The organism is Chitinilyticum piscinae (assembly GCF_015223195.1).
Lineage (GTDB): Bacteria > Pseudomonadota > Gammaproteobacteria > Burkholderiales > Chitinibacteraceae > Chitinilyticum > Chitinilyticum piscinae.
The window spans coordinates 115,343-317,894 of record NZ_JADFUA010000004.1 but is presented as its reverse complement, the minus strand read 5'-3'; the positions used below and the strand labels follow the sequence as shown (position 1 = coordinate 317,894).

General features: G+C 59.9%; 191 protein-coding genes, 1 tRNA gene and 1 pseudogene (1 of these 193 only partly in view). 108 read left to right on the top strand and 85 right to left on the bottom strand.

The features are described 5' to 3' along the window. Nucleotides 1-22 precede the first annotated feature (22 nt). Complete coding sequence (locus tag INR99_RS17915; protein ID WP_373308287.1) at nt 23-562, bottom strand: RHS repeat domain-containing protein; 540 nt, start codon at nt 560-562, stop codon at nt 23-25. Between the two features lie 72 nt (nt 563-634). Then, a complete protein-coding gene (locus INR99_RS17705) occupies nt 635-763 on the bottom strand; it encodes a hypothetical protein (RefSeq protein ID WP_265588327.1) in 129 nt (42 codons plus the stop codon). A gap of 179 nt (nt 764-942) precedes the next feature. On the opposite strand from INR99_RS17705, the gene INR99_RS09425 reads away from it, so the two are divergent. From INR99_RS09425 to INR99_RS09365, 13 genes are all read left to right on the top strand, one after another. Further along, nucleotides 943-1,095 (top strand): hypothetical protein, encoded by a 153-nt coding sequence (locus tag INR99_RS09425; RefSeq protein ID WP_194116090.1) that lies wholly within the window; start codon nt 943-945, stop codon nt 1,093-1,095. Nucleotides 1,096-1,186: 91 nt separating this feature from the next. Next, a complete protein-coding gene (locus INR99_RS09420) occupies nt 1,187-2,233 on the top strand; it encodes a glycosyltransferase family 4 protein (RefSeq protein ID WP_194116089.1) in 1,047 nt (348 codons plus the stop codon). Next, nucleotides 2,187-3,221, top strand: coding sequence for a glycosyltransferase family 2 protein (locus tag INR99_RS09415; protein ID WP_194116088.1), 1,035 nt, complete (start codon nt 2,187-2,189; stop codon nt 3,219-3,221). The genes INR99_RS09420 and INR99_RS09415 overlap by 47 nt, the downstream gene beginning before the upstream one ends. Continuing rightward, complete coding sequence (locus INR99_RS09410; protein ID WP_194116087.1) at nt 3,218-3,799, top strand: acyltransferase; 582 nt, start codon at nt 3,218-3,220, stop codon at nt 3,797-3,799. The genes INR99_RS09415 and INR99_RS09410 overlap by 4 nt, the downstream gene beginning before the upstream one ends. Continuing rightward, entirely contained in the window at nt 3,796-5,127 is a 1,332-nt protein-coding gene (locus tag INR99_RS09405; RefSeq protein ID WP_194116086.1) for a glycosyltransferase family 4 protein, read from the top strand. The genes INR99_RS09410 and INR99_RS09405 overlap by 4 nt, the downstream gene beginning before the upstream one ends. Next, nucleotides 5,124-7,241 carry a hypothetical protein gene (locus INR99_RS09400; RefSeq protein WP_194116085.1) on the top strand — a complete coding sequence of 706 codons (2,118 nt, stop codon included), beginning with the start codon at nt 5,124-5,126 and terminating at the stop codon, nt 7,239-7,241. Before INR99_RS09405 ends, INR99_RS09400 begins: the two co-directional genes overlap by 4 nt. Beyond that, a complete protein-coding gene (locus INR99_RS09395; RefSeq protein ID WP_194116084.1) occupies nt 7,241-8,608 on the top strand; it encodes an O-antigen ligase family protein in 1,368 nt (455 codons plus the stop codon). The genes INR99_RS09400 and INR99_RS09395 overlap by 1 nt, the downstream gene beginning before the upstream one ends. Nucleotides 8,609-8,686: 78 nt before the next feature. Continuing rightward, the gene (locus INR99_RS09390; RefSeq protein WP_194116083.1) at nt 8,687-9,922 is read left to right on the top strand and encodes a glycosyltransferase family 4 protein; all 1,236 of its coding nucleotides are present in this window, start codon (nt 8,687-8,689) and stop codon (nt 9,920-9,922) included. Beyond that, entirely contained in the window at nt 9,915-10,544 is a 630-nt protein-coding gene (locus INR99_RS09385) for an acyltransferase (RefSeq protein WP_194116082.1), read from the top strand. Before INR99_RS09390 ends, INR99_RS09385 begins: the two co-directional genes overlap by 8 nt. Beyond that, nucleotides 10,534-11,715, top strand: a complete 1,182-nt coding sequence (locus INR99_RS09380) for a glycosyltransferase family 2 protein (RefSeq protein WP_194116081.1) — start codon at nt 10,534-10,536, stop codon at nt 11,713-11,715. The genes INR99_RS09385 and INR99_RS09380 overlap by 11 nt, the downstream gene beginning before the upstream one ends. A 16-nt stretch (nt 11,716-11,731) precedes the next feature. Further along, entirely contained in the window at nt 11,732-12,724 is a 993-nt protein-coding gene (locus tag INR99_RS09375; protein ID WP_194116080.1) for a glycosyltransferase family 2 protein, read from the top strand. Nucleotides 12,725-12,742: 18 nt separating this feature from the next. Further along, nucleotides 12,743-13,267 carry a serine O-acetyltransferase gene (locus INR99_RS09370; RefSeq protein ID WP_194116079.1) on the top strand — a complete coding sequence of 175 codons (525 nt, stop codon included), beginning with the start codon at nt 12,743-12,745 and terminating at the stop codon, nt 13,265-13,267. Further along, entirely contained in the window at nt 13,254-13,994 is a 741-nt protein-coding gene (locus INR99_RS09365; protein WP_194116078.1) for a PilZ domain-containing protein, read from the top strand. The genes INR99_RS09370 and INR99_RS09365 overlap by 14 nt, the downstream gene beginning before the upstream one ends. 17 nt (nt 13,995-14,011) lie before the next feature. On the opposite strand, the gene INR99_RS09360 is transcribed toward INR99_RS09365, so the two are convergent. The 13 genes from INR99_RS09360 to INR99_RS09300 form a co-directional block, all read right to left on the bottom strand. After that, nucleotides 14,012-14,713: a response regulator transcription factor gene (locus INR99_RS09360; RefSeq protein WP_194116077.1), complete on the bottom strand. Its 702-nt coding sequence runs from the start codon at nt 14,711-14,713 to the stop codon at nt 14,012-14,014. A 43-nt stretch (nt 14,714-14,756) separates the two neighbouring features. Then, on the bottom strand, nt 14,757-16,796 hold the full coding sequence (locus INR99_RS09355) for a SpoIIE family protein phosphatase (protein ID WP_194116076.1): 2,040 nt from the start codon (nt 16,794-16,796) through the stop codon (nt 14,757-14,759). After that, nucleotides 16,793-17,344, bottom strand: coding sequence for a heme NO-binding domain-containing protein (locus tag INR99_RS09350; RefSeq protein ID WP_194116075.1), 552 nt, complete (start codon nt 17,342-17,344; stop codon nt 16,793-16,795). The genes INR99_RS09355 and INR99_RS09350 overlap by 4 nt, the downstream gene beginning before the upstream one ends. Nucleotides 17,345-17,356: 12 nt before the next feature. After that, nucleotides 17,357-18,343 carry an SLBB domain-containing protein gene (locus INR99_RS09345; RefSeq protein ID WP_194116074.1) on the bottom strand — a complete coding sequence of 329 codons (987 nt, stop codon included), beginning with the start codon at nt 18,341-18,343 and terminating at the stop codon, nt 17,357-17,359. Beyond that, complete coding sequence (locus tag INR99_RS09340; protein ID WP_194116073.1) at nt 18,336-19,844, bottom strand: lipopolysaccharide biosynthesis protein; 1,509 nt, start codon at nt 19,842-19,844, stop codon at nt 18,336-18,338. Before INR99_RS09340 ends, INR99_RS09345 begins: the two co-directional genes overlap by 8 nt. 166 nt (nt 19,845-20,010) lie before the next feature. Next, nucleotides 20,011-20,634 (bottom strand): class I SAM-dependent methyltransferase, encoded by a 624-nt coding sequence (locus tag INR99_RS09335; protein ID WP_194116072.1) that lies wholly within the window; start codon nt 20,632-20,634, stop codon nt 20,011-20,013. Between the two features lie 15 nt (nt 20,635-20,649). Then, on the bottom strand, nt 20,650-21,381 hold the full coding sequence (locus INR99_RS09330) for a glycosyltransferase family 25 protein (protein ID WP_194116071.1): 732 nt from the start codon (nt 21,379-21,381) through the stop codon (nt 20,650-20,652). Beyond that, nucleotides 21,368-23,512, bottom strand: coding sequence for a GumC family protein (locus INR99_RS09325; RefSeq protein WP_194116070.1), 2,145 nt, complete (start codon nt 23,510-23,512; stop codon nt 21,368-21,370). Before INR99_RS09325 ends, INR99_RS09330 begins: the two co-directional genes overlap by 14 nt. Nucleotides 23,513-23,514: 2 nt before the next feature. After that, a complete protein-coding gene (locus INR99_RS09320; protein ID WP_194116069.1) occupies nt 23,515-24,729 on the bottom strand; it encodes a nucleotidyltransferase family protein in 1,215 nt (404 codons plus the stop codon). After that, the gene (locus INR99_RS09315; protein ID WP_194116068.1) at nt 24,726-25,064 is read right to left on the bottom strand and encodes an STAS domain-containing protein; all 339 of its coding nucleotides are present in this window, start codon (nt 25,062-25,064) and stop codon (nt 24,726-24,728) included. The genes INR99_RS09320 and INR99_RS09315 overlap by 4 nt, the downstream gene beginning before the upstream one ends. 117 nt (nt 25,065-25,181) lie before the next feature. Next, nucleotides 25,182-25,478, bottom strand: coding sequence for an Hpt domain-containing protein (locus INR99_RS09310; RefSeq protein ID WP_194116067.1), 297 nt, complete (start codon nt 25,476-25,478; stop codon nt 25,182-25,184). Further along, nucleotides 25,465-25,860, bottom strand: coding sequence for a response regulator transcription factor (locus INR99_RS09305; RefSeq protein ID WP_194116066.1), 396 nt, complete (start codon nt 25,858-25,860; stop codon nt 25,465-25,467). The genes INR99_RS09310 and INR99_RS09305 overlap by 14 nt, the downstream gene beginning before the upstream one ends. Beyond that, on the bottom strand, nt 25,857-27,266 hold the full coding sequence (locus INR99_RS09300) for an ATP-binding response regulator (protein WP_308431471.1): 1,410 nt from the start codon (nt 27,264-27,266) through the stop codon (nt 25,857-25,859). Before INR99_RS09300 ends, INR99_RS09305 begins: the two co-directional genes overlap by 4 nt. Nucleotides 27,267-27,369: 103 nt before the next feature. Here INR99_RS09300 and INR99_RS09295 point away from each other — a divergent pair, with 103 nt between their 5' ends. Next, a complete protein-coding gene (locus INR99_RS09295) occupies nt 27,370-28,083 on the top strand; it encodes a sugar transferase (RefSeq protein ID WP_194116064.1) in 714 nt (237 codons plus the stop codon). 15 nt (nt 28,084-28,098) lie between these two features. Continuing rightward, complete coding sequence (locus tag INR99_RS09290) at nt 28,099-30,459, top strand: WecB/TagA/CpsF family glycosyltransferase (protein WP_194116063.1); 2,361 nt, start codon at nt 28,099-28,101, stop codon at nt 30,457-30,459. Nucleotides 30,460-30,559: 100 nt separating this feature from the next. Here INR99_RS09290 and INR99_RS09285 read toward each other — a convergent pair whose 3' ends face one another. Beyond that, nucleotides 30,560-30,961, bottom strand: a complete 402-nt coding sequence (locus tag INR99_RS09285) for a DUF2541 family protein (protein ID WP_194116062.1) — start codon at nt 30,959-30,961, stop codon at nt 30,560-30,562. A 215-nt stretch (nt 30,962-31,176) separates the two neighbouring features. Then, nucleotides 31,177-32,076: a LysR family transcriptional regulator gene (locus INR99_RS09280; RefSeq protein WP_194116061.1), complete on the bottom strand. Its 900-nt coding sequence runs from the start codon at nt 32,074-32,076 to the stop codon at nt 31,177-31,179. Nucleotides 32,077-32,203: 127 nt separating this feature from the next. On the opposite strand from INR99_RS09280, the gene INR99_RS09275 reads away from it, so the two are divergent. The 7 genes from INR99_RS09275 to INR99_RS09245 all read left to right on the top strand — a co-directional run bounded on the left by INR99_RS09275 (nt 32,204) and on the right by INR99_RS09245 (nt 36,222). Further along, the gene (locus INR99_RS09275; RefSeq protein ID WP_028451664.1) at nt 32,204-32,740 is read left to right on the top strand and encodes a carboxymuconolactone decarboxylase family protein; all 537 of its coding nucleotides are present in this window, start codon (nt 32,204-32,206) and stop codon (nt 32,738-32,740) included. A 99-nt stretch (nt 32,741-32,839) separates the two neighbouring features. Next, entirely contained in the window at nt 32,840-33,334 is a 495-nt protein-coding gene (locus INR99_RS09270; RefSeq protein WP_194116060.1) for a YHS domain-containing (seleno)protein, read from the top strand. A gap of 90 nt (nt 33,335-33,424) precedes the next feature. Beyond that, on the top strand, nt 33,425-33,703 hold the full coding sequence (grxC, locus tag INR99_RS09265; protein WP_194116059.1) for a glutaredoxin 3: 279 nt from the start codon (nt 33,425-33,427) through the stop codon (nt 33,701-33,703). Between the two features lie 15 nt (nt 33,704-33,718). Next, on the top strand, nt 33,719-33,967 hold the full coding sequence (locus INR99_RS09260) for a BufA1 family periplasmic bufferin-type metallophore (protein WP_194116058.1): 249 nt from the start codon (nt 33,719-33,721) through the stop codon (nt 33,965-33,967). A gap of 127 nt (nt 33,968-34,094) precedes the next feature. After that, nucleotides 34,095-34,559 (top strand): DoxX family membrane protein, encoded by a 465-nt coding sequence (locus INR99_RS09255; protein WP_194116057.1) that lies wholly within the window; start codon nt 34,095-34,097, stop codon nt 34,557-34,559. Beyond that, nucleotides 34,516-35,043, top strand: a complete 528-nt coding sequence (locus INR99_RS09250) for a TlpA family protein disulfide reductase (RefSeq protein ID WP_194116056.1) — start codon at nt 34,516-34,518, stop codon at nt 35,041-35,043. Before INR99_RS09255 ends, INR99_RS09250 begins: the two co-directional genes overlap by 44 nt. Nucleotides 35,044-35,163: 120 nt before the next feature. Next, nucleotides 35,164-36,222 (top strand): hypothetical protein, encoded by a 1,059-nt coding sequence (locus tag INR99_RS09245; RefSeq protein ID WP_194116055.1) that lies wholly within the window; start codon nt 35,164-35,166, stop codon nt 36,220-36,222. A gap of 96 nt (nt 36,223-36,318) precedes the next feature. Here INR99_RS09245 and INR99_RS09240 read toward each other — a convergent pair whose 3' ends face one another. Both INR99_RS09240 and INR99_RS09235 read right to left on the bottom strand, forming a co-directional pair. Further along, nucleotides 36,319-36,885, bottom strand: a complete 567-nt coding sequence (locus INR99_RS09240; protein WP_194116054.1) for a sigma-70 family RNA polymerase sigma factor — start codon at nt 36,883-36,885, stop codon at nt 36,319-36,321. Between the two features lie 5 nt (nt 36,886-36,890). Further along, complete coding sequence (locus tag INR99_RS09235) at nt 36,891-37,397, bottom strand: ArsI/CadI family heavy metal resistance metalloenzyme (protein ID WP_194116053.1); 507 nt, start codon at nt 37,395-37,397, stop codon at nt 36,891-36,893. A 277-nt stretch (nt 37,398-37,674) separates the two neighbouring features. On the opposite strand from INR99_RS09235, the gene INR99_RS09230 reads away from it, so the two are divergent. From INR99_RS09230 to bufB (INR99_RS09210), 5 genes are all read left to right on the top strand, one after another. Beyond that, nucleotides 37,675-39,297 (top strand): 2Fe-2S iron-sulfur cluster-binding protein, encoded by a 1,623-nt coding sequence (locus tag INR99_RS09230; protein ID WP_194116052.1) that lies wholly within the window; start codon nt 37,675-37,677, stop codon nt 39,295-39,297. A gap of 33 nt (nt 39,298-39,330) precedes the next feature. Then, nucleotides 39,331-39,948, top strand: coding sequence for a glutathione S-transferase family protein (locus INR99_RS09225; RefSeq protein WP_194116051.1), 618 nt, complete (start codon nt 39,331-39,333; stop codon nt 39,946-39,948). 37 nt (nt 39,949-39,985) lie between these two features. Further along, nucleotides 39,986-40,456, top strand: a complete 471-nt coding sequence (locus INR99_RS09220) for a nuclear transport factor 2 family protein (RefSeq protein ID WP_194116050.1) — start codon at nt 39,986-39,988, stop codon at nt 40,454-40,456. A gap of 106 nt (nt 40,457-40,562) precedes the next feature. Next, on the top strand, nt 40,563-40,805 hold the full coding sequence (locus tag INR99_RS09215) for a BufA1 family periplasmic bufferin-type metallophore (RefSeq protein ID WP_028451674.1): 243 nt from the start codon (nt 40,563-40,565) through the stop codon (nt 40,803-40,805). Nucleotides 40,806-40,869: 64 nt separating this feature from the next. Further along, entirely contained in the window at nt 40,870-41,796 is a 927-nt protein-coding gene (bufB, locus tag INR99_RS09210) for an MNIO family bufferin maturase (RefSeq protein ID WP_194116049.1), read from the top strand. Between the two features lie 47 nt (nt 41,797-41,843). Here the strand turns inward: bufB (INR99_RS09210) and INR99_RS09205 are convergent, their stop codons facing one another. The 6 genes and pseudogenes from INR99_RS09205 to INR99_RS09185 form a co-directional block, all read right to left on the bottom strand. Continuing rightward, complete coding sequence (locus INR99_RS09205; protein ID WP_228098180.1) at nt 41,844-42,122, bottom strand: GlsB/YeaQ/YmgE family stress response membrane protein; 279 nt, start codon at nt 42,120-42,122, stop codon at nt 41,844-41,846. 194 nt (nt 42,123-42,316) lie between these two features. Further along, nucleotides 42,317-42,973, bottom strand: a complete 657-nt coding sequence (locus INR99_RS09200; protein WP_194116047.1) for a hypothetical protein — start codon at nt 42,971-42,973, stop codon at nt 42,317-42,319. Nucleotides 42,974-43,084: 111 nt separating this feature from the next. Beyond that, complete coding sequence (locus INR99_RS09195) at nt 43,085-43,477, bottom strand: hypothetical protein (RefSeq protein ID WP_194116046.1); 393 nt, start codon at nt 43,475-43,477, stop codon at nt 43,085-43,087. Nucleotides 43,478-43,842: 365 nt separating this feature from the next. Continuing rightward, on the bottom strand, nt 43,843-44,298 hold the full coding sequence (locus INR99_RS17415) for a S24 family peptidase (RefSeq protein ID WP_308431469.1): 456 nt from the start codon (nt 44,296-44,298) through the stop codon (nt 43,843-43,845). Between the two features lie 24 nt (nt 44,299-44,322). Continuing rightward, a pseudogene (locus INR99_RS17910) lies at nt 44,323-44,499 on the bottom strand (helix-turn-helix domain-containing protein); the annotation flags it as partial. Nucleotides 44,500-44,680: 181 nt separating this feature from the next. Further along, on the bottom strand, nt 44,681-45,358 hold the full coding sequence (locus INR99_RS09185) for a hypothetical protein (protein ID WP_194116043.1): 678 nt from the start codon (nt 45,356-45,358) through the stop codon (nt 44,681-44,683). Between the two features lie 32 nt (nt 45,359-45,390). Here INR99_RS09185 and INR99_RS09180 point away from each other — a divergent pair, with 32 nt between their 5' ends. The 6 genes from INR99_RS09180 (at nt 45,391) to INR99_RS09155 (ending at nt 48,532) form a co-directional block, all read left to right on the top strand. Next, entirely contained in the window at nt 45,391-45,633 is a 243-nt protein-coding gene (locus INR99_RS09180) for a BufA1 family periplasmic bufferin-type metallophore (RefSeq protein ID WP_194116042.1), read from the top strand. Nucleotides 45,634-45,697: 64 nt separating this feature from the next. Further along, entirely contained in the window at nt 45,698-46,543 is an 846-nt protein-coding gene (bufB, locus tag INR99_RS09175) for an MNIO family bufferin maturase (RefSeq protein ID WP_194116041.1), read from the top strand. Next, nucleotides 46,540-47,283 (top strand): HvfC/BufC N-terminal domain-containing protein, encoded by a 744-nt coding sequence (locus tag INR99_RS09170; RefSeq protein WP_194116040.1) that lies wholly within the window; start codon nt 46,540-46,542, stop codon nt 47,281-47,283. The genes bufB (INR99_RS09175) and INR99_RS09170 overlap by 4 nt, the downstream gene beginning before the upstream one ends. Further along, a complete protein-coding gene (locus tag INR99_RS09165; protein WP_194116038.1) occupies nt 47,280-47,774 on the top strand; it encodes a DoxX family protein in 495 nt (164 codons plus the stop codon). Before INR99_RS09170 ends, INR99_RS09165 begins: the two co-directional genes overlap by 4 nt. Next, nucleotides 47,743-48,309 carry a sigma-70 family RNA polymerase sigma factor gene (locus tag INR99_RS09160; protein ID WP_194116037.1) on the top strand — a complete coding sequence of 189 codons (567 nt, stop codon included), beginning with the start codon at nt 47,743-47,745 and terminating at the stop codon, nt 48,307-48,309. Before INR99_RS09165 ends, INR99_RS09160 begins: the two co-directional genes overlap by 32 nt. Then, the gene (locus INR99_RS09155; protein ID WP_194116036.1) at nt 48,293-48,532 is read left to right on the top strand and encodes a hypothetical protein; all 240 of its coding nucleotides are present in this window, start codon (nt 48,293-48,295) and stop codon (nt 48,530-48,532) included. Before INR99_RS09160 ends, INR99_RS09155 begins: the two co-directional genes overlap by 17 nt. Before the next feature lie 65 nt (nt 48,533-48,597). Here the strand turns inward: INR99_RS09155 and INR99_RS09150 are convergent, their stop codons facing one another. After that, nucleotides 48,598-49,725 (bottom strand): response regulator, encoded by a 1,128-nt coding sequence (locus INR99_RS09150; RefSeq protein WP_194116035.1) that lies wholly within the window; start codon nt 49,723-49,725, stop codon nt 48,598-48,600. 48 nt (nt 49,726-49,773) lie between these two features. Further along, nucleotides 49,774-55,992, bottom strand: a complete 6,219-nt coding sequence (locus INR99_RS09145) for a PAS domain S-box protein (RefSeq protein WP_194116034.1) — start codon at nt 55,990-55,992, stop codon at nt 49,774-49,776. 265 nt (nt 55,993-56,257) lie between these two features. Between INR99_RS09145 and INR99_RS17905 the strand changes: the two genes are divergently transcribed. Together INR99_RS17905 and INR99_RS09135 are read left to right on the top strand one after the other, a co-directional pair. Continuing rightward, nucleotides 56,258-58,798, top strand: coding sequence for a methyl-accepting chemotaxis protein (locus INR99_RS17905; protein ID WP_194116033.1), 2,541 nt, complete (start codon nt 56,258-56,260; stop codon nt 58,796-58,798). A 124-nt stretch (nt 58,799-58,922) separates the two neighbouring features. Further along, a tRNA-Ser gene (locus INR99_RS09135) sits at nt 58,923-59,013 on the top strand. Between the two features lie 303 nt (nt 59,014-59,316). Here the strand turns inward: INR99_RS09135 and INR99_RS09130 are convergent. Next, nucleotides 59,317-60,495 carry a DUF2863 family protein gene (locus INR99_RS09130; RefSeq protein ID WP_194116032.1) on the bottom strand — a complete coding sequence of 393 codons (1,179 nt, stop codon included), beginning with the start codon at nt 60,493-60,495 and terminating at the stop codon, nt 59,317-59,319. Between the two features lie 128 nt (nt 60,496-60,623). On the opposite strand from INR99_RS09130, the gene INR99_RS09125 reads away from it, so the two are divergent. Further along, on the top strand, nt 60,624-60,962 hold the full coding sequence (locus tag INR99_RS09125) for a YkgJ family cysteine cluster protein (RefSeq protein WP_194116031.1): 339 nt from the start codon (nt 60,624-60,626) through the stop codon (nt 60,960-60,962). Nucleotides 60,963-60,968: 6 nt separating this feature from the next. On the opposite strand, the gene INR99_RS09120 is transcribed toward INR99_RS09125, so the two are convergent. Further along, nucleotides 60,969-61,763 (bottom strand): transporter substrate-binding domain-containing protein, encoded by a 795-nt coding sequence (locus tag INR99_RS09120; protein ID WP_194116030.1) that lies wholly within the window; start codon nt 61,761-61,763, stop codon nt 60,969-60,971. 188 nt (nt 61,764-61,951) lie between these two features. Further along, entirely contained in the window at nt 61,952-62,503 is a 552-nt protein-coding gene (locus tag INR99_RS09115) for a DJ-1 family glyoxalase III (protein WP_194116029.1), read from the bottom strand. A gap of 136 nt (nt 62,504-62,639) precedes the next feature. On the opposite strand from INR99_RS09115, the gene INR99_RS09110 reads away from it, so the two are divergent. The 12 genes from INR99_RS09110 (at nt 62,640) to INR99_RS09055 (ending at nt 79,662) form a co-directional block, all read left to right on the top strand. After that, on the top strand, nt 62,640-63,137 hold the full coding sequence (locus INR99_RS09110) for a Dps family protein (RefSeq protein WP_194116028.1): 498 nt from the start codon (nt 62,640-62,642) through the stop codon (nt 63,135-63,137). Nucleotides 63,138-63,198: 61 nt separating this feature from the next. Further along, nucleotides 63,199-63,756, top strand: a complete 558-nt coding sequence (locus INR99_RS09105) for a lipid-binding SYLF domain-containing protein (RefSeq protein WP_194116027.1) — start codon at nt 63,199-63,201, stop codon at nt 63,754-63,756. A gap of 84 nt (nt 63,757-63,840) precedes the next feature. Further along, complete coding sequence (gene smc, locus INR99_RS09100; protein WP_194116026.1) at nt 63,841-67,344, top strand: chromosome segregation protein SMC; 3,504 nt, start codon at nt 63,841-63,843, stop codon at nt 67,342-67,344. 104 nt (nt 67,345-67,448) lie between these two features. Further along, a complete protein-coding gene (locus INR99_RS09095; RefSeq protein ID WP_194116025.1) occupies nt 67,449-68,684 on the top strand; it encodes a cell division protein ZipA C-terminal FtsZ-binding domain-containing protein in 1,236 nt (411 codons plus the stop codon). Nucleotides 68,685-68,699: 15 nt separating this feature from the next. Then, a complete protein-coding gene (gene ligA, locus INR99_RS09090; protein ID WP_194116024.1) occupies nt 68,700-71,156 on the top strand; it encodes an NAD-dependent DNA ligase LigA in 2,457 nt (818 codons plus the stop codon). A gap of 339 nt (nt 71,157-71,495) precedes the next feature. Next, entirely contained in the window at nt 71,496-72,740 is a 1,245-nt protein-coding gene (locus INR99_RS09085; protein WP_228098179.1) for an ABC transporter substrate-binding protein, read from the top strand. Between the two features lie 83 nt (nt 72,741-72,823). Next, nucleotides 72,824-73,723 (top strand): carbohydrate ABC transporter permease, encoded by a 900-nt coding sequence (locus INR99_RS09080; protein WP_194116023.1) that lies wholly within the window; start codon nt 72,824-72,826, stop codon nt 73,721-73,723. Beyond that, nucleotides 73,716-74,573: a carbohydrate ABC transporter permease gene (locus tag INR99_RS09075; protein ID WP_194116022.1), complete on the top strand. Its 858-nt coding sequence runs from the start codon at nt 73,716-73,718 to the stop codon at nt 74,571-74,573. Before INR99_RS09080 ends, INR99_RS09075 begins: the two co-directional genes overlap by 8 nt. 80 nt (nt 74,574-74,653) lie before the next feature. Continuing rightward, complete coding sequence (locus INR99_RS09070; RefSeq protein WP_194116021.1) at nt 74,654-75,742, top strand: ABC transporter ATP-binding protein; 1,089 nt, start codon at nt 74,654-74,656, stop codon at nt 75,740-75,742. Nucleotides 75,743-75,815: 73 nt separating this feature from the next. Continuing rightward, nucleotides 75,816-78,116, top strand: coding sequence for a Tex family protein (locus tag INR99_RS09065; RefSeq protein WP_194116020.1), 2,301 nt, complete (start codon nt 75,816-75,818; stop codon nt 78,114-78,116). Between the two features lie 95 nt (nt 78,117-78,211). Beyond that, nucleotides 78,212-78,682: a hypothetical protein gene (locus INR99_RS09060; protein WP_194116019.1), complete on the top strand. Its 471-nt coding sequence runs from the start codon at nt 78,212-78,214 to the stop codon at nt 78,680-78,682. A 326-nt stretch (nt 78,683-79,008) separates the two neighbouring features. Then, nucleotides 79,009-79,662: a hypothetical protein gene (locus tag INR99_RS09055; RefSeq protein WP_194116018.1), complete on the top strand. Its 654-nt coding sequence runs from the start codon at nt 79,009-79,011 to the stop codon at nt 79,660-79,662. Nucleotides 79,663-79,877: 215 nt separating this feature from the next. Here INR99_RS09055 and mltB read toward each other — a convergent pair whose 3' ends face one another. Together mltB and hrcA are read right to left on the bottom strand one after the other, a co-directional pair. Beyond that, entirely contained in the window at nt 79,878-80,948 is a 1,071-nt protein-coding gene (gene mltB / locus INR99_RS09050; protein WP_194116017.1) for a lytic murein transglycosylase B, read from the bottom strand. Then, nucleotides 80,945-81,961, bottom strand: a complete 1,017-nt coding sequence (hrcA, locus tag INR99_RS09045; RefSeq protein WP_308431468.1) for a heat-inducible transcriptional repressor HrcA — start codon at nt 81,959-81,961, stop codon at nt 80,945-80,947. Before hrcA ends, mltB begins: the two co-directional genes overlap by 4 nt. 222 nt (nt 81,962-82,183) lie before the next feature. On the opposite strand from hrcA, the gene INR99_RS09040 reads away from it, so the two are divergent. From INR99_RS09040 to tadA, 4 genes are read left to right on the top strand one after another with little or no spacing between them, the layout of a single operon-like run. Beyond that, the gene (locus INR99_RS09040) at nt 82,184-83,059 is read left to right on the top strand and encodes an NAD kinase (RefSeq protein WP_194116016.1); all 876 of its coding nucleotides are present in this window, start codon (nt 82,184-82,186) and stop codon (nt 83,057-83,059) included. A 54-nt stretch (nt 83,060-83,113) separates the two neighbouring features. Further along, complete coding sequence (gene recN / locus INR99_RS09035) at nt 83,114-84,775, top strand: DNA repair protein RecN (RefSeq protein ID WP_194116015.1); 1,662 nt, start codon at nt 83,114-83,116, stop codon at nt 84,773-84,775. An 8-nt stretch (nt 84,776-84,783) separates the two neighbouring features. Beyond that, nucleotides 84,784-85,230, top strand: a complete 447-nt coding sequence (locus INR99_RS09030; RefSeq protein WP_194116014.1) for a hypothetical protein — start codon at nt 84,784-84,786, stop codon at nt 85,228-85,230. Further along, nucleotides 85,211-85,690: a tRNA adenosine(34) deaminase TadA gene (gene tadA / locus INR99_RS09025; protein WP_194116013.1), complete on the top strand. Its 480-nt coding sequence runs from the start codon at nt 85,211-85,213 to the stop codon at nt 85,688-85,690. Before INR99_RS09030 ends, tadA begins: the two co-directional genes overlap by 20 nt. Nucleotides 85,691-85,704: 14 nt before the next feature. On the opposite strand, the gene INR99_RS09020 is transcribed toward tadA, so the two are convergent. Then, the gene (locus tag INR99_RS09020) at nt 85,705-86,544 is read right to left on the bottom strand and encodes a carbonic anhydrase (protein WP_194116012.1); all 840 of its coding nucleotides are present in this window, start codon (nt 86,542-86,544) and stop codon (nt 85,705-85,707) included. A gap of 99 nt (nt 86,545-86,643) precedes the next feature. Here INR99_RS09020 and INR99_RS09015 point away from each other — a divergent pair, with 99 nt between their 5' ends. The 7 genes from INR99_RS09015 (at nt 86,644) to INR99_RS08985 (ending at nt 92,559) form a co-directional block, all read left to right on the top strand. Beyond that, nucleotides 86,644-87,159, top strand: coding sequence for a hypothetical protein (locus tag INR99_RS09015; protein ID WP_194116011.1), 516 nt, complete (start codon nt 86,644-86,646; stop codon nt 87,157-87,159). Further along, nucleotides 87,153-87,821 carry a uracil-DNA glycosylase gene (locus tag INR99_RS09010; protein WP_194116010.1) on the top strand — a complete coding sequence of 223 codons (669 nt, stop codon included), beginning with the start codon at nt 87,153-87,155 and terminating at the stop codon, nt 87,819-87,821. The genes INR99_RS09015 and INR99_RS09010 overlap by 7 nt, the downstream gene beginning before the upstream one ends. Further along, the gene (locus INR99_RS09005) at nt 87,821-88,693 is read left to right on the top strand and encodes an ROK family protein (protein WP_194116009.1); all 873 of its coding nucleotides are present in this window, start codon (nt 87,821-87,823) and stop codon (nt 88,691-88,693) included. Before INR99_RS09010 ends, INR99_RS09005 begins: the two co-directional genes overlap by 1 nt. A 34-nt stretch (nt 88,694-88,727) precedes the next feature. Continuing rightward, the gene (locus INR99_RS09000; RefSeq protein ID WP_194116008.1) at nt 88,728-90,482 is read left to right on the top strand and encodes a glycoside hydrolase family 9 protein; all 1,755 of its coding nucleotides are present in this window, start codon (nt 88,728-88,730) and stop codon (nt 90,480-90,482) included. A 25-nt stretch (nt 90,483-90,507) separates the two neighbouring features. Further along, entirely contained in the window at nt 90,508-91,509 is a 1,002-nt protein-coding gene (gene rfaD / locus INR99_RS08995) for an ADP-glyceromanno-heptose 6-epimerase (protein ID WP_194116007.1), read from the top strand. Between the two features lie 100 nt (nt 91,510-91,609). Continuing rightward, complete coding sequence (locus INR99_RS08990) at nt 91,610-92,098, top strand: hypothetical protein (RefSeq protein WP_194116006.1); 489 nt, start codon at nt 91,610-91,612, stop codon at nt 92,096-92,098. Nucleotides 92,099-92,199: 101 nt separating this feature from the next. Beyond that, nucleotides 92,200-92,559: a hypothetical protein gene (locus INR99_RS08985; protein WP_194116005.1), complete on the top strand. Its 360-nt coding sequence runs from the start codon at nt 92,200-92,202 to the stop codon at nt 92,557-92,559. A gap of 145 nt (nt 92,560-92,704) precedes the next feature. On the opposite strand, the gene INR99_RS08980 is transcribed toward INR99_RS08985, so the two are convergent. The 4 genes from INR99_RS08980 to INR99_RS08965 all read right to left on the bottom strand — a co-directional run bounded on the left by INR99_RS08980 (nt 92,705) and on the right by INR99_RS08965 (nt 101,118). Then, entirely contained in the window at nt 92,705-93,571 is an 867-nt protein-coding gene (locus INR99_RS08980) for an alpha/beta hydrolase (protein WP_194116004.1), read from the bottom strand. Nucleotides 93,572-93,673: 102 nt separating this feature from the next. Then, nucleotides 93,674-95,176, bottom strand: a complete 1,503-nt coding sequence (gene lysS, locus INR99_RS08975; RefSeq protein WP_194116003.1) for a lysine--tRNA ligase — start codon at nt 95,174-95,176, stop codon at nt 93,674-93,676. A 72-nt stretch (nt 95,177-95,248) separates the two neighbouring features. Beyond that, nucleotides 95,249-96,352: a peptide chain release factor 2 gene (gene prfB, locus INR99_RS08970; RefSeq protein WP_194116002.1), complete on the bottom strand. Its 1,104-nt coding sequence runs from the start codon at nt 96,350-96,352 to the stop codon at nt 95,249-95,251. 122 nt (nt 96,353-96,474) lie between these two features. Then, entirely contained in the window at nt 96,475-101,118 is a 4,644-nt protein-coding gene (locus INR99_RS08965; protein ID WP_194116001.1) for an NAD-glutamate dehydrogenase, read from the bottom strand. Nucleotides 101,119-101,305: 187 nt separating this feature from the next. Here INR99_RS08965 and INR99_RS08960 point away from each other — a divergent pair, with 187 nt between their 5' ends. From INR99_RS08960 to INR99_RS08950, 3 genes are all read left to right on the top strand, one after another. Next, nucleotides 101,306-103,492, top strand: a complete 2,187-nt coding sequence (locus INR99_RS08960) for a DUF1631 family protein (RefSeq protein WP_194116000.1) — start codon at nt 101,306-101,308, stop codon at nt 103,490-103,492. A gap of 47 nt (nt 103,493-103,539) precedes the next feature. Further along, complete coding sequence (locus INR99_RS08955) at nt 103,540-105,438, top strand: ATP-binding cassette domain-containing protein (RefSeq protein WP_194115999.1); 1,899 nt, start codon at nt 103,540-103,542, stop codon at nt 105,436-105,438. A gap of 449 nt (nt 105,439-105,887) precedes the next feature. After that, nucleotides 105,888-107,861: a glycosyl hydrolase family 18 protein gene (locus tag INR99_RS08950; RefSeq protein WP_194115998.1), complete on the top strand. Its 1,974-nt coding sequence runs from the start codon at nt 105,888-105,890 to the stop codon at nt 107,859-107,861. A 150-nt stretch (nt 107,862-108,011) separates the two neighbouring features. Here INR99_RS08950 and INR99_RS08945 read toward each other — a convergent pair whose 3' ends face one another. Continuing rightward, the gene (locus INR99_RS08945) at nt 108,012-108,788 is read right to left on the bottom strand and encodes a helix-turn-helix transcriptional regulator (protein ID WP_194115997.1); all 777 of its coding nucleotides are present in this window, start codon (nt 108,786-108,788) and stop codon (nt 108,012-108,014) included. 164 nt (nt 108,789-108,952) lie between these two features. Between INR99_RS08945 and leuC the strand changes: the two genes are divergently transcribed. The 6 genes from leuC (at nt 108,953) to rquA (ending at nt 114,178) form a co-directional block, all read left to right on the top strand. Then, nucleotides 108,953-110,362, top strand: coding sequence for a 3-isopropylmalate dehydratase large subunit (gene leuC / locus INR99_RS08940; protein WP_194115996.1), 1,410 nt, complete (start codon nt 108,953-108,955; stop codon nt 110,360-110,362). A gap of 26 nt (nt 110,363-110,388) precedes the next feature. After that, nucleotides 110,389-110,517, top strand: a complete 129-nt coding sequence (locus tag INR99_RS08935; RefSeq protein ID WP_194115995.1) for an entericidin A/B family lipoprotein — start codon at nt 110,389-110,391, stop codon at nt 110,515-110,517. A gap of 71 nt (nt 110,518-110,588) precedes the next feature. After that, entirely contained in the window at nt 110,589-111,227 is a 639-nt protein-coding gene (gene leuD, locus INR99_RS08930) for a 3-isopropylmalate dehydratase small subunit (protein ID WP_194115994.1), read from the top strand. A 129-nt stretch (nt 111,228-111,356) separates the two neighbouring features. Further along, nucleotides 111,357-112,088, top strand: a complete 732-nt coding sequence (gene nagB / locus INR99_RS08925) for a glucosamine-6-phosphate deaminase (RefSeq protein WP_194115993.1) — start codon at nt 111,357-111,359, stop codon at nt 112,086-112,088. 155 nt (nt 112,089-112,243) lie between these two features. Next, a complete protein-coding gene (gene leuB / locus INR99_RS08920; RefSeq protein ID WP_194115992.1) occupies nt 112,244-113,308 on the top strand; it encodes a 3-isopropylmalate dehydrogenase in 1,065 nt (354 codons plus the stop codon). A 159-nt stretch (nt 113,309-113,467) separates the two neighbouring features. Continuing rightward, nucleotides 113,468-114,178 carry a rhodoquinone biosynthesis methyltransferase RquA gene (rquA, locus tag INR99_RS08915; protein ID WP_194115991.1) on the top strand — a complete coding sequence of 237 codons (711 nt, stop codon included), beginning with the start codon at nt 113,468-113,470 and terminating at the stop codon, nt 114,176-114,178. 89 nt (nt 114,179-114,267) lie between these two features. On the opposite strand, the gene INR99_RS08910 is transcribed toward rquA, so the two are convergent. The 3 genes from INR99_RS08910 to INR99_RS08900 all read right to left on the bottom strand — a co-directional run bounded on the left by INR99_RS08910 (nt 114,268) and on the right by INR99_RS08900 (nt 117,912). Continuing rightward, entirely contained in the window at nt 114,268-116,070 is a 1,803-nt protein-coding gene (locus INR99_RS08910) for a DEAD/DEAH box helicase (RefSeq protein WP_194115990.1), read from the bottom strand. A 212-nt stretch (nt 116,071-116,282) separates the two neighbouring features. Next, entirely contained in the window at nt 116,283-117,140 is an 858-nt protein-coding gene (locus tag INR99_RS08905) for a mechanosensitive ion channel family protein (protein ID WP_194115989.1), read from the bottom strand. A gap of 169 nt (nt 117,141-117,309) precedes the next feature. Then, nucleotides 117,310-117,912 carry a LysE/ArgO family amino acid transporter gene (locus INR99_RS08900; RefSeq protein WP_194115988.1) on the bottom strand — a complete coding sequence of 201 codons (603 nt, stop codon included), beginning with the start codon at nt 117,910-117,912 and terminating at the stop codon, nt 117,310-117,312. A 108-nt stretch (nt 117,913-118,020) separates the two neighbouring features. Here INR99_RS08900 and argP point away from each other — a divergent pair, with 108 nt between their 5' ends. The 3 genes from argP to INR99_RS08885 all read left to right on the top strand — a co-directional run bounded on the left by argP (nt 118,021) and on the right by INR99_RS08885 (nt 120,773). Beyond that, nucleotides 118,021-118,938 (top strand): HTH-type transcriptional regulator ArgP, encoded by a 918-nt coding sequence (argP, locus tag INR99_RS08895; RefSeq protein WP_194115987.1) that lies wholly within the window; start codon nt 118,021-118,023, stop codon nt 118,936-118,938. Nucleotides 118,939-118,985: 47 nt separating this feature from the next. Continuing rightward, entirely contained in the window at nt 118,986-119,552 is a 567-nt protein-coding gene (gene pgsA, locus INR99_RS08890) for a CDP-diacylglycerol--glycerol-3-phosphate 3-phosphatidyltransferase (protein WP_194115986.1), read from the top strand. Between the two features lie 69 nt (nt 119,553-119,621). Continuing rightward, on the top strand, nt 119,622-120,773 hold the full coding sequence (locus INR99_RS08885; RefSeq protein WP_194115985.1) for an MFS transporter: 1,152 nt from the start codon (nt 119,622-119,624) through the stop codon (nt 120,771-120,773). A gap of 33 nt (nt 120,774-120,806) precedes the next feature. On the opposite strand, the gene INR99_RS08880 is transcribed toward INR99_RS08885, so the two are convergent. Then, nucleotides 120,807-121,676 (bottom strand): HD domain-containing phosphohydrolase, encoded by an 870-nt coding sequence (locus tag INR99_RS08880; protein ID WP_194115984.1) that lies wholly within the window; start codon nt 121,674-121,676, stop codon nt 120,807-120,809. 117 nt (nt 121,677-121,793) lie between these two features. On the opposite strand from INR99_RS08880, the gene aroF reads away from it, so the two are divergent. From aroF to rfaE1, 10 genes are all read left to right on the top strand, one after another. Continuing rightward, nucleotides 121,794-122,810, top strand: a complete 1,017-nt coding sequence (gene aroF / locus INR99_RS08875; RefSeq protein WP_194115983.1) for a 3-deoxy-7-phosphoheptulonate synthase — start codon at nt 121,794-121,796, stop codon at nt 122,808-122,810. Then, on the top strand, nt 122,810-123,691 hold the full coding sequence (locus INR99_RS08870; protein WP_194115982.1) for a prephenate dehydrogenase: 882 nt from the start codon (nt 122,810-122,812) through the stop codon (nt 123,689-123,691). Before aroF ends, INR99_RS08870 begins: the two co-directional genes overlap by 1 nt. A 110-nt stretch (nt 123,692-123,801) precedes the next feature. Continuing rightward, on the top strand, nt 123,802-124,788 hold the full coding sequence (locus INR99_RS08865; protein ID WP_194115981.1) for an aldo/keto reductase: 987 nt from the start codon (nt 123,802-123,804) through the stop codon (nt 124,786-124,788). A gap of 41 nt (nt 124,789-124,829) precedes the next feature. Continuing rightward, nucleotides 124,830-125,498 (top strand): (d)CMP kinase, encoded by a 669-nt coding sequence (cmk, locus tag INR99_RS08860; RefSeq protein WP_194115980.1) that lies wholly within the window; start codon nt 124,830-124,832, stop codon nt 125,496-125,498. Nucleotides 125,499-125,704: 206 nt separating this feature from the next. Next, the gene (rpsA, locus tag INR99_RS08855) at nt 125,705-127,375 is read left to right on the top strand and encodes a 30S ribosomal protein S1 (RefSeq protein ID WP_194116099.1); all 1,671 of its coding nucleotides are present in this window, start codon (nt 125,705-125,707) and stop codon (nt 127,373-127,375) included. 19 nt (nt 127,376-127,394) lie between these two features. Continuing rightward, on the top strand, nt 127,395-127,688 hold the full coding sequence (locus INR99_RS08850; protein WP_194115979.1) for an integration host factor subunit beta: 294 nt from the start codon (nt 127,395-127,397) through the stop codon (nt 127,686-127,688). 143 nt (nt 127,689-127,831) lie between these two features. After that, nucleotides 127,832-128,140 carry a lipopolysaccharide assembly protein LapA domain-containing protein gene (locus tag INR99_RS08845; protein WP_194115978.1) on the top strand — a complete coding sequence of 103 codons (309 nt, stop codon included), beginning with the start codon at nt 127,832-127,834 and terminating at the stop codon, nt 128,138-128,140. 39 nt (nt 128,141-128,179) lie between these two features. Continuing rightward, complete coding sequence (lapB, locus tag INR99_RS08840; protein WP_194115977.1) at nt 128,180-129,352, top strand: lipopolysaccharide assembly protein LapB; 1,173 nt, start codon at nt 128,180-128,182, stop codon at nt 129,350-129,352. 89 nt (nt 129,353-129,441) lie between these two features. Next, a complete protein-coding gene (gene pyrF, locus INR99_RS08835; protein ID WP_194115976.1) occupies nt 129,442-130,137 on the top strand; it encodes an orotidine-5'-phosphate decarboxylase in 696 nt (231 codons plus the stop codon). Between the two features lie 14 nt (nt 130,138-130,151). Further along, nucleotides 130,152-131,090: a D-glycero-beta-D-manno-heptose-7-phosphate kinase gene (rfaE1, locus tag INR99_RS08830; protein WP_194115975.1), complete on the top strand. Its 939-nt coding sequence runs from the start codon at nt 130,152-130,154 to the stop codon at nt 131,088-131,090. A 24-nt stretch (nt 131,091-131,114) separates the two neighbouring features. On the opposite strand, the gene INR99_RS08825 is transcribed toward rfaE1, so the two are convergent. The 6 genes from INR99_RS08825 to flgA all read right to left on the bottom strand — a co-directional run bounded on the left by INR99_RS08825 (nt 131,115) and on the right by flgA (nt 139,074). Next, the gene (locus INR99_RS08825) at nt 131,115-132,941 is read right to left on the bottom strand and encodes a GGDEF domain-containing protein (protein WP_194115974.1); all 1,827 of its coding nucleotides are present in this window, start codon (nt 132,939-132,941) and stop codon (nt 131,115-131,117) included. Nucleotides 132,942-133,033: 92 nt separating this feature from the next. Beyond that, nucleotides 133,034-133,954, bottom strand: coding sequence for a 4-hydroxy-3-methylbut-2-enyl diphosphate reductase (ispH, locus tag INR99_RS08820; protein WP_194115973.1), 921 nt, complete (start codon nt 133,952-133,954; stop codon nt 133,034-133,036). Next, on the bottom strand, nt 133,951-134,451 hold the full coding sequence (gene lspA / locus INR99_RS08815; RefSeq protein WP_194115972.1) for a signal peptidase II: 501 nt from the start codon (nt 134,449-134,451) through the stop codon (nt 133,951-133,953). Before lspA ends, ispH begins: the two co-directional genes overlap by 4 nt. Then, nucleotides 134,444-137,332, bottom strand: a complete 2,889-nt coding sequence (gene ileS / locus INR99_RS08810; protein ID WP_194115971.1) for an isoleucine--tRNA ligase — start codon at nt 137,330-137,332, stop codon at nt 134,444-134,446. The genes lspA and ileS overlap by 8 nt, the downstream gene beginning before the upstream one ends. A 38-nt stretch (nt 137,333-137,370) precedes the next feature. Then, nucleotides 137,371-138,297: a bifunctional riboflavin kinase/FAD synthetase gene (locus INR99_RS08805; RefSeq protein WP_194115970.1), complete on the bottom strand. Its 927-nt coding sequence runs from the start codon at nt 138,295-138,297 to the stop codon at nt 137,371-137,373. An 87-nt stretch (nt 138,298-138,384) separates the two neighbouring features. Further along, nucleotides 138,385-139,074, bottom strand: a complete 690-nt coding sequence (gene flgA / locus INR99_RS08800) for a flagellar basal body P-ring formation chaperone FlgA (RefSeq protein WP_194115969.1) — start codon at nt 139,072-139,074, stop codon at nt 138,385-138,387. 70 nt (nt 139,075-139,144) lie between these two features. On the opposite strand from flgA, the gene INR99_RS08795 reads away from it, so the two are divergent. Next, a complete protein-coding gene (locus tag INR99_RS08795) occupies nt 139,145-140,740 on the top strand; it encodes a DNA recombination protein RmuC (RefSeq protein ID WP_228098178.1) in 1,596 nt (531 codons plus the stop codon). Between the two features lie 171 nt (nt 140,741-140,911). Here the strand turns inward: INR99_RS08795 and INR99_RS08790 are convergent, their stop codons facing one another. Both INR99_RS08790 and INR99_RS08785 read right to left on the bottom strand, forming a co-directional pair. Next, nucleotides 140,912-141,241, bottom strand: a complete 330-nt coding sequence (locus INR99_RS08790) for a VanZ family protein (RefSeq protein ID WP_228098177.1) — start codon at nt 141,239-141,241, stop codon at nt 140,912-140,914. A 22-nt stretch (nt 141,242-141,263) separates the two neighbouring features. After that, a complete protein-coding gene (locus INR99_RS08785; protein ID WP_228098176.1) occupies nt 141,264-141,920 on the bottom strand; it encodes a Smr/MutS family protein in 657 nt (218 codons plus the stop codon). 107 nt (nt 141,921-142,027) lie between these two features. Here INR99_RS08785 and tmk point away from each other — a divergent pair, with 107 nt between their 5' ends. The 9 genes from tmk (at nt 142,028) to INR99_RS08740 (ending at nt 147,637) form a co-directional block, all read left to right on the top strand. Further along, the gene (gene tmk / locus INR99_RS08780) at nt 142,028-142,657 is read left to right on the top strand and encodes a dTMP kinase (RefSeq protein ID WP_194115967.1); all 630 of its coding nucleotides are present in this window, start codon (nt 142,028-142,030) and stop codon (nt 142,655-142,657) included. Beyond that, complete coding sequence (holB, locus tag INR99_RS08775) at nt 142,654-143,664, top strand: DNA polymerase III subunit delta' (RefSeq protein ID WP_194115966.1); 1,011 nt, start codon at nt 142,654-142,656, stop codon at nt 143,662-143,664. Before tmk ends, holB begins: the two co-directional genes overlap by 4 nt. After that, complete coding sequence (locus INR99_RS08770; RefSeq protein ID WP_194115965.1) at nt 143,661-144,026, top strand: PilZ domain-containing protein; 366 nt, start codon at nt 143,661-143,663, stop codon at nt 144,024-144,026. The genes holB and INR99_RS08770 overlap by 4 nt, the downstream gene beginning before the upstream one ends. Before the next feature lie 61 nt (nt 144,027-144,087). Beyond that, nucleotides 144,088-144,870: a TatD family hydrolase gene (locus tag INR99_RS08765; protein ID WP_194115964.1), complete on the top strand. Its 783-nt coding sequence runs from the start codon at nt 144,088-144,090 to the stop codon at nt 144,868-144,870. Continuing rightward, a complete protein-coding gene (locus tag INR99_RS08760; RefSeq protein WP_194115963.1) occupies nt 144,867-145,649 on the top strand; it encodes an MBL fold metallo-hydrolase in 783 nt (260 codons plus the stop codon). Before INR99_RS08765 ends, INR99_RS08760 begins: the two co-directional genes overlap by 4 nt. 64 nt (nt 145,650-145,713) lie before the next feature. Continuing rightward, on the top strand, nt 145,714-146,193 hold the full coding sequence (locus INR99_RS08755; protein WP_194115962.1) for a retropepsin-like aspartic protease family protein: 480 nt from the start codon (nt 145,714-145,716) through the stop codon (nt 146,191-146,193). 28 nt (nt 146,194-146,221) lie between these two features. Beyond that, complete coding sequence (locus INR99_RS08750) at nt 146,222-146,878, top strand: hypothetical protein (protein WP_194115961.1); 657 nt, start codon at nt 146,222-146,224, stop codon at nt 146,876-146,878. Nucleotides 146,879-146,963: 85 nt separating this feature from the next. Then, nucleotides 146,964-147,341 carry a DUF2237 family protein gene (locus tag INR99_RS08745; RefSeq protein WP_194115960.1) on the top strand — a complete coding sequence of 126 codons (378 nt, stop codon included), beginning with the start codon at nt 146,964-146,966 and terminating at the stop codon, nt 147,339-147,341. A gap of 5 nt (nt 147,342-147,346) precedes the next feature. Continuing rightward, on the top strand, nt 147,347-147,637 hold the full coding sequence (locus INR99_RS08740) for a hypothetical protein (RefSeq protein ID WP_194115959.1): 291 nt from the start codon (nt 147,347-147,349) through the stop codon (nt 147,635-147,637). Between the two features lie 71 nt (nt 147,638-147,708). On the opposite strand, the gene adhE is transcribed toward INR99_RS08740, so the two are convergent. Continuing rightward, nucleotides 147,709-150,336 carry a bifunctional acetaldehyde-CoA/alcohol dehydrogenase gene (adhE, locus tag INR99_RS08735; protein WP_194115958.1) on the bottom strand — a complete coding sequence of 876 codons (2,628 nt, stop codon included), beginning with the start codon at nt 150,334-150,336 and terminating at the stop codon, nt 147,709-147,711. Nucleotides 150,337-150,583: 247 nt separating this feature from the next. Beyond that, nucleotides 150,584-150,982: a hypothetical protein gene (locus INR99_RS08730; RefSeq protein ID WP_194115957.1), complete on the bottom strand. Its 399-nt coding sequence runs from the start codon at nt 150,980-150,982 to the stop codon at nt 150,584-150,586. 150 nt (nt 150,983-151,132) lie between these two features. On the opposite strand from INR99_RS08730, the gene INR99_RS08725 reads away from it, so the two are divergent. The 5 genes from INR99_RS08725 to INR99_RS08705 all read left to right on the top strand — a co-directional run bounded on the left by INR99_RS08725 (nt 151,133) and on the right by INR99_RS08705 (nt 157,700). Next, nucleotides 151,133-152,488 (top strand): sodium-dependent transporter, encoded by a 1,356-nt coding sequence (locus INR99_RS08725; protein WP_194115956.1) that lies wholly within the window; start codon nt 151,133-151,135, stop codon nt 152,486-152,488. Nucleotides 152,489-152,622: 134 nt separating this feature from the next. Further along, nucleotides 152,623-153,450 carry an NADPH-dependent 7-cyano-7-deazaguanine reductase QueF gene (queF, locus tag INR99_RS08720; RefSeq protein ID WP_194115955.1) on the top strand — a complete coding sequence of 276 codons (828 nt, stop codon included), beginning with the start codon at nt 152,623-152,625 and terminating at the stop codon, nt 153,448-153,450. Continuing rightward, entirely contained in the window at nt 153,450-154,091 is a 642-nt protein-coding gene (locus INR99_RS08715) for a DUF924 family protein (RefSeq protein ID WP_194115954.1), read from the top strand. Before queF ends, INR99_RS08715 begins: the two co-directional genes overlap by 1 nt. A gap of 41 nt (nt 154,092-154,132) precedes the next feature. Next, nucleotides 154,133-155,227: an HD domain-containing phosphohydrolase gene (locus tag INR99_RS08710; RefSeq protein ID WP_194115953.1), complete on the top strand. Its 1,095-nt coding sequence runs from the start codon at nt 154,133-154,135 to the stop codon at nt 155,225-155,227. 10 nt (nt 155,228-155,237) lie between these two features. After that, nucleotides 155,238-157,700 carry an ATP-binding protein gene (locus INR99_RS08705; protein ID WP_194115952.1) on the top strand — a complete coding sequence of 821 codons (2,463 nt, stop codon included), beginning with the start codon at nt 155,238-155,240 and terminating at the stop codon, nt 157,698-157,700. Here INR99_RS08705 and INR99_RS08700 read toward each other — a convergent pair. Next, a complete protein-coding gene (locus INR99_RS08700) occupies nt 157,673-158,041 on the bottom strand; it encodes a cupin domain-containing protein (protein ID WP_194115951.1) in 369 nt (122 codons plus the stop codon). The genes INR99_RS08705 and INR99_RS08700 overlap by 28 nt on opposite strands. Nucleotides 158,042-158,159: 118 nt before the next feature. Here INR99_RS08700 and INR99_RS08695 point away from each other — a divergent pair, with 118 nt between their 5' ends. Then, a complete protein-coding gene (locus INR99_RS08695; protein WP_194115950.1) occupies nt 158,160-159,011 on the top strand; it encodes a Cof-type HAD-IIB family hydrolase in 852 nt (283 codons plus the stop codon). 66 nt (nt 159,012-159,077) lie between these two features. On the opposite strand, the gene dnaB is transcribed toward INR99_RS08695, so the two are convergent. Continuing rightward, entirely contained in the window at nt 159,078-160,496 is a 1,419-nt protein-coding gene (gene dnaB / locus INR99_RS08690; protein ID WP_194115949.1) for a replicative DNA helicase, read from the bottom strand. A 58-nt stretch (nt 160,497-160,554) separates the two neighbouring features. On the opposite strand from dnaB, the gene INR99_RS08685 reads away from it, so the two are divergent. Together INR99_RS08685 and INR99_RS08680 are read left to right on the top strand one after the other, a co-directional pair. After that, the gene (locus INR99_RS08685) at nt 160,555-160,983 is read left to right on the top strand and encodes a type II toxin-antitoxin system RatA family toxin (protein ID WP_194115948.1); all 429 of its coding nucleotides are present in this window, start codon (nt 160,555-160,557) and stop codon (nt 160,981-160,983) included. Nucleotides 160,984-160,988: 5 nt separating this feature from the next. Continuing rightward, nucleotides 160,989-161,297: an RnfH family protein gene (locus tag INR99_RS08680; protein WP_194115947.1), complete on the top strand. Its 309-nt coding sequence runs from the start codon at nt 160,989-160,991 to the stop codon at nt 161,295-161,297. 17 nt (nt 161,298-161,314) lie between these two features. Here the strand turns inward: INR99_RS08680 and INR99_RS08675 are convergent, their stop codons facing one another. Beyond that, nucleotides 161,315-161,464, bottom strand: a complete 150-nt coding sequence (locus INR99_RS08675) for a hypothetical protein (RefSeq protein ID WP_194115946.1) — start codon at nt 161,462-161,464, stop codon at nt 161,315-161,317. 210 nt (nt 161,465-161,674) lie between these two features. On the opposite strand from INR99_RS08675, the gene INR99_RS08670 reads away from it, so the two are divergent. Both INR99_RS08670 and INR99_RS08665 read left to right on the top strand, forming a co-directional pair. After that, nucleotides 161,675-162,514, top strand: coding sequence for an SDR family NAD(P)-dependent oxidoreductase (locus INR99_RS08670; RefSeq protein WP_194115945.1), 840 nt, complete (start codon nt 161,675-161,677; stop codon nt 162,512-162,514). Nucleotides 162,515-162,772: 258 nt separating this feature from the next. Further along, nucleotides 162,773-163,978 (top strand): chitinase N-terminal domain-containing protein, encoded by a 1,206-nt coding sequence (locus INR99_RS08665; RefSeq protein ID WP_194115944.1) that lies wholly within the window; start codon nt 162,773-162,775, stop codon nt 163,976-163,978. Between the two features lie 6 nt (nt 163,979-163,984). Here the strand turns inward: INR99_RS08665 and INR99_RS08660 are convergent, their stop codons facing one another. From INR99_RS08660 to INR99_RS08635, 6 genes are all read right to left on the bottom strand, one after another. Next, nucleotides 163,985-164,743: an oxygen-binding di-iron domain-containing protein gene (locus tag INR99_RS08660; protein ID WP_194115943.1), complete on the bottom strand. Its 759-nt coding sequence runs from the start codon at nt 164,741-164,743 to the stop codon at nt 163,985-163,987. Nucleotides 164,744-164,752: 9 nt separating this feature from the next. Further along, nucleotides 164,753-165,331: a methyl-accepting chemotaxis protein gene (locus INR99_RS08655; protein ID WP_194115942.1), complete on the bottom strand. Its 579-nt coding sequence runs from the start codon at nt 165,329-165,331 to the stop codon at nt 164,753-164,755. Nucleotides 165,332-165,392: 61 nt separating this feature from the next. After that, a complete protein-coding gene (locus INR99_RS08650; protein ID WP_194115941.1) occupies nt 165,393-166,151 on the bottom strand; it encodes an MgtC/SapB family protein in 759 nt (252 codons plus the stop codon). A 60-nt stretch (nt 166,152-166,211) separates the two neighbouring features. Continuing rightward, nucleotides 166,212-170,081: a translocation/assembly module TamB domain-containing protein gene (locus INR99_RS08645; protein ID WP_194115940.1), complete on the bottom strand. Its 3,870-nt coding sequence runs from the start codon at nt 170,079-170,081 to the stop codon at nt 166,212-166,214. Then, nucleotides 170,045-171,799, bottom strand: coding sequence for an autotransporter assembly complex protein TamA (locus INR99_RS08640; RefSeq protein ID WP_194115939.1), 1,755 nt, complete (start codon nt 171,797-171,799; stop codon nt 170,045-170,047). Before INR99_RS08640 ends, INR99_RS08645 begins: the two co-directional genes overlap by 37 nt. Before the next feature lie 58 nt (nt 171,800-171,857). Further along, nucleotides 171,858-172,805, bottom strand: coding sequence for a histone deacetylase family protein (locus INR99_RS08635; protein WP_444542134.1), 948 nt, complete (start codon nt 172,803-172,805; stop codon nt 171,858-171,860). Between the two features lie 136 nt (nt 172,806-172,941). Here INR99_RS08635 and INR99_RS08630 point away from each other — a divergent pair, with 136 nt between their 5' ends. Genes INR99_RS08630 through INR99_RS08620 form a run of 3 tightly spaced genes read left to right on the top strand, consistent with a single transcriptional unit; the run spans nt 172,942 to nt 176,814 of the window. Next, nucleotides 172,942-173,862, top strand: coding sequence for an AAA family ATPase (locus INR99_RS08630; protein WP_194115938.1), 921 nt, complete (start codon nt 172,942-172,944; stop codon nt 173,860-173,862). Between the two features lie 7 nt (nt 173,863-173,869). After that, nucleotides 173,870-174,838 (top strand): DUF58 domain-containing protein, encoded by a 969-nt coding sequence (locus INR99_RS08625; RefSeq protein WP_194115937.1) that lies wholly within the window; start codon nt 173,870-173,872, stop codon nt 174,836-174,838. Beyond that, on the top strand, nt 174,835-176,814 hold the full coding sequence (locus INR99_RS08620) for a transglutaminase TgpA family protein (RefSeq protein ID WP_194115936.1): 1,980 nt from the start codon (nt 174,835-174,837) through the stop codon (nt 176,812-176,814). Before INR99_RS08625 ends, INR99_RS08620 begins: the two co-directional genes overlap by 4 nt. On the opposite strand, the gene INR99_RS08615 is transcribed toward INR99_RS08620, so the two are convergent. The 24 genes from INR99_RS08615 to INR99_RS08500 form a co-directional block, all read right to left on the bottom strand. After that, a complete protein-coding gene (locus INR99_RS08615) occupies nt 176,795-177,574 on the bottom strand; it encodes a TrmH family RNA methyltransferase (protein ID WP_308431467.1) in 780 nt (259 codons plus the stop codon). The genes INR99_RS08620 and INR99_RS08615 overlap by 20 nt on opposite strands. After that, nucleotides 177,571-178,926, bottom strand: a complete 1,356-nt coding sequence (locus INR99_RS08610; RefSeq protein ID WP_194115935.1) for a hypothetical protein — start codon at nt 178,924-178,926, stop codon at nt 177,571-177,573. The genes INR99_RS08615 and INR99_RS08610 overlap by 4 nt, the downstream gene beginning before the upstream one ends. After that, the gene (locus INR99_RS08605; RefSeq protein ID WP_194115934.1) at nt 178,923-179,654 is read right to left on the bottom strand and encodes a class I SAM-dependent methyltransferase; all 732 of its coding nucleotides are present in this window, start codon (nt 179,652-179,654) and stop codon (nt 178,923-178,925) included. Before INR99_RS08605 ends, INR99_RS08610 begins: the two co-directional genes overlap by 4 nt. 7 nt (nt 179,655-179,661) lie before the next feature. Continuing rightward, a complete protein-coding gene (motB, locus tag INR99_RS08600) occupies nt 179,662-180,558 on the bottom strand; it encodes a flagellar motor protein MotB (protein ID WP_194115933.1) in 897 nt (298 codons plus the stop codon). A gap of 28 nt (nt 180,559-180,586) precedes the next feature. After that, a complete protein-coding gene (gene motA / locus INR99_RS08595) occupies nt 180,587-181,447 on the bottom strand; it encodes a flagellar motor stator protein MotA (protein ID WP_194115932.1) in 861 nt (286 codons plus the stop codon). A 101-nt stretch (nt 181,448-181,548) separates the two neighbouring features. Further along, nucleotides 181,549-182,139: a ribonuclease HII gene (gene rnhB, locus INR99_RS08590; protein WP_194115931.1), complete on the bottom strand. Its 591-nt coding sequence runs from the start codon at nt 182,137-182,139 to the stop codon at nt 181,549-181,551. After that, nucleotides 182,136-183,311 (bottom strand): lipid-A-disaccharide synthase, encoded by a 1,176-nt coding sequence (lpxB, locus tag INR99_RS08585; RefSeq protein WP_194115930.1) that lies wholly within the window; start codon nt 183,309-183,311, stop codon nt 182,136-182,138. The genes rnhB and lpxB overlap by 4 nt, the downstream gene beginning before the upstream one ends. A gap of 2 nt (nt 183,312-183,313) precedes the next feature. Continuing rightward, a complete protein-coding gene (lpxA, locus tag INR99_RS08580) occupies nt 183,314-184,090 on the bottom strand; it encodes an acyl-ACP--UDP-N-acetylglucosamine O-acyltransferase (RefSeq protein WP_194115929.1) in 777 nt (258 codons plus the stop codon). A 39-nt stretch (nt 184,091-184,129) separates the two neighbouring features. Further along, nucleotides 184,130-184,582 (bottom strand): 3-hydroxyacyl-ACP dehydratase FabZ, encoded by a 453-nt coding sequence (fabZ, locus tag INR99_RS08575; RefSeq protein WP_228098175.1) that lies wholly within the window; start codon nt 184,580-184,582, stop codon nt 184,130-184,132. Then, a complete protein-coding gene (gene lpxD / locus INR99_RS08570) occupies nt 184,579-185,616 on the bottom strand; it encodes a UDP-3-O-(3-hydroxymyristoyl)glucosamine N-acyltransferase (RefSeq protein ID WP_228098174.1) in 1,038 nt (345 codons plus the stop codon). The genes fabZ and lpxD overlap by 4 nt, the downstream gene beginning before the upstream one ends. A gap of 17 nt (nt 185,617-185,633) precedes the next feature. Then, complete coding sequence (locus INR99_RS08565; RefSeq protein ID WP_194115927.1) at nt 185,634-186,119, bottom strand: OmpH/Skp family outer membrane protein; 486 nt, start codon at nt 186,117-186,119, stop codon at nt 185,634-185,636. A 9-nt stretch (nt 186,120-186,128) separates the two neighbouring features. After that, nucleotides 186,129-188,414: an outer membrane protein assembly factor BamA gene (gene bamA / locus INR99_RS08560; RefSeq protein ID WP_194115926.1), complete on the bottom strand. Its 2,286-nt coding sequence runs from the start codon at nt 188,412-188,414 to the stop codon at nt 186,129-186,131. Nucleotides 188,415-188,440: 26 nt separating this feature from the next. Further along, nucleotides 188,441-189,784 carry an RIP metalloprotease RseP gene (gene rseP / locus INR99_RS08555; protein WP_194115925.1) on the bottom strand — a complete coding sequence of 448 codons (1,344 nt, stop codon included), beginning with the start codon at nt 189,782-189,784 and terminating at the stop codon, nt 188,441-188,443. Beyond that, nucleotides 189,778-190,983, bottom strand: a complete 1,206-nt coding sequence (ispC, locus tag INR99_RS08550) for a 1-deoxy-D-xylulose-5-phosphate reductoisomerase (RefSeq protein ID WP_194115924.1) — start codon at nt 190,981-190,983, stop codon at nt 189,778-189,780. Before ispC ends, rseP begins: the two co-directional genes overlap by 7 nt. 17 nt (nt 190,984-191,000) lie before the next feature. Further along, on the bottom strand, nt 191,001-191,840 hold the full coding sequence (locus tag INR99_RS08545; RefSeq protein WP_194115923.1) for a phosphatidate cytidylyltransferase: 840 nt from the start codon (nt 191,838-191,840) through the stop codon (nt 191,001-191,003). Beyond that, nucleotides 191,840-192,613, bottom strand: a complete 774-nt coding sequence (uppS, locus tag INR99_RS08540; RefSeq protein WP_194115922.1) for an undecaprenyl pyrophosphate synthase — start codon at nt 192,611-192,613, stop codon at nt 191,840-191,842. The genes INR99_RS08545 and uppS overlap by 1 nt, the downstream gene beginning before the upstream one ends. Nucleotides 192,614-192,626: 13 nt before the next feature. After that, entirely contained in the window at nt 192,627-193,184 is a 558-nt protein-coding gene (gene frr, locus INR99_RS08535) for a ribosome recycling factor (protein WP_194115921.1), read from the bottom strand. A gap of 68 nt (nt 193,185-193,252) precedes the next feature. After that, entirely contained in the window at nt 193,253-193,972 is a 720-nt protein-coding gene (gene pyrH / locus INR99_RS08530; protein ID WP_194115920.1) for a UMP kinase, read from the bottom strand. 104 nt (nt 193,973-194,076) lie between these two features. Further along, entirely contained in the window at nt 194,077-194,961 is an 885-nt protein-coding gene (tsf, locus tag INR99_RS08525) for a translation elongation factor Ts (protein ID WP_194115919.1), read from the bottom strand. A 92-nt stretch (nt 194,962-195,053) separates the two neighbouring features. Then, entirely contained in the window at nt 195,054-195,776 is a 723-nt protein-coding gene (gene rpsB / locus INR99_RS08520; RefSeq protein ID WP_194115918.1) for a 30S ribosomal protein S2, read from the bottom strand. 161 nt (nt 195,777-195,937) lie between these two features. Continuing rightward, on the bottom strand, nt 195,938-196,738 hold the full coding sequence (locus INR99_RS08515) for a hypothetical protein (RefSeq protein WP_194115917.1): 801 nt from the start codon (nt 196,736-196,738) through the stop codon (nt 195,938-195,940). Further along, nucleotides 196,735-197,700 (bottom strand): MlaD family protein, encoded by a 966-nt coding sequence (locus tag INR99_RS08510; RefSeq protein ID WP_194115916.1) that lies wholly within the window; start codon nt 197,698-197,700, stop codon nt 196,735-196,737. Before INR99_RS08510 ends, INR99_RS08515 begins: the two co-directional genes overlap by 4 nt. Beyond that, the gene (locus INR99_RS08505; RefSeq protein WP_194115915.1) at nt 197,687-198,244 is read right to left on the bottom strand and encodes a hypothetical protein; all 558 of its coding nucleotides are present in this window, start codon (nt 198,242-198,244) and stop codon (nt 197,687-197,689) included. The genes INR99_RS08510 and INR99_RS08505 overlap by 14 nt, the downstream gene beginning before the upstream one ends. Continuing rightward, on the bottom strand, nt 198,241-198,951 hold the full coding sequence (locus INR99_RS08500) for an ABC transporter permease (protein ID WP_194115914.1): 711 nt from the start codon (nt 198,949-198,951) through the stop codon (nt 198,241-198,243). The genes INR99_RS08505 and INR99_RS08500 overlap by 4 nt, the downstream gene beginning before the upstream one ends. Before the next feature lie 59 nt (nt 198,952-199,010). Between INR99_RS08500 and crcB the strand changes: the two genes are divergently transcribed. From crcB to INR99_RS08480, 4 genes are all read left to right on the top strand, one after another. Beyond that, the gene (gene crcB, locus INR99_RS08495) at nt 199,011-199,400 is read left to right on the top strand and encodes a fluoride efflux transporter CrcB (protein ID WP_194115913.1); all 390 of its coding nucleotides are present in this window, start codon (nt 199,011-199,013) and stop codon (nt 199,398-199,400) included. Between the two features lies 1 nt (nt 199,401). Beyond that, on the top strand, nt 199,402-199,716 hold the full coding sequence (locus INR99_RS08490) for a DUF190 domain-containing protein (RefSeq protein WP_194115912.1): 315 nt from the start codon (nt 199,402-199,404) through the stop codon (nt 199,714-199,716). Nucleotides 199,717-199,833: 117 nt separating this feature from the next. Further along, nucleotides 199,834-200,787 carry a thioredoxin-disulfide reductase gene (trxB, locus tag INR99_RS08485; protein WP_194115911.1) on the top strand — a complete coding sequence of 318 codons (954 nt, stop codon included), beginning with the start codon at nt 199,834-199,836 and terminating at the stop codon, nt 200,785-200,787. 255 nt (nt 200,788-201,042) lie between these two features. Further along, nucleotides 201,043-202,552: the 5' portion of an AbgT family transporter gene (locus INR99_RS08480; protein ID WP_194115910.1), read on the top strand. It continues 62 nt past the right edge of the window; the window shows 1,510 of its 1,572 coding nt (coding positions 1-1,510); it begins with the start codon at nt 201,043-201,045; its stop codon lies beyond the right edge, outside the window.

Below are 202,552 nucleotides of genomic sequence, written 5' to 3'. Positions count from 1 at the left end.
GCGCGCCCGTGCAAACGGAGATTCATTGGCCTGACCTGGAGATCGACATGCAGAGCGTACCCAAAACCGAACGTGCCAGATAGAGTCGCCAACTGCGGATGGGTAAATTATGATCCGAGACCAGACAAATAACATGGTGAGCTTGGTGATTCTCAGGGAGGTTGCCCCCTTGTTCCATTCTTGTTCTGAGTGGATTTAGTCCTAAAGGATCAATCCACTCGATTGGATTTCTAGCATAGACATGGACATTTAGCCCTCCCAGCAAGCCAATCGGATCTTTGCTGATAAATCGCCCGATTTGCGGGTCGTAGTAGCGATGCTGGTTGTAGTGTAATCCCGTTTCGTGGTCGAAGTATTGCCCCTGGAAGCGCAGCGGGTTGCTGATGCCGGCGCGTTTGGCGGCCTCGGAGATCGCTGCTTTGGCTTCGCCCCAGGCTTTATAGTCGGCGCTCCAGGCCAGGTTGCCATCAGAATCAAGCAGTTCCTGCGGGGTGCCGAGGTGGTCGGTGTGGTAGTAATAGAGCTGCTCGAAGGGTTGCGGTTCGGGGCTGTAGGTCCACAGCGGGTCGGCGTCGATGCCCCACAGGGACTTGCATCGCGGCGTCCCGCAAGGGGACTTGCTGCGCGGCGTCGTTCAGTCGCGCTCGCTCCAGTCCGGCGTCGGCAGCAGCGGGATGCGCTGGCGGGTCTTGGCCTGCCGCAGCGTAACGAATGCCGGTCTCGAACACGTAGTGCGTGGTGGTTTCCGCGTCGCCTTGTGCATGCGATCTGGTCGCCGTCCTTCTGTGGCGCGTCACGCCGTAGCCGTGCTCGCGCGACAGCCGCGCCGTTCCGCTGGCGACCCAGGCGGGGTTGACGGCGGCCTGCGCGCCGGCGCCGATCGGCAGCTTGGGCGTGCTGTGCTTCAGCAGGCGGCGGCCCAGCGGGTCGTCCCACGGGGACTTGCTTCGCGGCGTATGCAACTTCGGTGTCGACGTCGTTGCCGCGCACGGCGGCGAGGCGGTTGACGTGATCCCACTCGAACCACTGCGTGCGGCCGTTGTCGATGCGCGCGCGCAGATTGCCGTGTTCGTCGTATTCGCAGTGCTTGCATGAATCAGTCACGCGCCCGATTGATTTTGCATTCCCGCCATGATTGGCGCATGCAACATTAGACAATGCAGTAAACCAGAAAAGGAGTGGCATCATGTCCTTGCTTGTTTACATTCTGCATTGCGGCCAGCTCTATGGCACGGAGCGGATGGCATTAGCTACGCTTGGTGAACTCTGGGGGCGCGCTGATGTAATGCTGCTGGCTCCTGAGGGGCCTGTTCATTTTGAGGCTGCTCGCTTGGGTATCAAGAGCAAACCCTACCGATCCATGACTGATCTGGCTGGAAAGCTCTGGCACTTGCTTGCGTCTCCAGGCACAAAAGTCTGTACGACCAGTGTTAGTCAATCGCTGATTACCTGTCTCTTGGGGGCAATCCGGCGCCATGTGCCAAGGCAGGTGCACATCGTGCACGGGGGTACCGACGAGCATTTGAGTTATGGGCGCAAGCACTGGCTGCAGCCTCTCGGTATTGAGCTTGTGGCTGTCTCTGCCTACGTGCGTGAACGGTTATTGGCTCATCATTGTGTTCCGCGTCAGATCACTGTGATCGAAAATTTCCTCAGTGGGGCATATCCAGAACGAGGTGTTTTGCGCCAGCTGGACCAGCTACGGGTGTGCATGATTACCAGGCTGGATCCAATCAAGCAGGTTGGGGTGGCAATCGATGCGTGGAATGCGATGCCGTCATTTGGAAGGCCACATTTACGTGTGTGCGGGACTGGCTGGCAGCTGGAGGAGTTACTAACTCGGGCTGCAGTCAATGCAGACATTGAACTGCTCGGTTATGTATCTGATACACGGCAGGAGTTGCTGCGCAGCGATTTATACCTGCACACCTGCGGGGCAGAGCCTTTTGGCCTGGCAATTCTGGAAGCAATGGTGGTGGGCGTACCCGTTTTGGTTCCTGATACGGGCGGAGCTTCGCTCCTCGTCGAGCCCGGGGTAAATGGTTTTTGCTACCGGACAGGCGATGCACTGGATTTGCAGCGGCAGATTGAAAAAATAGCCGCCATGTCAGCAGAAGAGCTGAATGCAATTGTGGCACAAGCCCGCAGAATGTTGCGCGGCCGATTTTCGGCAAGCGAGCGGGCCAATGACTACGCCGCCCTGCTTGGATTGGAGGCCCGCCATGCTAGCTGAGTGCTTGGAAGACAAAATTGCCGTGGTTGTGATTGGTCACAATGAAGGAGAGAGACTATCCCGTTGTCTGCGGTCGGTCTGGGCCAGTGATTGGCCTGCAGAAAAGCTTGATGTCATTTATGTTGATTCTGCTTCGACCGATGATAGTTGCTTTAGGGCAAGATCAGAAGGAGCCAGAGTATTTGCTTCCACGCAGCCCGGAGCTGCTGCCGCAAGAAATACGGGATGGCGAGTCAGTCATGCGCAGTGGATCATGTTTCTTGACGGCGACACTGTACTCGATCCGCATTTCCTACGTAATGCGCTGAAAATACTGCAGAAGGATGAGAGTTGCGCCTGCATCTGGGGGCACCGGCGAGAACTTGCGCCACACCAATCCTGTTATGTCAGAGTGCTCGATCTGGACTGGTGCTATCAGTCAGGGGATACGCTATTTTGTGGCGGTGATGCCTTGTTCAGACGCTCGGCCTTGCTGGATGCCGGTGGTTATGATGCAACCATCATGGCCGGCGAAGAGCCGGAACTTTGTTATCGGCTGCGTTGCAATGGTTGGCGAATCAGGCATATCAATGCGGCCATGACCCTGCATGATCTCGCGATTTCCAGTTTCTCCCAGTACTGGCAACGCGCCGTCCGTGCTGGATATGCCTACGCCGCAGTCAGTCGCCATACCGGTGCGCTGTGGCAAAGCGAGGTCAGGCATTCCTTGCGTCAGGCTGGATTGCTGCTGCTCGTTCCCTTGTTGAGTCTGGTGCTGCTGACATGGGGAAGCGCTGCTTTGCTGCCCTGGCTGGCCTTGTGTCTGCTGATGCTGCGCAGTGCCTGGCGAGCCCGCTGGCGCAGCCAGGATACGGTGACATTGCTGCTGTATGGCATCCATAGCTGGTTTGAGCAATTGCCTGTGTGCTGCGGCATCTGGCGTTGTTGGCATGATCAGCGTCAGAGGGTCGGGCAGCGGCTGATCAACTACAAGCGGAGTCCGTCATGAAAACGCTGCTGCTTGGGTTTTGCCGTCCCTGGCTCGCTGCTGTGCATGCCTCCTGCTTGCACATGCAACAAGGTCTGGCCTGGCTGCTGCTGGCTGTGCGAATTCCGCTGCCACCCAGCTGCGTGATCATGGGGGGGGTTGAGCTGCATGGAACCCGAGCTATTCGTACTGGCGAAGAGTGCCTCTTCTATCCCGGTTTGTATCTGGAGACGCGCGGAAATGGGCGGCTGGATATCGGTGCCGGCGTGGTCTGTTCCCGCGGCGTCCATTTGGTCGCCTATGAGGGCATACGCATCGGCGAGGGCTGTATGCTGGGCGAATACGTCAGTATCCGTGATGCCAATCATGTCCGTGTAAACGGGCAGACTCTGCGCGCTTCAGGCCATCGCGCGCGTGCAATCGAGATCGGCAGGGAGGTCTGGATCGGACGCGGCGCAATCATTCTTCCCGGTGTGCACATCGGTGACCGCGCCACCATCGCGGCTAATGCCGTGGTCAGCCACGATGTTGCTGCTGATGCCGTGGTGGGCGGGGTGCCAGCACGCGTTCTGCATTCTGCGAAGGAGTTGCAGCCATGAATCGTCATCTGTTGATGGTGGCCTACCAATGCGGCCCGGATATGGGATCGGTTTCGCAGATTGGTTGGGAATGGTACTCGCGCATGGCCCGTCGCCGTCCGGTCACCTTGATCACACATAGCCGTAACCGAGTCGCCATTGAGGCTCGTGGTGGTGTTCTGCCGGGGTCGGAGATTCATTACATCGATACTGAATGGCTGGCAGGCCCGCTGTATCGAATGGCTTGCCGGTTGTTTCCTGGGCGCGAGCACGCGATTTTCCTGCTGAGTTCGCTGGATTACTTTCTGTTTGATCGGCTCGCTCTGCGTCTGGCTCGTCGCTGGCACAAGGAGGGGGCAAGCTGGGGGGCTGTGCATGTGCCCACTCCGGTGAGTTCGGCAGCAGGGAGTTGCCTGGATCGGCTTGGCCTTCCGCTGCTGCGGGGGCCGCTGAACTGCGGTCTGGGCAATCCGGCCGGTTTTGATCGGATCCTGCAGCAGGAATCGCAGTGGCTGAATGTGGGGCGCCGGTTGGGGCAGTGGTGGTCCGCCTGGCTGGAGAGGCAAATTCCTCGCCGGGTTACGCTGACCGCGACCCGGGCAACGCGGCAGGTTCTTCCTCCGGTGCAGCGGGCACAGAGCATGATGTTGCTCGAAAACGGCATTGACCCCGAGCAGTTCGTCCCTTCCCCCTGGCCTGCGCGGCCCGGTCCAAGCCAGCCTCTGAGGGTGCTGTTTGTCGGGCGTATGCTTGCGATGAAGGGCGTCGAATTCCTGCTAAGGGCCGTGGCCAGGCTGATTCACGACGAAGGGATTAACGTGGAATTGACGCTGGCAGGCGATGGGGCCAGGCGGCGCGAATTTGAAAAACTGGCGGCCGAGCTGAATATCGCGGACGCGTGCAAATTCACTGGCAATTTGCCCCTGCGACTGGTTCCGGAGCTGATGCGCGAATGCCATGTGTTCTGTCTGCCATCTGTGCGCGAGTCAGGCGGTGCCGTGCTGCTGGAGGCAATGGCCTGTGCACGACCGGTAATTGCCTTCAATTATGGCGGCCCGGCCGAACTGGTTACGCCGCAAACGGGCGTGCTGCTGGATGCCGCGAATCCGGCAGAGCTCGTCGATGGCTTGAAGCGATCCCTGTTTGATTGCTACCGCAATCCCCAGCATTGGGATGCAATGGGCCGAGCAGGTGCTGCATTGCTGCACGCCCCGCACCAGCTGGGCTTCAGCTGGGAAGACAAGCTTGACATCGCCGAAGAGCTCTACGCTTCGCTGGCTGAATCTGAGAGCGTGCAGCTGAGTGGTTTGCCTGTGGCAGGATCCTGCAAGCAGCAGGTGTCGCTGTGAAAGCCTGGTTGGCCATTATGCTGCTGGCTGGTGCGCAGGCTGCCGTGCTTGAGCCGGCAGGGCCGCTGGAGACGGCCATATCACCGACCTTCGGCGTGAATCTTGGTGGCTCATCATACTGGGGGGCAGAACAGTTGCGCGCCAATATTGTCCGCAATCCCGGTTTCGAGCCATTACAGGAACGTAGTCTTGTCATTGTGGACAAACTCGATGGAGGGCGTATCACTGATCGCGACGCTTGGGCTTCGCGCCCGGATGCACTCTGGACAGGTGGGCGGTATCAGGTTCTGACTGGACAGCATGCCGGGCAGTCCGGTGCAATCCGGGATTACCGGCGCCGCGAAGGGCAGGCCGGCCAGTTCTGGCTGGATCCAGCTCTGCCTGCTGCGCAGCCAGGGGATGCGATCAGTGTGGGAAAAAGCGGGCGGCTGGTTCCCATACCGCAGTGGTGGTCACAGGGGCGGGTCAGTCTGGTCGCATACCAGAATGGCCAGCATGCAGCGCGTCTGCTGGTTCAGCCCGGTCAGCCAGCCTCGCTTGTCAGTCATTTCGATACGCTCGGTGGGCAGGCTGGCCGACTTTTGCCGGTCAGTGGCGAATGGGTACTGCGGCTAAAGGCTCGAACAGAGAACGGCAAGGTACGCTTGCTGGCCCGCTTTGCCAGAAATGGACAGCCGCCATTTGTGCAGCAGACTGTCGATCCTGCTGCACAGTGGCAGATGCTGGAATGGCGCTTTAGCAGCCACGAGTTACCGGCAGGACCACCGGCACCCATGGCATTGAGTCTGGAAGCCGTGGGTGATGGCGAGATCTGGATTGACGAGGTGTATCTGGGTGAGGCTGCTTCTAGCGCTGGCGGTTTTCGCCGAGCAGTTCTGGACTCGCTGAAGCTGTTGGCTCCGGGCTATCTGCGCGACTGGCAGGGGCAGCTTGGGGATACGGTAGCCAACCGCTTTGTCGGGGAGTTCCATCGCCAGCCGGTACGCTACCGGCCGGGTGATGCGGAAACGTTCTATCCCTATAGTATTCCCGAGCTGTTCGAATTATGTGCAGCCACTGGCTCCAGGCCGTGGGTGATTGGCCCGACAACGCTATCGGCTGAAGAGTGGCGCGAATTTGCCTTGCGTCTGAGGCAGGAGGCCGATCGCCATCAGCTGGATGAAGTTGTGCTGGAATTCGGGAATGAAAACTGGAATGCCCTGTTCCGCCCGGCAGGACTGACCGATGTGGCGAAGCACCGCGAAGCCGTCGAACGTGCTTTTGCTGCGGCACGTCAGGGTTTTGGCAAAGGCCGGCGTCTTCTGACGGTCGCCAATGCACCTTTTCTGTGGCCTGACAGTCCGGGCGCGATCGTGAATGCCAATGGTGTTGATCGAATCGCAGTGGCTCCTTATTTCATGTATGAGCTTGGACATCGCGGCGATCTGACTGCCCAGCGGCGTGAGGCCCTGAGCAGCCAGCTGGAGCGGCTGGCACAGCAGCAGTCCAGGGTTCGTGCGGCAGGCAAGCGGCTGGCTGTCTATGAAATCAATTTTCATACCACTCTGGGGGAGGCTTCTGCTGTTGAGCGCAACCGCATTCTGGCATCAAGCATTGCCGGGGTGGGGTTGGCCAGGCAGTTGCTGGAAGCGCGTCTGGCCGGGGTGCGCGAGTTGGCGGTCTATAGTCTGGCGGGTTATAGCGTGCGGCTTGATGCGGGAAAGGGCGACGTGGCCCTGTTCGGCATCACGCGGGATCTGGCCGCCAGTGGCCGCTGGCGCCCGACCGGGCTGGCCCTGCAGCAACTCAACGAGCTGGGCCCCGGTGTGGCCTGGCGGGTGCAGTGTCGTGGTGCGGGCTGTGCCGATCTGGTGTTGCTCGGACTGGCCGCTGCGCCCGGGGCAGTGCCGCAACGCTATGCCATACTCAATAGCGGCAGTGGCATCGTGAATGTCGAACTGGCCTGTTCCGGTGCACTGCGGCGCAGCCTGCTGGATGGGAGACTGCCGGGCAGCAATGAGGGGCAGCGCATGGAGATCCAGTTGCAACGCAGTACTCTTGCCTGTCAGTCAGGGCGTGCGAATGATCGTATTCCTGCTGAAAGCCTGGTCGTGCTGCAACCCGGAGGTGGGTGATGCAATACATCGTTTATCTGGCGCCTCTGGGTCTAGTGTTGCTGCTGTGGCGCAACGGCTGCCGGCATGCGCTGATTCGCGGTTATCTGCCTGTGCTGCTGCTGCTGCCGGATTGCTATCGGGCGAATACCCCGGGCTTGCCCGATCCGAGCTTCAATCAGGCTGCCATACTGCCGGTCTTCCTGTTCGCGCTGTGGCGCGAGCGTCAAGGCTGGGTTCCCTCCATTACCGACGGCCTGGTCGTGGCATTTGCCATCTGCGTTGCTTATTCCGAACTCAGCAATGCCGGATACAACGAGGCGCAGAATCTGATGTTTGCCATGCTGGCTTCGGTGGTGGCGCCGTATCTGTGTGCCCGCTGGCTATTGCGTGATCTGCACGACGACATCGCCTGTGCCCGGGTGTTCGTGATCTGCTGCGTGCTTGTTTCTGCGATCAGCGTGTATCAGTTCCGCTTTGGCATCAATCCCTGGCACCTGTTGCTGGGGCCGTTTTTTCCTGGGCAGGGCTTGGGCTGGGTCACTACCTTCCGGCATGGGGTTGCCCGTATCGCCGGCCCGTATTCGCATGCGATTCTGGCCGGCATCATGCTGGCCATCGCATGGCGGCTGGCCCGCTGGCTGCAGTGGGGCAATTGTTGGGAAAGCCGCATGCGCCATATCCGCCTGCCCGGCAGCAAGGCTTGGTGGGTCAACGGACTGCTGCTGGCCGGCATCCTGATGACCGTGGCGCGAGGCCCATGGCTGGGTGGTCTGGCAGGTGGCGTGCTGATGTGGGTATCGCACGGCAAGGAACGGCAGAAACGGTTGTGGAGCGTTCTCGCCGCGTTTCTTGTCGCCGGCATCATCGGCCAGATGGCAATCGATGCCTACCTCGATATCCGGCCGGGCATGGTGATGACGCAATCGCAGGAGTCCGCCATGTACCGCAAGGAACTGATGGACAAGTACGAGGATATTGCACTGGAGCATGCCTGGCTGGGCTGGGGGCGCAATACCTGGCCCAAGGTGGGGGGCATGGAGTCCATCGACAACTACTACCTGCTGCTGGCGCTGATGCATGGCGTGCTTGCACTGGGCTTGCTGCTGGGCGTGATGGGCTGGATGACGGTACGGCTTGTCCGGCGAGGGCTGCAGGAAACGGCCGGGCGGGCGTCGCTGCCGTTTACCTTTGCCGGAATCATCATGATGGTGTTCGTCTCGCTGGGAACTGTCTATCTCGGTGAGCAACCAATGCCGGCGCTGTTTTTCATCCTCGGCTGGGCCGAAAGTGTGTTGCAGCGGCGCCAGCTTCAGCAGTCGATCGCTGCCTCGGGCGAGACACGGCTCGACACCCCGGCGGCCGGCTTCCGGCATGTGATGCGCTGACGCGAGATTTTGCAATCCCGACACAAGCCATTGCTCCTGGCGCGTTTAAATGGAATTAGCGCCAAACAGGAGCTCATCATGAACAAGCTGCCACATCCTCTGGCCTATCTGGTCAGCGCCTATCCCGCCACATCGCATACCTTCATTCTGCGCGAAGTGATCGGCCTCAGGGAGCGAGGCTGGCCGGTTAGCACCGTCAGCATCAACCGGGATCGGCGTGATCCGGCAACGCTGGGCGAGGTAGAGGCCGCCGAACAACGCAATACCCTGGTCATCAAGGATTGGCCGCGCTGGCGCATTCTGTCCGATCTGCTATCGACCCTGCTGCGTTATGGCACGCTGGCGGTGCTGGGCGCACTGGTGGAAACCTGGCGGCTGTCCCGGCCAGGCTGGCGCGGGCAGGCCCTTGCACTGGCCTACTGGCTGGAAGCCATGCTGCTGGCTGGCTGGCTGGCTCGGCGCAACATTCAGCACGTGCATGTGCATTTCGGCAATGAGGCCGCGCTGGTTGGTCTGTTGGTCAAGCGCATTACCGGTTGCCTACTCAGCTATACCATTCACGGTCCGGACGAGTTTCATGATGCGCACGGCCAGCAGCTGGCGGCCAAGGTTGCTGCCGCCGATCACATCGTCTGCATCAGCCAGTTTGCCCGCAGCCAGCTGATGCTATTCAGTGCCCCGCAGCATTGGCACAAGATGGAGGTGGTGCGGCTCGGGGTCGGTGAAGACTTCCAGATGGTCGAGCCGGCCAGTCATCCCGTACTGCGCCTGCTGTGCGTAGGGAGACTCAGTGCCGCCAAGGGGCAGCATCTGCTGCTGCGCGCGGTGTCTCGCTTGCAGCAAGGCGGGGTTGCCGTTTCGCTGGTGCTGGCCGGCGGCGGTCCGGACGATGCCTCCCTGCATCAGGAGGCGGCGCGCCTCGGTCTGGAACGTGTTCGCTTTACCGGCCCGCAGCCGCGTGAGGCAGTGCGTGCGTTGTATCGTCAGGCCGATGTCTTCGTCCTGCCGAGCTTTGCCGAGGGAATTCCGGTTGTGCTGATGGAGGCCATGGCCAGTGGTCTGCCCTGTGTCAGCACTCGCATCGCCGGCATCCCCGAGCTGATTGCCGATGGCCGCACCGGCCTGCTCTTGCCTCCCGGGGATGAAGATGCCCTGTTTGAGGCCTTGCTGCTGCTGGCCGGGCACCCCGAGTTACGCCAGCGGCTGGGGCAGCGTGCGCGAGCCGCTGTGCACGAACATTACTGGCTGGAACGCAATCTGGACCGGCTTGCTGGGCAGCTGCTGGCCATGCCTGGGGAGGTGCATCATGCCTGAGACACTTAGTGGCTATATACGTGCATGGGTACGAGGCTGCGCACTCGAAAAAAACCGGCTTGTAGGTCTATACCGCAGGATTTGCCGCCCAGTTGGTGCCGAATGGGCGCAGTATCTGCAGCGCTTTGGCGGCCTGCAGGCGATCGGAGAGGGCTGCGTGATCAATATGAATGTCACCATCACCGACCCGGCCTTCGTACGCCTTGGGCGCAATGTTCATCTCTCGGGCTGTACGCTGTTTGGCCACGATGGCAGCGTCAACATGATCAATCAGGCCTACGGGCTTAATCTTGACCGTGTCGGCAAGATCGACATTCGCGACAACGTCTTCATCGGGCATCAGGCCATCGTGCTCCCCGGGGTGACGATCGGCCCGGATGCGATTGTCGCCGCCAATGCCGTGGTGACGCACGACGTGCCGCCGGGAACGGTCGTTGGCGGGGCGCCGGCCCGGGTGCTGTGTACGCTCGACAACTGGATCGCCCGGGTGCAAAAGGCCAACGAGTCGCTGCCCTGGGCTGCCGAATTTGCCAAACGCAGGCATGTTCTCGAGCCGGAATCCCCCGTTTTGCGAGCCTTGCGGGTGCAGGCTTTTTTTGGAGGGGCCGGCCATGATTGCTGAAGTCAGCCTCCTGTTGTTGCAGCTTGCCGGTTTTACCGCCGGATTGCTGGCTCTTCCGGGAACACTGATTCTCTGGCGCTGGACCTGGGCGGCACGCCGGGCTCCGCTGCCGCGCTCAGGGGCGCTCAATCGCGAGCCAATCACCATGCTGGTACCGGCGCATAACGAAGCGGCCACCTTGCCGCTGATTCTGCCGGGATTGCTGGCTGCTGCCCGGCAGGACGGAGCATGCCGCGTGGTGGTGATCGCAGACAACTGTACAGACACAACGGCGATGGTGGCTCGCGGATTGGGTGCCGAGGTAATGGAGCGTAACGATCCCGTGCTGCGCGGCAAGGGTCATGCGCTGGCCTGGGCCTTTGCCAGCGTGCCGGACAGTTTCTGGTATCTGGTGATCGATGCGGATACCCGGCTGGGAGAGGGATTCTTTGCTGCCTTGCGCCGGGTACTGGCCGATGCCCCGGCGGGGGTGCAGGTTCGCTATCTGCCGCAGACGATTAGCCAGGACTGGCAGGGGCCGCTGCGGCACTGGGCCCTGCAGGGCTTCAATACCCTGCGTCCGCGGGCGCGGGCACAACTTGGTGAACCGGTCGGAATTCTCGGGAACGGGTTTGTGCTTGCCGCCAGTACGCTGCAACAGGTGCCATACCGGGCAGGCTCCATCGTCGAGGATCTGGAATATCAGCTGGCGCTGACCCGTGCCGGCTTGCGGCTGGCCTGGTGCGAGGATGCCATCGTGTATGGCGAGATGCCGGCCGGTGAGGGCGCAAAAGTGCAGCGCTGCCGCTGGGAGGGGGGGCGGCTGGCGCTGTTGCGCCAGCAATGTCTGCCCCAGTTGCGGCGCTGGCTGGCAGGTGATGCCTGCGGACGGCATGCACTGGAAGAGTTGCTGCTGCTGCCGCTTAGCCTGCAGTTGCTCCTGCTGACGGTGGCGCTGTTTGCGCCTGCGCCGCTGCATTGGCTGGCCATTGCGGGTTTGCTGGTCCTGGCTGCGCATGCACTGCAGGCGCTGAGTGCGTTGCCCTGGCCGCAGCAGCTAGCCGCCGTACGGATTTTGCCGCGCTATCTGTGCTGGAAGCTGGCACGTTTGCCGGAAACGCTGCGGCAGAGCAGGCGCAATGCCGCATGGATCCGTTCGAGCCGGCAGGCCGAACAGAAATCGGCCGATTGAGTCAGGAGGTGCAATCATGACACGCTATTTCTCTCCCGAACTAAGCATCATTGTGGTGGCCTACAACAGTGCTCCTGAACTCCCCGCGTGCCTCTCGGCAATTCGTGCCGCCGCTGCTGGCGTCGGGCATGAAATACTGGTGGTTGATAATGCAAGCCGTGACGACACGCTTGATCTTCTGCGGTTTGAATCGGGCATCCGGCTGCTACCCAGTGCGGTTAATCTGGGGTTTGCTGCAGGCAACAATCTGGCCTGGCGGCAGGCTCGCGGGCGCTATCTGGCGCTGGTGAATCCTGATGCCCGCCCTGATGCCGGCTCACTGGCACGGGCAGTGCGCTGGATGGATGCCCATCCGCAGGTCGGGCTCGCCGGCGGGCGCTTGCTAAGCGAAGACGGGAATGACCAGCCTTCGGCCCGCAGCTTCCCCTCGTTGCTGAATGATCTGCTGGTGATCAGCGGTCTTTCATCGCGCTTTGCCCGTTCGCGATTTTTCGGCCGGGTTGATCGTACCTGGGCGGATCCGGCCGAAGCGGCGGCGGTCGACTGGGTGCCGGGGGCGTTTGCAGTGATCCGTTGCAGTGCGCTGGATGAAGAAGGGCTCTTCGACGAACGTTTCTTTCTCTATTTCGAAGAGGTGGATCTGTGCCGCCGGCTGCAGGCGCGCGGTTTCAGCGTCTGGTATCAGCCTGAGTGGCGGGCCGTGCACATTGGCGGTGTGTCCTCACAGCGGGTCGAGGGCGAGCACTTCAATCGGCATGGCAGCCAGCTTTCCTTGTGGCGCATGCGCAGCGCCCTGCTGTATTACCGCAAGCATCATGGCTGGCTGGGAGCGTTCGGGGCCTCATGGCTGGAACGCTTGTGGCACGGCCTGCGCCTCTGGCGCAACCGGTTGCAGCAGCGGCAGGGGGCGCAGGCACGCTGCGCTGAATCGCTGGCGCTATCGCGTCTACTGGCGCGGGCCTGGCAGGACACGGCCGGAGGCCGCAGCTCACCACCGCGACCGTGGTAAATCCCGAAGGAGATCGCCATGTTTGAACTGATCCGCGAAGACTGGCAAACCTACCAGCGTGATCCCTGGCGGCAAGGCTTGTGGGTGATGTGCGTTTACCGCTTTGGCCGCTGGCGCTATGGCATCCGGTCAGCCCTGCTGCGCCGGCTGTGCTCGTTCGTTTACAAGTGCCTGAAGATCTTGTCGCAGATACTGACCGGCATTGATCTGCCCTGTGAAACCCGCGTCGGCCGCCGGTTGCGGATCGATCATTTCGGGGGCGTGATCATCAGCGGCGACACGGTCATTGGTGATGATGTGATCTTGCGGCATGGAGTGACACTGGGGCTGCGCCATGAAGGTCAACGCGGCGCCCCTGTGCTGGGTAACCGGGTCGAGATTGGTGCCGGCGCCAAGGTCCTTGGCGCTGTCACCATCGGTGATGGTGCAGTCATCGGTGCAAATGCCGTCGTGCTAAGCGACGTGCCAGCCGGAGCGGTTGCCGTGGGAATTCCGGCGCGGGTGTTGCCCGCCAGAAAGGAGCGCGATCATGTTCGGACTTGAACATTTACTGTCCCGTGCCGCTATGCCGGCGCAGTGTGATGCCGAAAACTGGCCGCAGGAGGATCTGGTCAAAAGCAAGGAGCAGGTCCAGCGGATATTGCGGGAATTGCAGCATTATTCGCACGATTGTCCGCTGCCGATGCAACTGCTTTCCCGTGATGGCGGGATTTACTGCAGTGTGCGCAATCTGTATCACGAGCCGGCTGATCGGGGGGCTTTAATGCGGCTGCGGCTGGTATCCGACGTTTCGCTGTTTGCCGGTGAGGAAATCCTGCTGGTGCTGTGTTGGCATCAGCAGATGTACGCCTGCACGATCAGGGTTGTCCGGGTGCACACCCCCTGCGACATCAGCGTTGACAGGCCTCAACTGCTGGTGCGGGGGGGCGGGCGAGAGTTCTATCGAGCACATCCGCATGCGGAAATCCGCTGTTCACTAGCGCTGGGCGGCAGTGAGATCGAGGGCCGGCTGACCGATCTCAGTGAGGGGGGTCTTGCGGTGGTTTTCTCGCAGGCGCAGGCTCAGGGCTTGAAGAAAGACATGCGCTTTGGTGATGCGTCACTGCGTCTGGATGCCATGACACTGATCGTGCCGACGCTGAGAATCTGCAGCAAGGTCGAGCTGGGGCAGAGTGGCTGCTGCCGGCTGGGCATCGAATTCATCGGGCTGGGCGAGAGGGAACGAACTCAGTTGCGCAAGCAGTTGCTGAGTTGGCAGCGCCATGACTGATCGAAGAAGCGACGCGATCAAGCCTTGGCTGGCTCGGCCAGCGCGATGCGCTCCAGCCGGTAGCCATAGCCATAAACCGAAGATAGCTGCCAGCCTCCACTGCCATCAAGCAGCAGCTTGCGACGTAGGCGGCTAATGTGGGTGTCGACCGTACGGGTATCAATCTCAACCTGTAAGCCCCAGATTTTCTCGAGCAGGTTCATTCGGGAAAACAATTTTTCCGGGTGCTGGAACAGATACAGGGCCAGATCGAATTCTTTCTGGGTGAGTTCGATTTCCCGCCCGGCCTGCCTGATGACGCGCTGGCTGAGATCAATCTCGTACTCCCCCAGATGGAGAATTTCCGGAGCCACGCTGCGAAAGCGCCGCAGCACGACTTCGATGCGTGCCAGCAGTTCCATTGCCTTGATCGGCTTGACCAGATAGTCGTCCGCGCCAGCCTTGAGTGCCGCTACGACATTGGCTTCGTCATCGATGGCGGTGGCGACCATGATCGGTACCTGCCAGCCGATATTCTCGCGCACCCATTTGATGATCATTCCGCCGGAATAATCCGGCAGATTCCAGTCCAGCAGCAACAAATCGAAGCGGGTGCTTTTTAGCGCCTCGAAAAAGGCGAGGCTGGTGGCAAAACTGCGGGATTCATGGCCTCCGCTATGCAGGGTCAGGGCCAGCATCTCTGCCTGGATCGGGTCGTCTTCCACAATGGCAATCAGCATGGGCAAGTCCGTCAGGATGGTGAGGGCAGTATAGTCTGCGGTATCAGGGGGTGTGGTGCTTTGCCGGGGCAGACTCGCGACTGGTTTCCAGCCTGATCAGGTTGACCTGTTCGGCCGGGGTCAGATAACTCACCCGATCGACGGATTCACGGATTATGAAGAGGCCGAAGCCGCCCTCGCTGTTGCCGCTGAAGTCGGGTTCAGGCGCCGTACCGGGGTCAAAGGTATCCCCAACATAGTAGAACTCCACGGTCACACTGGAGTCGTTCTGGCTCAGCCGCACGACAAAACTGGCATCCACCAGATGCGCACTGACATGGCGGATGATGTTGGTGGCAACCTCGACGGAGGCCAGAATAAGCCCGTCTAATCGTTCCACTGGCAGGCTGGCCATCTGCAGCAGCCAGTCGCGCAAAGGAGCTAGCGCCAGCATTTTGCGCGGGTATTCCTGACTGTGCCAGCGCGAGCCTTCGCAGCGCAGCATGGCCAGAGCAGTGAAATCATCGCTGCGCCGGTGCGATGCTTCATGCTGGTCAACCAGTAGGCGTAATCGCTGCAGAATGATGGCGGCGGGCAAGCCCAGCTTGTGCAGCGCACTCATCAGAGCAATGACGGGCTCCTTGCCCAGCAGTTCCCCTTGTTGATTGCGTGCTTCGGTAACACCATCCGAGTAGATCAGCAGCAGATCGCCCGGACAGAAGCTCAGCTCGCAGGGGGTGTAGGTTTCATTGCGCGCAATACCTATTGGCAGATGCTCACCCTGCAGTTGCCGGACTGTGCCGCTTGCGTCGATCAGCAGGGATTCCGGGTGGCCGGCGTTGACGTATTGCAGGCGGTTGCTGCGCAAGTCGATGCGGGCAAAGGTCAGGGTGACAAAGGACTCCAGCCGTTGCAGCTCCGGGGTGATGCGCTCATGCAATTCGTTCACGATGCCGCAGACCGGTGGTGTCGTCCCGCAGGCCAGTGCCGGGGCGAGCAGTTCGGCCATCAGGCGGTTGTACTGATGCTTGAATGCCGCGCCGATCATGGCCGCGGCAATCCCCTTGCCCATTACGTCACCAGTGACAATGTCAAAGCAGCCGGGCTCGATCGGAAAGAAATCGAAAAAATCGCCATCAATGCCCTGCGAGGGCTGGGTAAAGGCGGCAATCTCCATGCCGGGAACCGCCAGTGGTTTACCGAACAGTAGCGACTGCTGGATTTCGTGGCCGATATGCAGCTCTCGTGTACGGGCTGCTTCCAGCGCCGCCTCCTGGGCCTTGCGCCGGCTGATATCGCGCAGGATGCCGGTGAAATGAGTACTGCCGGAGTGCTCGATGCTGGATAGCGACAGCTCGGCGGGGAAGCTTTCACCATTGCGTCGCAGAGCCAGTACCTCGCGCCGCTGCCCGAGCAGATTTCGGCCGCTGCCGCAAAGAAAGGCTGCGATGTAGCCATCATGCTGGCTGGCATGCGGCTCGGGCATCAACAGGCTGACGTTGCGGCCGATCACTTCCTGGGCCTGCCAGCCGAACATTTGCTCGGCGGCGGGATTGAAGGTTTCGATGATGCCGTGCTGATTGATGGTAATGATCGCGTCGGCCGCCGTATTCAGGATGCTTTGCAGCATCAGGCGCTGCTCACGCAGACGCTCGGCCATGCTGGCGGTTTCCTGCAATGAGGTCTTTTCCTGCTGCAGCACCTGCAACAGGTCCGCCGTGGCGTCATGCACGGCAAAGTCGTTCAGTGCGAGATGGTGTTTTTTCAGATCAGCCGTATCCGATAGCCATGGGGTTCCCGCAAACAACAGGGCCTGCTGCTCCTCCAGTGGCATGAACTGCCCGCGCAGTTGCAGCCCGTCACTACGCCGGCGCAACACGAAGAGCATATGCTGGCGGGCGAGGATCTGTGCTGCGTCTAGGCTGTCGAGCTTGGGTCGCTGTATCGAGACGTACTCCACCAGAGATTGCCCTTGAGCCAGTTCCGGCAGTAGCCGTGGCAGGGATGGCCCCCAGCTTTGCAGACGCAATGCCTGATCAATCACGAAGTGAAAGGGAAACAATGCATCCAGTGCGGTGACGGAAAGCTGGACATTGCGAGTCATCGTTCGCGCCAGCTCACGAGGAATTCATCAAAGTCATCCTGACTGGTGCGGCTATGCTGCTGGATCACATCGACGCTGGTGGCATAAAGTTCGCCCACACCCAACAGCAAGCCGCGTACAAATGGTGCCAACCCCGGGCGCTGCGAAAAGTAGCGTACTCGAATCTGGTTATCTCCCGTTGCCTCGCACAGGAATTCGGGCGGTTGCAGCTCCGGATAGATCAGGCAGATGCGTGCATGGAAATTGGGCAGATTGAGTAGAAATTCGGACAGGGTATGGCCACCAGCCTCAAGCAGGCCACCATAGCGCGCGCGACCAGTCTCCAGAACCCAGTAGCTGCCGAAAGCTTCCAGCACCGGGGTCGCTTCCATTCCAGTTTCCTCGCAGACAGCGCCTACCAGCTGGTAAGTGAGCTGATCCGGATAAGGCTGGTGCGAGAGGAAGTCTTCGTCGGCAATGCCTGCCCGCTGGCTCACGCGCTGCCAGACCTCTTCGCCGAAGCGGGAGGTCACCATCTCCTGAATTGCCTTGTTGACAATGCCATACATGGCAGCCTCCCGTCAGAATGCACTCAGTCCCAGTGTCAGTATGGACAAGCCTGGCACCAGTTGCCGGATGACATAGCCGGCTTCGGCAACGCCACTCTTGGGCACGAAGACGACGTCGCCTTCTTCCAGCGCGTAGTTCACCATTTTTTCGCGGGTCAGCAATGTGGTCAGCGGCGTGGCATCGGCGGCCTGCTTGCCGGGGCGATAAAGCGCGATCTGTTCCGGTGCGGCATCGTCGTTGGGCCCGCCAGCCTGCGACAGGGCATCCAGCAAGGACATGTCAGGCGTGAGGCGATATGCGCCGGGTTTATGCACGGCGCCCAGCACATACACCAGCGTATCGAAGGAATCAGGGATGTAGACCAGATCGTTGGCTTTAAGCCGGATATTGTTCACCAGCTCGCCGCGGTTGAGCAGCTTTTTCAGGTCGACCCAGATGATGCGGTCGCGTCCGCGGAAGATCGCCACCCGGGTCAGCGTCGCCTGCTTGTCGATCACCGGCAGCGAGCCGGCGCGGGCCAATGTTTCCAGCAGGGTGGGCGGCCGGTCGAATTGCTGGACGCCCGGGTTCTGTACACGCCCAAGTACGGTCACTCGGTTGCCGGCGTATTGTTCGATACCGATGAATACCGCGGGTTTCTTGTAGAACGGGCTCAGCGCCTGACTGACCATGCCGGCCGCACTTTCGCGGGTTTCGCCGGCCAGCTTGAGCGTACCAGCCAGCGGCAGGCTGAGCTGGCCATCCGGCCCCAGCTGTTGTTTGCCCGACAGCTCGGGGCGATTCCAGACCGTGATCTGCAGCTGGTCGCCTTCGGCCAGGCGATATACAAAGCTGTCACCGGCATCCAGCTCAGCCAGCAATTGCGCAGAGGCGTAATCGATCTGCTCCGATTTCTGCGCCGGCTGGAACACTTCTGTCTGTTGCGGCATCACGCTGTGGGTGCTGATGCAGCCTGTTAGCGCAAGGACGGCAAGGATGAGCAAAAGACGCTCAGGCATGGCGGGTCTCCTTCGCACCCAGACGGCGCAACGTTTGCTGCAGCAGCGCTTTCTCGGCTGGCAGCAGCGCGGTTTTCCAGATGCCCAGTAGTAAGCTGGCTGCGGCGATCGCGCCATAGAGCAACAGATCCTGCAGCGCCGAGCTGCGGCTGGCCAGCTGCCAGGGGCACAACAAGGCCATAGCGTAGGCCGCAGGGTAGATCAGCAGCAGTGGCCGCAGCGTGCACAGCAGCATCGTGCCCGACATGCCCAGCGTTCTGCTGGCCAGCCACAGGTAAATCAGTGCGCTCACCCCCAGGCTGAGTGCCACCCCTTCGACAAAACTGGCCAGATTGCCGGCCAGCAGAGCCGCAGCGAGCAAGCCGGTACTGCGCAATCCATGGTAGACGAATTCCAGCCGGATCTGCCCTTGCCCGCGCAGGGTACTGCTCGCGGCGCCGGTCAGGGTGTGCAGATGCCAGGCCGGGGTCATCCACAGGCAGATGGATACAAGCAGCGCCAGCTCCGCGCGTGGTCCGAGCCAGGCGGTCAGCAGCGCTGGCGCCACGGCAACCAGCATCGGCATGACCGGCAGGAGCGCCAGCAGCCCCAGGCGCAAGCCGCTGTGATAGATCGCGCTGACCGCACTTTCGCGTGCGGTTGCGGCGTGTGGCAGCAGCACCTGATTGATGCCGCTACTGAGCGAAATCGCGGTCGCCGGTAGCTTGCTGCCCAAATCCAGTATGGCGGTCGCTGCCGCGCCAAAGGCGGCGCCGGCCAGCAAGCGGTCTCCCGAGTGCAGCAGCATCGCCCAGCCGTCGCTGAGCTGACTGGCCAGGCCCAGCCGGGCAAACTGGGGCAGACACTGCAGCGAGACGAGCCGCAAGCGGATCTGCAGGGCTGGCCAGGCCAGATGTACCCGCCAGCGCGCCAGCGTGATCGAACAGGCATAGCGCAGGGCGAAAGCCCACAGCAGTGCCGACATGCCCAGATCAAGCTGTAGCAGCACGGCCACGGCCAGCCATTCGAGCAGGAAGCTCGTTACCCAGATCCGCTGCTGTTCATGCACGCGTTTCAGTCCGTGCAGCACGTAGCCCCATGCCCCCAGGGTCAGGTCGGCCAGAAAAATCAGGCACGTGGCCATGATGAGCTGGGTGGCCAGCGCATGCAGTGCCGGCACCAAGTGGAACTGGGCCAGTACCCAGGGCAGCAACAGCGCGAGCAGGGTGCAGAAGGCCCCACCCAGCACCAGCGCAAGCAGAACACCGGTGCTGAGGATGCGGCTGGCATGGCTGGCATCATCCTGCTCATAAGCGCGGGCAATTTCCCGCACGTAGACGGTGGCCAGCCCGGAAACCGAAAGCCCCAGATAGCCGACCAGCACAAAGGCAATTGACCACAGTCCGTATTCGGCAAGCCCGACATGCGCCAGCACCAGTGGTGGCAGCGCCAGTCGGGTAAGCAGATAAAGCAGGCGGGCGGCGATGCTTTCCAGTGCGGCCTGATGCAATCCAGCTGCCATGTTGCTCTCCTGCAGGTTCAAGGGACTGACTCCATTACAGCCGGCAACTGCATGTGAATGGTGTCCTGAGTGTAAACAGTTTGCGTGATGTGTTCATGATGGGTATGTGCATGAATGCTTTTTGATATAAATGGTTAAAGGCAATACATGGCAAGGTATTTGGCTTTCAGGACGCTCTGGCGGCAAACAGGTATTGCACGGCGCAGAACGGTTCGGCTGCTCGCCATTTGCCCAGCCAGCGCCACCAGCGTGAAGGACTCCAGTTCTGGCCCACACTGCAGCTGTCAGCAATGGCAAAACCGCTGGTTTCCAGCAGATCGCGGGCGGTATCTCGGGTAAAAAAGCGCAGATGGGTACGATCCAGTATGCCGGCGTCGGTGTAGTGCCATCGCCCGCCCAGCAGCAATGGCAGCAGCACACTGTGGTGGCGAACATTGGGCAGGCTGACAATAAGTACGCCGCGCTCGCTCAGGCGCTCGCGCAGGCGGCGCAGCATCAGCCAGGGATCCTGCAGATGTTCCAGCACATCCAGGCACAGAATCAGGTCGAACTGTCCCAGCGAGCCGAAGTCAATGTGTTCGGCGTTGCCCTCGATCACCAGATCAAGGTGTTCGCGGGCAATCTGGCTGGCAGACTGGCTGTATTCAACACCGACCGCCTCGCGGCACAGGCCGCTGGCTTTGAGCCAGGCCAGTGTCGCACCATTACCGCAGCCGACTTCCAGCGCCCGCGGTGCGTGCTCGGGCAGCAGCGGGATGATTTCCTGACGAACAAAACCGTAATAGTCCATGATGCTCTCCTTGAATCAGTTGCCGGTGGCGTGGCGGTGGTGTTGCTTGAATTCACGCGCCAGGGCGGCCAGGGTGCGCAGCAGCGGCCAGCGGTCGTACCACCAGCGCGGCTGGATATCACTGCGGGAAAAACGCTGCTCGACCAGCGTCGGATACGCCAGCCAGGTATGGCAGTCGGGGTTGAACTGGCGAAATAGGGTCAGCGCAGCGTCGTAGTGCAGCCGCCCTCCCTGCGGGTGACCGGCCGGGCGTTCCAGGCAGCCGTGCAGATAGGGCAGCAGTCTGGGCAGCAAGGTGGTGCGCACCAGATAGGCGTGCGCGCCCTCGATGGGCTGGCTGCTGGGCTGGAATCCGGCTGTAGTGACGGGAGCCTGTCCGCCCCCCACGTGGCAGTGCCCCAGATAAACCAGCTCGGGCTGTTCATCGGCAAGCAACTGCGCCAGCTCGGGCAGTGCCTCTGCCAGCCCGGGCAGCAGTACGGCGTCGTCTTCCAGTACCAGCACATACCCCTCGTTCAGGCTGGTGGCATCTTCCAGTGCGGCCACATGGCTGAGAAAACAGCCGCGTGTGCCCACGGTGGGAAAGCCATCGGCATGGTCAGGGCGCTGGGCAGGCCAGCAGATCACCTGCCCCTGCTGCCACGCAAGTCCATGCCTTTGCAGTTCGGCGCCGATTTGCTGGCGGCGGTCGCGGCGCTCGGGCAGATTGATGACATAAATGCGGGCCAGCAGATCAGTCAGTTTCATGGTGGGCTCCTCGGCGGGGCAACTGGCCGCGCAGATCTGTGAGCAGGGCGCCTGCGCCTTTGATCAAGAGGACGCCGGTCAGGCGCAATTCACGCAGCAGGTTGGCCGGCGGTGGTTTGCGGCCGGTCAGGAATTCGTTCATCAGGTCGCGCACATAGCCGCCCCCATCCAGCGGGCGCACACGATTGACGACCACACCGATCGAGTCCGGATCAATGCCTTGCAGCAGCCGGGCTGCCCGGCCAACTTCACCGCGCCCCTGGGCTTCGGCTTCGATCACGGCCAGAATGCCCGGTGTGGCGCGCAAGGTGAGTTCCGCGTCACCGCTCGCCAGCAGCGGCGGTACGTCGACCAGCACAAAACGATACTGCTGGGCGAGTTGCTGCAGGCAGGCGCCGAGCCGGTCGATGGCGTGAAGGTGGCGACCGCTGCCGGCCAGCCGTAGGCTGGCGCACGCCGCTTGTGGCATTTGCGGATCGGCGAGTTCCAGTTCGGGGGCGGTGGCAAAGCGCGGGTCGCGATTGAAGGCATTGGCTTCGACAGCGATGGCCGGCAGTCCCATCTGGGCAAAAGTGGCCTGCAGCTCCAGCGTCAGGCTTGATGCTCCGCCGCCGGGCTGCAGTGCGCACAGCCCGAAAATGTGCATGCCGGTGCGATCCTGCTCCCGTATCAGCGCGCTGGCCAGCCGACGCAACTGGTCGCAGCGGAAACTGCGGCTGTCCTCGCTGTCGGCCTCGATCAGCCAGCCCAGCGGCGGGAAGCCGAAGCTGGCGCTGACATCGTTGGGGGCGTGGATGCGCCGGTCGAGCAGGTCGCGGGCGACCGGCACGGCAATGGCGGCCAGCAGTGCGGCCAGCACGACCATCAGGAAGATTTTTTTCTTGCCTGGCCCTTGTGGCAGATCGGGCACTTGCGCTGCAGTGACCAGCCGTACGAAACCCAGCGAGCCGGTTTCGGCCGTGAAGAAATTCAGGCGCTCACCAATGCTGTCAAGCTCCTTGCGGACTTGCTCGATTTCCGCACTGAGGTTTTGCGCTTCCTTGAACAGCGTGGCAAAACGGCCGCGCGATTGTTCCTGGCGGGTCAGTTCGGCCTGGATGTCCTGTTCGAGCTGGCGGGACTGGCTGGTGGCCGTGGCAAAGCGGCTTTGCAGATTGCTGCGCACGCTCTGTGTCAGTTTGCCGGTCTGGCTGCTGATTTCCTGGTCTATTTCGCCGAGCTCCTGCCGGCTTTGCTGGTAGCCCGGGTGCTGCTCGGTCAGCCCGGCCATGCCGGAAACCAGCTGGGCGCGACGGTTGTTCAGGCTGGCTTTCAGGCTGTTGAGTCCCGGGTCGACCGAAACGCTTTCCAGAATGGAGCGCACGGCCGGGTCAGTTTCGCCGTGCTGCAGAAATGCCTTTTCACGTGCTTCGGCATCGAAGCGCTTGATGCGCGCATCGGCCAGCGCCTCGCGCAGGCGCTCGATCGCCTTGTCGTAGGGGTTGCCGGCTTCTTCGGAGAAGGTGGCAATACCGAGTTCGCCGGCGATCTGGTTGCGCCGCTCGGCCTTGTCGTCGATGTCGCGCAACAGTTGCTGCTGGCGTTTTTGCAGCTGTGCGGTGCGCTCGTCCTTGCCAAAGACTTGCTCGTTACGGGCGCGCTCGAGATAAATACTGGTCACCGCATTGATGATGGGGGCCAGTGGCTGCGGATCGCTGCTGCTCAGGGAAATGCGCACCATATAGGTGTCTGGCACAGGCAGTACCAGCAGGCTGGTGCGCAGGCGGCGGATGCTCTGACGCTCGTTTTCGCCAGGCAGCTGCCAGCGTTGGACTGCCGGGGCACTGGCGACTTTGCGGATGGCATCACGCAGGATGTCCTCGCGCAGCACGGTACTGGTCTGCTGCTGGACGAACTGGCGATATTGCGAGTTGGACTGAAAATCCAGCTCGTTATCGTCCTTGAGGGTTTTCATATAGCGCGGCGCGATCTGGATCACGGCCTCGGTTTCATACTTGGGCTGTCCCTTCAGCCAAATCATGGGCAGGCCCAGCAACAGCGTGATGGCAAACGTTGCCACGGTCAGCTTGGCGTGCTGCCGGATGCTGACCAGTGGCTTGATGCCGATGCCGGCTGTTGACAGGGTGCCCATGCTTAGCTGCCGGCACTGAGCTGTACTGCTGGGGCACTGCTATGGCGTACGGGAGCGGGGGTCAGGGCATTGATCTCTTCCAGGAAGTGCTGCTCTTTGGCGGAGATCGTGCTGCGCGGTGTACGGCTGTCCGCCAGAATCCACGGAATATTGCTGGCTGCCGGATCCACCGTCAGTCCATCGGCGCGCGCACACCAGCGCCCGGAAGCCAGTTTTTCCACCAGCAGGGCCTGCGTCCCGACGCGGGTGTAATCGAAGATCAGGCTGCGCTCGACGTGGGCGCCACGCTCGACAATGCTGCCCCGGCCGATCCAGAGCGGCCCGATCAGCGTCGCGCCATCTTCGATCGTCACGCTGTCAGCTAGCACCACCTGCCCCTGGATGTGGCAGCGGCGCGGGTCGATTCGGCAGTTGGCTCCGGCAAATACGCCAGGGGCGATTTCACGCCCGGGGCGGCTGACGGCTGGCAGCTCGCCGCGCAGCGCCCGCATCTGCACCGCGTAATAATCCGCGACGCGGCCAATGTCGACCCAGTCGAATGGCAGCTCGGTGCCATACAGGGCCAGCCCTTCGCGTGCCAGTTGCGGGAAAACATCGCTGCCAAGATCATAGGGGGTATCTGGCGGGATGTATTGCATGATTTGGGGTTCAAAGACATACACCCCGGTGTTTGCCAGATTGCTGCGTGCTTCACCGGGCTTGGGTTTTTCCTGGAACGCCATGATGCGATCCGTTTCATCCAGCAGGGCGACGCCGTATTGCGAGAGTTTCTGCTCGGGAACGCGGTTGAGCGCCAGCGTGGCCAGCGCACCGTTGCGATGGTGGGCCGCGATCAGCGCCGTGAGATCCAGATCAATCAGTGCATCGCCGCACAGCACCAGAAAAGTATCGTCGAAAAACCCAGAATGCTGCTGAATGGCCCGCAGCGTGCCGGCTGATCCCAGTGGCGTGTCGATCAGCTGACCATCGCGTTCGTAGCCTTCGTAGCTGAAAGCGAGTTCGACGCCGAAGCGCCGGCCGCTGTGGAAGTAGCCTTCGATTTCGCCGGCCAGATAGCTGGTGTTGATGATGATCTGATCCACACCATGGCGTGCGAGCTGTTCAATCAGGCATTCCAGTACCGGACGGTCAAGAATGGGCAGCATTGGTTTGGGGATGTCGCGGCTTAGTGGCATCAGCCGCGTACCCTTGCCGGCGGCGAGAATCAGCGCTTTCATGACAGCGCCTCTTTGATCTCGTCCAGATTGTTGAACACACTGAAAACCCGGTGCATGCGCATCAGTTCGAACAGGGCGGCGACCGGGCGTTGCAGCCCGAATACGGCGAAGTTGCCCCCTTTTTCGGTACAAAAGCGCAGGCAGGAAAGCAGGGCCCCCAGGCCGGAGCTATCGACAAACTCCAGGGAGGACATGTCGATGGCGACCGCTTTGGCACTTTCGAGTGCCGGCCGGATCTGTTTGCGGAAGGCATCCGCGTTGCTCGCATCGAGGCTGCCGGTGTTGAAGCCGATGACAGTCACGGCGGACTGCTCGGTACGGTTGATCAGTTCCATGGCTTTCTCCGGGATGAGGTGGTTGCAGCTGTATTAAAGCTGCTCTTTCCCGCAAGAATGTGAACCAACTGTGAAACTTTGCGCCGCGCACTGCGGTGCCGGGTGCTCCTTAGCCGATCAGACTGGCTGATTCGGCAAGGCGCGGATCTTGCTGGCGCAAGCGTCAAGGCGGGCCAGGCTGATTGCGCCATCCGCATGGTCTAGTGACTGTTGTTCCAGTTCTCGGGCGGTCTGGCTCAGTTCGGCAAAGCCCAGAGAGCCTGCCGCGCCGGCCAGTCGGTGCAGTTCCGCGCGCATGGCGTCTGCCGTTTGCGTCTGCCGCAGGGCGGCGAGGCGTTGCGGCAGTTCGTTCAGAAAGCGCTCCCGCAACTGCAGCAGCCCGCGCTGGTAAGCCGCCTCGTCAAATGCGGCCATGAAATGTACTCCAGAAGTGCTGCAACAGCTCGGGAAGCAGCACCGGATCGAAGGGTTTGCTGGCGACATAATCAGCGCCAGCTGCCAGTAGTGGCGCCAGCTCCTCGGGGGAAGCCTTGGCCGTGAGCATCACGATGCACAGTGGCGTGTCACCAGCCAGTTCGCGCAAGCGGGGAATGGCTTCAATGCCGCTCATTTCCGGCATCATGACGTCCAGTAGCAGCATTTGCGGCAAAGGATGCTGGGGCATTTCCGCCAGGGCGCGGGTTGCAAGCGGATAGCTCGTGACGTCAAAGCCGCCCAGGGTGGTCAGGCTCAGCTCCAGCAGATGGCGAATATCGGTGTCGTCCTCGATCACCGCAAGGTGCTGCAGGGCAATCATGCAGGGGCTCCAACGGGAAAATAAAGGGTAAAGGTCGAGCCTTCTCCGGGGGTAGTGGAAACTTGGATCTGCCCCTCGAGAGCTTCGACCAGCTGACGGGTAATGGCCAGCCCGAGGCCGCTGCCCCCCTGGCGGCGGCTGTCGCTGCCATCCGCTTGCGTGAAGGGCTCGAACAGGCGCGGCAGAAAATCGGCAGGAATACCCGGGCCGTGATCGCTGACCGCGATACTGAGCTGTGTGCCCTCACGTGCAGCGCGGATCGTAACGGTGTCGCCGGCTGCGGAAAACTTGCAGGCATTGGAAAGCAGGTTGGCCATGATCTGCAGAAAGCGGCCATGATCAGTATTCAGCCACTGCAGGCGAACGGGGGCGGAACAATCGAGTTCCAGGTTTACTGCATGGCGCTGGGCATATCCCAGATGACTAGCGACTGCTTCGTCGAGCAGATCCCCCAACTGTGCTGCGTGACGGACAAGCTGCAATTTGCCGGCCTGGCTGCGGTTGAGATCAAGTAATTCATTGACCATGCCAAGCAGGCGGCCGGAGTTGCGGTCGGCCATCGCCAGCAGCTGATGCTGCTGGGGCGTGAGACTTGCCGTATCTGCCTGCAGCATTTTCAACGCCCCGATAATTGACGTCAGCGGCGTGCGCAATTCGTGGCTGAGCGTGGCGATGAATTGCTGTTTGAGCTGGTCGGCACGCACGCGTTCGCTGATGTCGCGCAGCGTAATCAACAGGTAGCTTGCGCCATCTTGCGCAAAAGAACCCAGTCCGGCTTCCACCGGGATAAGGGAAGCATCGGGGCGTAGCACGTCAAGCTTGACCAGTGTGGCGGGTCCGGAACTTGTGCAAGCTGGTTGCAAATCAGGCAGCAGCGCCGACAGAGGCTGGCCGAGCAACTCCCCGAGGCTTTGCCCAAACAGGATGGCTGCCGCCGGATTGGCCTCGCAGATCCGCAGCGATGGATCGGCCAGCAAGATGGCGTCAAAGCTGTTGCGGCTGATCGCCTGCGAGCGGCTCAGCAGGCTGTTGTGTTGCGCCTGCAAGGTGAGTACCCGGCGCAGATTGCCCAGTTTGTTGGAGAGAATCGCCGGATTGACCGGTTTGTGCAGAAAATCGTCGGCATGAGCCTCCAGCGCCTTGAGCAGATGCTCTTCGCCCTCCAGCCCGGACAGCACCACGATCGGAATCCAGCGCCCATAATCGCGCCCCTTGATGATGCGGCTGACCGTGAAACCATCCATGCCGGGCATGAGCAGATCCAGCAGCACGATGTCCGGCGTCTGTTCTGCCATGCAGGCCAGCGCGGCTTCGCCATTGGCCGCTTCGCTGATCCGGAAGCCCAGTTCACGTACCTGTGCCGCCAGCTGCATGCGGGTTATGGCGATATCGTCGACGATAAGCACGTGCAAGTTTTCAGGAGCGGGCATGGATTGTTTACAAGCCTGTAACACTTGCTCTGGAAGTGGATGATTCAATCAGCATACACAATCCGCCAAGGAGACGGCCATGAATGCCAGGGTTGACCTTGCCGAACTGCGCCGGCTGGAACGCTATTACAGCCAGCCCTGGCGCAGGCGGGTGCGCGTGGCCTTCCTGCGCACCGAACTTAGCTTGCGCAGAAAGGGGGCCGCGCTGGTCAGACGCGGCTGGGATTGCACGGCAGCGCTTTCGGCCCTGCTGCTGTTCTGGCCGCTGTGGCTGGCGCTGGCGCTGGCAATCCGCATGGGCGATGGTGGTCCGATCCTCTACTGGCAGCAGCGGGTGGGGTATCGCGGTCGGGTATTCGCGTTTCCCAAGTTCCGCAGCATGGTGATGAATGCCGAGACCTTGCAGGGCAAGCTGGCCAACCAGCATGCGGATGCGCGTACGTTCAAGCAGCGGCACGATCCGCGCATTACCCGCATCGGCGCCTTCATGCGGCGTTTCAGCCTCGACGAAATCCCGCAACTCTGGTGTGTCCTTCGTGGCGACATGACCCTGGTCGGGCCGCGTCCGCCCCTGCCCAAAGAGGTGGCTCGCTATGGTCTTGATGCCCGCCAGCGTCTTGAGATTACCCCGGGTCTCACCTGTCTGTGGCAAGTGGGTGGTCGCTCCGAGCTGGATTTCGAGCAGCAATTGGCACTTGATCTGCAGTACATCCGCGAGCGCAGCCTGACGCTGGATGTGCTGATCCTGCTGCGCACCGTACCCGCCGTATTGGGTGGCCGTGGCGCCTACTGAACGGGAGATTCAGCCATGAATGACATTTCCGGAACCTGTCGCAAGCTGCTTGGGCGTGCCTTAGCCGCCAGCTGTACTTTGTTGCTGCTGCCCCTGGTCTTCAGCGCTCGTGGTCGTACTGCACTGCGCGCAATCGGGGAGGTCGCTGCAGGCCGACGTTGCTGGATTGGCGGCCATACCGGCGACAGGGCAGGGTTGGTGTCGACAGCAAGACTGCATGCGCTGCTTGGCTTGCCCGATGCGGGGGAGGCCGAACAGGATGCGCTGGATCTGCGCCAGCGCGGCTGGCTGTTCGATGCCGCACTGCTGCTGCGCTATCTGTGGGCCCGGCTGTTGGGCGGGGCGCGCCAGACTGGCTACGAGGCACGCTGGCCGCTGCTTGGGCTGTGGCTGGATAATCTGGACCATGGCGAAATTCTGCGCCAGCTGGCGGACTGGGCTCAGCAAGCCGGGCAGCGGCGGATTGCCTTTGTAAACCCGCATTGTGCCAATCTGGCTACACACCATGCGCGCTACCGCAGCATACTGAATCGCGCCGACCTGCTGCTGCCCGATGGGAGTGGCGTACTGCTGGCCGGCCGACTATTGGGCACCCCCATGAAGGCCAACAGCAACGGCACCGATCTGTTTCCGGTGCTATGCCGGCACTGGCAGCAGCAGGGGGCAAGGCTCTATCTGCTTGGAGGGCAAGAAGGTGTTGCAGACGCTGTCGCCGCCAGGTTGCTTCTTGAATACCCTGGTATCCATGTTGCTGGATGCCGCGATGGTTATTTCAAAGATGTGGATACCCCCCATGTCGTGACTGAAATTCGCAAGGCCGCACCGGATGTACTGCTGGTCGCGATGGGGGCGCCGCTACAGGATTTATGGCTGGCTGAGCATGCCGACGCCTTGGGGGTTCCCCTGGTGATCGGTGTTGGTGGGCTGTTCGATTTCTATAGCGGGCGAATTTCGCGTGCCCCGCTGTGGCTGCGCGAGCTCGGGCTGGAATGGTGCTGGCGTCTGGCCATGGAACCTGCCCGCATGTGGCGGCGCTATCTGCTGGGTAACGCCGCATTTTTGCTGCGCGTGATTGCTCAGCGATGCCAGAATTCACCGGCAATTCACGTGCAACCCGTGCGGGGAAGTGGCGACAAGGCGGATGCGATACTGCTTGCATCACGCCCTTTATGGCAAGGGGCTGGCGATGATCCTGCGGCCTTGTCATTACCTCTGGCAGGGCTGAGTCTGATTGAGCGCAGTGTGATGGCACTGGTGCGGCAAGGCGTGCAGCACATTCATGTGCTGGCCGATCTCGGCTATGTCGAGCTGCAGGAACTGCTCGGGAATGGTGAGCGTTGGGGCATTCGTTTGAGCTGGCACCATTGCGGAAGCGGGCAGGCGCTGAACCAGCGGCTCGCGAGCTTGCCGCTCACCGACAGGGCCTGGCTTTTGGCCCCGGGCTGTCTCCCTGAAGCTCCCCTTGTCGAGGAGGAAGGCAGTTGGCTGTTGCCTGATGGCAGTTGGTCCGGCTGGGCGCGAGTCAGTGCCTGGCAATTGCAGCAAGTAAAAGGGTGCCTGTCGCGTTTGCCGCAAGCGCCAAGCACCTTTGAGGGTATCGTGGTGCGAAACCCCGGTGAATTGCTGAGGGCGCAGGCTGATCTACTCGCGCGCGGACAGGATTTTCCACCTGAATATCGCGAAATAGCGCATCAGGTCTGGATTGCACCGGATGTGCTGCTGGAGCCTGGTGTGACGCTGAAAGGCCCGGCACTGATTGGCGCTGGAGCCCTGATCCGCCGAGGTAGCTCAATCGGTCCCAACGTCGTTTTGGGGGCAGGGTGTGTGCTTGAACGCAATGTCCGCTGCGACAATGCATTACTTGAAAACGATAGTTATGTTGCAGAGGGAATAACGGTCCAGGATATGCTCCAGCTGCACGGACAGATCCATGCCGTACGCATGGGATGTGTCGCTTCTCTCCAGTCCAGTGACTGTCTAGTGGGGACCTTACACCGGGCGAAGAGTCGGGTTAGCTGGCGAGATCGCCTGCAGGCACTGCTTTTGATCATGCTCATGCGGGCAGAGGACGATTCCACGCAACATGACATCCCAAAGCGCAGCCATTTGCGGGAAGTATGGACAGGACGGCGGCATCTCATTGGTCTGCCCGAGTTGCCGTCTCGGGATGGTGTGTCCGGCAAGCGGACTTTGCGAAATGGTGCATTGCGCCTTTCGGCACTCCGGCTCGCAGATCGGGCCTTGCCGCTGGTGAGTGATGCAGAGCAGGCCTGGCTCACCGATCTTTATGGCAGTGCTGTTCCCTGCAATCTGGCATGGAGACAGGTGATCCGACTATCCAGTTATTTCAAGAAAGCTTCATCCTCTGGGCAATAGGTGCTGGTGCTTATTCGCCGCTAGTGCGTAACAGCCTGCCGTGGCTCGAGCCTGCGTGCCTCTGTGGCACACAGGCTCAGGCTGCGTTTCAGCCGCTGGCTTAGCGGCGCCCCCATACCGAAACTTTGGCGCGTTCCAGCGAGCCTGGGGCGGTTTTGTACCAGAACACGATTTTCTTGATGTGGCGGGCGTGGCCGGGCAGGTCGATTGCCCGGGTCTGGCCGCCGGCATGGATGCGGTCGCGCACCGGTACTTCAATGCGGTCACCGTTGCTGAATTCGACAAACACCCGCTGGAATTCAACCGCACGCTCATGCACGCTGAAACGCAGCTTGGTATAGGGGCCGCGGTTGACATGGATGCTGTCACGGTCGCCGATCAGGCGCACGCTCTTGCTGCCGAGATTATCCCAGCGACCATGGTTGTCGTTGCGTGCTTCGGCCACCGAAGCCAGTGAGAGTGAAAGCAGGGTCAGGCAGGCAATCAGGCATTTGCGGAACATGGTATCTCCTTGGTATCGCCGTGCCGGGCACGGCCAATGATGACAGCATGATTGTCAGCGCCCGCAGGCCTGAGCTGAAGCGCTTGTGCGGTAATGCATACCCGCTTGACTGGGGCCATTGCGGTTCAGCGCATGGATGAGCCGGTGCGGCAAATGGCATCCTGCCCCGTGGTGCCACTTAGGGGGGGCCGCGGTAGCAGGATGCTGCGCCCGGCTCAGTTGAGCGCGCCGTTTTCCTTCAAGGCCTGCGCCATGAAATCGACAAAGGAGCGCACCTTGGCCGAGCCGTGGCGGCCTTCGCGGTGGACGATGTGGATCGGGATCGGCGCGGTCTCGAATTCGCCGAGCACGGTTTTCAATTCGCCGCTTTGCAGGTGGGCCGCCACCTGATACGACAGCAGGCGCGTGATGCCGGCGCCGTTGCGCACCGCGGCAATGGCGCCGTCGTTACTGGTCACGGTCAGGCGCGGCTTGATGCGGATGGTCTTGCTGTTGTCGCCCTCGCCGAATTTCCATTCCACCGAAGGCGTCACGCCACTGGCGGCGACGATCTGGTGGTGGTGCAGATCGTCCGGCGTCGCCGGGATGCCGTGCTGCGCCAGATAGTCGGGTGAGGCACACAGTACGCGGCGTACCTGGCCGACGCGGATCGCGCGCATGCTGCTGTCCTGCAGATTGCCGATGCGGATGCCGACGTCGATGCCTTCTTCCAGCATGTTCACCACCCGGTCGAGAAACAGTGCCGACACATCGACATCCGGATAGCGCTGCAGAAAGCGCACCACCTGCGGCATGACGAACAACTGGCCAAACAGCACCGGCGCGGTGATGGCCAGATGGCCGCGCGGCTCGGCATTGATGCCGGCGGCGGCCTCGTCAGCTTCCTGCAGCTCGGCGAGGATGCGCCGCGCATCATCCAGATAGCGCTGGCCGGCGTCGGTGACGCGCACATAGCGCGTGGTGCGGTTGAGCAGCTTCACGCCCAGATCTTCCTCCAGCGCGGCCACGGCGCGGGTGACGGCGGGCGGCGACAGCGCCAGCTTGCGCGCGGCAGCGGCAAAGCTCTCGGTTTCGGCCACGGCCACATAGACGGTCATCTGGTGAAAGCGGTCCATTGCATTATTCCGTTCTGAGAAATGATTTATTGTGTTTTATGTGGATTCTTCTTTCAAGTGGATTTGTCCAGAATGCACTCATTCGCTCAACACCGAGCGAAACCACCCAACCACCAAGGACCACATCATGAGCCGCATCTCTCTCGTTACCGCTGACACCGCTACCGCCGAACAACAGGCACTGTTCGATGCCATTCACGCCCAGCTGGGCATCGTGCCGAACTTCCTGAAGATTTTCGCCAATTCGCCGGCGGCACTGCGCGCCTTCCTCGGCCTGCACGGCATTGCCAAGGAAGGCAGCCTGGACGTGCAAACCCGCGAGCGCATCGCCCTGGCGCTGGCGCAGCAGAACTCCTGCGAATACTGCCTGTCGGCACACACCGCCATCGGCAAGGGCGCGGGCCTCAATGGTGACGAGATTGCCGCCAACCGCGCCGGCACCAGCCAGGACGCCAAGGCCGCCATCGCCGTGAAGCTGGCGCGTTCGCTGGCCGAACACAAGGGCGAGATCACCACCGCCGAGCTGATCGAGGCGCGCAATGCCGGCTTCAGCGATGCCGACATCGTCGAAATCATCACTCACGTAGGCATGAACCTGCTGACCAACATCCTGGGCAAGGCCAGCCGCGTGGAAATCGATTTCCCCAAGGTGGCGCTGGCCTGATACCCGGTAGTCCATGCGTCCGGCGCCTAGGCGCCGGGCTGGATACAACGTAGTACCCCACTTATTTAGCTTATTAACGCATTGCCAAGGAATTTCATCATGCTGAACGTACGCACTTCCATTCTTGCTGCCCTCATTTCCGGTTTTGCCGCGCTGGCCGTCGTGCCGGGCACCGCACTGGCCTACGACGAAAACTCGACCGCTGCGGTCAATGTCGACGCACAGGGCGTGGGCCTGCAGGGCTATGACCCGGTCGCCTATTTCACCGACAAGGCACCAGTACTGGGCAATTCCGCCTACAAGGCCTCGCACAATGGTGTGACCTATCACTTCGCCAGCAAGGCGCACCGTGACCAGTTCACCGCCAATCCGGCGCACTACGCGCCGCAATTTGGTGGCTTCTGCGCCATGGGCGTGGCGCTGGACAAGAAGCTCGATGGCGATCCGCAAGCCTGGAAGATCGTCGACGGCAAGCTGTACCTGAACGTGAACAAAGAAGTGCAGAAGAAGTGGCTGGAAGACGTTCCGGGCAACCTGAAGAAGGCCAATATGGAATGGCCGCAGATCAAGGACAAGGCACCGAAGGATCTGTAATTCAAATTTCAGGCATGGGTATATCTTTACAGCCTAATTGAATAAATGGCTGTGCTGATATACCCAGGCTGAGCGCAAAAGGAAACCGCCATGCCGACGATTACCCTCTACAGCACCCGTACCTGCCCCTACTGCGTGCAGGCCGAAAACCTGCTGGCCCGCAAAGGGCTCAGCGTCAGCAAGATCCTGGTCGACAGCGATCAGGCCGAGTTTGCCAACATGGTCGAACGCAGCGGTCGCCGCTCGGTGCCGCAGATTTTCATCGGCGAACGGCATGTGGGCGGATTTACCGATCTGCTGGCGCTGGATCTGTCCGGCGAACTGTCGCAGTGGCTGGCTAACGCCGCCCCGGCGCAAACCACACCCTGAACCAAGGAGCCAAAGATGGATGGCAAGCAACTGATTCTGGCCAGCGCCATGACCGCCGTGCTGGCACTGGCCGCCAACCCCGCGCTGGCCGCTGATGCCAGCAAGGAAAAATGCTACGGCGTGGCCAAGGCGGGCAGCAATGACTGCGCGGCCAACGGGCATTCCTGTGCGGGCATGGCCAAAACCGATTTTGATGGCAAGGAGTGGAAGCTGGTTGCCAAGGGCAGCTGCCTTCAGCTCAAGGGGTCGCTGACCCCGCGTTAAGCGTTTCAGCTTAGTTGTACTTTTTCTCCTCCTCGTTAAGTTGATTTGCCCCTGCACGTTCAGCCCTGCGGGGGCTTTTTTTAGCTGAATGCCGGCTCTTGTCCGGCATCTTCTACCGGAGCCTGTCATGTTTTTTCTGAATCACTACCCGCGTCTGGCGCGTGCCGGTTTTGCTGGCTATCTCTTGCCGCTGGCCGATCTGCTGGCGCGCCTGTATCTGGCCCGCGTGTTCTTCCTCTCCGGGCTGACCAAGATTGCCGATTGGGAGATCACGCTCGCGCTGTTCAGTGACGAGTATCGCGTGCCATTGCTGTCGCCTTACTGGGCCGCGTTGCTGGGCACCGCCGGCGAGCTGGTGCTGCCGGTGCTGCTGCTCTTGGGGGTGCTGACGCGCTGGTCAACGCTGGGCTTGCTCGCACTGAACAGTGTCGCCGTGCTGGCGTATTACCATGCGCTGCAGGACAGCCCCGCCGCGCTGCAGGATCATCTGGAATGGGCGCTTCTGCTCTTGCTGGTGCTGGCCTTGCCGCACTCGCGGGCGCGGCTGGATGGCTGGCTGCTACGCTTGTCCGTCAAGAGGGCGCAGGCATGATGCGCGCCCTGATCATCCTGATGCTGGCCGGTTTGCTGCATGCACCAGCCTGGGCCGCCCGGCACTTGCCGGGCGCGATGTGCTTGATGGCCGGCGCATCGAGCTGCAGCAATACCGCCACCAGACCGTGCTGCTGGTGTTCTTTCGCGCCGGCTGCGGCAGCTGCGTGTACAACTTCAAGCTGCTGCGCGAGTTCTACAAGGCCAATCGCAACAGCCAGTTTGCAGTGATCGGTGTGGGGCTGGACAAGCAGGCCGAGGTCTTGCGCGACTATGCACGTCTGGTGGCTGCCACCACGCCAGCCGCCGAGCAATTTCCCTTGCTGTGGCGGCTGGATCCGGCCCACCGGGATGGCTTTGGCGAAATGCGCCATGATTCCAGCGTGCTGGTGATCGGCAAGGAGGGCGAGATCCTGCTGCGGCGCGAAGGCGTGATCCGGAACGACGATTGGGACGAAATCTGGACCTATCTGCGCCATGGCTAGCGCGCCAGTGCGGCGGCCATTTAATTGCGATGATCGGAATAATAAATTTCATTTGGCGGGCATTCTTCCTTTGTTCGGTGGTTGGCAGAATGCCCGTATTCCATTCACCGATTAGCAGCCATGAGCATCCATGCCCTTCCTGCCCGTTTCCTCAGCCCCGGCGAAACCAGCATGCCACACGCGCCCGTCGTCGAACTGGACAATGGCGAGCAGTGCATTCCACAACACTACCTGCGCTACCGGCACATGCTGGCCAGCATCAGCCAGCTGGCCGGGCAGGTCGAATTTGATGCGCATACGCTGCTGTTTGCCGGCGAAGATCACGGCGGCATGTATGTGCAGGCCGGGCTGATCGGCCGCGAAAACTACGACCGCAGCAACGCGCTGCGCGCGCGCAAGCTGGTGTATGGCCGCAAGTGGCGGATCGACGCCGACACGCCGACTTCCGAAATCATCCAGACACTGTATCTGGCGATCAAGAAGGCACGCGAGCACGAAGTGCGCGAGTTGCTGACGCTGCGCGCGGCCGATGGCAAGACCAGCGCCGTGTTCAGCCATCATCACGATCTGCCGCTGCTGGCGCGCCAGCGCGAGCGTCTGCACGTACAGCCAGCTGCCGTGAGCGATCCGGTTGATGCGCTGCGCGGCCAGCTCGCCGCCCTGCGTTTTGCCCAGCGCCCGATTGAACTGGTGCAGGCCGAGTTGCGTGCCAATGGCCAGTGGCTGATTGACCTGCGCCTGGGCGAGCCGCCGCTAGCACGCAAGCAGGAAGGGGACTTTGCCGAATACGACGGGCTGGCACTGACCCTGCTGCTGCCAGAAGGGCGCCTGCACGAGCTGCCGTATGCGCTGATGGATGCATTGGTCGCGCACAGCGACCGGCATGTGGACGAGCATTTTAGATTTCAGGGCTTTGCGCGCTTCAGCCGCAACAACGCGGTGCAGGCCATTGCCGCGCTGTCGCTGCAAACCCGACCGTATGCGCGCGACATGGCCGATGCCCGCTTTGAGCGTGTGTTTCGCGCCAGTAACTACGAGGTCGACGCCAGTCGTGCGCCGGTGCTGGGCGAGGGCGAACTGGGGCGCAAGAACCGCCAGCTACTCGACACGCAAACCGGCTTGCTGGGTCATATGCCGCGCGGCTACCGCGCCGAGGCTCTGCGGGATAAGACTGCATAGCAACTTCGCTAATGGCAATAGGTATGTGCTCTTTGGGCTTTCAATCAAAGGGCTCTGGCGATATACCTATGGGAACTGGGGAAAACTGCACCCAGCCTAGCGGCATGGGCCGCTACCGCAGCCTGGTGTTAGAGGGATGTAGTCGCTAACCAGGCCGGCAGACATTTCCACGCGGCAGCAAGCCAGCAGCTTCGCCTTGAGCAGGATACGTGCGCGGCTGGCGCGACTCTTGATCGCCGAGACTGACACCTGCTCTTGCTCGGCGAGGCTGCGCATCGTTGCTCCGCGAATGTCGGTGGCCAGCAACGTGTCGCGATAAAGCGGCGGCAGCTGGCCGACAAAGGCCAGCAGACATTGCGACAGCTCTGCATGCAGGCTGATGTCGTCCACATCGGGGTGTGCCATCTCGTCGTCGAGCTCCTGCATCGGGGTGCCGCGCGCACGGTAGTAGTCGCTAACTGTCGTGCGCGCAGCGGCGTACAACCAGCCAAGCAGATTGCCGATTTTCTGCCCCGATTGCTGCGCCTCCAGCGCCTTGACCAGCAGATCCTGCAGCAGATCTTCGGCCGAGGCCTCATCGGGAAGGCGCTTGCGTAAATAACTGCGCAGGCTCTGACGCAAGCGGATGGAAGCAAGGTCCAGGTCTGAATCGGGGCATTGCATATTTGTTATTCCTGTTGGCAGCAGGTTTGCGCGGTGTTAGCGCTAGATAATGGAACACAGCATGCCGACGGCACTGCCGCACAGCTTGGGTCGATCAGCGTGCTGCAGCAGGAGCCATCCGCATTGGCGCTGTCAGAGCCAAAGGTCGGGGTGTCGGACAGGGTCAGAAAATGTTCCCATGCCAGCCCTTGCGGATCGAGGACCCAGTGTTTCTCGCTGCGGGCGTAGCAACAAGTGGTCTCGCCCTGCTGCAAGGCGGTATTGCTGGATGCCGCATCCGCAAACCCCTGCAATTCAGCCAGCTCGGCTGCCGTATCGGCTTGCATGCCGAAGTGATTGACGCCCGCGGCATGGCCGCGTGCCGAGATGGCGAAATTGACACGCGGATCATCGAGCATCCACTTGGCGTAATCTGGCTGCACTTTGACCGGCGATTCGCCAAACAGTTTGCTGTAGAAATCGATGCTGCGGGTCAGATCGGTGACCGCGATGTGAACGTGAAAGCGCTTCATGGTGTACCCCTGTTAAGTCGAGAATGGCATGCCGGTAGCGGCATTGCATCTGTAAAGACGATGGGGGAACAAAAAGGTCGCAAGTTTTTTGCTTGCCCACTACCGACTTTCCCCGTTAGTCGCACACTGTGTGGCTAAGGGCGACGTGATTGTTTCGAAGCGCGCAACAATCAATTGACCAGCATGGCGATTCTGTTTGTTCGCTGCCGGGTGCACACTGGCGGCAGTTCAATGCTGGTGCTGCCTGTTGCGGTACCGGATTTGCAGGAGACATGCCATGCCGCGCGCCTTTGCCGCCATTACCTTTACCGACAGCGTCAAGGCTGCGCAGTCGCGATACCACAGCCGCGAGAGCAATCAGGGCTTTGAGTTGGCCGAAGACAGCCGCAGCGAAATCACGCCGCGCGAGGCCGAGTTCATCGCCGCGCGCGACAGCTTTTACATGGCGACGGTGAATGAAAATGGCTGGCCCTATGTGCAGCATCGCGGCGGGCCGGCCGGGTTTCTGAAGGTGCTGGACGAGCACACGCTGGGCTTTGCCGATTTTCGCGGCAATGTGCAGTACCTGTCGGTCGGCAATCTGAATGCCAATGACAAGATTTCCATCATCCTGATGGATTACCCCAACCGCCGCCGGCTGAAAATCTGGGGGCGGGTGCGCATCGTGCACGAGATTGATGATCCGGCACTGATTGCGGCACTGGAAAGCCCGGCCTACCGCGCGCGCATCGAGCGGGCGATGGTGATCACCGTCGAGGCCTGGGACTGGAACTGCCCGCAGCACATTACGCCGCGCTACACCGACACCGACATCGAGCAACTGATGGCGCCGCTGCAGGCCGAGCTGGCTGACTTGCGCGCACGCTCCGCCGCGCCGGTGGCCATGCCTGCCACGCCGGACGCGCTGGGCGAGGGCGAACTGGCGCTGGTGATCAGCGGCATCCGCCAGCTCACCCCGCGCGTGCGCGCCATCGAATTGCGCCACCCCGACGGGCTGGATCTGCCGGCGGTGAGTGCCGGCGCGCATCTGAAAGTGCCGGTGCGGCTGGCCGATGGCCAGCCGGCGCTGCGGCATTATTCGATTGCGTCCAACCCGGCACGGCGCGACATCTATGAAATTGCCGTGCTGCGCCATGACGACGGCGAGGGCGGCTCGCGCTTTGTGCACGAGCACTATCGGTTGGGGATGACATTGAACTGCGCACTGCCGCAGAACGATTTCGCCCTGGCAGACAGTGACGCAGATCGTGAAGCACACAGTGGGGCGGGCAGGGCGCCGGTGCTGCTGATCGCCGGCGGCATCGGCATCACGCCGCTGAAGGCGATGGCGCAGACGCTGAAGGCGCGTGGCCAGAACTTTGAATTGCATTACGCCGCACGCAACCGCCGCGAAATGGCCTACGGCGACCGCCTGCGCCGCGAGCTGGGCGAGCAGCTGCACTGCTATTTCAGCGAAGAAGGGCAAAGGCTGGATCTGGCCGAGCTGCTGGCCGCCAGGCAGGATACACCGGGTGTGTATGTGTGCGGACCCAATGGCTTGATTGACGCGGTACGCGATACTGCCGATCACATTGGCATCGATGCCGAACGCATCCACTCCGAGCGCTTTGCCGCACCGGCCGGTGGCGAAAACACGGCATTCGAAGTGGTGCTGCACCGTTCGCAGCGCATCATTCCGGTCGCCGCCGAGCAAAGCGTGCTGGCGGCGGTGCAGGCGGCCGGCGTCGATACCCTGTCCGATTGCGGCGTGGGCAATTGCGGCACCTGCGCGGTGAAGGTGCTGGCCGGCGAGGTCGAGCATCGCGACAACGCGCTGAACCGCAACGAACGCGAACGCGCCGGGCTGATGTGCATCTGTGTGTCGCGCGCCCGCTCACCGCGGCTGGAGCTGGATCTGTAAACGGAAATGGCCCGCCGGGCCGGGAGAACAACGATGATCAAACTGTATGAATTTGCACTATCGGGCAATTGCCACAAGGTGCGCCTGCTGCTGTCACTGCTGGGCCTGTCCTATAAAAGCATCGCGGTGAACGGCGCAGCGAAGGAACACAAGTCGGCGGAATTCCTCGCGCTGAACCCGCTGGGGCAGGTGCCGGTGTTGGTCGATGGCGACGTGGTAATTCGCGACAGCCAGGCGATTCTGGTCTATCTGGCGCGCCGCTACGGCGGGACGAATAGCCACTGGCTGCCCGACGAACCGGCGGCGCTGGCCGAAGTGGTGGCCTGGCTGGCTACCGCCGCCAATGAGGTCACGCGCGGGCCCAATGCGCTGCGCCTGCTGCACAAATGGGGCCGCCCGGTGCCGCAGGCCGACGCCGAGGCAATCACCGCGCAGCTGCTGGCGGTGCTGGAAACCCGGCTGAGCCGCGCGGACTGGCTGGCGGGCGCGGCGATCAGCATTGCCGACATCGCGCTCTATCCCTACCTCGCACTCAGCCCCGAAGGGCAGGTGGTGCTCACGGATTACCCGGCCGTATGCCGCTGGCTGGCGCGCATCGAGGCGCTGGATGGTTATGTGGGTATGCCGGGGATTGAGTCGCAGCCCGTTTGAGTTCGCTGAGCATTCCATCTTCAATCAGGAGTAGTGCATGAACACCCCACGTCCCCCCTTGCCGCCATTCACCCCGGAAACCGCCGCGCAAAAGGTGCGCATGGCCGAAGACGGCTGGAACTCACGCGATCCGCAGCGCGTCGCGCTGGCGTATACCGAGGACAGCGTCTGGCGCAACCGTCACGAATTCCCGCGCGGTCGTGCCGAGATTGTCGAATTTCTCAGCCGCAAATGGCAGCGCGAACAGGAATACCGCCTGATCAAGGAATTATGGGCCTGCGATGGCAACCGTATCGCAGTGCGTTTTGCCTACGAGTGGCACGATGCCAGCGGGCAGTGGTTTCGTTCCTACGGCAATGAAAACTGGGAATTCGATGCGCAGGGGCTGATGGCGCGGCGCTTTGCCAGCATCAACGACTTGCCGATCAGTGCGGACGAGCGCCTGTTTCACTGGCCGCAAGGCCGTCGTCCCGACGAGCATCCGGGGCTGAGCGAACTGGGGCTGTAGCGCGTCGTCGCCAATTTTCTTCAGTACGGTGTCAGAAGCCAGGCCTGCGTGCGACCAAGCATCAGAGGACTCATCCTCGACACTACTTAACGAACTGGAGAACACCATGAACAAGACTGCCCTGCTGACCGTTGCCCTGGCTTCCGTACTGGCTGCCGGTGTGAGCACCACCGCTGCCGCTGCCGAGAAGGAAAAATGTTTCGGCGTGGCCAAGGCCGGCCAGAACGATTGCAAGGCCAATGGCCATGCCTGCGCTGGTCAGGCCAGCAAGGATATGGATCCCAAGGAATGGAAGTACGTTCCGGCCGGCACCTGTGTCGAGATGAAGGGCACGCTCAAGGCAATGTAATCAGGGTATGGGCCTGTAGATATCTTTAATCGAGACCTATGGGCCTATCCGTATTGGGGTATGTATGAAACTGAGCCAATTGCCTGTTTCGACCGGACTTGGACTGCGCGCGCCGCATGTCGAGGCCGTGCTGGCCAGCCGCCCGGATGTGGCGTGGTGGGAAGTCCACAGTGAAAACTACTTTGGCGGTGGCGCGCCGCTGGCGAGCCTGCTGGTCATCCGCCGCGATTACCCGCTCAGCCTGCATGGCGTGGGTTTGGGACTGGGGCGTTTGGGCGAGCTGGATCAGCGGCATCTGGTGCAATTGCGCGAGCTGGTGCAGCGTGTAGAGCCGGCCGCAGTATCCGAGCATCTGGCGTGGAATCAGCATGCCGGCCGCTATTACAACGACCTGCTGCCGGTGCCGCGCGTCGACGGGGTGATTGCGCATCTGGCCAGCCGCATTGCGCAGGTGCAGGACGCGCTGCAGCGCCCGCTGCTGATCGAGAACGTCTCGGCCTATGTGGGTTTTGCCGACGAGGTGATCGGCGAGGGTGAGCTGATGGCCGAGCTGCACCGGCGCACCGGCTGCGGCCTGCTGGTCGATCTGAACAATTTTCATGTCAACGCGCTCAATCTGGGCGTTGACCCGCTGGCCGAGATCGCCGCGCTGCCGGCGGCAGCCGTGGCGGAAATCCACGTCGCCGGCTTCGAGTATTTCGACGGCACGGCGGTGGATACGCACGGCGCGGCCGTTTCGGCCGAGGTGCTGGCGCTGCTGGATGCGGCGCTGCGCCAATGGGGGCTACGGCCGGTGCTGCTGGAACGCGACAGCAATCTGGGAGAGTTTGCCGAATTGCATCAGGAGTATCTGCAGCTGGCCCTTCATGTGAAAAGGCTTGAGAGCAATACCCTGACGGCAATGCCGACCAGCAAGCCGGGCTGGACGACCTGCAAAATGTCAATCAGCCCTCCTGCTGCAAGTGCTGTTGCTGTGTCCATCTTCACTTAACCCTTCACATTTTGCTTCGATTGATTGGCTACCTGGTCAACCGGTGCTCAGGTTCGAGCCCGGATTACGCGGACTAGCAGCAGTAACAGCATGGCGCCAAGGATCGCTCCGATGATGCTGGATGCCAGCCCGGTCATGCCGATGCTGGAAAAGAGCAGGTGACCGACCCAGCTTCCTGCGATACCGAGCAGACTGGTTACTATCCAGCCACCGGGGTCCTTGCCCGGCAAGAGCAATTTCGCCAGAACGCCAACAAACAAACCGAATACCACGACGATCAGCAAGCCAATCAGGCCACCTTCGATCGTTCCGATCATGTTTTCCATGTTTCACCTCATTTCTTGATTATCAATGTATGCATATCGCTCAATATCCTTTTCGCCATTGCTGTGGCGTGTTCCCAATCGGGAGCCACATGCTGCTGAAAAGCGGGAGGGAATATGCGAAGCCCATATTGGGCGGTCTACAGATGCCGTTATGCCGATTTCATATCGGTGACTACCGATAGACCGCCTCTGGTTCAGGAGCAGGCCGAATTGGAAACAACGTTCACTTCGTCATATCGGCCCTGGCGTGTCGTAACCTGCACGCATTCGCGTGCCGACGGGTTCCACCAGGTGGTGTAGCTGCGATGCCAGCCCTTCTCGCCATCAATGGCATGGAAACCGCGTGAGTGCAGCTCGCTTTCGCCATACGAAGCACGAATACCTTGCAGGTCGGCAACATCGACGTAATTGCTAGTGCGGCCATTATCATCATTGTTATCGTTGTCATGCTTGTGACGATTGTGATGAATCAGCGCCGCCAATCCGGCCGCAGCGGCAACACCGACGCCAACCGCCAGCGCTGTATTGGTGCCATTGTTTCCCGACTCCTGGCTTACGTATTTGGTGCAGTCGGAGCTCGGTGAATTGGTCAGGGATTGATAGGTATAGCCAACCTGATGCGCAGAGATGCAATCCTGGCTGCTGGCATTCCACCAGTAATCCCATTTGTTGTCGCCCGACGTTTCATAATGGACCTGGCTATAGCCGGCTTGCTCCAGCTGGGTCGATGCCTGCCGGTTATCCCGTCCTGCCAGATAACTGAAATCGCGGGCACTGGCAGTGGCAATCATCAGCGGATTGACCAGCAAGAATGCGATAAGAGTGCTTGAGACAATAACATTCGTTTTCATGATGTGCTCCTTATTGATTTGAATGCCTTATGAAATGGCCTGCTAGTTTCTCGAGTAATCGTCAGTTTTTATGTTTTTTGGCTATCTTTAAATTTGATGTTCTATCGCTGATCAGGCATGACAAAGTGTGCTGAGATTGTGGCCAGAAGCCGGATTCATCGGTGTGCCATTGATTCGGTTCACGATATGCACCCTCTCGGGATCGCTGCTTAAGTAATATGCTCCCACCCCTTCGATCCAGTGTGCTTCATGGTTGTCGCAATCAACTTCATATCGGCCGATTGTAATGAAGCGTTTTCCGTTAAATTCACGAGTGACAGCCCAGTCTTCAACAACTACGCCGCGCTGGGTTACGTCGATCAGTCGTACAAATTCCTTGTCGCTGATCTGCCGCATATCGCGCTCAATCTTGCGGGTATTGAATTCCTGGCCCGGGTAATACGACATGGCCGATGCGGCGAGAGAAACCAGGCCAAAAGCGGCACCGATATGCAGCCTGTTCATGTTTGCGTCCTTTATGTTTACCGTGTTGACATGTGCATACTATGCCTTGTCGCAATGCATATCAATGCGTAAACGCATTTTTATGGGCGTAAAAAATGCACATCAATGCAAATGATGTGCCGCTCATGCCGGAGCAAAGCGTGCAGGCTATGCGGCAGCAGAGCAGGAGGGAGGGCGCTGATTTGGATTGCGCGAATGCGCTCTTGTCTGGCCTAGGTTGGGTGATCAGTCAGGCCCGACCAGCCCGTCAGACTGCCGCAAGCACAGAAATCACGGCAGTTTGTGGTGGCCAGATGATGAAAAACTTGCCAGTTAGATTGTTGTGTGGGGTGTAAGCGTGCCTGCCTCTATTTGAAAGGCTGCGCCTACATACCCTGGATATTCACTGAAGTTTCAGCCAGCATGCCGCCGCGCCAGAATATGTGCCCAATCACCTGCAGGCTGGCATTTACGGGCAGCTGGATAGGAAAATAGCTGCTTTGATCCTGATTGTCGGGTTGAAGGCTGATGAACTCCGCACCCAGAACTACCCGCCGTATCACAATCGCATCATCCAGCAGGACGGCAAAAATCTGGCCTGACAGCAACTCGGTGCGCGATGTGTCGATCAGGACGATGTCACCCTTGCCGATGGTGGGGGCCATGGAGTTGTGCGGCGCCATGGCCGCCATAAGCTGGTTCGCGCTGACGCTGGCCATGTTCAGTATTGCCCTGTCCACTGCAACACCAGTTGCAGCAAAGTGCGGTTTGCTATCGACCACGCCACTGATGAGAGGAGCATGAACAACAAGCGGCATGTTGCTTGCCGTGGCGGCAGACACGGCGGGGCCGGCTTCGAATTCTGCCGGCGTCAAGCCAAGTGCCGAAATCAGTTTCCGCAAGGTTTCGGTACGTGGCGAGGCCGTATCACCGGACAGGATGCGCTGGATTGTGGGCTGCGGAACGCCGGCTTGCTGCCCAAGCTGCCCTTGGGTAAGGCCATGGTGACGCATCCATTGCTGCAGGCGGGTTCTGGTATCCATTTACGTATTGCCAGTGATCAGTTATTTGCATTTTAATGCATTGATGATACTTGTGGCGTGCCGTTTGCGCACCTGTCCATGTTGCGCCATAGACTTCGTCTTCCGCTTGCGGGGCCACCGCACGGCTGTGGTGGATTGCTACGTGACCGGCCCGGCCGAATTGTTCTCCTTGGCTGCCTGATTACAGGCCCGTGTTGATTACCACCACCCTGGCCTGTTTCCCGCGCAGTTCTGCCCACCCCACACCGTCGCCAAACATGGCCTGGCCATTGCGGCAGAAGACGGCAGCGGGCTCGGCCTTGCCGATCGCTGCGATGACCGGCCCCGTGAAAACCTGCGCAAAATTCTTGCGCAGCGCAGCATCGTCGCGCACGCTGCGGACCTTGCCGCCGTTCACGCGCAAGGGGTAGGCAATCGTCGCGGCCAGTGCATCCTGCTTGCTCTGGCGTGCCGCATCACGCAGCACGGTAAAGAGGCTCAGATAGGCTGCGAAGCTGCCGGCATCACAGACGGATTCACCGGCAAGCTGGCCTTGCGCATCCAGCAGGGTGACCTGATCGCCCTGCGGGCCCGTTTTGACGATGGTTTTGCCGCTGCTGTAGCTGATGGTTCCGGTGCTGTATTGGCGGCCAGCGCCGGCGTGGCAAGCAAGGCGCTCGCGAAGAGCAGTGTGAAGCGCAGCCCGATGCTGCGGGCGGTGGCTGGAAAATGTCTGCTCATAGTGATCTCCTGTGCGGGTGTCGGGTGCTGGATCGCATCGCCAGTGCAGTATTCGCTGGGAATGCCGGTTTGGCAGATTTTCTTGCGAGTGGACTGTAAGAAGTTTTCGCTTTGCCCGACCAAGCATCAGAGGACTCATCCTCGACACTACTTAACGAACTGGAGAACACCATGAACAAGACTGCCCTGCTGGCCGTTGCCCTGGCTTCCGTACTGGCTGCCGGTGTGAGCACCACCGCTGCCGCTGCCGAGAAGGAAAAATGTTTCGGCGTGGCCAAGGCCGGCCAGAACGATTGCAAGGCCAATGGCCATGCCTGCGCCGGTCAGGCCAGCAAGGATATGGATCCCAAGGAATGGAAGTACGTTCCGGCTGGCACCTGTGTCGAGATGAAGGGCACGCTCAAGGCAATGTAATCAGGGTATGGGCCTGTAGGTATCTTTAATCGAGACCTATGGGCCTATCCGTATTGGGGTATGTATGAAACTGAGCCAATTGCCTGTTTCGACCGGACTTGGACTGCGCGCGCCGCATGTCGAGGCCGTGCTGGCCAGCCGCCCGGATGTGGCGTGGTGGGAAGTCCACAGTGAAAACTACTTTGGCGGTGGCGCGCCGCTGGCGAGCCTGCTGGCCATCCGCCGCGATTACCCGCTCAGCCTGCATGGCGTGGGTTTGGGGCTGGGGCGGCTGGGCGAGCTGGATGCGCGGCATCTGGCGCAATTGCGCGAACTGGTGCAGCGCGTGGAGCCGGCGGCGGTATCCGAGCATCTGGCGTGGAACCAGCACGCCGGCCGCTATTACAACGACCTGCTGCCGGTGCCGCGCGTCGATGGCGTGATTGCGCATCTGGCCGGCCGCATTGCGCAGGTGCAGGACCTGCTGCAGCGCCCGCTGCTGATCGAGAACGTGTCGGCCTATGTGGGTTTTGCCGGCGAGGTGATCGGCGAGGGCGAGCTGATGGCCGAGCTGCACCGGCGTACCGGTTGCGGCCTGCTGGTCGATCTGAACAATTTTCATGTCAACGCGCTCAATCTCGGCGTTGACCCGCTGGCCGAGGTCGCCGCGCTGCCGGCGGCAGCCGTGGCGGAAATCCACGTCGCCGGTTTCGAGTATTTCGACGGCACGGCGGTCGATACGCACGGCGCGGCCGTCTCGGCCGAGGTGCTGGCGCTGCTGGATGCGGCGCTGCGCCAATGGGGGCCACAGCCGGTGCTGCTGGAGCGCGACAGCAATCTGGGCGAGTTTGCCGAGTTGTATCAGGAGTATCTGCAGCTAGCCCTTCATGTGCGAAGGCTTGAGGGCAATACCCTGGAGGTAACGGCATGAGCTACGCCACAGCCATCACGGCCTTTGCCGCACTGCTGGATGACGAGAGCGCCGTGCCCGCTGGCCTGCTGCACGCGGAACGCATGCGCCATTACCGCGCCAACTGCCGCATAAATCGCGTGGCGGCGCTGGGCAATACCTTTGCCACGGTAGAGGCGCTGGTGGGCGCGGATTTCTTTGCGGCGATGGCGCGAGTTTATGTCGATGCCACGCCGGCCACGTCGGCCAATCTGCACGCGCTGGGCGCGGATTTTCCCGATTTCATCGCCGGCTTTGCCCCGGCAAGTGACTTGCTCTATCTGGCCGACGTGGCGCGGCTGGACTGGTCGTGCTGGCTGGGTTTTCTGGCTGACGATGCCGAAGCCGAACCGCCTGCCGCGCTGGCCGGTTTCGCCCCTGACACACTGGAATCGCTGACGCTCACGCTGCACCCGGCGCTGCAACTGGCGCAATCCGCGCACTGGCCGCTTGCCGACCTGCTGGCGATGCATCAGGGCGGCGCGACGGCGGACATCAACGCTGGCGGGCAGGCACTGCTGGTGTTGCGCGCCGACTGGCAACAGATTGCGCCGGCGCGTTTTGCCATGTATCTGGCGCTGCAGCAAGGCGCGCCGGTGCTGGCCGCACTGGAGGCCGCGCTGGCCGTGGATGACAGCGCGCCGGTGGGCGAGTGGCTCGGCTGGCTGTTTGCCAGCGGCGCGGTGATCGCCATTACGGAAGCAAACGGAGAACAAGCATGAAGCTGATGAACAGGGTGGTGGCGGCCTATCGCCAGTTCGAACGCGGCATGGAGCTGCTGCAGCCGCTGGCCGCGCTGCTGGCACGGCTGTATGTGGCCAAGGTGTTTTTCCTCTCCGGGCTGACCAAGCTGCGCGACTGGGATACCACGATCATGCTGTTTACTGAGGAATATCATGTGCCACTGCTGCCGCCCGACGTCGCCGCCGTAATGGGTACGGCGGGGGAAATCGTGCTGCCGGTGCTGCTGGTGCTGGGCTGGCCGGGGCGCTTCGCGGCGGCCGGGCTGTTTGTGGTGAATGCGGTGGCTGCCGTCTCCTACCCGGCACTGGAAGTGCTGGAATTGAAAGATCACTACCTGTGGGCCGTGTTGCTGGGCTATCTTGTGCTGCATGGGGTTGGCAGTTGGTCGCTGGAAGGCTGGCTACGCTGCCGTGCCCGCACAAACTACAAGGAACAGAATGAGCAAGCCCGCACTGCAGTGGCTGGATGAGCATGGCGATATGCTGTACGCCTTCGCACTGCGCCGCCTGCGTGATCCGCATCTGGCAGAAGAAGCCGTGCAGAACACGCTGCTGGCCGCGCTGGAAGGGGCCGACCGTTTTGCCGGCCAGTCCAGCGTTCGCACCTGGCTCACCGGCATCCTGAAATTCAAGATCATCGACGTGCTGCGTGAGCAGCAGCACTGGCAGCTGGCACCGCTTGATGCCGAGCTGGCACACAGCGTGGGCGATGACGATCTGTTTGCCGAGGATGGGCACTGGGCGAATGCGCCGGTGGACTGGCGCGATCCGTCGCGCGAGCTGGACAACAAGCAGCTGCGGGCGCTGATTGATGCCTGCATCGCCAGATTGCCGCGGCGGATGGCGCAGCTTTTCTGGCTGCGCGAGCTCAATGACGAGCCGGCTGGCGCAGTTTGCGAGAATCTGGGTATCAGCAGTGCGAACATGTATCAGTTGCTGTTCCGTGCGCGGCAAACGCTGCGGGTATGTCTGACGGAGGGAGGTCGTGATGCTGAGCTGTCGTGAGGTGACCCGTGATCTGACACTGGAGGCGGAACTGCCGCTTGGCCGCTATCGTCGCTTGCAGATCGGCTTGCACATGCTGATTTGCCGCCATTGCCGCCGGCACAAGGCGCAGCTGGAACAGTTGCGGCACGTGCTGCAAACGGTAAACACCCTTGAAGCAGAGGGCATCGCAGCCATGCCTGCCGAGGCCAAGGCACGGATCAGGAACAGGCTGCCGTCCTAGCTGGCTGCCACTGGCAGCCTGCTAAGTCGGTTGTGCGACATGTACTGCCACAGGCAGGAGGATGGCTAACTGCTGGCCTGCTTGAGTTCTTGCACCATATTGGTCAGCAGATCCTGAAAATGCGCTTCGGCGAGCTGGACGCTGGCAATTTCCTCGAAGCCTTCCCGAATGATCGATAGCAGGGCGAATTCCTGCTTTTCGCTCAACTCCAGCCCGACCAGGGACATTTCGACCCGGTGCAGGACTTCATTGAAGATTTCGGCACTGGTGGCGCGCCCCTGCCTTTGCAGCTGATCGATATTCTCCAGTGCGGTGGTCATGGATTGCACCGAATGGTTGATCACATTGCCCCGCTGCTGTGCCGTGATGGCGGCTTCGATGGCACTTAGCCGCACCTCCGCGGCTTCGATCAGCATGGCAAGATGATCGCGCAGCCGGCCGCAGCGATCCGGGTCGTATAGGGGCAGGTTGTGGATTACCGTGCGGACATTCGGATAGCAGATTGACAGGCGATTGCGGTACTGGGTGATCCGCTCCATCTCGGCCATGTGACGAATGACGGAAATTTCGAGCTCGCTGGCAGGCCCCTGCCGGTTGAGGGCAATGGTACCTTGCGGCAGCAGGACTTCGACGACGCATTCCAGATCGAACATCCCGATCGCCTGCAGGATGGCACGTGCCAGTGCCTCGGGGCTGTGGCTGTGGTTGAAGAGCTTCATGCCTTCGATCAGCAGCCCGGTTTCGCTCATGCTGGTCATGGCGACCATGGCGGTGCTGGTGGCGTATTGGGCCTGGTTTTTCAGCTGGCGGCGTTCATCCACCAGTTTGAGCACATGCCGGACTTTCGCTTGCAGCACTTTGGGATTGACCGGCTTGAGGATGAAGTCTTCCCCGCCGACTTCAAAGCCCTGCAGGCGGTTTTCCAGATCATCCAGCGCGGACAGAAACAGCACTGGCGTATCGCCAATGTCGAAATCATCATGAATCGCCTTGCACAGTGCATAGCCATCCATGCCGGGCATCAGTACGTCGGTAATGATCAACGCCGGAAGCAGCGAGCGGGCCTTGTCGAGCGCGGCATTGGCATTCTCACAGGTTACCACCCGGCAATCCTCGGCCAGGCTGTCCTGGATGAAGTCCAGCATGAAGGGGTCATCATCAACTACCAGTACCAGTGGTTTATCGTTGTCCATTGCAACACCAGTTTGTTTTCTTGTTTTGTAACTGTAGACGAAAGCCGCTTATTGCGAAGGCATGTTGCTGCTTTCCCAGCCCTCACGCCAGGCCATGAAATCGGCCGTGTTCATCGGTTTGGCAACCAGGTAGCCCTGTATTTCATGACAGCCCTGTGCCAGCACCAGCTGCCAATCCTCGCGGGTTTCCACGCCTTCGGCAACCAGATTGAGGTCAAAGCGCTGACCGAGCTGCACACTGTGTTCCAGAATGGCCTGGGCCGATGTGTCGTGGCTGGCGCCACGCACGAAGGCCTGATCGATTTTCAATTCGGAAAACGGTGTCTGCAGCAGGTGCTCCAGGGTGGAAAATCCGGTGCCGAAATCATCAATCGACAAACCGAACCCCTGGATCCGCAAGCGGGTGAGGATATCCAGACTGATCACGTAATCGTGAGCCAGTTGCGTTTCGGTGATTTCCAGCGTGATTTTGCTGGCACTGATGCCGGCTTCATCAAGAATCGCCAGCAACTGTTCCGGCAGATCGAGCCGGTTCAGATTATGCATCGACATATTGATCGACAATTTCAGATCGAGACCTTGCTCCTGCCAGACCCGCAAGAGTGCGACGGCCTGACGGAAGATGCTGAAGGTCAGTTCATCAATCAGCCCGGTTTCCTCGAGCACCGGAATGAAGTGATCCGGGGTCAGCAGCCCGCGCTGCGGATGCCGCCAGCGCGCGAGACATTCGGCGCCCAGCAGCCGGTAACTGCGTGCGTCAACCTTGGGTTGCAGGTAGAGCTCGACCGCACCTTCTGCCAGTCCGAGCCGCAATTCCTGCTCGCCAAGTGGCGCACTGCTAGCCTGCTGCCTGGGTTCGGTGGCCGGCCGATCGGCCTGCTCAGTCAGCAGGCTGGCCAGCCGTTCCCGACTGACCGGCTTGGCCAGCGCAGCATGCAGATGCACGCCGAAGGAGCGCGCCAGCCGTTCTGTTGCCCGCAGGACGTGGCTATCCATACCCGAAAGAATGGCGACTTCGCCATCAAAGCCGGTAAGCCCGACTTGCCTGAGGAAGCTGACCCCGTCCATTTCCGGCATCTGCAAGTCGCACAATATCCAGTCCGGATGCTGCTCGCTCAAGTAGCTGAGCGCCGCATTGGCATTGCTGAAGCTGAAGGTCCTGCCCACGCCCAGATCCGCCAGGTGCTGTTGCAGCAACTCCAGCGTGAAGGGATCGTCATCCAGCAGCAGCACGGTCAGTTCGGCATATTGGTCCTCTGCGGCAGAAGCCGTTGCAGTGCTGGGTGCCGCTGAATGCAGATAGCCCTGCTGCTGCAGCCACTCTGCAGTTTGCTTATAGAGGGTATTGGCCTGCAGGTATTGTTCCTGCAGTGCTTTTAGGTCTATACCCTCGTCAGATTTCTCGATTGACTCAAGTTGCCCGGCCAGGCGCAGTGCGCCGACGGTGCGGGCAATGGATTTCAGCCGATGACTTTCACGCCGCACCTGATCGGCATCCTCGGCAGCCAGCAGTTCGTGCATGCTGGCCAGCCCGCTGTGCATGGCTTCGGCAAATTTGCCGAAATACCGTTCCTGCCGTTCACGGTCATCGCCCAGCATGCTGCGCATGGCGGCTTCATCCAGCAATGCCTGGCTGGCAACCGGACTGGCAGGCTTACTCGGGTGGGCCGAGTCAGCGACGCCAGAGGCAGGCTGCCGGTCATGTCCCAGCCAGTGGGCCAGGGTTCGGTAGAGCTGTTCCGGTTGTACCGGCTTGCCGACAAAATCGGTCATGCCGGCCTCCAGGCAACTGCGGCGGTCGCTGGTGGAGACATTGGCACTTAGCGCCAGAATGGGGATCGCGGCAAAGGCCGGATTCTGGCGCAATGCGCGTGTGGCCGCATACCCGTCCATTTCCGGCATCTGCACATCCATCAGGATGGCATCGAAATCACCGCCCAGTGCCAGTTCGACGGCCTGCCGGCCATTTTCCGCGAGCGTGACCTCAATGCCGATCTCATCCAGCAACTCGCGCGCGACTTGCAGATTGAACGGGTGATCGTCAGCCACGAGCACCCGCTTGCCCGCGAGCAGGGCGCGATAATCCTGCGGCAGCACGCTGGTCGGCACAAGTGGTCCGGAGCCGCTTGCCAGCGGCAGGCGCAGCGTGAAGCTGAACTGGCTGCCTGCGCCCGCAGTGCTGGTCACCACCAGCTCGCCGCCCATTTTCTGCACCAGTTGCTGGCTGATGGCCAGCCCCAGTCCGCTGCCACCGTAGCGACGGGTTGTCGAGTTGTCTGCCTGGGTAAAGGAATCAAACAGATGCGGCAGTGCCGATGCCGGTATGCCGATGCCCGTATCACTGACGGTAAATCGCAGCAGCTCCGCGCCCTGATCCTGCTGCTGACGGGCAATACTCAGGCTGACTTTGCCAGCGTGGGTGAATTTGATCGCATTACTGAGCAGATTCAGCAGGATTTGCTTGAGCCGCAGCGCATCGCCATGCAGCAGGTCAGCGATCTGCGAGTCCACCTCAAGGAGCAGAGTGAGCTGTTTTTCCTGTGCTTTCTGCTCCAGCAGGATGCGCAGTGTTTCAACCAGACTGCGCAAGGAGAAATCGCCCGAGTCGAGCTCCAGTTTGCCGGCCTCGATCTTGGAAAAATCGAGAATATCGTTCAGCAGCCCAAGCAGATGGTTGCCTGACAGGGTGATTTTTTCCAGGTAATCGCGCTGCTGGGGACTGAGTGTCGTCTGCTGGGCCAGATAGGCCATGCCGAGCACGCTATTGAGCGGGGTGCGGATTTCATGGCTCATATTGGCCAGGAAGGTGCTCTTGGCGAGACTGGCGGCTTCCGCTTCTTCCTTGGCCTGTTCCAGCTCCCGGGTGCGTTCGATGACCCGGTGCTCCAGCGTTGCGGCCAGTTGCAACAATTCATCTTCGGCGGCCTTGCGCTCGGTAATGTCGCGAATCATGGCCGTGTAGATCGGACGGCCACTGTTTTCCGAATACGAGATGGCCACATCCACCGGAAACACCTGGCCGTTGCGCCGTTGCCCGATGATCTGCCGCACACTGATGCCCTTCATGCGCCGGCTCTGGCTGCCGCTGGCAGCAAAGCGTCGCATCATGTCGCGATGCAGCAGCGCCTGCGCCGGCGGGATGAGCAATTCGATCGGTTGGCCGATGGCTTCGCTGGCGCTGAACCCAAACATGCTTTCAGCGGCATGGTTGAACAGGATGATGCAGAAATCGGCATCGGTGGTCACGATGGCATCCATTGCCGTATCGATCATGCCTGCGAGCTGGCCGCGCTGGGAATCGAGCTCGGCTTCGATGTGCTTGCGCCGGTCGATGTTGGTGATGGTGCCCAGCATGCGCAGCGCTACCCCGGCTTCATCGCGGCTGGTGACCATGCCGCGGATTTGCATCCAGGGGTAGTGGCCCGCCTTGTGGCGTACCCGGCATTCCGCCAGAAACAGCTCGGCCTGACCACTCAGATGCGCCTGCAAGGCTTGTTCGACCACGGCACGGTCATCCGGATGGACCTGGCCAAAATCATTTTGCGGCGTCCCCGGCATTTCCTCGGGTGAAAAGCCCAGCAGGCGTTGCCAGCCATGGTCATAGCTGACGCGCTGGCCGGCGATATCCCAGTCCCAGATGCCGTGACCGGCAGCCTCGATGGCAAAATGCAGGCGGTTTTCGGCTTCGCGCAGCGCGGCACTGGTACGGTGGTACTCGCGGCGGCTGTGCAGCGCAAAAATAACCTGGCTGAATGTGGCCACCACTGGCGTCAGGTTCTCCGCAATCTCCGCTGTATAGCCGCCTGGCCGGTTGGCCAGGCCGATCAATCCCACCATTTCGTTGCCGCGAAATACCGGCAAGCCGATGAATGCCTTCAATGGCGGATGCCCTTTGGGCAAACCACCGGCGCGCGGGTCGTTAGCCGGGTCGTTGCTGATGACCAGTTGCCGCTCTTTCATGCAGTAACCGAAGAGCGTATCCAGATTGCGAAATTCCAGTCCGCCCTGCAGGCTGCGGGCGTACAGCGCCCGGGTAGCGTCATCCCAGCTGATGTCGGTGAGGGCATGCGTTTTCAGATAAGGTTGATCATTCTCGGGGTCAAGGAACACCTCGCCGATGAAGCCGTATTCGCTGTGTGTGAGCTGCAGCAGCAACTCCAGCATCCGCGCAAAGGCATTTTCCTCGTTCTGGGTTTCGATGAAGGCCCCCTGAATCTCCGCAACAGCGGCCAATTCGGCATTGGTGAACGCCAGCTGATCCTGTGCCCGGTGGAAATCGCTGATGTCGCGCTGGGCGGTGACCCAGACCAGACCGTGTTCGCGATGATGGAAGGTCGATATATGTGCCTGGGTCCAGAATTCGCTGCCATCCTTGCGGCGATTGTGTACTTCCCCATGCCAGACGCCCTGGCTGCGCAATGCCTGCATGATGCGGCTGGCCAGCTGCTCCGGATCCTGGCCGCTCTGGGCATTGAGCTGATGCACCGGCATGCCGAGCAACTCACCAGGAGCGTAGCCGAATAGCCGCTCCATGCGCGGGGTGGCATAGACAATCTCGGCGCTGTCGGCGCGCACCAGATGGATGCCTTCTTCCATATTCAGCAGCATCTCGCTGTGCAGGCGCTGTTCCTGCTCGAGCTGTACCCGTGCCGAAATATCCAGAATGCTCACTGGGACACAGACTGCCTCGTCCAGATCGCGCGGGATGGGATAGGAGATTTGCGCGCGCAGCGCTTTGCCGCTGCAAGTCTGCAGATCGACTTCGCCGCTGAATTGCGGGTCGCCACGCCAGTAGGCCAGCAATTCGTCGCGCATGACCTGTGGGGCATCAGGCCCGAACAGGGCCAAGAAACCCTCATCCAGAAGCTGCTGTTTATCCGGGATTTCAAACAGCGTCAGCGTTGTCGGGTTGACGTCGATAACCCGCATCAGTTGCGCCATTTCAAATACGGCCGCCGGATGTTCATCCAGATAGGCTGCCAGATCGGTCACTCCGTCGTGCCGCAGTTGCTCCATGTGCTGCAGCAGCGCCGTCTTGTCCTCCAGCCAGACCGATATGGTCAGGCTGTCATAGAGCTGCTGCAGTCGTTGTTCAGTCAGCTGCCGTGCTTTGGCTGCTGCCTGCTGGGCGGTGATGTCCCGCCATGCCGAGCGGGTGTGCAAGATGCGTCCGTTCGCATCGCGCACCGCAGTACTACTGAGCAAAACAGTCAATACTTTGCCACTGCGGGTGCGTATTGATAGCTCGACATCGCGAATTTCGCCATGCTCAAGAAAATAGGGCAGGGTAACTCGCCGCACCATATCGGCACTTTCGAGGGTATAGATGTCGAAGACGCTGCAGCCTATGGTCTCCGCCTTGGTACGTCCAAGGGTATTCAATAGTGTCTGGTTGCATTCGAGAATCAGGCCACTATGCGGATCGATGGACAGCAGCATGTCCGGTGAATGGTCATACAGATCCTGGAATTTGGCCTGACTTTCCAGCAGCGCCTGATCGCGCTCCCGCCGGGCACTGATGTCACTGATGTAGCCCTCGATATACACCAATTGCCCATCGGCATCGTAACGGCCGTCAGCCTGATCCCAGACCCATTTGATCTGGCCATCGGCGGTGACGATGCGGTATTCATTGCTGCAGTGCAGGCGCTGCGCCAGATGATGCTGGCACTTCTGCCAGAGCCACTCGCGGTCATCGGGGTGCACCAGATCGCCCAGGCAGGTGTCGCGGTTGCCCAACAGTGCCGCGACCGGATAACCGGTCAGCGGCAGGCAACCCTCACTGGCATACAGCACCGTCCAGTCCGGATCATTGCGGCACTGGTAGGCCATGCCAGGGAGGTGCGAGAGCAGGCTGGCGATATGCTGCTCGCGTTCGGCCAGCTGATTACCCAGCATGTGCAAGGGCGTGATGTCTTCGACATTGCCAACATAGCCGACTGTATTGCCTTCCTGATCATGCAAGGGGCGGGCACGCGACAGGACATAGCGGGTTTCGCCATCAGGAACACGGATACGGAAGGTCATTTCAAACGCGCTGCCGCGTTGCACGGCCAGCTGCCATTGCCGGAACACTTGCTCGCTGTCGTCCGGATGCAGGCTCGAGGCCCAGCCTGCGCCCAGAGCCTGTTCGGCATCCAGCCCGTACATGATCTGCCAGGCCGGGTTGGTATAAAGACAGTTTCCCCGGGTATCGGTCAGATACATCCCCGCAGGGTTCTGGTCGACCAGTTGCCGGAATACGTGAAGATCAAGTTCAGCTGTCATGGCGGGCAGATGCAGGCGTGAGGGCACTCCATCAATCTAGACCACAATCCCGGGCCGCAGCAGGATCGATGTTGTTTGTGCATTGCAGCAAGCCGTACTTGCCTTGCAGAAGTCGAGCGCTATAGTGATTTGTAAGGCGCCAATAGCTGTCCTTGTACTTTCGGTCTGCTGATGTGTGCTGTGTTGTCGTGCAAGTGACCGGGTTGTTTTCCGGTATTGTCAGTCAATCAGATGCCAGGAGAAGGCGATGTCCTCCGGTAAATCCATGAAAGTTGGCACCCAGCTGGGGATCGGGTTTGGGGTCGTGCTGTTTTTACTGCTGCTGATCAGTGCGCTGGCGTATTTGCGCATCGAGCAGCTCAATGGCGGTATTGAAATGATGCTCAATGATCGCTATCCCAAGACTGAACTCGTCCACAAACTCCAGAAAAATCTGGATGGGGTGGCATTGCAGAACCGCAATGCCATGCTGTTTAGCGAGCAAAAGGATATTGATGCTGCGCTTGCCTCGGTGGCCGAAATGCGCAAGGCAAACAGCGAGCTGTACGAGCAGCTGGATAAGCTCATCAAATCCGAAAAGGGCCGAGCTCTGCTGCAGGATGCCACGGATAAGCGGGCCGAATTCAGCAAAAATCTTGATCGATTCCTGGAATTGCGCAAAACCAGCCCGGAAGAAGCCAAGCTGCTGATGCTGGGTGAGTTGCGTGCGACCAATCAGGCTTACAGTGAATCGTTGGGACAACTGATCACCTATCAGTCCGAGTTGATGAAAACGGAAGGCAAGGAAGCGGACGACTTGGCCAATGCCGCACGCCTGCAGGTGATACTGATGGCCGTGCTGGCCCTCGTATTGGGTGGACTGCTGGCTTGGCTCATCGTGCGGCATCTGAAGCGGCAGCTCGGTGGCGAGCCCGGTGATGCCGCGGCAATTGCACTCGCTGTGGCGCAAGGCAAGATGGATAACGCGTTTGAGCTGAGGGCCGGTGATGACAGCAGTGTGCTGGCCGCGATGAAACAGATGCAGGACGGCATCAACCGCTTTATTGCAGCCCAGCGCCAGATGGCGCAGCAGCACGAAGCAGGCTGGATCCGCGAGCAGATTGATGCGAGTCAGTTTGCCGGCAGCTTTGCGCAGATGGCGACGGACATCAACACGCTGGTGAACGCCCACATCGCGGTGAAGATGAAAATCGTCGAGGTGATCACCGAGTACTCCCGCGGCAATTTCGCGCCGGATATGGACCGGCTGCCAGGCGATAAGGCGAAGATTACGAGCGCAATTGATCAGGTCAAGGCATCGCTGCTGGCGATTAGCAACGATGTGAAACTGCTTTCCGAAGCGGGGGCGCGAGGTGATTTCAGCCAGCGTGCCGATGCGGCCCAGTATCAGTACGTGTTCCGCGAGATGGTGGAGAATCTCAATCGGCTGGTTGAAACTTGCGATGTCGGCTTCAATGATGTGCTGCGGGTTGCCAAGGCACTTGCCAGTGGCGACCTGTCCCAATCGATAACCAAGGACTACCCGGGACTCTTCGGCGCAACGAAGGAGGGGGTCAATAACACCGTCGAGGCGTTGCGCAAGATCGTGGCCGAGATTGAACATCTGGTGGCTGCTGCGGCAGATCGGGGTGATTTCAGTGTCAAAATGGCACTGCAGGACAAGCAGGGCTACACCCGTCGTTTGTCGGAGTTGCTGAACCAGCTTTCGGATGTGACGGAAACCGGCTTGCGGGATGTCATACGCGTAGCTTCGGCCCTGGCGCAGGGCGATCTGACCCAAACCATCAGCAAGGACTACCCCGGCTTGTTCGGCGAAACCAAGCAGGGAGTGAATCTCACGGTGGCCAATTTGCAGAATCTGGTCGGCGAAATCGCGGATTGTGGGCAATCGATCAACTCGGCTGCCCATGAAATCGCACAAGGCAATTCGGATCTGTCACGCCGTACCGAATCGCAGGCGGCAAGCCTCGAAGAAACGGCATCAAGCATGGAAGAACTCACCAGCACGGTGAAACAGAACGCCGAAAATGCCAAGGTCGCCAGCCAGCTGGCCCGCGGCTCCATGGACGTGGCCACCAAGGGCGGCGAAGTGGTTGGGCGTGTTGTCGATACCATGAGTTCGATCAATGAGTCCTCTCGCAAGATTGTCGACATCATCAGTGTCATCGACGGCATTGCCTTCCAGACCAATATCCTGGCGCTCAATGCGGCCGTCGAGGCTGCGCGTGCGGGGGAACAGGGGCGCGGCTTTGCCGTGGTGGCTTCCGAAGTGCGCAGCCTGGCGCAGCGTTCGGCATCAGCGGCCAAGGAAATCAAGCAGCTGATCAGTGACTCGGTCAGCAAGGTTGATGATGGCTCGAAGCTGGTGGGCGAAGCGGGTACGACCATGGCTGAAATCGAAAACAGCATCAAGCGGGTGACGGACATCATGGCCGAGATATCCAGCGCCTCGATTGAGCAAAGCTCGGGGATCGAGCAAGTCAACCAGGCAGTGATCCAGATGGATGAAGTTACCCAGCAAAATGCTGCGCTGGTCGAGGAAGCTTCGGCGGCGGCCGAGTCGCTGCAGGAACAGGCGCAAACGCTGGCGCAGGCTGTCAGTGCCTTCAAGCTGGAACGCAGCAGTCTGCGCCTGGCCGCTCCGGCACCGGTGCACGCTGCGCCCGCCAAGCCTGCTCCCGCCTTGCCTGCGGCCAGCAAACCCGCGAAACCGGCTGGCATGCCTGTCCGTGCAGTCAAGGCCAAACCGGCAGCGCCGCTTCGTGCGGCCGTAGCCGCAGAGGGCGATGACTGGGAAGAGTTCTGATTGAGCTAGTGGAATGATGGTCAGCGCGCCCCTTGCGGGCGCGCTTTTTTACAGCCTTGCTCCATAAAATCGTATTACAGGTTTGCCAGTTGCTCCGAGTGTGTGTATAGTTCGCACCTCTTCCGGAGAGATGGATGAGTGGTTTAAGTCGCACGCCTGGAAAGCGTGTATAGGTTAATAGCCTATCGGGGGTTCGAATCCCCCTCTCTCCGCCAGAATTCGCCAAAAAAGCTCTGATAAATCAGGGCTTTTTTGTTTTTGGCTTTGCAGTATGCCCTCAGGTATGCCATTCATGTGGCGCTTGCAAGGGCAGCTCCAGAGCACCCACATCAGCCCATTCAATTGCCAAAAGTCTGCGTGATGCTGACCGTGGTTGGGAATGCCGGACGGTTGACGTTGTCCGGCTCACACCACTGCGGATGCTCACCACAGGGGTATTGTTTCTTTCAAACAAAAAGCCGGGTATAAGCACCCGGCTTTTTATTTGAAATGGCTTCATGCGTATACATGAATGGGTATCAGTGAAGGTGCTGCGGTGCCTGCTCCTGCGCTTCTTCCGGGGGCTCGGTGTGCAGCAGTTCGCCATCACTGTTCGGAAATAACGGGCTGCCACAGTCATCGCAGTGATCGCAGGGGAAACTGTGATCGTGCACGGTGATCGTACTGATGCCACATTCACGCAGGATGGCTTCGATTTCGCCGATGCAGTCGCTGTGTTCGTTTTCACCATCCAGCAGTGGCCAGACCACGCCATGCACGACCTGGCTGCCACGGTTGAGCATGAAGCCGATACGGTATTCTTCCAGCCGCTGCTTGTAACAGGCGGCTACTGCGGCACTGATCTGCCGCGCTTCCAGATTCAATGTCAGCTGCAGGAAGGAGACGGTGGCGCGGATGGAGTACGCGCGTGATGCCCGGTCGGTTTCGCGCCAGGCGGCAAAATAGGCTTGGGGTAACAGTGCTTCCATTGCGCAGCCGGCGAAGACCGGCGTCAGTGCCGCGGCGCCCTGTTTGCGCCATTGCACCTCGGCCTCCTTGCGCTCACCATCGTCTTCCTGCCAGCGGAACAGGGCTTGTCCCAGTGGCGCGGCAACTGCCGCGACGATGTAGCGCGAATCCGACAGAAAAGCTGCGGTTTCCGGGAGTGCCGCATCAGCCAGCGCTAGATCCTGCGCGCGGACTGCCAGTGGCGCCATTTCCTGCAGCAATGCATAAGTGGGGCAGAACCCCTGCGGCAGCTGATCCGGGCTGAACAGATAATCGACCAGGGCGAGGCGCGTGCCGCGTGCCAGAATATGCGCGCCCAGCTGGACGCGCAGGGTCTGCAGCAGTTCACGGCCCAGTGCGCCGGTCGGTATGGCATAGCGCGACCAGCTTAGTAATGGTGCCGCCAGCAATACCACCTGCCAGTCCTGCCCGTCATGCTGGACGATGCGCGTTTCGCAGGCCGCTTCGATGGCATTGGCGAGTTCACTCCAGGCATCCGATTCAGCCTGAGCCAGGGTCTCCAGCGCCACGTTGAGGCTTTCCTCGTCTCCACCCTCCAGCAGTGGCAGAACGGCTTCATCCAGTGCCGCGATCCAGAACTCGTCTTCGGGGCGGGTGCAGGAGTCGGCCAGACCATTGGCCAGCCGGATCAGTTCGTCCAGGTCGGCGGTACGGCGGTTGCGGCGGGGAGTGCGCGGGCGTTTGAGCATGGTGGAAAGCAGCAGGGTGGCGTTCAGATTGTGCGGGATTCTAGCACCCGCATGCCGCTAGCGGCTTGGCAAGACGCAAGGAACAGGGTAAATAGCTGCGCGTTGATCCCTTTTCTGCCGGCCAATCGATGGATAATCCCTGTCTTAGCTGTGGCGCCTGCTGCGCCGCATTTCGCGTGACCTTCCACAGCTCCGAGCTTGAAAGCGAAGGCGGGCGCGTGCCGGACGGTCTGGCTGATCCAGAAGGGTACGAGCACGCACGGTTGAAGGGGACCGATTACGCCAATCCGCGCTGTCTGGCGCTGTGCGGCACCATCGGCGAGAAGGTCTGGTGCGGCATCTATGCAGAACGCCCGTCGCCGTGCCGTGAATTTGCGCCGCTGGCAGAGATCGGCAATTTCGCCTCGGCGTGCAACCGTGCCCGTGCGCGTCACGGATTGCCTGCCCTGCCTGTGGTTGACGGTTGAGCCAGGCTACAGCTCGTCAGGTACCACTAGGGGGATCCGGACGCGTTGCTGCAGGTTCAGCGGTTGCAGCTGTTTGCGGAAATGCTGCTCCAGCAGGCGTTGCTGCAGTCCGCTTTCTGCCGCAGCCGTGAGAGCCTGGCTGATTGCATCGTGCAAACCGGGTTCCCGGGGGCTGACATAGAAAATGAAGTCCCGGTCATACACCAGCACTAGCCGCGGTTCGATTTCCAGCTCCGGGCGGGACTGCTGTTCCGGCCCGATTTCAAGTGCGCCTCGTGGCAGATAATCGATCTGGCGCTCCGGTGTGAGCAGCATTCGGTATAGCAGTTGCCAGTCGCCGGTTTGCTCGAATACGGGTAGCCGGTTGAATTGCCAGATCCGCACATCGAACCAGTCCTTGCCCATTCCGGCTCGCAGATTCAGTGCCTGCAGATCGGCCAGGTTGTTTACCCCGGCAAGGCGGGTGGATGCGCCGCGCGGGATCAGCAGCAGGCGCTGGCCGATGAGCCCTTTGGTCAGTCCGACGGGGACTGGCAGATATTGCGCGTCGCGCTGCTTGCTTTGCAGGAGCCAGTGGACGCTGATTTCCCCGCTTTCCAGCAACTGGTTGCGTCGGGCTGCCGGCAGTTCGGGGCTGACCTGCAGCGTGACGGTATGCCCTTGTGCACGCAGCGCCTCACTAAGCAAGCGATGATAGTACTCATGCTGGCCATCGCGACGGGCTTGCAGCCGGAGGGTAATGTCCTCGCACAGCGCCAGAGGGGAGAGCAGCAGCAACAGGATCAGTACATAGCTTCGCATGATTGCGCTCCGGTTGCAGTTACCCCAACACTAGCCCGCACTGCCGCGAAAAAGAAGAATCCCTTGTAAGCCTGGCCGATGAGCAGCACGATCGCCGGCTGGTGATGCAGAGTTCTCCTGATCAATGCACTGGGTGAGCTTGTGTTCTGGCCAGGAGTTGAACAGCGCGTACCTGGCCTACCCCGGGATTAAAGGTAGAGCATGGCACGGCCGACTTCGCGTGCGGCGGTTTCACCTGCCAGCTTGCCCAGCAGGGTCAGGGCAAAGCTCGCGGCCGTTGCCGGGCCGCGCGAGGTGATTACGCTGCCACTCTCGACCACGTTGTATGCGCTTACGCTGGCGCCGACGCTGTTTAGCGTGGCTTCGCAGCCAGGGAAGCAGCAGGCGGTTTCACCGGCGAGCGCGCCGGCCTTGGCCAGTACCATCGGCGCCGCGCAGATGGCGGCGACCAATTTGCCTGCCGACTTGTGCGCCTGCAGCCGCACATGCAGCGCCGGGCTGGCCAGCATGGCCTGCGTGCCCGGGCCACCGCCTGGCAGAATGATGGCATCGGCCAGCATTCCTTCTGCTGCACTGAAGGGCTGGTCGGTGTGCAGCGTGATGCCGTGTGCGCCCGTTTGGGCGGGAGTTTCATCCAGCGAAATCAGGCGTGTGTCGACACCGCCACGCCGCAGGATATCGGCGATGGTGACGAGTTCGACTTCTTCAAAACCGGGGGCGACATAGATATGGGCAAGCATGGTTTCTCCTTGGCTGGTGATTGCTTTTGTCAAACTTGCAGATCGGTAAAATCTACTTCAAATCCGCACGGTCGTGTAGTTAACTGGCAATGAAACGCCGCCGATTCGCGCGGCAGAGAACGTCAAGGAGACCAAGATGGCCAGCAAGAAAACTGCTTCCGCTCCCCGCATCGACATCGGCATTTCCGACAAGGATCGCAAGGCGATTGCGGCTGGATTGTCCCGCCTGCTGGCGGACAGCTACACGCTCTATCTGATGACGCACAATTTTCACTGGAATGTGACCGGGCCGCAGTTCAACAGCCTGCATGTGATGTTCATGAACCAGTACTCGGAACAGTGGACCGCGCTGGACATGATTGCCGAGCGCATCCGCGCGCTGGGCGAGCCGGCGCCGGGCACCTACAAGGAGTTTGTCAAACTGGCATCGATCAAGGAGGTTGAGGGGGTACCCAGGGCCAATGACATGATCCGGCACCTCGTCGCCGCCCAGGAGGCCACCGCGCGTACCGCGCGCAGCCTGTTTTCGCTGGTGGATGCAGCCAATGACCAGCCTACGGCCGATCTGCTGACGCAACGACTGGAAGTCCACGAAAAAACCGCGTGGATGCTGCGCAGCCTGCTGGAGGAATAAGCAGTAGCAATCCGCATGGCAGGCTATAACAGGGAGGTCATTACACTTTCTGGAGTCTGTCATGCTGCACGTTGTGAAGCGTTATTTCTTGCTGCTGCTCTGTGGCAGTTGGCTGCTGGCTGCAAATGCCAGTGCATTGACCGCGTCCGAGCAAACTGCCCTGAACAAGTCTTCCCAGGCTGCGCTGCAAAAATTGGTATCCAGTGTGCCTGCCGCGAAAGCGCTGCATGCCCAGGCCGTGGCCGTGCTGGTATTTCCGGCCGTGAAAAAAGGCGGCCTGGTCGTGGGTGGACAGTACGGCGAGGGGGTGTTGTGGCGTCAGGGCAAGCCGGTGGCTTACTACAGCACGGCAGGCGCCTCATGGGGGCTGCAGGCCGGCGTGCAGAAATACGGCTACGCGCTGTTTCTGATGAATGACGGCGCGGTGGCTGCGCTGGATGCGCAGCAGGGTTTCGAAGTGGGTGTTGGTCCCAGTGTGGTGCTGGTCGATGAAGGCATGGGGCGCAGCATGACCACCAAGACGATCAAGGACGACATTTACGCCTTCATCTTCAGCCAGAAAGGGCTGATGGCCGGCCTGGGCGTACAGGGCAACAAGCTGACGCGCCTGAATCAGTAGCAAAACCGCATTCGGCTAAACCCGTCGCTGCGAGCGGCGGGCCAGTCCGGTACAATCGGCGCACCCGCAACTTCTGCTGCTGCCGTGCGCCTTTCCCACATCAAGCTGGCCGGATTCAAATCCTTCGTAGACCCCACGTCGATTGCCGTGCCGGGTCAGCTGGTGGCTGTCTGCGGCCCAAATGGATGCGGCAAGTCAAATGTCATCGATGCCGTGCGCTGGGTGCTGGGTGAATCCAGCGCCAAGCAGTTGCGTGGCGAATCGATGCAGGACGTGATTTTCAACGGCTCGACCACGCGCAAAGCCGTGAGTCGTGCCTCCGTCGAGCTGGTGTTCGACAATTCGGCGGGAACGGTGCAGAGCCAGTGGGGCCAGTTCACCGAAATCAGCATCAAGCGCGTGCTGACGCGGCAGGGTGAGTCGAACTATTGCATCAATAACCAGGCGGTGCGGCGGCGCGACATTACCGATCTCTTTCTTGGTACCGGCGTCGGCAAGGGCGGGTATGCCATCATCGGCCAGGGGATGATCAACCGCATCATCGAGGCCAGCCCCGAGGAGCTGCGGCACTTTCTGGAAGAAGCTGCGGGCGTGTCCAAGTACAAGGAACGCCGCCGCGAAACGGAATCGCGGCTGGCCGATACCCGCGACAATCTCGCGCGGGTTGAAGATATCCGGCAGGAACTGGAGCGCCAGCTTGACAAGCTGGCCGCGCAGGCCGAGGTGGCCAGCCGCTACCAGAATCTGCGCGAAACCATTACCGAAAAACAGAATTTGCTGGCATTGCTGCGCAAGCTTGAGGCCGCCCGCGAGGCCGAAGCCGCCCGTCAGGCCATCGATGCCGCGCAGACCGCACTCGATGCCCAGCTGGCGCAGTTGCGTGCACAGGAAGCCCGGCTGGAAGAATTGCGCGAGGCGCATTTCCGCGCGAGTGACGATGTCCATCATGCACAGGGGCATCTCTATGATGCCAATGCCACTGTTGCGCGACTGGAGCAGCAACTGCAGCATTTGCGCCAGACTCGCCAGCGGCTCAGCCAGGAGGCGCAGTCGGCGCGTGACAGTCTGCAAAGGCTGGACGAGACCCGGCGCCAGCTGGCCGCCGAAATGGAAGACTGGCTGCTGCGCAGCGAAGAGGCCAGCCTCCGCGCCGAGGAAACGGCGCTGCAAGCCGAAGAGGAACATCTGCGGCTGCCGGAGCTGGAGCAGGCGCAGGCCGAGCTGGATGAATGCTTCCAGTCCTTGCGCGAGCGCCATGCGCAGGCGCGGGCTGCCGCGCAGCTGGCGCGCCAGCAGGCACAAAACCATGCACGGCAGCGCGACCAGTTGCGCGAGCGGCTGACCCGGCTGACTGCCGAACAGGCACGTACCGTCGTGCCGGATGAGGGCGAAGACGATCAGCTGGAACTCGATGCGGCAAGGATGGCGCTCGAAGAGCTCGTGCTTGGCATGCAGGACAGTGAATCCCGTCTGCAGGAAATTCGTGAACAGCAACAAGATCTGCGCCAGCAGCATGAGCAGGCTCGGCTGTCTCTGGCTGCCCAGCAAACCCGGCACGAAGTCCTTACCGGGCTGCAGACGCCCAGACGGGCCGGCGAGCTGGATGCCTGGCTGAAGCAGCAGGGCTATGCCGCACTGCCGGCCTTGCTAGCCACGCTCACCGTCGAAGCCGGTTATGCCGAACTGATTGAAACTGCGCTGGGTATGCGGCTGAAATCATTAATGGTGGATGGCTACCCGGATATACCCCCGCCTGATTCTTTGCTGCTTGTGCGTCCCGGCAGGGCCGGGGCATTAGCCCCAGAGGCCGTTGCGCAAACAGGCCTGGCCACACTGGCAAGTTATGTTCAGGCCCACGATGCCCGTTGGCAGCCGGTGCTGGCAGACTGGCTGGCGCCCTTTCTGGTCGCCGATGATCTGGTACAGGCCTTGGCTTGGCAGGATCAATTGCACGCAGCTCAGCAGATCCTGACCCGGGACGGGCACAGCGTTGAGCGCCATGCGGTGCACTACCAGGTTGCCGCAGCCGGTGAAACCGGTGCACTGGCGCGCCAGCAGGAGCTGGCCGCACTGGATGCCGCATTGCCGCAAGCCGAAGAAACCGTGCGGCTGGCCGCCATGCAGCTCTCCGAAGCCGGCAGCAGCTTGCTGCAGATCGAGGCACAGCTGCGCGAGCAGCGTCAGTTGGAAAATCGCCAGCGCCAGTACGTGCATCAGGCCGAGCGCGAGCAGGCACGCCGGCAGGCCGAGCGCGAGCAGGCCAGTCTGCGCATGACTCAGCTGCAGGACGAGTTGCGCCAGCTGCGTCGTCAGCTGGACGATGAAGAACGCGCACTGCGTGATTGCGAAAGCGAAGCGGTGATTCAGGAGGCAGCACTGGCGCCACTAGACGAACAGCTGGAAAACCTGAAGCTGGATCGCGTCGAAGCCGAAACCGCGCTGACGCTCAAGCGCAGCCAGTTGCGCGAGGCCGACCGGCAGGCGCAGGAAGCGCGCTTTGCCGTACAGAGTGCGGCACAGCGGCTGGCCGAGCTTTCGCGTCGCAGCGAAGACCTGGTGCAGCAGCAGGATGCGCAACAGGAGCGGCTCGCCGAGCTGCTGGAAGAGCTGGCCGGGATCGACGAAGGCGACTTCGACGTGGGCTTCCAGGATGCGGTCAATATCCGCAGCGAGAAGGAACGCCTGCTCGCGGCGGCCCGAGACACGCTCAATGGCATAGCGCAGCAGTTGCGTGAGGTCGAAGCAGCACGCCAGTTGGTCGAGGCTACCCTCGAGCCCGCGCGCGAAGCCGTCAGTGCCGCCAGGTTGGCCGAGCAGGAGGCGCGGCTTGCGCTGGAGCGTTTTGCGCAGGAGCTGGCCGAGGCCGCAGCGGATGAAGCGCTGCTGCAGCAAAAGCTGGAACCGGGCATGAAGGTCGGGGCGCTCGTTAGCGAGATCGGCAAGCTCTCGCAAGCAGTGAATGCCCTGGGGGCGGTGAACCTTGCCGCACTGCAGGAGCTGGAGGCCGCGCGCGAACGCGAGGGGTATCTGCAGGCGCAGAGCGCCGATCTTTATGCTGCAATGGATACGCTGGAAAATGCCATTCGCCGCATTGATCGCGAAACGCGCGCACTGCTGCAGGGCACCTACGATGCGGTCAACGGCAATCTGCAGGAGCTGTTTCCGATGCTGTTTGGCGGTGGTCATGCCGAGCTGGTGCTCACCGGCGAGGAAATCCTCGATGCCGGCCTGCAGATCATGGCGCAGCCGCCGGGCAAAAAGAACGCGACCATCCACCTGCTCTCGGGGGGGGAGAAAGCACTTACGGCGCTAAGTCTGGTATTCTCGCTATTCAGGCTCAATCCGGCACCATTTTGCCTGCTGGATGAGGTGGATGCGCCGCTGGACGACGCGAATACCTTGCGTTTTTGCGATCTGGTCAAGAAAATGGCCGAACGCACGCAATTCCTGTTCATCAGCCACAACCGGCTGGCCATGGAAATGGCCGAGCAACTGGTCGGTGTCACGATGCAGGAGCAGGGGGTGTCGCGTGTGGTGGCCGTCGATATTGCTGCCGCACTCGACATGCGCGAAGCAGCCCCGGCCTGATGCGGAACAAATGCAGTACACGAAAGAGGCGCCCAGCGCCCACGGATGAAAACGCGTCCGCCTTGTGGCGGGTACGATGACAAGCAGATACGCCTGAACTGGATATGACAGATTTACAACTCGGATCACTGATTGTCGGCGGAACGATTGTCGCGGCAGTCTATGCATTTAACTGGTGGCAGGAATACCGCTACCGCAAGGAGGCCGGCAAGGCCTTTGCCCGGAATCAGCCCGATGTGCTGATGGATACCCCGAAAAATGTCGTGCGTCAGGGAGAGGCCCTGCGTGTCGAACCGCTGATTGACGAACCGCGGCTTGCGCCCGTGCTGGTGGATGACGATCCGGAGCCGCTGGTTGGCGAGGATGATATTCCGCCGATGCCCCCGGCACTCGCCGCGCGTGCGCCTCAGCCGGCACCGGCTGCGCCAGTGGCACCTGCTCCCGCTCCGGTGCGCGTGCTTAGCCCGGCTGCCGCCGCTGCGGCACCAGTTTCCCACGCCCCCGCGTTCGCTGCCGTACAGGATGACGAAGCCGATGCGCCGGCCGAGTTGCTGGCGACCAGCCTGATCGATCCCGCGCTGGATTTCATTGCTGAAGTGCATGCCGGCGAGCCGGTCTCGGCGGGTGAAGTGCCGCCGTTCTCCGGTGCCAAGCGCATCCAGGTGATCGGCCGTACCGTGCAGGATCACTGGGAAGCCGTTCACCCGCACAGCCGCAGCCGCTACAGCGAACTGCGCATCGCGCTGCAACTGGCCGACCGTCAGGGCGCCGTTACCCCCGAGCAGCTCAATGCCTTCACCATGAGCGTGCAGCAGTTTGCCGATGGCATCGAAGCCAGTGTTTCCTATCCGCAGCGCAGCAGCAAGCTCGCATCAGCGCAAGATCTGGATGATTTCTGTGCCGGTGTTGATGTGCTGATCGGTCTGAATATCCTTGCCGTTGATCGCCCATTCCCGCTGGAAAAGGTGCGGGTGCTTGCCGAGCAATCCGGTCTGGTGCGCGGTCAGGATGGCGCGTTCCACTATCGCAGCGATTCGGGCAAGACACTGTTTACCCTGGCCAATCAGGATCAGTCGCCGTTTGGCAAAACCTCGGAGGCCCTCACGCTGCTGTTTGACGTGCCGCGGGTGGCCGGAGGCTTGCCGGTATTTGATTACCTGTGCGATTTCGCCCAGAGCCTGTCGGGTGCGCTGGCTGGCAATCTGGTCGACGACAACGGCAAGCCGTTGACTCCGCCCAGCATCGCCAGCATCCGTAAGCAACTTGCTGGCATCTATGCCCGCATGGATGATCGTGGCATTGCTCCCGGATCGGTAGCGGCGCTGCGTCTGTTCGCCTGATATTCACCCCGCCTGATGGATAAACGCCGCTGCCAGTCAGCGGCGTTTGCTTTGGAGACCGATGTGTCTACCCCGACGACTGCCGAACTGAACCGCGTGGCCGAGCTGCGCGAGCTGCTGAACCGCTACGCGCATGAATATTATGTGCTTGATACCCCCAGCGTCCCCGACGCGGAATACGATCGCTTGTTTCGCGAGCTGGACGCACTGGAAGCACTGCATCCAGCGCTCAGAACCGCTGATTCGCCCACGCTGCGGGTCGGCGGCAAGCCGTTGGCCGAATTTGCCCCGGTAACCCATGCCCTGCCGATGCTGTCGATCCGCACGGAAACCGATGTCACCGCTGCCGGTGCCGAAGCGTTTGATGCCAGTGTGCGTCGTGAGCTGGATCTGCTGCCGCTTGATCCGCCACTCGAGTATGCGGCCGAGCTGAAATTTGACGGTCTGGCGATCTCGTTGCGTTACGAACACGGCGTGCTGGTGCAGGCCGCCACGCGCGGTGACGGTACGACTGGTGAGGACGTGACGCAGAATATCCGCACCATCGGCCAGATTCCGCTCAGGCTCAAAGGCAGGGCCCCCGCCGTACTGGAAGTGCGTGGCGAAGTGTACATGCGCCGCGATGCTTTCGAAGCACTGAACGCGCGGCAGCGCGAGCGCGGTGACAAGACCTTCGCCAACCCGCGCAATACTGCTGCGGGGGCCGTGCGCCAGCTGGATCCAGCCATCGCCGCACAGCGGCCCCTGTCGTTCTTCGGGTATGGGCTGGGAGTTGTCGAGGGCTGGAGTGATCAGCCCGATACGCACGCAGGTATCCTTGATGCGCTGGCTGCGTTCGGCTTTCCGGTCTGTGAGCTGCGCGAGGTGGCGCAGGGCGGGAGCGGGCTGGCTGCGTTTCATGCCAAAGTTGCTGCACTGCGAGACACCCTGCCGTTCGACATCGACGGCGTGGTCTACAAGGTGAACGATCTGGCGCTGCAGCGGCAGTTGGGCTTTCGCAGCCGCGAACCGCGTTGGGCCGTGGCGCACAAGTATCCTGCTCAGGAAGCGCTGACGGTGGTCGAGGCCATCGACGTGCAGGTCGGCCGTACCGGCGCGCTCACGCCGGTGGCACGGCTGGCACCGGTATTTGTTGGCGGGGTGACGGTGACCAATGCCACGCTGCACAATCAGGATGAGGTCGACCGCAAGGACGTACGCATTGGCGATACCGTTATCGTGCGCCGTGCGGGCGATGTGATTCCCGAGGTGGTATCGGTTGTGCTGGAGCGCCGGCCGATGCAGGATGTATCAGGCGTAGATCTATTTGATACGCGGCGTACCGAGCAATACCCCCCGTATCGTCTGCCAAGCCAGTGTCCGGTGTGTGGCTCCCACGTGGTACGCGAGCCCGGCGAGGCAGTGACACGCTGCTCGGGCGGGCTGTTCTGTTCGGCGCAGCGCAAGGAAGCCATCCGCCACTTTGCCGGCCGCCGCATGATGGATATTGAGGGACTGGGTGAGCGTTACATCGACAACCTGGTCGAGCTGGATTACGTCAAGACTCTGGCCGACCTGTACCGGCTGACGCTGGATGATTTCCTCGCCATGAAACGTCGTGCCGACGAGCGCGACGGCGTCGTGCCGGAAACGGTGAAGGCCGGGCAGGTGACGACCCGGTGGGCGGAAAACCTGCTGGAAGGGATTGCCGCCAGCAAGACGCCGCCGCTGAATCGCTTTCTGTTTGCGCTGGGTATCCGGCATGTGGGGGAATCGACCGCCAAGACGCTGGCCGACTGGCTGGGCAGTCTCGCCCTGATCCGCCGTGCGCCGGCGGCGCTGCTGCGCCAACTGCCCGATGTCGGGGCAACGGTAGCAGCGGCTATAGCCGACTTTTTCGCTGAAGCCCACAACCAGCAGGTTATCGATGAACTGCTGATGCTGGGGGTTGCGCCGCAGGGGGAAAAACCGCCGCATGCCGGCTTGCGCGACAAGCTGGCGCCCGGGGCATTGCTGGCCGCGCTGGATATCCCGAAGCTTACCGCAACACGTGCCACGCAGCTCGGGGCATCACTGACAACGCTGGCCGAACTGCGCGATTTTTCGACTGGCCGCTTGCAGGATGCGGGGCTGAGCGCCGAGATTGCTGCCAGTGTACAAAATTGGCTGACCAGTGATGAGAACGGGCAATTGCAGCAGCTGGACACACTGCGAGCGGAGTTGCTCGCCGGCCTGCCCGCGCAGGTCGCCAGCGCCGGTGTATTGAGTGGCAAAACGCTGGTGTTGACCGGCACATTGCCGAGTCTCACCCGGGACGAGGCGCAGGCCATGATCGAGGCGGCCGGTGGCAAGGTCAGTGGCAGTGTCTCGAAGAAAACCAGCTATGTGGTCGCCGGCGAAGCCGCAGGCAGCAAGCTGGCCAAGGCCGAGGAGCTGGGAGTGCCGGTGCTGGATGAGGCTGGTTTGCGGGCGCTGCTGGCTGAAGCTGGCTGATGCTGCGTTGCGGCATAAGTGCTGCGCGTATCGCTCTGAACATCTTGGATGGAAGCGGCTACCGACCGGTAGGCTCTTGGGGTATGTCGTTCGCCGGCTGCATGCGCAAGCCCATAAACGGCAGGTTTGCCACAGGGGTAGGCGAAACCCACGTCAATCCTTGTAGTTGCTGAGGCTTGATTACTTACAGATTTTCTCAATTGTCTGTGTGTCACCTTGCCGGATAAGGCCCGTCCCTGACGGGTAAGGACCTGATGTTGCAAATGAGTGTAGTTGTCATACTCTGAACTACATCCGGAGCAGCCACTCCGGAAGCACAACAATCAGGAGATCACACACATGGCAAAGCAGAAAATCGCCGTTCTGGCTGCAGGCATGATGCTGGCTTTTGGCGCCAGCGCCGCCGAAGTGGAAGTGCTGCACTGGTGGACCTCAGGCGGTGAGGCCAAGGCGGCGGTGGAGTTGAAGAAAACCATGGAAGGCAAGGGCCACAAGTGGAAAGACTTCGCGGTCGCCGGTGGCGGAGGTGAAAATGCCATGACCGTGCTGAAAAGCCGTGTGGTTTCCGGTCAGCCGCCTGCGGCGGCACAGATCAAGGGCCCGGCCATCCAGGAGTGGGGTGACGAAGGCGTCCTTGCCACGATTGATCCGGTTGCCAAGAAGGAAGGCTGGGACAAACTGCTCCCACCCGTGGTTTCGGGCGTGATGAAGTACAAAGGGCAATATGTGGCGGCACCGGTCAACGTGCACCGGGTGAACTGGCTGTGGGTTAACCCCGAGTTGCTGAAAAAGGCCAATGCCAAGGTGCCGGCAACACTGGATGAACTGTTCGTCACGCTGGAAGCGCTGAAAAAAGCCGGCATCCAGCCGTTGGCCTACGGTGGTCAGCCCTGGCAGGATGCCACGGTATTCGAGAGCATCGCGCTGGGTGTGGGCGGGGCGGACTTCTATCAGAAAGCCTTCGTCAAGCTCGATCAGGGGGCACTCAAGAGCCCCACCATGCTGAAATCACTGGAAACCTACAAGAAACTCAAGCCGTATACGGATAAAAATTCGGCTGGTCGTGACTGGAACCAGGCGACCAGCATGGTGATCAACGGCAAGGCCGCCATGCAGTTCATGGGTGACTGGGCCAAGGGTGAATTCCTCGCCGCTGGAAAGGTTCCGGGCAAGGATTTCCTCTGCGTGGCCGCGCCGGGAACCGACAAGGCCTTCACCTTCAATATCGATTCCTTTGTGTTCTTCAAGCAGGGCAGCAAGGAGGTGGAGAAGGGGCAGTATAATCTGGCTACTGCACTGATGAGCCCGGCATTCCAGGAAACCTTCAACCTGAACAAGGGATCAATCCCTGCGCGTACCGGGATGGACATGGCCAAATTCGACGAATGCGGCAAGAAGTCGTCGGCTGATTTTGCGGCCACGGCCAAGTCCGGTTCGCTGGTTCCGTCATGGGCTCACGGCATGGCCATGCGTTCGGCCACCCAGGGGGCCATCTATGACGTGGTGTCGCAATACTGGAACGACGACAAGATGTCGGCGCAGCAGGCTGCCGACAAGCTGGCTACCGCCGCCAAGGTCCAATAATCAGGGTATAGCCACACAGGCTAGTCATACCAAGGCCTTGCTCTGAATACCTCCCGCCAGCAGGCGGGAGGTTGGAGATCGACATGAGTCATACCACTCAATCCGCACACTACGGGTTTGCGGAGCGCTGGCTGCCGCGCCTGGTTCTGGCACCTTCTTTCCTGCTTTCGCTGGTCTTCATTTATGGCTTCATCGCCTGGAATGGTTACCTCTCGTTTACCCGCTCGCGCATTCTGCCCAATTACGAGTCGGCAGGTCTGTCCCAGTACGAAGCACTGTTCGCCAGCGAGCGCTGGTGGACCGCGGTGCAGAATCTGGGCATTTTCGGCGTGCTGTTCATCGGCGGGGCGATGGCTGTCGGGATTTTCCTGGCGGTGATGCTGGATCAGAAAATCCGCGCCGAGGGTGTGCTCCGCACCATTTATCTGTATCCGCTCGCACTGTCATTCATCGTGACGGGCACTGCGTGGAAGTGGATGCTCAATCCCGGTCTTGGCCTGGAAAAACTGCTGCATGACTGGGGATTTGCCAGCTTCACCTTCGACTGGCTGGTGAACCCGGATTATTCGATCTATACGGTCGTGATCGCCGCCATGTGGCAATCCTCGGGTTTTGTGATGGCACTGTTTCTGGCCGGTTTGCGCGGTATCGATGACAGCATCATCAAGGCCGCCCAGATCGATGGCGCGTCACTGCCGCGCATCTACTGGCGCATCGTGCTGCCGGCATTGCGTCCGGTGTTTTTCTCGACCCTGATGATTCTGGCGCACATTGCCATCAAGAGTTTCGATCTGGTCATGGCGCTCACGGGGGGCGGCCCGGGTTTCTCTTCCGATCTGCCGGCAACCTTCATGTACCAGATGGCCTTCACGCGCGGCCAGATGGGGCTGGGCGCGGCGTCGGCCATGATGATGCTGGCGACCGTTGCGGCTCTGGTGGTGCCGTATCTGTATTCCGAACTGAGGAGCAAGCGCCGTGATTGAGCAAAACCGCTTCTGGCGCATCGTCGTCTATGGCTCGCTGCTGATCGCGGCCGTGTACTACCTGCTGCCACTGTATGTGATGTTTACCACCTCGCTGAAAGGCATGGAGGAAATCCGCAACGGCAATCTGCTGTCGCTGCCACTGGATATCAGCCTGGCGGCCTGGCAAAAGGCCTGGTCGAGTGCCTGTACCGGTGTCGATTGCAGCGGGCTTCAACCGTACTTCTGGAATTCGGTACTGATGGTCGTGCCTGCCGTGGCCATTTCGACAGCGCTTGGGGCCATCAATGGTTACGTGCTCTCCAAGTGGCAGTTCCGAGGTTCGGAAATCGTGTTCGGGATGATTCTGTTCGGGGTCTTCATTCCCTTTCAGGTGTTGCTGCTGCCGATGGCGCAGACGCTGGGGCTCTTCGGCATGGCGAGTTCCATTCCGGGCCTGGTATTCGTGCATGTGGTCTGCGGACTGGCGAGTACCACGCTGTTTTTCCGCAATTACTACGTCGGCATTCCCGACGAGCTGATCAAGGCCGCGCGGCTGGATGGCGCCGGATTCTGGCGGATTTTCTTGCGCATCATCCTGCCGATGTCGACGCCCATTCTCACCGTGACCGTGATCTGGCAATTCACGCAGATCTGGAATGATTTCCTCTTCGGCGTGGTGTTCTCGGGACTGGATTCACGTCCGATTACCGTGGGGCTGAACAATCTGGCGAATACCACTACCAGCGTGAAGGAATACAACGTCGACATGGCTGCTGCGCTGATCGCCGCCTTGCCGACCATCATCGTTTACGTGCTGGCTGGCAAATACTTCGTGCGCGGGCTGACTGCCGGCGCGGTAAAGGGTTAGCCGCATTTTGCACAGGCCGGCTGCTGCCGGATCAATGACTGACAGCTGCCGCCTGACGGCAGCCCGTCCGGGGAGCAAACATGGGTGCACTGTCCATCCGCAACATTACCAAGACCTTCGGCGAAACCCAGATCCTGAAGGGCATCAATATCGACATCGACGCAGGCCAGTTTCTGATTCTGGTGGGTCCCTCGGGCTGTGGCAAATCCACGCTGATGAACATCATCGCGGGCCTGGAGGGCCCCAGTAGCGGTGAGGTTCATATCGGCGACCGGCTGGTGAATCACGTCGCGCCCAAGGATCGCGATATTGCCATGGTGTTCCAGAGCTACGCACTGTACCCCACCATGAACGTGCGGCAGAACATTGCGTTTGGTCTGGAAACCCGCAAGGTGCCCAAGGCCGAGCAGGATGAAACCATTGCCCGGGTTGCCAAAATGCTGCAGATCGACCATCTGCTCAAGCGCAAGCCCGGCGAGCTTTCCGGTGGCCAGCGCCAGCGGGTGGCCATGGGGCGTGCGCTGGCGCGCAATCCCAAACTATTCCTGTTTGACGAACCGCTCTCCAACCTGGATGCCAAGCTGCGGGTCGAGATGCGTGCCGAAATCAAGCAGCTGCACCAGCGCCTGAAAACGACGGTGGTCTACGTGACCCACGATCAGATCGAAGCCATGACGCTTGGTGATCGTATTGCTGTCATGAAGGACGGCGTGATTCAGCAGTTCGGCAGCCCGCAGGAAATTTATGATTCGCCAGCCAATCAGTTTGTCGCGGGATTTATCGGCTCGCCCTCGATGAATTTCATTCCCGTGCATGTGGCCGAACGCGAGGGAGAAATCGGGGTGGTACTGCAAGGCGATGGTGATGCGAGGTTCTGGCCGCTGCCGGACAAGTTGCAGCTGCGCGAACGTCTGGGGCAGGCGCTGACGCTGGGCTTGCGTCCGGAGCAGTTCGATCTGGTCAGTGCCGCAGACGGACTGAGCTGCAAGGTGTGCATCACCGAGCCCACCGGGCCGGATACTATGCTGTTCAGCCAGATCAACGGCAAGGACATCATCGCACGGGTGCACCCGCGGCATGCACCCCAAGCGGGTGAGTCATGCCATCTGCAGCCTGATCTGCGTAAGGCGGTGCTGTTTGATCCCGCTACCGAAGCGCGTGTGGCCTGATGGACCCCATAGCATTTGTGATCGCCGGCAGCTCGGCTACAATCGCGCTCTTTGTGTTTGCAACAGGATTGCCATGCTGCCCTCGATTGCCCAGCGTCTCGCCCAGGAACTCAGCTGCCGCGAGGCTCAGATCAACGCCGCAGTCGGTCTGCTCGACGAAGGCGCAACCGTGCCGTTTATTGCACGCTACCGCAAGGAAGTGACGGGCGGGCTCGATGACACGCAGCTGCGCAATCTGGCCGAGCGTCTGGTGTATCTGCGCGAGCTGGAAGACCGCAGGACGACGATTCTGGCCAGCGTGGCGGAGCAGGGCAAGCTGACGCCCGCGCTGGAATTCGATCTCAAAACCGCCGACAACAAGCAGCGCCTCGAAGACCTGTATCTGCCTTACAAGCCCAAGCGCCGAACCAAGGCGCAGATCGCCCGCGAGGCCGGCCTGCAGCCGCTGGCCGACCTGCTGCTGGCTGACCCGAGTCGCGATCCGCAGGCCGAAGCCGCCGCTTTCCTCAATGCCGAGGTTGCCGATGAAAAGGCCGCACTCGATGGTGCAAGGGCCATTCTGATCGAAACCTTTTCCGAAAACGCCGCGCTGCTGGATAAGTTGCGCACTACGCTGCGCGAACGCGCCGAGCTGGTCAGCCGCGTGATCGAAGGCAAGGAGGCCGAGGGAGCCAAGTTTGCCGATTATTTCAATCACCACGAGCCGCTGGCGCGCGTGCCTTCGCACCGGATGCTGGCCATGCTGCGTGGCCGCAACGAAGGTGTGCTGAGCCTGGCGCTGCTGCTGCCGCAGGAGCTGGAAGCGCCGCTGCCGGTCAGCCCTTGCGAAATCATGATTGCCGAGGCCGTTGGCGTGAAAAATGCCGGTCGGGCCGCGGACAAGTGGCTCTCCGACACCGTGCGTCTGACCTGGCGAGCCAAATTGTCGGTGAGCCTGGAAACCGAGCTGCTGGGCGAGTTGCGGGATGCGGCCGAGGCCGAGGCCATTCGCGTGTTCGGTGCCAATCTGAAAGATCTGCTGCTGGCCGCACCCGCTGGACCGCGCGCGACCCTGGGTCTGGATCCGGGTCTGCGCACCGGCGTGAAGGTGGCCGTAGTCGATGCCACCGGCAAGTTGCTCGATACCGCCACCATCTACCCGCATGAACCGCGCCGGGAATGGGACAAATCGCTGGCCGTGCTGGCCGCACTGGTAATGAAGCACAAGGTCGAACTCGTTGCCATCGGCAACGGCACGGCCAGCCGTGAAACCGATCAGCTGGCGGGTGAACTGGTCAAGGCGGCGGGCGGGAAGTTGCAGAAAATTGTGGTTTCCGAAGCGGGTGCTTCGGTGTATTCGGCATCCGAGCTGGCGGCGAAGGAATTCCCCGATCTGGATGTCAGCTTGCGTGGTGCGGTGTCGATTGCCCGTCGCCTGCAGGATCCGTTGGCCGAGCTGGTCAAGATCGACCCGAAGTCGATTGGTGTGGGGCAGTACCAGCATGACGTGAACCAGACGCAGCTGGCGCGCAGTCTGGATGCCACCGTCGAGGATTGCGTGAATGCCGTAGGGGTGGATGTGAATACCGCTTCTGCAGCCCTGCTGACAAGGGTATCTGGCCTTAATCCAACGCTGGCAAGTAATATCGTTGCATACCGCGACGAGTATGGCGCGTTTGCTGATCGCGTCGCGCTAAAGAAAGTACCACGACTCGGCGACAAGACCTTCGAGCAGGCCGCCGGCTTCCTGCGCATCATGCATGGAAAAAATCCATTGGATGCCTCTGCCGTGCATCCGGAAGCCTATCCGGTGGTTGAAAAGATCCTGGCCAAAGTACAGAAAGATGCCCGTGCCATCATCGGTGACAGCACCACGCTCAAAAGTTTGAACGCCGCTGAATTCACTGACGAGCGCTTCGGTCTGCCGACCGTGAAGGATATTCTTGCCGAGCTCGACAAGCCCGGCCGTGACCCACGCCCGGAGTTCAAAACCGCCACGTTTACCGAGGGCGTGAACGACATCAAGGATCTGCAGCCGGGCATGGTGCTGGAAGGTGTCGTCACCAACGTGGCCAACTTCGGTGCCTTTGTTGACATTGGCGTGCATCAGGACGGGCTGGTGCACGTCTCCGTGCTGTCGAACAAGTTCGTCAAGGATCCGCGCGAGGTGGTGAAGGCCGGCCAGGTTGTAAAGGTCAAGGTCGTCGAGGTGGACGTACCCCGGCAGCGCATCGCACTGACCATGCGCCTCAATGACGAAGTGGCTCCGAAAACCGACACCAAGAGCGGCGGCAACCGCAACGATGTCCGTCGCCAGCAGAATAGCCAGAGCCGGCAGAACGAACCGCAGGGTGCCATGGCTGCCGCACTGGCAGGACTGAAGCTCAAGAAGTAAAAATACTGCCGTTCATACAACGCCTGCAGCGTAATTTCAGCAGATCCTGATGCTGTCAGGTATGCTCTCGCTGCAGGTGTTTTCATATTCAGGTCATGAACGACGTTCTTGAGGTCCTCTTCCGCTTCCGAATTGTCCGTGTCAAAACCGGCATGGTGGAAGCGACCGTGTTCGGGCGCGATCCTGAAGCGGTGTTGGCGGATTACGTGGCCCGGGAAGAACTGCCGGCCAATGCCCGCACCTATCTGGCCGTGCGCCGTGCCGGCCGTTGCGCCGAATTCGAGCGGCATGGTTACCGCTTCCGCCTGCTGGCCGATTGCAGCCAGGATGGCGCGCACCAGACCGAAAACACCCTGATCCGCATTGCCATCGACCGCTTCAAACGCCTGACCCCGGACGAAGAAACTGCGCACAATGTCTTTGAAGGCCTGCCGATCTATCACCCGAATGTCGCCTTCTGTGCCGATGCCGGCCGTGTGCTGGCGATGCTCGATGAGTTACTGGTGCACTACCAGCGCAAGGGTATCTGGGAGTTTTTGCTGGATGTGAGCGAAGCCGCTGTTTGATTGCGCATCTGTTCCGTTTGCTGCCAGCAAGGTTATCGCATGGCGGGGTACTGGTTGAGGAGTCGGATTGCTCGTGACAGCCTTATCTGGCGCTGGGCACGATGCGGCGGATGGAGCGGGGACATCAGCGGCAGACCTGGAAAAGTTGATCGGCCAAAGCCGCCTTTCATCTGTGGTAAAGTGGACAATCGCTCCAGACTCTTGCCTTGCAGTTGTTGTCACCCGGCTACGACTGACATCAAGCTTTTGTACTGTAATTCACAGAAGGTATAGGCTGCATCCATTGATTGAGATGGCCATACATACTGAGAATCAAAGGCTCACAAATGAATACTGTTTGTCCAAAATGTAGCTATACACGCATGGCCGGAGATGCAGCCCATGAATGGCAGTGCCCATCCTGTGGAATTGCTTATGCGAAATACAGCGCCAATGTTGCTACTGGTGCCGTTGGGGATGTGCAGAAAAAGCCTCTTTTACTTTGTAAAAAATACGTGATTGCAAAGTCAAAACTCCTGCAAATCACTGAAACTACAGGTGCAGTCTTGCTCACGGAAGATGCAATCTATCTGGCAAGAAAGAGCGGGGTTGCCCCTGCGACCGGTTTCGGTGGCGTACTGGGCGCAGCTATCGGGCACTCGCAACTTGGTGTTATTGGGGGACTGTTAGGCGGTGCTATCGGCGGGGCAATTGTGGGTGCTGCCGCAATGCTGATTGAAAATACAATGACTAAACCTCGTTTAAAAGCTGCTGGCGCTGTTTCTCTTGAGCAACTCCCTTCAGAAATCATTTCCAGTTTGGCTGGCTACGGATGTTCTGGCGAAGTGGTGGTGTTGCCGCGCCAATCACTGAAAAAAATCGAGGTGTCCATGTCGAAAGGGGTATATCTGAAAAACGAAACCCACCTATTCGAATTGCGGCTGGGGTTGTTGGATTTTACTAAGGCACGTGAAAAACTGAGTTTGTATCAATGGCTTTAGTCAAGAGTTCAAATCCCTGAACCAAGTCATGGCCTGAACAAGTTGATGCGACAGGCCGCCCACACTAACCAGCTCTGGTTTCTGCAAGAATCAAGCCTGGATTTGCTGTGCGTTTTATCGTTGGCCTATGGGTATCGTCGAGTGGCTAATTTACAGCGCGGCACCTTTATCGATACATAGTTGGGTATGGGCGCCGGTGGCGCCCATGTTCCGCTTTACCAGAGCTTTTGTTTGCTGCTGCCCGTTTTGCTTGCCGGTTTGGCCGCTGGCTTGCCGGTTTTTTTGCCGGTGGCCAGATCCGCTCCGCTGTGGTAAGCCGTTTTGATTTCTTCGGCGAGCTGCAGCACGGCGGTCGCGTAGAGCGTGCTCTTGTTGTAGCGGGTAATCACGTAGAAATTGGTGTAGCCGAGGTAGTGGCTGGTTTCACCCGGCGCGGTCTCAAGGGCGAAATACACGGCTTTTTCACGGGTATCCTGCTCGGTCAGCGGCTGGACGCCTTTTTCCATGAGCTCGGCCACGGTGTATTTCAGGTTGAATTTTTCTGCGAGCAGCGGCTCGGCCTCACCGCTGAAATTCACTGCCGCGTAGGCCGGCTTGCCTTGTTGCCAGCCATGCTCCTTCAGGTAGTTGGCTGCGCTGGCCAGTGCATCGCCCGGGTTGTTCCAGATGTCGTGATGGCCGTCCTTGTCCCAGTCCTGCGCAAAGTTGCGAAATGACGAGGGCATGAACTGCGGCCAGCCCATCGCGCCGGCGTAGCTGCCCTTGAAGCCAAGCGGATCCCAGCCTTCGGCACGGGCCAGCAGCAGGAACTCGGTCAGCTCGCGCCGGAAATATTCGGCGCGACGCGGGTAATCAAAGGCAACAGTCGAGAGCACGTCGATCACACGGAAGCTGCCCTGGTTCTTGCCGTAGCCGGTTTCGACATTCAGGATGGCCAGGACGACTTCCGGCTCGACCTGATAGGCCTTGCTGATCTTGCCGACCAGCTCCGCATTGGCGCGCCAGAAACGTGCACCACTGATGGCACGGCCTTGCGTGACGAAATTCGGGCGGAATTCATACCAGGGCTTGCTGGTGGATGGCCGGTCGAAGAAATTGAGGATATTCGGTTTCGGGGTCACCTGCATGAACAGCGTGTCGAGCTCGCTGCGGTTGAAACCGTACTGGGCACTGATTTCATCCAGATAGGCTTTGACATCGTCGCGTTGCAGCATGGCCTCGTCAGCGTGGGCGGAGGCGGCGAAGAGCAGGGCGGAGGCGCCAAGGGCGCGAAGGAATCGGGTCATTGTTTGCTTTGCAGGGTTAGGGCGCTCGACAGCAGTCGGGCGGTAATATCAACAATCGGAATCACACGGTCATAGGCCATGCGGGTGGGGCCGATCACGCCCAGCGTGCCGACAACTGCGCCGTCGACATGGTAGGGTGCAGTCACGACCGAGCATTCATCCAGCGGCGCCAGTCCGGATTCACCGCCAATGTAGATCTGTACGCCATCGGCGCGGCTGCCCTGATCGAGCAGCTGCAGTAGCGCGGTTTTCTGCTCGAACAATTCCAGCAGCTGGCGCACTCGGCCGACATTGGCTGAGAGCTCGCTGATGCCAAGAAGTTGCAGCTCGCCGGAAACCAGCACGGTTTCGCCACCGGTAGCCGTGCTGCTGCCGACTTCCACCGCCGCATTCATCAGTGCGACGATGTCACCTTTCAGCCGTAGCAATTCGTGCTGCACCAGCACGACCAGTTCGGCCAGCGTTCTGCCGCTGGCGTGCAGGGTGAGGAAATTGCCAGCCTCCAGCAGCTCGACCGCGCTGTAATTGCGTTCGGTGTGGAGGATGCGATTCTGCACGCTGCCGTCGCTGGTCACCAGAATCAGCAGGACACGTTTATCGGATAGGGGCAGGAATTCGACATGCCGCAATGACAGCTCCTGCCGTCGCGGCGTCAGTACGACCCCGGCAAAGCAGGTCAGTTGCGACAGCAGCTGCGAGGCGGCTTCGATGCTGTGCTGGGGCGTATCGCTGGGCAGCTCGGCGGGCAGGTTCTGTTCGCGCACCATCGGGCGGGCTGCCAGCAGGGCATCGACAAAAAAACGGTAGCCACGTGCAGTGGGGATACGCCCGGCCGAGGTATGCGGGCTGGCGATGAAACCGTGGTCTTCCAGATCCGCCATGATGTTGCGGATGGTAGCCGGGCTGACATCCAGCCCGGCGTGTTGCGACAGCGTTTTCGAGCCGACAGGCTGCCCCTCGGCGACATAGCGCTCGATCAGGGTGCGCAGCAGAAGTTGGGCGCGTTCGTTCATCAGTGCAAATGCTCGACAGTCCGGGCGGGTTCGGGCTCGACGCGGCAGAGTCATCTGTGCGTACAAGCAGCTAAAAATCAATGGCTTGGTGGGTTGCGGCGGCGGTTGCCAGCGAATCATTTGCTGAAAACAGCAGACAGTATGCTTGCCAAGCACCTGTCAGGCTGGATTTTAACCGGTCTTGTGTGTTTAATTGCGGGCAATTACCTGCGATTACAAGCCATGGAAAGTCTGTTCAAAACGGTGGCCCTGGTTGGCCGCCTTGCCACCCCCGCTCTGGGAGAGCCACTGCGCCAGCTGGGCACGCTGCTGCAGCGGCGTGGCGTCCGCGTGTTGCTGGAGGCCCAGGTCGCCAGCGAACACGGGATTACCCAGTTCGAACAGGTGCAGCGGCAGGATATCGGCGAAGCCGCCGACGCCATCGTCGTGATGGGGGGCGACGGCACGATGCTCTCCGTGGCGCGGCTGGTCGCCCCGCACAATATCCCGCTGATCGGCATCAATCAGGGGCGGCTGGGCTTCATGACCGACATTCCACTGCACGAAATGGAAGCCATCGTGCCGCGCATTCTGGCCGGTGAATCGATACCTGAGCAGCGTATCCTGCTGGATACAACCATTATCAGGGGCTCCGAGGAGATCCATCAGTCTCTGGCCTTCAATGATGTGGTGTTCAGTCGCGGCTCCATCGGCTCGATGATCGAATTCGAGATTTTCATCGACCAGCAATTTGTCTACAGCCAGCGCTCGGATGGTCTGATCGTTTCCACGCCCACCGGCTCGACCGCCTACGCGCTGGCCTCCGGTGGCCCCATTCTGCAGCCGACCGTGCCAGCCATTTCGCTCGTACCGATCTGCCCGCAATCGCTGTCCAACCGGCCAATCGTGGTCAGCGATACCTCGGAAGTGACCTTCCTGCTCACCCGCGGCCAGGATGCGCGCGTGTATTTCGACAACCAGAGCGACAGCGAGCTGCGTGAAATGGATCGCGTGATTATCCGCCGCTACCCGAATACTCTGACCATCCTGCATCCGCTCGGTTACAACTACTACGACATGCTCCGCGCCAAACTGCGCTGGGGCGAGAAGCTGCTCTGATTTTTCTTCGACGACCCCGCCGGCTTACTCCGGCAATTCCGGATTGCCCTGACCATGCTGCATTCCCTGCATTTGCGTGATTTCGTCATCGTTCGCGAGCTGGAGCTGAGTTTCAGCGCCGGCCTGACCGTGCTGACCGGTGAAACCGGCGCCGGCAAATCCATCCTGATCGACGCGCTGGGCCTGCTGCTGGGGGAGCGTGCCGATGCAGGGCTGGTACGGCAGGGAGCCGAACGCGCCGAACTCAATGCCGTGTTCACGCCTGATGCCCAGCCCGGTATTGCCGCATGGCTCGAGGCGGAAGCCCTGCAGGGTGATGATGGGCAGCTGCTCTTGCGGCGAGTGATCGACAGTAGCGGCAAGAGCCGCGCGTGGATCAATGGCACGCCGGTGACGCTGGCGCAGCTGAAATCACTGGGCGAACTGCTGGTCGACATCCATGGCCAGCATGCGCATCAGTCGCTGTTGCGCGCTGACGCACAGCGGGCACTGCTGGATGACTATGCTCAGGCTGCTGCGCTGGCGCGCGAGGTTCGTGACGCCTATCGGCACTGGCAGGGCTTGCTGGGTGAGCTGCAGGAGGCCGAACGCAACCAGAGTGCCTACGAAGCCGAATGCGAGCGTCTGCAATGGCAGATCGATGAACTTGCGGCGCTCAATCTGGCCGAAGGCGAGTGGCCGGAGCTGCAAACCGAGCACAAGCGCCTGCATCATGCTGCGAGCCTGATCGAAGGCGTGCAGTCCGGGCTGAATGTGCTGGCGGATGGCGACGAGAATTGCCAGAGCTGGCTGGCCAGCGTGCAGCACCAGCTTGCCGGTCTGGCCGATTACGATGCCGGAATCAATGAAACACTGGGATTGCTGGAAGGCGCCGAAGCACAATTGGCTGATGCCGTGCATGCGCTGCGGCATTACGCCGACCGGCTGGAGCTGGATCCGGCGCGGCTCTCCGAAGTCGAAGCACGGCTGGATGCGGTCTTCCGCATGGCGCGCAAATTCCGCCTGCCACCCGAAGATTTGCCCCGGCAACTGCAGGACTGGCAGGCACGTCTGTCTGAACTGGGTGGCACTGGCGGGCTGGAGGGTCTGCAAGCGCGTGTGGCCGCAGCAGAAAACGCATTCCGGGACTGCGCTACGCAGCTTAGCCAGCAGCGGGCTGCCGCTGCCATCGCGCTGGAAACCGCGGTGAATGCCCAGTTGCCCGAGCTGGCGCTGGGTTCATCGCGCTTTGCGATCACCTTGCTGCCACTGGATACGCCAGCAGTCTACGGCTTGGAGCAGGTCGAGCTGCAAGTGGCCAACCACCCCAGCGCCCCCTTGCGGGCGCTGGCGAAAGTGGCTTCCGGCGGGGAGCTGTCGCGCATTTCGCTGGCACTGCAGGTTGTCACCAGCAGGCTTGCTGCCGTACCGACGCTGATTTTCGATGAAGTGGATGTCGGCATCGGCGGCAAGGTCGCCGAAATCGTGGGGCGACGCCTGCGCGAGCTGGGTGAGGCACGGCAGGTGTTGTGCATCACCCATCTGCCTCAGGTGGCGGCCTGCGGCCATCAGCACTTGCAGGTGAGCAAGACCAGCGACGCCGGCGGTGTGGTCAGCGCCATCACCGAACTGAAGCAGGCTGAACGCATCGACGAAATTGCCCGGATGCTGGGCGGCGTCACCATCACTGAAACCACGCGCCAGCATGCCGAAGAAATGCTGGGTATTGCCGGCTAGCCTATGCCATGAAAAGGGTGTGGGCATATACTCTGCTCTTGGTGCTGTCGTTGCTATTCGGCTGCAGGCCGGCTGAACCGGAAGTGCGGGTAAAAAATCAGACCACGCAAACAATCAAGCTGCGCTGGCAAGGTTGGGACGGCCTGCGCTACATGGCCATCTTGCCACCCGGAGCTCTGGTCCTGCTGGAAAAAAACATGCCGGGGCTGGATACTCTGGAGGTCGTACTGGGTGAAAAACATACCCGCTATGAAATGATTGGCCTTGCATCAGGTTGCCATGGGCCGGAGCGCTGGGGATGGGAAAGCCTGCAAAAAGGCCCTGGCCCTAGCGTGATCGATGCAAGCCTGATGCCTGAGGGCGGAATCTGGTGCGAGGAGCGGGAAACACTTGCGCCCACGCCACTGGCCAGACCAGAGCTGCGCGGACCTCACTATGAATATCAAGGTGACTGATTCTATTTCCGACCAGACCTTTATGGCCATGGCGCTTGCCGCTGCGGCTGACGCGGCCAGTGCTGGCGAAGTGCCGGTCGGCGCTGTGCTGGTGAAAGAAGGGGAAGTTCTGGCAGTGGCGCACAACCAGCCGATCGGCCTGCATGACCCCAGTGCGCATGCCGAAATGCTGGCATTGCGTGCCGCTGCCACTCGCCTGGGCAATTACCGGCTGGATGGCTGTACCTTGTATGTGACGCTGGAGCCGTGCCCGATGTGCGCCGGCGCCATCCTGCATTCCCGCATCGCGCGGGTGGTGTATGCGGCAGCCGATGCCAAGACTGGCGCAGCAGGCAGTGTGGTTAATCTGTTTACCAGCCGGCAGCTCAACCATCACACCCATGTCGAAGGGGGCTGCTGTGCCAGCGAGGCTGCCGCGCAATTGTCGGATTTTTTTGCTCAGCGCCGCAGCAAGGCATAGACGCTAGCCAGTTTCTACTGGGCGTCGAGAATCGCCCGCTCATTCAGTGGCTGAATGGGGCGCGCATTCATGCTGAATTCCTTGCGGAACTGCGCGAGCTGCTTTTTGGAAATGGCGACCGGGGTTTTCAGGATCAACCAGCGTACGCCTTCGCTGCACGGCGGGGTGGTCAGCGACCCCATCAGGGTCCAGTAACGCAGATCGCGCGGCAGAATGGTGGCAGGGTTGTACTTCTGGTCTTCGAACGTCAGCGACATGGGGTGCTCGTCCGGCAGGCGCGCCCAGAGCTGATTGAACAGCGGATTGTCGACTGTGCCCTGCGTCAGGAATACGGCGACGACCGCGAGCTGGCCGGCGTCGTTCTTGTGCACCAGATGGGCGACCATCGGATAGCGCTTGCCGCCAACGGCTTCTTCGCTGGGCGTATGAAAATGGAATTGCAGCAGCTGGTAGCGGTCATTGCCAACCTGCAGCCAACTGCCCGGCTCGATATTGTGCTGGATGGTGTGGCCGTTGTTCAGCACATTGAGTTTGGTCGGTTTGTAGTCAAACTGCAGCGGGTCGAGCGCCATCGAATAGGTGGTGCGAATATCGATGGGGGATTGCTGTCGCCCGCTGGCACACAAGCCGTTGGCCGCATCCAGCCCGGCCCAGTTTTCCGGCCCCCCGGCCCCCTCGTAGCTCCAGTGTACCGGTCCATCGTGCTGGCTACCCTTGCTGTCATGGCTGGCTGCCTTGGTTTTCGCATGCGCGGCAGGGGCCTTGTGCGAGGCCGCAGGGGCATGAGAGGTCGAGCTGGCGAGTGTGTTGCCGGCTGCGAACAGCAGGGCAAGTGAGCAGATCAGCGAGCGCATGACGTAATCCGGAAGGCAGTAATAAGCCGAGCTTAGTGCGCTGGCGGAAAAACTCAAGCAAATGCCGGTACAATCGCGGTTTTTGCCCCACAGCGCGCCATGAACCCTGACGAGAAAACCTCAGCGCCACTCTGGCAGGCCGAATTGCCCTTCGCCTGGCAGTCAGGCAGGCCCGTGCGGCGCTCTGCCCGGGAAACCGGCGCTTTGTTGCAGATCCTGCACGACTACGACCAGCCCGCCGAACCCGATGCGGCGCAGGGGTTGCTGCAGGCCAAGCTGGATGTGCTGCTGCTGTGGCTGGCGCAAAGCCAGCGCAACGAGCCGCTGACACCCTGTGCGCTCGAGTTTGCCGTGGGGGAGTTGTCCTGGATCCAGGCGGATGCACTGGTCGTGGGGGCCGAGGGGGTCGTGATCTGCGAGTTGTCCGCGGCGCTGCCGGCGCAGTTCGAATTCGCCGCCAGAATCACTGCCTGCCTGGCACTGGCAGATGGTCGCTCGCGAGTCACTGCCAGGCTGATTTTCAGCGATGAAGAGCAGGACGAAGCATTTGCCCGTTTTCTCTTCGGCCGGCACCGGCAGTGCTTGCGTCAGCACAAACAGGAGCAGGCATGCTGATCCCCGCAAACTGGCAACCCCTGCTGGATTCCTTTACCGAAAGCCCGCGCTGGCAGGCTCTGCAGGAATTTCTGGCGGCAGAGGAAGCCGCCGGCAAACAGATCTACCCGCCGGCCGCGCTGCGGTTTGCTGCACTGGACGCTGTATCCCCCGAAGCCGTCCGGGTAGTGATTCTGGGGCAGGATCCCTACCACGGTGCAGGTGAAGCGCATGGGCTGAGCTTTTCCGTGCCGCATGGTGTAGCGGTGCCGCCCTCATTGCGCAACATCTGGAAAGAAATCGCCCGTGACCTCGGGCATACTCCACCGCAGCATGGCAATCTGGCGGGCTGGGCTGCGCAGGGGGTTCTGCTGCTCAACTCCGTGCTGACGGTCGAGGCGGATTGCGCCGCCTCGCATGCAAAACGCGGCTGGGAAGAATTCACTGATTGTTTGATCGAACAGCTGGCTGGACGTTTCCCGCATCTGGTATTCATGCTGTGGGGCAGTCATGCGCAGAAAAAGGCGTCCCGCATCCCGGCCGAGCGCCATCTGCTGCTGAAATCCGCGCATCCATCGCCCCTGTCGGCGTACCGCGGTTTTCTGGGAAACGGTCATTTTTCTGCGGCTAACGACTATCTGCGGGCGCAAGGGTGTGCCCCGATCAACTGGGAGTGTGTGTAATGCGCCAGCTGCTGGCTCTGGACGTGGGCGGAACCCAGCTCAAGTACGGCATCGTGCAGGAAGACGGCCTCGTTCTGGAGGCCCATGTTGCCGATACACAGGGCAAGGACGGCGCCGAAGCCGTGATTGCACGCATGATTGCGGCACTGGCGTCGCTGCGCCCGGCACAGCAGCCGATCGGCATCGCCGTCTCGTCGCTGGGGCTGATTGCGCCGCAGGGCGGAACGATACTTGGCGCCGCCGAGGCGATACCCGGTTATGCTGGCATAGCGCTGGGCGAACGGCTCGCTAGCCACTTCGGCTTGCCGGTCACGGTGGAAAACGACGTCAACTGCGTGGCGCTGGCCGAAGGCTGGGTCGGCGCGGCGGCAGGCGTGCGCAACTATCTGGCCGTGGCCATCGGCACCGGCATCGGTGGCGGTATCGTCATCAATGGCCAGCTGTATCGCGGGCACAAGGCAGCAGCCGGCGAATGGGGGTATATGCACATCGACAACCGCTGCTGGGAAGATCACGCCTCGATGCGTGGCCTGGTCAATCTGGTGAGCGTGCGCACCGGCCAGCAGCTCGATGGCCGGCAGATTTTTGCGGCGCGTGATGCCGGTGACGTCATGATCGCTGCGCTGGTCAGCGAATGGCTGGATCTGCTGGCTGCCGGCATTGCCAATCTCATCTATGTGCTGAACCCCGAGCGGGTGGTGATTGGTGGCGGGATAGCCAACCGGCCGCAATTCCAGAGTGAGCTGGATGCGGCACTGCTGCCACGTCTGCAACCCGATTTCCGCACCATGAGCCGCGTCGTGCTGGCGAATGCCGGCAACCACGCCGGCATGATTGGTGCTGTGCGCAACTGGCTGCAAAGCTGCGCCTGATCGCTTCGAATACCTTCTACTTACGAGATCGCCTGTGAAAATTCTGCTCAACCATCTGGGTTATGCGCCATCGGCCAGAAAGGTCGCCATTATCGAAGCCAATCAAGCCCTCGCCGGTCAGGGTTTCCGTGTCTATGACGCGGCCAGCCGCGAAGCAGTGCTGCAAGGTACTCTCGAGGCCCGCGGCAGTGTTGCCAAGTGGCAGGGCTGGTATTTCCTGAGCGCCGATTTTTCGGCGCTGACGCAGGAAGGCGAATACTTCCTGGTCATCGACGGTGTGCAGCCTCCGCTGGTGTCGGCCAGTTTTGCAGTGCATTCGCGTGTGTTTGCCGAACTGATGATCTCCGACATCGTGCACTACCTCAAAGGCCAGCGCTGCAGCGGTCTGTTCGATCTGGCCGACCGCAGCCGCCCGCTGTGGGGCAGCGACGAGCGCCGTGATGTGCATGGCGGCTGGTACGACGCCTCGGGCGATGTGTCGAAATACCTGTCGCATCTGTCGTTTTCGCAATACATGAACCCGCAACAGACCCCGCAAGTGGTCTGGAACCTGATCGATGGTCTGGCGCGGCTGCCGCAGCGCCCCGAGTGGGTGATCGAGCGTCTGGATGATCCGGAAGGCCCGGACAGCGGCAAGACCATCGCGTTCTTCAACAAGTGGTTCTATGAGCGCATCACCGACGAGGCACTGCATGGTGCGGACTTCCTGCTGCGCATGCAGTCGGAGGACGGCTATTTCTACATGACGGTATTTGACCAGTGGAGCAAGGACGAAAACCGTCGCGACATTTGCGAATACAAGACGCAGAAGGGCGAGAAATTCGCCACCTATCACGCGGCCTACCGTCAGGGTGGTGGTGTGGCGATTGCCGCGCTGGCGCGCGCCAGTCAGCTGGCCCGCGACGGGGAGAGCTTCAGCCGCGCAGAGTATCTGGCTGGTGCGAAGAAGGGTTTTGCCGATCTGGAGGCGAACAATGTGCGCTATCTGGAAGACGGCCGCGAAAACATGATCGACGACTACTGCGCGCTGCTCGCTGCGACCGAACTGCTGGCGGTGACGGGCGAGGGCGTGTACGCCGCCGCGGCGGCGCGCCGCGTCGACAGCCTGCTGGCTCGCCAGCAGGACGCCGGCTGGTTCCGCATGGATGACGCGGGTGAGCGCAGCTACTACCACGCGGCCGAAGCCGGCTTGCCCTATCTGGCACTGATGCGCTATCTGGAAGTGGCGCCGGCATCGCCGCTGGCCGGCCGCATCCGCGCCGCGCTGGAGAAGGCCTACCGTTTCGAAATCGCCATCACCAATGAAGTAAACAACCCCTTCGGCTATCCGCGCCATTTCGTCAAGAATGCCAAGCAGCCGGGGGGAACACAGTTCTTCATCCCGCACGACAATGAAACCGGCTACTGGTGGCAGGGTGAAAATGCACGGCTGGGCTCGATTGTTGCCGCAGCCGAAGTCGCCAGCCGCGTGTTTGCCGATGATGCGGAATTTGCTGCGCAGATCCGTGAATACGGCGACAATGCCTTCAACTGGTTGCTGGGTGCCAACCCCTTTGATGCCTGCATGCTGCAGGGCTGGGGGCGCAACAATCCGCGCTACGAACCGGGCTTCTTCAACGCGCCCGGCGGCGTATGCAACGGCATCACCAGCGGGCTGGATGACGAGGACAGCATCGATTTCCGCAAGTCCGAAGTCGCCACCATGGCGCACAGCTGGCGCTGGACCGAGCAATGGATTCCGCACGGCGCCTGGCTATACCTGGCACTGTGTAGCCGCATGACACAATAAAACTGGAAGATACAGGGATATACCCATGGCAATTATCGTAACCGGCGCCGCCGGATTCATCGGTTCGAATGTGGTGAAGGCGCTGAACGACCGTGGCGAGCGCGACATCATTGCGGTGGACAACCTCACCCGTGGTGACAAATTCCGCAATCTGGTCGATCTCGACATCCTGCATTACATGGACAAGCACGACTTCATCGAGGCGCTGGCCGCCGGTGAATTCGACGGCGAAGTCAGCGCCATCCTGCACCAGGGCGCGTGCTCCGACACCATGGAGCACAACGGCAAGTACATGATGGACAACAACTATCAGTACACCCTGACGCTGTTCGAATGGGCGCAGCAGGAAGAGGCGCAGTTCATTTATGCCTCGAGCGCCGCCACCTACGGCAACGGCCGTCAAGGCTTCATCGAAACACCGGATTGCGAAAAGCCGCTGAACGTCTACGGCTACTCCAAGCTGCTGTTTGACCAGATCGTGCGCCGCCGCATGGAAGACGAGCGCATCACCGCGCAGGTGGCCGGTTTCCGCTATTTCAACGTTTACGGTTCGCGCGAGCAGCACAAGGAGCGCATGGCCTCGGTGGCGTTTCACCACTTCAACCAGTACCGCGAATCCGGCAAGGTCAAGCTGTTCGGCGAGTACAACGACTATCCGGCCGGTGGTCATACCCGCGATTTCATCTCGGTGGAAGACGTGGTGAAAGTGAACCTGTGGTTTCTGGATAACCCCGAAGTCTGCGGTATCTACAACGTCGGCACTGGCCGCGCACAGCCGTTCAACGACATCGCCGTCACCGTCGTCAACACCTGTCGTGCGGCGGACGGACTGCCGCCGCTGTCGCTGGCGGAACTGGTCAGCCAGGGTATTCTGGAATACACCGATTTCCCCGAGGCGCTGAAGGGCAAGTACCAGTGTTTCACCGAAGCCGACCTGACGCTCTTGCGCGAAGCCGGTTACGACCAGGCTTTCCTGACTGTCGAGCAGGGGGTGGGGCGTTATGTTGAAGCGCTGTTGCGCGGCTGACCCGCTGCAGCGTGCCGTGCCCTGCTGATTTTGGCGGCACAGCACGCTGGCATTAAGATGGAGGCTCGGCAACTTGCCGGGCCTTTTTCATGGAATTCTCATGCCCCGCCAGCGCATCATCGACGAACTGGTCAGCCAGTACGGACTGAACGAAACCGATGTTTTCCTGCTCAACCTCGTTCCCATCCTCGAAATCATGTGGGCCGACGGCAAGCTGCAGGATGCCGAAATCTCCATCCTGAACGAATACGCATGCGAGTGGCTGGCGTACCTGGCCGAGGTGGCTGATGGCGAGCTGATTGTCGAGCCGGAGCAGATCAACGCCTTTATCGAGCGCTTCACCCGGGCTCGCCCCGATCCTGAACTGCTGGCCGGCCTCAGCCAGCTGGCGTTCGAATGGATCAATGCCTCGCCCAAGCTGATGCGTGAGCGCGGCAAAACCCGCGAACTCTACGAATACTGCCTCGACATCGCCGCCGCCGCGGTCAGCCAGTACCCCTACGGCCGCCGCGCGCGCATTCACGAAGAAGAACACCGCGTGCTGCACCGGACACTGCTGGCGCTGGGGCTGGCTGAAGCGCCGGTCTGAATTGACAGTAAGCCGGCTGCAGCCGATTTTCTTGCTACTGAATTCCGGAGTTGTTCTTGCCTCTGGCGCGACTAATTTTCTGCCGCAGTAAGTGAAAATCCATGCCGCTAAGTGACTTCATTGCTCGCCTGAGCTGCAGGCTGCGGCTTAAATCCTCCTGTCCGGCTTGTCCGCCAGCAATCGCGGAAGCCTTGCTGGATATTCTTTATCACACCTTGCTATGCATTCGTCATTGCCCGAATTTGCGCCTAGCTCGGGTTGCCGCCAGTCATGCCCACAATATTCCGGCTTTGATCAGTACGTACGATCAGCAAAGGCTGAGAATGTACTGGACTGCTGATCGCAACTATTTACTGCGTACCGCAGCGGAAGAAGGGGAAAATGTTGGCGGCCTGCTTGAAGCCTGGAATCGGCATGCGGCGGCCATCGAGCGAGAGTTAAGTTACCTGTGCACAGAATGAACAAGTCAGCCTTGGGGCTGGCTTGTATTCGGATAAGCTGGCGTTGGGCTTGGGTTAAGCGCTGATTTGAATTAACTGAAAACCGGCTGTTGTCGTTTTCTTTTTCCGTCGTTGTTGCAACTGTTGATCACTGCCTCCTTATGTGTCAACGAAGATTCTGAAGCAGAAATGAAAAAACATGTGCTTCGTACTCTCGAGGGCTGTACCTGAAGAGATCGACGTGTGCGGCCCCGTTGACTACCCATAGTTGTTTGGGTTCACTTGCAGCAGCAAACAACCGTTGTGTTTCTGCAAGAGTCGTATGCTGGTCTTCGCTGCCGGAAACAAGTAGTAGTGGAGCATTGAGTTGCCTAATATGGCTGATTGGCTGAAGCTCCTGCGGGTCAACACCCAGTTGCCATTTCAACTGAAGCTGCAGAAGCGGACTAATCACTTCACCCGTTTTGCCGATCCGCATGGTTAACCGATTGGTAATCGCGTTGCCAATATCCGGATACATTGATTCAACCACCGCGGCGCGTAGAAATGGTGATGGTTTCGCGAGTATCAGGGATGCTCCACCAAGCGACACACCGATTACGCCAATTTTGTCTTCAGGCGCCTGTGCGTGCAACCAATCGATTGCGGCGGTGACAGCCAAAGATTCGTTGTGGCCAAAGGTAATGTGCTGGCCTGTACTTTCGCCATGTGCCGGCAGGTCGATGAGTAATACGCCGAAACCTAAGGCTACAAGACGCTCTGCCCGAGCAAGCATCTGTCGCCGGTCTGATCGCACGCCGTGCAATAGCAATACTGACCCAACGCCGGCGCGTCCACGAATGTGCCAACCTGACACATAATCGCTATTTTGCGTCTGCAGTGTTACACGCGTAGCACCTAGCGCGGCTGGCGGAGCGCCAATAACGCGGTTTGCGGGACTGGTAAGTCGCTCACCGATCAGGATCAGTGCTCCTAATCCAAGGGCCAGAGGCACAATCAGCCAGAAGATGCGATGGAAACGATAGCGGGACATGGATCAGATTCTAATCGAAAATGAAAAAGCCAGCCTGTAGGCTGGCCTTTTCTGGGTATTGCGCCGAAGCCAAACAATACCAATGCCTTCAGGGTTATACCCTTAATCTTCGCGGCGCATTTGCGGGAAGAGGATTACGTCGCGAATGCTCGGAGCATCCGTCAGCAGCATCACCAGGCGGTCGATGCCGATGCCGCAACCACCGGTCGGCGGCAGGCCGAATTCCAGTGCGCGTACATAATCGGCGTCATAGTGCATGGCTTCGTCATCGCCCTTGTCCTTCAGGGCAACCTGCGCCTGGAAGCGCTCGGCCTGGTCTTCCGGATCGTTCAACTCGGAATAGCCATTCGCATGTTCGCGGCCAACGATGAACAGCTCGAAGCGTTCGGTAATGCCCGGGCGGGTGTCGGACGCGCGCGCCAGCGGGGAGACTTCTGCCGGGTAGTCGATGATGAAGGTCGGCTCCCACAGCTTTTCTTCGGTGGTTTCTTCAAACAGGCTCAGTTGCAGGCCGCCGATGCCATCCGTCAGGACCGGTTTGCCGCCCAGGCGCGCGATTTCGGCCTTCAGGAAGGCGCGGTCGTGCAGCTGCTCGTCGGTGTACTGCGGGTTGTAGTGCTGGATGGCGGCGGCGATGGTGAAGCGGGCAAAGGGCTTGGACAGGTCAACCTGCTTGCCCTGGTAGTCGATCACGGTATGGCCGATGACTTCCTTCGCAGCAAAGCGGATCACGCCCTCGGTCAGGTCGATCATGCGTTCGTAGTCGGCGTAGGCCTCGTAGAACTCCATCATCGTGAATTCGGGGTTGTGACGGGTGCTCATGCCTTCGTTGCGGAAGTTGCGGTTGATTTCAAACACGCGTTCCATGCCGCCAACGACCAGACGCTTCAGGTAGAGCTCCGGTGCAATGCGCAGGAACAGTTGCATGTCCAGCGCGTTGTGGTGGGTGATGAAGGGCTTGGCCGAGGCGCCACCGGGGATCGGGTGCATCATCGGGGTTTCGACTTCCAGATAGCGCTCGTTCACCATGAACTCGCGAATCTTCTGCACGATGCGCGAGCGCTTCACGAAGGTATCGCGGCTGGTGTCGTTGGTGATCAGATCCAGATAGCGCTGGCGGTATTTCTGTTCCTGATCGGTGAGGCCGTGGAATTTTTCCGGTAGCGGGCGCAGTGATTTGGTCAGCAGGCGCAGTTCCGACACTTGTACCGACAGTTCGCCGGTCTTGGTTTTCATCAGCGTACCCTTGGCCGCGATGATGTCGCCCATGTCCCAGGTCTTGAAACTGGCGTACACCTCTTCACCGACGTTGTCGCGGGTGATGTAGAACTGGATGCGGCCGGCACCGTCCTGCACGGTGGCAAAGCTGGCCTTGCCCATCACGCGCTTGAGCATCATGCGGCCGGCTACGGCCACGCTAACTGCTTGGCCTTCCAGTTCTTCCTTCTCGACTTCGCCGTATTTGGCGTGCAGATCGGCAGACAGGTGCTCGCGCTTGAAGTCGTTGGGGAAGGCGACGCCATTGGCGCGGATGTTGGCCAGCTTGGCGCGGCGCTCGGCGATGATCTGGTTTTCGTCTTGCTGGATGATTTGTTCGTCGGACATGGGTATTGGCCTGCGATTCTTGATCTGAATGGATTACAGGCAGATACCCTGTATCTGCCTGCCTGAAATGAATTAAACGCCTTGCTTGAGGCTGGCCTCGATAAAGCCGTCGAGGTCGCCATCCATGACGCCCTTGAGGTTGCCGACTTCGTAGCCGGTACGCAGATCCTTGATGCGGCTCTGGTCGAAGACGTAGGAGCGGATCTGGTGGCCCCAGCCGATGTCGGACTTGCCGGCTTCGAGTTGCTGCTGGGCTTCCATGCGCTTGCGCAGCTCCAGTTCGTACAGCTTGGCGCGCAGCATGGACCAGGCTTCGTCACGGTTGCGGTGCTGCGAACGGTCATTTTGGCATTGCACGACAATGCCGGTCGGCATGTGTGTCAGGCGCACGGCTGAATCGGTCTTGTTGATGTGCTGGCCACCCGCACCGCTGGCACGGTAGGTGTCGGTGCGCACATCGGCCGGGTTGATCTCGATCTCGAAACTGTCGTCGACTTCCGGGTACACGAACACCGAGCAGAACGAGGTATGACGGCGGGCGTTCGAATCGAACGGCGAAACGCGCACCAGGCGGTGCACACCGGTTTCGGTGCGCAGGAAGCCGTAGGCGTAATCGCCGGTCAGCTTGATGGTGGCGCTGGTAATGCCGGCCACTTCGCCTTCGGACTCTTCCATCACTTCGACAGTAAAACCCTTGCGCTCGCCGTAGCGGACGTACATGCGCAGCAGCATGCCGGCCCAATCCTGCGCTTCGGTGCCACCGGCGCCCGACTGGATGTCGATAAAGCAGGCGTTCGGATCCATCGGGTTGTTGAACATGCGGCGGAATTCGAGCTTGGCGATGCGCTCTTCGAGCTGCACAAGGTCGTCCTCGATGGCGGCAACGGTGTCGAAGTCATCCTCGGCCCGCGCCATCTCGAACAGCTCGCGGCCGTCATTGACGCCACTGGTCACGTCGTCGAGCACGACGACCACGTCTTCGAGGGCTTTCTTCTCGCGACCGACTTCCTGGGCTTTCTTCGGGTCGTTCCAGAGTTCCGGATCCTCGCTCATGCGCACCACCTCTTCGAGGCGGTCAACCTTGGTCGGGTAATCCAGATATCGTTTCAGTTCCTCGGCGCGCTGGCCAAGATCATCAAACCGGTTGGCGATCTGATTGAGCTGTTCCGCTTCCATGCAGTTCAGTCCGCTAATGTGCTTGCAAAACCGGTGATTATACCAGCCCGGCGCCCGCTCTGGCGCGCAGTGCGCAAGAAAAACCGCCGGCAGCAGCCGGCGGTGTGCCTCTAAGCGCTGTGTCAGCTGAGCAGCCGGGCTCGCAGTTCTCGCAGGGCCGCCGTGATCATGGCCAGGTCACAAGGGGCAGTGCGCAATTCGGCAAAGAGACGCCCGATGCGTGTCCGGTCATCGCCGTGCTGGTCGAGCCACGCCTCGCAGCCACTGCTGGCCGCGGCCAGCGTCAGTTCGGCGTGGATGCGGTGCAGTTCATCGCGGGCGGCCAGCCGCGCCAGCGTCTGCCAGCGGTTGCTGCGCGGCAGGGATTCGATGACGCTCGACAGCCAGTCCAGCTCCAGTGTGCGGTACAGCCCCAGATAGCTCTGGCAGAGCAGTTGCAGTTCCTGATCATCGAGGTGTTCGGGCAGACGCAGCAACAGTTCCATCATGCCAAGGGCATGTTCCAGTCCGGAGCAATATTCCGCGCTGTCGGCCTCGGTGGGCGCGATGCGACCCAGCAGAACCGGCCACAGGCTTAGCTGCCGCTCGCCGGGTTGCGGGTGCTGCAGCAGCCAGCGCGCCAGCCGTTCCGTGTGCTGGCGTACGGCGAGCAACTGGCGGATCTGTTCATTGGCGCCCAGCCGTGCGGCGGCCCCTTCGAGCTGACGGATGCGCTCGCCACCAGCGAGCAGTGCCTCGGCGCGCAGCAGCGCGTCGACCACCTTGTCTGCGCCCGATTCGGTTTCTTCGGTCAGGCGGAACACACAGGTCAGCCCGTACTGGTTGACGATGCGGTTGGTGATTGCAGTCGTAATGATTTCCCGGCGCAACGGGTGGCGGGCGATGCGGTTGCTGTAGTGTTCAACCAGGGCCTGCGGGAAGTAGGCGAGCAGGGTGCCGGCAAATTGCGGCTCGTCCGGGAGCGCGCTGGCCAGTAGTGACTGGCTGAGCACGATCTTGGCGTAGGCCAGCAGTACGGCCAGCTCGGGACGAGTCAGGGCCTGGTCAGCTTCCAGTCGCGACTGGATGACGCTGTCACTGGGCAGGTATTCCAGCCGGCGCGATAGTTTGCCGCTGGCTTCCAGTGCTTGCATGAAGCGCTGGTGCACCGGCAACAGGGAGACCCCCTGCGCCGCTTCCAGTGCCAGTGCCAGGGTCTGGCCGGCATTGTCGGCGAGAACCTGCGCCGCAACTGCATCGGTCATGCTGGCCAGAAGCGTATTGCGCTGCTTGATGGTCAGATCCCCGTCGGCCACGATGCCGCCGAGCAGGATCTTGATGTTGACTTCATGATCCGAGCAATCGACCCCGGCCGAATTATCGATCGCGTCGGTATGGATGCGGCCGCCATTAAGGGCGTATTCGATGCGTCCGGACTGGGTGAAGCCCAGGTTGCCGCCTTCGGAAACACAGCGGCAGCGCAACTCGCGTCCATCGACGCGCAATACGTCATTGGAGCGATCATTGACTTCGGCATGGCTTTGCGTGCTGGCCTTGACGTAGGTGCCGATCCCGCCGTTGTACAGCAGGTCGACCGGCGCCTTGAGCAATTGCTGGATTAGTGCATTGGGCTCAAGCTCATCGGCATCAATGCATAGGGCTTCGCGTATTTCGCTGGATATCTTGATTTTCTTTAGTGTGCGCGAGTATACCCCTCCTCCTTTTGAAATCAGGCTCGGGTCGTAATCTTCCCAGCTTGAACGCGGCAGCAGAAACAGCCGCTGCCGCTCTGCTAGCGATACTACGGGGTCGGGGGCCGGATCAAGGAAAATATGCCGGTGATCAAAAGCCGCCAGCAGGCAGATCCGGGGCGAGAGCAGCATGCCATTGCCGAAGACATCGCCCGACATGTCGCCGATCCCGACGACAGTAAACGCGTCCTTTAGCGGGGCAATGCCCAGCTCGAGGAAATGGCGCTCGACCGATACCCAGGCGCCGCGGGCAGTGATCCCCATTTTCTTGTGGTCATAGCCAGCCGAGCCGCCTGACGCGAAGGCGTCGTCAAGCCAGAAGCCGTATTCCTGGCTGACCGAGTTGGCCAGATCGGAAAAGCTGGCCGTTCCCTTGTCGGCGGCAACCACGAGATAGGGGTCGTCTGCGTCGCGCCGGCGCAGCCGTGCCGGCGGGATAATTTCGCCATTTTTGCGGTTGTCGGTCAGATCGAGCAGCCCGCGGATGAAGTTCTGGTAACAGCGCTGGCCGCACTCCAGCCAGGCTTCGCGTTGTACCGGCGGATTTTTCAGCACAAAGCCGCCTTTGGAGCCAACCGGCACAATGACCGTGTTCTTGACCATCTGTGCTTTTACCAGCCCTAGCACCTCGGTGCGAAAATCTTCGCGCCGGTCCGACCAGCGCAGCCCGCCACGTGCCACTTTGCCGCCACGCAGATGTACGCCTTCGAAATCGGCAGCGTAAACAAAGATTTCGAAGAGCGGTACCGGCTGTGGCATGCCCAGAACGCGCGCTGATTCGAGTTTGAACGACAGGTAGGCTTTCGGGGTGCCGGCAGGGGTGAGCTGGTAGAAATTGCTGCGCACCGTGGCCTCAATCGCGGAAAGCAGGCTACTGATGACCCGCTCGTCATCGGCATTCGGCAGTGCGACGCTGCCCTGGGCGATTTCTTCGGCCAGCAAATCAGCAACCGCATCCTGCGGATTGTCCGGATCGTGGCGCAGGTGAAAGAGCAGTGCCAGCTGGCGGGTCATGGACTGTAGCCGGATCAGTGTCTCGGCCAGATGTTCGCTGGCATGCTTGAGGCCCACTTGCTTGAGAAAACGGCAGTAAGCTCGCAGCAGTCGCACATCCTGCCACTCAAGTCCGGCGAACAGCAGCAGGCGGTTGAAGCTGTCATTTTCATTCTGGCCGGCAAAGGTCGCCGCAAACCCCTCCAGCAGACGCTGGCGGTCGGGTGTTTTTTCCAGGCTACAGCCATCGGGAAGTTCGATGCCGATATCAATCACCCAGGCCGGTGATACGCTGCCGATCATGACGGGATGTGGCCGCTCGTCAATCACGTGCAGGCCGAGGTTTTCCAGCAGAGGCAGGCAGTCCGATAGCGTGACGGAGTGGGTGTGATACAGTTTGATGCGCCAGTTTCGCCGATCCAGCGGCCCGGCCGGATGCAGCGCAAGCTGGAGCGTTCCGGCTGAACGTGCCAGTTCGATGTGGTCGATATCGTGTACGGCAACTTCAGGTTGATGTTCGGCACAGTATGCGGCGCTGAAGGCATGCTGATAGCGCTGGAAGAGCGTGTTGCCGGTTTCTTCCCCGTGCATGGCCAACAGGGCTTCCAGCAGTCCGTCCTGCCAGCGGCGCGCCATGACGGCAATGCGTGCTTCGAGTGTGGCGTTGTCCGTGAGCGGCGGTGGTGCATCGGGATTGCGATGAACCAGAAAATGGATGCGCGCCAGCGGGCTGTCGTTCATCGTGACGGTGAATTCGACGCGCGAGCCCGACAACTGCGTACGCAGCAGCTCGATGATTTTTTCCCGCAGGTCCGAGTTGTAGTTGTCACGCGGCACAAACAGCATGACCGAGGTGTAACGCCCGTAGAGATCATCACGGAAAAACGCCCTGACCCGTTGCCGCTCGTTGAGACCGAGGATGCCGCTGGCGATGCGGGCGAGACTCTCCGGATCGATTTCGATCAGTTCGTCGCGCGGGTAGGTGTCCAGAATGTTCAGCAGGGCCTTGCCGCGATGGCCGCTGAGATCGGCACTGCACAGTTGCAGAACCTGATCGATTTTCTGCCGGATCAGCGGGATCTGGCGCGATGGCGTGTTATAGGCACTGGCCGAGTAGAGCCCGAACAGGCGAAGTTCGCTTTCCAGTTCCCCCGCCGCATCAAAACGGCGCAGCATGACCAGATCGAGGTAAGCCGGGCGGTGGATGATCGAGCGGCGTTCGGATTTGGTCAGCTGGACCGGACGTTCGGCTGCATAGGCCTGAGCCCTGAGCGCGGCGGGCAGATGCTGCCAGACCCGCGAGGTGCCATTGCCTCTGGTATTGCGGATGATGCCAAGATTCGAGTCAGGGACGATATCCAGCTGGCCATCCTTGAGCAGATAGTCCCGGCAGCCCAGAAAAACGAAATTGCCAGCCAGCAGCCAGTCAAGAAATTCGGCCGCTTCGCCATGTGCGGATGCCGCCGGTTGACGGGAGAGCCATTCCCGTTCTTCGCCGACACGGCGGACCATGGCGGGCCAGTCTGCCACGGCCGCCAGCAGCGCCTGCAGGGCAGCATCGATTTCGGCTTCGAGCTCGTCAAGACGGGGGCCGGTAATCCGGTCGATTTCGAAATGCATCCAGGCTTCATGCCGGGTGCCGCCGAGATCGACGCAGAGTTCACCGGATTCACTCCTGATTCCGCGCATGACGGGATGAATGATCAGGTGGATTTTCAGCCCCTGCCTGGCAATGGCCATGGAAATCGTGTCCACCAGAAAAGGCATGTCATTGATGACCAGGTCGACGACTGTATGGCGGGATTGCCAGCCATGTTCCGAGAGTTCCGGATTGCAGATCGTGATGCGGTAGGCTTTGCCAGCTTCCGGTAAGGATTGGGCGAGACGAAGGTGCAGCAGAAACTGGCATAACCAGCTGTCCGGCGTGCGCACCGCTGTATCTTCTTCCGGCAAGTCTCTGAAATACAATGGAATCCAGCCAGCGGCGCTGGTACAGTCTCTGGAGGGGATCAGTTCCTGTAGGGTCTCGATCAAACGCGTCATTTCAGCCTCCTGCTGGTTTGTCTCAGCTTAGGCACTCACGGCTTGGCTTGCCATCGAAGTGACTACGGGCGTTTTGGATCTTGCAGACCAGAGTGGCGCTACAGGTGATGGCTGGTAGTGGATTTAAAATATCATGATGTGCTAATATTTATCAAATTCGTCTCATCCCGAGGCACGGAGCGTTGCCATGAGCATTCCGAATACGCAGTCGTCCAATCGAAGTGCAGCTGCTTCGGCCGGATTTGCGGCTGATCCGACGCTCGCCGCCTGCCGTGATCTTGCGATTCAGCTGCTGGGACAGTCGCTCGACGGTTTCTTTATCCGTCTTGAGCAAACCTATCTCGATCTGGCAGACAAAACCCACGACCGTGCCTTGCGCGATACCTATTTCGCAGCCCGCGCCGAAATGCAGCGCAAGCGAGCCGTGCTGGCTGAAGAGTTTCGCCAGCGTTTTATCGCTGCTTTCAATGCCCGCATGCAGCATGCACAAAGCCAGCAGGCCAAATCGGATTTCTACAAGGTCAAAGCGCCGGAGACGACGCTTTCCCTGGTTGCCAACGATGAATACGAAGAAAATCTGAGCGCGACCAATCTGGCTCAGGTACTGAAAAATAACGGCGGCGAAGAGTTGACCCAACTTGAGCAGCGTTTCGCTTCGCTGATTTCGCCTGACGAAGCCAGCGCCAACCCGATGAGTCCGGAGGCCATCTGCGAAGCCTTCCTGACTGCTTGCCGGCAACTGGAAAGCGGGCTGGATGCCCGCCTGGTGGCGCTGAAGGCATTCGAGCGCGAACTGGCCGGCCAAGTGGCGCAGGTGTACCGCAGTGTCAATCAGTTCCTGATTCAGCAGCATGTCGAACCTGTCTCGGTGCGCCCGAAAAATCCGCAGCGCCCGCCTTCGCGGCCAGTCGTGCAGCAGACGGCCACATCAGGGCAGGAGGCGTCACAGGCTGCGCCTGCAAGGTCAGCCGAACAGGGCGCTACCTTGCCTGTGCATGTCACCGAGGAACTTGCGGCCCACTTTACTGCACTGCAGCAGCAAGCCGAAGATGAGGGGGCGCCCGAAGCGCTGCATGCACAGCCTGCACCGCAGTGGCTCGAATTCCTGAGTGCCTTGCAAAAACGCAATCCCTTGCAGGGCAAGGCGGCGCCGGAAGGTGACGCGGTTGCGGATCCGCTGGCCGGTCGGAATATGGTGGCCATGCTGCGCTCGACGCAGTGGGCGAAAAAGCTGTCGCAGGTCGATGGCATGACGCTGGATCTGGTAGCGCTGTTGTTCGAACACATGTTCAACGACAGTCGCCTGCCGGTAACCGTCAAAGGATTGATTGGCCGCCTGCAGATTCCGGTGCTGAAAGTATCGATGCTTGATGGGTCGTTCTTCTCCCGCAAGAACCATCCGGCACGCCGTCTGCTTGACTGCATCGCCGACGCGGCGCTGGATGCACCGGACAAGATGGAAGCCGGCGACCAGCGTTTCGAAAAACTGGCGACTGTTGTCGCCTGGGTTGTCGCCAAGTTCGACGACAATGTCGAAGTCTTCGAGCTGGCGCTGCAGGAGCTGGAATCGTATCTGGCCGCCGAGCTCAAAAATGTCGAAGCCAGTACGGCCAGTACGACCAGCGAGCTGCTGGATAACGAAGTCAGCGAACTGGGGCGTGCCACTGCGGATACGCTAGTACGGGTGCGCCTGAGTACTCAGGAATTACCCATTCTGGTTGCTGATTTCCTGGCACGGCATTGGCGACCGGCTCTGGCGCATGCCTATGGCCCGCAAGGAGAAGAGGAGCCGCTATTCGCTGCACGGGTGAGGGCCATGGATCAGCTGATCTGGAGTGTCCAGCCCAAATCCGGGGCCGAAGAGCGCCTGCAGCTCGTCAATGTGCTGCCAGACATGCTGAAAACGCTGGAGGATGGTTCACGCGCAGCCGGCTCGAGCGATGAGGAATGCAAGGCCTTCTTTGCTGAACTGGTGCATTGCCATGCCGCCGCGATTCGTGCCGGGCTCAAGCCGCAGACTCCCGCGACTGTGGATCTGGCCGCGCCGGCCATTCAGGAGCAGGTTGCGCTCTTGCCAGCGCCCGAGCCGGTTCCTGCGCTGCAACCGGTGCCGCAGGATTTGCTGCCGGAGCGCGGGGAATGGGTCGAATTCTTGCTTGATGGCGAGGCGCAGCCACAGCGGCTGCGTGTCTCCTGGATCAGCCCCCAGGGAACTCGCTTCCTGCTGACCAATCGGTCAGGGGGGAATGGCAAGACTCTGTTGCGTCATGAAATGCATGCAGCAATTCGCAAGGGCTTGATCCGTCGCCTGAATGCCGATGGCTCACTGACCGATCGCGCCATTGACTCGGTTCGTCAGGTGCTGGAAGTCTAACGCGCGTTGGCAACGGGATCGGGCGGCGTCTGGTAAACTCCCGCCCCATGATCCGACTTATCAATCTCTCTATGCTGCGCGGCACCAAGCAACTGCTGGACCGCGTCAATCTGACCCTTCATCCTGGCAGCAAGACTGGCCTGGTGGGCGCCAATGGCGCCGGCAAATCCAGCCTCTTTGCCATGCTGCGCGGTGAAATCCATGCGGATTCCGGCGATCTGGACATGCCGCCCCGCATCACCATCGCGCATGTTGCGCAGGAAACCCCCGCATTGCCGATTTCGGCGCTGGATTATGTACTGCAAGGCGATGCCGAGCTCTGCCGTATCGAAAGCGAGCTGGCGGGAATTGCCGATCATGAAGGTCATGCCCACGCCGAGTTGCTGGCGCAACTGGAGGCAATTGATGGTTATTCGGCGCGGGCTCGCGCTGGCAAACTGCTGGCTGGTCTGGGCTTCAGTCAGGAAGAAACCGCACGGCCGGTATCAAACTTTTCGGGTGGCTGGCGCATGCGCCTGAATCTGGCTCAGGCTCTGATGTGTCGCTCCGATCTGCTGCTGCTGGATGAGCCGACGAACCATCTGGATCTTGAAACCGTGGTCTGGCTGGAAAACTGGCTCAACAGCTATCAGGGGATGTTGCTGGTCATTTCGCACGATCGCGATTTTCTGGACAACACCGTACGCCAGATTTTGCATATCGAGCGTGCGCAACTCGCACTCTATACCGGCAATTACGCCGATTTTGAAGAGCAGAAGGCGCAGCGCCTGGCATTGCAGCAGGCGGCATTCGAAAAGCAGCAGCGAGAGATTGCCCATCTCGAGTCTTTTATCACCCGCTTCAAGGCCAAAGCCAGCAAGGCCAAGCAGGCGCAGAGTCGCGTCAAGTCGCTGGAGCGCATGGAGCGCATTGCTGCCGCGCACGTTGATTCACCGTTCAGTTTCGAATTTCGCGAGCCTGAATCCAGCCCCAATCCATTACTGCGGATCGAAAATGGCAGTGCCGGCTATGATGCCGCGAATCCCATCCTGACCGGTCTGAATCTCAGCCTGGAAAAATCGGCGCGGTTGGGTCTGCTCGGGGTAAATGGCGCCGGCAAGTCGACCCTGATCAAGGCCCTGGCCGGCGAGCGCCCTTTGCTTGCCGGTCAGCTGGTTGAAGGCAAGGGGCTGAAGATCGGTTATTTTGCCCAGCACCAGCTTGAGCATCTGCGGCTGGAAGAGTCCCCATTGTGGCACCTGCAGAAACTGGATCCGACCACACGCGAGCAGGAGCATCGCAACTATCTTGGCGGTTTCGATTTCCGTGGCGAGATGGCGACCAGTCCGATTGCACCATTCTCCGGTGGCGAGAAGGCCCGGCTCGCACTGGCGTTGCTGATCTGGCAGCGTCCGAATCTGTTGCTGCTGGACGAACCTACCAATCACCTGGATATCGAAATGCGCCAGGCGCTGACTCTGGCCATGCAGGATTTCGAAGGCGCGCTGATTGTCGTCTCGCACGACCGGCATCTGCTGCGCGCAACGGTTGATGATTTCTGGTTGATCGAGGCAGGCCATGTGCGCCCCTTTGATGGTGACCTTGACGACTACACGCGCTACAGCCAGGACTTGCGCCAAAGCCAGCAGGGTGATTTGCGCGGTTCGGTGGCCAGTATGGATCGGCGCACCCAGAAACGTGAAGAGGCCGAAGCCCGGCAGCGACTGGCCAGTCAGCGCAAGCCACTGGAAAAAGAGCTGCAGCAACTGGAAAAGAAAATGGCACCACTCACCGAAGAGCATGCGCGCCTCAGTCAGCGATTGGGTGAGGAGGGGTTGTACGACCCTGCAAACAAGGATGAGCTGCAGCAGACACTGCGCCGCGAGGCGGAAGTGAAGGGGTTGCTGGACGAGTACGAGTTGCGCTGGCTGGAGCTGCACGAAGCGCTGGAGGCGTTGCAGGGCTAGGTTATTGAAGCAATACCCAAGATGGGTATGGTTTTGTAAAAGGGGTATTTGTTCTTCTTTGGGCAGATACCCCTTTTTGTTTTCGTATTTTCGTGCTCTGCCCTGAAGCATGCGTTTCCACGCCGCCCTGTTCGCAATACCAAGGTGCGGCTGTGTCAATGCGGCGGGCATCTGCCGAATGGCTTCTGAATTGCCTTTTGTTGCGCATCGGGCCGCGCATGGTGGGTCCGGGTTGTCGAGCAGCGCCATAGGCAGCACTGAGGTGACGCTCCACAAATGTGCGTTGATGTGATTTCTGCCCTGAATGGCGGTTCACCGTAAGCCAGATATTCGGTCGGCTTCACAAAAATGCAACACCGTTTCAAAACTAAATAAGTGTTAATCCTTACTCGTTCTGGTATCGAAGCATAATGCAATTCCATACCAATAATATCCTGGAGGGATGAGTAATGGATCAGAAAAAGCTAATAATGGCTTTGTTATCAACAAGCTTTGCTGTTTATGCTTCTGCGGCAACCTACCCGCAATGGGCTGAAGGAAATACCTATCAAGCTGGTGCTTATGTAAGTTATAACGGGCGTGACTACCAGGCACTGGTCACCCACACCGCTTATGTGGGCACCGGCTGGAATCCGCTGGCCTCGCCGACGCTGTGGAAGGATGTGACCGGTTCAGCGACGCCAGCTCCGACCGCGACACCGGCTCCGACAGCAACACCGGCTCCGACAGCAACACCACTTCCGACAGCAACACCACTTCCGACAGCAACCCCGACTCCGGCAGCCGGCTGTTATGTGACCTGGAAGTCCGGCACTGCCTATACCGGCGGCCAGCGAGTGACCTATAACGGGCGCAATTACGAAGCCAAGTGGTGGACAACCGATACGCCTAGCAATGCCGAATGGGGCGCCTGGAAGGATCTGGGGGCTTGTGGTGCCACTCCGACTCCGACAGCTACTCCGACCCCGACAGCCACTCCGACACCGACAGCTACTCCGACGCCGACAGCTACTCCGACCCCGACAGCTACTCCGACCCCGACAGCTACTCCGACGCCGACGGCTACTCCGACGCCGACAGCCACCCCGACTCCGACGTCTACCCCGACTCCGACAGGTAGCGTGGTTCCGGCTCCGGACAAGCCGCAGGTTGGTGCCTACTTCACCCAGTGGGGCGTGTATGACAGTGCCTACTTTGTGAAAGCGGTTGATACCAGCGGTGCTGCTGGCAAGCTCACCTTCATCAACTACGCCTTTGGCAATATCTATCGTCAGGCCGATGGTTCGGTGCAGTGTGACAGCGGCATCAACAAGGCTAACGAGAACAACACCGCAGGCGATGGCGGCGACGCCTGGGCCGACTACCAGATGGATTACAAGGCCAGCGACTCGGTCGATGGCGTGGGTGACGTCTGGGAAGACAAGCTCAAGGGTAATTTCAACCAGCTCAAGAAGCTGAAGAAGAAATACCCGAACATGAAGGTGCTGATCTCCCTGGGCGGCTGGACCTGGTCGAAGTATTTCTCGACTGCCGCAGCGAGCGATGCCAACCGCCAGAAGCTGGTGGCCTCGTGTATCGACGTCTATCTGAAGGGTAACCTGAAGAAGAGCGGTGGGGATCCGGCCGGTGGTGCAGCAGCCGCTGCCGGGATCTTCGACGGCTTTGACATCGACTGGGAATACCCGGGTGGCGGTGGTCTGGATGGCAATGTGGCCTCCGCTGCCGACAAGGAAAACTTCACCTTGCTGATGGCTGAATTCCGCAAGCAGCTGGAGGCGTACGGTGCTGCCAATGGCAACAAGCACTTCTACCTGACTGCGGCTATCGGTGCCGGTGTGGACAAGATCTCCAACACCAATCCGGCCGACTACAGCAAGTACATGGACTGGGTTAACGTGATGACGTATGACTTCCATGGCAGCTGGGAAGATACGACGAACTTCCATTCGCACCTGTATCCGGATCCGGCCGATCCGGGCGCCAATACGGTTGCTGGCAAGTACAACATCGATACCGCAGTAAATACGCTGATCAATGCGGGCATGCCGGCCAATAAACTGGTGCTGGGTGTGCCGTATTACGGCCGCGGCTGGGGTGGTGTACCGGCGGGCCCGAATGGCGATGGCCTGTATCAGAAGGCTACCCGTGCAGCCGGCAAGGTGGGTGTGAGTACAGAGGCCGGCTACGGTGATTACCGTGCGCTGGTGACTGCGACCGGAACCCGCAAGTACCATCCGGTCACCAAGCAGCTCTATCTGTATACCAGTACTGGTGACTGGTGGAGCTACGACGATCCGACCACCATCGCCAGCAAGGTGCAGTACGTCAAGGCCAAGGGACTGAACGGCCTGATGAGCTGGTCGCTGGATGCGGACACCGCGGATGCAGCATTGACCAAGGCCATGGCTGACGTCGCGAAGTAATCAGCTCGTGCTGAAATGAAAGACCCGGCTCAGGCCGGGTCTTTTTTTGTCTGCTGCGGGCGCTGATTTCAACCCCGTGCCCCGGACTTAGGGATCTGGTTGCAGCTTTTAGGTATTTTCCCCGGCCTGGCCGCAAACAATCGCCGCCTGTTAGCCGGCGACCGGGGTCAGGATGACCAGCTTGACGTCTTCCTGCTGCTCCAGCCGGAAGGTGTATTGCTGATAGCTGATGGCGCCAAGCACTGGATGATGGAAGCTGCGCACGCCGCCCTGGCGCTCCAGGACATCGTGGCGCAGCCAGCTGGCGCGAAACTCCGGGCTTTGCTCCAGCCGGTCAAAGCGCAGGCGAAAGGCCGGATCATCGCGCAGGCCATGCGTGTCGGCGCGAAATTCCGCAACCAGTCGCCGTGCCCGCTGCTCCCAGTCAGCCACCAGCTCGCGTGCGGCCGGGTCGAAGAACACATAATGCAGCAGATTCAGCGGTACCTCGCTGGCTGGCCAGCTGGTAAACAAGCTGCCAGCTGCGGCATTGAAGGCCTCGATGTCCCAGCACCGCCCGAGCAGATAGGCGGGTGTGCTGATGCGCTCGACCAGGGCCTGCTTGCTGCTGGCAGGCAGGATATCCTCATGGGTATGGGGCTGAGGATCAACTTTACCGGCTAGTTCGAACAGATACCCCCGCTGGGTTTTGTCCATGCGCAGGGCGCTCGCCAGTCGGTCGAGCACGGCAGGTGACATGCTGATGTCGCGCGCCTGCTCCAGCCAGGTGTACCAGGTCGGGCTGATGCCGGCCAGTTGCGCGACCTCCTCGCGACGCAGGCCCTGCGTGCGCCTGCGGCCACCGGCGGCAATGCCGAATTGCGCTGGCTCACAGCGCTGACGCAGTGATTTGAGAAAGTCGGCAAGTTCCTGCTGGTGATTGCTCATGGGGGCTTCGGCGGACTGGCTATTAGCATTTATACCAGTATAACTACTAGTCTTGTTCCGGTATCAAGGCGGCAGTATCCTTGTTGCAAATCCGTGCTGCGCGCTGTGCCGGCTTTTGGCATCATGCGCGTATTCGATGAACCGTTGCATGACCGGGAAGCGCCATGTCCTGTAAAACTTTGTATGACAAGCTCTGGGAATCGCACATTGTGCGCCAGGAAGCCGACGGCACCTGTCTGATCTATATCGACCGTCATCTGGTGCATGAAGTCACCAGCCCGCAGGCCTTCGAAGGGCTCAAGCTCGCCGGGCGCCAACTGTGGCGCAAGAGTTCGATCGTATCGACTGCCGATCACAACACCCCGACCAATGAATGGGACAAGGGCATCCAGGATCCGATTTCGCGCACCCAGGTGGAAACCCTGGATGCGAACATCAAGGAATTCGGTGCACTGGCCTATTTCCCGTTCAAGGACATCAAGCAGGGCATCGTCCATGTGGTTGGCCCGGAAAACGGCGCAACCCTGCCGGGCATGACGGTCGTCTGTGGTGACAGCCATACCTCTACCCACGGTGCATTTGCGGCACTGGCTCACGGTATCGGTACTTCCGAAGTTGAACACGTGATGGCCACGCAAACGCTGGTCGCGAAGAAATCCAAGGCCATGCTGGTGCGCGTTGACGGTGTGCTGGGCAAGGGCGTGACTGCCAAGGATGTGGCGCTCGCCATTATCGGCAAGATCGGCACCGCAGGCGGTACCGGTTACGCGATCGAATTCGGTGGCAGCGCGATCCGCGGGCTGTCGATCGAGGGGCGCATGACGCTGTGCAACATGGCCATCGAAGGCGGTGCGCGTGCCGGCATGGTCGCGTTTGACGACAAAACTGCCGAGTACCTGAAAGGACGCGATTTCGCGCCGAAGGGCGAACTGTGGGACAAGGCCGTCGCCTACTGGAGCTCTCTGGTCTCCGACGAGGGTGCGCAATTCGACGCCGTGGTTGAACTGAAGGCGGAAGACATTGCTCCGCAAGTGACCTGGGGCACCAGCCCGGAGCAGGTGCTGCCGGTGACTGCCGTGGTGCCCAATCCCGCCGACCAGGCCGATCCGGTCAAGCAGGCCAGCTATACCCGCGCGCTGCAGTACATGGGGCTGGAAGCCAACACCCCGATTACCGACATTCCGGTCGACAAAGTGTTCATCGGTTCCTGCACCAATAGCCGTATCGAAGACCTGCGCGCAGCCGCCGGGGTGGTCAAGGGCAAGAAAAAGGCGGACAGCGTCAAGCTGGTGCTGATTGTACCGGGGTCGGGTCTGGTGAAGCGCCAGGCCGAAGAGGAAGGCCTGGACAAGATCTTCATCGAGGCCGGTTTCGAGTGGCGCGAGCCGGGCTGTTCGATGTGTCTGGCCATGAATGCCGACCGGCTGGAGCCGGGCGAGCGCTGCGCATCGACGTCGAACCGCAACTTCGAAGGTCGGCAGGGACAAGGCGGGCGCACGCACCTTGTCAGCCCGGAAATGGCTGCCGCCGCGGCCATCGCCGGCCATTTTGTCGATATCCGCAACTGGAACTAATTCAACTCAATCCGGGAGGCTACATCATGAACAAACTCGCACTGTTTGCTGTTGTTATGGCTGTACTGACTCTGAGCGCCTGCAATACCGTTAGCGGCTTTGGCAAGGATCTGGAACACCTGGGTGGCAAGATCGACAAGAGCTCGGGCAAATAATCGCCACGGAGTCGCAGGGGCGCGCCACCGGGCGTACTCCCGGCTCCGGCAGAAATACGAAGGGCAATACAATGAAAGCATTTACCCAACTCAATGGACTGGTGTGCGCGATGGATCGCGCCAACGTCGATACCGACGCCATCATTCCCAAGCAGTTCCTCAAGTCGATCAAACGTTCCGGTTTCGGCCCGAATCTGTTTGACGAATGGCGCTATCTGGATCATGGCGAGCCGGGCATGGACAACAGCCAGCGCCCGCTGAATCCGGAGTTCGAACTGAATTTCCCGCGCTATGCCGGTGCGGAAGTCCTGCTGGCGCGCGACAACTTCGGCTGCGGCTCCAGCCGCGAGCACGCCCCCTGGGCGATCGAGGATTACGGCTTTCGCGCGCTGATTGCGCCGAGCTTTGCCGACATCTTTTTCAATAACTGCTTCAAGAATGGCCTGTTGCCCATCGTACAGCCTGCCGACGTGGTGGATCAGTTGTTCCGTGAAGCCGCTGCCAGCGAAGGCTATCGCCTGAATATCGATCTGGCCGCGCAAACGATCACCACGCCTTCTGGCCAGGTGTTCAGCTTCGAGATCACCGAGCACCGCAAGGCGTGCCTGTTGAATGGCTGGGATGAAATCGGCCTGACGCTGCGCCATGCCGATGAAATCCGCGCATTCGAAGAAAAGCGCAAGAGCGAGCAACCCTGGCTGTTCGCCTGAATGGCGCCGGTGCGGTGAAAATGCAGCTGAAAGCCGGCGATTTCGTTTACGTCAACTTTTCAGCAGCATTTTTGCCGTATAGTTACGCTGTTCTTTTTTAGTCACCCGTCAATACCGGAAACCATTCACATGATCCTGCATAAGTTCAAGAATCAGGCCGACCTCGATCGCGCCGCAGCCGATCTCATCATCTCCACCGTGCGCGCCAAGCCGAATGCCGTTCTGGGCATGGCTACGGGTGGCACTCCGGTTGGCCTGTACAAGGAAATCGTGAAGTCTCACCAGCAAGGCCTGGTGAGCTTCGCGCAAGCCAAGACCTTCAATCTTGACGAATACGTCGGTCTGCCGATCACGCATCCGGAATCCTATCGCGCCTTCATGCAGCGCAACCTGTTTGACCACATCGACATCAACCCGGCCAACACCCATGTTCCGAACGGCAATGCCGCCGATGTGGATGCCGAATGCCGCCGCTACGACGAAATGATGTACGAGCAAGGTCCGGTTGACCTGCAACTGCTGGGCATTGGCCACAACGGCCACATCGGCTTCAACGAGCCTGACACCCAATTGTCGCGCTTCACCTACAAGGTGACCCTGAAGGACGAAACCCGCGAAGCCAACAAGCGCTTCTTCAACAGCCTCGACGAAGTGCCGACGCACGCCGTAACCATGGGCATGGGTTCGATCATGCAGGCCAAGGCCATCCTGCTGGTGGTGAAGGGCGCCGAGAAGGCCGCCATTCTGGATGCCACTCTGAATGGCCCGATTACCACGCAAGTGCCGGCTTCGCTGCTGCAAACGCACCCGCGCGTGATCGTGATGACCGATTGCGACGTGGAATACAAGCGCCAGCCGTAAGACTCGACCGCCTGGTCAGGAAAGAGGGGCTAGCCCCTCTTTCTTTTTGGCATGATTGCTGAATGAAAGGCATTGTCCTTTAGGTATATGGCTGTAACCTATTTAAATAATGACTTGCAGGCATATACCCTGTATTGATTGACTGGAGAACACCTATGAAGATTTTGGTTCTGCCCGGTGACGGCATTGGTCCCGAGATTGTCGCGCAAGCGAAAAAAGTCCTGAACAAGCTGGCAGCGGAAGGCATGCCGATCGAGCTGACCGAAGCGCCGCTGGGTGGCGCGGCGTACGATCAGTACGGCAGCCCGTATCCCGAATTCACGCAGAAGCTGGCGCGCGAAGCCGATGCCATTCTGCTGGGGGCGGTTGGCGGCCCGCAGTATGACAAGCTGGAGCGTCCGCTGCGCCCGGAGCGCGGCTTGCTGGCCATCCGCAAGGATCTGAACCTGTTTGCCAACCTGCGCCCGGCCATTCTGTATCCGGAGCTGGCCAATGCCTCCACCCTGAAGCCCGAAGTGGTGTCCGGTTTGGACATCCTGATCGTGCGCGAATTGACTGGCGACATCTATTTCGGCCAGCCGCGCGGCATTCGCGTGAACGACAACGGTGAGCGCGAAGGCTTCAATACCATGCTGTACGCCGAGTCGGAAATCCGCCGTATCGGTCACGTCGCCTTCCAGGCGGCGCAAAAGCGCGGCAAGAAGGTGTGCTCGGTCGACAAGGCCAATGTGCTGGAGACCACCGAATTCTGGAAGGAAATCATGACCGACGTGGCCAAGGAGTACCCGGATGTGGAGCTTTCCCACATGCTGGTCGATAACGCCGCGATGCAGCTGGTGAAAGCGCCGAAGCAGTTCGACGTCATGGTGACCGGCAATATCTTCGGCGACATTCTGAGCGATGAAGCGTCGATGCTGACCGGCTCGATCGGCATGCTGCCCAGTGCCTCGCTGGATGCCAACAACAAGGGTCTGTACGAGCCCAGCCACGGTTCGGCACCGGACATCGCCGGCAAGGATGTGGCCAACCCGCTGGCGACTATCCTCTCGGCCGCGATGCTGCTGCGCTATACCTTCAATGAAGAAGCTGCGGCGCTGCGCATCGAAAACGCGGTGAAGAAGGTGCTGGCCGACGGCCTGCGCACTGCCGATATCTACGAAGCTGGCACGATCAAGGTTGGCTGCTCGGCCATGGGTGATGCGGTGGTGGCTGCGCTCTGAGCGTTGACGTTGCCCCATGAAAAAGCCGGCTTGCAGCCGGCTTTTTCATGGGCTGGTCATACGGGAATGTCAGGATTGCTCCCGGCCTTGTTGCAGCGCAAACCCGAGGGCAGGGAGTGCTGTTAGACTGGCTGCGACTGTCGAAAGGAGGAGGTCAGCATGACCCGCAATCACCCCGAACTGAAGGAAAATCCGTACTACGAAGGCGTTCCCGAGTACATGACCGAAGTGTATGACTGGGCCTACGTGGATCCGAATTGGGTGAAGTTTCTGGACCGCAATCTGGTGGTAACCACCTTGCTGTTCGGCAACGATCAGCGGTTGATGCGATCTTATCTGGCCGAAATCGAGCCCGGCATGCGGGTGTGGCAGGTGGCGCATGTGTATGGTGATCTGGTTGCACGTGCGGCCGACAAGGTAGGGCCTGGTGGCAGCTTCCATCTGACCGATATCACGCCAATCCAGATCGAGCACGGCTCAGCCAAGCTGAGGAGTAAATACTGGGCTCGCGTGATGCGCGCCGATGCGGCGGTCTGGCGCGCACCGGAAGAAGCCCCATACGATCTGATCTGCAGCTTCTTCCTGCTGCATGAAGTACCGGAAGACAAGAAGGCTGCCATCGTCAACAACATCCTCGATCAATTGCCGGTGCACGGCAAGGCGGTATTTGTTGATTACTCTCGCCCGCATGCCCTGCATCCGGTAGGCTGGATCCTGCGTGTGGTCAATGCACTGCTGGAGCCGTTTGCCAAGACACTGTGGCAGCGCGAAATCAGCAGCTACGCGCGGGATGCCGGGCGTTTCAGCTGGGAGAAGCAAACCTTCTTCGGGGGCGTATACCAGCGCGTCGTGGTCACACACAGCAAGTAAACATTGCCGGGTATTGCCGTGTAGTCAAGGCGAATCGCCAAATAAAAAGGGATACCCTCAGGTATCCCTTTTTATTTGCCATGGCTGGCTTAGCCGAAACGCGGCGCGCGCGGCTTCTGGCCAAAGCTCGGGCGGCGCTCGCCACCTTCGCGGTTGCCGGCCGGGCGGCTGTCGGTACGCTGGGAGAATCCGCCTTCGCGACGCGGACGGTCATCGCTGCTGCGCGAACGGTCAAAGCGGTTGTCGCCGCCGCGGGAGTCGAAGCGCTTGCCATCTTGCGGTGCGGATTCACGACGCGGAGCGCCATCACGCGGGCCGTCAAAACGCTTGCCTTCGCCACGCGGAGCACCGTAGCGGGCTTCGCCCTGACCCTGGCGTGCCGGACGGTCGCCGCCAAAGCCTTGTGGCTTGCGCCCGTGGCTGTCGTTGAAGCCGCGGGTTTCGTGGTGGCGCGGTTCGCGTTCACGGCGTGCTTCGCCATGCTGGTCTTCGCTGCGCGTGCCATCGAAGCGGTGGCTGGCGTCGAAATCACGGCTCGGGGCAAAGCGGTTGCCTTCTTCACGCTTGTTGCCGCCGAAACGCTTGCCAGAGTCGAAGTTGTTGCCATCGCGACGCGGTGCACGACGTTCGCCATCGAAAGAGCGGCCTTCATTGCGGCCACCTTCGAAACGACGGCCGCCGCCATTGCCTTGCGGGCGACCGCCGCGACCACCACCCTGCTTGCGGTCACGCGGGCGGAAGTTGGCTTCCAGGCCTTCGACGGTGAGTTCTTCAAAGTCAATCTTGTAGGCGTTGCGGATGCGGATCAGCGGTACGGCATCGTTGCGGCTGATCAGCGAAATCGCCTGGCCGCTGCGACCGGCACGGCCGGTACGGCCGATGCGGTGGATATAGTCTTCGGCTGCGCGCGGCAGGTCGAAGTTGATCACCAGGTCGATGCTGGCCACGTCAATACCGCGAGCGGCCACATCGGTGGCGACCAGTACGTCGACTTCACCACGGCGAACGCGATCGAGCGTACGGCGGCGGGCGCTTTGCGGCAGATCGCCGTGCATGGCAGCCGCACGAATGCCTTCCAGCTTCAGCCAGTCGGCAACCTGGTCGGCATCAGCCTTGGTGGCGGTGAACATCACGGCTTGCTGTTCGCTGTGGCTCTTCAGGAACGACGCGGCAAGCTTGAGCTTGTGGTCATAGCCGTCGGCATAGTGCAGCGCCTGGGCGATCGGTTCGCGTTCGGCCGGAGCAACGGTGATGCGCAGCGGATCACGCAGGATCGGTGCGGCGAATTCTTCAACGGAAGGCGAAACGGTGGCCGAGAACAGGGCGGTCTGGCGATCGGCCGGCAGTGCGGAGGCGATGGCTTCGACTTCTTCGATAAAGCCCATGTCGAGCATGCGGTCCGCTTCATCGAGGATGAAGGTTTCCAGACGGCGGAAATCGATGCGACCCGAGGACATCAGATCCTGCAGGCGGCCCGGGGTGGCAACCAGCACTTCGTAAGGCTGGGAGATCTGGCGATTTTGCACCGGATACGGTACGCCACCGACCACGCAAACTACCTTGCAGCGCGGAATCGGGCGACAGAAGGAGATGGCCACCTTGGAAACCTGTTCGGCCAGTTCACGGGTCGGGGTAAGAATGAGAACGCGCGGGCCACGGGCATGGGTCTTGGCCGGCGCCATCAGTTTTTGCAGTGCGGGCAGCAGGAACGCTGCGGTCTTGCCGGTGCCGGTTTGGGCGGAGGCGAGGACGTCATTGCCTTCCAGCAGTGCCGGAATGGTCTGTTCCTGAACCGGAGTCGGGGTAGTGATTTCTTGATCGGCGAGCATTTTCGCCAGAACGGGGTCGAGGCCGAGCGCGACAAATGCATTGTCCGCGAGGGGATGCGTCATGGTGTGTCCTGATAAGGAAGGTTGGCCCGCGTCATCGCGGGGATAAACATCGGTGCCAACCACATCACGCCGCTATGCGGGTTTCGCCATGGCGGCCTTGGGCCGTCACGCAAGAACAGGGTCAGGAACGATGCAATAAAACGAACAAGCCCGCGCTGGTGCGGGCTTGTTGCGATGCATTATCACAAAGTGTTGCGCGAAACGCAACTGCTTTATGATTTTTCTGTGCCTGTTGCGGAATTTGTGGCTGCACCAGCGAGGTAGAGGCGCAGAATCTGCTGTTCGGTGCGCGAGCGCTCACCCAGTGCGACCGGCAACTGCAGGTGCAGGGAAATCGTTTCGTGGTCACCCAGGGCAATACGCACCCGCGGTGATAGCGAAGGGCTTTCCAGGGCGAAACTCTGTTCGATCTCGCGCCGGTGCGCTTCCAGCTCATTCTGGTAGCCTGCGACGATTGCGCTGGCGGCGTCCAGCAGCACGCGCTCGGCACGTTGCCAGTCTTCGCCACGGCCCAGCTCGACATGGATGGTGTGAATCACATAACTGCCCAGCTTGGTTTCGTTGTATACCGGCTCGGACAGCAGCACGCTGTTGGGGATGGTGATGGTGCGTCCGACCGTGCCCTTGGCCTGATTGGCCTGGCTGGATTCAAGCAGGGTGGTGGCCAGCAGCGAGGTATCGAGTACCTGGCCGCGCAGGCCGCGGATTTCGATGCGATCACCGGCACTGTAGGCGTGCGTGCTGGTGCGGTAGATCGAGCCCAACATGCACAGGATCAGCTCCTTGTTGGCGATCACGATCGCGGCAGCAATAGCCACCATCGACACCGCCACGGCCTCGATCTCGTTTGACCAGATCAGCGCCAGACCAAGCATCATCACCAGCAGGATCGTGTTGCGCACGCTGATCAGCCAGCGGCGGCGGGTATCGACCGGCAGGTCTTCGCGCCGCAGGATGGCGCTGCGCAGTACTGCCCGCACGATGATCAGGAAGATCAGCAGCAGCAGCGAGGCAACAAGGTCGTGGAAAAAGGCTTTGTCGATGAAATCAGGCAGAAACTGGCGCAGCATGGCGGGGGTGCTCGAGCTTGGCATTACACAGGGCTATTGTGGCAGGCCGGATGGGCCTGGGTTCCCGTTACTATACACATTGACGTCGGTGTACCTGAGTGCTGCAGTCATACGGCCAAGTGTATGCCTCGCAAGTACATGATTTTCATGATGCTCCTGTGTATACCCGTCAGATCACCAGCAGGGCGGCGATCAGCAGCATCACCGCGCCGATCAGCCCGTCCAGAATGCGCCATGCAAGCGGTCGGGCAAACAGGGGCGCCAGCAGGCGGGCGCCAAAGCCTAGACTGATGAACCACAGCGCCGACGCCGTCCAGGCACCCAGCACAAAGGCCGGGCGACTATCCGGGGCCTGCTGGCCGCCGATGCTGCCGACCAGCAGTACCGTATCCAGATACACATGCGGGTTCAGTAGCGAGAGGGTCAACACAGTGATGATGGCGGTACGCCGATCCAGCGCGGGCGCCCCGCGCGCGTCGAGCTGGTTGCTCGACAGCGCACTGCGCCAGGCGCGCAGCCCGTACCAGACCAGAAAGGCTGCGCCGCCCCAGCGGGTTATCGCCAACAGCAACGGGGTATCTTCGATCAGCTTGCCCATGCCGGCCACACCCAGCGTGATCAGGATGCAATCCAGCACGATGCAGATGGCGATGGTCGGCACGACATGCTGCCGCGCCAGCCCCATGCGCAAGACGTGTGCATTTTGCGCCCCGATCGCCATGATCAGGCTGGCACACAGTCCCAGCCCCTGAAAATACACGCTTGTGCTCATGCCATGCCATCCATTGCTGCAATTCGATGCCTGCAGCATGCACTGGCTGGCGAGATAAACGAAGCAGGATTAATATTTATCCGGATACCTAAAAAATACTTGATTACCATGCAGATCGATCCGCGCCATGGCGAAGCCTTCCTCGCTGTCATCGACACCGGCTCGTTTGAGCTGGCGGCCGAGCGCCTGCACCTCACCGCTTCGGCGGTGTCGCTGCGTGTGCGCGCACTGGAAACCGGGCTGGGGACGCCGCTGGTGGTGCGCAGCCGCCCGTGCCGCGCCACGCCGGCGGGGCAGAAACTGTTGCAGTACCTGCGTCGCGCGCGCCTGCTGGAAGAAGACCTGCTGCAGGAACTGGCTGCCGGTCCGGCTGGCTGGCAGGAAGTCGCGATCGCGATCAATGCCGATACGCTGGGCACCTGGCTGCTGCCGGCCCTGGCGGACTTTCTGGCGGATGAGCAGGTGCTCGTGGATCTGAGTGTCGACGATCAGGATCACACCTATGCCTTGCTGGCCAGTGGCCAGGCGCTCGCCTGCGTGAGCAGCGAGCCGCAGGCGATGCGGGGCTGCATTGCCGAGCCGCTGGGCATCATGCGCTACCGGATGCTGGCGTCGCCGGCGTATGTCGCGCGCTGGTTCCCGGCTGGGTTCACCCGCGAGGCAGCAGGCAGGGCGCCGGTGCTGGTGTTCAATCGCAAGGACGCCTTGCAGGCCGATTTCCTGCGCCGGCGTTTTGGCCTGACTGGTGGCTATCCCTGTCATCATGTGCCGGCGACCGAACCGTTCCTGCATGCGATCGAACTGGGAATCGGCTACGGCATGGCCCCGGATGTGCAAGCGCTGCCGGCGCTGGCTGCGGGCCGGGTGCTGGATCTGGCACCGGACATGCCGGTCGATGTTGCGCTCTACTGGCATCGCTGGAAAGTGCAGTCGCCAACGCTGGAGCGCTTGTCCCGTCGGGTTGTGAATGCAGCACGGGCGGTCTTGCTTGAGCGCAAGGACGGTACAGCTTTGCCGGAAGTGTGAGCGGCTTCTCTGTTAGAATGCGGCCAACTGTGCCCACGAGCTTATTCATGCCGCTGAATCTGCCCATTATCCTGACTTGGCTGCGCGTCGCGCTGATTCCCATCATCGTCGGGATTTTCTATCTGCCCGATGCCATGCTGGCACCGCAGCTGAAGAACATCCTCGCGACCGTGGTATTCGCGCTGGCCGCCATCACTGACTGGTTTGACGGCTTTCTCGCGCGGCGCTGGAACCAGACCTCCAGTTTCGGAGCGTTTCTCGATCCGGTGGCGGACAAGCTGATGGTCGCGGCGGCGCTGATCTTGCTGGTCGAGCTGGCGCGGGCGCCATCCTGGCTGGCCGTGATCATCATTGGCCGCGAAATCACCATCTCCGCGCTGCGCGAGTGGATGGCGCAAATCGGCAAATCCAAGAGCGTTGCGGTGGCAACCATTGGCAAGTTCAAAACGACCGCGCAGATGCTGGCGATCGTGCTGCTGCTGTGGTGGGGGCCGCTGGTGCCCGGTATCAGCACCGCCCTGCTGGGCTTGATCGCACTCTATATCGCCAGTGCATTGACGATTGTCTCGATGTTCTACTACCTGCGCGTTGCGGCCGAGCAATTCCGCCAGTAGTGCAATGTTCATGGGTACGCGGTTGTATGTATTGATCAACAAGCCCCGCAAGGCAATACCCTGATATCTATGCCGCAGCGCAAGTCCTTGCTGGCGATCGCCGGTTTCTATTTCTGCTACTTCGCCTTCAACGGCATTTTCTCGCCCTACTGGGGGCTTTATCTGGCGGCATTGGCCTTCCCGAGCTGGCAGATCGGCATCCTGACCTCGCTGACCCAGGTTAATCGCATCTACGCGCCCACGCTGTGGGGATGGCTCGCTGACCGATCCGGCCGCCAGGTGCTGATCCTGCGTATCGCCGGGCTGATGGCGGTGTCTGGCTTTACCGTGCTGCTGGTGAGTCGCGAATTCTGGCCGCTGTTGCTGGGTGTGTGGCTGGCGAGCTTCTTCTGGAGTGCGGCGCTGCCGCTGGTCGAGGCCACCTCGATGAGCCTGCTCAAGGGTGATGGCGGTGCGTATGCGCGCTTGCGCATCTGGGGGTCGATCGGGTTTGTTGTTGCTACCGTTGTGGCTGGTTATCTCATTCAGGCGCTGGGAGTGGGGGTGCTGCCCTGGCTGGTCATGGCCATCATGGCTGGCCTGGCGGTATACAGCTTTCTGGTGCGCCCCGTGGCGGCAAACCGCGAGGAAGGGGGGGCTGCCGAGCCCTTTGGCGCCATTTTGCGGCGTGGTGAAGTGCGGGCATTGTTTGCTGCCTGCTTCCTGATGGCGCTGGCGCATGGGCCGTACTACAGTTTTTATTCGATCTACGTGGCCGATCACGGCTGGAGCAAAAGTGCCATCGGCTGGCTGTGGACCATCGGGGTGATGGCCGAGATTGCCGTATTCTGGCTGATGCCGCAGCTGACACGCCGCTTTTCGCTGCGGGCGCTGCTCCTGTTCGGTCTGGCGCTGGCGGCCGCGCGTTTCCTGCTGATTGCCTGGGGGGTGAGTCATCCCGCAGTGCTGCTGCTGGCACAACTTGGCCACGGCTTTACCTTTGGCTGTCATCACGCCGTGACCATGGCGTATATCCACAAACATTTCCGCGGGGCGCACCAGGCCAAGGGGCAGGCGCTGAACATCGCCTTTTCCTTCGGGCTGGGAGGTACCAGTGGCGGCGTGCTGGCCGGCTGGTTATGGCCGCACTGGGGTGGAATGTGGGTGTTTACGGCTGCCGCGTTTGCTGCGGTGCTGGGTGGGCTGGTGGCTTGGTGGAGTATCGATCGCAAGCATAGCTAATCCGACAGAATTTACCTTATACGTGACTGGGTATCAGAGCGGAATGCCGATTGCTTCGAGTATGCGCAGATTGAGCTTGTCGCCCACTGCACGGGTGAGTTCGCCGATCAGTTCTTCGTCGATCTGCGGTGCCTGATAGTCGAGCTTGCGTCCGGTGGCGCTGAGTAGCCAGTCGCCATCGCGTCCAAGTACGCGCAATTCGCCATGACAGGCCGGACACCAGGCGCGATCGCCGGAGCGGGCGCGCCGGCTCAGGGTAACGGTCGGCCCGCAATTCGGGCAATGCTGCAGTGGAATCCCCGGCTCACTGTGGCTGACGATGTGATGGAGCTTGCCAGTCCGACCCAGCCGGATCAGCCGCTCGCCCCATTCGGCATCAAACTGGCTACCCAGATGCCGGCTGATTTCCTGCAGTGCGTCGTCGATGCTCATGCCGCGCCGGTAGGGGCGATTGGATGTCATGGCGTCAAAGGCATCGGCCAGTGACACAATGCGTGCATCCAGCGGAATGGCGTCCCCTTGCAACTGGTAGGGGTAGCCCTGGCCATCGATGCGCTCGTGGTGCCAGGCAATGGCGCCACGGATCAGCGGGGCCAGCGGGTGCTGGGCAATCATGCGCTCGCCAATCCCGGGGTGGGTTTTCATGATGGTGTATTCGTCATCGCTCAGTCTGCCGCTCTTGTTGAGAATGGCGTCGGGAACGGCGATCTTGCCGAAATCATGCAGAAATCCGCCGAGCGTGATACGGGCGGTTTCGTGATCATCCAGTCCGCCGTCTTCGGCCATGAGCCGGGCAAACTGCGAGACACGCCAGAGGTGACCGCCGGTATAGGCATCACGCGCCTCGACCAGCAGGGCCACGGTGTGCAGGCTTTTCAGCAGATGGTTGAGCAGGGTATTCATGCAGCCTCCGGACTGAGCGCGGTGTGGGCAGCTCTGGTAAAGTAAGCCTTTTGCCAGCCTGTACTTACCATAGGTGGGTTGTGGCTGGCGGGCAAACCGCATTCAGGAATCGCACCCATGATCATCGTCATGCAATACCACGCCAGTGATGAAGAAATCGGCAACGTTGTCGCCCATATCCGCGAGGCGGGCCTGCAGGAGCATGTGTCACGCGGCTCCGAGCTGGTGATCATCGGTGCGATCGGCGACGAGGACAAACTCGATCAGGCACGCTTCGAAGTGCTGCCAGGCGTCGAACGGGTCACCCGCGTGGCCAAGCAGTACAAGATTGTCTCCCGAGTAACGCATCCGGCAGGGTCGGTCATCAAGATTCGCGGCATTCCGCTCGGTGGCGAGCAGATCCAGATCATCGGCGGGCCATGCTCGGTGGAAACACCCGAGCAGATGGCGCTGGCGGCGCAAGGGGTATTCGACGCTGGCTGCAGCATGATGCGCGGCGGCGCCTTCAAGCCGCGCACCAGTCCGTATGCCTTCCAGGGGCTGGGCGTGCAGGGGCTGGAATACCTGAAGGAAGCGGCCGGCCGATACAATCTGCCGATCGTGACCGAGCTGATGGATGTGCGCATGCTCGATACCTTCATGGAATACGACGTCGACGTGATCCAGATTGGCGCGCGCAACATGCAGAATTTCGACCTGCTCAAGGAGGTGGGACGGGTCAACAAGCCCATCATCCTCAAGCGCGGCCTCTCTGCCACCATCAGTGAATGGCTGATGGCCGCCGAATACATCGCCGCTGGCGGCAACCACAACATCATTTTCTGCGAGCGCGGCATCCGCACCTTCGAAACGGCTTACCGTAATGTGCTGGATGTGACCGCCATCCCGGTGCTGAAAAAGGAAACGCATCTGCCGGTGATCGTTGATCCCAGCCACGCCGGCGGCAAGGCCTGGATGGTGCCAGCCCTGGCTCAGGCGGCGGTGGCCGCCGGTGCCGACGGCATCCTGGTCGAAATGCACCCAAATCCCTGCGAAGCCTGGTGTGACGCCGATCAGGCTCTGTCGCCCGATGAGCTGAAATCGCTGGTTACAACGCTGGGCGCGATTGCCCGCGCCGTGGGGCGCAGTCTGTGATGAATGCGGCGAGGATTGCACCGCTGCGCAAACTGGTGCTGCTGGGCACCGGCCTGATTGGCGGTTCGTTTGCGCTGGCGCTCAAGCGCGCACGCCTGGTTGACGAGGTGGTCGGCGTCGGCCGCAATCAGGCCAATCTGGATCGCGCCATCGAACTTAAAGTGATCGACCAGGCTTGTCTGGATGCGGCGCAAGCCGTGCAGGGTGCTGGTCTGGTCATGCTCGGCACGCCGGTAGGGCAGATGGGGCGGCTCATGCAGCAGATCGCCCCGCATCTGCCGGAAGACTGCCTAATTACCGATGGTGGCTCGACCAAGCAGGATGTGGTGGCCCTGTATCGCGAGCATTTGTCCGCACACTTGCCGCGCTGTGTGCCCGGTCATCCGATTGCCGGCTCCGATCTCAGTGGTGCATCAGCGGCGCAGTATGGCCTGTATGAGGGGCGGCGCGTGGTATTGACTGCCTTGCCGGAAAATACCCGGGAGAGTATTGCTCGTGTGCGTGCGCTGTGGGAAGCCTGTGGTGCGGTGGTGCATGAAATGAGCGCCGAGGAGCACGACGGTGTGTTTGCCTGCGTCAGTCATGTGCCGCACCTGCTGGCGTTTTCCTACATGAATGCCGTGCTGGATCGGCGCAATGCCGAGCGCTGCCTCGATTTTGCCGCGACGGGTTTTCGCGATTTCACCCGCATCGCCGGCTCGCACCCGGAAATGTGGCGCGATATCACGCTGGCCAACCGCGAAGCCATCCTGCGCGACCTGCACGCCAACCGTGCACGGCTGGAGGAATTGATTGCGCTGGTGGAGCATGCCGATGCCGACGCGCTGACCGCCTACATTGACCGGGCCAGCAAGGCGCGCAGCAAGTGGGGCAAGCGCTAGCGATACGGCAGGGGTTTTATCACCCGTTGCGCTAATGGTCAGACGGTATTCCCAGTCATTGCCGGATAGGCGACACTGGCTGCATTACCCTGACTTACCGGAGTTCTGCCATGTACCAGGCCGCTGCCCAGCGTTACGACACCATGCCTTACCGCCGCTGTGGCCGCAGCGGCCTGATGCTGCCGGCGATTTCGCTGGGGCTGTGGCACAACTTTGGCGACAACCGGCCGTACGACAATAGCCGGGCGATGATTCTGCATGCCTTCGATCATGGTATTACGCACTTCGATCTGGCCAACAACTACGGCCCCAAACCCGGGGCAGCCGAGGAAACCTTCGGGCGCGTGCTGGCGCAGGACCTGCGTGCCTATCGCGACGAGTTGATCATCTCGACCAAGGCCGGCTGGCGCATGTGGGACGGCCCATATGGCGAGTGGGGTAGCCGCAAGTATCTGGTAGCCAGTCTTGACCAGAGCCTGAAGCGCATGGGGCTGGACTATGTCGACATCTATTACTCGCATCGTCCCGATCCGGATACACCACTGGAAGAAACCATGGGGGCTCTGGATGCCATCGTGCGTCAGGGCAAGGCGCTGTATGTGGGCATTTCGTCGTATTCCGCCGAAGAAACTGCGGCTGCGGCACGCATCCTCAAGGAGCTGGGAACGCCTTGTCTGATTCATCAGCCCAGCTTTTCGATGTTCGATCGCTGGATCGAGGGTGGCTTGACGGGCGTACTCAAGGAGCAGGGAATCGGCTCGATTGCCTTCTGCCCGCTGGCGCAAGGGCTCCTGACCAGTCGCTATCTGGATGGCGTGCCGGCCGATTCGCGTGCCGGCTCAGCCGACAATCCGTTCCTGACCGCGGAAAAGGTGGATGCCCGCATCGCGCAGGTACGGGCACTCAATGCCATCGCTGCGCAGCGCGGCCAGACGCTGGCGCAGATGGCGCTGGCGTGGGCTTTGCAAACGGTGACCTCGGTCATTATTGGTGCCAGCCGGGTTTCCCAAATCGAGGAAAACCTCGGTGCGGTGCGCAAGCTGGAGTTCAGTGCCGACGAGCTGGCGCGCATTGAAGAAATACTGGCAAGTGTATAGGCTTGCGAATTCGAATTTGATTAGCTTGCAGGTGTATACCCATGAGTATTTCTGTCATTGCCATTGATGGTCCTTCGGCTTCGGGCAAGGGTACGGTTGCGCAGCGTGTGGCCAGTGTGCTTGGCTTTCACTATCTGGATTCCGGCGCGCTATATCGACTGACTGCACTCGCGGCAGAAAAGGCAGGCGCGGATTGGGCGGATGAGGGCGCGGTGGCCGCGGTGGCCGAGGCGCTCGACGTGGTGTTCGCCGGTGAAGCCGTCACGCTGGGGGGCGAGGATGTTAGTCTGGCAATTCGCAGTGAACACATCGGCGTTGGGGCCTCGAAGGTAGCCGCCTTGCCGGCGGTACGAACGGCCCTGCTGCAGCGTCAGCGCGATTTCGCGCAGGCGCCGGGGCTGGTGGGCGATGGGCGCGATATGGGGGAGGTCATTTTCCCGCAGGCGCAGCTCAAGGTGTTCCTGACGGCCTCGGCCGAAGCACGTGCCGAGCGGCGTTACAAGCAGCTGCTTGGTCGTGGCGAAGTGGCCGACCTGGCCGCGATCACTGCCGATCTCGCCGCACGTGACGAGCGTGACCGTCAGCGGCCGGTTGCCCCCTTGCGTCAGCTGCCCGATGCGCGGCTGCTCGATACGACCGCCATGGGCATCGAGGAGGCTGTCGCCACGGTACTGGGCTGGTGGCAAGAGCAAAGCCAGGCGACAGCATGATAAGCACTTGATCGCAAAACAGGATTTCATTAAGATAACGGTCTTGCATTACCCTGGTTCGTGATGCAGGCCGCCCGCAAGGGCATCTGTGGCCGGCTGCGCAAGGCAGTACCGGCCTTTTGTACAACTAACCCGTCCGCGATCCCGTTTGGGGTTACGGGCAAATTGGATCCTATCCCAATATGACTACTGCTACTTTGTCCGGCATGGACAGCTTTGCCGCCCTGTTTGAAGAATCCCTCAAGAGCCAGGAAATGCGCTCCGGTGAAGTGATCACCGCCGAGGTGGTTGGTATCGACCAGAACTGGGTGACTGTCAACGCCGGTCTGAAGTCCGAGTCCCTGATTGCCATCGAAGAATTCAAGAACGACAACGGTGAAGTTGACGTCAAGATCGGCGATTTCGTGACCGTTGCGATCGATAGCCTGGAAAACGGCTATGGCGAAACCAAGCTGTCCCGCGAAAAGGCCAAGCGCCTGGCTTCCTGGATCGAGCTGGAAGACGCACTGGAGAAGGGCGCCATCATGACTGGCGTGATCTCCGGCAAGGTGAAGGGCGGTCTGACTGTTATGGTCAACGGCCTGCGTGCGTTCCTGCCGGGTTCGCTGGTCGACACCCGTCCGATCAAGGACACCACTCCGTTCGAAGGCAAGCAAGTCGAGTTCAAGGTTATCAAGCTCGATCGCAAGCGCAACAACGTGGTTGTTTCCCGTCGTGCCGTACTGGAAGAGTCCCTGGGCGAAGAGCGCGCCAAGCTGCTCGAAACCCTGAAGGAAGGCGCTGTCATCAAGGGTATCGTCAAGAACATCACCGACTACGGTGCGTTCGTTGATCTGGGCGGTATCGATGGCCTGCTGCACATCACCGATCTGGCATGGCGCCGTGTCAAGCACCCGAGCGAAGTTCTGGCTGTGGGTGATGAAGTTGAAGCCAAGGTTCTGAAGTTCGATCAAGAGAAGAACCGCGTATCCCTGGGTCTGAAGCAACTGGGCGAAGATCCGTGGGTGGGCCTGTCCCGTCGTTACCCGCAAGGTACCCGCCTGTTCGGCAAGGTGACCAACCTGACCGACTACGGTGCGTTCGTTGAAATCGAACAAGGTATCGAAGGCCTGGTGCACGTGTCCGAAATGGACTGGACCAACAAGAATGTTCACCCGTCCAAGGTTGTTCAGCTGGGCGACGAAGTCGAAGTGATGATCCTCGACATCGACGAAGAAAAGCGTCGTATCAGCCTGGGCATGAAGCAGTGCCTGGCCAATCCGTGGGAAGAGTTCAGCCAGAACTACAAGAAGGGCGACAAGCTGCAAGGCGCGATCAAGTCCATCACCGATTTCGGTGTGTTCGTTGGTCTGCCGGGTGGCATCGACGGCCTGGTTCACCTGTCCGACCTGTCCTGGCATGTTGCCGGCGAAGAAGCCGTTCGCAACTACAAGAAGGGCGACGAAGTTGAAGCCGTGGTTCTGTCCATCGACATGGAAAAGGAACGCATCAGCCTCGGCATCAAGCAACTGGAAGGTGATCCGTTCAACAACTACGTTGCTTCCAGCGACAAGGGCACCATCGTGCGTGGTACCGTGAAGTCCCTGGATGCCAAGGGTGCAGTTGTTGGCCTGGCTGACGACGTTGAAGGCTACCTGCGCGCTACTGAAGTATCGCGTGACCGCGTCGAAGACATCCGCACCGTCCTGAAGGAAGGTGATGAAGTTGAAGCCATGATCATCAACGTTGATCGCAAGAACCGTTCGATCAACCTGTCGATCAAGGCCAAGGACGCCGGTGAAGAAAAGGCTGCCATGAGCACGCTGGCTGCTGATGCTTCCGCTGGCACCACCAACCTCGGCGCACTGCTGAAGGCCAAGCTGTCCGGTCAGGAATAAGGTTCAGGGTAGTATGGGCATGACCAAATCGGAACTCATCGCAAAACTCACCGCCCGCTATCCGCAGCTGGTGGCGAAGGATGCGGAGTTGGCCGTGAAAACGATCCTTGATGCGATGGCCAAGAGCCTCTCGCAAGGCCAGCGCATCGAGATTCGTGGCTTTGGCAGCTTCGACCTGAACTACCGTCCGCCGCGCATGGGGCGCAATCCGAAATCCGGCACGAAAGTGGCGGTTCCGGAGAAATTCGTTCCCCACTTCAAGGCGGGCAAGGAATTGCGCGAACGCGTCGATGTGACTGACGTCGAAGCCTGAGCGGCAAAACCGGCAGTAGCGAAAGGCGGCATCTTGTGATGCCGCCTTTTTCTTTGGAGGGTGTGACCGATGGTAAGGCCTGTAATGTGCAACGGGATTTTCGGCTACAATAGGGCGATCTGAAGCCGCCGGTCTATCTGCACATGCGCTATCTGCTCTGGGGTATCAAATTCCTGCTGTTCGCCCTCTTGTTCGTCTTCGCGATGAATAATGCCGAACCGGTGCGTATCCGTTTTTTTCTCGGTTATAGCTGGGATGCCCCCATGGCACTGGTTTTGCTGATCGTGCTGGTGCTGGGTGCTGTGCTCGGTATTCTGGCCAGTCTTGGCCAGAGCATCCGCCTGCGACGTGAAGTGGTGCAGCTGCGCAAGGATAGAAAGATCCGCCAACCCGGGCCTGCGACCATTCCGGCTCGCCCCGACATGGCAAGCACTGCGGGCGAGCCGTCCTGATCGGTGACGTCAATCAACATTCATCAATGATTCATATCCATGATTGAAATTCAGCTCTGGTGGCTGATTATCCTCCCGGTTTTTTTCGGGCTGGGATGGCTCGCCGCACGTATCGACATCAAGCATGTCCTTGCCGAAACCCGGTCGCTGCCTGCGCAGTATTTTCAGGGTTTGAATCACCTGCTCAATGGCGATACCAACCGGGCTGTCGAGGTGTATGTCGATATCGCCAAGCTACATGCCGAAACCAGCGAACTGCAATTTACGCTGGGACATCTGTTCCGGCGTCGCGGCGAGCTGGAGCGGGCGATCCGCATGCATCAGCGTTTGCTGGACCGCAAAGATCTGTCCGATAACCATCGCCAGCAGGCCACACTGGAACTGGCGATTGACTTCATGAAGGCCGGACTGTACGACCGCGCCGAAGATCTGCTGCACCAGCTTGCGGATACCAACTTCGCTCGCCAAGCCCGGCGCGAGTTGCTTGCGATCTATCAGCAGGAACACGAGTGGAAAAAGGCGATCGAACTGGCGCAGCAACTGCGTGACGAAAGCCATGGCTATCAGCATGAAATCGCGCACTTTCACTGCGAGCTTGCTGCCCAGGCCATGCTGCACGCACGGCATGAGGAAGTCAGCAGGGAGCTGGAGGCTGCCCTGCAGGCTAATCGCCAGTGCGCCCGCGCAAGGGTGATGCTGGGCGAACATGCTCTAGCCCAACAGCAGCATGAACAGGCGATCACTGAATGGGGATTGATCGAGAAGCAGGATGTGCTGTACCTGGCGCTGGTTGCCCGTCATCTGCTGGCAGCATTCGACGCCGTTGGCAAGACGGCCGAAGGGGAGCGCTACCTGCAGGGTTTGTTGCAGCAGCATCCTGATCTGGATGTGCTGGATGTGTTGTACGAACGAATCCTGGCACGCTCCGGAGCCGAGGCGGTGAGCGCATTTGTCCGTGAACGACTGCGGGAACATCCGACCATGCCCGGACTGCGCAAAGTACTGGAAGCCTATCTGCTGCAGGCGCCGTCAGAGCAGCAACCGGATCTTGAGATCATCGTGCGCCTCATCCATGAGGAAAACCGCGAAAACACGGTCTATTACTGCGGCGAGTGCGGTTTTCGCACACGGCAGTATTTCTGGCACTGCCCCGCGTGCAACGCCTGGGAATCCTATCCCCCCGTGCGCGGCCAGCGCCGGCTTGGGCACTGACAACTTATCCGGACTGAATCACCAGACAATCGGGCTCCTCTGCCCGCTTAGGTTTGAGCGATTCGGCCAAGCAATAGAGGTTACCATCCATGAATGATCCGAAAGTAATTGTTGCGCTGGATTTCCCGGCTGCCGAAGCCGCACTGGCGTTTGCTGCGCGCGTCTCGCCGCAGCAATGCCGATTGAAGGTGGGCAAGGAGTTGTTTACCGCAGCAGGCCCGCAATTGGTCGAGAAGCTGGTGGCTCTGGGGTTCGATGTGTTTCTGGATCTGAAATTCCACGACATTCCGAACACCACGGCACAGGCGTGCGTTTCTGCAGCCAAACTTGGGGTGTGGATGGTCAATGTGCATGCCAGCGGTGGCCGGCGCATGATGGAGGCCAGTCGCGAGGCACTGGACAAGCTTGCGCAGCGGCCGCTGTTGATTGCCGTGACTGTCCTGACCAGTATGGGAAATGCTGATCTTTCCGAACTTGGCTTGCCAGCTGCTGAAATCCAGGTCGAGCGGCTGGCCATGTTGGCGCAATCTGCCGGCGTGGATGGTGTGGTCTGTTCCGCTCAGGAGGCCGACATGCTGAAGCGACGCTGTGGGCGTGAATTCAAGCTCGTAACCCCGGGAATCCGGCCGGCAAGCAGTAATGCCGACGACCAGACCCGCATCATGACACCTCCTGCTGCGATTGCGGCTGGTTCGGACTATCTGGTGATCGGCCGTCCGATTACCCAGAGTGCCGATCCCATGCAGACTCTGGCTGAAATCAATGCCAGCATTCTGACCGCCTGAATCCGGAGACCACAATGACAGCACTTCAGCAGCAAATTGCCAATGCCCGGGTATTGGTCGTCGGCGATGTAATGCTTGATCGATACTGGTTTGGTGATGTCGAGCGCATCTCGCCCGAGGCGCCGGTGCCTGTGGCCCGCATCCTGCGCACGGACGAACGCGCAGGGGGAGCCGCCAATGTGGCCCGCAATATTGCCGCACTGGGTGGTCAGGCCTATCTGCTTGCCGTGGTCGGCGATGATGAGGCAGGCACGGCACTCGAGCGATTGTTGTCGGCGCACGGGGTTAAGGCGTCCTTGCACCGCGACCCGGCCATTGCCACCACGGTGAAATTGCGGGTGCTGGCACGCCAGCAGCAGCTGCTGCGCATCGATTTCGAGAACGAGCCGAGCCATGAAGTTCTGGCGGCCAAGCTGGATGAATTTGCTGCAATGCTGCCGCAAGTCGATGTCGTGATCTTGTCCGATTACGGCAAGGGGGGCTTGCGTCACGTCCAGCAGATGATTGATGTGGCGCGAGCGCATGGCAAGCAGGTACTCGTCGACCCCAAGGGCGATGATTACTCGCGCTATCGCGGTGCGACACTACTGACTCCCAATCGCAGCGAATTCAAGCAGGTGGCAGGACGGTGGCAGGATGAAGCCGAACTGACGGCCAAGGCCGAGGCGCTGCGTGCCGAGCTGCGACTGGAGGCTTTACTGGTGACGCGCAGTGAAGAGGGAATGACGCTGTTTGCGGCTGATCAGGTCGTCCATCAGCCTACATTGGCCCAGGAGGTTTTCGACGTGTCGGGTGCCGGTGATACGGTAATCGGCACTCTTGGGCTGATGCTGGCCGCTGGTGCCAAGTTGCCGCAGGCGATGGCCTGGTCCAACAAGGCGGCAGGCATTGTGGTCGGAAAGCTGGGAACGGCAGTCGTCCTGCCAGAAGAGCTGTTTGCCGAAACGCTGTAAACTGCTGGTGCTGACCAGCGAGTTCTAGCTACCCGGGTGGGTATACACCTCCACCCGGTTTTTTCCGCCACGCTTGGCCAGATACATGGCATGATCGGCGCGTTCGAGCACGGCTTGCGGGGTGTCTCCTGTCTCGATTTCGGTTACTCCCGCACTGAAGGTGATCAGCAGCTTCTCGTTATTGTGCAGGAAGAAGCGCTTGGTCAGTTCCCGCTGCACCCGTTGCATGGCGATGACCGCATTGGCCGTGTCCGTTTCTGGCATGACCAGTACAAATTCCTCGCCACCATAGCGTGCGACCGAATCCATCGGGCGGATGATGGACTTGATGACACCGACCAGGTGCTTGAGTGCGTCGTCACCCGCGCCATGCCCTTTGGAATCATTCAGTTTTTTGAAGTTGTCGATGTCAAGCAGGGCCAGGGATAGCGGCTTGCCATTGCGACTGGCTCGCGCCATTTCCGTATCCATCATTTCTTCCATTCCGCGCCGGTTCAGTGCGCCGGTCAGCTGGTCTTCTCGCACGCGGTGGCTCAGTTCGCTGAGCTGCTGTTCCAGTTCAACCACACGATTATGCGCTTCATCGGCCTGACGGCGGGCATCGTTCAGTTCATCGCGCGAGCGCTGCACGTCCAGCTGCATGCTGCGGGTATCCTGCAACAAGCCCTCCATCACTTCGCGGATGCTGGCCAGGTCCTTGGCTTTCTCGATCTGTCCGGCATACCCGGCAATGCGGTCGTGGTAACGATCGGTGCTTTGCGACATGACACCCAGCCGGTCAATGAAGGATGCAAGCATTTGCTTCAGGGCTTCCTGCGCCTCCACCAGGGTATGCTTGAGCTGGCTCTGCTTGAACAGCACTTCCTTGAGGCCCGCCTCGGCATCGTAGAGCACGCGCATGTCCAGCGGCTGCGCCATGATTTGCTGCACCACCGCGATCTGGCCACGTACCCAGTCATCTTCGATGACAATTTCCGCCATATTGTCGGTAAGCAGCCGCAGCAGATTCATCAGTGCATCGCACAAGCGCTGCTCCTGATCATTCTGCAGCTCCAGGCGCAGCCAGAATTTGCGCAAGCGGGGCAGCATCTTGTCGAACCCTGCAGCATCCACAATTGTTCCTGCCTCGCGCGCCAGCGATGCGGCTTCGGCTTGCAGATCAGGGGTGTGCGCCAGGCGTGCCCGCACACCGATATCCAGGGTCGAAGCCAAAGCATTTGCCCAGCTGGTGTAGTCTGCTGGGGCAGGGCTGCCTTGCAGGCTGGTTGTCGTTTGCGGAGCACTCGCACTGTCCGAAATGCTGTCGCTCACTGCCGGATCCACCAGACTGCCATAGTCTGTGCGCTGCTCGCTGGCGCCTTCTGACCAGGCTTTCACCAGAGCGGCCAGCTTGTCATTCAGTTCGGCGCCGTTACCGCCAAAATTGATCAAGACCTTTTCCAGGCTATCCTGCTTGCGGCTGGGGGTGTAGACGGGATTGCGCAAATCCCACTGCAGGATCAGTTCGCGAATCAGTTCCGCCCATGAGCGGGTGAGTTCGCTCTGGCTTCCCATGGTCTGGGCGGTTTTCAGCAACAACTCGGAAAAATCCGTCCACTTTTCGCTGCCGGCAAGACGTTTCAGCTGGTTCTGCTGGCGTTCGAATTCCGGTGCATTGCGGTTCTGGCTGGCGGCCAGCAGCGTGAAAACCTCGCGCAGCATCGGGTGCAGACGCTCGCCCTCGGGAGTGCCGGCAATTTCGTGATAGATCGCCTCGTAATGATCAGGGGTCGGCACCAGGCGGCGCAGGGCCATCTGTTTGAGCGTTTCGCGGGCGATGACCGTAGGGTTGGGCGTGCTTGACTGGCTCATGGCGGGCTTTTACAAACGGCTGGAGATGCAAGTATATGCGGACAGCAGAAAAGAAAAAGGCCACCCCAAGGGTGGCCCGGATGAAGGCTGACTCAGGCCAGACCCTTGGGCAGGCTGAAGACGACGTTTTCCTCTATTCCGTCCATCGGTGCGACACTTCTGGCTCCGTAGGACTGGATGCGTTCCACCACCTGCTGAACCAGAATCTCGGGGGCCGAGGCCCCGGCAGTGATGCCGACGCGAGCTTCAGGCGTGAACCATTCGGCCTTCAGTTCACCGGCATTGTCGACCATATAGGCGGCAATGCCGAGGCTGGCGCCCACTTCGCGCAGCCGGTTGGAATTCGAACTATTGGGTGAGCCAACCACGACCAGTACATCTACATCGCGCGCCAGCTGCTTGACCGCATCCTGGCGGTTTTGCGTGGCGTAGCAGATGTCATCTTTCTTGGGGCCGACAATATCGGGGAAGCGGGCACGCAAGGCATCGACCACCTTCTGTGCATCATCGACCGACAGCGTAGTCTGCGTAACATAGGCCAGCTTGGCATGCCCCTGCACGTCCAGTGATGCAACATCGGCTGCTTCTTCGACCAGGAACATCGGACCATCACCCTGACCCATGGTGCCTTCCACCTCCGGATGGCCCTTGTGGCCGATCATGATGATGGCAAAACCCTGCTGCTGCAGGCGGCGTACTTCGAGATGCACCTTGGTGACCAGCGGGCAGGTCGCATCGAAGACGCTCAGTCCGCGAGCTTCGGCTTCGGACCGTACGGCCTGCGAAACGCCGTGAGCCGAGAAGATCACCGTGTTGCCGGCCGGAACATCGGCCAGATCCTCGATAAAGATTGCCCCCTTGGCTTTCAGATCCTCGATCACGAATTTGTTGTGAACCACTTCATGACGCACATAGATCGGTGCACCGAATTTTTCCAGCGCCTTTTCCACGATGGCAATCGCACGGTCCACGCCGGCACAGAAGCCGCGCGGCTGGGCAAGTATGATGTTCATGCGGCGTGTTCCTTGTTTTTCTGCTTGAAACTGTCCCAGATGATCAGCATGGCACCGCCAACAATCGCGGAGTCTGCCAGATTGAACGCAGGATAGTGGCTGGTACCCAGATAGAAATCGAGAAAATCGATGACATGGCCAAATACGATGCGGTCGATCGCATTACCGATGGCGCCACCCATGATCATCGCCAGCGCCAGCGCAAAGCGTGTTTCCTGCTGATGTTTCTTCAGCAGAAAAATGATGTACGCAGATACTCCGAAGGCCAGCAGCGTGAAGAAGTGGCGCTGCCAGCCGCCGGCATCAGCCAGAAATGAAAAGGCAGCACCGGGGTTGTACGCCAGTGTGAGATTGAAAAACCCGGGTATGACCGGCAAAGTGTCTCCCAGCTTGAAGTAGAGCTCGATACTGTGCTTGGTAATCTGGTCCAGCACCAGTACCAGCAGGGCAATCCCCAGCCAGTGCGGCAGACGGAAGGTAGCCAGACGCTTAAGCATGCCGGCGGTCCTCGCCAGCACCGTGCAGATTGTCGTCGCAGCGAGCACACAGCGTCGGGTGTCCATCTACGGTGCCTACGGTTGGGTGGTAGTGCCAGCAGCGCTCGCACTTCTCATATTCCGACACTTTGACGCTGATGGCCGTTTCGGCGCCTTGCAGCAGTTCGGCCTTCGAGACGATGAGCAGGAATTTCAGCTCGTCGCCAAGGGCTGCCAGAGCCGCATGCGTATCGCCGCTGGCGGTGATGACCACTTCGGCCTGCAGGCTGGAGCCGACCTTGCCCTCCGTTCGCAGCACTTCAATGTCCTTGTGCATTTGCGCCCGCACTTCGCGCGCCAGGGCAAACTGCGCATTCAGCGCGGCCGCATCGGCAACGGCCGGGATGGCGTGCCAGCGGTCGAGGAAGACGCTGTCGTCCGTGCTATTGAGCACTTCCCAGACTTCATGCGCGGTAAACGAGGTGATCGGCGCCAGCAGTCGCACCAGCGCCTGTGTGATGTGCCACAGCACGGTCTGCGCCGAGCGACGGCCGGCGCTGTCTGCGCCCATCGTGTAGAGGCGGTCCTTGATGATGTCCAGATAGAAGGAGCCAAGCTCTTCGGACGCGTAGGCGGTGATGTCCTGCACGGCCACATGGAACTCGTACTTGTCATAGCAGGCCAGTACGCGCTGCTGGAATTCAGCCAGTTGCACCAGCGCATAGCGATCCAGTGTTGTCAGCTGTTCGACGGGCAGGGCATTTTCCGCCTTGAAGTCGGACAGGTTGGCCAGCAGGAAGCGCAGCGTATTGCGGATGCGGCGATAGGAATCCGTGGTGCGCTTGAGGATTTCGTCGGAAATCGACAGCTCGCCCGAGTAATCCGTGCTGGCGGTCCACAGGCGCAGCATATCGGCGCCCATCTGGTTGATGACGGTCTGCGGCGCGATCACATTGCCCTTGGACTTGGACATCTTCATGCCCTTGCCGTCCACCACAAAGCCGTGGGTGAGCAGCTGGTCGTACGGTGCACGCCCTTCGGTTGCGCAAGCCGTCAGCAGCGAGCTCTGGAACCAGCCGCGGTGCTGGTCGGAGCCTTCCAGATACAGGTCGGCCGGCCATTTCAGGCCCGCGCGCGCGCGCAGCACGGCGAAGTGCGTCGAGCCGGAGTCGAACCACACGTCCAGCGTGTCTTTCAGTTTTTCATAGGTCTCGGCCTCTGCACCCAGCAGCTCGCTGGCGTCCAGACTGAACCAGGCTTCGATGCCCTGTTTTTCGATGCGCTGCGCAACCTGCTCCAGCAGCTCGGCGGAGCGCGGGTGCAGCTCGCCGGTTTCCTTGTGCACGAAGAAGGTCATCGGCACGCCCCAGTTGCGCTGGCGCGAAATACACCAGTCCGGGCGATTCTTGATCATGGCTTCCAGGCGTGCGCGGCCCCAGCTCGGGAAAAAGGCGGTGTCGTCGACCGCCTTATTGGCCTTGTCGCGCAACACGCTGCCGTCGTTCCCGGCATGCTCCATGGCAATAAACCACTGGCTGGTGGCGCGGAAGATGATCGGCGTCTTGTGACGCCAGCAGTGAGGGTAGCTGTGCAGCAGCTTCTCGTTCGCCAGCAGATTGCCGTTGGCTTCCAGCACTTCCAGTACCAGCGGGTTGGCTTTCCAGACGGTGAGGCCGGCCAGTTCAACGTTGCCATTCATGGCCGGCGTGTTGCTGATGTAGCGGCCATCGTTGCCAACCGGATTGTCGACCGGCAGCTTGTAGTGCAGACCAACCTGGTAATCCTCGACACCGTGCGCGGGCGCGGTGTGCACGAGGCCGGTACCCGCGTCGGTGGTCACGTGGTCGCCGACAATCACCGGCACCTGGCGATCAAAGAAGGGGTGCTGCAGCTGCAGGCCCTCCAGTGCCGCACCCTTGGCTTGCGCAATCACTTCATTGGCATCCAGGCCATAGCGCTTGATCGCCGCTTCGGCCAGGTCGCGCGCCAGAATCAGCAGGCCCTTCTCGGTGGCGATCAGGTCGTAGGTCAGATCAGCGGACACGCAGACGGCCTGATTGGCGGGCAGCGTCCATGGCGTGGTGGTCCAGATCACGGCAAAGGCCTGCAGATCGCCAACATTAACACCGCCGAAGGCTTTGGACAGGGCTGCAGCATCGATCACGCGGAAACCGACATCGATGGCGGGGGAAGTCTTGTCTTCGTATTCGACTTCCGCTTCGGCCAGCGCCGAGCCGCAATCCACGCACCAGTGCACCGGCTTCTGGCCGCGCGTCATGTAGCCGTTGGCGTTGATCTTGCCCAGCGTGCGCACGATTTCGGCTTCGGTTTTGAAATCCATGGTGCGGTAGGGGTTTTCCCAGTCGCCCCACACGCCCAGGCGGATGAAGTCGACCTTCTGGCGCTCGATCTGCTTCGCGGCATATTCGCGGCACAGTTCGCGGGTGAAGGACGCCGGCAGCTTGGTTTCCTTCTCATCCAGGCCGTTGGCCTTGCGATATTCGACGATGCGCGCGTGGATGTCGGGGTTGTTCTTTACCGCATCCTTGTCGCTTTTGACGATCTTCTCGATCTGGTGTTCGATCGGCAGGCCGTGGCAATCCCAGCCCGGCACATAGGGCGCATCAAAACCAGCCAGAGACTTGGACTTGATGATGATGTCCTTCAGAATCTTGTTGACCGCGTGACCGATATGGATATCGCCGTTGGCATAGGGCGGGCCGTCATGCAGCAGGAATTGCGGGCGGTTTTCCGTGCGGGCCTTTTCGCGCAGCTTATTGTAGAGCTGCTGGTCCTGCCATGCTTTCAGGAAACCGGGCTCGCGCTTGGCCAGATCGCCACGCATCGGAAACGGCGTGTCGAGCAGGTTGACGGGGTACTTGTTGCTGGTTTTGTCGGTCATGGTGGGTCTCGGTCAGAAATTCGGTCAATTAGTTCCGGTCAGAGAGGGCGATTGATGGCAAACCACTGGCGTGCGGCAGCGCAATCTCTGGCGATCTGGGCGGTGAGCGATTCCAGGTCGGGGTATTTTTCTTCGTCGCGCAATTTGTGCAGGAAATCGACCCGCAGGTGGCGACGGTATATGTCTGCATCGAAATCGAACAGATGTACTTCAAGCTTGGGCTTGAGATCGCCGCCACGAATGGTTGGACGAAAACCCAGGCTGGCAACCGCTTGCCTTACGCCACCCAGTCCATGTACTTCCACCACGAAAATGCCGAGCAGGGGCGGGCGGTTGTGCTTGAGCTGGATATTGGCGGTCGGGAAGCCCAGCTGCCGGCCGATGCGATCGCCGCCGACCACTCGGCCGGAGATCGAATAGGCGCGGCCTAGCAGGGCGGCAGCGTGCTCCATTTCACCGTTTGCCAGCGCCGCGCGTACGGCCGTTGAGGAAATGCGTTCATCCTGATGCTGGATCTCGCTAAGTGCCGATACCTGCAGTGCGGGGTGTGCAGCCAGGAGCGCCACATCACCCCGGCGCTGGCGGCCGAAGCGGAAATCGTCGCCGATCAGGATCTGGCGGGCATTCAGTTCACGAACAACCATGTCGTCGCGAAAGGATTCCGCCTCGATGGCGGCAAAGCGTCGGTCAAAGCGCTGGACAATCAGATAGTCGACACCACTTGCCGCCAGTAGCTCGATTTTCTCGCGCAGGCTGGTCAGCCGTGCAGGTGCGGCATCCGGAGTGAAAAGTTCGCGCGGATGGGGTTCGAAAGTCAGTACCGCACAGGCAAGGCCCGCTGTTTCGGCATCGGCGCGCAAACGGCGCAGCAGCGCCTGATGACCAAGATGCAGACCATCAAAATTGCCGATTGCCAGAACACAGGGAGGGAGATGAGCGCTTGCCGCGCCACGAACCACACGCATCAGTGGGTAAGCCGTTGCTGATCAAACCGGCAATTGTAACGGCACATCCGCGCTTTGTCTTGAAACGGGCTGTTAAGCCGCCGCGGCTCAGTGGCCAACTTCGACATCGCCATTGGCGCGGGCAATCCCGCTGATCACATTGCCGCCCGACACCCGCACCCGTACCGGGCTGCCTTCGCTGGCTGCGGCGAGGGCTATGCCATCATTGACCACTTCGATATCGTCCAGCCGATAGATGATGCGCACCTTCTGGTTCTGCTGGATCACCATGGCAGCTCGCAGCATTTCGCGTCGCAGCGGCTGGCCAGCGGGAACCGCGGAATTGAGCGTGCGGCCGATGGCGATTGCCGGGTCCAGAATCACCGAACCTGGCAGATTGGCCAGATCCCCCTGTTGCGGCATCAGATCGTGATCGCTGATGGTCTGGTTGGCGGCCAGCGGGCGGGTGGCCACGTAGTAGGTCGCCGACAGGCTGACCTGAACCGGCACATTCAAGCTCCACGCCGCGCCGCTGGTGCAGCGAACCCGCAGCAGTACATTTCCGATCAGGCGCTGGCCGGAGGGTACGCTGACTTCCATCTGCTGGCAGGCCTCCAGGCGCAGCCGCGAATCCAGCTTGCCGACGCTGTACGAGCTCTGTCCCGGGGCGCGTGCCAGTGCGGCATCCAGCCACTGACTGACTTCACGCAAGACGAGACTCATGTCCTGTCCGGCCGGGGCGGCGGAAGCATAAAGGGCAATCATGGCAAGCAACAGAATGATCAATAGGCGTTTCATGCCGGCGATTATAGGCGGGGCAGCGGGCTTCGCCTACAATCGCCAGCTGGATATATTGCCGGTACTAGCCATGTCGATCGAAATGCTGTTTGCGCTCTCCACCATTGTGGTGCTGATGGCGGGAGCCCTGACCGTATTCAACCTGCAGCAATTGCGGCAGACCCAGAAATCCGTGCTGGAGCAGCTGCTGGCCGAACTGGATCGCCAGCATCGCGAGCTGGGCGACCGTATGGCCGAAGGATTTTCCAGGCAGGGCGAAGCCAGCCATGCGGCACTGGCCCAGCATGGCGCGCTACTGAATGACGCGGTCAACAATTCGGCCGAGCGCCTGCGGGATGGTTTGAACCAATCCTTCGAGCGGCTGCGTGGTGGTGTGGCACAGGAGCTGGGGCAGTCCCGCGAAGCGCTGCAGCGTCTGGCGCAACAGCAGGGTGAGACCATGCGCGCGCTGCAACTGTCACTCACTGCCTCGCAGACTGAATCCCGCGAACTGCAACAGCAACAACTTGCCGCCATGGCCAGCGCGGCACAGACCAGCAGCGAGCAACTGCGCGTGACATTGCTGCAAAGTCTGGGTGAAACGCGTGAGCAGATGCAGCGCCAGCTGGCCGATATTGCCGCCACGATGCAGACCAAGCAGGATGCACTGCGCGAGGATGTGCTGCTCAAGCTCTCGACCATGCTCTCCGAGCAGGCCAAGCGCGAGATGGACATGCTGCAAAGCATGCTGACCACCTCCACGCAGCAGCTCACGGCCAGCGTGAGTGAACTCACCAAGACCGCCGACGGGCGCCTGGCAGAAATTTCCGGCAAGGTGAACGAGCGCCTGGACGAGGGCTTCAAGAAAACCAACGAAACCTTCGCCAATGTGATGGCGCGGCTGGCCACCATCGACGAGGCGCAAAAAAAGATCGACGGTTTGACCACCAATGTGGTCAGCCTGCAGGAGCTGCTGGGCGACAAGCGCAGCCGCGGCGCCTTTGGCGAGGTGCAGCTGGAGCACCTGATCAGCAATGTACTGCCCCAGCAGGTGTACGAACTGCAGGCCTCGCTACCCAACGGCACGCGCGCCGACTGCCTGCTGCGCCTGCCGGAGCCGACCGGCACGGTTGCCGTGGATGCGAAATTTCCGCTGGAAAACTACCACCGCATGTTCGCCGCCGGCGAAGACCGGACCGTCGCGCAGCGCGCCTTCAAGGCCGACGTGAAAAAGCACATCGACGACATCAGCAACAAGTACATCATCCCCAATGTCACGGCCGATGGTGCGGTAATGTTCGTGCCGGCCGAAGCGGTATTCGCCGAAATTCACGCCTACCATCCGGAGCTGGTGCAGTACGCGATGGCCAAGCGCGTGTGGATCGTGTCGCCGACGACGCTGATGGCCGTGCTCAACACCGCGCGTGCGGTGATCAAGGATGTGGAAACACGCAAGCAGGTGCACATCATCCAGGAAGCGCTGGGCAAGCTGTCCGCCGAATTCGGTCGTTTCGACAAACGCATGAAAAAACTCGCCGATCACATCCGCATGGCGCATGACGACGCGCAGGAAGTCAGCATCACCAGCGAGAAAATCTCGAAGCGCTTCAGCGAAATCGAGCAGGTGAAGCTTGAGGATATGTCACCGGTGAAACCGGCCGCACTCATTGAGCCTGCCGCAGGTTGATGTCAGGGTATCGCCTTGTGGCCATTATCGGTGAAGGGCTATGGGGCAATACCCAGGAAAGGCAATGCAATTGTTCCGGCCGGAAAGGACGGTGTATGTCCTGATGCACAATGGTTCAGCTGCGGCGGATGGCTTGCAGTGTGAACCGCCCCGGCTCATTCAGATGGCCGATCAGCCTTTCCGCAGGCGGGCGGCCAGCAGGGCCAGCCCCACTCCCAGCAGCGCACCAGCGCCATTGGCCAGCATGTCAGCCACATCGAAACTGCGATACGGCGTGAGCGCCTGCGCAAATTCGACGGCGACGCCCATCGCTGTGCAAGCGAGCCACACCGGCAAGGGGCGCGGGCAGTTCCACATCGCCAGCAGCGCCAGTCCGCCATAGCCGGCGAAGTGCTGGAGCTTGTCACCGCCGGGGGCGACGGGGCCGGACAGCGGAATCAGCGACCCGATCCAGATCGCCAGCCCCCACAGGCTGAGCGAAGCTCGGCGGGCGAGGGTCATGGCGCGCGAAGGCTGAGGGGCATCAGCGCTCATGGTTGCCCTTGATCAGCACCAGCACCGCGCCGCTACCGCCGTCGAACGGACGCGCCTGGCAGAAGGCCAGTACTTCGTCGCGTTGCGCCAGCCAGTTTTTCAGTTTCAGTTTCAGCACCGGCTCTTTGTTCTTCGAGCCCAGGCCCTTGCCGTGCACGATGCGCACGCAGCGGCGGTTTTCCACACGGCAGCGGTGCAGGAATTCACCAACGACCGGGCGCGCGTATTCGCTGGTCAGCCCGTGCAGGTCCAGCTCACCCTGTACAACCCATTCGCCGCGTCGCAGTTTTTTCAGTGAGTCGGGGCGCACGCCGGGGCGCAGATAAAGCAGCTCTTCGCCACTTTCCAGTTCGTCCCACGGCCAGAAATCGGTCATGGCGTCGCGCATCACTCGCGCTTCGTCTCGCCAGCGCTGGACCGGATGGGGTGACGGGTATTTGGCCGGGTGCTCAAAGTAATCGTTTTTATGGGGCAATACCCCCTGCATTGCCTCAAGGAATAGCTCACGATCGCTCTTGGGAGGCGGTGGCGGTTCGCGATAGGCGGCAAGCCTGGCCTCCAGCGTTTCGCGCTGATGGCTGCGCATCGCCCGGGCCAGTGGCTTGAGGGCATCGGTAAACGGAGAGGTTTTGCTGGGCTTGGCCATGGTGCGGCGAGTCTAAAGTGCGCGCATCACACAGGCAAGGCTTGTACGCGGCAAGGGCGACTGTGCGACAATCGCAGTTTGTTTGCCATTATTCCGGACCTGATTGCATGCAGCGTGGCCGTTTTATTTCCGTCGAGGGTGTCGATGGTGCCGGCAAGAGCACCCATCTGGCCTGGCTGGCTGAGCACCTGACCGCCGCCGGAGTGCAGCTCTTGCAAACGCGCGAGCCCGGCGGCACGCCGCTGGGTGAAGCACTGCGCGGCTTGCTCCTGAACGAGGCCATGTCGCTCGACACCGAAACACTGCTGATGTTTGCCGCGCGCAGCGAGCACCTGCAGCAGGTGATCCGTCCGGCGCTGGCTCGCGGGCAGTGGGTGCTGTGCGATCGCTTTTCCGATGCGACCTTCGCTTATCAGGGCGGCGGGCGCGGACTTGATCTGCAACGCTTTGCCATGCTGGAAAACTGGGTGCAGGGCAGTGGCAAGGAGCGCATCGAGCCCGAATTGACCTTACTGTTCGATGTGCCGCTGGAAGTCAGTCAGGCCCGCATGGCCAATGGCCGTGTGCTGGACCGCTTCGAGCGCGAGGCGCTGGATTTCCATGCCCGCGTGCGGGAGGCCTATCTGGCCCGTGCCGCTGCGGCGCCACAGCGCATTCGCGTGATCAACGCCAATCGCCCGCTGGACGTCATCCAATCCGAACTGGCCGAATTGTTTGCCGGGCTGGGGTGGGCATGAACGCGCTCTATCCCTGGCAAAAGAAGGACTGGCAGGCGCTGCTGCGCGAGCGTGAACGCCTGCCGCATGCGCTGCTGCTGACCGGCCCTGCCGGCATCGGCAAACTGCGCTTTGCCGAGCGGCTGGCACAATGGCTGTTGTGCGAAAACCCGGCCGGCAATGAGCCCTGCGGCGAATGCGAAGGCTGCCGCTGGTTTGCCGCGGGCAATCACCCCGACTACCGCCTGCTCAGTCCGGCCGAGGCCGAAGAAGACGAAGACGGCAAGACCAAGAACAAGCAGCCGGTGATCAAGGTCGATGCCATCCGCGAGCTGGAAGACTTCGTCAATCTGACGTCGCACCGCCGCGGCGTGCGCGTCACCGTCGTGGCGCCGGCCGAGACAATGAATGTGGCCGCGGCCAACGCCTTTCTGAAAACACTGGAAGAGCCGCCAGCCGGCGCGGTCTTCATTCTGGTTGCCCATCATTGGCGACGCCTGTTGCCGACGATCCGCAGCCGCTGCCGCCAGTTTCCGTTGTCGCAGCCGGATCGTCATCTGGCTAGCAGCTGGCTGGAAGAGCACAAGGTTGTCAATCCGCAGCTGCATCTGGCCCACAGTGGCGGTGCGCCACTGGCGGCGCTGGACGATGCCAGTGCCGAGTGGCTGCCCAAGCGGCATGAACTGCTCGAACACCTGGCCAACCCGGCCGCACTGGATGTGATTGCGGTGGCGCAGGGACTGGAAAAGAGCAAGCTGGATGTCGAACTGGTCGTGGATTGGCTACAGAAATGGGGGCATGATCTCGTCAGCTTGGGGCTGGGCGGGACTATCCGCTATTATCCGGACTGGAAAGACGATCTGCAGCGCCTGTCAGTGCGCGCCGTGGCCTTGCTGGACTGGCAGAAAACCCTGCTGTCCGCGCGCAAGTCGGCGCATCATCCGCTGAATGCGCGGCTCGTTTATGAAACATTGCTGTTTGCCTACCTGGATGCATTGCGCAACAAGCGCAGCGAGAGTCGAGCATGAGTGAACCGAATCGTCAGCCAGTTACCCGCCCGGGCGTGCTGTCGCTGAACATCAAGGAAAAAGCGGCGCTGTATGCGTCCTACATGCCCTTTATCAAGGGGGGCGGCATTTTCATCCCCACCAACAAGAGCTACAACCTCGGTGACGAGGTGTTCATGCTGTTGTCGCTGCTGGATGATCCGGCGCGGATCGCCGTATCGGGCCATGTGGTATGGATTACCCCACAAGGCGCGCACAACAATCACCAGCAGGGGATCGGCGTGCAGTTTTCCAACAACGAAGCCGGCGTACAGGCGCGTGTGAAAATCGAAAATCTGCTTGGCGGCTATCTCAATTCCGGGCGCACCACGCATACAATGTGAGGCAGCGCCTTACCCCGACCATCAGGCCGCCGACTGCGGCCTTTTTTACTGACTGGCATCCATGTTTGTTGATTCTCACTGTCATCTGAATTTCCCCGAGCTGGTGCAGAACCTGCCGCAGCATCTCGCCGACATGCAGGCTGCGCAGGTCAGTCATGCGCTGTGCGTTTCGGTAAACCTGCCGGAATACCCCCAAGTGCTCGCGCTGGCTGAAGCCCATCCGCAGTTCTTTGCGTCCGTCGGTGTCCATCCGGATTACGAGGACACCCCCGAACCAACCGTCGCACAACTGGTGCAGGAAGCGCGCCATCCCCGTGTCGTAGCCATTGGCGAGACCGGACTGGATTACTACCGGCTGGAAGGCCGCAGCATTGCTGACATGGAATGGCAACGCGAGCGCTTTCGCGTGCACATCCGCGCCGCCCGCGAAACCGGCCTGCCGCTGATTATCCACACCCGCTCGGCCAGCGACGATACGCTGCGGCTGATGCGCGAAGAGGGCGCCTGTGCGGCGGGCGGGGTGATGCACTGCTTTACCGAATCGATCGCGGTGGCGGACGCCGCGATGGAGCAGGGTTTTTATATTTCGCTCTCCGGTATCGTCACCTTCAAAAAGGCGCTGGAGTTGCAGGAGGTGGCACGTCATGTGCCGCTGGAGCGGCTACTGATCGAAACCGATAGCCCCTATCTGGCCCCGGTGCCGCATCGCGGCAAGCTCAACCGTCCGGCCTGGGTGCGACACGTCGGCGAATTCATTGCCGAACTGAAGGGGGTCAGTGTCGAGGAAGTCGCGCAGGCAACCACGGCCAACTTCTTCCGGCTCTTTGCCAAGGCGGCCGCGTGAGCCGGACTGGCGCAGTCGATGTATTGCTGCTTGGTGTCGGCTCCAGCGGCGGCACTCCGGCACTCGGCTGCCGCTGCCCGACTTGCAGCTCGTCGGATCCGCGCAATGTGCGTACCCGTGCCTCGGCGGTATTGCGCGCCAACGGCAAGACCTTCCTGATCGACACCGGCCCGGACCTTAGACAGCAGTGCTTACGCGAGCAACTGCTGCATGTTGATGCTGTGCTTTACACGCATCCGCATTCCGACCACCTCAACGGCATCGACGATCTGCGTGCGTTCTGCTGGCTGCAGAAAACGGCCTTGCCGGTGTATGGCAATGCACTGATGCTCAGCCACATCCGCGAGCGCTTTCCCTATACGCTGCTGCAGCCGAATACTTCGTGGGACAAACCGGTGCTGCTGCTGCATGAAGTGCACGACCAGCCGTTTGAGCTGGGTGGTGTCACCGTGCAACCCATTCCGCTGCAGCACGGCACCTGGCCGATCCTGGGCTGGCGCATCGGTAACGTGGCCTACCTGACCGATGTGTCCGCCATCCCCGACACCAGCCTGCCACTGCTGCAGGGGCTGGACATCCTGATGCTGGATTGCCTGCGCGAAACCGGCCACCCCACGCATCTGTCGCGCCAGCAGGCAGTGGACTGGGCGCAACGCATTGCGGCGAAACAGACCGTGATGATCCACATGACCCATGAACTGGAATACCATGCGCTGAACGCCATCCTGCCGGACGGAATGGTCTGCGCTTACGATGGCATGCGCCTGTCCAGCATTTGATCAGGTATGGCTTTGAAACCATCCATTCATCCTATCCAGCGATAGATACATTGTGGTGTATACGATGCTGCGCTCCACTCCGGCTCTGATTTTGCTGTGGCTGTCCGTTCTGGGGGGCGGTTACTGGCTGTTTTCCGGCCTTCTGGCCGAACGGCAGGCACCCGCCGTCCGGATTGCCGGCGACGGCAGCCTGACCATCCCGCGCTCGGCCGATGGCCACTATCGCAGCAGCGGCAGCATCGCGGGCCAGCGTGTGCTGTTCATGCTCGATACCGGCGCAACGTCCGTCACTATCGATCAGGCACTGGCCGAACGTCTCGGCCTGCCCCGCGGCACACGCGTCACCACGCAAACTGCCAATGGCAGTGTCGAGGGCTACGAAACCGTGTTGCCGGAGCTGGATCTGCCGCCATTCCGGCTGGAGCAGGTGCGTGCGATCGTCGTGCCACACCTTGGCGACGAATTGCTGCTGGGCATGAATGTACTGAACCGCTTCGATATTCTGCTGCGCGATGGTGCCATGGTGCTGGAGCAGCGCAAATGAAGGTGGCCTTGCTGATGATGGGGCGAACATGAGCAACTCGGATCAACCTGCCCATCAAACCGTTTTCGGCTACATGCTGGAGCACTATCAGCCAATGGTTCTCCCTTTGCTGTCCATTACTGCGGGGGCGCTTGGCCATGCCGCGGGACTGGCCTACCTGCTTCTGATCGGTTTTTTATATCCGGTATGGGCGGCCATGCAACAGCAGAAATGGGAAGAGCAGGGCATCGTGATACGACATGCCGTTCGTGTGCGCTTCAAATCCGAGTGGCGTGGCATTCCGGTCGAGGACGACGGCACGGTATTGCGGGATGTGCTGTTCCTGCAGCCCGCGGAAATGCAGCAAAAGTTCAGTCTGATGGCCGCCGTGAGACTGATGTTTTCCACGTGGATTGTCATGTTCGCCCTTTATCAGCTCTGGCAGGGCACCCAGAACCGTGCCGGCGGAATACTACCCCCTGGCAGCCTAGCCTGGTGGGGCATCGGCCTGCTTGTGCTGGCCTATGCACTGCAGCGCCTCTGCTATCACTGGAAACTGCTGCAAATCGTGCGCAACCGGCAATGGATCGAGCATGAAGCTGACGTCGATGGGCGGTCCGCGATTCATGTCAGTGCAGCGGTACCGGGCAAACGGCCGCGCGCCATCCGACCCTTGCTGCTTACGCTGATGGGTGAATCGGCTTGATTCGTTTTTCAGGGTATATGGCTAAATCCCTTTTAAATTGCAGCCTGTAGCAGTATACCCATATTTGTATTTGCCGGAGCGCCACATGCAATCGACCAATGTTCTCGGCCAGCCGCTGCAAGCCTGCAGCCACGATCCGCTTACCGGCTATCTGCGCGATGGCTGCTGTCACAGTCTGAGCGACGATCCTGGCCAGCACACCATGTGTGTGCAGGTCAGTGCCGCTTTTCTCGCTTTTTCACGCCAACGCGGTAATGATCTTTCTACCCCGCGCCCTGAATACGGGTTCCCGGGACTCAAGCCGGGCGATCGCTGGTGCCTGTGTGCGCTGCGCTGGGTCGAGGCGCTGCAGGCCGGGGTTGCGCCACCACTGTATCTTGCCGCGTCGGATGAGCAGGTGCTGGACTATGTCTCGCTGGAAACGCTGGTCGAGTACGCCATCGACCGCCCTGCTGCCGGCTGAGCAACATGTTCGCCGGCGGAATCCTTTACTGGCTCTGCATCACGGTCACTGTGCTGGCGGCACTGTTCATTGCGTTGAACTGGATCATGCTGCTGGCATTCATTTTGCGCCGGGATAAGGGGACATTTTCATTTGCGCCACCATTTCTTTGTGGCGTGGCTGGTGCCGGTGCCAGCCTGTGGGTCTGGCCGGAACAGGCTGTCTGGATTGCGGTGGTGTTTCTCTTGCTAGACCCGAGCATCGCACTGACACTGGCTTGGCTTGCCATAAAGCGATGGTTCAAGCGGCCGAATTAGTTTTCGCCGGACAAGCAAACAAAAACCCCGCATGTGCGGGGTTTTTGTTTGCAGAACGAAATCAAGGCAAATTACTTGGCCTTCGCTTCTTCACGCTGGTAGGCCTCGACATACGGACGGCCGTAGAAGGAGTCGAGCAGGATCTGCTTCAGTTCCGAGATCAGCGGATAGCGCGGGTTGGCGCCGGTACACTGGTCATCGAAAGCTTCTTCAGCAATGCGATCCACCTTGGCGAGGAAGTCTTCCTCGGAAACTCCCGCTTCCTTGATGGAAGCCGGAATGTTCAGTTCCTTCTTCAGGCTGTCGACCCAGGTCACCAGCGCCTCGACCTTCTGATCGTCGTTCTTGCCCGGCAGATCCAGGTGCTCGGCGATGTCGGCGTAGCGGCACTTGGCCTGCGGACGGTCGTACTGGCTGAAGGCAGTCTGCTTGGTCGGGATGTCGACCGCGTTGTAGCGGATGACGTTCGAGATCAGCAGTGCGTTGGCCAGGCCGTGCGCCAGGTGGAACTCGGCACCGATCTTGTGCGCCATCGAGTGACATACGCCCAGGAAGGCGTTGGCAAAGGCGATACCGGCGATGGTCGCGGCATTGTGCACTTCCTCGCGTGCCTTCGGATCCTTGGCTCCGTTGCTGTAGGAGGAGGGCAGGTATTGCTTGAGCAGCTTCAGCGCTTGCAGGGCCTGCGGGTCGCTGTACTCATTGGCCATGACCGATACATACGCTTCCAGTGCGTGGGTAACCGCATCGATACCGCCGAAGGCAGTCAGGCTCTTGGGCATGTTCATCACGAGGTTCGGATCAACGATGGCCATGTTCGGGGTCAGCTCGTAATCGGCGATCGGGTACTTCACGCCGGTCGATTCGTCGGTTACCACCGCGAACGGGGTGACTTCGGAGCCGGTACCGGAGGTTGTCGGAATTGCGATCAGCTCGGCCTTGATGCCCATCTTCGGGAACTTGTAGATCCGCTTGCGGATGTCCATGAAGCGCAGCGCCAGGTCTTCGAAGGCCACGTCCGGATGCTCGTACATCACCCACATGATTTTGGCCGCATCCATCGGCGAGCCGCCGCCCAGCGCGATGATCACATCGGGCTTGAAGCTGTTGAGCATGGCCACACCCTTGCGTACCACGGCCAGTGTCGGGTCGGCTTCCACTTCATAGAAGACTTCGACTTCGATGCCCTGGTTCTTCAGAATGCGGATGGTTTCATCGACATAACCGTTGTTGAACAGGTAGCGGTCGGTCACGATGGCTGCGCGCTTCTTGCCGGCCAGTTCTTCCAGCGCCACGGACAGGCTGCCGCGACGGAAATAGATGCTCTTCGGCAGTTTGTGCCACAACATGTTCTCGGCCCTCTTGGCAACGGTCTTCTTGTTGATCAGGTGCTTCGGACCCACGTTTTCCGAGATGGAGTTGCCGCCCCAGGAACCGCAACCCAGTGTCAGCGACGGGGCAAGCTTGAAGTTGTAGAGGTCACCGATACCACCTTGGGAGGACGGGGTGTTGATCAGAATCCGCGCGGTCTTCATCTTGTCGCCGAAGTAGTTGATGCGCTCCTTCTGCAGATCCTGGTCGGTGTACAGCGACGAGGTGTGGCCAATACCACCCAGTGCGACCAGTGCTTCAGCCTTGGCGACCGCATCGAAGAAGTCCTTGGCGCGGTACATGGCCAGGGTCGGCGAAAGTTTTTCGTGGGCAAAGGCTTCTTCTTCACCGACGGAAGTCACTTCACCAATCAGTACCTTGGTGTACGGCGGCACCTTGATGCCGGCCATCTCGGCAATCTTCACGGCGGATTGGCCCACGATGCCGGCGTTCAGGTTGCCATCAACGAGAATGACCTTGCGAACGGCTTCGGTTTCCTTCTTGTTCAGGATGTAGCCACCGTTGCTGTTGAAGCGTTCCTTCACCTGTTCGTAGATGCTGTCGACGATGATCACGGATTGTTCGGAAGCACAGACCACGCCGTTATCGAAGGTCTTGGACATCAGAATGGACGCTACGGCGCGCTTGATGTCAGCCGTTTCGTCGATCACGACCGGGGTGTTACCCGCACCCACGCCGATGGCCGGCTTGCCGCTGGAATACGCCGCGCGCACCATGCCCGGGCCCCCCGTGGCCAGAATCAGGTTCAGGTCCGGGTGACGCATCAGGTGGTTGGAGAGCTCAACGGTCGGCTCGTCAATCCAGCCGATGATGTCGCGCGGGGCGCCGGCGGACACGGCCGCTTCCAGGACCAGTCGGGCGGCTTCGCAAGTGGACTTGCGGGCACGCGGGTGTGGCGAGAAGATGATGCCGTTGCGGGTCTTCAGTGAAATCAGCGCCTTGAAAATCGCAGTCGAAGTCGGGTTGGTTGTCGGCACGATACCGCAGATGATACCGACCGGTTCGGCGATGGTGATGGTGCCGAAGGTCTTGTCTTCGGACAGCACGCCGCAGGTCTTTTCATCCTTGTAGGCGTTGTAGATGTATTCGGATGCAAAGTGGTTCTTGATTACCTTGTCTTCGAGAATCCCCATGCCGGTTTCGGCTACGGCCATCTTGGACAGCGGGATGCGGGCATCCGCAGCAGCCAGTGCGGCGACACGGAAAATCTCATCAACTTGCTCTTGCGAGTAGCTGGCGAAGAGTTGCTGGGCTTTCTTGACGCGGGCAACCAGTGCATCAAGTTCCTGGACATTGGTAACAGCCATCGTTTTCTCCTTGCTGATCCGCCTGATTTGGCGGACCGTATTTTTGAAACCGGGACCAGACGGGTTTTCTGTCTGGCTTGTCTAACTCGTTGACGTCAGCATAGTGCCGGCTGAACTCAGATTATTTGATATATCTCAGACGTAGCAAGTGAATAATTCACTACATCGCATAATGTATATTATGTAAAGTTGTCTAGATTGAAAGAAACCGGAACACTGTTCCGGCTCTTGATGAAATGCAAAGGCGCTACTCGCTCTTCTGTGGCGCCACGCCTCGTAATCCGTTGGTGCGGCGTTCGCCCAGCCCTTGGCGGATGTTGACCGCGTGATACTTCGCCAGCGCCAGGCGTTGTTCTTTCGGAATGCTCTCGTCGTGATACGCCGCCTGAATCAGTTCTTTCTGCACAAAAGCCAGCTGGCGCGCCATCAACTCGCAGTTCTCCATCGGGGTGCCCTGATTCAGTTCGGCAACGATATGCAAGGCATCGCGCTTGATGCGATAAATGAGTGACTTCTTCAGCAGGTCGTGCGTTTCACCGCGCGCAGCAAGCGGACGTGCCGGCAGCAACTCGGTTGGCGGAAAGCGGCTGTGGCTTTCGTCAACAAAGCGGGTCGGGTTGATAAGCCGGCTGAACCATTGCAGCATGCGCGGATTCTCCTGATGAACGGTCATAATTTCGCAAGTCTACCATCAGTTATTTGTCATGGGCGTGAAGTGTCGCTGTTATCCCGCATGGACAAGCCATCCGCGCTGGACAATAGTTCGCAAAAAATCCGCCATTGATGGAGGCTCAAAATGACAACAGGCAACAGGGACGGTTTCACCTCGACATTTGCCGTGCTGGTGGCAACGCTGGGTTCCGCGGTCGGCCTTGGCAACATCTGGAAATTCCCCTATTTGACCGGTGAAAATGGTGGTGCGGGCTTTTTGCTGGTCTACCTGCTGGCAACGCTGATTGTCGGTCTGCCGGTAATGATCAGTGAAATGATGCTGGGGCGCACCGCTCGCGCCGATGCCGTATCAACCTTTCATAAGCTCAAGCCAGACCAGCCCGCCTGGCAGGCCATTGGCTATATGGGGCTGGTGGCAGCGGTGCTGATCCTGGCTTTCTATACCGGCGTGGCAGGCTGGGTCTTTGCCTACATCTTCAAATCCATCAGTGGCAGCATTGCCACCACCGACCCCAAGCAGGCCGAGGCCGCATTCGGTGCACTGGTCAGCAATCCCTGGCAGGTGCTGCTGTGGCAATGGGGCGTGCTGGCCTTTACCGGTGCCATCATCATCATGGGCGTCGCCAAGGGCATCGAAGCGGTTACCAAGAAGCTGATGCCGGTACTGTTCCTGCTGCTGGTGCTGCTGTGCGTGCGCAGCCTGACCCTGCCGGGAGCCATGGATGGCCTGAAGTTCCTGTTTGCGCCCGATTTCAGCAAAATCACTGCCGGCGTGGTGCTCACGGCCATGGGTCTGGCTTTTTTCAAGCTGTCGGTAGGAATTGGCACCATGCTGACTTACGGCAGCTATTTCCGTCCGGAGCAGAATATTCCCGCAACCGCAATGCGGGTGATGCTGGCTGATCTGACGGTATCCATGCTCGCGGGTATAGCGATTTTTCCGGCCGTCTTTTCCTTTGGTTTCCAGCCGGCTGGCGGCCCATCCCTGGTGTTCATGACAATTCCGGCGGTGTTTGCCAGCATGCCGGGCGGACAAATCTTCATGACGCTGTTCTTCGTGCTGGCGGCCATTGCTGCAACTGGCGCGATGCTGTCGATCCTGGAAGTGCCGGTGGCGGTACTGTCCGAGCGCTTCGGCTTCACGCGCCGCAATGCCACCCTGCTCTCTGTTGGCGTGTTGGCTCTGGCTGGCGCCCCGGCCATTCTCTCGTTCTCCAGCACGGCTGACTGGCTGGTATTCGGCAAGAATCCTTTCGATCTGTTCGATTATCTGAGCTCGAATGTGCTGATGCCAATCGGTGGCATTCTGATGTGCTTGTTTGTTGGCTGGGTCTACGGCTTGCCGCAACTTGAAGCGGCATTGTCGAATAACGGCCAGTTGCAGAACCGCTCGCTGATCCGGGTGCTGTTTGTGCTGGTTCGTTATATTTCGCCGCTCTTGGTGCTGATTGTCATGCTCAAGGGACTGAATGTGTTTTAACCTAGCTGGGTATATGGTTGCAGCTATCTATTTGAAAGGGATATAGCCATATACCTATGCATGGACATGATTCGAGTTTTACAGCGCAAGCCGGTACAATCCGGCTTGTCTGTTTTGATGCTTACGGTACGCACATGAGTGATCCCGCCCTGTCACCGCTGGGCAAGGTCTCGGCCTATGTCAGCGAATACGCCCCTTCCCTGCTTTTTCCAATCCCCCGGCAGGGCAAGCGCGATGAAATCGGCATTACCGGCAAACTGCCGTTCATGGGCATGGACATCTGGAACGGCTACGAGCTGTCGTGGCTGAATCTGCGTGGCAAGCCACAGGTGGCAATGGCCGTATTCATGATTCCGGCCGATAGCCCGAACATCATCGAATCCAAATCATTCAAGCTCTACCTCAACAGCTTCAACCAGAGCAGGCTTGCCGATGCCACTGCGCTGGCGGAGTTGTTGCGTGCAGATCTATCCTCGGCCTGTGGCGCACCGGTCGTGGTGCAGATCCGCGAGCCGGAACAGTTCACAGGGCTGAAATTCGGCGAACTGGCTGGTTATAACATCGATAATCTGGATATCGACGTCGACCAGTACACGCCTGATGCGAACTGGCTGAAGTGTGATGAGCTCGACAGCCCGATCGAAGAAACGCTGACCTCCAATCTGCTGAAATCGAATTGCCTCGTTACCGGCCAGCCGGACTGGGCCAGCGTGCAGATTATCTATACCGGACAACCCATCAACCGTGAGGGCTTGCTCCGCTACCTGATCGGCTTTCGCAACCACAACGAATTCCACGAGCAATGCGTCGAGCGTATTTTCATGGATATCTTGCGCCAGTGCGCGCCACTGAAACTGGCCGTCTATGCCCGCTATACGCGACGAGGCGGGCTGGATATTAATCCGTGGCGTGCCAATTACAACGCCCCCCTGCCCGCCAATCTGCGCGGCGCACGCCAGTAATGCTCATTCGCCGCGGCAGTCCTGAAGGACGGGTCAAGGCGGGCCGGCCAGTTGGCGCCGATCCTGCCGAGGTGCTGGCGTTCTGGTTTTCTGAACGGGACGCCACTGGCGCCATCCGGTTCAATGCCGAGTGGTTTGCAGCCAACCCGGCATTTGATGCCGAGGTGCATCGCCGCTTCGCAGCCTTGCATGAACGAGCCGCAGCCGGCACGCTGGCACACTGGTCCGATACGTGGACGGGTCTGCGTGCGCTGATCATCGTTCTTGACCAGTTTTCCCGCCAGTTATACCGACAGAGCCCCAAGGCCTTTGCCTGCGATCCACTCGCCCGCCAGCTGGCTCAGAAAGCTTGCAACCATCCGGACTTTGGCCGCTTGTCTGCGTTGGAGCAATTGTTCGTGCTCCTGCCATTCGAACATTCCGAGTCATTGGCCGATCAGGATTTTTGCGTGGAGCAAATGGCAAACTGGGCCACTGACCCGGGGCTGGCAGTGTTGCTCGAACACGCCGAACAGCATCGCGAACTGATCCGCCGTTTTGGCCGCTTTCCTGCACGCAATGCTGTACTGGGCCGGATGGATACGCCGGATGAACTGGCGTTTCGGACTGCCAAATCGTCTGAAACTGGCAAGCCTTCGTGACAGCAGCCATACTGGAGTAACCATTCCGACAGGTGCCACGCATGGCTGACGTTGATTTCATCCACCCGGAAATCCGTGACGCGGAGAGTTTTCGCGACTTCCATGATGCACTGGCGGATTATGCCCCCAGGGTCGAACAACTCCTGGCCGAATTGCGCCGTCAGCCAAGCAGCAATCCCGTCATCGCCGATCTGTTTCGCGCATTCCACAACATCAAGGGGGATGCCGGCCTGTGCCAGATCGACTGGGTGATTCCGCTGGTGCACGGCATCGAGAATATCCTGACCCGTCTGCGCAGCAATGAATTGCGCTTCACCGAATTGCAAGGTGAAGTGATGTTGCTGACGCTGGACCGGATCGAGCAAGCTGTTGACGCACTTGAGCAGAATCGTTCGCTGGCGCATCTGCGCCTGCAGGATCTGTGCGATGGACTTGAGTCCCTGATCGATCTGGCCGAAAAGCCACTCGATGATGCCATTACCGAACTGATTCACAACATCACCGGTTTCAAACCCGCAGCGGTAAGGCTGCCCTCGCGGCTCCCCTCCTTCACCATGAGTGACGGGGCTCTGCAGGAAGATCTGGCATTTTTCCGTACGCTGGCCCTGCAACTGGAAGCCCATTCACCCCTGTATCAGGGGCGGACTGCCCGCAATCTGCGCCTTGCCCAGGATACCAACCGGGAAGCGGGGCTGCCTGTCGATCCGCAACAATTGGAAGCGGCGGTGTATCTGCATGATATCGGCATGATGTTCCTGCCTGCCGAATACTGGCTCACCAGTGCGGTGCTGGACGACGCACACCGGCTGCGCTTGGTCGAACACCCTTCTTGGGCTGCCGGCTTGCTTGCCAGAATGCCCGGCTGGAGTGTGGCCGCAGAAATTTGTCTGCAACATCACGAACGCCCAGGGGGAACTGGTTATCCAAATGGCCTGCCGCTGGACCGGATTCATCCGGGAGCCCGGATTCTCGCGCTGGTGGATGCCTTCGAGTCGGTGATGCTGAAACACAGTCATCGTGGCCAGCAACGTTCGGTTTTGCGCGCGATCTCGGAAGTCAATGCCACGGTGGATCAGTTTGATCCCGCGTGGCTGGCACCGTTCAACCGGGTGATCCGCCGCATGCTGGAGAGCTGAGACAAGACGCATGTCGCGAGATGCCATCAATGCTTCGGTAAAACCGCTGCAGATCAGCAGCGAGCTCCATGATGCTGTCGTGCAGATTGGCCAGCTGGTGCACAGCCGGCGTGAAGAAGGCTTTACCCTGTGCGAGCAGACGCTGCAGCGTGCCCGAGAGCTGCATGATGATCTGGCCTTCATCAGTGTGGCGCAGCACTACGCCCTGTTGATCGATCAGCGCGGTTACCCGGACGAAGCCATCAACCTGCTGTACGAGGCGATGCAACTGGCGCAAAGCCATCATCTGTTCGAGGCCGAAGCACAGCTGCTCAATCTGATCGGACGCTCGCTGTATACGCGAGCCGAGTACCGGCAGGCCATGCAGGCCTGGGCTTCATCACTCGAGTGCGCCGAACTGGCGGGCGACCATGTGACATGGATTTACGCCAAGATTGGCATCGGGCAGATCTATGATGCGCTGGGCGATTCGGCACATGCCGTTGAAGTACTGAAGGTGGCCGCCGCACAGGCTGAAAAATACGATGCCGCCGATCTGATCCTGAATGCCCAGCTCAATCTGGGTGTCAATCTTTACCGGCAAGGCCTGCTGGAGGAAGCGGAACACGCTTATGGCATCGTCCTGGCCTATTGCCGCCAGCTCGGTCATGAGGACGACGAAGGTGAAACACTGTTTCGCCTCGCCGAGATTGATCTGGCTCGCGATCAGGTCGATCACGCGCAGGCAAAGCTGATCGAGGCCCGGCGGCTGTGCACTGCCACAGGTCACTGGTGGGGCATGGCCAACATCTGCATGGTCAGCGCCAAAGCACTGGAGCGGCAGTCCAAATTGCACAAGGCCATCCGGGAGCTGCAGCGCGGGCTGCTATTCGCCAAACGTGCCGGTGCCTTGCATATCGAATGCCGAATCTGGGAGGCCTTGTCACACACCGCCGAGCTGGCTGGCCGCTGGGAACAGGCATTACGGGCAAGCCGCAGTGCAGTCCAGATTCAGATGCAGATCGCCTTGGCGAGCAATGCTGGCGGTGAGGCGCGCGAGCTGGAAAATCTCGCCGGCCTGACCCGCAGCCCGACCCGACAGCTGCTGGAAATCTCGACGGATCCGGTTCTCGAAAAACAGAGCAAGGACGCCATTCTCGCCATTCTGGTGCGCAATGGTTGCGAAATTCTGCGGGCAAGCCAGTGCTCGATCTGGCTTGATGATCCCCTGCACGGCCGGATGGTGTGCCATTGCCGGCTGGCTCTTGATGGTCAGGAGCTCGTCGCCGGTGAGGTGATTGATCGTGGTAATGCCTCGGACTTTCTTGCCGAGCTGGCCAGTGGTGAAAGCATCATCGCGCATAACGCCAAGTATCACCGCTATACCTGGCGCCTATACCAGCACTATCTTGAGCAACGCAATATACAGGCTCTGCTGGTGCAGCCGCTGTTGCTGGGCGGCTCTCTGCAAGGGCTGCTGTGGTTTGAGCAGCTGGAAAGGCAACGCAACTGGACGATGGATGAACAATTGCTGGCCGGCCAGCTGGCAACGGTCGTGGTGCGCGTACTGGCCAGCCATGAGCGCGAGGCATTCATGCAGGATGTTGCCAAGCTCAATGCGGCCTTGCAGGAAAGCAATGACCGACTGGAAGATCGTGTGCAGCAGCGCACAGCCGAACTGGAGCGGGCCAACCAGGAGCTGAAGAAAGTCATGGAGCACCTGGTCCAGTCAGAGAAAATCGCCGCCCTGGGCAATCTGGTCGCCGGACTGGCGCACGAGCTAAATACACCGCTTGGAATCAATCTGGTTTCCGCGACTACGCTTGAAGCCCGCCATGCCGACCTGAAGACTTCGATGGCCGCGGGCAGCCTGAAGAAGAGCCAGCTTGAGCATTATCTGGATGAAGCAACTGACGCCCTGCAGCTGATTGTGCGCAATTCCCGTCGTGCCAGTGACATGATTGCGAACTTCAAGCAGGTAGCTGTCGATACCTCATCGAACCAGCGCCGGCATTTTGATGTGCGCATCACTGTCGAGGAGGTACTCTGGGCGCTCTCGCCACAATACAAGAAGCGCCCCATCACCTTCGAGCTGGATTTGCCGGAAGGCATGCTGATCGACAGCTATCCCGGCGCGTTCGAACAGATCATCACGAATTTCATCAGCAATTCGCTTGTCCATGCCTTCGACCCTCATCAGGTAGGCACCATCAGCATTCGCGCGCACCTCGAAAATGGCCGTTGTCGCCTGCATTACCGGGATACCGGCAAAGGTATTGCCAATGCCTTGCACAGCAAGGTATTCGACCCCTTCTTCACCACCCGTTTCGGACAAGGCGGCTCCGGGCTGGGGCTGTATCTGGTGTATTCACTGGCAACGGGGGCGTTGGGGGGGGATGTCCGGCTGCTACCGGGTGAAACAGGCAGTGGTGTCTGTTTCGAGCTGGAGTTTCCCGTCTGTGCGCCTCAGCCAGCCGAGAGAGGGCTTTCGTAGACCACAAAGTACTTCCTGACGGCTTCGACCACTTCGAAGCTGCCGATAAAACCGGCGGGAATCACTGCAGCGTCCCCGGGGCCGACTTCAGTCAGCTGGCCGGACTCGGCGTGCAGCCTGACCTTGCCGCTGATGACGCAGAAGAATTCGTGCTTGTTTGCCGCAAAGCGGATGCGCCAGTGTCCGGGCTCGCAGGCCCAAATGCCGCAGCTGAATGCCTGATCGCAGCTCAGGTAATGTTCCCAGGTGGTGCGGGCGGGAGAAGTTTGGCTCAGGAGCCGCTCGGGGCTGGGCTGATCATGAGCGGGCGTGATGCTGTCGCGAAAATCGGTAATCTTCATGCGCTGGCGTTGTACGGTGGTAGAGGTCCGATTATACCCAATCGCAACGCCAGACAATTCAGCTGGAATGCCTGCGCCTATAATCGGGTTTCCCTGCCCTCCGAGAGCGAGTTTGCCCATGCCCAATGGCTCCCCCCCCATCATGCCCCCGCAATTCGCCACACGCCCGGATATCCGGCTAATTGCCTGTGATCTGGACGGCACGCTGCTCGATGACGCACATGCCATTCATGATGAATTTTGGCCGCTGATCGACGAGCTGCACCGGCGCGGCATTATTTTCTGCCCCGCCAGCGGGCGTCAGTATTACAGCCTGCTGGAGCGCTTTGCGCCTGTGGCGGACGAGCTGATCTTCATTGCGGAGAACGGCAGTTATGTGGTCGAACAAGGTCGCGAGCTCAGTTCGGATTGTCTCTCGCTTCCAGAAGCCCGCGAATTGCTGCGCACCTATCGCTCATTGCGTGCAAGCGGAGCACCGGTCGAGGTAGTGTTGTGCGGCAAGACGTCAGCCTATATCGAAAGTGCTTCTGCGACATTCCGTACCGAAGTTGATCGCTACTATCCGCGCATGGCCAGCGTGGCCGATCTGCTGGCCGTCGAGGACGAGATCCTCAAGGTGGCGCTCTATACGCATGAATCGTCCGAACGGGTGATCTACCCGGCATTCAGCGCCTATTCCGACCGGCATCTGGTGGTGGTTTCGGGCAAGAACTGGCTGGATGTAATGGCCTCGGGCGTCAACAAGGGCTCAGGTATCCGCCACATCCAGGCCTTGCGCGGCATCAGCAAGGCCCAGACGATGGTGTTCGGCGATTTTCTCAATGATCTGGAAATGATGGACGAGGCAGACTATGCCTTCGCCATGGCCAATGCCCACCCTGACCTCAAGGCGCGGGCCACTTATCTGGCACCGCACAATACCGAAAACGGCGTCGTGCGCACCATCAAGGCTGTGCTCGGGATTGATTGATACATGGGGATGTATATGCATGCAGTCCTTTTCTCATAATGCCTGCAGGCATATACGCATGAGTCATTAAGACTCCAGGTCGCTATTCCAGCCCTCGGGGCGCATCACCGCATTACCAAAGCGCGCATGCATGCCCTGGAAGACCAGCGGCACACGGCCGACCGGACCGTTACGGTGCTTGCCGACAATGCATTCGGCCAGACCTTTGTGCGGGCTGTCCGGGTTGTAGTACTCGTCCCGGTACATAAACATGATCAAGTCCGCATCCTGTTCGATCGCGCCGGATTCGCGCAAGTCGGACATCATCGGGCGTTTGTCGGTTCGCTGTTCCACCGAACGGGATAGCTGTGACAGTGCGATCAGCGGTACTTTCAGTTCCTTGGCCAAACCCTTGAGCGAACGCGATATTTCACCCAGTTCGGTCGCGCGGTTCTGATCTTTGGCACCGGCCCGACCACTCATCAGCTGCAGGTAATCGATCACGATCAAGCCCAGTTCGCCATGCTGGCGAGCAAGGCGGCGACAGCGCGTGCGAATGTCCAGCGCCGAGAGCGCGCCGGTTTCCTCGATGAAGATTGGCGCCTCGGAAAGTTTGCCAACCGCATGGGTCAGCTTGAGCCAGTCTTCGTCGTCAAAGCGGCCGGTTTTGAGCTTATGCATGTCGATGCGGCCCACCGAGCCCACCATCCGCATGCCGAGCTGGGTAGCCCCCATTTCCATCGAGAAAATCGCCACCGGCTTTTTCAGTTCGCAGCCCACATGTTCGGCGATATTCACCGCAAAGGCGGTCTTGCCCATGGAAGGACGCCCGGCCACGATAATCAGATCCCCCGCTTGCAGGCCGGAGGTCATTTTGTCCAGGTCAATAAAGCCGGTTGCCGTGCCGGTCACTTCAGCCGGGTTTTCCTGCTGATACAGATGGTCAATGCGCTCGACGATTTCCTTCAGGATCGGCGACATCGAAATGAAGCCCTGATTGCCCTTTTGCGACTGCTCGGCAATCTGGAACACCTTGGATTCGGCTTCATCAAGCAGGTCGGATGCCTCCCGGCCGGCCGGGTTGTAGGCTGCGTCGACGATTTCCGTTGCGACGCTGGCCAGCTGGCGCATCACCGACTTTTCGCGCACGATTTCCGCGTAGCGGCGAATATTGGCTGCCGACGGCGTATTCTGTGCCAAGCTGCCCAGATAGGCCATGCCGCCGACATAGGTGAGCTCGTTATTCGAATCCAGTGCTTCGGATACTGTAATGACGTCGGCCGGGCGATTCAGCTCGATCAGTTTGGCAATGACTTCGAAAATCCGCCGGTGATCATCGCGATAGAAATCGCTGGCAAACAGAATGTCTGCAATCCGGTCGAAAGCGCCATTTTCCAGCAGCAAGCCGCCGAGCACCGATTGCTCGGCTTCGAGCGAATGCGGCGGCAGTCGCAGGTTTTCCAGTTGCGCACTCTCGTAGGCAGCAGTAGCATCTTGGACAATCATGTTTTGGCTTGAATACCCTTCTCGTCAAGCCGCCCATTCTACCGCTGTTCCATCCCGCATGCAGTGCATCCGTAAAGCCGTCCTAGCCCCCTATTCCGCGCAGCAGATGTTCGATCTGGTCGTCCGCTGTGAGGACTACCCCAAATTCCTGCCCTGGTGCGGCGGTGTCGAGGTGCATGAGCGCACTGCAGACATGCTCGATGTCACCGTGCGGATCGAATTTCTCAAGGTCAGCAGTTTCTTTCGCACCCGAGACCAGCTGAGTGAAAACCGCATCGTGATGGAATTCGTCGATGGCCCCTTCCGGCAGCTTGCCGGCATCTGGCAATTCACGCCGCTGATGGAGGATGCCTGCAAGGTCGAATTCGAGCTCGATTACGAATTTTCCAGCAAGGCACTCGAGGCCGTTATCGGCCCTGTTTTCAACAAGATCACTTCCACGTTTGTCGATGCCTTCGTCCGTCAGGCCGACAAGCTTTACGGATAAGCACCATGGCCCAGATTACTGTCGAAGTTGTATATGCCACACAGGCCAAGCAGACGCTCTTGAGCGTAAAAGTCGAGGAAGGCTGTACCGCGCGCGAAGCGGTGGAACGCTCCGGCATTCTTGCGGAATATCCGGAGATTGATCTCGCCAGAAACAAGCTGGGCATCTTTGCCAAGGCCGTCAAGGCGGAAACTGTCCTGCGCGACAAGGATCGGGTGGAAATCTATCGCCCGCTGATTGCGGATCCGAAGGAAGTGCGCCGCCAGCGTGTGGCTGACGGCAAGGTGATGAAAAAAGGCGGCGGTGACGCCTGATTGCCAGGGCGAACGACTCAGCGATCCTGCTGCCGGCCGGTAATCAGCACTCCGGGGTTTGATTCGACAGCGGGCTGGCTGCGACTCTGGCGGTAACTGAGCCAGCCATACAGGGCAAGGGCAATGATGAGCAGGCCAGCAACAATGGCCATCAGGATTGTTAGCATTCGGTTATTCTCCGTTTTATTTTTCTAGGGGTTTTCCCTAGTGCGCGTAACCGGCAACCCTAGCGCAAGTCACCTTCCCCGCAAAGACCGCTAATCGGAAAGGCCTGCCGTTGTTGCATTTCGCCGACGGCAGAGCAGCACGATGCGGCAGTGGCCGAACGCAGCAGGGCGTGGCATCATGCGCGCCCGATTCCGTTTCCCGACTTTGCAATGACTGCTTCCCGCTCGATTCTGATTACCGGTTGCTCGTCCGGTATTGGCCATCACGCCGCTCACGCCCTGCGCGCCAGAGGCTGGCGAGTATTTGCTTCGGCACGGCGGATCGAAGATGTCAGCCGGCTGCGCGCCGAGGGGTTCGAGGCCGTATTGCTGGATGTGGCGGACAGCCACAGCATTGAAACTGCCGTGCAGTGGCTGGATGGGGTGACAGGGGGGCGGCTGGATGCGCTCTACAACAATGCCGGCTTCGGCGTACCGGGGGCGGTCGAGGATCTCAGCCGCGAGGCCATGCGGCACCAGTTCGAAACCAATGTGTTCGGCAGCATCGAGCTGACCAATGCGATTTTGCCGTGGATGCGCCGGCAGGGGCATGGACGTATCGTATTCAATAGTTCCGTGCTTGGTTTTGCCGCGATGCCGGCGCGCGGAGCCTACAATGCCAGCAAATTTGCCCTGGAAGGTTTTGCCGATACGCTGCGGCTTGAACTGGCCGGCACGGGCATCGAAACGATTCTCATCGAGCCTGGCCCGATCGAAAGTGCTTTTCGCGTCAATGCTGCCCGCGAGTTCGCAACCTGGGTGGCGCCGGTGCAGCGCGGCGTGCATGCGGCTCTGTATGCCAGCATGCAGGATCGGCTGGCCAAGCCTGGCCCCAGCAGCCGCTTTACCCTGAGCCCCGCAGCCACCAGCCAGGCCCTGATTCATGCCGTAGAAAGTCGTCGTCCGGCCATCCGCTATCGTGTGACCTTCCCGACCCGCCTGTTCTGGTGGCTCAAGCGACTGCTGCCGACGCGCTGGCTGGATCTGCTATTGCGCAAAGCCGGCGGCTGAGATTAATACGCAAGCACGTATTAAATGCCAGTCCATTATTGATGTTGACTGTACAGATATACCCATCAAGAACTGCAACTGCAGGCGACACTTGCGCACCAGGCTACGTGGCTGGCTATACTGGCTGAGCATCTGCCGGTAAGCTTTCAATTCATCCACCTGTGCGCCACCAGCATGAATAGTGTCTCTCTGAAACGACTGTGCCAGTCCGTTGCTGCCGCTGCACTATTGTGCCAAGGCCAGGCACAAGGTGCCCTGATGACCCCTGCAGAAGCAGAAAAACTGGGCGACAGGCTCTGCACGCCGACCAGTAATGGTCTGCTGAACTGCACCGTACTGGCTGCACCGCCTGTCCCCGCCGGCAATGCGCCGGAAATCAAGCCCTTGCCGCAGGCACAGTTCAGTGAATCTTTCGGCCCGGTGACCAGCCGCAAGCCCGCGCTTCCTTTGCTTGATCCACTGCCTCCAAGGCTCGAAGCACGCACAGTGTCTATCGGCTGGGATATCGGTTACGGCACGCCCGGGGAATACTGGGAGATCTGGGATAATGGCGAGATGCTCCTGCGCAGCCGGCAGTTCCAGCAGCGCGATCTCTCTCGTCAGCTTGGCAAAGCCGAACGCGAGGCGTTCGAAATGGAAATGCTGGCCGTGCAAAGTGGCGTGCAGACACTGGATAAACTTGCTGATGGCCGGCATGAGTTCGAAGTTCGCCTGTGCAACCGCGAAACCGACGGCAAGGAAACGTGCACTTCAGCCTTTGCAACGACCTGGGTTGGCGATCAGGGGAGTGAGAGCGACAGCCAGAATGAAGGCCTGCCCTCTCCGCCCGAGCTGGGCTGGTTTCCGCAAATCAATACCGGCGAGGCTTTCCAGCTGGAATGGCATATGTGGTGGGGGAAAACCGGCAGCTACTGGCAGGTGGTGATCGATGGCAAGGTCAGCAGCGAATCACGCGTTTTTACCGAGAACACGCCCAATAGCCAGGCCGGCATGCTGCAGATGCTGGGGATGCAGCCCGGAAAACACCAGATCAGCGTACGGCTTTGCAATCAGCTGCTGTGCGCGGAAAGCCCACCAGCCAGTCTGGAAGTATTGCTGCCCAGCGAAGAACAACTGCGTCCGCTGGTGACGATCGAGCGGGGTACGGTGGATTCAATGCTGCTGCTGTGGTCGATCCCGCAGTACCGGCTCAAGCAGCAGCCGCGCCAGTGGCGTTTGCTGGATGGTGCGGGTGCTACGGAAATTACCGAGCCGGCCAGTCTGGGTTCCTGGCAGAAGCAGGTACGGCTGTGCCAAGTAGGTGACCGCGCACGCCCGGGCGTAACCGTGAACAGCTACTGTGGCGAGATACGCGTGCCTGCAGCTTCGGCCCCGGAGACCATCCAGGTGGAAGTTTGCCCGCAGGAAGGCGATTGTTTGCAAAGTACGCCACGCAGCGTCAGCCAGTCAGTACCGAAGCGCTGAACCGGTTCAGCAAGTTTTGGCCTTGGCAAAGGTAGACAGTCCGACCGGCAGCTCGGCAAACCAGTTGATGAAGCGCATCACGTCGGCCCCCTGGTAGATGGCGCCATGCTGCGGGCAGAGCATGTCGATCTCCATGTTTGCAGCTCTGGCGCACCAGTCCAGTTTGGCTTCCTGAGAGCCCATCCAGCGCTTGTGAAAGCCTTCGGCATGCTGAATGTGCCGATCGAAATCAGTAACGAAGATATCGGTTTGCTCATGCGGCAGCAGTGCGGCTCCCACATCGCCACAGAAGAGGATGCGCGACTGTGGATCGTAAAGATGGAAGTTGCCCGAAGAGTGCAGGAAATGGGCCGGCATGGCAAAAAGCCTGCCGCTGCCCAGCTGGATATCCATGCCTTCATCCGGGATTGCCAGCAGGGTCTGTCCGTCACCACCGAAATGCGGGATGAAACCTGACCACAGCCGGCTGACATAGCAGCGCAAGGACGGTTTGTAATCCAGCCAGAGCGCCAGTGAGGAAATGATGTCAGGGTCCTGGTGCGAAGCAAACAGATAATCGAGATTGGCTGGATTACAGGCACTGGTCAGCGCGGTGAAAACGGCTGGAAAAATCTCGCTGCCCCCGGGGTCTGCGAGCAGGGCCCGGCCATCCTTTTCGATCAGGTATTCGTTGGTATCGATCACGAACTGCTGCTTTTCCGGGTCGCGGGCGATGACAGTCCAGCGGGTCTGGCCTTCCTGGAAAAAGGTGATGGAACGTTTCATTAGCGGGATTTACCTTGCTTGGTTGCGCCGCAGCTGAACCAGCTCCGGCAGAATGGCTTGAATATAGTCGTCAAATTCCTGGGCGATTTCCCGCAGGGCGCTGCTGTAGCTGGCGCCATAGGCCGCTTCGATCTTCGCAGAGCGTGACAGTGCGATGCCGAACAGACACAACTGCTCGGCATCCTCGAGCAGATGGTGGAGTTGTGCTTCTTCATGGGCGGCTGCTTCATGACTGCGGGAGAGAAAGTCTGCCCCTTCCTGCAATACGGCATCGATACGCGCATCAGTCTGCTGCTGATGAGTACGCACGAACAGATCCATGCGATGCTGGCGGCGCAGCCCGACGGAGAGGTGCGCCACACTATGGAATGCATGCGCGGAAACCTGCCGCATGTTTTCCGAAAGCGCCACGGACAGGGAACACAGTTCCTGCGAAATCACTCCGAAGCCACGGGCTAGATCACCGGCGCGCCGGGAAAGCAGAATCGCATTGAGCGCCATCAGGTTGATGCGAAAGGCAATATTAACGACCAGCTTGATGCTTTCGTTCATCTGAACCATCTGGTTCAACGCCTGATTGGCGGCCATCCCGATCTCCTGCTTGCTGAATGCTTCCTACAGCATAGGTGCTCGCTGGGCATGCAACAAATCAGTTGCGGGCGTGACCAAGGCGGTATTCCTGCAGGCCTTCGAATTGCGGCAAAACCTGCGCCAGATGGCTCAGGCTGGAGCCGGCATGCTTGCTGACAGCGACACAGACGAAGTGCCACTCCTGCAGTGCCTGACCGGCATCGATGTGAATGCTGCCACTGGCCACATCGTAGCCGTGGGCGTGCGCAAATGCCCGCAGCTCTTCCTCGCTGACTCTTGCCTGGGCACTGAATCTCAGGGTTACCGCAATGGCGGGACGGGATGGCAGCCAGGCTTCCAGCCTGGCCCCCCACATCATGCAGCTGACGCACAACAATGTCAGTACGATTGCCGACAGATAAAAACCGATGCCAATCAGAATGCCGATTGCCGAGGCGGCCCAGATGGATGCCGCAGTCGTCAGGCCGCTGATATTGAATCCCTCGCGCATGATGACCCCGGCACAGAGAAACCCAAGGCCGCTGACAATCCCCTGGATAACCCGGGTCGGATCACCAAAGCTGCCTCCCAGTCCATGGCTGGAGGCGAGCTGGCCGCCAAACCAGAGTTGTGGGTAGCCAACAGCCACAACCAGCCCCGTCGATGCCATGCAGACTAGGGCATAGGTGCGCATGCCTGCCGCTCGCCCGCGATAGCTGCGCTCATAACCGAGCAACAGCCCCAGCAGCATGGAACCCAGCAGATGCAGGGCCATGATCAGGTTGGATGAAAGCTCGGCGGGCGACCAGTAAACGGTGAGTGCAGACAAATCAGGCATGATGACGGCTCCGGGGCACTGCAGCATGCTGTCAGTGTAGCCTCGGAAAAGCGTCACGGCTTAGTCGAAGGTGAAGCTGTAATACGCATCCACCGAGCTCTTGTCGGTGCCGATGCGGGTAATCAGGGACCAGCCACGGGTCAGATTGAGGGAAAACTTCACGGCATCCGACAAACCATCAAGGCTCTTTTCCAGCGACACGCGCAGGTTGCGGGTCATCTGCTTGCTGACCGAAACTATCTGGGTCGTCGTGCCATCGTCATTGCGTTCCGAGCGATAGCCAACTTCATCAATTCCCACCTGATCCAGAATGTCATCCGTCAGGCCTTTTCCCCCGCCGCTGCCGGCCATGCTGTTGAGCATCTGCAGCAGCAAGGCGCTGTCGGATTTTTCCATCCCGCTGGAGCCGTGCCCGAACATCAGCCAGGACAGTTTCTCCGAATCCGGTACGGTCGGTTCCGAATACAGGCTGATACGCGGGGTACGCGCAGTACCCACAACCTTTACGCCAGCCTCGACCTGCTGGTTGCGCCGCATCGCGAGAATATCCAGCGCAGGATTGTCTAGTGCCCCCTGGAAGGACAAGATGCCCCGGTCAATGTCCAGTTTCTGCCCATAGGCGCGGAAAATGCCGCCCTCCTTTACCGCCAGAGTGCCGGAACCCGTCATCGGTTTGCCCGGACTGGCGCGCAGACGGAGTTGCCCCTCGAGCATCGCATCCAGTCCGTAGCCACGAACCCGGAAATCATCCCCCAGATCGAGATCAAGCAGAAGCCCCAACTTCATGTCGGCCTTTTTCCTTGGCTCCTTGCGCCCGACGATGACGACATCATCGGACAAGCGCGGTACGTCATTGTCGACATACTGGATATCACCCTGATCGGCGCGGAAATTGCCCGCGATTTGAATGTTCCCGTCCGTGTAGCGAATCTGACCCTTGCCGCTGGCGATCAGCAGCAGGTCGGCCTTGCTTGCCAGGGTAAAGCGATCCAGTTGCAATTCAGCTGTTGCCGCAAGCTGATCGGATTGATCCATGGCAACCACGCCACTGGCATTCAATGTGCCCTTGCCCCCCCGGAAACTGAGCCGGTTAAGCGTCAGCCTGCGTCCGGAGAGGGAAACATCCAATTGGCCATCCCGCAATTGCAATCCAAGCGGGGGGTCGGCCACCAGCAGCTGCTTGCCGGTAATCTGGCCGGCATAGTCGGGTTTGTCCAACGTACCGCTGCGCCGGATATCAAACTGAAGCTCCCCACCCAGCCGCATGTCCGTACCGGTCAAGGCTGCAATGGCTCCCAGATTGGGCACCGTCCCTTGTAATCGCACAGCGTGAGGAGCCAGGGGATCAATCAGCTTCGCAGCATCAAAGCGGGCATCCCCCTGAATGGCTGCCTGCCCCAGGTTTGTAGCCAGCGTACCGTCCAGCTGCAACTGGCTGGCATTACTGGCCAAATTAAATCGCAGCTGGGTTAAGCCGAATGGCTGGGGTTTGGCCGTGCTGGCAGGGTTGCGCCACTGCAGATCACCCTGCACCCGGCTGGCGTGAATCTCGCCATTGAGCGTATGGTCATAATTGAGCTGCCAGTTTGCCGCAGCCACCAGATCGCCTGTTACCGGCAAATCCGGGAGCAGCTCCAGCCATTCGGCCGTCACCAGCCGCGGAATGCTGCCTGCACTCGACCAACCCCGTTCGGTCCAGCGCAGATGTTCCAGGCGCAATTCGCTGCCACCATAGCTCAGGCGGGCTCCGGTAACTTCACCCTGTCCAGCGCCAAGCAGAAGGTTTGCCGCTTGTGCCAGTTTAAAGCCCTGGCGCCATTGGCCTTCAAGCGAGTTCACCTGCCCTTGCCATTGCCAGTCAGATCCGAGGCCTCCGGTGAATTCCAGTCTGGCTGAGAGCGGGCTGCCAAGCTGTTCGGCATCTGCAGCCAGACGGCCATGATGTTGACGGCGTGTGCCGGTGATACTGGCTTCGGCTTGCCTGATGCGCTGCGACCCCGCTACCAGTTGCCGCAATTTCGCGGTCAGATTGAATGGCGAATCCGGATTGGCATGAAGACTGCCCTGAATGGCCAGTTCCTCAACCGTTGCGATCTGCGGAATGGCAAGCCGGCTCGCTGCCAGCTGGACACTGATCTCCGGTTCTACCAGCGCACCGCTCAAGCGTACCTGCCCGGATGCCGTCCCGGAAAAGCCGCGGCCGAATTGCTCCAGAGCGGGCAAATCCAGTTGCAGTTGTAACTGATCACCTGCCTGCCCGAGGCGTCCGCTGGCTGCAATGCGGTTGCTGCCAAGTGCCAGCCAGGCGGAAACCTGATTGATACGGTCGCGATCAAGCTGCAACCTGCCTTCACCTGTCAAGTTTTGGCCGGCAAAACGGCTATTTGCCAGCTGGTATTCCAGGTCGAGATTCAGCGCCGGTGCCCAGTGGCCTTTGGCAGTAAGGCTGCCATTAAGGTCCGCGGGTGGTGCAGACAGCCAGCGGGAAGGATCAAGCTGGCGAAAACGCGCTTCAATCCTGAAATCATGGCTTGTATCCAGCGCAATTTCGCCGGACGCATCGAGGCTGCTTGCCTGTTGCGTTAGCTGGAATTTGCGCACAGCAATCCGGCGCTGACGTTCCGGCTGTATCCAGCCGAGATCGGTTGCCAACTGCACTTTGCGTTGCTGGTCCTGGATCGCTATCCGTAGATCAGGAGCAAGCCACGCCCCCGCTGCCGTGATCGAACCATAGAGTGCGGCTGAAGGTTGCCGACTGAGCAACTGTGCCGGATTCAGCGCTTCTACCACCAGGTGCACATCCATGCGGCCCTTCTGTAATTCGGCCTGACCATGAATACGCCCTACCCCCTGGGTATTGGCCTGAAAATCTTTCAAATAGAGCTTTTCATGGCGATACTCTAGCAGGGTATTTAGTGCTTTGAGCGGAATACCCTTTTTGTCCAATGCGGCAGGCTGGTGATTGATGATCGACAGTTTGCCCGTGGCCTGTTGCTCGCCGAGCGGGGTGAGCTCCATATCGATGTCGAGCAAGGCAGCTGGCAGACTGGCATGCAGCGCTTGCGGATTGACGTTGCGGGTCTGCAACTTGCCCGAGCGGACAATCTGGTAGGCATGTGCGGCAAACACATCTAGGGACAGCTCGGTATTGATTGCGAGTTTTTCGCCGTTTACCGTAGCTGCGACAGCCAGTTGTCGCAATGGGCCATCGGCCTTGATCTTGGCACTGACCGGATGTTGCTCGATTTCACCTGCAAACTGGAAGCGGGAAACCAGCCTGAATGGTAGCCTTCCATCCAGCTGGGCTGAACCGCTCAGCTGGCCTTGTGGCACTTGCAGTTGCTGGATCGCCAGTTGATGCTGGCGGCCATTGCTGCCCAGCCTTCCGGCCAGCCTGCTGAAGAGAAGGTGCTCATCCTCCTGCCACTTGAGCAGGGAGAATTGACCAATCTGGATTCCGAGGGGCAGTGTTAGCGATTCGGGCGGGGGGGCAGGTTGGCTGACTTGCGCGACTGGATGGGATTTATGTATGAGAACTCCAGCCTCAAGCCGGTCAATGTCAAGTTGCCCGAGCAGCAGCGAATACGGTGACCACTGGACTTTGGCACTGTCCAGCAGAAACGTATCGCCGGGCGTACGTATCTCGATGCCGACAGCCTGCCATTGTGACCAAAGCGAGCCCTCCAGCTTGGCGAGCCGAACCACGCCACTGGCATTGATCTGCGTGATCAGCCACTCACGGCCAGTACCGGTATCAAGCCATGTCAATAGTCCGGCAAGCACAATGGCCGGCAGCAACAGGAGCGTCAGCATGCCCCAGACAATCCGCCTGAGCCAGTTGCGGCGGCTAGCGGGCTTGCTGGCCGGTGAAGCCGGCGATGTTTCCGGCGCCGTCACAACGCCAGCCCCAAGGCCAGGCTGAAACGCCATTGCTCGCGGTCCAGGCCATAGGCCAGATCCGCGCCCAGCGTGCCTACCGGGCTTACCCAGCGCGCCCCTAGCCCGAGGCCGAGCACTGGATCCAGTTCGCCCCAGCTGGCGGCCGCACCGCCATAATCGGCGAAGAGCGCTGCCCGCCAGTCCTTCAGCACCGGATGCTGATATTCCAGCGATGCCGTGCCGATCACTTTCCCCGGATAGACTGTCCCATCGCGATAAATTCCCAGCGACTCGTAATCGTAGCCGCGCACACTATTGCTGCCACCGGCACGGAACAACCAGTCACTGGGTATACCGCCAGTCTGGCCCGAGAATGTCTGTCCCAGCTCGATACGGGCTTGCAGCAGGCCGTCGAATGGCAAACGCTGATATTGCAGCGCTTTGCCATACAGGCGTAAAAAGCTGGCATCGGAAAGCAATTGTTCACTGCCTCCGCCGATTTCAAACTGAGCCAGATGTCCCTGCCGCGGATCACGGATATTGTCGAGCTCGCGGTGCTTGAGGACATAGTTGAACGTCAGCGCGGTCGGTTTGTCACTGAGCCCCCCGGCACTACGCTCTTCCGTTTGGTATTCCAGAATCATGCTGCGCTCAAGGCGGAACTCCTGTCTGACCCGGCTCAACCCGAGCGTATAGGCCGTGGTATCCAGCCCTTCGATGGACGAAGTCTTGCCATTCAGATAGGCCGTGAAATCATAGCCTGCTTCGGTGCGTGGAAATGCAACCCCGAGGTCAAGGCCCTGCTCTTTCTGCTCCAGATTCAGCTTGCTGGTGAACGCCAGGCCCTGACCGAACAGATTCAGGTAACGGTAATCCAGTGTCGTGCGAAATCCGGTATTGGTCGTATAACCCAGCCCAACCCCGACCCGGTGTAGCGGTGCCTCATCGACCCGCACATGCACCGGCGCAATATAAGGAGGCACATCAGGGTATTCGGCTTCGACAACCACGGCAGAAAATTGGGGGAGATTCTGGATGTCCGATTGCAGCGTCAGCAGCTGCCGGCGCCGATAAGGTTGCCCCGGTTCGATCCGGATCATGTTGGTGACCAGTTTTTCCGGATAGCGCCGCAATCCTTCGATCTGAACCGGGCCATAAACATACGCGGGACCACTATCAATATGCAGAACCAGATCTGCTGATTCAGTCTGCGGATCAATCCTTGCTTCGCTGCTGATAATGCGTGCTGTCGGATAATCACGCGAGCTCAAGCGTTCCAGCGCCATCGATTTACTGCGCTCCCAGCTGCTTTGCCGAAATACGGTGCCGGTGGGCAATTCCCATTGTGCATCGATACGCTCAGCCAGCTCATCGTTGCGGTTGGCATCGTCGGCAATCGGGCCTTCCAGGCGCAGATCAACCGAGCGGATGAGCACCGGATTGCCGGGGGTCACCACCACCCGGATCTGACGTGGCAATTGCTGCTCATCCTGCTGGACAGAAATCGTGGGAGAAAAATAACCCTCGGTGGCAAGCAGACCTGCAGCCTGCTCGGGTGTGGTTTCGATCAGGCGATCGAGCTGTTCAACGGTCAGACGATAATCGCCGCGCCACTTTACCAGTTCGAGGTGCTTTTCCAGCAGACTGGCCAAGTCCGCGGGAGCGACTATCTCGACCCGATACTCGATTGGCGTGACACGGCTGGCGGCCATGGCCGAAACCGGTACAAGGCTGATGGCCAGGCTGGCAATGAAACAAGGCGAGATCATTCGTAATGCAGCAAAAACGCGGTTGCAGCACTTTAACCCATGCGGGCAGCAAAGGCACTCATTCGCCCGTTAGAACCCGGACATGTTCGGCTACGCTGCGGCCAAGTGCGGACAAGTCATAGCCTCCTTCCAGCAGCGAAACAATCCGGTGGGAGGAGAATTCGGCAGCGATCTTCATGAGCTGCCGGGTGACCCAGGCGTAATCGGCTTCCACCAGACCGAGCGAGCCCATGTCATCCTCAAGATGCGCGTCAAAGCCCGCGGAAATGAGGATGAATTCCGGCGCGAACGCACGCAATGCCGGCAACCAGCGCTCGCTGACTACCTCGCGGAAATCCTGCCCGGTCGCCGCTCGCGCCATTGGAACATTCAGCATATTGCTACCCTTGGGCTGGTCACCGCTGTAGGGATAAAAAGGATGCTGGAAAATGCTCACCATCAGAATGCGCTCATCACCCGCGCAGATATCCTCGGTGCCGTTGCCGTGATGCACGTCGAAATCAATAATGGCAATGCGCTGAAGTCCATATTCCGCGATCAGGTGATAGGCGGCTACTGCGACATTGTTGAAAAAGCAGAATCCCATCGACTTGTCGCGCTCGGCATGATGGCCCGGTGGGCGGATCGCGCAAAATGCATTCTGCGCCTTGCCTTGCATGACCAGATCCGCCGCCCGAATACCGGCACCGGCGGCATGATAGGCCGCCCGCAGCGTGTAGGCATTGATGGCCGTATCAGGATCAAGCTGCACGGTACCCACTGCCGGGCTGCGCTGTGCCAGTTCGTCAAGATACGGCGCGAGATGCACGCGTTCGACCTGGGCGCGAGTTGCCGGTTCGGCATCCACATGCAGGAGGTAATCCCACAATCCGGCCGCAATCAGCCTGTCCTGAATGGCGGCCAGCCGTGCCGGGCATTCCGGATGCCCCTTGCCCATGTCATGCATGCCGCATGAAGAGTGCGAAACATATGCCGTTGCACCACTGGCAATTGTGCTGTTGGACACCCCGATCTCCTGTGCTGCTGCTTTTCTTGTTCTTCAAGTCTACGCCGCAGGAGAATGCCCCGCAAACGCACTAAAAGGTGACAAGCGACGCCTGACGTGCAAAGGTTAGAGCAATGACGAACTAGGCCGGATCATCATGTCGCCTTTGCAGCTTGCCTTCAGCCAGACTCTCAGCCGCCTTAACGGCATCATCCTCGGCAAGGATCACCTGCTGCGCCTCGCGCAGGCCTGCCTACTGGCCCGTGGGCACCTGCTCATCGAAGGCTTGCCCGGGGTGGGCAAAACCACGCTGGCGCACGCCCTGGCCCAATGCTGCGGCCTGCAATTTCGTCGGGTGCAATTCACCAGCGACATGTTGCCTGCCGACTTGATCGGCGTTTCGGTCTATGAGCGGAGCACGGAAAAATTCCGTTTTCATCCCGGTCCGGTTTTCTCGCAACTACTGCTCGCCGATGAGATCAATCGGGCTTCTCCCAAGACCCAGTCCGCGCTGCTGGAGGCCATGGAAGAGCACCAGATCAGTGTGGACGGAATGACACACGCGTTGCCTGAGCCCTTTTTCGTGATCGCGACCCAGAACCCCCTGCAGCAGATCGGAACCTATCCCTTGCCCGAATCACAACTGGACCGTTTTTTGCTGAGGGTCGAACTGGGTTATCCCGATCCTCAGGCAGAACGCGAGCTGCTACAGGGGATTGACCGGCGCAGTGCGCTGCTGCAACTGGAGCCTGTCGTCACACCGCAACAGCTCGCACTGGCCCAGCAGGAAATTCGGCATATTCACGCCAGTGAGGCATTGATCGATTACATCCAGGCGCTGGTGGCTGCAACGCGGTCCTTGCCCGAGGTGGTTGCAGGCCTGTCGCCGCGCGCGGCGCTCGGATTGCTGGCCGTTGCCAGAGCCTACGCCTGGCAGCAGGGGCGTAATCTGGTTCTTCCGGAAGATGTCCAGGAGGTCTTTCCTTGTGTAGCCAACCACCGACTTCTTATACGTAGTACAGGTATGGCTCAGCAAGGCCTTTCTGAAATGATTTTGCAGCAAATACCCGTGAACTGAACTACAGATGACCGGTTTTCGCACCCTCATCAGCGGTTTCGCCGGGAAGATGACAGTCCAGCCTGCGTCAAGGGTGGAAGTGATCGAATTGAACCGTCGACGCATCTACATCCTGCCAACCCGCTATGGACTCGGACTGGGACTGAGTATTGCCCTGTTGCTGATCGCGGCGATCAACTATCAGCTCAATCTGAGCTATCTGGCGGCTTTTCTGCTCGCGGGTCTGGCACACTCTGCCATGTTGCATGCTTTTCTCAACCTGCACCGGCTCTCCATCAGGGCTGCGCCGGCACAACCGGTGTTTGCCGGCGAGCCGCTGGCCTACCCCCTTGTATTCAGCAACACCAGCCAGCGCACGCGCGTACAATTGCTGATTGCCGGGCAAGGACAGGCGACACAACACACGATTGAGCATCTCGCGGCACAAAACCAGATCGAAGCCTTGCTCACCGTCGAAACCCAGCGCAGGGGTGAAATGACTATCCCGCGTTGCAAGATCAGCTCGATTGCACCGACAGGCTGGTTTATTGCCTGGACCTACTGTCAATTCCATAGCACGGCTCTGGTTTATCCAGCACCCGAACCGAGCCCCCCTCCCTTGCCACTAGCCGGCAATGGCGACCAGCGCGGATACAGCACGAGCATACAGGGTGGTGATGAACTGGCTGGACTGCGTCCCTATCAACGGGGGGATATGGCGCAACACATCGCCTGGAAGCAGAGCGCGCGTAACGGCCAGCTTAGCAGCAAGCTGCTGGAGGCCGATGCAGGAGGAGCCGTCTTGCTGGATTGGCATGACATTGACCAGCCAGATACCGAAGCACGCCTGTCGCGCCTGTGTGCCTGGATACTGCAGGCAGAAGCGGCTGGTGTACTTTACACACTCGCCCTGCCAGGCAAGCGCCTTGGCCCGGGATGTGGTGGAGTACATCGCACTGCCTGCCTGACCGCACTGGCCCTTTTCCCGCAATCATGAAAAACAGCCCAAGCCTCAGCGCTTCGCAGCAGTTTGAACTGGGGGTGATGACTCTCCTGGTGAGCATCCCTCACCTGCTGAATTTTGGAGGCTGGCTCAGCCTGTTACTGCCCGCCTGCCAGCTGATTTTCCTGTTTCGGGCCCACCGCAAGAAACCGCTACTGGCCCGCATCTGGGTATGGCTGCTGGCCCTGTTTTTTGCTGCATTGGTACTGAAGGAGTTCTCCACGCTACTGGGGCGGGACGGCGGACTGGCCATACTGCTAAGCCTATTGACGTTCAAACTTTTCGAATCACGCACCCGGCGCGATGGGCAACTCGTCATCCTGCTCGCTTATTTCAGCTGCGGCATCCAGTTCCTGCATGATCAGGAGCCGGCCATGTTGCTGATGGCGTTGCTGAGCCTGGCACTGGTTAGCTATACGAATCTGCGTTTGCAGACCCCCGCGGGGAATGCCGCAAGCCAGCGCCAATTCACAGTGCGGATGCTGATTGAAGGGCTGCCACTCGCCCTGTTTCTGTTTGTCGTATTTCCACGCTTGCCCGGTCCTCTATGGCAGATGCCGGCCGAGCGTGTTGCCAAGAGCGGTTTGTCGGACAACGAGCTCAATCCGGGAAATGTGAGCGCTCTGGCTCTGGATGACTCAGTCGCATTTCGTGCCGAATTTGCCGCCCAGGAGCCGCGTCGCGAGCAGCTCTACTGGCGAGGACCGGTTTTCAGCCAGTTCGACGGGCACCGCTGGTTGCCCGAGCCCCTCATATTCACTGCCGCTACGGCGCTCAACCAGAGCACTGAGCAGAAAGTGATGTACACCATCACGCTAGAACCGCATCAGCAGCGCTGGCTACCGGCTCTGGAAACGCTACTGGGTGCAACGTCAGATTCTCGCATGAGCGAGGCACGCCAGCTTGTGGCCGAAGCACCTGTCAGTTCCCGACGCACGTATACTTTGTTGTCTACCCTCGTGCCTCCTTCGTTCAGCCTGAACGACCCGACTCCCTATCTGGATTATCCGGCTGCCAGAAACCCGAAGGCTGTAGCCTTTGGCCGAAGCTTGCTTGAGCTCACTCCAGATCAGCGCATCCAGCAGACGCTCAGCTGGTTGCGCAAGGGGGGCTTCAGCTACACCCTTGCGCCTGGTGAACTGGTCAGTAGTGACCCGGTGGATGAATTTCTGTTCGAGAAGAAAGCCGGATTCTGCGAACATTATGCCGGCAGTTTTGCGTTGATCATGCGGGCTGCCGGTATTCCGGCCCGCGTCATTACCGGCTATCAGGGCGGACTGCGCAATGACAGTGGCAATTACTACATGATCCGTCAGGCCGATGCCCATGCCTGGACAGAAGTCTGGCTGGCCGATCGAGGCTGGCAACGGATTGATCCGACAGCAGCGGTTGCGCCCGCGCGTATTTCTTCCGGACTGGCCGAGAGCCTGCCTACGGGCACCGAGCTGCCTGCAATGCTGAACAACACCCCGAGCTGGATCAAATCGCTGCGCTTGCAGGGAGACGCCCTGCTATTTGCCTGGGATCGCTGGATAGTCCGGTATGACCAGAGCAAGCAGAACGATCTGCTGCAATGGCTGCAACTCGACCAGCTTGCCGGCTGGCAGCTTGGATTGTTGCTGTGCACGATTCTGGGAGGAATTCTGGGGGTGCTGTTCTGGATGACAATGCGGCAGCGGATGGGGCGCAAACTTCCCGCCGAGCAGGCGCTATACCTGCAAGGCTGCCGGCTGCTTGCTCGCCGCTATGGTATTGCCAGGGCTCCGCACGAGGGGCCGCAGGCCTACCGCGACAGGCTGCTCGCCACCTACCCTTCCCTGACAGACTGCGTGCAGCCATTTTTCCAACAGTACATCGCCCTGCATTATGGTCAGCCGCCGGCACCTGCCGCCGGGCTCGCAGTCATGCAGGAGGCGCTGCGGCGATTACGCAAAGGGCGGGAAACCGTCGCTAAGAGCGGGTCTGCCTGACTCGCTCGAAAAGGCAGATAGCCGTGGCGGCCGCCACATTCAGCGATTCTATCCCCGGAACCATGGGAATGCGGATGCGGCGGGTTGCCTGTGACGCAATTGCCGTACTGACGCCCGATCCCTCCGACCCCATTACCAGCAACAGGTCGCCGTGCAAATCAGTGTCATACAGATCGCTTGCGCCATCGAGCATGGTTGCCGCGATATTTCCGGCAAAACACTGGCATGCATCTTCCAGCGGGATCCGCTCAATGATCTGGACGCTGGCGTGTGCGCCCATTCCGGCACGCAACACCTTGGGGGACCATACGTCGGCACAGCCCGGAGAAAGCCAGACCTGCTCCACACCCGCTGCGACTGCCGTTCGTAAAATACTACCGACATTGCCCGGATCCTGTATACCGTCGAGAGCGAGACAGAATCCTGATTTGAGTGGAATACCCTGGTCAGGTATATCAATCAGCGCCAGAATCCCGGTTGGGCTGGGTAATTCGCTGACCGTGCGGAACAGATCGGCACTCAACAGGGTACGCGGGATGGCGGTTGCTGCATCCAGCAAGGCTGTGATTTCAGGATTGGCGAGAGCGTCTTCGGTGATGTAAATGCACTCGATGGGCAAGCCGGCAGCAAGCCAGCTCTGCAGCAGGTGTGCTCCGTCCAGCAGTGTCTGATGCGTCTTGAGTCGCTCGCGGCGATGAGTAGCAAGTTTGAGCAGGTGTTTGTAAACGGGGTTCTGCGCGGAATGGATCAGAGAGGTCACGATGGGCGTTGCGAATAGGTGGTAAGGGCGCGGCTGGTCAGCATGCAGATCTGTTTGAAGTGACTGTAATGGTGCTCGCTGAGCGGCGTAGTGCCGTGCAGATCGGCGTAGATCAGCCCCAGAGGTTTATCGCCGACAAAAATCGACATAAGCAGGCTGTCACAGTTGGAAGCGGACAGAAATTCTGCCGGTAAATGCGTGGCAAAGCGGCCACGGGTCTGGGCATTTAGCCAGATACTTTGCGGTTTCTGCAGCAACTGACTGAAAAGGCTGGGCTGCTCAAGATGAATGACCATGTTGCGCAAGGCATCCGCAGGCTCGATGCCATGCGCGTAGCGTGTCCGCAAGACCTGCTCGGCAGGCTGGACGAGCGCGAATGCAATCCGGCGCATGGCAAGCCCCTCGACCAGCGCCCGCATCGCCAGCGTCATGATCTGGTTTGTCGGAGCACCTTGCTTGCCAGCCAGATGCAAAGCCTGCATGCGCTCGCTCAGTACATTCTGCACGGGGGTTGCTGTATTGCGGGGGGGCGCTGGCGTGGGCCAATCACCAGGCTGCATCGGCAGCAGCGCAGCTGGATCGGTAACGCTCGCAGGTACGGATTTGGTTCTGGCAAGCTGCAGCAATTGCTGGGAAGCCCGCTGCCAGATCTGTTCGGGCAGGAGATTCGCGGCTGCGGCGATGATCTCAAGCTGCTGGCCAATACCGTCCTGCCACCAGCCTTTTTCCAGCAAGGTGCTCAGCTGGTGCGTAGCTGTCTGCATGGCGGCGCGGATACTGGGCAACGAGCCTTGCCCTTGCAGATCGCGCAAAACGGCAGGAATCTGCCAGTAATCCAGCAACTGGGCATACGATTCACCAGCCCATGCTGGCGGAGTCTCGGGGAGGGCTTGCCCGATAAGCTGCAGCAGATCGGGTATGACCGAAATCAGCGCCGCAGACGCAATTTCTTCCGGGTAAGCATCGTTGCGGGCTCGGCCAAAGTCGAGGATGAGTTGTTTGCGCAAACGGGCGCGGCCGATCAATTGCTGCACTTTCCCATAGAGTGGGGCATGTGCCGGCAGCATGTATTGCTCGATACTGGGTAACTTGAGGCAGCGCTCAAGAAATGGGCCTACGCCCATCATCATGACGATATGCTCGACAGCCACCAATTCCGAACTCAGCGCCGTCTTGCGACGCTGGCTGGCCATACGCAGCACCTGCGCACAAAGCATGGGGTCATCCAGAATCACTGCCTCAATATCTGTCAGCCTTGCCGACTCATGCCGCTTGTGCAGAACCTGAAGCGCATCCTTGCTGCTTTGCAAGACAGGTAGCGCATGTTGGCGCCAGTAATCCAACCAGTTCATGTTGCTGCCTTTCCAATCCGCCAGATCAACAGACGCCCGCTTTTCCAGTCACCATAGTCCACTTCTGCCTCTGGCGTCTGCCCCGGAATGCCGAAGGTATTGCTGATGAAGAGTGATCCTTGACGCATTTGCTGATTTACCTGCAGCCAGAGCTCCGGCATCGGCTCCGAAGACAGAAAAGCATAGACACAATCGTAGCCAGACAGCGAGAGTGACCGATAATCCGATTTCATCCAGCATATCGCGGCAGGCAAGGTAAGCCGGCCGTACAACCAGGGCAACAAAGCGATCTCTGTACCGGCAAGTTGCAGATCCGGACGCAAACGATGCAACTGCCGCAGCACTCGCCCGCTTCCGGCACCCAGATCGAGAAAATGAGCATCAGCTGGTAGTAGCCGAGCCAATTCGCGGATTGCTGCATTACCACTCAAATACAAAGGAACCCGCTGTTGCAGTGCGGGGCCAGAAAGTAGCCAGAGCACGCTGAATCCAAGCAGAAATATCCATGGCGGAAGTTCAAGGCGCAGCAGTAGAGCGATCGCTGGAATGAAAACAAGATGGATCAGCCGCCACCAGACAGCATCAGTGCACAACCACGAGGCACAAGCTGCAAGCAGGCCCCCCAAGAGCGCAGCGACAGCATCTCCCAGTCTAGGCGCCAGTAGTTGCCAGGCCAGCAAGGCAAGCCCGACCAGTGCGACAAAGCGCAGCAACTGCTGGTTACGCATGCGCATGCTAATTTGCGCTAGCCGGTTCGGAAGCTGCTGCGCTCTGATCAGTCGTTCGGCCAGCCTGTTCTTTGATATCGCGCTCTGCTTCGGTGTTCAGGACGACGATACTGATTCGCCGGTTTACCGGGTCATAGATATTCTCGGTATTCAGGGGTACCTTGTCGCCAAAACCATTGACACGCAGCACCTTGCTGTCCGCCATGCCACCCGCAATCAACTCGCGTCGAGAGGCATTGGCACGCTCGGAAGATAGCTCCCAGTTGGAGAAACCTGCAGAGCCCCCTGCAAATTGTGCCGCATCGGTATGGCCGGACAACGACAACGCATTTGGTACTTCCTGCAACAACGAGGCAATTTCATGCAGGATTTCTCGGGCATACGGCTCCAGCTCGGAGCTGCCAGATTTGAACATCGGGCGATTCTGCTCATCCACAATCTGGATGCGCAAACCTTCGGCCACCATGTCCAGCTTCAGCTGGCTCTTGAATTGCTTGAGCTTGGTGCTGGTCTGGCTCTTGTCATCCATCAGCGCCTCGAATTTTTTCTTCAGATCCGAGAGGCGCTTGCGATCCTTCGCGGCTGAATCTTCGGTGGGTGGATCGCCCTTTTTTACCTGGCCAGTCTGCTTGGTCAGATCCTGGCCGCCACCTTTGATGACTGACGTTGCGTCACCTGCACCTTCACCGCCACTACTGGCCACTTTCAGCGGGTTCTGGAAATAATCGGCAATCCCTTTCAGGTTCCCTTTGGATACCGACCCCAGCAGCCACATCAACAAGAAAAACGCCATCATCGCGGTCACAAAGTCCGCATAGGCGATTTTCCAAGCGCCGCCATGGTGGCCGTGACCACCCTTCTTGATTTTTTTAACGACTATGGGACGTTGCGAATCATCACTCATTAGCGGCTCGCTGGCTGGCTGAACTCAGTTATTTGCCTTTGGCATTTTTGACGAACTCTTCGAGTTCCTGGAAGCTGGGTCGTTCGGTTGAATCAAGCGCCTTGCGGCCAAACTCAACAGCGACCTGGGGAGCATATCCATTCAGGCTGGCCAGTAGCGTAACCTTGATGGTCTGGAAAACTTGTGTCGACTCCTTGGCCTTGTTTTCCAGCACGGTACCCAGTGGGCCGACAAAACCATAAGCCAGCCAGATCCCCATGAACGTGCCCACAAGCGCGGCGCCAATCAGCTTGCCAAGTTCGCTTGGCGGCAAATGCAGCGAGCCCATGGTGTGAACAACACCCATTACAGCCGCAACGATACCGAAGGCCGGCAGGCCATCTGCCAATTTGGTGATCGCAGTAGCGGGCACTTCGGCCTCGTGATGGTGCGTTTCGAGTTCGACATCCATCAGATTCTCGATTTCGAAGGCATTCAGATTGCCACCCACCATCAAACGCAGATAATCCGTGATGAATTCCACTACATGATGATCATGGGAGATTTTGGGGTATTTGCCGAATATCGGGCTCGAATGCGGGTCTTCGACGTCGCCCTCGATCGACATGAGGCCTTCCTTGCGTACTTTTGATAGTAACTCATACAAGCAGGCAAAGAGATCCATATAGAACGCCTTGCCATATGGACTGCCCTTGAAAATGCTGGGAAATGCTTTCAATGTTGCTTTCAGCGGTTTGCCACCGTAGCCGGCAATCATGCCCCCCAGCGCGCCGCCAAAAATAATTACGATTTCACTGGGTTGCCAGAGCACGCCAAGGTGACCGCCGTGCCAAGCGTAAGCACCCAGAATGCAGACACACATGAAAATGTAGCCAACGATGACAAACATGTGTCCAGGATTCCTTGTGAGATAAGTTATCAGGGCAAGCGAAACGCCCTAGGCCCTTTCGGATATTAGTGGCTAAGCGGCTAGGCGACAACCGCAGGCTGCTACCAGAGTGATCCCTGTGCACATAATTGCCGCACAGGGCCAAAGCTCTGCCGGTGCTCAGGCAAGGGGCCAAACCTTTCCAGTGCTTGAAGGTGCTCGCGGGTCGGGTAACCTTTGTGCCCGGAAAAGCCATACTCGGGATATTGCTGATGCAGTGAATGCATGGACGCATCGCGGGCAACCTTGGCCAGTACCGAAGCGGCCGAAATCGCCGGCTCCAGCGCGTCGCCCTGAACGAGTGCACGAGCAGGAATAGTCAGGCCTGTGGGGATTCGGTTGCCATCAATGATGATTTCATCAGCGGAAAGCTGCAATTGCGCAACAGCGCGGCGCATGGCAAGCATGGTGGCCTGGAGGATATTGAGGGTATCGATTTCTTGGGCTGATGCCTCTGCGATCGCCCAAGCCAGAGCTTGCTGCTTGATCAGCGGAAACAGTGCATCACGCTTTTTTTCGGTCAGCTTCTTGGAGTCATTCAGCCCGGGCAATTCATAGCGGGCCGGAAGAATCACAGCAGCGGCAAACACCGAGCCTACCAGCGGGCCTCGGCCAGCTTCATCGACACCGCAAATCAGCCGGAAACCGCTCATGCCGCCCCCTGCAGTACCTTGCGCACGGCATCAGCGGCACGATCCGCTGCCGAGCATTGCAGGCGCAGATGCTCGGCAGTAAAGCAGGCCTGCAAATCGGCAACGAGCGTTTTGTTCTGCAGGTAATTCAGCACGGCTTGGCTGAGATTTTCGGCCGTGGCATTTTCCTGCAGAAACTCGGGGACCAGAAACCGTCCAGAAATAATGTTGGGCAGGCTTACGTAGGGAAGCAGGAACTTCTTGCGCACCATGCGATAGGTTGTGGGAGCCACCCGATACGTCACAACGGTCGGCCGCTTGAGCAGCATTGCTTCCAGCACTGCGGTGCCCGAGGCCTGCAGTACCACATCCGCAGCAGTCATGGCTTCATGTGAGTGGCCAAACATCAGGCGCCAGTTCAGCTGCTGCGCACCTGCAGTCCAGATCGCCTGCTCGAAACGTGCGCGGGTTTCGCGGGAAATCAGCGGAACCAGAAAGATCAGCTCAGGCAACTGTTCTGCAAGCTTTTGGGCAGTAGCGACCATGAGATCGGCCAGCGCCTCCAGCTCGCGCATGCGACTGCCCGGCAGAATCGCCACGACTTTGCTCGCTGGCGACAGTTGCAGCTCTTCGCGCTGCGCCAGAACATCAGGTTGCAGCGGCAACTGATCGGCCAAAGGGTGGCCCACATAAGTCGCAGGAATACCGGCTGCGGCATAGATCGGGGGTTCGAATGGCAAGATCAGCAGCATGTGATTAACCGCTGCACGGATTTTCTTGATCCGCTCGGGCCGCCACGCCCATACCGAAGGACTGACATAATGGACTGTCTTGATGCCGCTTTGTTTCAGCGTGCGGGCCAGTCCCAGGTTGAAGTCAGGCGCATCAATACCAATGAAGAGATCCGGTTTCTCGCGACGGCAGAAAGCAATCAGTTGGCGGCGCAGGCGCAGTAACGCCGGCAGATGCTTTACCACCTCGACAATCCCTCCGACGGCCAGGGTTGCCATGGGGGCCAGGGTACGCGCACCTGCGGACTGCATTTTCGGGCCGGCGACACCAATAAACTGGGCATCCGGATAATGCTTGCGCAAGGATTCGATCAGCGCAGCACCAAGCAAATCACCAGAGGCTTCACCCGCAACAATTGCTATACGCGGCCCCCTACCGGCTTTGAAACCTGTATCAACCATGTCTAGCGAAGGATACCCCGACGGGAACGGTCAAAGAACTCCACGAAGGCTTGCAAGGCAGGTTCTTCGGCGGCGCTTTCGCGGATCTGGGCAACAGCCACCTCGTAGGACGACCCGGAGCGATACAGTAGCTTATACGCGCGCTTGACCGCGAGAATCTGTTCCGCGGTAAACCCCCGCCGCTTCAAGCCCTCGCTATTGATGCCACGGGCAACGGCACGATTGCCTTCGCAAATGGTGAATGGCGGCAGATCCTGAACAATGATCGAACCCCCACCGGCCATTGCATGAGCCCCGATCACACAGAACTGGTGAACGGCACTTAACCCGCCCAGAATGGCATGATCCTGCACTACGACATGGCCACCAAGAGTCGCGCTATTGGCAAAAATGGTGCTGTTGCCAATCCGGCAATCATGACCAATATGCGCGTAAGCCATCAGCCAGTTATCGTCACCAAGACTGGTGATCCCTTCATCCTGAACGGTACCAACGGCGATGGTGACACTCTGGAAAATGGTGTTGTTGTTGCCAATCACCAGGCGCGTGGGTTCGTTGCGATATTTCTTATCTTGCGGGGCGCAGCCGATCGATGCATGAGCGTGGATTACATTCCCCGTGCCAAGATCCGTATGCCCGTCGACAATAGCGTGCGCTCCGATCACCGAGCCCGCACCAATCGTGACATGCTCGCCGATGATGGCGTAGGGACCAACCCGTACGTCTCCGGCAAGTTCTGCGCCGGGGCTGATGATGGCGCTGGGATGAATATTGCTCATGCAGTCCAACCAGTAAAGAAACTAAAAAATACCGTCAGATCAGGCGAGATCAACATCACGCTGAGCACACATCAGATCAGCTTCTGCGGCAATTTCACCATCGACCAGCGCCCTGGCCGTGTATTTCCAGATCCCGCGCTTTGAAGCAACAATTTCCGCCTCCAGCACCAACTGGTCACCAGGGACTACCTGACGCTTGAATCGCGCATTATCAATGCCGGCGTAAAACAGGATTGTGTTCGGAGACGGAGCGGGTTGGATGCTTTTGAACGTCAGTACACCCGCAGCTTGAGCCAGTGCTTCGAGGATCAGTACACCCGGCATCACCGGATAACCCGGGAAATGCCCCTGGAAAAATGGCTCATTCATGGTGACATTCTTGATGGCACGTACCGATTTTCCCGGTTCCAGGTCAATCACGCGATCAACCAGCAGAAACGGATAGCGATGCGGCAAATGTGCCATGATGTTGCGAATATCCATGGGGGTCATTTCTTGTTACTCCCTGCTTCTCTCATAGTATTACTTGTTTTTTCCAAAGATCTGACACGCTTGGCCATCTCGTCCAGGTTCCGCCAATGTACGGTATTGCGGCGCCACGTGGATTGTTCGATGGCCGGCAGTCCACTGCCATAGACGCCTGAAGAGAGGATGTCTGTTAGTACCACAGTTCCGCCCAGCAGGGTAACGCGATCAGTAATCTGCAAATGCCCACTGATGCCACATCCACCACCGATCAGGCAACCCGCACCAATGTGGGTAGAACCGGCAATGCCGACACAACCGGCAATGGCCGTGTGCCTGCCGATCGACACGTTATGCGCAATCTGAACCAGATTGTCGATCCGCACATTATCAGCGATCACAGTGTCATCAAGCGCGCCACGGTCTATCGTGGTATTGGCACCAATTTCAACGTCATTGCCGATGATCACGCGGCCGATTTGCGGGATTTTTTCCCAGTGATCTCCGGCCCAGGCATTCCCAAAACCGTCCGACCCAATTACCGCTCCAGGATGCAGCACGCAGCGCTCGCCAATTCGGCTATCAGAGCAAACCGTTACCCGCTGATGGATCACGCAACCAGCCGATATGTGTGCATTGCGCCCAATGTATGAACCGGCCCCGATAGCACAGCCGGCATCAACAACCACACCCGGCTCGATTACCACATTGGCGGCAATCGAGACTGAAGGATGAAGCCTAGCTTCGGGTGAAACCGATGCTGCAGGGTGAATACCTGCTGCAGCTGGTGGTGCCGGATGCAAAATACCCAGTACACGCGCAAAATAGACCAGCGGATCATCTGCCACCACAATGGCGGTTTTGCCTTCGGCCAGGCTGATGTCGCGCTCGCGAACAATCAGCGCTCCCGCACCTGACTCAAGCGCTGCTTTTCGGTATTTCTGCCCGACTGCAAAGCTGATGCAGTCATGCTCTGCATTGGCTAATGACGCGCAGCGATGCACCGAAATATCGGAACCATTCAGAACCCCACCCAATCGTGAGACCAGATCGCTGGCCATAACAGATTGTGCCTGCATCATTTATCCGCGAGTTGCCGAATGATTTTATCGGTAATATCCAGCTTCGGATTGCGATACACAGCATCCTGCAAAATCACATCGTAGCGCTCGGCTTCGGCAATCTGGCGGATGACCGCATTGGCGCGCTCCTGCAGACCAGCAAGCTCCTCATTACGACGAGCATTCAGATCCTCATTATATTCGCGTTGCATGCGCTGAAAATCCTGATTGAGCTTGATCAGGTCACGTTCTTTATTGCGGCGTTCGGCTTCCGATATGCCCCCTTTATCGATGGCATTCTGCAGCGCCTTGCCTTGTGCAGAAACGCGTTGGAGCTCGTTGCGGCGTGCTTCAAATTCCTTTTCCAGCTTTTTTGCTGCACGGACTGCGGGGACTGCCTCACGAAGAACGCGTTCGGTATCTACAAAACCGATCTTTGTGTCCGCTGCGGCATATCCAGCCAGCCCAGTGAACAGAATTAGTGCGAAAACAGAACGAATCATCACAATACCTTAGAAAACCTGACCAAGCTGGAACTGGAAGTTCTCAACCTTGTCATTTTCCTTGTCATTCAGCGGCTGGGCATAGATCAGCTTGATCGGGCCGATGGGCGACATCCACGTGAAGCCGACACCGGCAGAGTAACGGATTGCCTCTGTATCCAGTTTTTCCCCAGCACCATAAATCGCACCTGCATCAATGAAGGCGCTCAGGCGCATTGACTTGTCATCCTTGATGCCAGGAACCGGGGTCAGGATTTCGAAGTTGTTCACAAAGCGGCGGTTGCCACCCATGCTGTCGTTGTTCTCGTCGCGAGGACCTAGACTACCGGATTTGTAACCTCGCACCGAGCTCACACCACCAGCAAAGAAATTCTTGTAGAACGGCAATTCACCATTTCCGTAGCCATCGCCATAGCCGATTTCGAAATTCCACATGAAGGTGAGATCATCCACTGGCGATGCAAAGAAACGGTTCTGCAACGAGGCTTTGTAGTACTCGATCTCTGAGCCCGGGATTGCCGCCATGAGCGAAGCCTTGAAAAGGTTGCCTTTGGTGGCATAGGTCGCTGAATCGCGCGTATCAGAGGCGAATGTCAGGCTTGCCGTGTATTCCTGGCTATCCTCACCCCAGCGCCCGACAAAATCCTGGATGTACTTTGGCGTTTTGCTGTTGGTAATCAGCGTAAGATCTTCATAATCCAGACGGAACTGGAGATTATTGTAATCACTTACCGGGAAGCCGAACGACAAACCGCCGCCCAGCGAATTGGTCTGATAGTCCCCTTGTTCCAGATCATTGGCACTTGGGTCAGATTTTTTCGAGAAGACACCCCAACCGAACGAAACACCATCCGGGGTGAAATAGGGATTATTCACATTGAAGGAATAAACCTGATTGGTCTGGCTGGTATTGGCCTCAATGGTTACTTTCTTGCCGCTTCCTAGAAAGTTGGCCTGGGACAGGCTGGCCATGATGATGAAACCTTCATCCTGGCCATAACCGGCACCAATATTGAAGTTACCGGTTTTTTTCTCGGCAACCCGGACATTCAGGTCAACCTGATCGACCGCATCAGGAACTGCAGCGGTATCCAGATTTACTTCGGAAAAATAATCAAGCTGTTGCAGTCTCTCCTTGGAGCGCTTGATCTTGGCAAGATCATACTGCGCCGACTCAATCTGGCGCAGTTCACGACGGATCACTTCGTCTTTAGTCAGGGTATTGCCGGAAACGTTGATACTTCTGACGTAAGTTTTTTTACCTGGATCGACGAAAAAGGTGAATGCGACAGTGTGTTTCTCTTTATCTACTTCGGGGACCGGATTGATATTGGCAAAGGCATAGCCATTTTCTCCCAGCTTCTGGCTGAGTTGGCTGACGGTCTGGCTTACTTTGGTGCGAGAGAAGATCTCGCCGGATTTGACCGCGACCAGCGGCAGCATTTCACTTTCTGGCAAGAGATAATCACCTGCCAGCTTTACGCCGGAAACCTGATAGCGTTCGCCTTCCTTGATATTAACGGTGAGAAACATCTCGGTCTTGTCATCGCTCAGCGCCACCTGCGTCGAGACAATTGCGAAATCCAGATATCCGCGATCCATGTAGAACGATTTCAGTTTTTCCAGATCGGCAGCCATCTTCTGCTTGGAATACTGATCCGAGCGGGAATACCACGTCATCCAGCCCGAGGTGGTCTGCGACATTTCATCAAGCAGATCTCCCTCGGAAAAAGCCTTGTTGCCAACGATATTGATCTGTTTGATGCGGGCAACATCCCCCTCGGAAATATCCAGCTCGATCCCGACCCGATTGCGATCCAGCTTGGTTACTGTCGGGGTAATGATTACCGAATAGCGCCCCCGGGCATAATACTGTTGCTTCAGTTCGTTAACCGCAGCATCAAGGGTGTCGCGCTGGAAGATACGACCTTCAGCCAGATTCTGGCCTTTCAGTGCGGTCTTGATCTGATCCTTTTCCAGCAATTTGGCACCATTGACGTTGATCTGGGCCACGGTCGGGCGCTCTTCTACCGTGATGATGATCGTGTCTTTGTCCGTTTCAATACGCACATCATTGAAGAACCCGGTACCAAACAGAGCCTTGATCGAGTCCTTGGCCTTGCCTTCATCGAAGGTTTCCCCAACGCGTACGGGCAGATAGTTGAAGACGGTACCCGGATCGGTACGTTGCAGCCCCTCAACCTTGATATCGGAAACGGTAAAGGCATCGAAGGCATAAGCTGCAGGCGTACCCAGAGCTGCCATCAGCAGCACAAACATCGGCTTGAATTTCATGTGTGAGATTCGATTCTTGGTTGTGGCTAGCCACTAATCAGGCGATTAATGTCGTTATAAAAGGCAAGGGCCATCAGGCCGAGCAGCAGAGCGATACCAAGCCGCTGCCCCCATTCCATGCACCAGTCCGGCAAAGGCCGTCCGCGTAACAACTCGGCGGTATGATACAGCAAATGTCCGCCATCCAGCACAGGGATGGGAAGCAGGTTCAGAATGCCCAGACTCAGACTGATGAAAGCAATGAATTGCAGATAGGCCAGTAGACCGACCGAAGCACTCTGCCCTGCATATTCTGCAACACCGACCGGCCCGCTCACCTGTTTGAGTGAGGCTTCACCAGTAATCAGTTGCCCGATCATCTTGATGCTGAGCTTTGTCATTTCCCAGGTATGGCGCCCCGCTCTGATCAGCGACTCGCCAAAATCACTGCGATCATCAAACCGAATAGACTGGGTATCCAGTGGGTCATAGCGAGCTGATAGCCCTATGCGCCCATACCCCCCTGATGTATCAGTAACTAACTCAGGCAGAACGGGTAGATTCAGCAACTCGCCCTGCCTTTGCACGCGCAAAACAATCGTTTTGCCAGCTGCTGAACGGATATACCCATGAAACGCGCTCCAGCCAGTCAGCCCATCACCATTCACGGCGAGGATTCGATCACCAGGCCGAATCCCGGCGCGCTGGGCCGCACCACCGGCTGTTACATCACCAACCAGCCCTTTCCAGGCATGAAGCGAAATGCCCAGCGTTTGCAATACATTGGCCTCGTAAGCTTTCTCGCCAAGCGCACTCATGCCAAGAACAACCACATGGCGTGCGCCCTGACTTGTCTGCACCAGCACGGGAAGTGCGGGCTCATTGGCATGCGCAAGCAGCTTCGGTTGGGCATCTTCCCAGCTCTCAACGGGCTCGCCGGCAATCGCCAGTAAACGATCACCCTGCTGGATGCCCGCCGCAGCGGCAACACTGCCTGGCTGCACTTCGCCAATGACCGGCCGGTGCGCTGGCACCCCCACCATGAATAGCGCGGCAAACAGCAGCCATGCCAGCAGAAGATTGGCAACCGGACCGGCAATCACAACGGCAATTTTCTGCAATGGGTGCTTGCCGGAAAACGAACCCGAGGCGAGCTTGCCGGCTGCATCAGCGTGCTCGCCCTCGCCTTGCATCTGGACAAAACCGCCCAGCGGGATCATCGCAATCTGCCAAGTGGTTTCGCCTCGGCGCCAGGTCATGAGTGGCTTGCCAAATCCGATCGAGAACTTCAGTACGGTCACCCCGCAGCGTCGGGCGACCCAGTAGTGACCGTACTCGTGAATCGTCACCAGTATGGCAATCATCAATACAAAGGCTGCGATGGTCAGCATGCCAGAGCAACCATCGCAACCGCGGCAGATTGACGCGCAAGCTTGTCTGCCTCTAGCAACTCGGCAAGCGAATCTGCGGGCAAGCCGCCGTGTTCGGACAGGGTCGCTTCAATCAGGCGCGGGATATCAGTGAAGCGGACACGGCCTTGCAGGAATGCCGCAACGGCCACTTCGTTGGCAGCATTCAGCACAGCCGTGGCGGCACCACCCGCTGCCAGCGCCGCATAAGCCAGCGCCAGACAGGGGAAACGCTGCAGGTCGGGCTCTTCGAAATCGAGCCGGCCGACTTCGAATAGATTGAGTCTGCTGACTCCGGTCGCAATGCGATGGGGATAGGCCATTCCGTAAGCAATCGGAATACGCATGTCAGGGCAGCCCAGCTGCGCAAGAACAGAGCCATCGACGTATTCGACCATCGAATGAATCACACTCTGCGGATGAACCACAACCTTGATCCGGGATGCCGGTGCATTGAACAGCCAGTGCGCCTCGATAACCTCGAGCCCCTTGTTCATCATGCTCGCCGAATCAACCGAAATTTTTTGCCCCATCGACCAATTCGGATGGCGGATGGCCTCTTGTGGAGTCACCGCAGCCAGTTCACTCAACAATCGCGTACGGAATGGCCCGCCGGAGGCAGTTAGCAGCAGGCGGTTGATGCCGGCTTCTTCGAGTGAGGATGCATAGGGGTTTTCACGGAAATTGCTTGGCAACACCTGATAGATGGCATTGTGTTCGCTATCGATCGGCAGCAACTCGGCACCGCCTTCCCGAACCGCATCCATGAACAATTGCCCCGCAAGAACCAGCGTCTCCTTGTTGGCAAGCAATACCCGTTTTCCGGCACGTGCAGCGGCCAGTGTGGCAGGCATGCCCGCCGCCCCGACAATTGCCGCCATCACGGTATCGACATCCGCCAGAGTCGCTACCTGCTCCAGCGCCTGCGTACCGCACAAGACTTCTGTCTCGCAGCCTGAGCGACGCAGGAGTTGCCGCAGCGTTTCAGCGGCATGCTCATCAAGCACAACTGCAAAACGCGGAGAGAATTCAGTACAGGCGGCAGCAAGCTTGTCCAATTGCGTTGAGCCCGTCAGGGCAACAACCTGATAGCTCTCGGGGTGCTGACGAACAAGATCCAGTGTACTGCCGCCTATGCTGCCAGTTGCCCCTAGAATGGTCAGGCGACGTGTTGCGCTCATTTTCTTGTTTGCACTCATCAGGAAGGAAGCGAAAGAAGGAAGGATAGAACCAGGATTGCAAAAGCAACCGGAAGCATGGCCAGCAGACTGTCGATCCGGTCAAGCACCCCCCCGTGGCCGGGAAGCAAATTGCTGCTGTCTTTCATTCCTGCCTGGCGCTTGTACAAGGACTCGAGCAGGTCGCCGATGACACTGACAGCAAGCAGCAACACTGCCACAACGATCCAAAGAAGGATTTGCGCGACTGGAGTAACAAAATGCTCACTCACCGGGAATAGCAGAGGCTTTCCGGGTAGCAAGAGCACATAGGAAATCACGGCTACTGCGGCCCCCAGGACGCCCTCCCAGCTCTTGCCAGGACTGATGCTGGGCGCCAATTTATGCCTGCCGAAGGCTTTGCCGGAAAAATAGGCCGCTGAATCTGCCACCCACGCAATGGCAAGCACAGCTAGCATCTGCCAAGGGTTATCCCTAAAAAGGGCCAGCACCAGCGTCGCCGGCAGAAGAAGCGACCAACCCAGCAGGACATTCATCAGTCCAGCATTACGCAACTGCCATTTGAAACGCAGCCATACTGGAGCCAGCAACAGCCAGAATAGCGAAGCTGCAATCAGCATCGCTGCCATCATGGCCATGCCGGGCTGAAAGCGGATCAACAATGCGGCAATCAGTGCGGTCAGTCCGGGATAGGCCGCGCGCACAATGCCGGTAAAGCCTGCAAGGCGAGCCCACTCCCAAGCGGCCAGCCCCGCCAGCAATGCACACAGCAACTGCCAGGGCGCAGAAGGCAGCCAGAACAACGCGCCAAAAAACACCGGCAGCAAAACCAGTACAGTAAGAATTCGGGTTTTAAGCATCAGTCGGCAGACCTTTCCTGCCCGGGGGGGAGTTGCTCGCTGATTCTGCCAAACCGCCGCTCCCTGCCCTGATACCAGTCAAGGGCATCAAGCAGCGCGGAGCGATCAAAGTCAGGCCAGGCCAGGTCGGTAAAATACAGCTCGGTATAGGCAAGCTGCCAGATCAGAAAATTGCTGATGCGCTGTTCGCCACCCGTGCGGATGAACAGATCGGGCTCTGGCGCATAGGCCATAGCCAGATGCGGCGCAAGATCCTGCTCCGTGATGGATTCTGCATCAAAATCGCCGCTGGCGAGCAATTGCTGCATGGCGTTCAGCACATCCCAGCGACCACCATAATCAGCAGCAACTGTCAGGGTCAGTCCGGTGTTGCCTGCGGTACTAACTTCGGCTTCTTCGATCAATCGCACCAGCTCGGGGGCAAAATGAGTGCGATTGCCAATGATCTTCAGCCGGATATTGTTGCGCTGCATCTTTCCAACTTCGTGCTGCAGCGCCTGCAGGAACAGTCCCATCAGGAAGGTCACTTCATCCGGAGGGCGGCGCCAGTTTTCGCTGGAAAAAGCGAATACCGTCACGAAACGGACTCCCAGCTCATCACAAGTTCGGATTACTTCACGGAGTGTTTCCACGCCCTTCTTGTGCCCGTAGACGCGAGGCATCAAGCGCTTCTTGGCCCAGCGTCCATTGCCATCCATGATGATGGCAATGTGCGCCGGAACCTTTCTTGCGTCAGCTGGAATTTCCTGGGTACTACTGGAAAACAGCGCCATACCGTTCGCAGCCTCAGACTGCCATCAGTTCCTTTTCTTTTTCGGCCAGCTGCTTGTCGACTTCCGCGATGTATTTGTCGGTCAGCTTCTGGATGTCGTCCTGGGCGCGACGCTCGTCATCCTCGGAGATATCCTTGTCCTTGAGCAGGCGCTTGAGCTGGTCATTGCCATCACGTCGTACATTGCGCACGGCAACGCGAGCCTCTTCGGCTTCAGCGCGAACCACTTTCACCAGATCCTTGCGACGCTCTTCGGTCAGCATGGGCATCGGGACACGGATCACATCGCCATTAGCAGCCGGATTCAGCCCCAGATCGGAATCGCGAATCGCCTTCTCGATCTTGGCGACCATTGGCTTCTCCCAGGGCTGTACGGAAAGGGTCCGTGCATCCGATGCAGTCACATTGGCAACCTGGCTCAGCGGAACCATGCTGCCGTAGTAATCAACCTGAACCTGGTCCAGAAAGCCGGGGTGGGCACGGCCTGTACGGACCTTGCCCAGATTGTTGCGCAGTGTCTCAACGGACTTCTGCATTTTGGATTCGGTCGTCTGTTTGATGTCTGCAATCATTTCTTATTCCTCGCTACAACAAAAACAGGCGGACCAAGTCCGCCTGCGAGTATTCGGGCGTGACAAAATCAGCAGTGTACCAGCGTACCCTCGTCTTCCCCAAGTACGACGCGCTTGAGCGCGCCCTGCTTGAAGATGCTGAAGACGCACAGGTTCATCTTCTGGTCACGGCACAGCGCAAACGCGGTGGCGTCCATCACCTTCAGATTGCGGCCAATCGCCTCGTCAAAGGTCAGGGTGTGATAGCGCACGGCATCCGGATTCTTTTTCGGATCATCCGTGTAGACACCATCAACCTTGGTGGCCTTGAGAACGATGTCCGCCCCCACTTCCATTCCACGCAATGCAGCGGCCGTATCCGTGGTAAAGAACGGATTGCCGGTACCGGCACCAAAAATGACTACCTTGCTTTCTTCCAGATACTGGATCGCCTTGCCGCGGATGTACGGCTCGGCCACCTGCTGGATGGTCAGCGCGGATTGTACGCGCGATACGATGCCGGCGTGGCGCATGGCATCCTGCAGCGCCAGTGCATTCATCACGGTCGCCAGCATGCCCATGTAGTCGGCCGTTGCACGATCCATCCCGGCTGCGGCCGGAGCCACGCCACGGAAAATATTGCCACCGCCGATCACCACAGCCACTTGCACACCCAGATCAACGACGGACTTCACTTCCTGCACGATACGTTCGATCGTCGCACGGTTGATGCCATAACTGTCATCACCCATCAGCGCCTCGCCAGAGAGCTTCAGGAGGATGCGTTTGTATTTGGGGGCTTGGCTCATGTGTTTATCCTTGTCAATTGGTGGGTAGCCTTAGCAGCGAAGTGCGGTCGTACAAACGCCGCGCGAACCCGCGCGGCGTTGTTTACTTCTTGATAGCTCAAAAATCAGAGCTTGGCAGCTGCAGCAACTTCAGCCGCGTAATCCACAACTTTCTTCTCGATGCCTTCGCCAACAACGATCAGCGCAAAGCGATTGACCGAGGCGGACTTGGACTTGATCAGTTGCTCGATGGTCTGCTTGCCGTCTTCGGCCTTCACGAACACCTGGCTCAGCAGGGTCACTTCCTTCAGGAACTTGTTGACCGTGCCTTCGGCAATCTTGTCCAGCATCTCACCAGACTTGCCGGCTTCCTTGGCGCGCTCGATGGCAACGCGACGCTCGGTTTCGATCAATTCCGCATCAACACCGGATGCATCCAGAGCCTTCGGCTTGCTCGCAGCAATGTGCATGGCCAGATCCTTGCCCAGTTGCTCGTCACCGCCAGTGATGTCAACCAGCACGCCCAGCTTGGCACCGTGCAGGTAAGCGGCCAGCTGACCTTCAGTGGTGTAGCGCTCAAAACGACGCAGGGTCATGTTTTCGCCCAGCTTGGCAATCGCAGCCTTGCGCACATCTTCAACGGTTTCACCGGAATCGGTAACGCAAGCGGCCAGTGCTTCGATGTCTGCCGGGTTGTGATCAGCAACAGCCTTGGCCGCAGCCTTGGCGAAAGCCACGAAGGTCTCGTCCTTGCCGACGAAGTCGGTTTCGCAATTTACTTCGATGATGGCGCCCAGCTTCTTGTCGTCGCTGATGTAAGCAGTAACCACGCCTTCGGCGGCGGTACGACCGGCCATCTTGGAGGCCTTGTTGCCGGACTTCACGCGCAGCAGTTCTTCAGCTTTCTTTACATCGCCTTCACATTCAACCAGTGCCTTCTTGCACTCCATCATGCCCAGGCCGGTCATTTCGCGCAGTTCAGCAACCATTGCTGCGGTAATTTGTGCCATTTTCAAACTCCAGTTCTTTGATGATTCGTTAGGGGTTTGGCGATCAAGAAAAAGGGGCTTGCGCCCCTTTTTCGATCAGCCGGTCAAGCCGATTACTCCGCCGCGGCTTCAGCGGAAGCTGCAACAATTTCCTGCACCGACTGGTTACGGCCTTCCAGGATCGCATCAGCGATACCGCGGGCGTACAGGCGGATAGCACGGGAAGAGTCATCGTTACCCGGGATGATGTAGTCGATGCCTTCCGGGCTGTTGTTGGTATCAACAACACCGATAACCGGGATGCCCAGCTTCTTGGCTTCGACGATGGCACCCTTCTGGTAGCCAGTATCGATCACGAACAGCGCGTCCGGCAGGCCGCCCATATCCTTGATACCACCCAGGGAACGCTCGAGCTTTTCAACTTCGCGAGTGATGTCCAGCAGTTCCTTCTTGCCGTAGCCGTTGTTTTCATCGGCCAGCACTGCCTTCAGGTCGTTCAGACGCTTGATGGACTGCTTTACGGTCTTGTAGTTGGTCAGCATGCCGCCGAGCCAGCGGTGGTCAACGAACGGAGCGCCTGCGCGTGCTGCTTCTTCAGCGACAATTTCGCGAGCTGCGCGCTTGGTACCAACAAACAGGATGTTACCCTTGTTGGCGGACAGACGGCGCACGAAAGTCAGTGCGTCGTTGAACATCGGCAGGGTCTTTTCCAGGTTGATGATGTGAATCTTGTTGCGTGCGCCGAAGATGAATTGACCCATCTTCGGGTTCCAGTAACGGGTTTGGTGGCCGAAGTGTACGCCGGCTTCCAGCATATCGCGCATGCTAACAGACATTTAAAATCTCCAGATTTGTCACAAGGTTAGGACTACCTTCCGCAGGAACGCCGCCGCCTGTTGCGGCCCGCGCACCCGTGACGATGCGGAAGGGAGATTGACCCGCACCGAACCATTCGGCGCAGAAAACGCGGGATTATAAGCGCAGCAGCACAGAAAACTCAAGCACCGGCGCAGGTTTTTGCCGGATAGGCACGGCAGAGGCTATCCAGTCGGCGCCTGCTTTCCCGCTCCAGCACGGCATCCCCCTGTGCGCCGGCAATTTCGGCTTGCAGCCGGTAATCATCAATGAGCCAGAGTGGCTCGCCCAACTGGCGATCCATCCGAATGGCTTCGGCAATTGCAATCGCCGCCCCGGCGACATCCGTCTGGCGCAACAGGACTTCGGCACGCATGCGCAGGGCATGCGAGCGCTCTGCCGCCGGAGATTCCGCATCAGCGAGCACCGGTGCAATCAGCGCCAAGGCTCCTGCATGGTCACCGGACTGCAGCAACTGGCGGGCGCGGACATTGGCCGCGGCTGCACGCCATGCACAGCGCTGCTGACAAAATTGCGTAGCCTGCAGCCAGGCTGTCTCGCCATCCGGCAGCCCCGCCGCCAGCGCTACGCGCGCCTCAAGCAGCGCAGCCTGAGCTCGCAACTCTTCAGTAATCAGGGTATCGCCACGCACTCCTTGTATCTGCTGGTACGCAGAAGCATACTCCTGCCCCCGGAGCAGCAGCGTGGTCAGGGAAAGTCTTGCTCTGGCCTGGGCTGACCAGTCATCCAGCAATTGCGATGCCTGCTGGTAATACTGCCACTCCTCGATCGCAGTCTGCCAGCGGCCTGCCTGCTCGGCGGCCAGTGCCGCCGACAGCGAGCGCTGCTGCTGCTGAACCAGCGGCGGAGGACTGGTTGCCGGAGGGCTGGCGCAGGCAGACAGTGCTGCGAGCGATAAAACCATCAACAAGCTACGCATCATGGCCGGCTCTCCGGAACAAATGCCGGCAGCGGAGTCGGCGCAAGAATCGTGCTCAAGGGCCAGATCTGCTGTACGCCACGCACAGTGATACCGGCATCGCGGATCAGCTCGTCGGTATTGCGCAACATGCCTGGCACCCGCGGCGCCACGGTCTCGCCTGTCTGGCGCAACACCTTCATGGTGGCGCTCGCATCGTCGGCCGCAGCTCGCAGGCTACCCACTCCCGAAGCGGCATCCGTCATGATCCCGGGCAAACGCTCCTCAACGCCGCTGGCCATGCGGTCTGCGCGCTGCAGCAAATCACGCGCCCCCACCAGCGTCTGGCGCACCTCACCTTCGCTCAGTCTGTTGAGATTGGCCAGCAAGGCATCCAGCTGCTGCCGGGTCTGCTGCAGCTCAGACGTCATCTGCTGCAGATTGGCCATGGTTTTGCGGACATCGCCCTTGGGGTCGTTCACATAGGTCATGGTCTGCTGGAATTCGTCCAGCAGGGGCAAGGTGCGGTTGCGCAGGTCCTGGGCGATATCGGACAGGCCCATTGCCGGCACAAATGTCAGCTCGCCGTTTTCAGCCAGCTGCGGCGCCTTGTTTGTCCCTCCGGCAATTTCGATGAAATGATCACCGACCAGCCCGTCCTGCTGCAGGATCGCCAGCGCATCGGCGCGCACCCATTTCATGTAGCGTGTTTCAATCAGCAGCGTCACATCCACCTTGGCTTCGCTATTGAGCTGAACGTCATCGATGACGCCGATACGAAAGCCGGAAAGGCGCACCTGCAGCCCCGGCAGCAGCCCGGTGCCGTTTTCGGCAACCAGATGCACCCGGGTCTTGTCTTCAAAGAGGCCGCTGCGCTCACCGAGAAAGCCTGCCAGCAGCACCAGCATCCCCAGCAGCACCACGCCAGTCAGACCCACCCGCCATCCCAGCAGACGAAAACGCGGATCACGATCACGCATCAGCATTCGTCACCACCCCCTGTTTGATCCTGTTCCATAGTTCGGCGGCGTCAAGCCCGGTCTCCAGCTCCGCAAACCCCTCCGCAGGTGCGCCATGCGACACCACGAGCAAGGGTATATTCTGCGCATGCCTCATGTAGAGCGCCGCCAGATCACCGCCATGCCCTAAGAGGCGCCACCACTCGGCATCGGCCACCAGCGCAGCCGGTTGCAGTAGCAGACCCCGCAGCAGTTGGGCTACCCGCCGGTCCGCTGCGGAAAGCGCCTGCGGCAGACTGCCTGTGAACTGCTGCTGGCGGGCCTCATCCCAATCCAGCGCCTCCAGCATGCCGCCCACGTGTGACTCGAAGGCATCGGGCGATTCCGAAAAATGGTACCACGCCGGCAATGCCAGGTTTTCCCAGACCCGCAGATTGCTGATCAACACCGCATGTCCTTCCACGGCGGCTACACGACCACCAGCGAACTCCTGGAGGCTGGCCATCAGAGCGGCAACACCGTGCTCAATACTCTCCTGTGGCGGCAGTTGCAACCAATAGCGTCCGTTCATCGCAACAAAGCCCACAGCAAATCCAGAATGAAGAGACTACCCATGCCGTGCATGACTGCCATCGACGTCGCCCGGGGCACCTCCGTCGGCAAGGCCGCCACCGACAGACCACTGCGGCACGCCAGGAACGCCGCGACCAGACCGAAGCTGAACGACTTGGCCGGCAGCAGCAGCACGGGCTGCCAGGACAACACCCGTTCCAGCGTCACCAGTTGATAGCTGACATGACTGCCCGCCGCCACCAGCAGGCCGGCAGTGAGTGCCGACAGCGCCATGCAGGCCGAGAGCAACATGCAGGCTAACGCCATCCCGAGCAGGCGGGGCAGCAGCAGATACGTTGCAATATCGATATTCATCAGGCGCAGTGCACGAAATTCGCCATGCATGCGCATGTTGGCCAGCTCGCTCGCCACTGCCGACGAGGAGCGCGCGATCATCACCAGCGCCGCCAGCAGCGGCGCCAGCTCGGCAAAGGTCAGCGAGCCAAGCAGGCGCAACGCCGTATCGCGGCTCTGTCCATACTGGACATGCAGCAGGGTGACCACAATCGCCCCCAGCGCGAAGCCGATCAGCGCGATCAGCAGATACGCCTCATTGGCAGTGAAATAAATCTGCTTGAACAGCACCCGGCGCACCGCCGGCAGGCGCAAGGCTCCCAGCCTGCGGAATACGCCCCAGACCGGAATGGCCACGTCGGTATTTTGCAAGCCCCACCCCTTTGGCTGCAGGTTATAATCCACCCATTCTATACCGACTCCTGTCAGCCATGTCGCCCCTTGCCTTTCTGCTTATCGGTGTTGGTGCCGCCTGCGGCGCCTGGCTGCGCTGGCTGCTGGGCCTGTTCATCAACCCGCTTTTTCCGGCCATCCCGCTCGGAACACTCGCCGCCAATCTGCTGGGGGGCTACCTCATGGGAATTGCGCTGGGGACTTTCCAGCTCTGGCCTTCGCTCAGCCCCGAGCTGCGCCTGATGATTACCACCGGCTTTCTGGGTGGACTGACCACGTTTTCCACCTTTTCCGCCGAGACAACCACCATGCTGCTGCGCCAGCAGCTCGGCCTGGGGCTGGGCACGATTGCCCTGCATGTCTGCGGCTCGCTGCTGCTGACCTGGTTCGGCCTGATGACCGTGCAGTTTTTATTCCAGAGGGGCTGAGATGGAGCTTCTGCGCTTTTACCTGCAACAGAACCAGCGGCATGGCAGCATGCCCACCTATCAATGGCTGCTGCAGCAGGCCCACCAGCTTGGCGCCTCCGGCGGGACGGCCTTTCATGCGCTGGGTGGCTTCGGCCGTCACGGCTGGCATCAGCAGAGCTTTTTCGAGCTAGCGGGAGATATTCCGGTTGCCGTGGAAATTGTTGCTGAAGCCGAGCTTCTTGATACCCTCATCCGTATTACAACGGAGGCAGCGATTACCATACCGTGGCTACGCATACCCGTAAGACACGGCTACACAGGACCGGCGGCCTGACGTTCTATCGCGCTTATTGCATTTTTCGATTAGGTCCGCATCTCTTAAAGCAATTACACTTTCGCCCGATTCATGCCGGCACGACTGCCGGCGGACAGACACCACCAGGAGGAACACATGGCCAGTATCCATCACCCGCTGCTGATTCTTGGCTCCGGCCCCGCCGGCTACACCGCCGCCGTTTACGCGGCTCGCGCCAACCTGAAGCCGGTCGTCATCACTGGCATGGCCCAGGGTGGCCAGCTGATGACCACTACCGAAGTGGACAACTGGCCGGCCGACGCGGACGGCGTACAGGGGCCGGAACTGATGGCGCGCTTCGAAAAGCATGCCCGCCGTTTCGGCACCGAGATCATTTTCGATCACATCCATACCGTTGATCTGCAATCCAGCCCGAAAAAGCTGATCGGCGACGCCGGCGAATACACCTGCGATGCGCTGATCATCGCGACTGGTGCCTCGGCGCAATACCTCGGCCTGCCCAGTGAAGAAGCCTTCATGAGCCGTGGTGTTTCCGCTTGCGCAACCTGCGACGGTTTCTTCTACCGCGGCCAGAAAGTGGCCGTGGTTGGCGGCGGCAACACCGCCGTTGAAGAAGCACTGTATCTGGCCAACATCGCCGAGCACGTCACACTGATCCACCGCCGTGACACCTTCCGCGCCGAAAAGATCATGGTCGATCACCTGATGGAAAAGGTCGAGGCTGGCAAGATCAGCCTGGCGCTGGACAGCACGCTGGATGAAGTACTGGGCGACAACACCGGCGTCACCGGTGTGCGCCTGAAGTCGACCAAAGACGGCAGCACCCGTGAACTGGCACTGACCGGCGTGTTCATCGCCATCGGTCACAAGCCGAATACCGACATTTTCAAGGGTCAGCTCGACATGGACGAAACCGGCTACCTGATCACCAAGGGCGGTCGTGACGGCAATGCCACTGCCACCAGCGTCGCGGGCGTGTTTGCTGCCGGTGACGTACAGGACCACATCTATCGTCAGGCTGTAACCAGCGCAGCTTCCGGCTGCCAGGCAGCACTGGATGCGGACCGTTATCTGGAAAGCCTGCGCTAAGCAGAAGGCAAACCGGTGCAAAAAACCCGCCACGGCGGGTTTTTTGCTGTCTATCCAAATAATACCCATAATGGTATTTACACGGGGGCTTTTATATAAAAATGCTGCATGCATATACCCCGCGTCATAATTCCATCGGTGCGCTGATCCAGATCAGATCGACGCCATTGGCCGGGGTGGCGAAATCCTGAATGGTTACATTCCGATACAGGCAGGCAAACTGCAGGAAACCGGATATTGCCCACAGGAGCCCGCATGCCCCACAGTCACGTTCTTGAGCCCACCCCCGCCAGGCCGGCCTCGCTGACCAATCGCCTGCTCGATGGCATCGAGCGGGTTGGCAACGCCCTGCCTGATCCCGTCACGTTATTTGTACTGCTCTGCCTGGTCGTCGTACTGGGCAGCCACTGGGCCGCAAGTACCGGCATGAGCGTCATCAAGCCGGGCACTGACGACGTGATCACGCCGGTGTCGCTGCTCAGTGCCGCCACCCTACAGCAATGGCTGGTCGACGCCCCGAAACATTTCGCCACCTTTCCGCCACTCGCTACCGTGCTGGTAGCACTGATCGGGGTCGGCGTTGCCGAGCGCAGCGGGCTGCTGGGCACCGTCCTCGCCCGTATCGTCATGTGCGCACCGCGGCGACTGATGACCCCGATTGTTGTGCTGGTCGGCATCATGTCCAACCTGGCCTCCGACGTCGGCTATGTGGTCGTCATCCCGCTGGCCGCCATGATCTTCGCCAGCGCCGGCCGCCACCCGCTGGCCGGGCTCGCGGCGGCCTTTGCCGGTACATCGGCGGGCTTTTCGGCCAATCTGCTGGTATCCACGCTCGATCCCTTACTGGGCGGGCTAACCGAAGCCGCCGCACACCTGATCGACCCGGCCTGGCAAGTCAGCGCCCTGGCCAATTACTACTTCATGGCCGCATCGGCCATCGCCCTGACGGCGGTTGCCTGGTATGTCACCGACCGGATCATCGAGCCTCGCCTGCCTCAATGGCAGGGCAACGCAGGCGCAGCCGATACACCGCGAGCCGATGCGGCAAGCCGTGCAGCCGAACAGCGCGGCCTGCGTGCGGCGGGGCTGGTCGCCCTGCTGACCACCGGCCTGCTGCTGGCCCTGTGGCTGCCCGAAGGCGGCATCCTGCGCGACCCGGTCAAGGGTACGCTGCTGCCCTCGCCTTTCATTAATGGCATCGTCGTGGTCATCATGGTGGTTTTCCTCCTGCCCGGCATTGCCTATGGGCTGGCGGCCGGCAGCATGCGCAATGACCGCGACGTTGCACGCGCCATGGGTGATTCACTCTCCGAAATGGGCTACTACCTGGTGATGGTGTTCTTCGCGGCCCAGTTCATCGCCCTGTTCGGCCAGAGCAAGCTGGGCGTACTGCTGGCCGTCAACGGCGCAGAGGCCATCAGTGCCAGCGGCCTTTCCGGCATGCCGTTGCTGCTGACCTTCGTGCTCTTCACCGCCGCAGTCAATCTGGTCATCGGTTCTGCCTCGGCCAAATGGGCCTTGCTCGCGCCTATTTTCGTGCCAATGCTGATGCTGCTGGGCTTCACCCCGGAAGCCACCCAGCTGGCCTACCGCATTGGTGATTCGGTCAGCAACATCATCAGCCCGATGATGGTGTATTTCCCCATCGTGCTGGTTATGGCCAAGCGCTACCTTCCCGAATATGGCCTCGGCAGCCTGATCACCCTGATGCTGCCGTATTCGCTCGCCTTTACGCTGGCTTGGTCACTGCTGATGACGGTATGGA

Bases quoted from the DNA above. Each gene is read 5' to 3' on its own strand.
- lpxA (WP_194115929.1), bottom strand. From the start codon at position 184,090: ATGAGCAATATTCATCCCAGCGCCATCATCAGCCCCGGCGCAGAACTT.
- lapB (WP_194115977.1), top strand. From the start codon at position 128,180: ATGATTGAAATTCAGCTCTGGTGGCTGATTATCCTCCCGGTTTTTTTC.
- INR99_RS09215 (WP_028451674.1), top strand. From the start codon at position 40,563: ATGAACAAGACTGCCCTGCTGACCGTTGCCCTGGCTTCCGTACTGGCT.
- INR99_RS08650 (WP_194115941.1), bottom strand. From the start codon at position 166,151: ATGCCTGATTTGTCTGCACTCACCGTTTACTGGTCGCCCGCCGAGCTT.
- pyrH (WP_194115920.1), bottom strand. From the start codon at position 193,972: ATGAGCCAAGCCCCCAAATACAAACGCATCCTCCTGAAGCTCTCTGGC.
- INR99_RS09290 (WP_194116063.1), top strand. From the start codon at position 28,099: ATGAATGACATTTCCGGAACCTGTCGCAAGCTGCTTGGGCGTGCCTTA.
- INR99_RS08715 (WP_194115954.1), top strand. From the start codon at position 153,450: ATGCTCATTCGCCGCGGCAGTCCTGAAGGACGGGTCAAGGCGGGCCGG.
- INR99_RS08935 (WP_194115995.1), top strand. From the start codon at position 110,389: ATGAACAAACTCGCACTGTTTGCTGTTGTTATGGCTGTACTGACTCTG.
- INR99_RS08990 (WP_194116006.1), top strand. From the start codon at position 91,610: ATGCCCCGCCAGCGCATCATCGACGAACTGGTCAGCCAGTACGGACTG.
- frr (WP_194115921.1), bottom strand. From the start codon at position 193,184: ATGATTGCAGACATCAAACAGACGACCGAATCCAAAATGCAGAAGTCC.
- INR99_RS09180 (WP_194116042.1), top strand. From the start codon at position 45,391: ATGAACAAGACTGCCCTGCTGGCCGTTGCCCTGGCTTCCGTACTGGCT.
- rfaE1 (WP_194115975.1), top strand. From the start codon at position 130,152: ATGACAGCACTTCAGCAGCAAATTGCCAATGCCCGGGTATTGGTCGTC.
- INR99_RS09320 (WP_194116069.1), bottom strand. From the start codon at position 24,729: ATGAAAGCGCTGATTCTCGCCGCCGGCAAGGGTACGCGGCTGATGCCA.
- INR99_RS08900 (WP_194115988.1), bottom strand. From the start codon at position 117,912: ATGAGCACAAGCGTGTATTTTCAGGGGCTGGGACTGTGTGCCAGCCTG.
- INR99_RS08565 (WP_194115927.1), bottom strand. From the start codon at position 186,119: ATGATTCGTTCTGTTTTCGCACTAATTCTGTTCACTGGGCTGGCTGGA.
- INR99_RS08870 (WP_194115982.1), top strand. From the start codon at position 122,810: ATGAATGCGGCGAGGATTGCACCGCTGCGCAAACTGGTGCTGCTGGGC.
- INR99_RS08945 (WP_194115997.1), bottom strand. From the start codon at position 108,788: ATGAGCAATCACCAGCAGGAACTTGCCGACTTTCTCAAATCACTGCGT.
- INR99_RS08640 (WP_194115939.1), bottom strand. From the start codon at position 171,799: ATGATCTCGCCTTGTTTCATTGCCAGCCTGGCCATCAGCCTTGTACCG.
- INR99_RS09355 (WP_194116076.1), bottom strand. From the start codon at position 16,796: ATGACTCGCAATGTCCAGCTTTCCGTCACCGCACTGGATGCATTGTTT.
- crcB (WP_194115913.1), top strand. From the start codon at position 199,011: ATGTCGCCCCTTGCCTTTCTGCTTATCGGTGTTGGTGCCGCCTGCGGC.
- rfaD (WP_194116007.1), top strand. From the start codon at position 90,508: ATGGCAATTATCGTAACCGGCGCCGCCGGATTCATCGGTTCGAATGTG.
- cmk (WP_194115980.1), top strand. From the start codon at position 124,830: ATGAGTATTTCTGTCATTGCCATTGATGGTCCTTCGGCTTCGGGCAAG.
- bufB (WP_194116041.1), top strand. From the start codon at position 45,698: ATGAAACTGAGCCAATTGCCTGTTTCGACCGGACTTGGACTGCGCGCG.
- INR99_RS09005 (WP_194116009.1), top strand. From the start codon at position 87,821: ATGCGCCAGCTGCTGGCTCTGGACGTGGGCGGAACCCAGCTCAAGTAC.
- INR99_RS09030 (WP_194116014.1), top strand. From the start codon at position 84,784: ATGAAAAGGGTGTGGGCATATACTCTGCTCTTGGTGCTGTCGTTGCTA.
- INR99_RS09270 (WP_194116060.1), top strand. From the start codon at position 32,840: ATGCTGAACGTACGCACTTCCATTCTTGCTGCCCTCATTTCCGGTTTT.
- INR99_RS09060 (WP_194116019.1), top strand. From the start codon at position 78,212: ATGAACGACGTTCTTGAGGTCCTCTTCCGCTTCCGAATTGTCCGTGTC.
- lspA (WP_194115972.1), bottom strand. From the start codon at position 134,451: ATGCTTAAGCGTCTGGCTACCTTCCGTCTGCCGCACTGGCTGGGGATT.
- INR99_RS09020 (WP_194116012.1), bottom strand. From the start codon at position 86,544: ATGCGCTCGCTGATCTGCTCACTTGCCCTGCTGTTCGCAGCCGGCAAC.
- INR99_RS09365 (WP_194116078.1), top strand. From the start codon at position 13,254: ATGTTCGGACTTGAACATTTACTGTCCCGTGCCGCTATGCCGGCGCAG.
- INR99_RS09125 (WP_194116031.1), top strand. From the start codon at position 60,624: ATGGATAATCCCTGTCTTAGCTGTGGCGCCTGCTGCGCCGCATTTCGC.
- INR99_RS09380 (WP_194116081.1), top strand. From the start codon at position 10,534: ATGATTGCTGAAGTCAGCCTCCTGTTGTTGCAGCTTGCCGGTTTTACC.
- INR99_RS08805 (WP_194115970.1), bottom strand. From the start codon at position 138,297: ATGCGTGTGGTTCGTGGCGCGGCAAGCGCTCATCTCCCTCCCTGTGTT.
- ispC (WP_194115924.1), bottom strand. From the start codon at position 190,983: ATGAGCGCAACACGTCGCCTGACCATTCTAGGGGCAACTGGCAGCATA.
- INR99_RS08670 (WP_194115945.1), top strand. From the start codon at position 161,675: ATGACTGCTTCCCGCTCGATTCTGATTACCGGTTGCTCGTCCGGTATT.
- INR99_RS09200 (WP_194116047.1), bottom strand. From the start codon at position 42,973: ATGAAAACGAATGTTATTGTCTCAAGCACTCTTATCGCATTCTTGCTG.
- INR99_RS08755 (WP_194115962.1), top strand. From the start codon at position 145,714: ATGCTGCGCTCCACTCCGGCTCTGATTTTGCTGTGGCTGTCCGTTCTG.
- INR99_RS08655 (WP_194115942.1), bottom strand. From the start codon at position 165,331: ATGGCCGCCAATCAGGCGTTGAACCAGATGGTTCAGATGAACGAAAGC.
- INR99_RS09335 (WP_194116072.1), bottom strand. From the start codon at position 20,634: ATGGACTATTACGGTTTTGTTCGTCAGGAAATCATCCCGCTGCTGCCC.
- rseP (WP_194115925.1), bottom strand. From the start codon at position 189,784: ATGCTGACCATCGCAGCCTTTGTATTGATGATTGCCATACTGGTGACG.
- INR99_RS09405 (WP_194116086.1), top strand. From the start codon at position 3,796: ATGAATCGTCATCTGTTGATGGTGGCCTACCAATGCGGCCCGGATATG.
- INR99_RS08980 (WP_194116004.1), bottom strand. From the start codon at position 93,571: ATGTCCCGCTATCGTTTCCATCGCATCTTCTGGCTGATTGTGCCTCTG.
- INR99_RS09065 (WP_194116020.1), top strand. From the start codon at position 75,816: ATGCTGCCCTCGATTGCCCAGCGTCTCGCCCAGGAACTCAGCTGCCGC.
- pyrF (WP_194115976.1), top strand. From the start codon at position 129,442: ATGAATGATCCGAAAGTAATTGTTGCGCTGGATTTCCCGGCTGCCGAA.
- INR99_RS08790 (WP_228098177.1), bottom strand. From the start codon at position 141,241: ATGACCCTCGCCCGCCGAGCTTCGCTCAGCCTGTGGGGGCTGGCGATC.
- INR99_RS08610 (WP_194115935.1), bottom strand. From the start codon at position 178,926: ATGAACTGGTTGGATTACTGGCGCCAACATGCGCTACCTGTCTTGCAA.
- INR99_RS08685 (WP_194115948.1), top strand. From the start codon at position 160,555: ATGCAGTGCATCCGTAAAGCCGTCCTAGCCCCCTATTCCGCGCAGCAG.
- queF (WP_194115955.1), top strand. From the start codon at position 152,623: ATGAGTGATCCCGCCCTGTCACCGCTGGGCAAGGTCTCGGCCTATGTC.
- INR99_RS09095 (WP_194116025.1), top strand. From the start codon at position 67,449: ATGACAGATTTACAACTCGGATCACTGATTGTCGGCGGAACGATTGTC.
- hrcA (WP_308431468.1), bottom strand. From the start codon at position 81,961: ATGAACGAACGCGCCCAACTTCTGCTGCGCACCCTGATCGAGCGCTAT.
- INR99_RS08865 (WP_194115981.1), top strand. From the start codon at position 123,802: ATGTACCAGGCCGCTGCCCAGCGTTACGACACCATGCCTTACCGCCGC.
- INR99_RS08955 (WP_194115999.1), top strand. From the start codon at position 103,540: ATGATCCGACTTATCAATCTCTCTATGCTGCGCGGCACCAAGCAACTG.
- INR99_RS09130 (WP_194116032.1), bottom strand. From the start codon at position 60,495: ATGCTCAAACGCCCGCGCACTCCCCGCCGCAACCGCCGTACCGCCGAC.
- bufB (WP_194116049.1), top strand. From the start codon at position 40,870: ATGAAACTGAGCCAATTGCCTGTTTCGACCGGACTTGGACTGCGCGCG.
- bamA (WP_194115926.1), bottom strand. From the start codon at position 188,414: ATGAAATTCAAGCCGATGTTTGTGCTGCTGATGGCAGCTCTGGGTACG.
- INR99_RS09305 (WP_194116066.1), bottom strand. From the start codon at position 25,860: ATGATTGCCCTGCAGCACCTTGCGGTGATCGAGGACGACACCGATATT.
- INR99_RS08740 (WP_194115959.1), top strand. From the start codon at position 147,347: ATGTTCGCCGGCGGAATCCTTTACTGGCTCTGCATCACGGTCACTGTG.
- lysS (WP_194116003.1), bottom strand. From the start codon at position 95,176: ATGTCCGACGAACAAATCATCCAGCAAGACGAAAACCAGATCATCGCC.
- INR99_RS09395 (WP_194116084.1), top strand. From the start codon at position 7,241: ATGCAATACATCGTTTATCTGGCGCCTCTGGGTCTAGTGTTGCTGCTG.
- grxC (WP_194116059.1), top strand. From the start codon at position 33,425: ATGCCGACGATTACCCTCTACAGCACCCGTACCTGCCCCTACTGCGTG.
- INR99_RS08885 (WP_194115985.1), top strand. From the start codon at position 119,622: ATGCCGCAGCGCAAGTCCTTGCTGGCGATCGCCGGTTTCTATTTCTGC.
- prfB (WP_194116002.1), bottom strand. From the start codon at position 96,352: ATGGAAGCGGAACAGCTCAATCAGATCGCCAACCGGTTTGATGATCTT.
- trxB (WP_194115911.1), top strand. From the start codon at position 199,834: ATGGCCAGTATCCATCACCCGCTGCTGATTCTTGGCTCCGGCCCCGCC.
- INR99_RS09250 (WP_194116056.1), top strand. From the start codon at position 34,516: ATGGCTGGCTGCTACGCTTGTCCGTCAAGAGGGCGCAGGCATGATGCG.
- INR99_RS09085 (WP_228098179.1), top strand. From the start codon at position 71,496: ATGGCAAAGCAGAAAATCGCCGTTCTGGCTGCAGGCATGATGCTGGCT.
- INR99_RS09195 (WP_194116046.1), bottom strand. From the start codon at position 43,477: ATGAACAGGCTGCATATCGGTGCCGCTTTTGGCCTGGTTTCTCTCGCC.
- INR99_RS09055 (WP_194116018.1), top strand. From the start codon at position 79,009: ATGAATACTGTTTGTCCAAAATGTAGCTATACACGCATGGCCGGAGAT.
- lpxD (WP_228098174.1), bottom strand. From the start codon at position 185,616: ATGGCCAGCGATCTGGTCTCACGATTGGGTGGGGTTCTGAATGGTTCC.
- INR99_RS09110 (WP_194116028.1), top strand. From the start codon at position 62,640: ATGGCCAGCAAGAAAACTGCTTCCGCTCCCCGCATCGACATCGGCATT.
- INR99_RS09280 (WP_194116061.1), bottom strand. From the start codon at position 32,076: ATGGACCGCTTTCACCAGATGACCGTCTATGTGGCCGTGGCCGAAACC.
- INR99_RS09345 (WP_194116074.1), bottom strand. From the start codon at position 18,343: ATGCCTGAGCGTCTTTTGCTCATCCTTGCCGTCCTTGCGCTAACAGGC.
- motA (WP_194115932.1), bottom strand. From the start codon at position 181,447: ATGTTTGTCATCGTTGGCTACATTTTCATGTGTGTCTGCATTCTGGGT.
- INR99_RS08785 (WP_228098176.1), bottom strand. From the start codon at position 141,920: ATGGCCAAGCCCAGCAAAACCTCTCCGTTTACCGATGCCCTCAAGCCA.
- INR99_RS09040 (WP_194116016.1), top strand. From the start codon at position 82,184: ATGGAAAGTCTGTTCAAAACGGTGGCCCTGGTTGGCCGCCTTGCCACC.
- INR99_RS08795 (WP_228098178.1), top strand. From the start codon at position 139,145: ATGTCGATCGAAATGCTGTTTGCGCTCTCCACCATTGTGGTGCTGATG.
- uppS (WP_194115922.1), bottom strand. From the start codon at position 192,613: ATGGCGCTGTTTTCCAGTAGTACCCAGGAAATTCCAGCTGACGCAAGA.
- INR99_RS09370 (WP_194116079.1), top strand. From the start codon at position 12,743: ATGTTTGAACTGATCCGCGAAGACTGGCAAACCTACCAGCGTGATCCC.
- ileS (WP_194115971.1), bottom strand. From the start codon at position 137,332: ATGACCGACAAAACCAGCAACAAGTACCCCGTCAACCTGCTCGACACG.
- INR99_RS09080 (WP_194116023.1), top strand. From the start codon at position 72,824: ATGAGTCATACCACTCAATCCGCACACTACGGGTTTGCGGAGCGCTGG.
- INR99_RS08910 (WP_194115990.1), bottom strand. From the start codon at position 116,070: ATGACGCATCCCCTCGCGGACAATGCATTTGTCGCGCTCGGCCTCGAC.
- rpsB (WP_194115918.1), bottom strand. From the start codon at position 195,776: ATGTCTGTTAGCATGCGCGATATGCTGGAAGCCGGCGTACACTTCGGC.
- INR99_RS08845 (WP_194115978.1), top strand. From the start codon at position 127,832: ATGCGCTATCTGCTCTGGGGTATCAAATTCCTGCTGTTCGCCCTCTTG.
- INR99_RS08880 (WP_194115984.1), bottom strand. From the start codon at position 121,676: ATGAATACCCTGCTCAACCATCTGCTGAAAAGCCTGCACACCGTGGCC.
- INR99_RS09160 (WP_194116037.1), top strand. From the start codon at position 47,743: ATGAGCAAGCCCGCACTGCAGTGGCTGGATGAGCATGGCGATATGCTG.
- INR99_RS08605 (WP_194115934.1), bottom strand. From the start codon at position 179,654: ATGCGTAACCAGCAGTTGCTGCGCTTTGTCGCACTGGTCGGGCTTGCC.
- INR99_RS08950 (WP_194115998.1), top strand. From the start codon at position 105,888: ATGGATCAGAAAAAGCTAATAATGGCTTTGTTATCAACAAGCTTTGCT.
- INR99_RS08630 (WP_194115938.1), top strand. From the start codon at position 172,942: ATGTCGCCTTTGCAGCTTGCCTTCAGCCAGACTCTCAGCCGCCTTAAC.
- INR99_RS08825 (WP_194115974.1), bottom strand. From the start codon at position 132,941: ATGAGCCAGTCAAGCACGCCCAACCCTACGGTCATCGCCCGCGAAACG.
- INR99_RS08985 (WP_194116005.1), top strand. From the start codon at position 92,200: ATGCCGCTAAGTGACTTCATTGCTCGCCTGAGCTGCAGGCTGCGGCTT.
- INR99_RS17905 (WP_194116033.1), top strand. From the start codon at position 56,258: ATGAAAGTTGGCACCCAGCTGGGGATCGGGTTTGGGGTCGTGCTGTTT.
- INR99_RS09240 (WP_194116054.1), bottom strand. From the start codon at position 36,885: ATGCAATGCCCCGATTCAGACCTGGACCTTGCTTCCATCCGCTTGCGT.
- INR99_RS09205 (WP_228098180.1), bottom strand. From the start codon at position 42,122: ATGGAAAACATGATCGGAACGATCGAAGGTGGCCTGATTGGCTTGCTG.
- INR99_RS08745 (WP_194115960.1), top strand. From the start codon at position 146,964: ATGCAATCGACCAATGTTCTCGGCCAGCCGCTGCAAGCCTGCAGCCAC.
- INR99_RS09310 (WP_194116067.1), bottom strand. From the start codon at position 25,478: ATGGCCGCATTTGACGAGGCGGCTTACCAGCGCGGGCTGCTGCAGTTG.
- INR99_RS09245 (WP_194116055.1), top strand. From the start codon at position 35,164: ATGAGCATCCATGCCCTTCCTGCCCGTTTCCTCAGCCCCGGCGAAACC.
- INR99_RS09315 (WP_194116068.1), bottom strand. From the start codon at position 25,064: ATGGAACTGATCAACCGTACCGAGCAGTCCGCCGTGACTGTCATCGGC.
- INR99_RS08710 (WP_194115953.1), top strand. From the start codon at position 154,133: ATGGCTGACGTTGATTTCATCCACCCGGAAATCCGTGACGCGGAGAGT.
- dnaB (WP_194115949.1), bottom strand. From the start codon at position 160,496: ATGATTGTCCAAGATGCTACTGCTGCCTACGAGAGTGCGCAACTGGAA.
- aroF (WP_194115983.1), top strand. From the start codon at position 121,794: ATGATCATCGTCATGCAATACCACGCCAGTGATGAAGAAATCGGCAAC.
- INR99_RS08725 (WP_194115956.1), top strand. From the start codon at position 151,133: ATGACAACAGGCAACAGGGACGGTTTCACCTCGACATTTGCCGTGCTG.
- ispH (WP_194115973.1), bottom strand. From the start codon at position 133,954: ATGAACATCATACTTGCCCAGCCGCGCGGCTTCTGTGCCGGCGTGGAC.
- adhE (WP_194115958.1), bottom strand. From the start codon at position 150,336: ATGGCTGTTACCAATGTCCAGGAACTTGATGCACTGGTTGCCCGCGTC.
- INR99_RS08620 (WP_194115936.1), top strand. From the start codon at position 174,835: ATGAAAAACAGCCCAAGCCTCAGCGCTTCGCAGCAGTTTGAACTGGGG.
- INR99_RS09155 (WP_194116036.1), top strand. From the start codon at position 48,293: ATGCTGAGCTGTCGTGAGGTGACCCGTGATCTGACACTGGAGGCGGAA.
- INR99_RS09360 (WP_194116077.1), bottom strand. From the start codon at position 14,713: ATGCTGATTGCCATTGTGGAAGACGACCCGATCCAGGCAGAGATGCTG.
- INR99_RS08680 (WP_194115947.1), top strand. From the start codon at position 160,989: ATGGCCCAGATTACTGTCGAAGTTGTATATGCCACACAGGCCAAGCAG.
- INR99_RS09275 (WP_028451664.1), top strand. From the start codon at position 32,204: ATGAGCCGCATCTCTCTCGTTACCGCTGACACCGCTACCGCCGAACAA.
- INR99_RS09285 (WP_194116062.1), bottom strand. From the start codon at position 30,961: ATGTTCCGCAAATGCCTGATTGCCTGCCTGACCCTGCTTTCACTCTCA.
- leuB (WP_194115992.1), top strand. From the start codon at position 112,244: ATGAAGATTTTGGTTCTGCCCGGTGACGGCATTGGTCCCGAGATTGTC.
- nagB (WP_194115993.1), top strand. From the start codon at position 111,357: ATGATCCTGCATAAGTTCAAGAATCAGGCCGACCTCGATCGCGCCGCA.
- INR99_RS09325 (WP_194116070.1), bottom strand. From the start codon at position 23,512: ATGGGCACCCTGTCAACAGCCGGCATCGGCATCAAGCCACTGGTCAGC.
- INR99_RS09170 (WP_194116040.1), top strand. From the start codon at position 46,540: ATGAGCTACGCCACAGCCATCACGGCCTTTGCCGCACTGCTGGATGAC.
- INR99_RS09415 (WP_194116088.1), top strand. From the start codon at position 2,187: ATGACTACGCCGCCCTGCTTGGATTGGAGGCCCGCCATGCTAGCTGAG.
- INR99_RS09115 (WP_194116029.1), bottom strand. From the start codon at position 62,503: ATGCTTGCCCATATCTATGTCGCCCCCGGTTTTGAAGAAGTCGAACTC.
- INR99_RS08490 (WP_194115912.1), top strand. From the start codon at position 199,402: ATGGAGCTTCTGCGCTTTTACCTGCAACAGAACCAGCGGCATGGCAGC.
- lpxB (WP_194115930.1), bottom strand. From the start codon at position 183,311: ATGGTTGATACAGGTTTCAAAGCCGGTAGGGGGCCGCGTATAGCAATT.
- INR99_RS09420 (WP_194116089.1), top strand. From the start codon at position 1,187: ATGTCCTTGCTTGTTTACATTCTGCATTGCGGCCAGCTCTATGGCACG.
- tmk (WP_194115967.1), top strand. From the start codon at position 142,028: ATGCAGCGTGGCCGTTTTATTTCCGTCGAGGGTGTCGATGGTGCCGGC.
- INR99_RS08965 (WP_194116001.1), bottom strand. From the start codon at position 101,118: ATGACGCGTTTGATCGAGACCCTACAGGAACTGATCCCCTCCAGAGAC.
- INR99_RS08905 (WP_194115989.1), bottom strand. From the start codon at position 117,140: ATGCTGCGCCAGTTTCTGCCTGATTTCATCGACAAAGCCTTTTTCCAC.
- tadA (WP_194116013.1), top strand. From the start codon at position 85,211: ATGAATATCAAGGTGACTGATTCTATTTCCGACCAGACCTTTATGGCC.
- rpsA (WP_194116099.1), top strand. From the start codon at position 125,705: ATGGACAGCTTTGCCGCCCTGTTTGAAGAATCCCTCAAGAGCCAGGAA.
- INR99_RS09340 (WP_194116073.1), bottom strand. From the start codon at position 19,844: ATGGCAGCTGGATTGCATCAGGCCGCACTGGAAAGCATCGCCGCCCGC.
- leuC (WP_194115996.1), top strand. From the start codon at position 108,953: ATGTCCTGTAAAACTTTGTATGACAAGCTCTGGGAATCGCACATTGTG.
- INR99_RS09350 (WP_194116075.1), bottom strand. From the start codon at position 17,344: ATGTATGGCATTGTCAACAAGGCAATTCAGGAGATGGTGACCTCCCGC.
- mltB (WP_194116017.1), bottom strand. From the start codon at position 80,948: ATGACCCGATTCCTTCGCGCCCTTGGCGCCTCCGCCCTGCTCTTCGCC.
- INR99_RS09010 (WP_194116010.1), top strand. From the start codon at position 87,153: ATGCTGATCCCCGCAAACTGGCAACCCCTGCTGGATTCCTTTACCGAA.
- INR99_RS08515 (WP_194115917.1), bottom strand. From the start codon at position 196,738: ATGATGCGTAGCTTGTTGATGGTTTTATCGCTCGCAGCACTGTCTGCC.
- pgsA (WP_194115986.1), top strand. From the start codon at position 118,986: ATGCCGCTGAATCTGCCCATTATCCTGACTTGGCTGCGCGTCGCGCTG.
- INR99_RS08645 (WP_194115940.1), bottom strand. From the start codon at position 170,081: ATGGCGTTTCAGCCTGGCCTTGGGGCTGGCGTTGTGACGGCGCCGGAA.
- argP (WP_194115987.1), top strand. From the start codon at position 118,021: ATGCAGATCGATCCGCGCCATGGCGAAGCCTTCCTCGCTGTCATCGAC.
- INR99_RS08765 (WP_194115964.1), top strand. From the start codon at position 144,088: ATGTTTGTTGATTCTCACTGTCATCTGAATTTCCCCGAGCTGGTGCAG.
- INR99_RS08850 (WP_194115979.1), top strand. From the start codon at position 127,395: ATGACCAAATCGGAACTCATCGCAAAACTCACCGCCCGCTATCCGCAG.
- rnhB (WP_194115931.1), bottom strand. From the start codon at position 182,139: ATGAGCGGTTTCCGGCTGATTTGCGGTGTCGATGAAGCTGGCCGAGGC.
- INR99_RS09150 (WP_194116035.1), bottom strand. From the start codon at position 49,725: ATGGACAACGATAAACCACTGGTACTGGTAGTTGATGATGACCCCTTC.
- INR99_RS09105 (WP_194116027.1), top strand. From the start codon at position 63,199: ATGCTGCACGTTGTGAAGCGTTATTTCTTGCTGCTGCTCTGTGGCAGT.
- INR99_RS08705 (WP_194115952.1), top strand. From the start codon at position 155,238: ATGTCGCGAGATGCCATCAATGCTTCGGTAAAACCGCTGCAGATCAGC.
- INR99_RS08665 (WP_194115944.1), top strand. From the start codon at position 162,773: ATGACCCCTGCAGAAGCAGAAAAACTGGGCGACAGGCTCTGCACGCCG.
- INR99_RS09295 (WP_194116064.1), top strand. From the start codon at position 27,370: ATGAATGCCAGGGTTGACCTTGCCGAACTGCGCCGGCTGGAACGCTAT.
- leuD (WP_194115994.1), top strand. From the start codon at position 110,589: ATGAAAGCATTTACCCAACTCAATGGACTGGTGTGCGCGATGGATCGC.
- INR99_RS09410 (WP_194116087.1), top strand. From the start codon at position 3,218: ATGAAAACGCTGCTGCTTGGGTTTTGCCGTCCCTGGCTCGCTGCTGTG.
- INR99_RS08625 (WP_194115937.1), top strand. From the start codon at position 173,870: ATGACCGGTTTTCGCACCCTCATCAGCGGTTTCGCCGGGAAGATGACA.
- INR99_RS09385 (WP_194116082.1), top strand. From the start codon at position 9,915: ATGCCTGAGACACTTAGTGGCTATATACGTGCATGGGTACGAGGCTGC.
- tsf (WP_194115919.1), bottom strand. From the start codon at position 194,961: ATGGCACAAATTACCGCAGCAATGGTTGCTGAACTGCGCGAAATGACC.
- INR99_RS09330 (WP_194116071.1), bottom strand. From the start codon at position 21,381: ATGAAACTGACTGATCTGCTGGCCCGCATTTATGTCATCAATCTGCCC.
- INR99_RS08960 (WP_194116000.1), top strand. From the start codon at position 101,306: ATGAGCATTCCGAATACGCAGTCGTCCAATCGAAGTGCAGCTGCTTCG.
- INR99_RS09145 (WP_194116034.1), bottom strand. From the start codon at position 55,992: ATGACAGCTGAACTTGATCTTCACGTATTCCGGCAACTGGTCGACCAG.
- motB (WP_194115933.1), bottom strand. From the start codon at position 180,558: ATGAGTGATGATTCGCAACGTCCCATAGTCGTTAAAAAAATCAAGAAG.
- INR99_RS08770 (WP_194115965.1), top strand. From the start codon at position 143,661: ATGAGTGAACCGAATCGTCAGCCAGTTACCCGCCCGGGCGTGCTGTCG.
- rquA (WP_194115991.1), top strand. From the start codon at position 113,468: ATGACCCGCAATCACCCCGAACTGAAGGAAAATCCGTACTACGAAGGC.
- INR99_RS09235 (WP_194116053.1), bottom strand. From the start codon at position 37,397: ATGAAGCGCTTTCACGTTCACATCGCGGTCACCGATCTGACCCGCAGC.
- INR99_RS08545 (WP_194115923.1), bottom strand. From the start codon at position 191,840: ATGCTTAAAACCCGAATTCTTACTGTACTGGTTTTGCTGCCGGTGTTT.
- INR99_RS08730 (WP_194115957.1), bottom strand. From the start codon at position 150,982: ATGCTGCAATGGTTCAGCCGGCTTATCAACCCGACCCGCTTTGTTGAC.
- INR99_RS08700 (WP_194115951.1), bottom strand. From the start codon at position 158,041: ATGAAGATTACCGATTTTCGCGACAGCATCACGCCCGCTCATGATCAG.
- INR99_RS09230 (WP_194116052.1), top strand. From the start codon at position 37,675: ATGCCGCGCGCCTTTGCCGCCATTACCTTTACCGACAGCGTCAAGGCT.
- INR99_RS08750 (WP_194115961.1), top strand. From the start codon at position 146,222: ATGAGCAACTCGGATCAACCTGCCCATCAAACCGTTTTCGGCTACATG.
- INR99_RS09390 (WP_194116083.1), top strand. From the start codon at position 8,687: ATGAACAAGCTGCCACATCCTCTGGCCTATCTGGTCAGCGCCTATCCC.
- INR99_RS09255 (WP_194116057.1), top strand. From the start codon at position 34,095: ATGTTTTTTCTGAATCACTACCCGCGTCTGGCGCGTGCCGGTTTTGCT.
- INR99_RS09375 (WP_194116080.1), top strand. From the start codon at position 11,732: ATGACACGCTATTTCTCTCCCGAACTAAGCATCATTGTGGTGGCCTAC.
- INR99_RS09185 (WP_194116043.1), bottom strand. From the start codon at position 45,358: ATGAGTCCTCTGATGCTTGGTCGGGCAAAGCGAAAACTTCTTACAGTC.
- INR99_RS09070 (WP_194116021.1), top strand. From the start codon at position 74,654: ATGGGTGCACTGTCCATCCGCAACATTACCAAGACCTTCGGCGAAACC.
- INR99_RS09015 (WP_194116011.1), top strand. From the start codon at position 86,644: ATGAACCCTGACGAGAAAACCTCAGCGCCACTCTGGCAGGCCGAATTG.
- INR99_RS08510 (WP_194115916.1), bottom strand. From the start codon at position 197,700: ATGCTGATGCGTGATCGTGATCCGCGTTTTCGTCTGCTGGGATGGCGG.
- INR99_RS17705 (WP_265588327.1), bottom strand. From the start codon at position 763: ATGCACAAGGCGACGCGGAAACCACCACGCACTACGTGTTCGAGACCG.
- INR99_RS09220 (WP_194116050.1), top strand. From the start codon at position 39,986: ATGAACACCCCACGTCCCCCCTTGCCGCCATTCACCCCGGAAACCGCC.
- recN (WP_194116015.1), top strand. From the start codon at position 83,114: ATGCTGCATTCCCTGCATTTGCGTGATTTCGTCATCGTTCGCGAGCTG.
- INR99_RS09165 (WP_194116038.1), top strand. From the start codon at position 47,280: ATGAAGCTGATGAACAGGGTGGTGGCGGCCTATCGCCAGTTCGAACGC.
- INR99_RS08695 (WP_194115950.1), top strand. From the start codon at position 158,160: ATGCCCAATGGCTCCCCCCCCATCATGCCCCCGCAATTCGCCACACGC.
- INR99_RS09225 (WP_194116051.1), top strand. From the start codon at position 39,331: ATGATCAAACTGTATGAATTTGCACTATCGGGCAATTGCCACAAGGTG.
- INR99_RS09120 (WP_194116030.1), bottom strand. From the start codon at position 61,763: ATGCGAAGCTATGTACTGATCCTGTTGCTGCTGCTCTCCCCTCTGGCG.
- INR99_RS08505 (WP_194115915.1), bottom strand. From the start codon at position 198,244: ATGAACGGACGCTATTGGTTGCAACTGCCGCCACAGGAGAGTATTGAG.
- holB (WP_194115966.1), top strand. From the start codon at position 142,654: ATGAACGCGCTCTATCCCTGGCAAAAGAAGGACTGGCAGGCGCTGCTG.
- INR99_RS08675 (WP_194115946.1), bottom strand. From the start codon at position 161,464: ATGCTAACAATCCTGATGGCCATTGTTGCTGGCCTGCTCATCATTGCC.
- fabZ (WP_228098175.1), bottom strand. From the start codon at position 184,582: ATGACCCCCATGGATATTCGCAACATCATGGCACATTTGCCGCATCGC.
- INR99_RS08660 (WP_194115943.1), bottom strand. From the start codon at position 164,743: ATGAAACGTTCCATCACCTTTTTCCAGGAAGGCCAGACCCGCTGGACT.
- INR99_RS09260 (WP_194116058.1), top strand. From the start codon at position 33,719: ATGGATGGCAAGCAACTGATTCTGGCCAGCGCCATGACCGCCGTGCTG.
- flgA (WP_194115969.1), bottom strand. From the start codon at position 139,074: ATGAAACGCCTATTGATCATTCTGTTGCTTGCCATGATTGCCCTTTAT.
- ligA (WP_194116024.1), top strand. From the start codon at position 68,700: ATGGATAAACGCCGCTGCCAGTCAGCGGCGTTTGCTTTGGAGACCGAT.